Origin of the sequence: Pedobacter yulinensis (genome assembly GCF_003029735.1) — a bacterium.
Lineage (GTDB): Bacteria > Bacteroidota > Bacteroidia > Sphingobacteriales > Sphingobacteriaceae > Pedobacter > Pedobacter yulinensis.
In genome coordinates this window covers 57,672-288,357 of record NZ_KZ686268.1, presented here as the reverse complement: position 1 = coordinate 288,357, position 230,686 = coordinate 57,672, and the positions used below count along the sequence as shown (strand labels likewise).

Annotated in this window: 189 protein-coding genes (1 of these 189 running past the window's edge); 107 read left to right on the top strand and 82 right to left on the bottom strand. The window is 50.5% G+C overall.

Features of this window, described 5'->3' with window-relative positions:
- Nucleotides 1–92: 92 nt before the first annotated feature.
- Genes secG through miaB form a run of 5 tightly spaced genes read right to left on the bottom strand, consistent with a single transcriptional unit; the run spans nucleotide 93 to nucleotide 4,958 of the window.
- Complete coding sequence (secG, locus tag C7T94_RS01225; protein ID WP_107212875.1) at nucleotides 93–452, bottom strand: preprotein translocase subunit SecG; 360 nt, start codon at nucleotides 450–452, stop codon at nucleotides 93–95.
- Nucleotides 453–463: 11 nt separating this feature from the next.
- Nucleotides 464–1,696: a hypothetical protein gene (locus C7T94_RS01220; protein WP_162618510.1), complete on the bottom strand. Its 1,233-nt coding sequence runs from the start codon at nucleotides 1,694–1,696 to the stop codon at nucleotides 464–466.
- Nucleotides 1,697–1,719: 23 nt separating this feature from the next.
- The gene (locus tag C7T94_RS01215) at nucleotides 1,720–2,226 is read right to left on the bottom strand and encodes an LptE family protein (protein ID WP_107212871.1); all 507 of its coding nucleotides are present in this window, start codon (nucleotides 2,224–2,226) and stop codon (nucleotides 1,720–1,722) included.
- A gap of 31 nt (nucleotides 2,227–2,257) precedes the next feature.
- Nucleotides 2,258–3,487, bottom strand: a complete 1,230-nt coding sequence (locus tag C7T94_RS01210) for a sigma-54 interaction domain-containing protein (RefSeq protein WP_107212869.1) — start codon at nucleotides 3,485–3,487, stop codon at nucleotides 2,258–2,260.
- 37 nt (nucleotides 3,488–3,524) lie between these two features.
- Nucleotides 3,525–4,958 carry a tRNA (N6-isopentenyl adenosine(37)-C2)-methylthiotransferase MiaB gene (miaB, locus tag C7T94_RS01205; protein WP_107214612.1) on the bottom strand — a complete coding sequence of 478 codons (1,434 nt, stop codon included), beginning with the start codon at nucleotides 4,956–4,958 and terminating at the stop codon, nucleotides 3,525–3,527.
- A 129-nt stretch (nucleotides 4,959–5,087) separates the two neighbouring features.
- Here miaB and C7T94_RS01200 point away from each other — a divergent pair, with 129 nt between their 5' ends.
- Nucleotides 5,088–6,893 (top strand): AsmA family protein, encoded by a 1,806-nt coding sequence (locus C7T94_RS01200; RefSeq protein ID WP_107212867.1) that lies wholly within the window; start codon nucleotides 5,088–5,090, stop codon nucleotides 6,891–6,893.
- Nucleotides 6,894–6,956: 63 nt separating this feature from the next.
- Nucleotides 6,957–8,759: a hypothetical protein gene (locus C7T94_RS01195; RefSeq protein ID WP_107212865.1), complete on the top strand. Its 1,803-nt coding sequence runs from the start codon at nucleotides 6,957–6,959 to the stop codon at nucleotides 8,757–8,759.
- Between the two features lie 370 nt (nucleotides 8,760–9,129).
- Here C7T94_RS01195 and C7T94_RS01190 read toward each other — a convergent pair whose 3' ends face one another.
- On the bottom strand, nucleotides 9,130–11,268 hold the full coding sequence (locus C7T94_RS01190) for a S9 family peptidase (RefSeq protein ID WP_107212862.1): 2,139 nt from the start codon (nucleotides 11,266–11,268) through the stop codon (nucleotides 9,130–9,132).
- Nucleotides 11,269–11,923: 655 nt separating this feature from the next.
- Here C7T94_RS01190 and C7T94_RS01185 point away from each other — a divergent pair.
- The 12 genes from C7T94_RS01185 (at nucleotide 11,924) to C7T94_RS01125 (ending at nucleotide 26,703) form a co-directional block, all read left to right on the top strand.
- Nucleotides 11,924–12,652: a tyrosine-protein phosphatase gene (locus C7T94_RS01185; RefSeq protein ID WP_107212860.1), complete on the top strand. Its 729-nt coding sequence runs from the start codon at nucleotides 11,924–11,926 to the stop codon at nucleotides 12,650–12,652.
- Between the two features lie 295 nt (nucleotides 12,653–12,947).
- Nucleotides 12,948–13,676: a polysaccharide biosynthesis/export family protein gene (locus C7T94_RS01180; RefSeq protein WP_239494898.1), complete on the top strand. Its 729-nt coding sequence runs from the start codon at nucleotides 12,948–12,950 to the stop codon at nucleotides 13,674–13,676.
- 19 nt (nucleotides 13,677–13,695) lie between these two features.
- Nucleotides 13,696–16,068 carry a GumC family protein gene (locus C7T94_RS01175; protein ID WP_107212855.1) on the top strand — a complete coding sequence of 791 codons (2,373 nt, stop codon included), beginning with the start codon at nucleotides 13,696–13,698 and terminating at the stop codon, nucleotides 16,066–16,068.
- Between the two features lie 34 nt (nucleotides 16,069–16,102).
- Nucleotides 16,103–17,386 carry a nucleotide sugar dehydrogenase gene (locus C7T94_RS01170; RefSeq protein ID WP_107214611.1) on the top strand — a complete coding sequence of 428 codons (1,284 nt, stop codon included), beginning with the start codon at nucleotides 16,103–16,105 and terminating at the stop codon, nucleotides 17,384–17,386.
- A gap of 119 nt (nucleotides 17,387–17,505) precedes the next feature.
- Nucleotides 17,506–18,786, top strand: a complete 1,281-nt coding sequence (locus C7T94_RS01165) for a lipopolysaccharide biosynthesis protein (protein WP_162618509.1) — start codon at nucleotides 17,506–17,508, stop codon at nucleotides 18,784–18,786.
- Between the two features lie 7 nt (nucleotides 18,787–18,793).
- Nucleotides 18,794–19,423 carry an acyltransferase gene (locus tag C7T94_RS01160; protein ID WP_107212851.1) on the top strand — a complete coding sequence of 210 codons (630 nt, stop codon included), beginning with the start codon at nucleotides 18,794–18,796 and terminating at the stop codon, nucleotides 19,421–19,423.
- A gap of 1,328 nt (nucleotides 19,424–20,751) precedes the next feature.
- The gene (locus C7T94_RS01150; RefSeq protein WP_107212847.1) at nucleotides 20,752–21,597 is read left to right on the top strand and encodes a glycosyltransferase family 2 protein; all 846 of its coding nucleotides are present in this window, start codon (nucleotides 20,752–20,754) and stop codon (nucleotides 21,595–21,597) included.
- Nucleotides 21,597–22,715 carry a glycosyltransferase family 4 protein gene (locus C7T94_RS01145; protein ID WP_107212845.1) on the top strand — a complete coding sequence of 373 codons (1,119 nt, stop codon included), beginning with the start codon at nucleotides 21,597–21,599 and terminating at the stop codon, nucleotides 22,713–22,715. Before C7T94_RS01150 ends, C7T94_RS01145 begins: the two co-directional genes overlap by 1 nt.
- Nucleotides 22,716–22,719: 4 nt before the next feature.
- Nucleotides 22,720–23,265, top strand: a complete 546-nt coding sequence (locus C7T94_RS19680; protein WP_107212844.1) for an LbetaH domain-containing protein — start codon at nucleotides 22,720–22,722, stop codon at nucleotides 23,263–23,265.
- Nucleotides 23,266–23,285: 20 nt separating this feature from the next.
- Nucleotides 23,286–24,026, top strand: coding sequence for a WecB/TagA/CpsF family glycosyltransferase (locus tag C7T94_RS01135; protein WP_107214610.1), 741 nt, complete (start codon nucleotides 23,286–23,288; stop codon nucleotides 24,024–24,026).
- Between the two features lie 26 nt (nucleotides 24,027–24,052).
- A complete protein-coding gene (gene gmd, locus C7T94_RS01130) occupies nucleotides 24,053–25,165 on the top strand; it encodes a GDP-mannose 4,6-dehydratase (RefSeq protein WP_107212842.1) in 1,113 nt (370 codons plus the stop codon).
- Nucleotides 25,166–25,224: 59 nt separating this feature from the next.
- Nucleotides 25,225–26,703, top strand: coding sequence for a capsule assembly Wzi family protein (locus C7T94_RS01125; protein ID WP_107212840.1), 1,479 nt, complete (start codon nucleotides 25,225–25,227; stop codon nucleotides 26,701–26,703).
- 167 nt (nucleotides 26,704–26,870) lie between these two features.
- Here the strand turns inward: C7T94_RS01125 and C7T94_RS01120 are convergent, their stop codons facing one another.
- From C7T94_RS01120 to C7T94_RS01110, 3 genes are all read right to left on the bottom strand, one after another.
- On the bottom strand, nucleotides 26,871–27,938 hold the full coding sequence (locus C7T94_RS01120; RefSeq protein ID WP_107212838.1) for a branched-chain amino acid aminotransferase: 1,068 nt from the start codon (nucleotides 27,936–27,938) through the stop codon (nucleotides 26,871–26,873).
- Between the two features lie 115 nt (nucleotides 27,939–28,053).
- A complete protein-coding gene (locus C7T94_RS01115; RefSeq protein ID WP_239494897.1) occupies nucleotides 28,054–29,190 on the bottom strand; it encodes a tryptophan 2,3-dioxygenase family protein in 1,137 nt (378 codons plus the stop codon).
- The gene (locus tag C7T94_RS01110) at nucleotides 29,127–29,363 is read right to left on the bottom strand and encodes a GIY-YIG nuclease family protein (RefSeq protein ID WP_239494951.1); all 237 of its coding nucleotides are present in this window, start codon (nucleotides 29,361–29,363) and stop codon (nucleotides 29,127–29,129) included. The genes C7T94_RS01115 and C7T94_RS01110 overlap by 64 nt, the downstream gene beginning before the upstream one ends.
- 187 nt (nucleotides 29,364–29,550) lie before the next feature.
- On the opposite strand from C7T94_RS01110, the gene C7T94_RS01105 reads away from it, so the two are divergent.
- Complete coding sequence (locus tag C7T94_RS01105) at nucleotides 29,551–30,795, top strand: voltage-gated chloride channel family protein (RefSeq protein WP_107212836.1); 1,245 nt, start codon at nucleotides 29,551–29,553, stop codon at nucleotides 30,793–30,795.
- On the opposite strand, the gene C7T94_RS01100 is transcribed toward C7T94_RS01105, so the two are convergent.
- Together C7T94_RS01100 and C7T94_RS01095 are read right to left on the bottom strand one after the other, a co-directional pair.
- Nucleotides 30,779–32,077, bottom strand: a complete 1,299-nt coding sequence (locus C7T94_RS01100) for an HAD-IB family phosphatase (RefSeq protein ID WP_107212834.1) — start codon at nucleotides 32,075–32,077, stop codon at nucleotides 30,779–30,781. The two genes, C7T94_RS01105 and C7T94_RS01100, sit on opposite strands and share 17 nt — an antisense overlap.
- A 2-nt stretch (nucleotides 32,078–32,079) precedes the next feature.
- Nucleotides 32,080–33,045: an SDR family NAD(P)-dependent oxidoreductase gene (locus tag C7T94_RS01095; RefSeq protein WP_107212832.1), complete on the bottom strand. Its 966-nt coding sequence runs from the start codon at nucleotides 33,043–33,045 to the stop codon at nucleotides 32,080–32,082.
- Between the two features lie 75 nt (nucleotides 33,046–33,120).
- Between C7T94_RS01095 and C7T94_RS01090 the strand changes: the two genes are divergently transcribed.
- From C7T94_RS01090 to groL, 5 genes are all read left to right on the top strand, one after another.
- Entirely contained in the window at nucleotides 33,121–34,302 is a 1,182-nt protein-coding gene (locus C7T94_RS01090) for a formimidoylglutamase (protein WP_107212830.1), read from the top strand.
- A gap of 889 nt (nucleotides 34,303–35,191) precedes the next feature.
- A complete protein-coding gene (locus tag C7T94_RS01085; RefSeq protein WP_107212828.1) occupies nucleotides 35,192–38,266 on the top strand; it encodes a SusC/RagA family TonB-linked outer membrane protein in 3,075 nt (1,024 codons plus the stop codon).
- A 10-nt stretch (nucleotides 38,267–38,276) separates the two neighbouring features.
- Nucleotides 38,277–40,157 (top strand): RagB/SusD family nutrient uptake outer membrane protein, encoded by a 1,881-nt coding sequence (locus tag C7T94_RS01080; RefSeq protein ID WP_107212826.1) that lies wholly within the window; start codon nucleotides 38,277–38,279, stop codon nucleotides 40,155–40,157.
- Between the two features lie 599 nt (nucleotides 40,158–40,756).
- Nucleotides 40,757–41,032 (top strand): co-chaperone GroES, encoded by a 276-nt coding sequence (locus C7T94_RS01075; RefSeq protein WP_107212824.1) that lies wholly within the window; start codon nucleotides 40,757–40,759, stop codon nucleotides 41,030–41,032.
- Nucleotides 41,033–41,107: 75 nt separating this feature from the next.
- Nucleotides 41,108–42,745, top strand: a complete 1,638-nt coding sequence (gene groL / locus C7T94_RS01070; RefSeq protein ID WP_107212822.1) for a chaperonin GroEL — start codon at nucleotides 41,108–41,110, stop codon at nucleotides 42,743–42,745.
- Between the two features lie 65 nt (nucleotides 42,746–42,810).
- Here groL and C7T94_RS01065 read toward each other — a convergent pair whose 3' ends face one another.
- Nucleotides 42,811–43,122, bottom strand: a complete 312-nt coding sequence (locus C7T94_RS01065) for a hypothetical protein (protein WP_107212820.1) — start codon at nucleotides 43,120–43,122, stop codon at nucleotides 42,811–42,813.
- A gap of 145 nt (nucleotides 43,123–43,267) precedes the next feature.
- Between C7T94_RS01065 and C7T94_RS01060 the strand changes: the two genes are divergently transcribed.
- The 4 genes from C7T94_RS01060 to C7T94_RS01045 all read left to right on the top strand — a co-directional run bounded on the left by C7T94_RS01060 (nucleotide 43,268) and on the right by C7T94_RS01045 (nucleotide 47,130).
- Nucleotides 43,268–44,200 (top strand): energy transducer TonB, encoded by a 933-nt coding sequence (locus tag C7T94_RS01060; RefSeq protein WP_107212818.1) that lies wholly within the window; start codon nucleotides 43,268–43,270, stop codon nucleotides 44,198–44,200.
- Between the two features lie 9 nt (nucleotides 44,201–44,209).
- Entirely contained in the window at nucleotides 44,210–44,884 is a 675-nt protein-coding gene (locus C7T94_RS01055; protein ID WP_107212816.1) for an alpha/beta fold hydrolase, read from the top strand.
- 124 nt (nucleotides 44,885–45,008) lie between these two features.
- On the top strand, nucleotides 45,009–45,668 hold the full coding sequence (locus tag C7T94_RS01050; RefSeq protein WP_107212814.1) for an MgtC/SapB family protein: 660 nt from the start codon (nucleotides 45,009–45,011) through the stop codon (nucleotides 45,666–45,668).
- A 34-nt stretch (nucleotides 45,669–45,702) separates the two neighbouring features.
- Nucleotides 45,703–47,130, top strand: coding sequence for an L-serine ammonia-lyase (locus C7T94_RS01045; protein ID WP_107212812.1), 1,428 nt, complete (start codon nucleotides 45,703–45,705; stop codon nucleotides 47,128–47,130).
- Here the strand turns inward: C7T94_RS01045 and C7T94_RS01040 are convergent.
- Genes C7T94_RS01040 through C7T94_RS01015 form a run of 6 tightly spaced genes read right to left on the bottom strand, consistent with a single transcriptional unit; the run spans nucleotide 47,127 to nucleotide 53,198 of the window.
- Entirely contained in the window at nucleotides 47,127–48,470 is a 1,344-nt protein-coding gene (locus tag C7T94_RS01040; protein WP_239494896.1) for a DUF58 domain-containing protein, read from the bottom strand. The two genes, C7T94_RS01045 and C7T94_RS01040, sit on opposite strands and share 4 nt — an antisense overlap.
- A 9-nt stretch (nucleotides 48,471–48,479) precedes the next feature.
- Nucleotides 48,480–49,457, bottom strand: coding sequence for an AAA family ATPase (locus C7T94_RS01035; protein ID WP_107214607.1), 978 nt, complete (start codon nucleotides 49,455–49,457; stop codon nucleotides 48,480–48,482).
- A complete protein-coding gene (locus tag C7T94_RS01030) occupies nucleotides 49,370–50,638 on the bottom strand; it encodes a DUF4350 domain-containing protein (protein ID WP_107212810.1) in 1,269 nt (422 codons plus the stop codon). Before C7T94_RS01030 ends, C7T94_RS01035 begins: the two co-directional genes overlap by 88 nt.
- A complete protein-coding gene (locus C7T94_RS01025) occupies nucleotides 50,635–51,354 on the bottom strand; it encodes a DUF4129 domain-containing protein (RefSeq protein ID WP_162618508.1) in 720 nt (239 codons plus the stop codon). The genes C7T94_RS01030 and C7T94_RS01025 overlap by 4 nt, the downstream gene beginning before the upstream one ends.
- A 1-nt stretch (nucleotide 51,355) precedes the next feature.
- The gene (locus C7T94_RS01020; protein ID WP_107212806.1) at nucleotides 51,356–52,246 is read right to left on the bottom strand and encodes a hypothetical protein; all 891 of its coding nucleotides are present in this window, start codon (nucleotides 52,244–52,246) and stop codon (nucleotides 51,356–51,358) included.
- Nucleotides 52,227–53,198, bottom strand: a complete 972-nt coding sequence (locus C7T94_RS01015; protein WP_107212804.1) for a stage II sporulation protein M — start codon at nucleotides 53,196–53,198, stop codon at nucleotides 52,227–52,229. The genes C7T94_RS01020 and C7T94_RS01015 overlap by 20 nt, the downstream gene beginning before the upstream one ends.
- 76 nt (nucleotides 53,199–53,274) lie before the next feature.
- Here C7T94_RS01015 and C7T94_RS01010 point away from each other — a divergent pair, with 76 nt between their 5' ends.
- Nucleotides 53,275–54,003: an RDD family protein gene (locus tag C7T94_RS01010; RefSeq protein WP_107212802.1), complete on the top strand. Its 729-nt coding sequence runs from the start codon at nucleotides 53,275–53,277 to the stop codon at nucleotides 54,001–54,003.
- On the opposite strand, the gene C7T94_RS01005 is transcribed toward C7T94_RS01010, so the two are convergent.
- The 5 genes from C7T94_RS01005 to C7T94_RS00985 all read right to left on the bottom strand — a co-directional run bounded on the left by C7T94_RS01005 (nucleotide 54,000) and on the right by C7T94_RS00985 (nucleotide 56,891).
- Entirely contained in the window at nucleotides 54,000–54,410 is a 411-nt protein-coding gene (locus tag C7T94_RS01005; RefSeq protein ID WP_162618507.1) for a DUF2752 domain-containing protein, read from the bottom strand. The two genes, C7T94_RS01010 and C7T94_RS01005, sit on opposite strands and share 4 nt — an antisense overlap.
- Nucleotides 54,410–54,748 (bottom strand): CD225/dispanin family protein, encoded by a 339-nt coding sequence (locus C7T94_RS01000; protein ID WP_107214605.1) that lies wholly within the window; start codon nucleotides 54,746–54,748, stop codon nucleotides 54,410–54,412. Before C7T94_RS01000 ends, C7T94_RS01005 begins: the two co-directional genes overlap by 1 nt.
- 73 nt (nucleotides 54,749–54,821) lie before the next feature.
- Complete coding sequence (locus tag C7T94_RS00995; RefSeq protein ID WP_107214604.1) at nucleotides 54,822–55,466, bottom strand: SGNH/GDSL hydrolase family protein; 645 nt, start codon at nucleotides 55,464–55,466, stop codon at nucleotides 54,822–54,824.
- Nucleotides 55,467–55,552: 86 nt separating this feature from the next.
- Nucleotides 55,553–56,251, bottom strand: a complete 699-nt coding sequence (gene lipB / locus C7T94_RS00990; RefSeq protein ID WP_107212800.1) for a lipoyl(octanoyl) transferase LipB — start codon at nucleotides 56,249–56,251, stop codon at nucleotides 55,553–55,555.
- A 1-nt stretch (nucleotide 56,252) separates the two neighbouring features.
- Nucleotides 56,253–56,891 carry a 4'-phosphopantetheinyl transferase family protein gene (locus C7T94_RS00985; RefSeq protein ID WP_107212798.1) on the bottom strand — a complete coding sequence of 213 codons (639 nt, stop codon included), beginning with the start codon at nucleotides 56,889–56,891 and terminating at the stop codon, nucleotides 56,253–56,255.
- 71 nt (nucleotides 56,892–56,962) lie between these two features.
- Here C7T94_RS00985 and dcd point away from each other — a divergent pair, with 71 nt between their 5' ends.
- Genes dcd through C7T94_RS00965 form a run of 4 tightly spaced genes read left to right on the top strand, consistent with a single transcriptional unit; the run spans nucleotide 56,963 to nucleotide 61,889 of the window.
- Complete coding sequence (gene dcd / locus C7T94_RS00980) at nucleotides 56,963–57,499, top strand: dCTP deaminase (protein WP_107212796.1); 537 nt, start codon at nucleotides 56,963–56,965, stop codon at nucleotides 57,497–57,499.
- A 42-nt stretch (nucleotides 57,500–57,541) separates the two neighbouring features.
- Nucleotides 57,542–60,229, top strand: a complete 2,688-nt coding sequence (locus tag C7T94_RS00975; protein ID WP_107212794.1) for a TonB-dependent receptor plug domain-containing protein — start codon at nucleotides 57,542–57,544, stop codon at nucleotides 60,227–60,229.
- Between the two features lie 6 nt (nucleotides 60,230–60,235).
- Nucleotides 60,236–60,997 (top strand): enoyl-CoA hydratase/isomerase family protein, encoded by a 762-nt coding sequence (locus C7T94_RS00970; RefSeq protein WP_107212792.1) that lies wholly within the window; start codon nucleotides 60,236–60,238, stop codon nucleotides 60,995–60,997.
- A gap of 16 nt (nucleotides 60,998–61,013) precedes the next feature.
- Complete coding sequence (locus C7T94_RS00965) at nucleotides 61,014–61,889, top strand: SDR family oxidoreductase (RefSeq protein ID WP_107214603.1); 876 nt, start codon at nucleotides 61,014–61,016, stop codon at nucleotides 61,887–61,889.
- A 6-nt stretch (nucleotides 61,890–61,895) separates the two neighbouring features.
- Here the strand turns inward: C7T94_RS00965 and C7T94_RS00960 are convergent, their stop codons facing one another.
- Together C7T94_RS00960 and C7T94_RS00955 are read right to left on the bottom strand one after the other, a co-directional pair.
- Complete coding sequence (locus C7T94_RS00960; protein WP_107212790.1) at nucleotides 61,896–62,594, bottom strand: LytR/AlgR family response regulator transcription factor; 699 nt, start codon at nucleotides 62,592–62,594, stop codon at nucleotides 61,896–61,898.
- A 4-nt stretch (nucleotides 62,595–62,598) separates the two neighbouring features.
- Nucleotides 62,599–63,660: a sensor histidine kinase gene (locus C7T94_RS00955; protein ID WP_107212788.1), complete on the bottom strand. Its 1,062-nt coding sequence runs from the start codon at nucleotides 63,658–63,660 to the stop codon at nucleotides 62,599–62,601.
- Nucleotides 63,661–63,955: 295 nt separating this feature from the next.
- Here C7T94_RS00955 and secA point away from each other — a divergent pair, with 295 nt between their 5' ends.
- The 9 genes from secA to C7T94_RS00910 all read left to right on the top strand — a co-directional run bounded on the left by secA (nucleotide 63,956) and on the right by C7T94_RS00910 (nucleotide 75,630).
- Nucleotides 63,956–67,255: a preprotein translocase subunit SecA gene (gene secA / locus C7T94_RS00950; RefSeq protein WP_107212787.1), complete on the top strand. Its 3,300-nt coding sequence runs from the start codon at nucleotides 63,956–63,958 to the stop codon at nucleotides 67,253–67,255.
- Between the two features lie 65 nt (nucleotides 67,256–67,320).
- Entirely contained in the window at nucleotides 67,321–67,785 is a 465-nt protein-coding gene (locus C7T94_RS00945) for an SPOR domain-containing protein (RefSeq protein ID WP_107212785.1), read from the top strand.
- Nucleotides 67,766–68,947 (top strand): M20 metallopeptidase family protein, encoded by a 1,182-nt coding sequence (locus tag C7T94_RS00940; protein ID WP_107212783.1) that lies wholly within the window; start codon nucleotides 67,766–67,768, stop codon nucleotides 68,945–68,947. Before C7T94_RS00945 ends, C7T94_RS00940 begins: the two co-directional genes overlap by 20 nt.
- Entirely contained in the window at nucleotides 68,947–69,906 is a 960-nt protein-coding gene (locus tag C7T94_RS00935; protein ID WP_107212780.1) for a hypothetical protein, read from the top strand. The genes C7T94_RS00940 and C7T94_RS00935 overlap by 1 nt, the downstream gene beginning before the upstream one ends.
- Nucleotides 69,907–69,962: 56 nt before the next feature.
- Nucleotides 69,963–71,519 carry a serine hydrolase gene (locus tag C7T94_RS00930; protein ID WP_107212778.1) on the top strand — a complete coding sequence of 519 codons (1,557 nt, stop codon included), beginning with the start codon at nucleotides 69,963–69,965 and terminating at the stop codon, nucleotides 71,517–71,519.
- 11 nt (nucleotides 71,520–71,530) lie between these two features.
- Nucleotides 71,531–72,199: an SGNH/GDSL hydrolase family protein gene (locus C7T94_RS00925; protein ID WP_107212776.1), complete on the top strand. Its 669-nt coding sequence runs from the start codon at nucleotides 71,531–71,533 to the stop codon at nucleotides 72,197–72,199.
- A gap of 41 nt (nucleotides 72,200–72,240) precedes the next feature.
- Entirely contained in the window at nucleotides 72,241–74,214 is a 1,974-nt protein-coding gene (dnaG, locus tag C7T94_RS00920) for a DNA primase (RefSeq protein WP_107212774.1), read from the top strand.
- 2 nt (nucleotides 74,215–74,216) lie between these two features.
- On the top strand, nucleotides 74,217–74,588 hold the full coding sequence (locus C7T94_RS00915; protein ID WP_107212772.1) for a YraN family protein: 372 nt from the start codon (nucleotides 74,217–74,219) through the stop codon (nucleotides 74,586–74,588).
- Nucleotides 74,581–75,630 carry a glutaminyl-peptide cyclotransferase gene (locus C7T94_RS00910; protein WP_239494895.1) on the top strand — a complete coding sequence of 350 codons (1,050 nt, stop codon included), beginning with the start codon at nucleotides 74,581–74,583 and terminating at the stop codon, nucleotides 75,628–75,630. Before C7T94_RS00915 ends, C7T94_RS00910 begins: the two co-directional genes overlap by 8 nt.
- On the opposite strand, the gene C7T94_RS00905 is transcribed toward C7T94_RS00910, so the two are convergent.
- The 6 genes from C7T94_RS00905 to pgi all read right to left on the bottom strand — a co-directional run bounded on the left by C7T94_RS00905 (nucleotide 75,631) and on the right by pgi (nucleotide 82,587).
- On the bottom strand, nucleotides 75,631–76,155 hold the full coding sequence (locus C7T94_RS00905) for a DUF4251 domain-containing protein (RefSeq protein ID WP_107212768.1): 525 nt from the start codon (nucleotides 76,153–76,155) through the stop codon (nucleotides 75,631–75,633).
- A gap of 105 nt (nucleotides 76,156–76,260) precedes the next feature.
- The gene (locus C7T94_RS00900) at nucleotides 76,261–77,406 is read right to left on the bottom strand and encodes a porin family protein (RefSeq protein WP_107212766.1); all 1,146 of its coding nucleotides are present in this window, start codon (nucleotides 77,404–77,406) and stop codon (nucleotides 76,261–76,263) included.
- A gap of 19 nt (nucleotides 77,407–77,425) precedes the next feature.
- Nucleotides 77,426–77,866 (bottom strand): RNA polymerase sigma factor, encoded by a 441-nt coding sequence (locus tag C7T94_RS00895; protein ID WP_107214602.1) that lies wholly within the window; start codon nucleotides 77,864–77,866, stop codon nucleotides 77,426–77,428.
- A gap of 204 nt (nucleotides 77,867–78,070) precedes the next feature.
- On the bottom strand, nucleotides 78,071–79,495 hold the full coding sequence (locus C7T94_RS00890) for a M16 family metallopeptidase (protein ID WP_107212765.1): 1,425 nt from the start codon (nucleotides 79,493–79,495) through the stop codon (nucleotides 78,071–78,073).
- A gap of 24 nt (nucleotides 79,496–79,519) precedes the next feature.
- Nucleotides 79,520–80,833 carry a M16 family metallopeptidase gene (locus C7T94_RS00885; protein ID WP_107212763.1) on the bottom strand — a complete coding sequence of 438 codons (1,314 nt, stop codon included), beginning with the start codon at nucleotides 80,831–80,833 and terminating at the stop codon, nucleotides 79,520–79,522.
- A 107-nt stretch (nucleotides 80,834–80,940) separates the two neighbouring features.
- Nucleotides 80,941–82,587, bottom strand: a complete 1,647-nt coding sequence (gene pgi, locus C7T94_RS00880; protein ID WP_107214601.1) for a glucose-6-phosphate isomerase — start codon at nucleotides 82,585–82,587, stop codon at nucleotides 80,941–80,943.
- 94 nt (nucleotides 82,588–82,681) lie between these two features.
- Between pgi and prfB the strand changes: the two genes are divergently transcribed.
- A protein-coding gene (prfB, locus tag C7T94_RS00875; RefSeq protein WP_112156442.1) for a peptide chain release factor 2 occupies nucleotides 82,682–83,759 on the top strand; the annotation gives its coding sequence in 2 pieces (ribosomal slippage) (nucleotides 82,682–82,741 and nucleotides 82,743–83,759; 1,077 coding nt in all).
- Nucleotides 83,760–83,782: 23 nt separating this feature from the next.
- Nucleotides 83,783–84,697: an alpha/beta hydrolase gene (locus C7T94_RS00870; protein WP_107212758.1), complete on the top strand. Its 915-nt coding sequence runs from the start codon at nucleotides 83,783–83,785 to the stop codon at nucleotides 84,695–84,697.
- Nucleotides 84,698–85,027: 330 nt separating this feature from the next.
- Here the strand turns inward: C7T94_RS00870 and C7T94_RS00865 are convergent, their stop codons facing one another.
- Nucleotides 85,028–85,894 (bottom strand): transglutaminase-like domain-containing protein, encoded by an 867-nt coding sequence (locus tag C7T94_RS00865; protein WP_107212756.1) that lies wholly within the window; start codon nucleotides 85,892–85,894, stop codon nucleotides 85,028–85,030.
- Between the two features lie 48 nt (nucleotides 85,895–85,942).
- Between C7T94_RS00865 and C7T94_RS00860 the strand changes: the two genes are divergently transcribed.
- From C7T94_RS00860 to C7T94_RS00850, 3 genes are all read left to right on the top strand, one after another.
- Entirely contained in the window at nucleotides 85,943–86,719 is a 777-nt protein-coding gene (locus C7T94_RS00860; RefSeq protein ID WP_394340996.1) for an O-methyltransferase, read from the top strand.
- A gap of 223 nt (nucleotides 86,720–86,942) precedes the next feature.
- On the top strand, nucleotides 86,943–87,305 hold the full coding sequence (locus C7T94_RS00855) for a BlaI/MecI/CopY family transcriptional regulator (protein ID WP_107212752.1): 363 nt from the start codon (nucleotides 86,943–86,945) through the stop codon (nucleotides 87,303–87,305).
- Nucleotide 87,306: 1 nt separating this feature from the next.
- Nucleotides 87,307–89,514: a M56 family metallopeptidase gene (locus C7T94_RS00850; protein ID WP_107212750.1), complete on the top strand. Its 2,208-nt coding sequence runs from the start codon at nucleotides 87,307–87,309 to the stop codon at nucleotides 89,512–89,514.
- An 18-nt stretch (nucleotides 89,515–89,532) separates the two neighbouring features.
- Here the strand turns inward: C7T94_RS00850 and C7T94_RS00845 are convergent, their stop codons facing one another.
- Nucleotides 89,533–90,666 carry a BamA/TamA family outer membrane protein gene (locus tag C7T94_RS00845; protein WP_107212748.1) on the bottom strand — a complete coding sequence of 378 codons (1,134 nt, stop codon included), beginning with the start codon at nucleotides 90,664–90,666 and terminating at the stop codon, nucleotides 89,533–89,535.
- Between the two features lie 292 nt (nucleotides 90,667–90,958).
- Between C7T94_RS00845 and C7T94_RS00840 the strand changes: the two genes are divergently transcribed.
- The 16 genes from C7T94_RS00840 to C7T94_RS00765 all read left to right on the top strand — a co-directional run bounded on the left by C7T94_RS00840 (nucleotide 90,959) and on the right by C7T94_RS00765 (nucleotide 108,825).
- Nucleotides 90,959–91,939 carry a deoxyhypusine synthase family protein gene (locus tag C7T94_RS00840; protein WP_107212746.1) on the top strand — a complete coding sequence of 327 codons (981 nt, stop codon included), beginning with the start codon at nucleotides 90,959–90,961 and terminating at the stop codon, nucleotides 91,937–91,939.
- A 379-nt stretch (nucleotides 91,940–92,318) separates the two neighbouring features.
- Entirely contained in the window at nucleotides 92,319–93,614 is a 1,296-nt protein-coding gene (locus C7T94_RS00835; protein WP_107212744.1) for a cytochrome c3 family protein, read from the top strand.
- A 45-nt stretch (nucleotides 93,615–93,659) separates the two neighbouring features.
- Nucleotides 93,660–96,740, top strand: a complete 3,081-nt coding sequence (locus C7T94_RS00830) for a TAT-variant-translocated molybdopterin oxidoreductase (RefSeq protein ID WP_107212742.1) — start codon at nucleotides 93,660–93,662, stop codon at nucleotides 96,738–96,740.
- 20 nt (nucleotides 96,741–96,760) lie between these two features.
- Entirely contained in the window at nucleotides 96,761–98,233 is a 1,473-nt protein-coding gene (gene nrfD / locus C7T94_RS00825) for an NrfD/PsrC family molybdoenzyme membrane anchor subunit (protein ID WP_107212740.1), read from the top strand.
- Between the two features lie 2 nt (nucleotides 98,234–98,235).
- Nucleotides 98,236–98,772 carry a DUF3341 domain-containing protein gene (locus C7T94_RS00820; protein ID WP_107212738.1) on the top strand — a complete coding sequence of 179 codons (537 nt, stop codon included), beginning with the start codon at nucleotides 98,236–98,238 and terminating at the stop codon, nucleotides 98,770–98,772.
- The gene (locus C7T94_RS00815) at nucleotides 98,765–99,355 is read left to right on the top strand and encodes a c-type cytochrome (RefSeq protein ID WP_107212737.1); all 591 of its coding nucleotides are present in this window, start codon (nucleotides 98,765–98,767) and stop codon (nucleotides 99,353–99,355) included. Before C7T94_RS00820 ends, C7T94_RS00815 begins: the two co-directional genes overlap by 8 nt.
- A gap of 17 nt (nucleotides 99,356–99,372) precedes the next feature.
- Nucleotides 99,373–100,587: a quinol:cytochrome C oxidoreductase gene (locus C7T94_RS00810; RefSeq protein WP_107212735.1), complete on the top strand. Its 1,215-nt coding sequence runs from the start codon at nucleotides 99,373–99,375 to the stop codon at nucleotides 100,585–100,587.
- A gap of 101 nt (nucleotides 100,588–100,688) precedes the next feature.
- Nucleotides 100,689–101,906, top strand: coding sequence for a cytochrome c oxidase subunit II (locus C7T94_RS00805; RefSeq protein WP_239494894.1), 1,218 nt, complete (start codon nucleotides 100,689–100,691; stop codon nucleotides 101,904–101,906).
- A 24-nt stretch (nucleotides 101,907–101,930) separates the two neighbouring features.
- On the top strand, nucleotides 101,931–103,817 hold the full coding sequence (locus C7T94_RS00800; RefSeq protein ID WP_204353187.1) for a cytochrome c oxidase subunit I: 1,887 nt from the start codon (nucleotides 101,931–101,933) through the stop codon (nucleotides 103,815–103,817).
- Nucleotides 103,818–103,898: 81 nt separating this feature from the next.
- Nucleotides 103,899–104,966, top strand: coding sequence for a COX15/CtaA family protein (locus C7T94_RS00795; RefSeq protein WP_107212730.1), 1,068 nt, complete (start codon nucleotides 103,899–103,901; stop codon nucleotides 104,964–104,966).
- Nucleotide 104,967: 1 nt separating this feature from the next.
- Nucleotides 104,968–105,852, top strand: a complete 885-nt coding sequence (gene cyoE, locus C7T94_RS00790; protein ID WP_107212728.1) for a heme o synthase — start codon at nucleotides 104,968–104,970, stop codon at nucleotides 105,850–105,852.
- Nucleotides 105,853–105,893: 41 nt separating this feature from the next.
- The gene (locus C7T94_RS00785) at nucleotides 105,894–106,427 is read left to right on the top strand and encodes a cytochrome c oxidase subunit 3 (RefSeq protein ID WP_239494893.1); all 534 of its coding nucleotides are present in this window, start codon (nucleotides 105,894–105,896) and stop codon (nucleotides 106,425–106,427) included.
- A 29-nt stretch (nucleotides 106,428–106,456) separates the two neighbouring features.
- Nucleotides 106,457–107,164: a cytochrome c oxidase subunit 3 gene (locus tag C7T94_RS00780; protein ID WP_107212724.1), complete on the top strand. Its 708-nt coding sequence runs from the start codon at nucleotides 106,457–106,459 to the stop codon at nucleotides 107,162–107,164.
- Between the two features lie 27 nt (nucleotides 107,165–107,191).
- Complete coding sequence (locus tag C7T94_RS00775; RefSeq protein ID WP_107212722.1) at nucleotides 107,192–107,545, top strand: cytochrome C oxidase subunit IV family protein; 354 nt, start codon at nucleotides 107,192–107,194, stop codon at nucleotides 107,543–107,545.
- On the top strand, nucleotides 107,545–108,240 hold the full coding sequence (locus C7T94_RS00770; protein WP_107212720.1) for an SCO family protein: 696 nt from the start codon (nucleotides 107,545–107,547) through the stop codon (nucleotides 108,238–108,240). The genes C7T94_RS00775 and C7T94_RS00770 overlap by 1 nt, the downstream gene beginning before the upstream one ends.
- Before the next feature lie 18 nt (nucleotides 108,241–108,258).
- On the top strand, nucleotides 108,259–108,825 hold the full coding sequence (locus tag C7T94_RS00765; RefSeq protein ID WP_107212718.1) for a DUF420 domain-containing protein: 567 nt from the start codon (nucleotides 108,259–108,261) through the stop codon (nucleotides 108,823–108,825).
- A gap of 392 nt (nucleotides 108,826–109,217) precedes the next feature.
- Here the strand turns inward: C7T94_RS00765 and C7T94_RS19260 are convergent, their stop codons facing one another.
- Entirely contained in the window at nucleotides 109,218–109,400 is a 183-nt protein-coding gene (locus C7T94_RS19260; RefSeq protein WP_162618506.1) for a hypothetical protein, read from the bottom strand.
- Nucleotides 109,401–110,129: 729 nt separating this feature from the next.
- Between C7T94_RS19260 and C7T94_RS00755 the strand changes: the two genes are divergently transcribed.
- From C7T94_RS00755 to C7T94_RS00740, 4 genes are all read left to right on the top strand, one after another.
- A complete protein-coding gene (locus C7T94_RS00755; RefSeq protein ID WP_107212716.1) occupies nucleotides 110,130–110,723 on the top strand; it encodes a GIN domain-containing protein in 594 nt (197 codons plus the stop codon).
- A 111-nt stretch (nucleotides 110,724–110,834) separates the two neighbouring features.
- A complete protein-coding gene (locus C7T94_RS00750) occupies nucleotides 110,835–111,098 on the top strand; it encodes a hypothetical protein (RefSeq protein WP_107212714.1) in 264 nt (87 codons plus the stop codon).
- A gap of 10 nt (nucleotides 111,099–111,108) precedes the next feature.
- Nucleotides 111,109–111,768 carry a DUF2461 domain-containing protein gene (locus C7T94_RS00745; RefSeq protein WP_107212712.1) on the top strand — a complete coding sequence of 220 codons (660 nt, stop codon included), beginning with the start codon at nucleotides 111,109–111,111 and terminating at the stop codon, nucleotides 111,766–111,768.
- Nucleotides 111,769–111,807: 39 nt separating this feature from the next.
- Nucleotides 111,808–112,650, top strand: coding sequence for an OmpA/MotB family protein (locus C7T94_RS00740; RefSeq protein WP_107212710.1), 843 nt, complete (start codon nucleotides 111,808–111,810; stop codon nucleotides 112,648–112,650).
- Between the two features lie 328 nt (nucleotides 112,651–112,978).
- Here C7T94_RS00740 and C7T94_RS00730 read toward each other — a convergent pair whose 3' ends face one another.
- On the bottom strand, nucleotides 112,979–113,341 hold the full coding sequence (locus C7T94_RS00730; RefSeq protein ID WP_162618505.1) for a response regulator transcription factor: 363 nt from the start codon (nucleotides 113,339–113,341) through the stop codon (nucleotides 112,979–112,981).
- Between the two features lie 408 nt (nucleotides 113,342–113,749).
- On the opposite strand from C7T94_RS00730, the gene C7T94_RS00725 reads away from it, so the two are divergent.
- Both C7T94_RS00725 and C7T94_RS00720 read left to right on the top strand, forming a co-directional pair.
- Complete coding sequence (locus C7T94_RS00725) at nucleotides 113,750–115,147, top strand: aminopeptidase P family protein (RefSeq protein WP_107212705.1); 1,398 nt, start codon at nucleotides 113,750–113,752, stop codon at nucleotides 115,145–115,147.
- 190 nt (nucleotides 115,148–115,337) lie between these two features.
- The gene (locus tag C7T94_RS00720) at nucleotides 115,338–116,222 is read left to right on the top strand and encodes an AraC family transcriptional regulator (RefSeq protein WP_107212703.1); all 885 of its coding nucleotides are present in this window, start codon (nucleotides 115,338–115,340) and stop codon (nucleotides 116,220–116,222) included.
- A gap of 13 nt (nucleotides 116,223–116,235) precedes the next feature.
- Here the strand turns inward: C7T94_RS00720 and C7T94_RS00715 are convergent, their stop codons facing one another.
- The 4 genes from C7T94_RS00715 to C7T94_RS00700 form a co-directional block, all read right to left on the bottom strand.
- The gene (locus C7T94_RS00715) at nucleotides 116,236–117,978 is read right to left on the bottom strand and encodes a PAS domain-containing protein (RefSeq protein ID WP_107212701.1); all 1,743 of its coding nucleotides are present in this window, start codon (nucleotides 117,976–117,978) and stop codon (nucleotides 116,236–116,238) included.
- A gap of 192 nt (nucleotides 117,979–118,170) precedes the next feature.
- Nucleotides 118,171–118,722: a dTDP-4-dehydrorhamnose 3,5-epimerase gene (gene rfbC / locus C7T94_RS00710; protein WP_162618584.1), complete on the bottom strand. Its 552-nt coding sequence runs from the start codon at nucleotides 118,720–118,722 to the stop codon at nucleotides 118,171–118,173.
- Between the two features lie 4 nt (nucleotides 118,723–118,726).
- Entirely contained in the window at nucleotides 118,727–119,029 is a 303-nt protein-coding gene (locus C7T94_RS00705; protein ID WP_107212697.1) for a DUF4286 family protein, read from the bottom strand.
- A 36-nt stretch (nucleotides 119,030–119,065) separates the two neighbouring features.
- A complete protein-coding gene (locus C7T94_RS00700) occupies nucleotides 119,066–120,877 on the bottom strand; it encodes a tetratricopeptide repeat protein (protein WP_107212695.1) in 1,812 nt (603 codons plus the stop codon).
- Nucleotides 120,878–121,127: 250 nt separating this feature from the next.
- On the opposite strand from C7T94_RS00700, the gene C7T94_RS00695 reads away from it, so the two are divergent.
- The 16 genes from C7T94_RS00695 (at nucleotide 121,128) to C7T94_RS00620 (ending at nucleotide 139,747) form a co-directional block, all read left to right on the top strand.
- A complete protein-coding gene (locus C7T94_RS00695; protein WP_107212693.1) occupies nucleotides 121,128–123,014 on the top strand; it encodes a S9 family peptidase in 1,887 nt (628 codons plus the stop codon).
- A 7-nt stretch (nucleotides 123,015–123,021) separates the two neighbouring features.
- Nucleotides 123,022–124,692 (top strand): sensor histidine kinase, encoded by a 1,671-nt coding sequence (locus C7T94_RS00690; protein WP_107212691.1) that lies wholly within the window; start codon nucleotides 123,022–123,024, stop codon nucleotides 124,690–124,692.
- Nucleotides 124,693–124,695: 3 nt separating this feature from the next.
- Nucleotides 124,696–125,394, top strand: a complete 699-nt coding sequence (locus C7T94_RS00685) for a response regulator transcription factor (RefSeq protein ID WP_107212690.1) — start codon at nucleotides 124,696–124,698, stop codon at nucleotides 125,392–125,394.
- Between the two features lie 5 nt (nucleotides 125,395–125,399).
- The gene (locus tag C7T94_RS00680; RefSeq protein WP_107212688.1) at nucleotides 125,400–126,569 is read left to right on the top strand and encodes an amidohydrolase family protein; all 1,170 of its coding nucleotides are present in this window, start codon (nucleotides 125,400–125,402) and stop codon (nucleotides 126,567–126,569) included.
- A 58-nt stretch (nucleotides 126,570–126,627) separates the two neighbouring features.
- Entirely contained in the window at nucleotides 126,628–127,569 is a 942-nt protein-coding gene (locus C7T94_RS00675; RefSeq protein WP_107214600.1) for an NAD(P)H-dependent flavin oxidoreductase, read from the top strand.
- 122 nt (nucleotides 127,570–127,691) lie between these two features.
- Complete coding sequence (locus C7T94_RS00670) at nucleotides 127,692–127,976, top strand: acylphosphatase (protein WP_107212686.1); 285 nt, start codon at nucleotides 127,692–127,694, stop codon at nucleotides 127,974–127,976.
- A gap of 15 nt (nucleotides 127,977–127,991) precedes the next feature.
- Entirely contained in the window at nucleotides 127,992–129,503 is a 1,512-nt protein-coding gene (locus tag C7T94_RS00665; protein WP_107212684.1) for a lipopolysaccharide biosynthesis protein, read from the top strand.
- Between the two features lie 3 nt (nucleotides 129,504–129,506).
- Nucleotides 129,507–129,938 carry a dUTP diphosphatase gene (dut, locus tag C7T94_RS00660; RefSeq protein WP_107212683.1) on the top strand — a complete coding sequence of 144 codons (432 nt, stop codon included), beginning with the start codon at nucleotides 129,507–129,509 and terminating at the stop codon, nucleotides 129,936–129,938.
- A gap of 1 nt (nucleotide 129,939) precedes the next feature.
- Nucleotides 129,940–131,430 carry a tetratricopeptide repeat protein gene (locus C7T94_RS00655; protein ID WP_162618504.1) on the top strand — a complete coding sequence of 497 codons (1,491 nt, stop codon included), beginning with the start codon at nucleotides 129,940–129,942 and terminating at the stop codon, nucleotides 131,428–131,430.
- Nucleotides 131,402–132,178 (top strand): lipoprotein insertase outer membrane protein LolB1, encoded by a 777-nt coding sequence (locus tag C7T94_RS00650; RefSeq protein WP_107212679.1) that lies wholly within the window; start codon nucleotides 131,402–131,404, stop codon nucleotides 132,176–132,178. Before C7T94_RS00655 ends, C7T94_RS00650 begins: the two co-directional genes overlap by 29 nt.
- 19 nt (nucleotides 132,179–132,197) lie before the next feature.
- Nucleotides 132,198–133,457, top strand: coding sequence for a murein hydrolase activator EnvC family protein (locus C7T94_RS00645; protein WP_107212677.1), 1,260 nt, complete (start codon nucleotides 132,198–132,200; stop codon nucleotides 133,455–133,457).
- A gap of 25 nt (nucleotides 133,458–133,482) precedes the next feature.
- Nucleotides 133,483–133,896, top strand: coding sequence for a Sec-independent protein translocase subunit TatA/TatB (locus C7T94_RS00640; RefSeq protein WP_239494892.1), 414 nt, complete (start codon nucleotides 133,483–133,485; stop codon nucleotides 133,894–133,896).
- Between the two features lie 28 nt (nucleotides 133,897–133,924).
- Nucleotides 133,925–134,137 (top strand): Sec-independent protein translocase subunit TatA/TatB, encoded by a 213-nt coding sequence (locus C7T94_RS00635; protein WP_107212672.1) that lies wholly within the window; start codon nucleotides 133,925–133,927, stop codon nucleotides 134,135–134,137.
- A gap of 24 nt (nucleotides 134,138–134,161) precedes the next feature.
- The gene (gatA, locus tag C7T94_RS00630; RefSeq protein WP_107212670.1) at nucleotides 134,162–135,592 is read left to right on the top strand and encodes an Asp-tRNA(Asn)/Glu-tRNA(Gln) amidotransferase subunit GatA; all 1,431 of its coding nucleotides are present in this window, start codon (nucleotides 134,162–134,164) and stop codon (nucleotides 135,590–135,592) included.
- Between the two features lie 48 nt (nucleotides 135,593–135,640).
- Nucleotides 135,641–137,059, top strand: a complete 1,419-nt coding sequence (locus C7T94_RS00625; protein ID WP_107214599.1) for a lytic transglycosylase domain-containing protein — start codon at nucleotides 135,641–135,643, stop codon at nucleotides 137,057–137,059.
- Nucleotides 137,060–137,221: 162 nt separating this feature from the next.
- Nucleotides 137,222–139,747 (top strand): phosphocholine-specific phospholipase C, encoded by a 2,526-nt coding sequence (locus tag C7T94_RS00620; RefSeq protein ID WP_107212668.1) that lies wholly within the window; start codon nucleotides 137,222–137,224, stop codon nucleotides 139,745–139,747.
- Between the two features lie 7 nt (nucleotides 139,748–139,754).
- Here the strand turns inward: C7T94_RS00620 and C7T94_RS00615 are convergent, their stop codons facing one another.
- Nucleotides 139,755–140,516: a DeoR/GlpR family DNA-binding transcription regulator gene (locus C7T94_RS00615; protein WP_107212667.1), complete on the bottom strand. Its 762-nt coding sequence runs from the start codon at nucleotides 140,514–140,516 to the stop codon at nucleotides 139,755–139,757.
- Between the two features lie 230 nt (nucleotides 140,517–140,746).
- On the opposite strand from C7T94_RS00615, the gene C7T94_RS00610 reads away from it, so the two are divergent.
- The 11 genes from C7T94_RS00610 to C7T94_RS00560 all read left to right on the top strand — a co-directional run bounded on the left by C7T94_RS00610 (nucleotide 140,747) and on the right by C7T94_RS00560 (nucleotide 153,683).
- The gene (locus tag C7T94_RS00610; RefSeq protein WP_107212665.1) at nucleotides 140,747–141,961 is read left to right on the top strand and encodes a purple acid phosphatase family protein; all 1,215 of its coding nucleotides are present in this window, start codon (nucleotides 140,747–140,749) and stop codon (nucleotides 141,959–141,961) included.
- Between the two features lie 27 nt (nucleotides 141,962–141,988).
- A complete protein-coding gene (locus C7T94_RS00605) occupies nucleotides 141,989–143,086 on the top strand; it encodes an SGNH/GDSL hydrolase family protein (RefSeq protein ID WP_204353186.1) in 1,098 nt (365 codons plus the stop codon).
- Nucleotides 143,087–143,204: 118 nt separating this feature from the next.
- Complete coding sequence (locus C7T94_RS00600; RefSeq protein ID WP_107212661.1) at nucleotides 143,205–144,455, top strand: MFS transporter; 1,251 nt, start codon at nucleotides 143,205–143,207, stop codon at nucleotides 144,453–144,455.
- A gap of 11 nt (nucleotides 144,456–144,466) precedes the next feature.
- Nucleotides 144,467–145,861, top strand: a complete 1,395-nt coding sequence (locus C7T94_RS00595; RefSeq protein ID WP_107212659.1) for an FAD-dependent oxidoreductase — start codon at nucleotides 144,467–144,469, stop codon at nucleotides 145,859–145,861.
- A gap of 5 nt (nucleotides 145,862–145,866) precedes the next feature.
- Nucleotides 145,867–146,841: an endonuclease/exonuclease/phosphatase family protein gene (locus C7T94_RS00590; protein ID WP_107212657.1), complete on the top strand. Its 975-nt coding sequence runs from the start codon at nucleotides 145,867–145,869 to the stop codon at nucleotides 146,839–146,841.
- A 103-nt stretch (nucleotides 146,842–146,944) separates the two neighbouring features.
- Nucleotides 146,945–148,225, top strand: a complete 1,281-nt coding sequence (locus C7T94_RS00585; protein ID WP_107212655.1) for an MFS transporter — start codon at nucleotides 146,945–146,947, stop codon at nucleotides 148,223–148,225.
- 29 nt (nucleotides 148,226–148,254) lie between these two features.
- Nucleotides 148,255–149,223, top strand: coding sequence for a 2-hydroxyacid dehydrogenase (locus C7T94_RS00580; protein WP_107212652.1), 969 nt, complete (start codon nucleotides 148,255–148,257; stop codon nucleotides 149,221–149,223).
- Nucleotides 149,224–149,226: 3 nt separating this feature from the next.
- Nucleotides 149,227–150,705 carry an FGGY-family carbohydrate kinase gene (locus C7T94_RS00575; protein ID WP_107212650.1) on the top strand — a complete coding sequence of 493 codons (1,479 nt, stop codon included), beginning with the start codon at nucleotides 149,227–149,229 and terminating at the stop codon, nucleotides 150,703–150,705.
- Nucleotides 150,702–152,153 carry an FGGY-family carbohydrate kinase gene (locus tag C7T94_RS00570; protein ID WP_107214598.1) on the top strand — a complete coding sequence of 484 codons (1,452 nt, stop codon included), beginning with the start codon at nucleotides 150,702–150,704 and terminating at the stop codon, nucleotides 152,151–152,153. Before C7T94_RS00575 ends, C7T94_RS00570 begins: the two co-directional genes overlap by 4 nt.
- Nucleotides 152,146–152,748, top strand: coding sequence for a histidine phosphatase family protein (locus C7T94_RS00565; RefSeq protein ID WP_107212648.1), 603 nt, complete (start codon nucleotides 152,146–152,148; stop codon nucleotides 152,746–152,748). The genes C7T94_RS00570 and C7T94_RS00565 overlap by 8 nt, the downstream gene beginning before the upstream one ends.
- 8 nt (nucleotides 152,749–152,756) lie before the next feature.
- The gene (locus C7T94_RS00560; RefSeq protein WP_107212646.1) at nucleotides 152,757–153,683 is read left to right on the top strand and encodes a glycerophosphodiester phosphodiesterase family protein; all 927 of its coding nucleotides are present in this window, start codon (nucleotides 152,757–152,759) and stop codon (nucleotides 153,681–153,683) included.
- Here the strand turns inward: C7T94_RS00560 and C7T94_RS00555 are convergent.
- Together C7T94_RS00555 and C7T94_RS00550 are read right to left on the bottom strand one after the other, a co-directional pair.
- A complete protein-coding gene (locus tag C7T94_RS00555) occupies nucleotides 153,680–154,405 on the bottom strand; it encodes a LytR/AlgR family response regulator transcription factor (protein ID WP_107212644.1) in 726 nt (241 codons plus the stop codon). The two genes, C7T94_RS00560 and C7T94_RS00555, sit on opposite strands and share 4 nt — an antisense overlap.
- 26 nt (nucleotides 154,406–154,431) lie before the next feature.
- Nucleotides 154,432–155,445, bottom strand: a complete 1,014-nt coding sequence (locus C7T94_RS00550) for a sensor histidine kinase (RefSeq protein ID WP_107212642.1) — start codon at nucleotides 155,443–155,445, stop codon at nucleotides 154,432–154,434.
- Between the two features lie 240 nt (nucleotides 155,446–155,685).
- Between C7T94_RS00550 and C7T94_RS00540 the strand changes: the two genes are divergently transcribed.
- Both C7T94_RS00540 and C7T94_RS00535 read left to right on the top strand, forming a co-directional pair.
- The gene (locus tag C7T94_RS00540) at nucleotides 155,686–156,756 is read left to right on the top strand and encodes a DUF5694 domain-containing protein (protein WP_162618503.1); all 1,071 of its coding nucleotides are present in this window, start codon (nucleotides 155,686–155,688) and stop codon (nucleotides 156,754–156,756) included.
- A 147-nt stretch (nucleotides 156,757–156,903) separates the two neighbouring features.
- The gene (locus C7T94_RS00535; RefSeq protein ID WP_239494891.1) at nucleotides 156,904–157,650 is read left to right on the top strand and encodes a hypothetical protein; all 747 of its coding nucleotides are present in this window, start codon (nucleotides 156,904–156,906) and stop codon (nucleotides 157,648–157,650) included.
- Between the two features lie 10 nt (nucleotides 157,651–157,660).
- Here the strand turns inward: C7T94_RS00535 and feoB are convergent, their stop codons facing one another.
- The 14 genes from feoB to recJ all read right to left on the bottom strand — a co-directional run bounded on the left by feoB (nucleotide 157,661) and on the right by recJ (nucleotide 182,581).
- Nucleotides 157,661–159,769: a ferrous iron transport protein B gene (feoB, locus tag C7T94_RS00530; protein ID WP_107212637.1), complete on the bottom strand. Its 2,109-nt coding sequence runs from the start codon at nucleotides 159,767–159,769 to the stop codon at nucleotides 157,661–157,663.
- A gap of 2 nt (nucleotides 159,770–159,771) precedes the next feature.
- Nucleotides 159,772–159,987, bottom strand: coding sequence for a FeoA family protein (locus C7T94_RS00525; protein ID WP_107212635.1), 216 nt, complete (start codon nucleotides 159,985–159,987; stop codon nucleotides 159,772–159,774).
- A gap of 83 nt (nucleotides 159,988–160,070) precedes the next feature.
- A complete protein-coding gene (locus C7T94_RS00520) occupies nucleotides 160,071–162,887 on the bottom strand; it encodes an outer membrane beta-barrel family protein (protein ID WP_107212633.1) in 2,817 nt (938 codons plus the stop codon).
- A 95-nt stretch (nucleotides 162,888–162,982) separates the two neighbouring features.
- Nucleotides 162,983–163,315 carry a hypothetical protein gene (locus C7T94_RS00515; RefSeq protein ID WP_107212631.1) on the bottom strand — a complete coding sequence of 111 codons (333 nt, stop codon included), beginning with the start codon at nucleotides 163,313–163,315 and terminating at the stop codon, nucleotides 162,983–162,985.
- Between the two features lie 10 nt (nucleotides 163,316–163,325).
- Complete coding sequence (locus C7T94_RS00510; RefSeq protein WP_162618502.1) at nucleotides 163,326–164,084, bottom strand: hypothetical protein; 759 nt, start codon at nucleotides 164,082–164,084, stop codon at nucleotides 163,326–163,328.
- Nucleotides 164,085–164,248: 164 nt separating this feature from the next.
- Nucleotides 164,249–167,077 (bottom strand): TonB-dependent receptor, encoded by a 2,829-nt coding sequence (locus C7T94_RS00505; RefSeq protein ID WP_107212627.1) that lies wholly within the window; start codon nucleotides 167,075–167,077, stop codon nucleotides 164,249–164,251.
- A 114-nt stretch (nucleotides 167,078–167,191) separates the two neighbouring features.
- Nucleotides 167,192–167,617, bottom strand: coding sequence for a VanZ family protein (locus tag C7T94_RS00500; protein WP_107212625.1), 426 nt, complete (start codon nucleotides 167,615–167,617; stop codon nucleotides 167,192–167,194).
- A gap of 3 nt (nucleotides 167,618–167,620) precedes the next feature.
- Nucleotides 167,621–168,001, bottom strand: a complete 381-nt coding sequence (gene gcvH, locus C7T94_RS00495) for a glycine cleavage system protein GcvH (protein WP_107214596.1) — start codon at nucleotides 167,999–168,001, stop codon at nucleotides 167,621–167,623.
- Nucleotides 168,002–168,184: 183 nt separating this feature from the next.
- Nucleotides 168,185–175,315 (bottom strand): T9SS outer membrane translocon Sov/SprA, encoded by a 7,131-nt coding sequence (gene sov / locus C7T94_RS00490; protein WP_456238435.1) that lies wholly within the window; start codon nucleotides 175,313–175,315, stop codon nucleotides 168,185–168,187.
- Nucleotides 175,316–175,363: 48 nt separating this feature from the next.
- A complete protein-coding gene (gene ruvA / locus C7T94_RS00485; protein ID WP_107212621.1) occupies nucleotides 175,364–175,948 on the bottom strand; it encodes a Holliday junction branch migration protein RuvA in 585 nt (194 codons plus the stop codon).
- 3 nt (nucleotides 175,949–175,951) lie between these two features.
- A complete protein-coding gene (locus tag C7T94_RS00480; protein WP_107212619.1) occupies nucleotides 175,952–178,273 on the bottom strand; it encodes an NADP-dependent malic enzyme in 2,322 nt (773 codons plus the stop codon).
- A gap of 339 nt (nucleotides 178,274–178,612) precedes the next feature.
- Nucleotides 178,613–180,130 carry a GH3 auxin-responsive promoter family protein gene (locus tag C7T94_RS00475; RefSeq protein ID WP_107212617.1) on the bottom strand — a complete coding sequence of 506 codons (1,518 nt, stop codon included), beginning with the start codon at nucleotides 180,128–180,130 and terminating at the stop codon, nucleotides 178,613–178,615.
- A gap of 2 nt (nucleotides 180,131–180,132) precedes the next feature.
- Nucleotides 180,133–180,867 (bottom strand): LPS export ABC transporter ATP-binding protein, encoded by a 735-nt coding sequence (gene lptB, locus C7T94_RS00470; protein WP_107212615.1) that lies wholly within the window; start codon nucleotides 180,865–180,867, stop codon nucleotides 180,133–180,135.
- A gap of 7 nt (nucleotides 180,868–180,874) precedes the next feature.
- On the bottom strand, nucleotides 180,875–182,581 hold the full coding sequence (gene recJ / locus C7T94_RS00465) for a single-stranded-DNA-specific exonuclease RecJ (RefSeq protein ID WP_107212613.1): 1,707 nt from the start codon (nucleotides 182,579–182,581) through the stop codon (nucleotides 180,875–180,877).
- A 53-nt stretch (nucleotides 182,582–182,634) separates the two neighbouring features.
- Here recJ and C7T94_RS00460 point away from each other — a divergent pair, with 53 nt between their 5' ends.
- A complete protein-coding gene (locus tag C7T94_RS00460) occupies nucleotides 182,635–183,399 on the top strand; it encodes an MBL fold metallo-hydrolase (protein ID WP_107212612.1) in 765 nt (254 codons plus the stop codon).
- A gap of 178 nt (nucleotides 183,400–183,577) precedes the next feature.
- Here the strand turns inward: C7T94_RS00460 and C7T94_RS00455 are convergent, their stop codons facing one another.
- The 5 genes from C7T94_RS00455 to C7T94_RS00435 all read right to left on the bottom strand — a co-directional run bounded on the left by C7T94_RS00455 (nucleotide 183,578) and on the right by C7T94_RS00435 (nucleotide 189,199).
- Nucleotides 183,578–183,976: a response regulator gene (locus tag C7T94_RS00455; protein ID WP_107212609.1), complete on the bottom strand. Its 399-nt coding sequence runs from the start codon at nucleotides 183,974–183,976 to the stop codon at nucleotides 183,578–183,580.
- 140 nt (nucleotides 183,977–184,116) lie between these two features.
- On the bottom strand, nucleotides 184,117–184,701 hold the full coding sequence (locus tag C7T94_RS00450) for a YceI family protein (protein WP_107214595.1): 585 nt from the start codon (nucleotides 184,699–184,701) through the stop codon (nucleotides 184,117–184,119).
- A gap of 155 nt (nucleotides 184,702–184,856) precedes the next feature.
- Complete coding sequence (gene gcvP / locus C7T94_RS00445; protein WP_107212606.1) at nucleotides 184,857–187,733, bottom strand: aminomethyl-transferring glycine dehydrogenase; 2,877 nt, start codon at nucleotides 187,731–187,733, stop codon at nucleotides 184,857–184,859.
- 93 nt (nucleotides 187,734–187,826) lie between these two features.
- Nucleotides 187,827–188,384 carry a hypothetical protein gene (locus C7T94_RS00440; RefSeq protein ID WP_107212604.1) on the bottom strand — a complete coding sequence of 186 codons (558 nt, stop codon included), beginning with the start codon at nucleotides 188,382–188,384 and terminating at the stop codon, nucleotides 187,827–187,829.
- An 83-nt stretch (nucleotides 188,385–188,467) separates the two neighbouring features.
- Nucleotides 188,468–189,199: a pyridoxine 5'-phosphate synthase gene (locus C7T94_RS00435; RefSeq protein WP_107212602.1), complete on the bottom strand. Its 732-nt coding sequence runs from the start codon at nucleotides 189,197–189,199 to the stop codon at nucleotides 188,468–188,470.
- 259 nt (nucleotides 189,200–189,458) lie between these two features.
- Here C7T94_RS00435 and C7T94_RS00430 point away from each other — a divergent pair, with 259 nt between their 5' ends.
- Nucleotides 189,459–191,078 (top strand): ArnT family glycosyltransferase, encoded by a 1,620-nt coding sequence (locus C7T94_RS00430; RefSeq protein WP_162618501.1) that lies wholly within the window; start codon nucleotides 189,459–189,461, stop codon nucleotides 191,076–191,078.
- Nucleotides 191,078–191,461 (top strand): GtrA family protein, encoded by a 384-nt coding sequence (locus C7T94_RS00425; RefSeq protein ID WP_107212599.1) that lies wholly within the window; start codon nucleotides 191,078–191,080, stop codon nucleotides 191,459–191,461. The genes C7T94_RS00430 and C7T94_RS00425 overlap by 1 nt, the downstream gene beginning before the upstream one ends.
- Nucleotides 191,462–191,583: 122 nt before the next feature.
- On the opposite strand, the gene C7T94_RS00420 is transcribed toward C7T94_RS00425, so the two are convergent.
- The 3 genes from C7T94_RS00420 to C7T94_RS00410 form a co-directional block, all read right to left on the bottom strand.
- Nucleotides 191,584–192,012: a ribosomal maturation YjgA family protein gene (locus C7T94_RS00420; protein WP_204353185.1), complete on the bottom strand. Its 429-nt coding sequence runs from the start codon at nucleotides 192,010–192,012 to the stop codon at nucleotides 191,584–191,586.
- A gap of 60 nt (nucleotides 192,013–192,072) precedes the next feature.
- On the bottom strand, nucleotides 192,073–193,389 hold the full coding sequence (gene ahcY / locus C7T94_RS00415) for an adenosylhomocysteinase (protein WP_107212595.1): 1,317 nt from the start codon (nucleotides 193,387–193,389) through the stop codon (nucleotides 192,073–192,075).
- 285 nt (nucleotides 193,390–193,674) lie between these two features.
- A complete protein-coding gene (locus tag C7T94_RS00410; protein WP_162618500.1) occupies nucleotides 193,675–194,511 on the bottom strand; it encodes a M23 family metallopeptidase in 837 nt (278 codons plus the stop codon).
- Nucleotides 194,512–194,673: 162 nt separating this feature from the next.
- Between C7T94_RS00410 and C7T94_RS00405 the strand changes: the two genes are divergently transcribed.
- Nucleotides 194,674–195,084, top strand: a complete 411-nt coding sequence (locus tag C7T94_RS00405) for a BrxA/BrxB family bacilliredoxin (RefSeq protein ID WP_107212591.1) — start codon at nucleotides 194,674–194,676, stop codon at nucleotides 195,082–195,084.
- A 50-nt stretch (nucleotides 195,085–195,134) separates the two neighbouring features.
- On the opposite strand, the gene cdaA is transcribed toward C7T94_RS00405, so the two are convergent.
- A complete protein-coding gene (gene cdaA, locus C7T94_RS00400) occupies nucleotides 195,135–195,926 on the bottom strand; it encodes a diadenylate cyclase CdaA (protein WP_107212589.1) in 792 nt (263 codons plus the stop codon).
- 40 nt (nucleotides 195,927–195,966) lie between these two features.
- Nucleotides 195,967–196,818, bottom strand: coding sequence for a dihydropteroate synthase (gene folP / locus C7T94_RS00395; protein ID WP_107212587.1), 852 nt, complete (start codon nucleotides 196,816–196,818; stop codon nucleotides 195,967–195,969).
- Nucleotides 196,819–196,960: 142 nt separating this feature from the next.
- On the opposite strand from folP, the gene C7T94_RS00390 reads away from it, so the two are divergent.
- Genes C7T94_RS00390 through C7T94_RS00375 form a run of 4 tightly spaced genes read left to right on the top strand, consistent with a single transcriptional unit; the run spans nucleotide 196,961 to nucleotide 200,305 of the window.
- A complete protein-coding gene (locus C7T94_RS00390) occupies nucleotides 196,961–197,503 on the top strand; it encodes a DUF1599 domain-containing protein (RefSeq protein WP_107212585.1) in 543 nt (180 codons plus the stop codon).
- Between the two features lie 39 nt (nucleotides 197,504–197,542).
- Nucleotides 197,543–198,694, top strand: coding sequence for a BT_3928 family protein (locus tag C7T94_RS00385; protein ID WP_107212583.1), 1,152 nt, complete (start codon nucleotides 197,543–197,545; stop codon nucleotides 198,692–198,694).
- Nucleotides 198,694–199,749 (top strand): ABC transporter permease, encoded by a 1,056-nt coding sequence (locus C7T94_RS00380; RefSeq protein WP_107212581.1) that lies wholly within the window; start codon nucleotides 198,694–198,696, stop codon nucleotides 199,747–199,749. The genes C7T94_RS00385 and C7T94_RS00380 overlap by 1 nt, the downstream gene beginning before the upstream one ends.
- Nucleotides 199,750–199,789: 40 nt before the next feature.
- Nucleotides 199,790–200,305, top strand: coding sequence for a shikimate kinase (locus tag C7T94_RS00375; protein ID WP_107212579.1), 516 nt, complete (start codon nucleotides 199,790–199,792; stop codon nucleotides 200,303–200,305).
- On the opposite strand, the gene C7T94_RS00370 is transcribed toward C7T94_RS00375, so the two are convergent.
- The 15 genes from C7T94_RS00370 to C7T94_RS00295 all read right to left on the bottom strand — a co-directional run bounded on the left by C7T94_RS00370 (nucleotide 200,302) and on the right by C7T94_RS00295 (nucleotide 224,914).
- Nucleotides 200,302–201,549 (bottom strand): glutamate-5-semialdehyde dehydrogenase, encoded by a 1,248-nt coding sequence (locus C7T94_RS00370; protein ID WP_107212577.1) that lies wholly within the window; start codon nucleotides 201,547–201,549, stop codon nucleotides 200,302–200,304. The two genes, C7T94_RS00375 and C7T94_RS00370, sit on opposite strands and share 4 nt — an antisense overlap.
- Nucleotides 201,550–201,551: 2 nt before the next feature.
- Nucleotides 201,552–202,631: a glutamate 5-kinase gene (gene proB / locus C7T94_RS00365; RefSeq protein ID WP_107214594.1), complete on the bottom strand. Its 1,080-nt coding sequence runs from the start codon at nucleotides 202,629–202,631 to the stop codon at nucleotides 201,552–201,554.
- Between the two features lie 121 nt (nucleotides 202,632–202,752).
- Complete coding sequence (crtD, locus tag C7T94_RS00360; RefSeq protein WP_107212575.1) at nucleotides 202,753–204,234, bottom strand: 1-hydroxycarotenoid 3,4-desaturase CrtD; 1,482 nt, start codon at nucleotides 204,232–204,234, stop codon at nucleotides 202,753–202,755.
- A complete protein-coding gene (locus C7T94_RS00355) occupies nucleotides 204,231–205,928 on the bottom strand; it encodes a M28 family peptidase (RefSeq protein ID WP_107212573.1) in 1,698 nt (565 codons plus the stop codon). Before C7T94_RS00355 ends, crtD begins: the two co-directional genes overlap by 4 nt.
- Before the next feature lie 9 nt (nucleotides 205,929–205,937).
- A complete protein-coding gene (locus tag C7T94_RS00350) occupies nucleotides 205,938–206,726 on the bottom strand; it encodes a carboxylesterase family protein (protein ID WP_107214593.1) in 789 nt (262 codons plus the stop codon).
- Nucleotides 206,727–206,846: 120 nt separating this feature from the next.
- A complete protein-coding gene (bglX, locus tag C7T94_RS00345) occupies nucleotides 206,847–209,147 on the bottom strand; it encodes a beta-glucosidase BglX (protein ID WP_107212571.1) in 2,301 nt (766 codons plus the stop codon).
- Between the two features lie 8 nt (nucleotides 209,148–209,155).
- A complete protein-coding gene (locus tag C7T94_RS00340) occupies nucleotides 209,156–209,833 on the bottom strand; it encodes a GDSL-type esterase/lipase family protein (protein WP_107212569.1) in 678 nt (225 codons plus the stop codon).
- A gap of 3 nt (nucleotides 209,834–209,836) precedes the next feature.
- The gene (locus C7T94_RS00335; RefSeq protein ID WP_107212568.1) at nucleotides 209,837–211,582 is read right to left on the bottom strand and encodes a family 43 glycosylhydrolase; all 1,746 of its coding nucleotides are present in this window, start codon (nucleotides 211,580–211,582) and stop codon (nucleotides 209,837–209,839) included.
- A gap of 5 nt (nucleotides 211,583–211,587) precedes the next feature.
- Nucleotides 211,588–211,986 (bottom strand): hypothetical protein, encoded by a 399-nt coding sequence (locus tag C7T94_RS00330; protein WP_107212566.1) that lies wholly within the window; start codon nucleotides 211,984–211,986, stop codon nucleotides 211,588–211,590.
- Nucleotides 211,987–212,048: 62 nt separating this feature from the next.
- Nucleotides 212,049–213,413, bottom strand: coding sequence for a glucoamylase family protein (locus C7T94_RS00325; protein WP_107212564.1), 1,365 nt, complete (start codon nucleotides 213,411–213,413; stop codon nucleotides 212,049–212,051).
- 210 nt (nucleotides 213,414–213,623) lie between these two features.
- Nucleotides 213,624–215,081: a RagB/SusD family nutrient uptake outer membrane protein gene (locus C7T94_RS00315; protein ID WP_239494890.1), complete on the bottom strand. Its 1,458-nt coding sequence runs from the start codon at nucleotides 215,079–215,081 to the stop codon at nucleotides 213,624–213,626.
- A gap of 35 nt (nucleotides 215,082–215,116) precedes the next feature.
- The gene (locus tag C7T94_RS00310; protein WP_107212558.1) at nucleotides 215,117–218,128 is read right to left on the bottom strand and encodes a SusC/RagA family TonB-linked outer membrane protein; all 3,012 of its coding nucleotides are present in this window, start codon (nucleotides 218,126–218,128) and stop codon (nucleotides 215,117–215,119) included.
- A gap of 258 nt (nucleotides 218,129–218,386) precedes the next feature.
- Nucleotides 218,387–221,281, bottom strand: coding sequence for a triple tyrosine motif-containing protein (locus C7T94_RS00305; protein ID WP_107212555.1), 2,895 nt, complete (start codon nucleotides 221,279–221,281; stop codon nucleotides 218,387–218,389).
- Nucleotides 221,282–221,442: 161 nt separating this feature from the next.
- The gene (gene trhO, locus C7T94_RS00300; protein ID WP_107214592.1) at nucleotides 221,443–222,360 is read right to left on the bottom strand and encodes an oxygen-dependent tRNA uridine(34) hydroxylase TrhO; all 918 of its coding nucleotides are present in this window, start codon (nucleotides 222,358–222,360) and stop codon (nucleotides 221,443–221,445) included.
- Nucleotides 222,361–222,466: 106 nt separating this feature from the next.
- A complete protein-coding gene (locus C7T94_RS00295; protein WP_107212553.1) occupies nucleotides 222,467–224,914 on the bottom strand; it encodes a DUF5686 and carboxypeptidase regulatory-like domain-containing protein in 2,448 nt (815 codons plus the stop codon).
- Between the two features lie 140 nt (nucleotides 224,915–225,054).
- Between C7T94_RS00295 and kbl the strand changes: the two genes are divergently transcribed.
- The 4 genes from kbl to C7T94_RS00270 all read left to right on the top strand — a co-directional run bounded on the left by kbl (nucleotide 225,055) and on the right by C7T94_RS00270 (nucleotide 228,419).
- Nucleotides 225,055–226,242, top strand: coding sequence for a glycine C-acetyltransferase (gene kbl, locus C7T94_RS00285; protein ID WP_107212551.1), 1,188 nt, complete (start codon nucleotides 225,055–225,057; stop codon nucleotides 226,240–226,242).
- A gap of 128 nt (nucleotides 226,243–226,370) precedes the next feature.
- The gene (gene pheS / locus C7T94_RS00280) at nucleotides 226,371–227,411 is read left to right on the top strand and encodes a phenylalanine--tRNA ligase subunit alpha (RefSeq protein ID WP_107214590.1); all 1,041 of its coding nucleotides are present in this window, start codon (nucleotides 226,371–226,373) and stop codon (nucleotides 227,409–227,411) included.
- 6 nt (nucleotides 227,412–227,417) lie between these two features.
- Nucleotides 227,418–227,843 (top strand): Rieske (2Fe-2S) protein, encoded by a 426-nt coding sequence (locus C7T94_RS00275; protein WP_107212549.1) that lies wholly within the window; start codon nucleotides 227,418–227,420, stop codon nucleotides 227,841–227,843.
- Entirely contained in the window at nucleotides 227,844–228,419 is a 576-nt protein-coding gene (locus tag C7T94_RS00270) for a TetR/AcrR family transcriptional regulator (RefSeq protein ID WP_107212546.1), read from the top strand.
- Here the strand turns inward: C7T94_RS00270 and C7T94_RS00265 are convergent.
- Nucleotides 228,377–229,834, bottom strand: a complete 1,458-nt coding sequence (locus C7T94_RS00265) for an SDR family oxidoreductase (RefSeq protein ID WP_107212545.1) — start codon at nucleotides 229,832–229,834, stop codon at nucleotides 228,377–228,379. The two genes, C7T94_RS00270 and C7T94_RS00265, sit on opposite strands and share 43 nt — an antisense overlap.
- 105 nt (nucleotides 229,835–229,939) lie before the next feature.
- Between C7T94_RS00265 and C7T94_RS00260 the strand changes: the two genes are divergently transcribed.
- Nucleotides 229,940–230,686, top strand: the 5' portion of a protein-coding gene (locus tag C7T94_RS00260) for a DUF6807 domain-containing protein (protein ID WP_107212543.1). It continues 285 nt past the right edge of the window; 747 of the gene's 1,032 nt are visible here — the first part of the coding sequence; its start codon is at nucleotides 229,940–229,942; the stop codon falls past the right edge of the window.

Sequence of the window (230,686 nt, the reverse complement as noted above, 5' to 3'; positions counted from 1 at the left end):
TTTTGAATGGCGCAGGGGCGGGTGCTTACCTTTTACAGCACAAAAAAGCCCGGTCCTTGGGGGACCGGGCCTGTCTTATGTACGAAAGAATATTATTTCTTTGTCGTGTCTTTTGATGCTGCCGGCGGAGGAGGCGTAGCCGTTCCCGTTCCGGTGCCACCGCCAATCGGCGAAGGATTTGGTAATTTATCAACCTGCTCCTGGAGTTCAGAATCTACGCTTCCGGCGGTGCCGCTGGTTTTTGCAATCGTAGTAACGGCCAATGAAAGCACAACGATCAGGGCAAGCAGGAACCACGACCCTTTTTCCAGAACATCTCCGGTGCGTTGCACGCCAAACATGTTGCTGCTCCCTGCGCCGGTAGCCAATCCGCCGCCTTTCGGGTTCTGAATTAAGATGAACAGCGCCAGGGCTACACACACAACGATCAGTAAAATAATCAAAAAGGTCATTTTTATTTCTTTTAAATTTTCTTCTCTATAGATTGGATAAGGTCGGCAAAGTAACGGCTTTTTTCCGGATATTTCAAACTTAATTTTTTATAAGTATCTATGGCCTTGTGGTAAAGCATCTGCTCAATATAGATCTTCGCCAGCGTTTCGGTAACGAGGTCATATTGGTCTTCCGCGCTTTTTTTTGCCTTGTTTTCGGTATCGATCTTTTCCGGTTCGGGAGCATTGATCTGCGGCTGCTGCCTGATAAATTTATCAATCAGTTCGGCTTCTTTTCCCTGTCTGGCCTCAGTTTCATTGTCGCCCACCAGATCTTCGGCTTCAAAAGGCGTCTGGATATGAAAAATGTGTTCCACATACTGTTGCTGCAATCCCGGTTCGGGCGGCGGGCCGCTTCGTTTTACAGGGTTTGCATAGGGCCTGAAAGACTCGTATTCTTTACGGGTTTTGGCCAGCCACCACAGAAAGGTGTAAGGCAGCGCATCGTCATGATACTTACTAACGCGGCCATCGTCTGTGGGCTCAGCGGTTGTTTCGGGCGCCTGCTCGGCTACAGTCGTTGCGGGGAAGCGCGCATCGAAAGCAAAAAAATCAAAAGAGGCAACGCTTTCAGGCAAGGGGACAGCCGGGGGTGGTGTTTCTTTTTCAGCGGTTGCAGGAGCATGCTCCTCGGCTTGCTCTCTGTCAGGGCCTGGCGCGTCTGTGCGCGGGTAGCCATGTGCTGAAATGGGGTTGTCCGGGATATCTTCAGGAGCCAGGTTTTCAATGTTCAGCACAGGGCCCGAGACCGGCACCAGGGGAAGAGTCTGCAATTCACCGATCTCTTCGTACACCTCATCTTCGGGCTCTTCTTCCGGCGCAGGCCGTGACGGGGCTGCATTTGCCGTATCGGCGGCAGCGGCACGTTCGCTTTCTGTCGTTTCTTCAGGGGCCTGAACAGTTGTGATGGCCGTATTGCTGAACGCAAATTTTTTGAACTGCAGTTCTTCGGGATGCTGCAAAGCGGCGTAGACCAGGTGCCCGTGTGTAAAAACTGAAGCACGGGTTCCGGATTTTGTGTAAGTACCGTTTGCAGACAACGCAGCGCCTTCTTTTTCGGCTATGGCCAGCAGGACATAAAGCGGCTGAAAGTAAGGATAAGTGGAAACTGCACCACGCAGTAACTCCGCATGACTGGCGGTAACCGCCTGCGGGTTGTTCAGCAGGTCTTTCAATTCGGTATACATATCGTCCTGGAGCTCCACCGGGCTAAGTTACAAAAATTGGCCTACCACTGGGCGAAGGCCCGGTTAAAAATATCCTCAGTAAGCATCCGGTTTACATCGGTGTTCAGCTGCGGCGGCGCCGTGGCCAGCCCCGATTGGGGGAAATCCTTAAAGCGGGTGAAGGACTCTTCAAAACTCAGTTTTTCGTTGAGGTTGTTTGTGTATTTCACGGCAACGGTGATGGACAAGCGGTTGGCTCCGGCAGTAGGCTGCTTGTTGTCGCCGATGGCTGTAGGAGCAATGCTGTAACTGGTAATGCGCCCTTCAAAAACGGCGTCAGCATCGCCCTGGGTAATTGTCAGGCGCGTTTGATTGCGTATGCGGGTTTTCAGTTCTTCGGTAAAATTTTGCGCCAGGTCTGCAACCACCAGCGGGGCATTGTTCTCGAAAAAACGCACGTTGATCGACTTCATTTCGGGCGGTATGGAGGCACCGTTGAAGGTGATCTTGCAGCCGCCAAAAGTGAAGATGATGAGCAGCAGCAGTGCATTAAGCAGGTATTTTTTCATCCGTAAGGGGTTATGGCCCGGGGGCCAGTCTTTAACTCAGGTTCAGTTCTTTGATCTTACGGTAAAGCGTGCGCTCAGATATACCGAGCTCTTTGGCCGCAAATTTCCGTTTGCCTTTGTGCTTTTTCAGGGCCTTTTTGATGAGGTCAGACTCTTTATCAACAAGCGAAAGCGATTCTTCCACTTCTTCGGCCTCATCAGAAAAATGGTAATCGGCCTGGTTTTGTACCGGATGCTGGATCGTAAAGCCTTGTTCAGGGATAGCCGGCAGGTCAACATCGCGGTACAGCTGGTTAATGTAATGCGGGTTGTCAGCCATCACGTGCGAGGTGTTGCCTCCATGCTGGATAATGTCTGCGACAAGTTTTTTAAGTTCGACCATGTCTTTCTTCATGTCGAAAAGCACCTTGTACAGAATGTCGCGCTCGGTAAAATCTTCCTTGCTGTTCTGGTTAAGCGGCATGGGCAGGTTGCTGCCCGTCTCGTTCGGAATATAATTCAGCAGCGCCTGTGCATTGACGTTCCGTTCTTTTTCAAGAACGCAAACCTGTTCAGCAATGTTCTTCAGCTGACGTACATTGCCCGGCCAGCTGTAATTGCTGAGCAGCTGAACGGCATCGGGCTCGAGCTGGATACCCGGACTGCGGTATTTATCGCTGAAATCGGCAGAAAATTTCCTGAACAGCAGGTAAATATCATCTTTCCTGTCTTTCAAAGAAGGTATGCGCAGCGGAACCGTATTGAGGCGGTAGTAAAGGTCCTCCCGGAAGCGGCCATTTTTTACACTGTTGTATACATCGACATTGGTTGCGGCCACTACACGCACATTGGTTTTTTGCACCTTTGAGGAACCGACACGAATGTATTCGCCTGTTTCGAGCACGCGCAACAGGCGGGCCTGGGTACCCAGGGGCAGCTCTGCTACCTCATCAAGAAAGATGGTGCCGCCATTAACCACTTCGAAATAGCCTTTCCTGGCCTCATGTGCCCCGGTAAAGGAACCTTTTTCATGTCCGAAAAGCTCCGAGTCAATGGTACCTTCGGGAATGGCGCCGCAGTTTACCGCAATAAAGGGCCCATGCTTGCGGCTGCTGAGCTGGTGTATGATGTGGGAAAAGACTTCTTTACCGCTGCCGCTTTCGCCGGTAATCAGCACAGACATGTCTGTTGGCGCCACCTGGGTGGCTATATCTATGGCGCGGTTCAGCAGCGGCGAATTGCCGATGATGCCGAAACGCTGTTTAATGTTTTGCGTATCCATTGTTTAAAGGAACTTGTTCCGGGCCGGGCCCGGCGGTTTAAATACTTCTCCCGATCAGGGTAGCCGTGGTACAGCGTTCTACCAGGATGTCGGCATACGTGCCCGGTGTCAGGTGTGGTTCTACCGGGAATACAACCATTGCATTTTGGTCGCTGCGTCCGCAATAATCCTGTTCAGACTTGCGGGAAAATCCTTCAATAAGTACCCTCACCGTGCGGCCCACCATTTTCTGGAGCTGGTAATGCGAATGTTCGCGCTGCTTGTCCATGATTTCTGACAGCCTGCGTTTTTTGATGTCCTCGGGGATGTCATCGGTCAGTTTCCTGGCTGCCAGTGTTCCGGGGCGCTCAGAATAGATAAAATTATAAGCAAAGTCGTACTTCACATAATCCATCATGCTCAGCGTATCCTGGTGCTCGGCTTCAGTTTCTGAACAAAAGCCGGTAATGATATCGGTCGAGATACCGCATTCAGGTAAAATGCGCCGAATGGCGTCTACCCGGTTCATGTACCACTCGCGGTCATACGTACGGTTCATCAGCTCGAGAATGCGGCTGTTGCCAGACTGAACGGGCAGGTGAATGTATTTGCAGATGTTGTCATGACGACCCATGGTGTACAGCACCTCGTCGGTAATGTCTTTTGGGTGTGAGGTCGAAAAACGTACCCGCAATTCCGGACTCACCTCGGCCACCATTGCAAGCAATTGTGCAAAGTCAACCTTGTCTGCATCTGTCGCTGCGGCCTCTTCGCCTTTAGCAGACCATTTATACGAATCTACGTTTTGGCCGAGCAGGGTAACTTCCTTGTAGCCTTTTTCAAAAAGATCACGGGCTTCGGCTACGATTGAAAAAGGATCGCGGCTGCGCTCGCGGCCGCGGGTAAATGGCACCACGCAGAACGAACACATGTTGTCGCAGCCCCGCATAATCGAGATGAAGGCCGTAATGCCGTTCGAGTTTAACCGTACCGGACTGATGTCGGCATAAGTCTCCTCGCGCGATAACAGAACGTTCACTGCCTTAGCGCCCTCGTCTACCCGGCCAATGAGCTGCGGCAGGTCACGGTACGCGTCGGGGCCAACCACCACGTCGACCAGGTGCTCTTCTTCAAGGAACTTGGCTTTAAGTCGCTCGGCCATACAGCCCAGTACGCCCACCACCATGCCTGGTTTGCTTTTCTTTACAGATTCGAATTGTTTAAGCCGGTTGCGTACGCGCTGCTCGGCATTGTCACGAATGGAGCAGGTGTTGATGAACACCACGTCGGCATCAAAATAATTACCGGTAGTCTCAAAACCCTGGTCCATCAGAATGGAAGCCACAATCTCGCTGTCGGCAAAATTCATCTGGCAGCCATAACTTTCAATATATAGTTTCCGCCCGTTCGAGGTCTTCGGTTTCTCTACCACCAGCGCTTCGCCCTGGCGGCTCTCATCGTGTGTCTTGTCCTGTAACTGCAGTTCGATCATGTAAGCAAATTTGGTCTCAAAAATACGAAAATATTTTCTGAAATGACAATTTGTCAGCATAATGTCAAGTGCCTGGTTTGCGGTGTAAAACCTGGCTGCCTTTCGGTTGTTATAACAGAAACTCACTTCATGGTCCAGAACCGTTTCCGTCCACACCGAAAAATCTGGATCAGGGTTGCCGCTGCTGCGGGAATCCTGATCGTCCTGCTTCTTGTCGCGTCGGCTTACCTGGCCTCGCGCTGGAAACCGCTGGCAGGCGAAAAAATCCGCGAAGCGGTACATAATGGCTCAAAAGGACTGTACAATATTACTTATAGGGAGATCGGATTGAACGTGCTTACGGGCAGCGTACGCCTGAATGACGTGACGATCGAGGCAGATACCCAGGTTTACCGGCGGATGGTACAGGCGGGCACGGCGCCCGAAAACGTCTTTTCGATCAAACTTTCCGCCCTTCGCATCAACCGGACCGGACTGCTGCGTACCTATTTCAAAAAACACCTCCGCATACGTTCCATTGTGCTTGACGAGCCGGCCATCAGCATGGTGAACCGCAAGGTACCGTCAAAAAATGATACTTCTGAGGTCGGAAAAAGCCTGTACGAGCTCATTCGCGGTAACTTAAAGTCTATCCAGGTCGACGCCCTGAAAATTAGCCGGGCAAAGTTCGATTACATTGATGCGAACGGCAAAAAGCGGGTCATCAACGCATTCAGGAACCTGAACATCCAGGCAGACGATATCCTGATCGACTCGCTTTCGGGCAAGGACCGGAAACGGTTTTATTACAGCCGCAACATTGGTTTCAACCTGGGCGGCTACCGCTCGGTAACCAAAGACAGGATGTATACGCTTCGTATTGATTCGGTGGCGGGTTCATTTGCCTCGTCGCGTGTGTACATTAAAGGGCTGCAACTGATTCCCAATCTGCCTGAACTTGCGTTCAGCCGCAAGTATCAGGTTCAGAAAGACCGCTATGACCTCTCTTTTCGCGAGATTGCTTTGTCGGGCATTGATTTCCGCCAGTTAGATACCAAAGGAAAATTGCAGGCCCGTCTGCTTCGCGTAGGGCCTGCCAGCGTTGCCGTCTTCATGAACCGGGAGTTGCCACCGCCCGTTATCGACAAAGGAAGAAATTACCCTCACGTGGCGCTCAAACGGTTGTCGCTGCCCCTGCAAATCGATACGGTTCGCCTGCAGGGGGTCGACCTGAAGTACTCAGAATACAATCCCGTTTCAAGGAAAACCGGATCTGTCAGGTTTGTCAACCTGCATGGCGATATCCGCAATGTAACGAACGACAGCCTGCGCCTCAGGCGGGACCATCTGGCGCGGGCCGATTTTAAGACCTTGCTTATGGGTAGCGGCGCCATGCGGGTAAAGATCAATTTTGACCTGAACTCTGAAAATGGCGCCTTTACCTACAGCGGCAGCATTGGGCGCTTTGATATGCGTAAACTAAACGACCTGGCCATTAACCTGGGCCTGGTGGCTATAGATGCCGGGATCGTAGATAAGGGCGACTTCAATGTAACGGCCGACCGGCGCCGGGCAAGCGGGAACTTTAATTTTTACTACCATGGGCTGAAGATCAAGTTACTGAAAGAGCAGCAGGAAAGCAGTAAACTGAAACAGCAGGGGCTACTGTCGTCGCTTGCCAACAACCTCCTTATTAAAGATGCCAATCCCATGCCGGGCGAGCCGCTGCGCCCGGGGCGGGCCACTTACCTGCGCGCCAATACGGCTTCGTTCTTTAACCTCATGTGGAAAACGCTGTTTGCCGGCATGCGTGAAGCGGTAGGCGTAGGCTTTGTGCCGATGAAAACGCAGAAGCAGGCACAGGATAAGATATCCAGGAAAATGGAACAGCGCAGCGAGCGTGCAGAACGCCGGGCGCAGCGCCGGGCCGAACGCAAGGCGAAACGTAACAACTGATCTGTACCGCAACCGATGCACTTTCAAACTTTACCTGTATCTTAATGGCAAATAACACTATGAATGCCTGGTAAAAAACGGCTGAGATATATCCTGATTAAATGGGGGGCACTGGCCCTGGCGCTGACTGCGGCGCTGCTGACGGCTACATCCTGGTACCTGAACCAAAAATACCGTCCGTTTCTGAGCCAGAAGGTGCGTGAGCTGGTATACAGCGGCAGTGATAGCCTGTACCGCATCGAATTTGACAACCTGCACACCAATTTTTTAACCGGCAGTATTTCCCTGAGCCATGTTCGGATTGTACCCGATACACTGCGGTATGCCGTGAAGGTGGCCAACCAGACCGCACCGAACAATCTTTATTATGTGTTCCTGAATAAACTGCTCATCAGGCACATCCATCCGCACCGGCTGCTGCGCGAAAACCGGCTGAACATCGGGCAGATTATCTTCGAAAAACCGCGCATCACGATGATCAACCGGCAGTTGCCTTTTAACGAAAACCGTCCGCCAAGGCCGGTCCGATCACCCTACCAATACATTTCCCGTTTCGTGAAAGAGTTTCGTGTGGAGACCATCAACTTTCGCAATGCCAGTTTCCACTATGTAAATGCCAATGAAGCCGGCAGGCCGCGACGAGACAGCATCGACAACCTGCACATCAGCCTGAAAGACCTGCTGATTGATCCCGGCGCTGCGCGCGATACCAGCCGTGTGTACCTGCTCAAAGATATCAGCATCAGCCTGAACGACTACAGTTACAAAACGGCCGATGGGTTCTACAAGATCAACCTGCGGCACCTGGGCTTCAACCTTAAACGCAGCTCGCTGCGAATCCGGAAACTGGAACTCGAGCCCCAATACAGTGAAAGCGCCTTTGGCGAAAAAGCCGGTTATGCGCGTGATCGTTATCACGTCGAACTGAACGACATTGACCTGGGTAAAATAGACCTGCCCCTGTACGTACGCAAACAGGAACTGCTGGCCGGAACTATGGCCATCAGCAATGGTTCAGTTTCAGTATTCAATAACAATGCGCTGCCGCCCGGACAGGCGACGCTTAAGGAAGGGCGGTATCCGCACCAGCTGCTGCAAACCCTGCCCATACCTATAACGCTGCGCAAGATCCTGATCAGGAACATTGACATTGCCTATGCAGAATTTGACCGGGACAGCCGGCGCACGGGGAAAATTACTTTTCAGCGCAGTGCCGGCACGATTACAAATGTAACCAATGTGCCGGCGCAGAAGCAGAAGAACCGGCTCATGCAGGCCAACCTGCACAGCTACCTGATGGGCAGGGGCTTGCTGCGCGTCCGGTTTAATTTTGACCTGCTTGCGCGCGATGCTGCGTTTGGCTTTAAGGGAACGCTGATGCGCACCGACGGCCGCCTGCTCAACAAAATTACCGTACCGCTGGGCATGGTGAAGGTTAAGCGGGGCACCATTCAAAAGCTGGCTTTCGACATCCGCGCGAACGACAGCCTGGCCCGGGGACGCATCGATTTTGCGTATAACAACCTTTCGGTAGCCCTGATGCGCAAAAATGAAAGTAATGGTAACCTCGTTTCGCAGGGCTGGGCATCGCTCCTGGCCAATGCACTTGTGCTCAATTCAGACAACCCCGACAGCAGCGGCCTGTTTATTTATGCGCCTGTGCACTATGTACGCACGCCATCGGGCTCCTTCTTCAACCTGGTGTGGCGCAGCATTTTCCAGGGGGTGAAACACAGCGTCGGATTAACACCGCAAAAGGAAGAAGAAATCCGGACCAGGATGGCAGAGTTTGAGAAGATGAAGTCAGACCGGCAGGAACGCCGGGAGCAACGCGAGCAGCGAAGGCGGAAGGATCGGTATCGGTGAAGCAAGACTCAGGACCGAAAGGGAATCAAGAATCAGGACTGAAGTGGAATCAATAATCATAACCGAAAGGGAACCAAGAACCAGGACTGAAGTGGAATCAAGAATCAGAACTTAAGTGGGATCAAGAATTCATGACCGAAAGGGGAATCAGGAATCAAAAACCAAGAACCAGGACCCAAAGGGAATCAGGAATCAGAAACCAGGACCCTGGCGCAAAGCCCCTCCGCTGTATTGTCATACTGAGCTAGTCGAAGTATGAACCAGGAATAAACGGCAAGAATAAAAAACCAGAGCGTCTAACTCCTCGTCATTCCGAAACCGCTTCTTGATTGCGACTTCCAGCCGCTTGTCCCAAGACGGCGCGCCTGCTCTAAGGTTTGCGGGCCGGCGCTTTCAGCAAAGCTGAAGGAACCGGTTTGCCGAGCAGGTGTTCATAATAAAAGCGGTAGCGTTCCAGGCGGTCGTGAAGGGTTTTTACACCGCCCCAGCCATGACGTCCGCCCGGGTAGATCATCAGTTCAAAGTGTTTACCTTCGTTCTGCAGTTTGTCGACGAGCTGGATTGTGTTTTGCATGTGTACGTTGTCGTCCATATCGCCATGCATAATGCGTAGCAGTCCTTTGTAACGGTTAACCCAGGTCAGTACAGAGGCATTTTTATAACCCTCAGGGTTTTCCTGAGGCGTATCCATAAACCGTTCCGTATAATGGCTGTCGTAAAGTTCCCAGCTGGTAACCGGTGCGCCGGCATAGCCGAAATCAAAAACGTCGGCACCATAAGTGAGCGCCATGCAGGTCATATAACCCCCGTAGCTATGCCCGGTGATCAGCAGTTTGCCGGGGTCTGCCCAGGGCTGGGCTTTGATCCAGCGTCCGGCGGTCATGTAGTCCTGCATCTCCCATTTGCCCAGGCTGCGGTGCATCAGCGCCACGCCTGCCTTGCCAAACTGGCCCGAAGCCCGGTGGTCTACCGTGATCTGCACCACCCCCTCGTTTGCCCAAAGCTGGCTCGCCGTGCCTTTCCAGGTGTTGCTTACGCTGCCCGCATTCGGCCCGCCGTACATGCTGAAAACTACCGGATAGCGGCGTGTGCTGTCGAAATCAGTTGGCCAGGTTACCGTTCCAGGTAAGTCGTACCCGTCACCTGACGGGATGCTGATCATTTCCGTCCTTCCAAAGGCGTAACTTTCAAAATCATCGGCTTTGCTGTCTGCAATTTCTTTGACCACGGTGCCCTCTGCATCGAGCAACGCCACCTTTGCAGGGGTAGAAACGTTTGAGTAGGTGGTCACAAAGTGTTTGCCGTCTGGAGCCATGGCAATACGGTGGGTATAATCGCCAAAACTCAGACGTTTCAGGTTGCGGCCGTCGTATCCCACGCTGTAAAAATCGGTGTTTACCGAGCGCTCCTTCCTGGCGGTAAAGTACACCAGGCGCCGCGCTTCGTCTACATGGACGAGGTCTTTCACCTGCCATTTTCCTGAAGTAAGGGGAGTAACCAGCTTACCCTCAAGGGTGTAGAGGTAAAAATGAGCCCAGCCGCTGCGGTCGCTTTTTAAGATAAAGTGTTTTTTATCTTCCAGGTACGTAATGCGGCCATCAAAGTCGAGGTCGACCCAGGATGGCTGCTTCTCATCATAGATCTCTTTCTTTTTGCCGGTTTTCGGATCGACGGAAAAAAATTTGAGGTTATCCTGTCCGCGGTTCATCCATTGTACCATCATGCTGCTGCCGTCAAAACTCCAGTAGGGTGTACCAAAATACTGGTCGTCTTCTTCGCGGAAGTCTGCCCAGACCACAGGTGCGCCTGCAGCCTGCACAAAGCCGACGCGAACACCCGGGTTGGGATCGCCGGCTTTCGGATAGCGTGTTTTTTCGGTAAAGCCATGCTGTCCGGTCGAATTGTAGATCGGGAACATGGGTACCTTGGTGTCGTCGAAACGCATAAAGGCCAGGTGTTTGCTATCGGGCGACCACCAGAAGGCCTTATAGCGGGTGGCGCGGCCCAAAATTTCTTCAAAGTAAACCCATGATGCGTAACCATTATAGATAACATCGGTCCCGTCCTGGGTGTAGCGGATTTCCTTGCCCGATTGCAGGTCAACAGCGTACAGGTCGTTATCGCGCGTAAAGGCAACATACCGTCCGTCCGGGGAGAGGGTGGGGTTTTTTTCTTCCGCGGGATTATTCGTTAGCCGCCGCTCGGCCTGCTGTCCCTTTTGCAGGAATACATCTTTATCGCGAACGAACACTTCCACATCGCTGCTTGGCGGGGCAATATATTCCTTTTTTTCGCCGCTGCTGATATCCACTGAGTAAACCTTACGCAGCCTTACGTCTGATTCCAGGTAGCGGGAGGCATTTTCCCAACCAATCACGCTGTTCACATTTTTGGTAAGGGAGGGCTTTTCGCCCAGCGATTGCGGCAGATCGAGGTGTTTTTTCTGCGCATAAAGCGGCGACAACAGGAGTATAGAGGCGGCAGCCGCCAGAAAAGCATGACATTTCATAAAGAAGGGGAAAATGAAGGCTTAAAGGTACAAAAGAGACAGGGGAAAAAATGCTGTGTATTTGTTTTGTTGCTTTTTTGTTGACGTCGGGGGGGCGAAATCAGGATTAAAGCGCCTCGCTGCAGAAAAGTATGCAAAGTCTTGCCGTGTTCTAAAGAGGTTCCGAATGATCCGGGTGGGGAACCAGCCCGGAATGTACAGGTGCAAAGGTATCCGGGCCTTTTCCCGCCGCCCTCAGGCTTTGGATGCTTTTATGAAAGAAGCGATACACAGCCGCCTTCTGCTTCTTTTCGGCGGAGAAAAGAAGCAGCCTCCGCGTCTAGGAGCGGCTGGGCTTAAATAAGCTGCACCGAGCAAACCGGTAGGGTGGGTGATAAGAATTGCTTTATGAGCAGTGCCTGTACTGGGAATAAAATTGTCAGTACCGAAAAAATAACATAAATACCCCGAAGTGGGTAGGTTTAGCGGTGTTCTTTAACGAAAACTTAGCCTGTTTTCAATATTCAGCTAATTTCTGCGTTCTTTTTTTGTGAACAAATTGCAAAAAGTGATGAATTGCGTGCGAAAACTCCAGGAAAACCCCTTGTTTCTTTACAATCCTTATAAAAAGAGTATCTTTGTCTGCTCTGAATTAAATCTCTAAAACAGCACGCTCATGCTCCGTTTTTTCTCCAAGAAAGAAAAAGTAACCGACTTGACCTGGCTGGGTGTAGACATGCACTCGCACCTGGTTCCCGGCATTGATGATGGTACCGCAAACACCGAAGAGGCGCTCATTTACCTCGAACAGTTGCGCGACCTGGGTTTGTCGAAATTTATTTGCACGCCCCATGTGTTTACCGAACTGTACCCGAACACGCCTGAAACGATATCGACAGCGTTCAGTCACTTGCAGCAGGCCGCGATCAAACAGCATTTTAATGCGCCGCTAGCGGCAGCTGCTGAGTACATGATCGATGATACATTCCGTGTAACTGATAACCTGTTGTGCCTGCATGAGCGTTACCTGCTTGTTGAAATGTCATACCTGTCAGAATTTCCAAACATAGACCAGATCATCTTTGACCTTCATATAGCCGGGTACAAACCGGTGCTGGCCCACCCGGAACGGTATGTGTTCTATTACCGGGACCGCAGCCGCCTGAGCCGGCTAAAAGAAATCGGATGCCTGTTCCAGCTTAACCTGCTTTCAGTGCTGGGCTATTATGGTCCGGAGGCGAAAAATCAGGCCAAATACCTGCTCGAAAATAAACTGTACGACCTGGCCGGCACAGACCTGCACCACGAAAGACACCTCAGGGTACTCAGCGAAGGCGTAAGAAGTGGCAAGTTGCATGAACTGATCGGGCATTATGCGTTCAGGAACCAGGAACTGTTTGGATAGTGACCAGGATAAACCCCTGATTTATAAACATTCAAATGTTTGAAAATAGCGCAAACAGGCAGGGAAAAAATGACATTAAAAAAATACCCACACCTTGGTATATTAAATGATTGATTATAAGCGTATTTTTGCAGCGACTGACTGCGTGCGTTGTTTCAGGAAAGAAAAGCGTCCTATCATCAAAAACACATTGTTTTTTAGCCTATTGACCTACAGCATGTTGAGACAAAACGTCCGTGTAAAAGCCCTAAAATTGTCGTTCTTCCTAATGATACTGCTTGGCATGAGCAGCTGCATGACAACAAAAAACGTCCCATATTTCCAGGATATTTCTGCTGCCGAGCGTTCGGCACTGGCCAATACCGCTAAGTTTACCGAGCCGACTATACAGCCAGATGACATCTTGTCGATCTCTGTTTTTGCCATCGATCCCACCACGGGAGTTCCGGTGAATCAGCTGGCCACCCAGAACCTGATCACGACCCAACTCACGGCAACCGGCCAACAGCAGGCCATATCGGGTTTCCTTGTTGATAAAAACGGGGAGATCGAGCTGTCTGGCGTTGGAAAGATCAAACTTGAAGGCATGACTACGGCCGCCGCGGCTGATGTGATCCGGGAAAAAGCCAAGGCTGTTTACAAAGATCCCAATGTACAGGTGCGTTATGCGAACTTCAAAGTGACCGTGCTTGGCGAGGTATTGCGCCCTTCTACCTATGTCGTGCCAAATGAAAAAGTTTCTGTACTCGACGCGCTTGGCCTGGCCGGCGATATGACCATTTACGGAAAGCGCGAAAACGTGCTGCTGGTTCGCGACAACAACGGTCAAAAGGAATTCGCCCGCCTGAACCTGAACTCGTCATCATTGTTCAATAGCCCTTATTATTATTTAAGACAGAACGATGTATTGTATGTAGAGCCAAATAAAGCAAAGGCGGCATCGTTAAATTCGGCACGGTCGCAGACCTTTGCAATCATTGGTTCTGCTTTGTCAGTATTATTAGTACTGCTTACGCGCATCTAATCATCTTAGAAAATATAAAATGCAAAATACTGTTGAGAATCCATTTCAGTCGCAGGATAAAGAAGCCACGTTAGATGTAAAAATTGTCGTCCATCGTATACTGAGCAATTGGTACTGGTTTTTGCTTTCTTGTATTGTTTGCCTTGTTATTGCCTTCGCCTATATTCGATATAAAACCCCTGTTTTTAAGATATCCGCGAAAGTGTTGGTAAACGATGAAAAAAAGGGAGCTTCTGGGCTTTTAGGAGGAAGTGAGTCAGGCCTTGGCGAATTAAGCGGTTTATTGGGTACAAAGAGCACCGTTGATAACGAAGCAGAGATATTGAAGACACGCTCCTTGATGGAGCAGACCGTCAAAGACCTACAGTTAAATGTTACATGGTATAAGAAAGGCCGGGTAAAGGACGTAGAAGTTTATCCGTCCCCTTTCATGCTTGAACTTGGTAATATGGTAGATACTATACCAGATATAGAGCTTGAAATTAGCAAGATTTCTCCTAAAGGCATTCGGTTAAAGAATGGGGCGCTGGATACAACGTTGGCATTCGGTCAACAGCTTCACATCAAGAACTTTGGAGGCATTCGGCTGAAGCGAGTTCCGAACGTTCCGGTATCATACAGCGAATATGTGCTAAGGGCGAGTTCAGTAGACAACACTGTGTCAAAACTTATGAAAGCTTTGACTATTGATGTTCCCAACAAGCAAGTCACTGTGATCAGTTTAGGTTTGGAATACCCTATCCCAAAGAAAGGCGAAGATATTTTAAATAAGCTGATCCGAAAATATGTTGAGGGTAACCTGAACGATAAAAATGAGGTAGCTGACAGCACGATTAAGTTTATCCAAAATCGTCTGGCGTTCATTAGTGGAGAGTTAGGTGGGCTTGAGAGTAACATTCAGGGGTTTAAGCAACGTAACAACCTGGCTGATATGAGTGAGCAAGGCAAGCTGCTCGTTCAGAATACTAGCCAGTATGTCAATGAACTCGCAAAGGTAGAAACGCAACTCGCAATTCTGGATGATTTAGAAAAGGCGCTTGGCGATGAGAGTAAAAAACGTGTCTTGCCAAGTGCCATCATCGAGGGGGATATGGTTTTTGGCGGGCTAATCGAGAGATATAATTCACTTTTGCAAGAGCGGGACCGGCGATTGGTTGGTTTGACGGAAACTGCCCCCGTAATTCAAAACCTCGACCAGCAAATCAGCAATCTTCGTGCGGATATCTTAAGCAACTTGGTCACCACGAAATCAGGACTCCGCACGGCCAGACAACGCATAAACACTCAGCTCAACCAGGCCGAAGGCCAGGTAAACCGGGTGCCAGCAGTCGAACGCAGCTATTTGAACCTTGCCCGTCAGCAGCAAATTAAGCAAGAGCTATATATCTTTTTAATGCAGAAGAGCGAAGAGACCGCTATCTCAAAAACATCAAATATTGCCAATAGTAAGACGATTGATCCGCCGAAGTCAGAATATAAGCCTTTTACGCCGAAAAAAACAATGGTATATTTTGGCGCCTTGCTGGTTGGTCTGCTGATTCCCTATGGGATAATTTACCTGCGCAGTTTCCTTAATGATAAAGTCACGACCAAAGACGACATCACTTCAGCGACCCAGGTGCCGGTCATTGGGGAAATCAGTCATAATGAAGAAAATCACAATCTCGTTGTGGCTAATAGTAGCCGCTCAGCCATAGCGGAACAATTCCGTGCGCTGCGCACTAACCTAAATTTTTATTTGAAAAATGCGGATGAGAAGGTGATACTTTTCACATCAAGTATGAGCGGTGAGGGCAAGTCTTTTGCGGCAATCAACCTGGGCAATATTTTGGCGCTAACAGGAAAACGTGTGTTACTAATGGAATTGGACTTGCGCAAACCCGGGCTCTCAGCAAAATTAGGTATCGCAAACGTCAAAGGCTTTACGAATTACATTATCAAGGGAGATCTGCAGGCCAAAGATATCATCACACCACTGCAAGTCCATTCCAATATGTTTATCATTTCTTCAGGTCCGATTCCGCCTAATCCCGCTGAAACGATACTGAACGAACGAACTACTATGCTTATGGAGGAGCTTAAGCAGGAATTTGATTACATCCTGGTCGATGCGCCGCCCATTGGCATAGTGACTGATGCGCAGCTATTAGCGCCCTATGCTGATTTATGCCTCTACCTGGTGCGACAAGGTTATACCTTAAAAGATCAATTGAATATCGTTGAGAATTTATATCAGGATAAAAAAATGAAAAACCTGAGTATCCTAGTTAACGACATTGATGCTAGTAAAGGCTATGGTTATGGTTATGGCTATGGTTATGGCTATGGTTATGGCTCTTATGGACGTGAAACTCAACGAAAAGGATTCTTTAGACGACTCCGATTACGCTAATCTGAAACATAAAATCTCGAAACTTAAATCTAAAATGAAAAAGAAAATAGCTGTCCTTGGTCTAGGTTATGTTGGTCTTCCCCTTGCGATCGAATTTGCGAAGAAATACCAAGTCGTTGGGTTCGACATAAACAGCGACAGAATTTCTGAGCTGAACGCGGGGCAGGACCATACGTTAGAGGCCGATTCAGAAGAATTGCTTAAAGCTTTGTCTACTGAGGAAGGATCTGTTAATGGCCTTAGCTTTACCTCTGATGGTAAGGCAATTGAAGATTGCCAGATTTTCATTGTAACTGTTCCGACGCCAATAAATGAATTTAAATCGCCAGATTTAACGCCACTTTTGAAGGCGTCGGAAACGGTAGGCAAGGTTCTCAAGCACGGCGATATCGTTATATACGAGAGTACTGTTTATCCCGGGTGTACTGAAGAGGCCTGCGTTCCGGTTTTGGAGAAAGTTAGCGGATTGAAATTTAATATAGATTTTTATTGTGGTTACTCTCCTGAACGAATCAATCCGGGAGACAAAGTGAACACATTAACGAAGATCAAAAAAGTGACATCCGGATCTACTCCCGCTATCGGCGTCGAGGTAGATGAGTTATATGCTTCTATCATCACTGCCGGTACGCATCTTGCGCCTAGTCTTAAGGTTGCCGAGGCAAGTAAGGCTATCGAGAATGCGCAACGCGATGTGAACATATCCTTCGTTAACGAACTCGCATTGATTTTCGATCGGATTGGAATAGATACGACGGATGTAATCGAGGCAGCAGCCACAAAATGGAACTTTTTGAAGTATAAACCGGGGCTTGTAGGCGGACATTGTATCGGTGTAGATCCTTATTACCTAGCCCATAAGGCAGAATCACTTGGCTATCATCCTCAGGTGATACTATCGGGAAGACGGGTTAACGATAATATGGGCATGTTTGTCGCTAATAAGGTCATCAAATTGATGATAGATAAGGGGCTTACGATAAAGAGCGGAAAGGCACTAATTCTTGGCTTTACATTTAAGGAGAACTGCCCAGACATCAGAAATACCCGTGTAATCGATATATATAAAGAATTGATTCAATTCGGATTACAGGTTCATATTTATGATCCGTGGGCTAGTCCTGAGCAAGTCAACGAGGAGTATGGTATCGAGATTACGAACAGCCTCAAGGGCGAGAATACCTATGAAGCGGTTATTCTTGCTGTAGCCCATGATGAGTTCAAGGCTTTCGACTACAACAGTCATAGAAAAGATGGTGGTGTCATTTTCGATACCAAATCGTTTATAGACAGAAGCCTCGTGGACGGAAGACTATAAATCACACAAACGCCCCTAGGCCGGGGGAACAGCTCATGATTTCATCTACAAAGCACAAGATTTTAACTGCACTTCAGTCTAAGGACGACCGTTCCAAAAACATACTGGTTAACGTCCTCATGTCTTTTGGAGTAAAGGGCGGGAGTATTCTTGTGGGGCTGATTCTTGTTCCGCTTCTTATCGACTATGTCAGCCCTGCCGAGTATGGCATTTGGTTGACAATAAGTTCTTTTGTAAGCTGGATGAGTTTCTTTGACATAGGCATGGGAAATGGACTTAGAAACAAACTCACTGCAGCAATTGCCAACGATCAAGTTCAAGAAGCAAGAACCTATATTAGTACTACTTATGCGGTATTAGCTATAATATCTGCTGTCTTATTATTGATATTCCTTGTCGCAAATCGATATATTAATTGGAATCAAGTTTTAAATATACCAGTTGACATCAAAGACGACTTTCGACACATCTTTTTCATAGTTTTTGCTTCCTTTAGCGTTCAGTTTGTATTGCAGATCATAGTTACAATACTTACCGCGATCCACAAGTCGGCATTAGCAGGTCTCGTTTCCTTTCTTGGGCAACTAGGAGTATTGTTTGCTATTATGATGGTCAAGCGGTGGGTTCCGGGAGATTTGACGATCATGGTCTTGATGTTGACAATCATACCCTTGTTTGTTTTCGCCTTTGCATCAGTTGTGTTATTCTCTGGAAAGCTACGGCATCTATCCCCAGCAATTAGGCTAGTGAAGTTCCAGTATGCCAGGCAAATTCTGAATATTGGAACATCTTTCCTAGTTATTCAGATAGGAGCAGTGGTGTTATTTCAGACAGATAATATCATTATAAGTCGTATAATTGGACCGGAAGCTGTGACAGGTTTTAACATTGCCTATCGGTTGTTCTCAGTTGTCATGATGGCCTTCACTATTCTGATGACTCCATATTGGAGTGCGTTTGCCGAAGCATTCACAAGAAACGATTTTGACTGGATGAAGAGAAGCATTCGTAAGGTGAGGAAGATTTGGTTTGTTATCGCGTTCATCATAATTCCTGCTCTAGCACTCTGTGCAGGTTTAATATATCGTTTGTGGATCGGCGATCATGTTGAAATTGATATGGCCCTTACAATATCTGTTGCCTTATATGCAATTGCTTATACCGGTATGGCATTAAACAGCTATTTCTTAAATGGCTTGGGTAAGGTGGAAATACAAAAATATCTGTATATCATAGCTTGTACTGTCAATGTACCACTATCTATTTATCTGACGCATCGGATTGGTGTGCATGGAGCCGTATTGGCTAACGTGGCTGTATTAACTGCTATGATGTGTATATTATGGATACAGAGTAACCGGCTTCTATCCGGCAACGCAACTGGTTTATGGAATAGATAGCTTTGCGATGAAATTAATACGATTGTCATATAAGGCCTTTAGGAAGATTAAGCGAATTCTTTTTAAAACTGTGCAATCAGCCGTGACGCGTATCAAACTTGCGGGAAACGGAGTTCAGTTCGGTCGCGCCCTGGTGTCGAACGGAATTCCGAATATTGACATAGCAAACGGTGGCACTATTTCCATAGGGAACCAGTTCAGAATGAACAACGGCGAGAATTACAACATGATCGGTAGACAACAGCCATGTTTTTTTATCGTGACCTCAACCGGGAACATAAAAATCGGAGATAATGTAGGTATAAGTGGTACCGCATTTTTCAGTAGTTTATCCATTGAAATTGGAGATAATGTGAAGATCGGTGGAAATACTGTCATATATGACTCTGACTTCCATAGCTTGCACTTTTTGCATCGTCGAGACCGGAAATTAGATGTCAAATATACAGTTTCCAGAGCTGTTAAGATCGAAGATGATGTTTTCATTGGTGCTCATACTACGATATTAAAAGGAGTAACGATCGGTAACCGGGCAATAGTTGGAGCGGGCTCTGTGGTAGTAAAGGACGTTCCGGCAGGCGAAATTTGGGCAGGTAATCCTGCTAGGTTTATTAGAAAGGTGCGGGATGTTGAGTAGAGCTATAAAGAGAGCACTTCCGTTTATTTTGATCGCAGCTACCAATTTGGTACTTGATTTCCTGTTTCCCAAAGCTCAGAAAATAATTTATGCGCCATACGATGTCCTGTTTCTCGCTGCTATTAGCTACGTTATAACCTACTACCAAAGAAACAAGTACAACATCTTAATATCACGCTTCTGGATAGTGTTCTTCTTTTTGGGTATTATGAATATGAATAGCGTCATACTCTACGATAAAACATGGGATGTAGATATACGCGGTGCTTCTCTATTATATTTCTTGAATATCATTATATTCAATGCTTCACTGTTGTTTTTTGAAAGGCGTGGTGACTTTGTCCCAAAAAGACTGACAGTTAACAGTTACTCCTTCCTCAAGAATAGAATTCTTGTCGTTATAATGCTAATCTTCCCCTTTCTGCTAATAATAACATTGTACAAGAGTGTGGGCTTTTTGCCGATTCTATCAGGTGCCAGTTTCGTTGATGAAATGTATAACTATAATTACGGTCCGCTGTATGGGTATAAGTTCATTTGCGTCTATGGTTTTTTAATGACGATATGCTATATAAAGTTGAAGAAATACAGGAGCATAAATCTAGCATTAGCGATAGTAATTCTATTAATAACATCGGTAGATGGCAAGCGATTTATTCTGTTTATTTGTCTGCTCGCATATTTGCCGCTGAACGACTATCTTAACAGAATAACCAAGCCCGGAACCAAGACTTCCTATACACCTCTTATAATTGTATCTTCCGTTATCCTATTGGTATATGTCAGTGTATTGGCAATCAGGCTAGGAAACAATAACGTAAACGAATGGATAGGCCTCTTTATCGAGAAGATTCCGTTCGGCGTAGAGTTCAAAGACTATGCGTATTCTTTCGAAAAATTCAATGCTACTACAATACAAGACTATGATTTTTGGCAAAGCAATATCGGGGCATTTTTCAACTCAGGATTACTTAATTTCCTTGGCTATGATAAAGAAGCCCTAACGCATATGGGAAGCGCGTATGTATGGATGAAGGCTTATAATATAGACTTTGGGATTCGTACGGGCATCATTTCTGAACTTTACTTTGCTCACGGGATATTTGGATCGGCTTTTATGGTACTACTGGCCTATTTCGTTAATCGGACCTCAGTAAGATTAATCAGGCCAACTTCCATCTTTAATCTCATACAACATTGTATCCTTTATGCGCTATACATATTAATTATAAATGGGCAGGCAACTGTTTTTTTCGGCTGCTTGTCTATGATGCTTTACGTTTACTTGTTAAAGTGGATTATCGAACCGAATAGAAATAAAAAACGCAATGGTTTTTATCATAATACCCGTATTCAACCGTCTTGAGTTTACAACAAAATGTCTGGATAGCCTTCAGATGCAGAAATATGTGAACTATAGGACAATTGTGGTAGACCATGGGTCGACTGACGGTACCGCTTCCTATATAACCGAGAAGTATCCTGATGTTACGATATTGACAGGTGACGAATCAATGTGGTGGACCGCAGCGACTAATGTGGGCATAAAATATGCACTGGAACAAAATGCAACATTCGTCCTTACTCTAAATAATGATTTGACGGTGGATGAGACATACATCGGCAGTCTTATGAATTTCGCGAAGGATCATCAAAACGCTATTGTCGGCAGCGTAAGCGTAGACATCGATAACCCTGATAGGATTGTTTTTGCAGGCACTCGCTGGAATCGAAGGTCTGCTAAATATCGTTCGGCCGTGTCTTTAGAGTTGAGCTCTGGCAAATTAAAAGAACTTTATAATGAGATTGAGACAGATATGTTGCCAGGACGCGGAACATTGATCCCAACAGATGTGTTTTCGAAAATTGGCTTGTATGATGTTGATTCCTTTCCTCATTATGCTGCGGACGAGGATTTTAGTTTAAGGGCTGAGCGTGCTGGTTACGAACTGTTTGTAAGTCCCGCCTCTCTGGTAAAGAGTCGAGTCGAACACACCGGTCTGGGCAGCCAAAAAAAAGTCACATTAAACTATATCATTAGAAGCTTTACGTCTATAAAATCACCAAGGAACCTGCGCATCAGATGGCGCTGGGCAAAACGCCATACACCTGCGCCTCCTATCTATTTTGCGTTTGACTTCGCACGGATATTAAAAAGTATGATTATAAAGTAATGAAGAAAGTAATTATCCTTTACAAGTCGATGCCCCAATATAGGGTTGAGTTTTTTAATCTGCTTGGTGTTGAACTGAACAAGCATGGTATCGAAATGAAGTTGATATATGGCAGTATCGATTCGAAAGGCAAAAATGATTCTCGCGATCTCGACTCAGGCACTTTCAGGCCAAATAAGTTTATTAAGGTTGGTAAAACGCAGCTAATATGGCAGCCAGCTATGCGCGAGGTTAAAGAGGCTGACTTGGTCATAGTTGAACAGGCTAGTAAGCTTCTTATTAATTATTTGCTATTGTTTCGTCGATTGATTGGTGGGGCCAAGTTCGCATTCTGGGGCCACGGGCTTAATATGCAAGATTATGAGGGATCGCTTTTGAATAGATTCAAGAGACTATATTCCAACTATACAGATCATTGGTTTGCGTATACACCTAAAGTTAAGGAGCGCCTTATTGCGTCTGGATACCCGTCCCAAAACATCACAGTAGTTTCAAATGCTATTGATACTCAAAGCCTTGTAAAAACTTACCAGAAAATATCCGATAAGGAAACAACCGACCTGAGGTCGTCATTAGGCGTCATGCCCGGTGAAACTGTATTTATATACTGCGGAGCCCTATACAAAGAAAAGCGGTTAGATTTTCTCATTTCCGTCGGAGATTCTTTAGCGAGAGACGGATACAAATTCAAACTTCTCATAGTGGGAGGCGGTCCACAAGAGGACGAGGTGAAAAAAGCCGCCGAAACCAGAGATTGGCTCATCTGCACAGGACCGAAGTTCGGAAAAGATAAGGTCGGCTATTTTAAGATTGCCGATCTCTTCCTAATGCCCGGGGCGATAGGTCTTGCTATACTGGATGCGTTTGCTTTAGAAACACCAATGATTACCACGAGCTACGAGTTCCATGGGCCAGAATTCGAATATCTCAAGGACGAAATGAACGGAATGATAACAGATAATAATTTGACAGATTATATCAGCTGCATTAAAAAATTGCTCGACGCGCCGTCTCAGGTGGAGAGACTAAAAGACGGTTGCAGGGAATCGCGGAGTCTATATACTGTCGAGCAAATGGTTCAAAACTTTGCCGAGGGTGTTGTTAAAGCACTAAGTTAATTGTATGCTGTCACTAATAAAAAAAATACGGATATGGTTACTTCTCAATACAGTCTGGAAGAGTTATAATATCGGCCCTGGTTTTCATGCGGGTATCCGGGTTCGTCTCTGGGCTAAAGAGAGACTACAGATCGGTCGGAACTTTTATATTGGCCGCGATTCCTTTATCGAGACCGATTGTATCATTGGCGATTACGTACTCGTGGGAAATAAGGTTGCGTTTGTGGGTAAATATGATCACCACTATCAACAAATTGGCAAACCTATCAGAGTCGCATCGTCTATCCGTGACAATAACTATACTTGGAAAGGGCGACATTTAGTTACCGAGGTAGGCAATGATGTTTGGATTGGATATGGCGCCGTGATTATGCAGGGCGTTAAAATAGGCAATGGTGCTATCGTCGCAGCAGGCGCGCTTGTTACAAAAGATGTCGAGGCCTATTCAATTGTGGGGGGCAGCCCCGCAAAAAAGATTGCTGACAGATTTGAGGATGCTCACGCGCTAGAGCAGCATAAGGAGCTTTTAAGGAAAAATTATGCTTGCTAGACAGCGTTAATTATTATGCTATGGAAAAACCTAATTTGAACTTTCTAGATTATCCGATATACAATGGGGATGTCGCAGCGATTGAATACAATCGAAAATGTGTAGTAAATACGATAAACCAATATTCGTTCTGTCTAGCTGAGAACGACTCTTCTTTCAAATACGCGTTGCAAAAATCCGATATCTTACTCCCTGACGGAGTCGGCATTACTTGGGCTGTCAAGCTTTTAACTGGTCGGAAAATCAAAAAAATCGCGGGTGCCGACCTGCATAAGCATTGCTTGGAAGCCTTGAATAGGACAGGAGGAAAGTGTTTCTATCTGGGCTCCAGCGAATCGACATTAAAGTTGATCAAACAACGGCTAAACCGAGAGTATCCGAACATTCTCTCCGGATTTCACTCCCCCCCATACAAGCCAGAGTTTTCTCAGGCGGATAACGAGCAGATGATCAAGGCCGTGAATGATTTCAATCCTGATGTGCTTTTCGTCGGAATGACAGCCCCTAAACAAGAAAAATGGGTAATGGAACATAAAGATAGTTTGAGGGCCGGACTCATCGGTTCTATCGGCGCAGTCTTTGATTTCTATGCCGGAACAGTGAAAAGGCCCAATACACTGCTTATCAACTTAAAGCTTGAATGGTTCGTCAGGCTGTTGAAAGAGCCAAAGCGTATGTGGCGTCGGTATATTTACTACGGGCCGATTTTTATAGGGGCTATCTGGAGTAAAAAAATGCAAAATCGCGACAATAATCGATAATATTAAAATTTATAAAAAGAAACATAATGAAAAGAGCTTTAATCACTGGCGTAACCGGACAAGACGGCGCCTACTTAACAGAACTTCTATTGGGAAAAGGATATGAAGTGCATGGAATTAAGCGGCGCAGTTCGCTATTTAATACTGACCGTATTGATCACCTATACCAGGATCCCCATGATAAGGATGTAAGATTTAAGCTGCATTATGGCGATCTAAGTGATTCCACGAACCTGATTCGTATTATTCAGCAAGTGCAGCCAGATGAAATTTACAATTTGGGAGCGATGAGCCATGTCAAGGTAAGCTTCGACACTCCTGAATATACGGCGAACGCAGACGGCATAGGAACGTTAAGAATTCTTGAAGCAATACGCATACTCGGGCTTGAAAAGAAAACCAAGATTTACCAAGCATCAACTTCGGAGCTCTATGGTTTAGTACAGGCTGTACCCCAATCTGAGACTACGCCTTTTTATCCGCGTTCTCCCTATGCGGTTGCAAAAATGTATGCTTATTGGATAACAGTTAATTATCGTGAAGCGTATGGGATCTACGCTTGTAATGGAATCCTTTTCAACCATGAAAGCCCCTTGCGCGGAGAGACATTCGTGACTCGGAAAATTACTCGAGCAGCAGCAAAAATTGCTCTAGGCCTACAAGATAAACTATATCTTGGAAATTTGGATGCGAAGCGTGATTGGGGACACGCAAAAGACTACGTAGAAGCTATGTACTTAATTCTTCAACAAGAGCAAGCCGAGGATTACGTCATTGCAACAGGTATTACGACAACAGTGCGCGATTTCGTCAGAATGGCCTTCTCCGAACTGGGAATTGAGTTAGCTTTCGAAGGGACAGAAATTGCAGAACGGGGTGTAGTAGTTTCGTGCTCTAACCCCGAATTTCGGCTTGAGGCGGGGCAGACAGTTGTTGCAGTCGATGAGCGGTATTTCCGTCCGACAGAGGTAGATTTGCTAATCGGTGATCCCACCAAATCAAAGACTAAACTAAATTGGAAGCCTAAATATGATCTTCCAGCACTGGTTAAAGAAATGGTTCTTTCAGATTTAACTAATTTTAAAAAGGAAAAAATGCTTGCGGAAGCGGGTTACGCTACGAAAAATCAGTTTGAATAGTCCGCGAACTTGTAAAGATCAAAGAAGTCGCTCGTGAATTGAGATAAAATTTAGCTAATATGCGTTTTAAAATCACAATTACTCTAGTTCTTGCATGCCTCTGGGGACCAATCTTCGCACAAGATTCGATAAGAACTGACAGTACCGAGCGAGATCGTTATTTTCTTGAGATACGCACGGGGGTTTCTGGGACAAAATCTGTGCCTTTCTGGATGCGGACAAATCAGTTTGGAAGCACACCACCTGCGGGCGCTTACGGAAGTATGATCCTCGGCTATTACCATGATTACCAGTCACCAAATATTAGAAACAAGCTGGATCTAAGCGTAAGACTGGAAGGACGGTTAAATGTTGGCAGGAACAATGAGTTTCAGGCAATAGAAGCCAATATGGGTCTTCGATTCAATATATTTGAATTTAAACTTGGCAGGAGCCGTGATATAATGGGCATTACTGATTCTGTGCTGTCCAGTGGCGCATTCACGATGTCAGGGAATGCCCGAGGTATTCCTAAAGTTGAAATATCAATTCCCAAATATTGGTCAGTTCCGTTTACCAATGGCTGGCTTTCTCTTAAAGGGAATTTCAACTATGGTTATATGGGGCGTAGCGAAGTTTATTTGGCTGCAAATCGGAATGGTTACGCAGGAACACTTTCGCATCAAAAATCATTATATTTCAAGATTGGGAGTCCTGAAAAAAAGTGGGCTTTGTCTGGCGGCTTCAATCACCAGGTACAGTTTGGAGCGGAGCAAAAATTTACGCCAAACTGGGGCCTCTCAAAAGGTCAGACATTGCTTTATGTTGCAATTGGTAAAGTTCACAAGGGGTCTAAGATCGGTAATCACATCGGATCTATCGATCAAGCGATAGATTATGATTTCTCTAAAGTGCATATTCAAGCCTATCACCAATTTTTCTATGAGGTAGGTGGCTTGGTGCATTTGAACAATCTAAAGGATGGCTTATGGGGCCTCTCAATACAAAATAAAATTGCAAGTGGAAAAGCAGGTTGGCGAAAACTGCTTGTGGAAGTCTTGACGACAAAGAGTCAGGGGGGAGAACTTGATGCCAAAATCACGCCCTCAGGTGACGAGGATTATTATAACAATTATCTGTACGCGAACGGGTGGACTTATCAGGGGGAAAATATAGGCAGCAATCTACTGACAAGCAAAAAATATCTTCGGACGGATTTGCCGCAACGAGACCGGGAGTATATAGTCAACAACAGGGTTTACGCACTTCACTTAGGAATTGATGGTTATATAGGCGATTGGAATGGCATTGCAAAACTTACTGGCACGAAGAATTTCGGAACCTACGGCACAAGTCCTGAAGGCAATTCAACGGGAAGAGTTCGAACGATTTATGCCCCACCGTATTTTCCGGCAAGCTACCAGTTCTCTGGCTATTTAGAGCTGAACCGTTATATAAAGAAATACGGTGTCAATGTCGGAGGGGCATTAGCGCTAGATAAAGGGCAAGTTCTTTACGATGGCTTTGGCGCATTTTTAAAAGTCTCAAAACGTCTTTAGTCACAAAATCCCTCGAACCGATCTGAGGGATATTGTTTTTGCTTGTCCGCTGGCAATTCACTGCAAACCACTCTGAGGTAAGCGGCTGTCCGGATGCATTTCAAAACAACAAAAAAATCCATGAACCGCTTACCGCCGTTCATGGATCTTATAGCTAAAGGAATCGCTTAGTCGATGATCCAGTTCCAGCCGTGGCTGTCTTCAGACAAGCCATAGCGGATATCGTTCAGGGTCTTGGCGATGCCGTTTGATACGCTGCGTGTTGCGGGGTCGCTCAGCTGATACAGTTCGCCCCGGTAGCCGATCTGCCCAATGTGGGTAACTGTAGCTGCCGTTCCTGCCGCAAACGCCTCGGTAACGCGGCCGTTTTGTATCCCCTCAATGATTTCCTTCACCGAAACGCGGCGCTCCTCTACCTCTACACCCTGTTCGCGGGCCAGGGTGATGATCGTATCGCGCGTAACGCCGTCGAGTACCGTGCTGCGGATAGAAGGGGTAACCAGTTTGCCATCAATAACAAACAACAGGTTTGCGGTTCCCGCTTCTTCAATGTATTCATGTGCGGCTGCGTCGGTCCAGATCAGCTGGTCAAAACCTTCTTTCTGGGCTTCTGCAAAGGGATACAGGGAACGGGCATAGTTACCGGCTGTTTTGGCGTAACCTACACCACCATCGTCTGCACGGGTATATTGGTCTTCAATTTTAACCTTCAGGGCATTGCTGTAGTAAGGGCCGGTTGGCGTGGTCAGCAATGCGAATTTATAAGTGTCTGATGCCCGCACGCCCAGGTAAGGGTCGGTGGCATACATCACCGGGCGAATATACAGCGAGTAATTCTCCTGTGCAGGTACCCATTTTTCATCGATCTTAAGCAGCGTGGCCAGTCCCTGCATAAAAATTTCTTCGGGAATGGTCGGCATGGCCATGCGGACGGCCGATTTATTGAAACGGTCGAGGTTCTTGTCTGCGCGGAACACGCTGATGCGTCCGTCGGGCAGGCGATAAGCCTTCATGCCTTCGAAAATAGCCTGTCCGTAGTGGAGGGCCGAGATCGCCGGACTGGTCGGAATCGGGCCATATGGCAGGATCTGGAAATTTTTCCATTCGCCGTCTTCAAAGTCGGCTGTAAACATGTGGTCGGTAAAAACCTTACCGAAGGGGAGCAGGGAGAAATCGGTTACCGTTAACCGGGTTTCTTCCGCTCTGGTGATACTGATGTCAAGTGTGTCAGTCATGGTAACGCGTGTATGGCGGCAAAATACGAAAAAATTATGCGTTTTCTATGCCGGAAACACTGAAATTCAGCCGGAAAGGCGCCCCTTTCAGCGATTTTAAATGTTAGCCAGGGCTTTACCGGGCCATGCGCAGTTCTGCGAGCGTTTGCAGCACCCAGCCCTTGCCCCATTCAGCCTGTTGTTCTGCCGTCCACAGGAAGGGATAAAAGATGCGCCGCTGGAAACGGGGTGGCAGGTATTTCTGCCAGTTGGTACCGCCGGTTGCGGCAATATCGATCGGATCTTTTTCCAGGTAACGCACCGCCGATTTGTAATGCGATAAGGGCCACTCGACGTTCACGTGCAGGTCGAACAGCCGCAGCTCGGCCTCGAGCGCCGAAAGGTCTTCGCTGCCGCGTGATTTGAGCTTCCGATAGAGGGCTGCAAGGTTGTTTTGCTGCCGGTCTGTGGCCAGCTGCAGAAACTGGGGGGCATACTTGTTTGTAAACTGCCGCAGGGTCAGTGTTTGTTTGCCCGAGCTGAGTTCGGTAGCGCCAGACTTCCAGTAAATGGACTGAAACTGCGTTTCAATGCCGGCACCGGCAAGCCTGTCGCGGTCTTCCTGCGCCACCAGGCGGATAAAATCGGTAGCCGAGATCTCGATCATGCGGTACTGGGCCGACTGAAAGCCGCTGGCCGGCAGCAGCGACATGCGGAACTTCAGGAACTGCTCCTTCTCCATTCCCTGCACCATGACTTCGAATGAGGTGGTGAGGGCCTTGAAATAGGCGTTGATGCGCTTGAGGCGGGCGGTGAAAAAAGCCGCGTCAAGATCAGGCTTATCTGCCAGTTGCCTGCATTCGTGCAGGGTCAGTTTGAAGTAGAGCTCGGTGATCTGGTGGTACATGATGAAGATCTCCTCATCCGGGAAGGGGGTCTTCGGGTTCTGGAGACTGAGCAGCGTATCCAGGTGGATGTAGTCCCAGTACGTCAGGAAATCAGCGTGCAGCAGGCCGTCGAGGTAGGAGCTCATGTCCTGGCCCATAGCGGTGTATTTATCCTGCAGCTTGTTCAGTTTTTCAATGATTTCAGGCGTCAGTTCCATGAAACGAAGGTAGGGATTTTGGGGGATTTGCGGCGGCGCTTCTGACTTGTTTTTGAGTATCTTATTTTTTGATAGCTCGCGGAGCGCCGTCCAGTTTTCATCAATTAAAGCCTGTTTTTTGTTCCTGCTCCATCCTTTGAGCTGCTTTTCAAACTTGATCGCATCCATGATGAACCTGAAGTTTTTGTATAAACGAGTTTGACCGGCCTGCGTTTAAAGGTATATGAGCTGGACGACAAGCCGCCCTGGTGCTCTGACAGGCGTCTGTCGATATTGTTGGTTAGGCCTACGTAAAAACTTTCGTCAGAGCATTCGAGTATGTAAACGAAATACAGTTTCATTTTTATCTTTAAAAGCATGATTTAAGTTAATGAATATTTCTTTTAAATTATGTTGGTGCCCTTCGGCAAGCTCAGGACGACAATATCAAGACGGCAAGCTCAGGACGACAATATCATACTGAGCTTGTCGAGTCATGCTGAGCTTGTCGAGGCATGCCTCCTAAAATTTTTTCCTTAACATTGCGCCATGCGCATGCTCCCGCCCGTTTTGTACTTTTTAAAGTGGCTCGCCATTACCCTGATTATCGGGGCGCTGGCTGGCAGCGCCTCTGCTTTTTTCCTTGTCGCGCTCGACCGGGTCACAGCTTACCGTGAAACGCATGAGCGCCTTATTTTCCTGCTGCCCCTTGCCGGACTTTTTATCGGTCTTCTGTACCATTACTTCGGAAACGGTATCGCAAAAGGGAACAACCTGGTCATCGAAGAGATCCACCGGCCTTCGCGCATCGTCCCGCTGGTGATGGCCCCTTTCATCTTATTCAGCACCCTGGTCACCCATCTTTTCGGCGGCTCTGCCGGTCGTGAAGGGACCGCTGTTCAGATCGGCGGCGCCCTGGCCGACCAATTCAGCCGCTGGTTCGGCGTTGCCCACCGGGACAGGCATATCTTGCTGATCTGTGGTATCAGCGCCGGGTTCGCCTCTGTATTCGGCACACCCCTGGCGGGAACGGTATTTGCCCTCGAGGTCTTTTTGCTGGGCAGCATGCGCTACCAGGCCCTGTTTCCAGCGCTGCTTTCGGCTATTTTTGCCGACCAGGCCTGCCGCCTCTGGGGTGTCGGACATACCACATACCCGGTAGCTGCAGTCCCAGCAATCAATATAGCCCTGCTCGGTTGGACCGCTGCTGCCGGAATCATTTTCGGGCTTGCAGCACGGTTCTTTTCAGTCCTGAACCACTGGCTGGGCGCACGGTTTTCCAGGCATATCGGTTATCCTCCGCTAAGGCCACTGGCCGGCGGCCTTCTCATTGTTTCGTTGCTGCTGATTGCCGGCACCCGTTATGCCGGGCTCGGCATTCCGGTAATTGTCGAGTCATTTACCCGGGTACAACCGCCTGAAACCTTTGGCTGGAAGATCTTGCTGACCTGTTTAACGCTTGGCGCCGGATTTAAAGGGGGCGAGGTGACACCTTTGTTTTTCATAGGTGCAGCACTCGGCAGCTGTTTATCGGCCGTGATGCCGCTCCCGGTATCGCTGCTTGCTGCAATGGGTTTCGCAGCTGTGTTCGCCGCGGCCGCGAACACACCCCTGGCCTGTATCCTGATGGGAGTCGAGTTGTTCGGCAGCGGCCCGGCCGTTTATGTGGCTGTAGCGTGTGTGCTGGCGTACCTGGTCTCTGGCCAGCGCGGCATTTACAGCGCGCAGCAGCAAAAGGACTTCAAAACAGGGCTATGGAATGATGTTTCCGCAGGTGCTAATACAACACCCTGAACTTGATCGTATGCTCGATCTTTTTCAGTGACTTAAAAAGCTGTTTGTCGTATTCCGTATTGATGTCGGTGATGGCGTAACCTATTGCCGGGTTCGTCATGAGGAACTGGCCCACGATGTTGATGTCATGTTTGGCAAAAATGGTATTGATCCGCGCCATAATGCCCGGCACATTGCGGTGAATGTGAATGAGGCGATGTGACCGCTCGATCTTTGGCAGCTGCAGGTTTGGAAAGTTGCTGCTCAGGTAGGTTGTGCCGCTGTTCATGAAATCGGCCATGCGTTTCGGAATGAAATCCGTATTGCGCGGATTGCTGCGCGGATCATCAAACACGACAATTCCCATTTCGGTACACAGCTGCAGGTCAATGCGTCCTTTTGCATTCCCGAGATAACCGAGCGTTTTGAGTTTGACTGCCCGGCTAAGCACTTCTTTGTCTACCTTTTCACCATCGGCAAGAAGCAGCATGCCTACATCTTTCACATACTTTTCTTCGAATGTAGCCTTATGGCGGATGGAGAAACCGTCTTTTTTCAGGACCTCAATGGCATGCTGACCGGCATCGCCGATCACCAGGCAAAGAATGCGGTTTTTCGGGTAAGAAATGGCACGGGGCAGGTTGTTTACATATAAGAATTCGTCAAAGCTCGGCGTAATGTGGTCGGCCTTTTCCAGGATGGTTTGCCGGGCAATGTTCTCTGTAAAGGCAAAAAACTTGCTGATCAGTCCGCTTTCGCGCAACTGGAAGTCTGAGTAGCCATCGCCGATGCCGTACAGGTTGCCTTTAAGCTGCAGCTGCTGCAGCAATTTCACTTTACCACCCTCTTCGCTCAGCGGATTGGCGTGGTCGTAGTCAATGATCTTACCGTCGCCAGTGGTAACGAAGGTGTTCGCATAGATGTTTTCTTTCCTGATGTGGTATTGGCTGACCACGGGCGTAATGAACTCTTTGAAACCGCCCGACACGATCAGCACATCGTCTGCATGTTTCTCAAAGAATGCGGCGTTCCGGGAAAAAGATTTGGATACCTTTTTTTTAAGGTGTTTGATGAGTTTTTTAAGGTGTTCTTCGTTGGCCTCGAGCAGTTTAACGCGCTGCGCCAGGCTTTCTGAGAAGGACAGTTTTCCTTCCATGGCAAGGTTGGTGTAATCTTCGATCTTCTTGTAGATGGCTTCCCGGTCGGGGTGCCTGGCCAGCGATATGCGGGCCAGTTCGTCGAGGGCTTCTACCTGGGTGAATGTACTGTCAAAATCGATGATGTAAAACGCTTTTTCTTGCATGGTTATCTAAGTGCTTGGCCGATCTGCGCGAGGCTGTCGGCCACCGGTTTAAATTGTATGGCTGTCGTTTGCACGACTTTTTGGTTGCTGTATTTGCTGACCTCGAGGCTGCTTTTGGCAGTATCTTTAGTCAGCGCGGCAGCCTTGCCTGTAAGCAGGCTGAAAATTTTTGCAAAGCGCCAGGCCAGCCCCAGCATCCAGGGTTTCGCTTCGCGCGCTGGAGCCTTGAGTCCCATTTCTTTGGCCGCAAGGGTAAGAAGGTCTTTATAGCTGTAGTTTTCTGAGGAGACAATGAAACGTTCACCGCTCACCGGACTGTCCATGAGCCGGATCATCACCCGGGCTACATCGGCCACGTCTACAAAGCCGCTCACACCCCGGGTATAATAAGGAAAGCCGTCTTTGACCATTTTAAAGATGGCGCCGCTGCCCGTAAAACCCGCGTTTACGCCAATGATGACCGAAGGGTTCACGATCACGGCATCCAGGCCTTCATTGATGCCCCGCCAGACCTCCATTTCCCCTTCGTATTTGGATACGCCATAGGCATGTGCTTTGGGGTCGTATTCGCGGTGGTCGTCTTCGGTAATCAGCGTCGCACCGCGCCGCGCATTGCCGAGTGCGGCGACTGAGCTAACGTGGACCAGCCGGGCGCCTGAAAGCAGGCAGGCGTTGACGATATTGGCCGTGCCTTCAATATTGGTCCTGTAAAGGTTTTCTTTATCTGCCGGGCTGAAAGACACCAGCGCTGCGCAATGGTATACCCGGGTAATGCCCTCGAAGATCTGCTGCAGGTCGGCTACGTCGTTGAGGTCGGCCAGCTGCCAGTCAACCAGGTTGTTGTCTTGAAGCAGGGCGGGGATTTTCGATGATTCCCGCCTGGTTGCGCGAACGGTGAGGCCTTGTTTGGTCAGTTGATAAACTACTTCCGCTCCAAGAAAACCCGTTGCGCCGGTTACCAGTATCATTTCACTTTTTTTAGAACAGATGAGTAAATTGCGCTCCCAAAAATAGATATTTGGAGGCAATACTGTATAGCAAATATGTCTTTATCCGATTTTTTTTCGCCGTTGAACATGGCGTCGCTCAGGCCTGAGGAGGGTTTCTTTACCAGCCAGTTGGGCTTCCGTGCAACCCTGCACGAGACGCAGTTCCCGGACCTGGACGAAGGACAGTTTGACCTGGCGATTGTCGGTGTGGCCGATGACCGCCGGGCCGTAGGAAACGAGGGATGCGCTCTTGCACCCGACTATTTCCGCGAAAAATTTTACCGCCTGCACGAAGGCGCGTTCAGCAGCCGGATCGTTGATCTGGGCAACATCCGCGCCGGTGCAGAAGTGTCAGATACATATGTGGCCCTGAAGACGGTCGTAACAGAGCTGGTGAAGATGGGAATCCTGCCGGTGATCATTGGCGGCGGACAAGACCTTACCTATGCGCAGTACATGGCTTACGAAAAGCTGGAACAAAAGGTCGATCTCGTCGTGATCGATAATGCCTTTGACATCAATGACGATGGCGAGGAAGGCATTGCAACGCGCTCAGACGCCTACCTGAACAAAATTTTTCTGCACCAGCCCAACTACCTGTTTAACTTCAGCAACCTGGGTTACCAGACCTATTTTGTTAACCAGGACAGCCTGAAGGTCATGGAAAAGCTGTATTTCGATGCCCATCGCCTGGGCGAATTTACCACCGATATTGCACTTACCGAACCGGTGGTGCGTAATGCCAGCATGATCAGCTTTGACATTGGTGCCATTCGTTCTTCAGACGCCGGGGCGAACGCGAACGCCACACCCAATGGTTTTTATGGGGAAGACGCCTGCCGCATTACCCGGTATGCGGGTATGAACGATAAACTAACCTCGATCGGCTTCTACGAGTTTAACCCGGCCTACGACCGGAATGGGCAGACGGCACTGCTGCTGGCCCAAATGGTCTGGTACTTTGTTGACGGATTTTATAACCGTAAGAAAGATTTTCCGCTGACCCCAAAGTCGCAGTTCATCATTTACCGGGCCAGCCTGAAGGAAGGAAGCGGGGAAATGGTGTTTGTGAAAAGCAAAAAATCTGACCGCTGGTGGATGCAGGTGCCGTATCCTTCGGGCCCCACTAAAAATGAGCGGTATCACCTGGTGCCCTGCCGGTATGACGACTACCAGACTGCCGTAAACGGCGAAATGCCGGATCTCTGGTGGCGAACATACCAGAAACTTTCCTGAATCCAACTGGCTGTGTAATTTCCTGTTGTCATCCAAACCGAGCGACAGCAGGAGAAGATAGCTTCGAACTGCAATACAGATTGTTCACTACCGCTCTGAAATACGAAAGCCGCGGACGGGCGCCGGGGCGTTTGTTCATGCCGGCTGCAAACTGCAGGCCCAGGCGTCCGGTCCTTGATCACAACTTTATCATCTTTTTTGTTTCTGGTTCAATCGCAGCACGCATCGCCGCTAAGGCTATTCGAACGCGGGGAAGAACCTGTTCGAGCGGCTGAACAGCCCCTTTGTTACTGCGCTGAATGACAGCCGCGGTGCCCCCCGGGCATTAGCCCCAGCCCGTTTGCACGGCGCGGCGCTGGGCACCCTGTCTTATCATTGCTTCTTACTCCTTGTTCCAGTCCAGGCTCCAGGCCGCCTGCTAAAAAGGACCCGGCGCAGGGATATGTTTAAATGAAATCGTTTTCAAAAACCGGGGCATCCTTGCGGTTCATTTTCTGATTTAATTCAGGAAACGGCAGAATTTACTTTGAAAACGACACAACTTTCGCAAAATAGTTGAAGCGTATCAAAAATAATCTGAGACTTTCTTTTTCGTCCACAAAATCAATGACTTAAAGCGTTTCAAAAGGGTTATTGAAGCGTATCAAAACTGTCATAACTGACTAATTATGAGATGATTAAGTAAAAAATTATTGTGCACGAATACAAAATCCTGATAGTTTTACATGACAAACAAGCTTAACCAAATAGACAACGAGCAAATTTTACAGCCATGCAGTAAACCAGGTTTGCTGCTGCCGCACGCTTTAAAACCAAACAATTCAACCAAGTTTTAACCTTTTCGCATGCCGGCCAATCTGACCGGCAAAACGGAAAAAAATGACCAAGTATGAAAAGAGCATTTACTTTTCTATGTGTATTGTTATTTACCGCCTTTTCGGTCCTTGCCCAGGAGCGAACCCTGCGCGGTAGTGTAAAAGATTCGAAAGGCGCAGGGATTCCGGGCGTATCTGTCCGGGTTAAAGGCACCGATAAAGGTGCTTCGACAGATGCCGGAGGCGCTTACACCATCAGTGTTTCGGGCAACGTAACCCTAGTGTTCAGCGCGGTGGGTTACGAGACCATTGAACAGCAGGCCGCTGCCGGGCGCAATGACGTTAACATCACCCTTAAGGAATCCAACCAGGAGCTGACCGACGTTGTCGTTATCGGTTACGGTACGGCGCAGAAAAAGGATGTGACCGGTGCCGTGTCAAGCATCCGCGCCACGCGGTTGGAGAATGAAAATCCACAAAGCGTTTCAGACATCCTTCGTGGCAACATTGCCGGTATGAGCGTTGGGCTAAGCACCTCGGCCAAGGGCGGCGGTGACCTCCTGGTTCGCGGCAAGACCACCCTGAGCGCGGGTACATCGCCACTCATTGTGCTCGATGGGGTGATCTATGTCGGGCAGCTGTCAGATATCAATCCGAACGACATCGAATCGATCGACGTATTGAAAGACGCGAGTTCGCTTGCCGTGTACGGCGCAAAGGCAGCCACCGGTGTTGTGGCCATAACCACAAAAAAAGGCCGCGGCGACACCCCCACCATTACAGCCAATACCAATTTTGGCGTAGCCCAACTGACAAAAAAGCAGGAGGTGTATGGTCCGGAGGGGTTTCTGAACTGGCGTGCCGATGTGATGCGCAGCGGTGCCGCTACACCCGAGTTCCTGTACGCTGACCCGCGCAACCTGCCCGCCAGCGTTTCCCTGACGCAATGGCTGAACGGCCAGAGCGGCGATCCTGTAGACCTTTGGCTGAACCGCCTGGGCCTGGTTGCCAACGAAAAAGCCAATTACCTGGCCGGTAGAAATGTGAACTGGTTTGATGAGATCTTCCGGACAGGCCTTCGCCAGGACCATACCCTCAGCATTTCAGGCAGCAAAAGCGAGGTGAATTATTACATGTCGCTCGGTTATCAGAAGAATGAAAACCTGATTGAAGGCGGGGACTTCAGCACCTTCAGGGGGCGTGTTAACCTGGAAGCCCGTGCAGCTAAATTCCTGACAGTAGGCCTGAACATGCAATATGCCGCCCGGGACGAAGGCGCGATAGAAGCAGACTGGAACCAGCTGATCAATCTTTCGCCATATGGCGACATGTATAATACTGATGGGAGTTTGCGCCGCATCCCCACAGACGACAACGGACTGAATGCACGCAATCCGTTCCTGAACATGACCTACAACGACCGGTTCGCCAAACAAAACACGCTTTTCGGCAGCCTGTATGCCAAAGCACAGCTTCCGTTTGGCTTCTCTTACCAGTTTAATTTCAGTCCGGGACTTGACTCGTACCGCAATTTCGACTACAACTCGTCGCGCAACCCCAACGTGGTTACACCCGGGGGGTCTGTAACGCGGGCACAGGAAACACGCTACAACTGGCAGGTCGATAACCTTCTTAAATGGAACCGCACGATTGCCAGGATCCATAATCTTGACTTCACCTTCCTGGTAAATGCCGAAAAATACCAGACGTGGTGGACGCAGGCTTATGCAGAAGGCTTTTCACCGTCAGACCTGCTGAGCTACCACAACCTGGCCAGCGGTAACGGCGCCAAAACCACCGCCAATGCTGAAGACAAGGTCTACACCGGCGATGCGCTGATGGCCCGCGTTAATTATATCCTGATGGGCAAATATGCCTTGACTGCTTCGGTTCGCCGTGATGGATACTCCGTTTTTGGTGTCAATTTTAAACGGGCCAATTTCCCGGCGGCAGCACTTGCCTGGACGCTCAGCGAAGAATCGTTCATGAAAAAGATCAGCTGGCTTAATTACCTGAAACTGCGGGTGTCATACGGCATCAACGGGAACCGCGACCTGCGAAACCCGGACAATGGAACGGTCGACCCCTACGCGGCGCTGGCCCAGCTTGCCATTGGCAAATACCAGTATACAAATGCCAACGGGGTGCCGGCAGAGGTACCTACGGCCGTTATCGGCAACCGCATGCCCAATCCCGACCTGAAATGGGAACAGACCGAATCGTACAACGTTGGTCTTGATTTTTCTGTCCTGCAAGACCGCCTTAGCGGCTCGGCCGAAGGGTATGTAAAACGCACCAAAGACCTGCTCGTTTCTAAAAGCCTGCCTACGTTTATCGGGTACACCAGCGTTTACTCCAACCTGGCGCGGGTCAGCAACCGGGGTTTTGAGCTCACGCTGAATTCGCGCAACATCGTCGAAGGCAACATCAAATGGAACACCAACGTGGTGTTCTCGCTGAACCGCAACCGCATTGATCAGCTGGCTACCGCCAATGATGACCTCGGGAACAACTGGTTTTACAACAAGGACATCGACGTGATCTGGGACTATAACATCCTGGGCGTTTGGCAGGAAGGCGATGCAGCCGAGTTCAACAAATTCAACAAAGGGATCAAGGCCGGCGATTTCCGGCTGGAAGATATAGACGGTAACTATGCTTATGGCGATGTGGACAAACAGTTCCTGGGTTTCCGCACGCCAAGGTTTACCTGGGCCATGCGTAACGAATTTAACATCTTCAAAAATGTCGATTTTTCATTCCAGCTGCTGTCAAACTGGGGGCAAAAGAAACGGTTCGACCAGGCCAAAAACCAGCCCGGAAGTGTTGGCATGGCCCGCATGAACTCGTACGTAATCGATTACTGGACGCCTGCCAACCCGGTTAACGACTATGCACGCCTGAACTCCGGTCTTAGCGGAACAAACTTTGGCGTGTGGCGCGACAACTCCTTCATCCGGTTAAATACCATTGCCCTGTCTTATTCTTTGCCGCAGGCCATTGTAACCAAACTGAAGCTGAAGAGCGCAAAAATCTATGCGAACATGAACAATGCTGCCGTTTATGCGCCCGAATGGAATTACTGGGACCCGCAGAACGACGGGCCGACCCCACGCTACACCACTTTCGGTCTAAATCTTTCACTGTAACCTGTGCACCATGAATACTTACACAAAAAAAATCAGCATATTATTTGCGTCCCTGGCGCTGCTTGCGGCACCCGGATGCAAAAAAAGTTTTCTTGATTCCAACCAGCTCTCGGTGTATGCACCCGAGACCTCACTAAATAATGTTGCCGCCATGCGGGCCGCCCTGGCTGCCTGTGCACAGAGCCTGCGGGGGGAGTTTTTCGGCGATTCAGCGCCCATGCTGACCGAGTCTATTTTTTCTGACGTGGCCGTAGAAGGCACGACCGATAAAAGCACGCCTGCACAAGACCTGATCACACGCATCACGCCCGATGCCAACCTGAATAGCGACGACACCAATAAGATCGGCTGGTATTGGGACCAGGAATACCGCGGGATCCGCTATGCCAACACGATCATTACCAATATTGACAGGCCGGTGTATGCGTCAGAAGCAGAGAAAAACGCCATATTGGGAGCCGCTTATTTTTTCCGGGCCTGCCACTATTACCGGCTGGTACACCAGTTCGGTGATGTGCCGCTGCTGCTTCGCGACCTGGACGCCCCCCGCACAGATTTTTATTCGACCAAAAGAGACGTGATTCTCCAGAAAATGAAAGAAGACCTGGAGTTTGCCAGCCGGTCGGTCACTGATGCGGGCAACCGCGGTGAGGCCACCAAAGGAGCCGTTGACCACCTGCTTACCAAAGTTAACCTGGCGCTGGGCAAATTCGACGATGCACTGGCTTCGGCAAATGCGGTGATCAACAGCGGCAAATATGCTGTAATGACCAGCCGCTTTGGCAGTACCGCCGGAGACGCCACCAAAAATGTGGTTTGGGATATGCACCGCATGGACAACAAAGCCATTTCTACTAACAAGGAAACACTTTTCCTGGTGATAGACCGGGAAACCCTGCCAGCAGGTTTTACGGCCAATGGCTCGCAGCTCATGCGCAATACCGTGCCTGCCTGGCATTTTGCGAATGTCAAGACCCCATCTGGCGCAACTGCTATTACCGATGCAGTGACTGCCGAGATCCCGCTTACCCGCATGTACGGCCGGGGCATTGGTCGCTACCGCGGCACCCCATACAGTACCAAATACATCTGGACCGACAACACCGATTACCGGCATGCAAAGGGAATGTGGATGGAAATGACCGACCTGGTTTACAACAACCCGGCCCTGAAGACATCGAACAACGCTGCCGACCGGGCACTCTATGGCAAACCCCTGGAAGAGTGGAATGCAAGCAATGTACGCGCCCGCTTCACCAACGGGGCCCTGGATACGATCAGGCACTGGTTCGGTTGGCCGCATTACAAAGTGTTCATCAACTCGACCAATGCGTTGGCAAATGATCCTTACTGGACTCCGCCGCGCGGCACCAACACCGATTGGTATGTTTTTCGCCTGGCCGAAACATATCTGCTTCGCGCCGAAGCGCAGTACTGGAAGGGTAACCTGGCGGCTGCAATGGCTGATGTCAATGTAGTGCGCGCCCGAGCCAATGCCAGGCCGCTGACCGATCCGGGGGCAATGACGATCGGAACGATCCTCGATGAGCGGGCAAGGGAACTTTACTGGGAGGAACCGCGTAAAACCGAGCTGACCAGAATTGCTTATATTTTTGCCCTCACGGGAAAAACGGCTTATAATGGAAAGACTTATAGTCAGGCTAATTTCTCTGATAACAATTTTTTCTATGACCGGATCATCGAGAAGAATGATTTTTACCGGAACCAGGTTCCGACCTTGCAGGGTGTGAACTTCAGGATCGCTCCCTACCACGTACTTTGGCCCATTCCAGCTGCGGTGCAGCGGCTCAACTCGGACGGCAGGATTAACCAGAACAAAGGTTATGCGGGTTACGAAAGTAACGTGCCGCCACTGGACAAGATCCAGTAAATAAAACGGGCAGTCGAAAGACTGCCCGTTTTTGTTGGATTGAATTTTGAAACCGCGGGCTGTAAAGACCATGGATGAAGGAGCAAAGAGCAAGGACCTTAGCGCTGAACCAAGAGTCGGGAACCAAGGACCAAGGACAGGGCCTCCAACCCCTCTTCATTCCGAAACCGTTCTTGAATTGTTCGGGCCAGTATTCGTGCGGAGCGGAATCTCCCGCTTTGCGTAATTCAGGTTTTTGTATCACAACGTAACAAGCCTTATCACTCCGTACAGCGGGATCCCACTGCGCTGGCCTGGCGTTCGGGATGACGGTTTGGCTTGGGGGGGGCGGCTAAGCGGTATCAAGCATCAGTAATCAAGAATCAGGACCGGGGTGGCTGACCACTCAATGTGCAGCGTGCAGTGCAAGGGTTCCAGGAGCTGCTGCTTTTGGCAGTCAGCTTGAAAAACAGGTTAAACTGTCAGTCTGACATCCTGGCGAATGCTTTTGACAGTGGTTTAGGTGAAATTTTGTCCTTGCAGCTCGCTTGGCATAAAAACTGATCTTCAAGGACGAGCATTTTTGCAAAATCACTTAAACAAAAAATTTAACAACAATTATGGCAATAAACATTAAACCCATCGGAGACAGAGTAGTGGTTGAAGCTGCCCCTGCAGAAGAGAAAACAGCATCAGGTATCTACATCCCTGACACCGCGAAAGAAAAACCTCAGCAAGGAACTGTCGTTGCCGTAGGCCCGGGTAAAAAAGACGAGCCTACAACTGTAAAAGTTGGCGACAAAGTGATCTATGGAAAATATGGTGGTACAGAAATCACCTACGAAGGCAGAGAATACCTCATCATGCGCGAAGGCGACCTCTACGCGATCCTGTAAGCAAGATACCAACCAAGAGATGAACACCGAAGGGCAAACCTTCCAGTAAAAACATAAAATTTCAATCACCAGAAAATGGCAAAACAAGTAAAATATAACGTCGAAGCACGTGACGCCCTGAAAAGAGGCGTAGATATTTTAGCAAACGCAGTAAAAGTTACACTCGGACCAAAAGGCCGTAACGTAATCATCGATAAAAAATTCGGCTCACCAGCCATCACCAAAGACGGTGTAACGGTTGCGAAAGAGATCGAACTGAAAGACGCCCTTGAAAACATGGGTGCACAGATGGTAAAAGAAGTCGCTTCTAAAACTGCCGACATTGCCGGCGATGGTACGACCACTGCAACCGTTCTGGCCCAGGCTATCGTAACCGCGGGCGTGAAAAACGTAGCCGCAGGTGCAAATCCGATGGATCTGAAACGCGGTATTGACAAAGCGGTCAGCACCATTGTTGAGAACCTGAAATCGCAGTCGCAAACTGTAGGTGAAGACAACAACAAAATTAAGCAAGTTGCTTCAATTTCAGCAAACAATGACGAAGTGATCGGCTCCCTGATCGCTGAAGCCATGGGCAAGGTTGGTAAAGACGGCGTAATTACCGTAGAAGAAGCAAAAGGTACAGAAACCGAAGTGAAAACAGTAGAAGGTATGCAGTTTGACCGCGGTTACCTTTCGCCTTACTTCGTAACCAACGCAGACAAAATGGAAGCCGAGCTGGAAAGCCCTTACATCCTGATCTACGACAAGAAGATCAGCAACATGAAAGAACTGCTTCCTGTTCTTGAAAAACAAGTTCAAACCGGTAAACCGCTTCTCATCATCGCAGAAGACCTGGACGGCGAAGCGCTGGCCACATTGGTAGTAAATAAAATTCGCGGCTCACTGAAAGTGGCTGCTGTTAAAGCTCCGGGCTTTGGCGACCGCAGAAAAGCAATGCTGGAGGATATCGCTATCCTGACCGGTGGTACCGTGATCTCTGAAGAAAGAGGCTACAAGCTTGAAAACGCAGACCTGTCTTACCTCGGTACTGCTGAGAAAGTAGTTGTAGACAAAGACAACACCACCATCATTAACGGTGCAGGTAACGCAGACGATATCAAAGCCCGCGTGAACCAGATCAAATCACAGATCGAAACCACCACTTCTGATTACGACAAAGAGAAACTTCAGGAACGCCTGGCTAAACTGGCTGGCGGTGTAGCTGTCCTGTACGTAGGCGCGGCGACTGAGGTTGAAATGAAGGAGAAGAAAGACCGTGTTGACGATGCGCTTCACGCAACCCGTGCTGCGGTAGAAGAAGGTATTGTTGCCGGTGGCGGTGTGGCCTTTATCCGTGCCATTGCAGCCCTTGAAGGCGTTAAAGGTGAAAATGACGACGAAACTACCGGTATCGCCATCATCAAACGCGCTGTTGAAGAACCATTGCGTCAAATCTGCGAGAATGCTGGTATTGAAGGTTCTATCGTGGTTCAAAAAGTTAAAGAAGGCAGTGCAGACTTTGGTTACAACGCACGTGCTGACCGCTACGAGAACCTGATCAGCGCAGGTGTAATCGACCCGACCAAAGTATCGCGCGTGGCACTTGAAAACGCTGCTTCTATTGCAGCCATGTTGCTGACCACAGAGTGTGTGCTTGCAGATGAGCCTGAAGAAGGTGGTTCATCACCTGCAATGCCTCCAATGGGCGGCGGCATGGGCGGCATGATGTAGTCGGCTGAGTCACTCCTGCGGGAGTTATAAATAAAAAAGGGACCTGCAAGGGTCCCTTTTTCGTTTCAGGCAAGCAGCGGGTAGGAGGCTGCGGCAACTTCCAGGCATTCGATGTGCTCCGTTTTTTCCAGTCCGCTGCCGTTCCTGGCCTGCTGGAAACTTCTGAAGGAAGGAAGCGCAAGAAACTGCTGCTGGGCATGGTCGCTGCCAAAAGTTCCCATGTGGACAAAGGTTTTTCCATCTTCGGCCAGGTAAGAAACATAACGGATTTCGGAGTTGTTCAAGGCCTTGATGTCGGCAATGAAGGTGGCCACATTTTTCAGATTGGTTTCTACAAATGAGGGCTGAACGGTGTAGGTTACTTTTACGATTTTCATGTCTTTCGATTTTATTTTTAATAGAATACCATCATGACAAATAAGCCCTCCTGAACGTGACCGCGATATCAAAAAAATCCTGAAGCCAAATAATTTCGTGCTTGTAAAAACCCGCTGCGCGGCTATATTTGTGCAAAAGCATGTCATGAAAAAATTAATCGCCCTCGGCATTGGTTTGTATTTCGCACAGCCGGTTTTCGCTCAAAAAAAGCTGGTCACCTATCTGAAAGACGGCGCGGAAACCAAAAATCCGGCGGAAGCCGACTACCGCCGGGTTATCAGCGAAACCGACCAGCCGGGCATGTTCAGCGTGCTGGAATTCTATCCCGACGAGACCCCCAAAACGGAAGGAATGGTTTCCCGCTATGAGCCAAACCTGATTTACGAAGGTCTTTTGAAACGTTATAATAAACGCGGTCTGCCAAAATCAGCAGTTACTTATGTGCATGGAGTCATGCTTGGAACAGCCTCCATGTATCATGAAAACGGCAGGCTGGCAACGGTCAAAGTATATGGGCACCAGGCGCCACAACCGGGAATGGCTGGCCAGTCGAACGTAAAACTCGTTCATGCCTTTGACTCGACCGGTCTGCAAACGGTCAGGGATGGCTCGGGCAACTTCAAGGACGGGCCAGAAGAAGGCCGCTACGAGAACGGGCTGAAAAACGGCCTTTGGAAAGGAATGCAGTCGGGTTTTCACTACGAGGAAACCTATGTGAACGGGCAGTTTAAATCTGGCCAGGTCACGCTGAAAAACGGAAAAACACAAAAATACAAAAGTGCAGAGCAGCCGCCCGGGTACGAACCCGGGTTGCCTGCGTTTTACCAGTATATGGCATCAAGAATCAAGTATCCGGTCGAGGCGCAGCGGGCAGGGATAACGGGACGTGCACTGGTCAGCTTTGTTGTAGATACAGATGGGAGCCTGACAGATATCAGGTTCAGAAATCGTCTGGGCTACGGAATTGAGGATGAAATACGCCGTGTGCTTTCACAGGCGCCGAGTTGGGAACCAGGCCGTTTGCATGGTGTCCCGGTGCGGGTTTCTTACAACATCCAGTTGCGTATGAGCATGTAACCGACCAAATTGAATATTTACCTGATCAGTGGCCTTGGTGCCGATAAGCGAAATTTTCAAAAGCTGGACCTTGCTCCGCATACCTGCATTCACCTGGATCGGATCGATGTACGGACAGGCGAACCGCTGCAGGACTATGCAGGCCGTCTCGTTCCTTTTATAGACCAGACGCAGCCTTTCGCACTGGTTGGCGTGTCTTTCGGCGGCCTTGTTGCCCAGGAGTTGTCCCGGTACGTATCCTGCAGAAAACTGATCATTATTTCCAGCATAAAGACGCACCACGAACGTGGCCTGCTGTTACGCCTGACCGATGTGACCGCTTTATACAGGCTGGTGCCCACCGCGTTGCTCATGCGTTTAAACAATTTTATGGTTGCCTGGTTATTCGGAGTGCAGCGGGCAGAGGAGCGCAGGCTGCTGCGCCAGATACTGGACGATACAGACCCGCGCTTTGTGCAATGGGCCGTGCCGGCGCTGCTGTCCTGGCGTAACCGGGTTCCGCAGCCAGGTATACTTCACCTGCATGGGACGGCCGATCGCATTTTTCCGGCACGGGGAATGCGGAATGTCGGCCTGATCAGCGGGGGCGGGCATCTGATGGTGTACACCCATGCCAGCCACATTTCCCTGCAGATCAGGGCTGCGCTCAACGACTCCGGCGCACATGACGAAAGGCGGAATTAACACATGTACGGCAAAGCGGCCTGTGCTTCTGGGGGCTACTTGCTGGCCAGGCTAAATGCGTCAGCGTTGGAAGCAGAATAGAGCTGTGTGGATAGGACTATCTTTGATTGGAAATTTTTACCTGATGACAGAGAATTTAATAGAGACTGAACATTTTATTACGCAGAGCGAAATCAACAAATTGCTGCTCACCATCCTGCTGTGCGGCCTGATCGGAGCCGAACGCGAATACCGCAGCAAATCTGCCGGGCTGAAAACAATGATCATGATTGGCTTAGGCTCCACATTATTTACCATTCTGTCGGTCAAGATCGGCGTGAATAGCCATGACCGTATAGCCTCTAACATTGTAACGGGCATAGGTTTCCTGGGAGCAGGCGTTATTTTCAAGGAGGAGAACCGGGTAAAGGGCCTTACTACCGCTTGCGTAATCTGGATCGTAGCCGCCATCGGCATGGCCGTAGGTTCGGGATTCTATGAACAGGGAATAGGTGTAACGGGTGCGGTGCTGCTTGCGCTCTTTACCTTTCCGTACCTGGAAGAACTGGGCGACCGCCGGTTTACCAAACGCGTTTACCGGATTGCCAAGAAGTACGAAAACGAGAGCCTCGATACGTACGAGGAATATTTCAGACTGCATAAACTGAAACCCACGCGTGGCAAACAGGAACTGGCGAACGGTGTTATATCAGGCACCTGGGCGGCAACCGGCAGGCCTACAAACCATAAAAAATTCGTTGAGCAGATGTTGCGCGACGAGGCAATCCTTGAGTTTGAATTTTAGCCTTTTATCGTCAAAAACATCTTAGCTTTGTATCATGCAAAGCGAACAAATTTCTGTTTTCGACATTTTCAAGATTGGTATCGGACCGTCCAGTTCCCATACGCTTGGTCCGTGGCGGGCTGCACAACAGTTTACTGCTGCGGTTGCAGGGGCAGGCCTGCTTGAGCAGGTGGTACAGGTGAAGATCTTTTTATATGGCTCGCTTGCAAAGACCGGACGCGGACACGGTACCGATGTGGCCGTGCTGCTCGGCCTGATCGGGGCCGAGCCGGTTACCTTTGATGTAAGCGCCGTAACGCCAACCGTTGAACAGATCAGGCAAACGAAACAGCTGAATTTCGGAGGCAGCCGGGTACTGTCTTTTGACTACGCCGAAGACCTGGTATTCCTGTTCAACGAGACCTTGCCTTTTCATCCCAATGCGGTCACGTTTCAGGCTTTTTTAAGTACAGGCAAAGCCTTTTCGGGCACGTATTACTCGATCGGGGGTGGCTTTGTGGTCAGGGAAGGCGAAACGGGCAGCGGTAAGGAACCGGCAGATCTGCCATTTCCGATCGATAAAGCGCAGGACTTGCTGCACTGGTGCCGCAAAACCGGTTTGAAAGTATCTGAGGTCGTCATGGAAAATGAACTGGCCTGGCGCAGTGAAGCAGAAACCAGGGCCGGCATGCTGCAGCTCTTCAGTGTCATGCGCGACTGCATGTACCGGGGCTGTCATACTGCCGGGTTTTTACCTGGCGGCCTCGACGTTGCCCGGCGGGCAGCCAGCCTGAATAAAAAACTGATCGGTACACGCAGTTATGCCGATTACGATACCTGGATCAAGGCAATTAGGGAAGGTGGAAATGGCTTTAATTATATCCTGGACTGGGTTAGTTGTTTTGCACTGGCCGTAAACGAAGAGAATGCCTCTTTCGGGCGGGTTGTAACGGCCCCAACAAATGGAGCGGCCGGTGTGATCCCGGCCGTATTGCAGTATTTTATCGTTTTTTGCGACGGATTTTCTGAAGTGAAAATTCTTCAGTTCATTGCCTGCGCCTCAGAAATTGGCAGCATCTTCAAGAAGGGAGCTACGATTTCAGCAGCCATGGGTGGTTGCCAGGCAGAGATCGGCGTGTCTTCGGCTATGGCGGCGGCGGCACTGACCGAATGCCTGGGCGGGTCGCAGCGGCAGGTTCTTATGGCTGCAGAAATAGCCATGGAGCATCACCTCGGCCTAACTTGCGATCCGATCGGCGGGCTGGTGCAGATCCCTTGCATAGAACGGAATACCATGGGCGCGATCAAGGCCATTACCGCAAGTCAGCTTGCGCTGCAGACCAATCCCGACAAGGCAAAAGTGAGCCTGGATGCGGTAGTTAATACCATGTGGGAAACGGCCCTCGACATGAATGCCAAATACAAGGAAACATCAGATGGCGGGCTTGCCACGAATATCCCGATCAGTTTGCCCGAATGTTAAATACGGTTCCTGGCTTTCAGGGCCAGGTATTCGTTAATGATGTTAATGGTCAGGTTTTCAGGTGCGGTCAGCAGTGCCAGAATGCCGTGCTGCCTGAGCTCCTGCACAATCAGTTTCTTTTCGTTCAGAAATTTTTCTGCGATGGCTTGGGTGTAAATGCCCTCGGTATCGGGAGCGGCAGTACCCGCCAGGGTCCTGAGCTCTGAATTTTCAAAGAAAACCACCAGGAGCAAGTGAAAGCGCGCCAGTTTGCGCAAATAGGGCAGCTGCCTGCGCATGGCAGAAAGACTCTCGAAGTTCGTAAAAAAGACGAGCAGGCTGCGCTGCGTCAGGCGCGTGCGCACCGCGGCATACAGGGCGTCGAGGTTGCTTTCCAGGTACCGGGTTTTTTCCCGGTACAGGACCTCCAAAATATTGCCCAGCTGACCCGCCTTCCGGTCGGCGGGTACAATGGTACCCAGCTTTTCTGATAAAGTGATCAGGCCGGCCTTGTCTTCTTTCATCATGGCTACTTTGCAGAGCGCTACCGAAGCATTGATGGCATAGTCGAGCAGGCTCAGGCCATTAAAAGGCATACGCATGACCCTGCTCTTGTCGACCACGCAGTAAATATGCTGCGCACGTTCGTCGATGTAATTGTTCACCATCAGGTCGCCGCGCCTCGCTGTTGCCTTCCAGTTGATCTTGCGGATGTCATCGCCCGTTACGTAATTCTTGATCTGCTCAAACTCGGTACTCTGACCGATCTTGCGTATTTTTTTGATGCCCAGTTCCTGCAGGTGCGGGGAAATGGCCATGAGTTCGTACCTGCGCATGTGCAAAAAGGATGGGTAGACCGGCAAAACACGGGCACCATCAAAATTGAAACGCCGCACCAGCAGGCCGAGCGGGGACCGTACGAATACCCGTGTATAGCCGAACGCGTATTCTCCCCGTTTTACCGGTCGAAGGCTGAAATGTATGGACCGGATGCCGTTGGCGGCGATGGATGTTCTGAAATCCTTGTCGCGCAATTGAAACTGAAAGGGCAGTTCGTCGATGACCCTGACCTGGACAGCAAAGGGATAACGGTTGCTGAGCCGTATGGCAATGGGGTTCTCATCGCCGTTGCTAAGCCGGTTTGCAGACTGCCTGCTTGCCTCGAAGGGTTTTTTCTGCCTGTACAGGAGCCAGAGATCCAGCACAATAAGCATACAGAAGACCGCCAGAGCGATCTTTGGCACATCGCCAAGCCAGCCCAGAAAAAACCGCAGCATAAACAGCAGAACGAGCAGTCCGAGGCACATAAACAGCCGGTCGCTGAGAAACAGGTCGAGATAAAACCGTTTGATCGCTTTCAAAGTACAGGTTTAGCGTGGAATTTCGATCTTTTTGATGATTTGCGCAATGACATCGCGGGCTGTCAGGCCTTCCATTTCCTTTTCGGGCGATATGAGGATGCGGTGTGCAAGCACCGGCTGTGCTACGGCAATCACATCTTCAGGTGTGATGAAGTCGCGCGCCTGGATAGCAGCATAGGCTTTAGCCGCATGTACAATGGCCAGCGAGGCGCGTGGCGAAGCGCCCAGGTAAATTGCCGGGTTGTTGCGGGTCTCATGAACGATCCGGGCAATAAACTCGAGCAAATGGTCTTCTACGTGGAATTCGAGAATGGCTTTCCTGGCCGCTACGACCTCTGCCACAGACAGCACCGGCGCCACGTCAGTTAACAGCAAGCGCGAATTCTGACTGTGCTGCGCCCGCAGGATAGCCGTTTCATCTTCCAGGGCAGGGTAAGGCACCTCGATCTTGAACAGAAACCGGTCAAGCTGTGCCTCCGGAAGCCGGTATGTGCCTTCCTGTTCAATGGGATTCTGTGTTGCCAGCACCATAAACGGCTCCTGCAGCAGGTAGGTTTGTCCGTCAATGGTAACTTGCCGTTCTTCCATGACTTCGAAAAGCGCCGCCTGTGTTTTGGCGGGCGCCCTGTTGATCTCGTCAATCAGGATCATGTTGCCGAAGATGGGTCCTTGTCTGAATTCAAATTCGGTCGTTTTCGGATTGAACACTGGGGTGCCGAGCACATCAGACGGCATCAGGTCGGGTGTAAACTGGATGCGCGAAAAGGCGGCGTCGACCGATCTGGCCAGCAGCTTGGCGCTCAGGGTTTTTGCCACCCCGGGCACCCCTTCGATCAGGACATGTCCGTCGGCCAGCAGGGCTACGATCAGGAAATTGAGGGTTTCCTGCTGCCCGATCACTACCTGCGAAAGGGATTCCCTGATCCGGTTAACGGCATTGCCCAGCTGATCCAGGTCTGTTCGCGGTTGAAATTGGTCCTGCTCCATTCTGTTGTTCGTGTTTGTTTATAAAATTGTTCAATGATCTCGTTAAATGACAGCAACTCACCCTCTGTCAATGTAGTAGCCTGTTCTACCGCCTGCATGCGCTGAAAAAGCAGGCGGGCTGTGGCAGGCCGGGCGCCGGTTTTATGTTCAAGCGTTTCGGCATTGAGTGTCTTGGCATCGATAAAAAAGCGGGCTCTGAGAAACTCCTTTAAGGCTGTAAGCCGTTTTTGTGCAATATCAAGGTGGTTTCCTTCGTGAAAATACACGGAGCTGACAACCTTCGTAAAGGCGACAGATGAGTTTTCGAGCGGATCTGCCACCGGAATGATGCGCTGGCGGCGCTTTACTTCAAAGAGCACAAAAAGCAGCAGGCCTGAAATGGTCAGGTAATAGGCATACCGCAGCGGTTCATGGCTGAAGAAGACACGCAGAGTGTCGCTGCTGTGCCTGATCCCGATGCTGTAGTAGGTGTCTAAAAGCACATTGTGGCTGCCGGCCAGGTAAGAGAGGCTGCGGGCTGCATAATCTGCGCCATCGGCATTCAGCAGCTGGTAATTGCTCAGCAGGGCAGGATCGGCAAGCAGGTAGATGAAGCCTTTGCGAATTTTATAGCGTAAAAAATTGGCGCGGTTGTTTTCGTCCGTTCCCAATACCGTTGCCCGTGTCGAGTCCAGCTTCCTGAAATACGTACGCCCGATCTGTTTGTCGAACCGGAAACCGGCATTCCGCCTCAGCGCCGGATTGGTAAAGTTGATCGCCGGGCCCTTCTTCGCTGCTGCCGCCGTGAAGGCGAAAGACTGACTGATTCCAAATGCCTGGCTGAATGTCTTGCCGAAATTGTAGGTCGCAATGAAAACGCTGTTTCCGGAGGCGGCGAACTGCTGTAGCCTGGACAGGTCTTCTTTGCCCAACTCGACTGATCCGGCCACGATCAGGTAGGCGGTTTTCCGGAAACGGCGGCTGTTCAGGGTATTGTAAACGGGTTGTGCGCTTTCCGTGACCCGGCTTCCCGGAACAACGTCGGTTAGCCGTTCGGCCAATACGAGGGTGCCGAAAGGAATTTTGTCTTTACTGCTAAAAGTTTGTGTCCAGTTGGTTGCAACCGGTTTGTTGTACTGTGCTACGAGGTAAATAACCAACAGCACGATGCCCGTAACCAGATAAGCGCGGTAGCCCCTCATCTGACCTGCCTGTTAAATTCGTCGAATGATAACCTGATCGGTTCAAAACGCTCGCTGTCTATCGGAAAATCGCCATACCAGATGTAATCGAATTGCTTTGTCAGGGAGCGGAATGGCCTGTTCAACGCGGGATCGGTCAGTTCGTTAAGATAAACCGAATTGGTTTTTGCAGGTTCCCAGCTAATCAGGCTGGCGTCGGTCAGTCTTTTAAGGCTGCGCAGATAAAGCAACCTGACGGCAAGGCGGTACTTTCCTTCGCCAACCAGTCTGCCGATCTCGTTTTCATAGTCTATCTGGTGAATATCTTCATTCAGTACATCGTACGGCATGGTGCTCCGGCCAGAACGTTTGGCGAACAGGCGATCGGTGCCGATGAGTTTCACCACCACATAAACGATCAGTGCCGCCAGGGCGGTGAGTACCGCAGTGCGGACCAAGGTGTTTGATCCGGCAGCGCCGATCAGCCTTCCGAGTTGTTCCCAGACCCAGCTCCAGAAGCGCTGCCACAGGCTGCGCTGCTCCTGCAGAACCTCGTCCCGGTACTGGAACTCCTTCTTTGTCTTGTAGGCGTTTAAAGCAGCTGGGTTAAATTTCTGCACCCGAACCGGCAACGAGTCTGCTGCTGCCTGAGCCTGTGTTTGCGGCAAAACAGCATGGACTGCCGTAACCGTGCAGAGCAGCGAGATGATCAGGAAAAAAACGCGGACAGCTGGCATATCAATAAGATTCGGGACGTTCATCGGCAGCATTTCCTGCCTGCTGAAAGGCGGCGATGCGTTCAAGCAGGCCTGCGCCGTCTTTATGTTCGCTCAGGCTGTAAAATACCAGGCAGCTGGCAATGGTTGGCAGGATCAGGAACACCTGGCATACGAACTGCAGCACGGTACCGATAATAGAAAAGGTCAGTGAAATGCGGGGACTGCTTTCGCCGAGCACGCCAACAAGGGTCATGATCGTTGTGGGCAGCGTAATCAGGGTGGTGCTGAAATACACGATCACGTACATGACAAACAGCACGCCGAACACCATCCACCAATTGTTTTTAATAAGCCGGAAAGATTTGGTCCAGGCTTCGCCGAAACTGCATTTTTCAGTGATCAGAACCACATAAAACAAGCTGCAGACCGGAAAAAGATAAACACCCGGAACAACGCAGAGTACCGAGCCCACGAGGAGCAGGATAAACCAGACAACCGAACTGCCCAGCGTACGCAGAAAAGTTTCCTTTATGCGCTGCCACAATTGTTCGTTGGTCGGTATAGTTTTGTCATTCTCTGCATACAAGGCCATAAACGATACGACCGAAACGGTCATCAGCGTAAAAGACACCCACATGCTCAGCAGGGCCAGCACGTACTCGAACCCAAACTGCGAAAACATATCAAATGGCCCCGGATTTCGCTTTTGGGTCAGCACGCCATTGTAATAACTTACATTTTTAATTTGCTGAAAGATCATCGCAATCATGCCGCCCACCACGAACAGGCCGCAGTACATAAAAAATATGCGCACCAGCGACTTGAAGTTCTGACGAAGAAAGAGGAAGGAATCATTTACCAGTTCCCCGAAATCACGGTTTTTACGAAGGTCAATTTTTTGTGCGCGCATGTGCGGTAATGAGATGGTTTTTAAATAAACGTGTGGGATAGATAACAACATACCAGGTTACAAAGGCGGCCGAGGCGGCGAGGATCAGCATGCTTAGCCACAGCGGCATTTCGGTATGCCTGGTAACGAACCCTTCAAAAAAGGCGGCAGTAAGAAAGACAGGGATCAGGCCAATGATGATCTTCAGGCCGTCTTTGGCGCCGTCTTTGAGCGATTCCAGCCGGCTGTATGTTCCGGGAAAAAGAAAACTGTTGCCCAGAATAAGACCGGCGGCACCGGCAATGACAATGGCCGATATTTCGAGCGTACCATGTATCCAGATAACCAGTACCGACTGCAAGCCAAGGCCCTTGCTGAAAAAATAGTACTGGAAGGAACCGAGCATGACCCCGTTCCGGAACAGGGCAACTACGGTACCGAGCGAAAGAAAGGCGCCAAGCGCAAAGGCCATAAAAGAAACAAAAATGTTGTTCAGCGCTATTCTCAAAAACATCTGGAAAGGGCCTTCCTGTTTATAAACGCCAAATGGGTCTCCCTTGGCAATGTTCTCATTGGTCATGTTCACATAATTGTTTCCCATGATGAGCCTGACGAAGGTATCGTCATATTTTGCAGAAAGAGCCCCAATGCCGCAGGCAACCACAAAAAATAAGAGGGAATAAAGCAGTTGCCTGCGGTATTTCCAGAAAATGAACGGAAGTTCTGTTTGCCAGAAGGTTTTAAACCGGTTGCTGCGTTCTTTCCTGTTTTTATAAAGGGTCTGGTGAAGCTTGAATGCCAGCCCATTCAGGTAAGCCGTGGTTTTTGACTCAGGATAAAATGTGCGTGCAAAAGCGAGGTCGTTCGTAATCTCAATGAAGCGGTTGGCGAGCTCGTCTGGCGAGCCATGTTCCAGGACCTCGTAACGTTGCCATTTTTCAGAATTTTGCTTCACAAAGACCGCTTCGCGCATGGGGTTTAATTTCAGCTGTTAAAATAATTACAAATTTTTTAATTGACCATGAAAAACAACAATATCTTTGGTAGGTATGCATACCGTTACCATCCAAACCGCTCAGAATGTCGATATTGCTTATGATCTTGCCGGCCTTGGCGAGCGTATTCTTGCCAGGCTTATCGATTACGCCATTTTCATTGCGCTTTATATCGTGTTCCTGATCATCGGTGTGGCGGGTGCCTTCTCAGGCGGAACCGGCTTCATTGTCCTCATTGTTTGTTTCGCGGTAACATATGTATTTTACGACCTTGTCTGCGAAATTTTCTGGAACGGACAAAGTGTAGGCAAAAAGGTCATCAAGATCAGGGTGGTGAGCCTGGACGGCACGCAGCCGAGGCTGAGCCAGTTTTTACTCCGCTGGGTTTTCAGACTGGTCGACTTTACCCTGACAGGCGATCTTTGTGCCTTGATCATGGTTGCGGCCAGCGATAAAAAGCAACGGCTGGGCGACCTGCTTGCTCATACGGGCGTTATCAAGACCACCCCGCGAACAAGTATTGACCAGGTGGCGTTCCAGCCGGCTGCAGACAGCTACGAACCCGTTTTCAGTGAAGCGGTTCACCTGAACGACCGGCAGGTTGCGCTGATCCATGAGGTTCTGCACAATTTTTACACGAGCGGCAATGCAGCAGTGGTGTATGCCATGGCTGCAGAGGTGCACAAGTTCTTGGCTGTTACGATACCGCAGGGAATGAATGAACTGGTTTTTCTGCAAACCATTGAGCGCGACTACAGCACGCTGGTTAACCGCATGGGTTAATGATCTGAAGCCAGGTAGTGAAACGGCGCTGCCGGCACATTGCGCAGCACCCAGAACAGTACCACTACCACAAAAATGACCTTCGCCGTTGCCGGATGTCCGATCAGGCCCCAGGCATAAGCGTGTCTGCTTACAGCAGCGCGGGTTTTGTGATAATAATGTACGGCGAGAAAAGGAAGGCTCATGACCAGCAGCAGGTTGTGGTCTGCCGCCTGGGCAACACGGCCGTGAAGCAGTGCATGGATGGCGCGCTGCGAACCGCAGCCCGGGCAATCAAGCCCCGTAAGGCTATGGAAAGGACATTTGGGAAAATAAATATACCTTCCGGGATCGTACCGGTAATAAACCACAGCAAGTATGGCCAGACCGGTCAGTATACCCGGAAGGTACCAGGTTTTATAGCGCATTAGCGGCCAAACATGGCTAAGCCGCCTACACCGATCACAACGACAAGTACAAAATAAAGCACAACACCAACCAAACCGATAATAAAGCCGAGTTTGGTGTACTTCCATGCATTTTTTGAAGCGGATTCTGCGCCCGCATAGTCGCCTGCGTCATAACGGCTGTTTACACTGGCAGCGTTCACGATGCCTGCAATGCCAAGCGGCAGGCAGCAGAGGATCGTAACGAGGATCGATTCGATCAGGTAATTTTTTGGCCGGGGGCCTGCCGGATTATTAAAATTCGACTGCCCGAAAGGAGGCTGACCTGCGGCCTGGCCAAAAGGTGGATTTTCTTCCATGAGATCTGGTTTAACGTAAATAGGTAATTTTGCCATCTAAGATAACAGAATCAGGAAAACTACAGCAAAGAAATCAAAAATTAAGTGCAGCCCGGACAGCAGGCAGGAGTGCGGCGGTCCAGAAGCCATACATCTTGCCTGAAGGGTGCAGGCCGTCTGCAGCAGTAAGGTCTTTGTTTGCAGCAGCTTTACGCGAAACCGGCGTGATGTCGGTATACGACACGCCGGTCCGTTCGCAGATCACTGCGGACATGTGGTTGTATGCATTGATTTCCTCACCGGTTTTTTTTATATCGCGGCCAGAGGCTGCGGCAAACGGCGTTACGCTCCAATCGGGAATGGACAGCACAAAAACGCGATCTTTTTTTCCGCCCGCGTAGGCAATGGCTTTGGTAAGCAGTTCGGTAAATTCCCGTTCGTACAGATCGGGCGGGTAGCCGCGGTACTGGTTGTTGACGCCGATAAGCAGTGTAACCAGGTCATAACCGGGTTTCGGGTCTGCCTGTTGCAGGGCTGCCAGCAGTTCGCCTGTTGTCCAGCCCGTCCGGGCAATTACTTTGGGTGTTTTAACAGGAACCCCCCGCTCCCTGAGCGCCTGCTGCAGCTGGAAAGGAAACGAAGCTGAAGCCGTGACCGATTCGCCCACCGTGTACGAGTCGCCAAGGGCAAGGTAGGTGAGTGGCGCTTTGCCGGAAGCCTCTGTTTGATGCAGAACCATATTATCAGCGAAATTAAACAGCAAACATAACAAACCTATTCCGATCGTTTTCATGCTTTATCTACGAAACCTTATATGCTTTGGTTTTAGTGCAAGTCCATGCCGAATATGCCGGCCAGGTGCCCCTTTAGTCGTTCCTTGACTTCTTTAACCGGCACTTCCCGGCCCAGCTCGCTGCGCATGGATGTGACCGCCTTGTCATCGATCCCGCAAGGCACAATGTTGTTAAAATAGCTCAGGTCGGCGTTCACATTAAACGCAAAGCCATGCATGGTTACCCAGCGGCTGCAGCGTACGCCCATGGCACAGATCTTCCGCGCATTTTCACCCTCGGGATCCAGCCATACACCGGTATAACCGGGGTAGCGGCCGGCTGTTATGCCATAATCTGCCAGGGTACGGATCACGGCCTCTTCCATTTCCCGCAGGTACAGGTGTATATCGGTAAAAAAATTCTCCAGGTCCAGGATCGGATAGCCGACAATCTGGCCCGGCCCGTGGTAGGTAATGTCCCCGCCGCGGTTAATTTTGTAGAAACTGGCCTGTTTTTCTGCCAGGCCAGCCTCATCCAGCAACAGGTTTTCGGCTTTGCCGCTTTTACCCAAAGTATACACATGAGGGTGCTCGCAAAAAACCAGATAGTTGGGGGTAGGCAGGCTCGTCTGTTCTTGCCGGTTGCGCGTTTTGAGCGCCACGATGCCGTTCAGCAATTGCTCCTGGCGGTTCCAGGCCTCCTGGTAGTCTGTCAGGCCCCAGTCTTCAAAGCGAACCGATTTATTTTTCATCTCATCCCATTACGTAGCCGAGCATATACTCGTCGGCTGTTCTCAAAAAGTTAACTTCCAGTGTACGCGGTCCGGCAGGCAGATCGACCCGGATATTTAGTTTGCCGCTACCGGGACTGAAGGGGCTAATGTGCATGTCTTTCCGAAACTCGAGCCCCTTCACGCCATTCCACTTGTAAACCGCTTCCTTGGCACACCAGCAGGCATATAGCGCCTCGGTATCGTGCTGAATATCCAACTGCGCCAGCTCAGCTTCGTTCAGGAATTTATGGCTGATCAGCCTGATCTTTTCTTTGATCAGTTCAATGTCGATGCCTACCTTTTTTGTCTTTCCGATCATCACGGCAGCGTAATCGTAAGAATGGCTCAGTGATATGTGATAATCGAAATTGATCAGGTAAGGTTTGCCGTGTTCATCCATCCGGCAGTCGATATACTCATCAGTATTCAGCATGGTGCGCAGCAACAGCCGGGTACTTAACCAATGAATAAGCCGCTTGCTGTTCCCCAGGCGGTTAACGGTTTCGCGTTCGTGCTGCCTGAGTTGCAGGCCGCTTAGCAGTTCTTCGCCCGTTTCCTCGATCTTCCATAAGGCCAGGGATGTGTGGGTGTCGATTTCCTGCTGGTAAACTATAGGCATGTTCTTATTTGGAAATTCGGTTACAAAACTATCTTAAATTAATTATAAATTCGTTGCCTGGTTCTCATAAAATGATACTGTCAGACAAACGGATACTTGAAGAAATTGAAAAAGGTACGATCATTATCGAGCCTTTCAAACCCGAATGCCTGGGTACCAACTCTTATGATGTGCATTTGGGCAAGTACCTGGCCACCTACAACGACCGCGTGCTTGATGCCCGGAAACACAACGAGATCGCGCATTTTGAGATTGGCAAGGAAGGTTTTGTGTTGCAGCCAGGCACGCTTTACCTGGGTGTAACCCTCGAATACACTGAAACCCACGGGCATGTTCCTTTCCTGGAGGGCAAGAGCAGTACGGGCCGGCTGGGTATCGACATTCACGCGACTGCGGGTAAGGGTGACGTAGGTTTCTGTAATACCTGGACCCTCGAAATATCGGTGGCCCAGCCTGTCAGGGTGTATGCAGGCATGCCGATCGGCCAGCTGATCTATTTTGTCGTTGAGGGCGAGATCGGCACCATGTACAATTCAAAGGGCAATGCGAAGTACAACCGCAAGACCACCAGGCCCGTTGAAAGCATGATGTGGAAGAACAAATTCTGAGAAATTTTGCTAACTTGAGCAGAACTTTTCCCGGGACATTTTATGAGAATCCGAATCTTATGTCTGGCCGTATCTGCCTTGACGCTTTTAACCCTTGGTGCCGCTTCATTCATCCAGGATGACCCGTTCGCGGGCATACTTCAAAAACTCGAACAATTCACAATATCGAACCCCCAGGAAAAGGTACATCTGCACCTCGATAAGCCCTATTATGCCGTTGGCGATGACATCTGGTTTAAGGCCTATGTGGTTGATGCCCGGAATGGCGCGCCAACCAGCCAAAGCCGGATCCTGTACGTTGAACTGATCAACGAGCGCGATTCGCTCAAGCAGCAGCTGAAACTGCCCATGACAGCCGGCATTACCTGGGGCGATTTCAAACTGGCCGATTCCCTTTCTGAAGGAAACTACCGGATCAGGGCTTACACCCAGCTGATGCGGAACATGGGGCCCGACTTCTTTTTTGATAAGACCATACGCATCGCCAACTCCTGGACCAATCATGTTTTTGTTGATGCCCGGTTTGAGTACGGCAAAGGTCAGGACGGACAAAACCAGGCGATTGCCAGTTTTAAGAACAAGCGGGGAGAACCTTATGCAAACCAGAACCTGAGTTATGATGTACAGATCGATTACCGCAGCGTGGCCCGGGGCCGCGCCAAGACCGATGGCAACGGAAATGCAGTTATTCTCTTCCCTGCGCCTGCGGCCGGCGAACTGAAAGCGGGACGAATTGTAGTCAGCCTGGCACTTGATGATGGCAAGCGGATCACCAAAGTTATTCCGGTCCTGCCCCGGGCAGCCAGCCCCGAGGTTACATTTTTTCCTGAAGGCGGTTATTTGCTCGAAGACCTTCCCTGTAAGGTTGCCTTTAAGGTAGCAGATGCGTCAGGAAAAGGCCAGTCTGCAAAAGGCGTCGTTATCGACGACCGCGGCAGCCAGGTCAGCAATTTCGAAACCTCTTACCTGGGCATGGGCAGTTTCGTGATCAACGCCCAGCCGGGCAGGTCATATAAAACCAAACTCACATTTGCCGACGGCACGGAGAAAACAGTTGATCTGCCTGCAGCAAAACCCTCAGGCCTGACCATGGCCGTAAATAACAGTGATGCACAAAAGATAGCGCTTAAGATTTACGCGACCCGCGACATGGTCGGCTCGGGCGAAATTAAGCTGGTGGGCCAGAACGGGGGTATCGTATACCTGAGCCAGCGCATTAAACTGGAGAAGCAACTGGTTAGTGTGGTTATAAAAAAAGAAGACCTTCCCAACGGCATCCTGCAGCTGACTTTGTTTTCGGCAGCCAATGTTCCTGTGGCTGAGCGCCTGGTTTTTGTGCGGCGAGCCGGACAGGAAATCACCCTGAGTGCCGGCAATGCCCCGCAATCCGCAACGGCCAGGCAAAAAATGAACTTTGATTTCTCTGCCATGGCCGATGGAAAACCTGTTCAGGGCAGTTTCTCTGTGTCGGTAACCAATGCCGGCAAGGTTACGCCCGATGAAGACAACGAAACCAATATTTTTACATCGCTGCTGCTGCGCGGCGATCTGCCCGGATACATAGAAAAACCCAACGCCTATTTTCGAAATTCGGATCCCGCTGCGACCGAGGCGCTTGACAACCTCATGCTCACCCATGGCTGGCGTCGTTTTGCCTGGAAGAACGTCATGGCCGGCGTAAATGCGCCGCTGGTATTTAAGCCAGAGAAAGCCATACGCATTAGCGGGGTGGCCAAAAGTTATGGCGGCAAGCCGGTTGTAAAGGGCAAGATCTCTCTGCTCAGTACGCAGGGCGGATTGTTCATGACAGACACGCTGACCAATGACAAGGGCGAATTCGTTTTTGACAACCTGGTCTTCGGCGACAGCATTCGTTTTGTAGTGCAGGCGCGAACCGATAAGAACCGCAAGAGTGTCGACATTACCCTTGACCAGCAGAACGGCCAACTGGTCACAAAAAATAAAAATACAGGAGATATCGAAGTTAATGTGAATACCTCGCTGGCCGGTTACCTGACAGCGAACGAACGGTATATCCAGGAACTGGAACGGTCGGGGAGGCTGCAGCGTACCATTACCCTTGACCAGGTCAATATCGTGGAAAAGAAAAACCCGGCCAGAAACTCCGCGAATCTGAACGGAGCGGGAAGGGCTGACTATGTGCTTACGGCAGACAAACTTACCTCCTGTGCCGTACTGAGCCAGTGCCTGCAGGGGCGCCTTCCTTTCGTGCTGTTCAGAAACGGCATTCCATACTCGACCCGTAGCCAAAACCAGCCCATGCTGCTGGTGCTTGACGGCATGCAGATGGAAGCAGATTTCCTGGATAACATCAATCCGAACGATGTGGAAACGGTCGAGGTGCTGAGAACCATAGGCACCACAGCCATTTACGGTAGCCGTGGCTCAGGCGGCATTCTCGTCATTACAACCAAGCGCGGAGATGGCGGCCGCAGCAATTCTTTTGTTCCGGGTATCGTTACATTTACGCCAAAGGGCTATTCTCTGGTTCGCGAATTCTTCTCGCCCGATTATGACAAATCGAAAAATCAGAACCCCGACCTGCGCAGCACCATTTACTGGAATCCGCATGTCGTTACATCGGCAGAAGGAAAAGGAAGCGTTTCTTTCTTTAATGCAGACGAGAAAGGAACCTATCGCGTTGTTATAGAAGGCATCGATATTTCGGGCCACCTGGGCAGACAGGTCTTTACATACGAGCTGAAATAAATATACATGAACACGATCTTAGTCAACGTCAGGGACAGACTGGCCACCATCACGCTAAACAGACCAAAATCAAATGCCCTGAACAGGGAAATGATCGGGGAGCTCAACGACATGTTCGTTAACATTGCCGCCGATGACCAGATCGCCGGTCTTGTCGTGACCGGAAAAGAGCCGTTTTTTTCTGCGGGACTGGATTTGGTTGAGCTGTATGGCTACAATGAGGCCGAAACCGAATCATTCTGGCGTCAGTTCCTGGAATTTGTGCAAACCATGGTTTCCTTTCCCAAGCCCTTTGTCGCTGCGGTAAGCGGGCATAGTCCCGCAGGAGGCTGCATCATTGCGCTTGCTGCAGACTACCGGGTCATGGCAGAAGGGAAATATATCATTGGCCTGAACGAAGTGCCGGTAGGCATCATTGTGCCGGAAAGTATCTTCGAGCTGTATGCATTCTGGCTGGGCAAGGCCGCGGCGGCGCGAAGCCTGCTCGAAGGGCGGCTTTTTCAGCCTGCCGAAGCGCTGGCCGCTGGGCTGGTCGACGAAGTCGTTAACCCCGCCGGACTGCTGACAGCGGCAGAACGCAAGATTACAAAGTATATGCAGCTGGAGCGCAACACCTGGCAGCAAAGCAAACTGAACATCAGGCGCAGCCTGATTGCGGCGAGCGGTGCGAACCAGGATGAAATGCTGGACAAGATGCTGCAACAATGGTGGTCGCCGGCAACGCGCCACATCCTTGAAACCATTCTGAAGAATTTGCAAAAGACATAAGTTTACTATGCCCATCATGTTTAACCAACCCATGCTTCGTGAAGACGCGCTCAAAGACAAAACGATCGTTATTACCGGTGGCGGGACCGGGCTGGGAAAGGCCATGGGTACCTATTTTCTGAAACTGGGCGCCAACCTGGTCATCACCAGTCGCAAATACGACGTCCTGGAAAAGACGGCAGATGAAATGGAGAACAAAACCGGGGGCAAGGTGCTGCCGGTGGTGTGTGATGTACGTGATCCTGAGCAGGTAGACAAGGTCCTGGAGCAAACCATAGCGCGGTTTGGTACGGTCGATGTATTGCTGAACAATGCAGCCGGCAACTTCATATCGCCGACCGAGCGCTTGTCGGCAAACGCTTTTTCATCGATCATCGATATCGTCCTGAAAGGAACGGTGAACTGTACGCTTGCTTTTGGCAAACACTGGATCAAAGAAAAACAGGCAGCAACCGTTTTGAATATCATCACAACCTATGCCTTTACCGGCTCGGCTTATGTAGTGCCTTCGGCCTGTGCCAAAGGTGGCGTGCTCGCACTTACGCGTTCGCTGGCGATAGAATGGGGCAAGTACGGTATCCGTACAAATGCCATAGCGCCCGGACCGTTCCCGACGAAAGGTGCCTGGGAGCGGCTGCTGCCTGGTGATCTGGCCAAGAAATTTGATTTTAAAAACCGCGTGCCGCTGAAGCGGGTAGGCGAACACCAGGAGCTCTGCAACCTGGCAGCCTTCCTGGTTAGTGATTTTTCGGGTTACATTAACGGCGAGGTGATCAGCATTGATGGCGGGGAATGGCTGCAGGGTGCGGGACAATTCAACGGCCTCGAAGCCATACCGTCAGAAATGTGGGACATGCTCGAACAGATGACCCGGAACGCAAAAGGCAGCTAAGGTGTTTTATTGCCCTTTCCAGAAAGCAATAAAATCCTGGTACGAATCGCTGATGGGCAACACATCGCCGGAAGAAAGTTCTGCCTTGCGGTTGTTAATGGCCCTGACCTTGGCAACGGGTACGATAAAGCTGCGGTGAATGCGTCTGAATTGGTCTGGCGGCAGTCTTTCAAGCATTTTTTTCATCGACATGAGCGTCATAACGGTCGGCCCGTTGTCAAAGTGGATCTTGATATAGTCTTCCAGGCTTTCCATATAGGTTACGTGGGCCAGTTCAATTTTCAGTAATTTATACTCCACGTATACAAAAATGTGTCCGGCGTCGGACTGTCCCTTCTGCTTTTTATACTCTTGGTATTCAACCGCTTTCTGGATGGCGACTTTAAAGCGCGGGTAATCGATCGGCTTGAGCAGGTAATCGATGGCATTGAGCTCAAAGCCCTCAACAGCATAATTGCGGTAAGCAGTCGTAAATATGACCATGGGTTTCTTTTCAAGCGCGTGCATCAGGTCTATGCCGCTGATGTCAGGCATATCGATGTCAAGAAGCAGAAGTTCTACATCGTGCTTGCGGATAAATTCTGCCGCAGCAATGGCGTCTTCGAAGGTTTGCAGCAGTGCGAGTTGCGGCGTTGCAGTAATGTAATTGCGCATTAGCGCCAATGCAAGCGGCTCATCGTCTACCGCTACGCATTTAATAGGCATAGGGCTAAACTTGGATGGTTAAATTTACAGTAAAATATCCATCATCGGTCCTGATATTTAAAAAATGCCGGTTGGGGTAAAGCTCTTCCAGGCGTTTGCGCGTGCTGCCCAGCGTCATGCCGATTGCGCCAAGTGTTTTTTTGTTGTAGAAAATCCGGTTGCGCGTGGTGAACACCAGTTCATCTGCTTTTGCATGCAGCGAGATGAGGATCGTACTTTCCTCGCGGTTGCTGACCCCGTATTTAAATACATTTTCGGCAAAAGCCATGAGCAGGAGCGGGGCGATTTTTTTTGTCAGCACGTCTCCCTCAACCCGGAAATCGAGCGTAGTTTTTCTGCTGAGCCGCAGGCTTTGAAGTTCGATATACTGCCGCAGGCAGGTGAGCTCGTCTGCGAGGCGGGCCTCGGCCAGGATGGCCTCATCGGTAAAGTACCGCATAATGCCAGAGAGTTTAAGCAACATTTCGGGGGTGCGCACATCGTTTGTAATGGCCAGCGTGTAAATGTTGTTCAGGGTATTGTAGAGAAAGTGCGGGTTTACCTGCGCCTTCAGGAAAGAAAGTTCAGCCTCGGCGCGGTCCTTCTCGGCCTGCAGTACACGCCGCATGGCCAGGTGCAGCTGGCGGTTGGTTTCAAAGGCGATGCCGGTGGCAATGATGACGAAGAAAATAAAGGCACTGATCACATCGATCTTGGGCTGGATAATGTCTATGGCAGAGGGCTGTGCCCATTGTTGCGAAGGCACGGGCAGCCTCGCGGCCTCACGTTCAGCGCGTTTGCGGTGCTGGTGGTTGAGCCGGTCAAAAGGACGCAGCCACAAAACGCCGGTAAGCAACATGAAAACCGCCAGCGTATAGAGCAGGAACTGCCGCTGCCTGTACAGGCCCGGAAGCAGCCACATGCTGTGTATATAGTAAAGTGCGATGAAGGTCAGCACAAAACAACAATAGCCGGTTGAAAAAATCAGCTCTGCCGGCTGAACATCAAAAATAAGCAGCGGAACGGCCATTAGTCCCAGCCAACCGGCCAGGTGGAGTGTAAGGCGCAACTGCTGTATTTTCTTCATGTGTTATATGCGTCGCCCGGGCAACTGAAAACGCTAATGTGCTTCAGGCACAGTGAAATGTTTTATTCAGGGCAGCAAAAGACGTCTAAAACACGACGCTTCCCGCCAGAGTGCCGGCGATCTGCCCGAATGTCTGGATGGATCGGGATTTATTATCGGATGCAAGATAAGTGATATTAAAAATATATCTGTAATTTTAGCGCTTTAAACTGCCAAAAAGGCCGGGCTTTTCCGGTGGCCTGGTTGTTGTAACAGCCACGCTTTGAATGTAGAACAATAGACGAATAAAAATATAATGTTAGAATTTTTAACCAAGATTTTTGGAAGCAAATCAGAACGGGATATAAAGGGAATACAGCCGTTAGTCGTAAAGACGAACGAGGAATACGCAAAACTTGGTTCCATCAGCAACGATGAGTTGCGTCATAAAACAATTGAATTTAAACAGCGCATTGCGGAATTTCTGACTGAAATAGATCAGCAGATCTCCGCCCTGCGTACTGAGGCCGAAAATGAGGCTTTAGACCTGCAGCAAAAAACCAGCATTTACGATCAGATCGACAGCCTGGGCAAGGACCGCGACAAAGAACTTGAAAAGGTACTGCTGGAAATCCTTCCTGAAGCATTTGCGGTGGTAAAGGAAACGGCGCGCCGGTTTACAGAGAACGCCCAGATTGAAGTGACGGCGACCGAGTTTGACCGTGAGATCGCCACCCGCAAGGATAATGTCAAAATTGCAGGTGAAAAAGCGCTGTGGGCCAACAGCTGGATGGCAGCAGGAACCGAAGTGGTCTGGAACATGGTGCATTACGATGTGCAGCTGATTGGCGGTATTGTGCTTCACCAGGGCAAGATCGCAGAGATGGCAACCGGTGAAGGTAAAACCCTCGTGGGTACGCTGCCTGCTTACCTGAACGCACTGGCCGGACAAGGCGTTCACATTGTAACTGTGAATGATTACCTGGCCAGACGTGACTCGGAGTGGAATGGCCCACTGTTCGAGTTCCATGGCCTGAGCGTTGATTGTATCGATAAACACGAGCCCAATTCAGAGCAGCGCCGTAAGGCCTACCTGGCAGATATTACATACGGTACGAACAATGAATTTGGCTTCGATTACCTGCGCGACAACATGTCGCAGACGCCTGAGCAACTGGTTCAGCGTAAACTGCATTATGCGATGGTCGATGAGGTTGACTCGGTACTGATCGATGATGCGCGAACGCCACTGATCATATCTGGTCCAATTCCTTTTGGTGACCAGCATGAGTTTTATGACCTGAAACCCAGGATTGAACGCCTGGTCAATGCCCAGAAAACTTACATTACGCAGGCGCTGAACGAGGCCAAAAAACTAATTAACGAAGGCAAATCGGGTCCGGAAGAAGGACAGGGTGGTATAGCCCTGCTGCGTGCACACCGCGGGCTGCCGAAAAATAAAGCACTGATCAAGTTCCTGAGCGAAGGCAATGTGAAGCAAACACTGCTGAAAACAGAGAACCATTACATGCAGGATCAGTCGAAGAATATGCCCAAGGTCGACGAGGAATTGTTTTTTCACATCGATGAGAAAAACAACCAGGTCGAACTGACCGAAAAGGGCATCGAACTGATCACCCAGTCTGGCGAAGACCCCGGCTTTTTCGTACTGCCCGACGTAGGTACTGAAATTGCCGAGCTGGAACGGTCAGATTTGTCTGGCGAAGAAAAAGTACGTCGCAAAGACGAGCTGATGCGCGATTATTCAGTAAAAGCTGAGCGGATCCACTCTGTGAACCAGTTGCTGAAGGCTTATACCCTGTTTGAGAAAGATGTGGAATACATCATTGACGAGGGCAAGATCAAAATCGTGGATGAGCAGACCGGCCGTATCATGGAAGGACGCCGTTATTCTGACGGCCTGCACCAGGCAATCGAGGCAAAAGAAAATGTAAAGGTCGAAGACGCAACGCAGACCTATGCGACCATTACGCTGCAGAACTATTTCCGCATGTACCACAAACTTTGCGGTATGACCGGTACGGCTACCACAGAGGCCGGTGAATTCTGGCAGATCTATAAACTGGATGTTGTTGAAATTCCGACCAACAGGGCGATATCCCGTAAGGATGAGCAGGACTTTGTTTACCGCACCATGCGGGAAAAATACAATGCCGTTGCCGATGAGATCGTTAAACTGACCCAGGCAGGCAGACCGGTTCTGGTGGGTACAACTTCGGTCGAGATATCTGAATTGCTGAGCCGAATGTTAAAACTTCGCGGCATCAAACACAATGTGCTGAATGCCAAGCTGCACCAGAAAGAGGCCGACATCGTGGCAGAGGCTGGAAAATCAGGAACCGTGACCATTGCAACGAACATGGCCGGCCGTGGTACCGACATTAAACTCGGGCCAGGGGTAAAAGAGGCCGGCGGACTTGCGATCGTGGGTACAGAGCGGCATGAGTCGCGCCGGGTAGACAGGCAGCTTCGCGGTCGTGCCGGTCGCCAGGGCGATCCCGGTTCATCGCAATTCTTTGTGTCGCTTGAAGATAACCTGATGCGTCTTTTCGGCTCAGAACGCATTTCGAACATCATGGTGCGCATGGGGATCGAAGAAGGAGAGGTCATTCAGCACTCGATGATTACCAAATCAATCGAACGTGCGCAAAAGAAGGTAGAAGAAAACAACTTTGGTATCCGTAAGCGCCTGCTCGAGTATGACGACGTAATGAATTCACAGCGTACGGTTATTTATGCAAAACGCAAGAATGCACTTTTCGGTGAGCGTCTGGACGTTGATATGAACAACATGGTGTTCGACGTGGCTGAAGACATCGTAAACGAATACCGCACGGAGGCGAACTATGAAGGCTTTAAACTGGAGGTCATCAAAAACTTTTCTGTTGATACAGCAATCACCGAAAAGGAATTTTCCTCGCTCAATGTGCAGAACCTGACTGAGAAACTGTTTGACGAGGCCACGGCGTTTTATACCCGTAAATCTGATGCGGTTATCAACCAGGCCATGCCGGTGCTGAAACAGGTTTTTGAAGAACGCGGCGAGCAGATCGAGCAGATCGTTGTTCCTTTTACAGATGGCATTCGCGGCATACAGGTTCCGGTTTCGCTCAGAAAAGCGATTGAGAACAAAGGCCGTGAGGTTGTAAAAAGTTTTGAAAAAACCATCGTACTTGCGCTGATCGATGACTCCTGGAAAGAGCATCTGCGCGATATGGACGAATTGAAACAATCTGTGCAGAACGCGGTATACGAGCAGAAAGATCCGTTGGTTATTTATAAAATGGAAGCCTTCAACCTGTTTAAGAACATGCTCAACGCTGTAAATAAAGAGGTGGTCAGCTTTTTATTCAAAGGCGGCATTCCGGTTGCTCAGGAGGCAGAAGAAATTCGCCAGGCACCCGTGCCTAAACGCCAGCCGCAGCTCCAAACCACGAAGCAGGAGTTCGGACAGGAAGAACCGGGTATGGATTTTGCCGACACCCGTGAAGCTATTCCGCAGCAGCCGGTACGGGTCGACCCAAAAGTAGGCCGCAATGACCCATGTCCTTGCGGAAGCGGCAAAAAATACAAAAACTGCCACGGCGCAAACTAATTTGTAATCCAATCACAGAATGCCGAATTTTGCAGAAAGTTCGGCATTCGTACTTTATAGCCCCGATGAGAAAAACAGCCAGCGTATTCCTATTGATCTTGCTTTCCTGCGCAGCCTTCGGGCAGTCGGGCCGGAACACACCCGGAACGGTCAGGGTCGTTAAAGATCCGCTGATCGACAGCCTGATCGCGAAGCGGGCCGCGCTGTACCGTAAGAAAACTACCGTATCGCCAAAGGCGCCGGTTGCACCGGTCGTGTCTTCGATGGGTTACCGCGTACAGGTTTTTTATGGCTCAGACCGGCGGCAAACCTTTAACATGCAGGCCCGTTTCAGGCAGGACTTTCCGAATTACCGCACATACATTACTTACCGCGAGCCAAATTATTACCTGCGCGTTGGCGATTTCAGGTCAAGGCTCGAAGCACAGCGATTTCTGAACCAGCTGCGGCCCAAATACCCCACGCTGTTCATTTTCAGAGAAAAGATCAATGCGCCCAACTTAGAATCAGATGATCAAGGAGAAAATTAAACAGCTTTCTGAATCCGTTTTTGAAGAGGTAGTCGGCTTTCGCCGGCACCTGCACGCCAACCCCGAACTGTCTTTTCATGAACACGAGACATCTGCCTTTATTAAAGCGCAGCTGGACCGCTGGGGTATTCCCTATACAGCCTGTGCTGATACCGGCGTGGTAGGCCTGATTACCGGTGCGGGCACCGGTCCGGTTATCGCCCTGCGTGCCGACATGGACGCCTTGCCCATTAATGAAGCCAACGACAAACCATATAAGTCTAAAAATCCTGGTGTCATGCACGCCTGCGGCCATGACGTACACAGTTCGTCATTGCTGGGTACCGCCTTTATACTGAATACGCTCAAAAACGAATTTTCAGGTACGGTGAAACTGATCTTCCAACCGGCTGAGGAACTGCTGCCCGGCGGGGCCAGCATTATGATCAAAGAAGGTGTCCTGGAAAACCCGAAACCTGCTGCCATTATGGGCCAGCATGTCATGCCCCTGCTCAAAACCGGCACGGTAGGCTTTCGCCCGGGCATTTACATGGCCTCAACAGACGAGCTCTATGTAACGGTTAGCGGCAAGGGCGGCCATGGTGCGCAACCGCACCAGAACATTGATCCGGTCGTGATTGCATCGCACATCATCATTGCGCTGCAGCAGATCGTGAGCCGCCATGCCGACCCGCGTCTGCCTTCGGTCCTGTCGTTCGGCAAGGTCATCGCCAACGGTGCAACCAATATTATTCCGAACGAGGTGAAGATCGAAGGAACCTTCCGCACGCTCAATGAAGAATGGCGGGATGAAGCGCATAAACGGATGAAAAAGATGGCCGAGGGTATTGCCGAAAGCATGGGCGGCAGCTGCCATTTTGATATTCACCGAGGTTACCCCTTCCTGGTTAATGAGGAAAAACTGACCATGGCCTCGCGGCAGCATGCAGAAGACTATCTGGGAAAAGAAAATGTGATCGACCTCGACATCTGGATGGCCGGGGAAGACTTTGCTTTTTATTCACAGGTCACCAATGCGTGTTTTTACCGCCTTGGCACGGGTAATGAAGCCAAACAAACGACATATGCTGTGCATACGCCGACCTTCGATATCGATGAGGATGCGCTGAAAACTTCGACCGGATTGATGGCCTACCTGGCGCTTAAACAGCTTGGCAATTGATGAAGCATACGGTTCGGCTGATTGTTTTATACTGCCTCGTGGCAGTGTTCCGCTTCCCCGCGCAGGCGCAGGAAATTGAGCGGTTTAACCCCGATACCATCCGCACAATCACCCTCGATTCGGTCGTGAACATTCGTTCACACCGGCTCAACGTAGAAGATTTTATCAATGCCGTAATCAACGACACCAGTTTCTACAAGGCTTTTCAGAAAATGAAGGCCTATAATTTTATTGCCGAAAACCGCATTTATACTTACGACAAAAAGGATAAGGTCAATGGCCGCATGTACCGGAAGATCAGGCACAACAACAACGGGCCGCATAAGATGGAATACCTGGTGAAACAGGATACGGGGAAAGTGTATAAAAAGAATGGCAAATATCAGCTGTATACTGTTGAAATGTTCGATTACATTTTCATGAACGCCTACAGCAGTGATTTCGTTCCGAATGCACCTCTTGGCGACGGTAAAGCCGGCGGCACGAACGAAGGGTATAAAAGCAAGCTGAAAACGTTGATTTTTTCGCCGGGCCGCCCGGTTAAGGGTGTACCTTTTATTGGCAGCAAGACCGAAATTTTTACAGCCAATATGCGGCAGTACTACGACTATTCGTTTGCCAGCGCTACCTACCTCGACTCCATACCGGTGTACCGGTTTACGGTTGCCGTTAAACCTGATCTGAGCAGCTGGACAAAGAGCGGCATCATGATCCGCGAGCTGGTCACCATTTTTGACAAACGCAATTTCAATATCCTTGGCCGCTATGTCGACATGAAATACAGTAATTTTCTCTTTGATTTCGACGTGCAGATGAACATCGAGATGAGTTATTTTAACGATGACAAGCTGCCTACCAAGATCAGTTACCAGGGCAATTGGAATATTCCCTTCAAAAAAGAAGAACGCGCCAGTTTCCTGGTGCTGCACAAGGATTACAAGCTAGCGGGTTCGAAATAGCCCGTCTGGCGCCGAATGTTTTTACTAAAGTCTTATCTTTAATTTTTTCGGTTCATATGTATAGACGATTTTTCCTGACCGCATTGCTGACCTCACTTTTATGGAGCGGAACGGTCATGGCTCAGCCCTTTACCGGCAGGCAGGCCGATAGCCTTGTTGAACAAACGCTTCGCACGTTTAATGTTCCCGGCATCGCCCTGGGCATTGTCAAAGACGGTAAACTGATCCATGCCAAAGGATATGGTGTCCGCTCGCTCAAAAGCGGGAAAAAAGTCGATGAAAATACGCTGTTCGGTGTTGCATCAAATACAAAAGCGTTTACTGCTGCAGCTCTGGGCATACTCATCGATTCAGGCAAAATCACCTGGGACACGCGCGTAACCGACATAATCCCGGAATTCAAGCTGTATGACCCCTACGTAACGAACGAGTTCACAGTTCGTGATCTGCTTACGCACCGCAGCGGACTGGGGCTTGGCGCAGGCGACCTGATGATCTGGCCCGATTCAAGTACGGTGACCAAAAAACAAATGATACATAACCTTCGGTACCTGAAACCAGTATCAAGCTTTCGCACCAAGTATGATTATGATAACCTGCTGTACATTGTTGCGGGCGAAGTGGTAGCGCGGATATCGGGGATCAGTTATGAGGACTTCATTGAAAGCCGCATCATCAGGCCACTGGGAATGACTGCAACAGCGGCCTCCTGGTATCGGCTGAAAGACCGGTCAAACATCATTGACGGGCATGCGCCGTCAGACGGCAAGCTGGTCCCGGTGGGCTTAAGTTTTACCGAACTGGCCAACGCAGCGGGCGGCATGTATTCGAACGTGACCGATATGAGTAAATGGGTCATTGCCCAGATGAACGGCGGACAATACGGGCAGGACAATAAAAAACGATTGTTCAGCGCTGCGGTGCACCGGGAAATGTGGTCGCCCCAAACCATTATAAACGGCGGCTCGCCTTACAACACCCATTTTTCGGCTTACGGACTGGGCTGGTTTCTGAGTGACGTAAACGGCTACCTGCAGGTCAGTCATACGGGCGGCCTGGCGGGGATCGTCACGCAGGTAACCATGGTCCCGGAGCTCAGGCTGGGCATTATTGTGCTGACGAACCAGCAGTCGGGCGCGGCGTTCACTGCGATCACAAACACGATAAAAGACGCATATTTCGGCATTAAAGGAAAGGACCGGATCAAGCAGTACAACGATGCCAGGCTTAAAAATGAAAAAGAGGCTGCCGATATCGTTGGCAAGGTACAAGCGCAGATTGCTTCGGCCGGTGCGGGAAGTCCTGACCCCGCCGCCTATGCCGGAACCTTTAGCGACCCCTGGTTTGGCCAGGCAACCATCAGCGTAAAACAGGGCCATCTGTATTTTCAAAGCCGCAATTCGCCAAAGCTGCGTGGAGATATGTATTTTTACAAAGCCAATACCTGGTTGGTTAAATGGCAGGACCGCAGCCTGGATGCCGATGCCTTTGTTACTTACCAGCTCGATTCAGAGGGAAGGCCGACCGGCTTTAAGATGGAGGCCATTTCACCGCTGACTGATTTTAGCTTTGATTTTCAGGATCTTGATTTTAAACTCAATACCAAGCAATAACCCATCACAACATGAAAAGACACATCCGGACCACCTCTGCAATTTTCATACTGCTAGCCCTGGCAACTGCATTTACCGCTATGAAAGCCAGGCCAAAAAAAGTCATATTTTTCGGCGATTCCATTACCCAGGCAGGCGTGAAGGAAAACGGGTACATTACGCTTATCAAACAACAGCTTGGCAGCACCAGCTTTGATGTGGCAGGCGCCGGCATTGGGGGCAACAAAGTGTATGACCTCTACCTCAGGCTTGAAACAGACGTGTTGAGCAAACAGCCTGACCTGGTTTTCATTTATGTAGGGATTAATGATGTCTGGCACAAGCAGACCTCGCACACCGGTACTGACTATGACAAATACCTCAAATTTTATCAGGCATTGATCAGCAAAATAACCGCAGCCGGCAGTAAACTGGTGTTGTGCACCCCTTCGGTCATTGGTGAGAAAAAAAGCGGTGAGAATCCGCTCGATGCAGAACTGGATAAGTATGCGCAGGGCATACGCGAACTGGCTGCAAAAAACAACATACCCGTGTGCGACCTCCGCAAGGCTTTTGCTGAGTACGAAGCAGGCAAAAATCCCGGCAACGCCGAAAAAGGAATTCTGACCAGTGATGGGGTACACATGAACGACGAAGGAAACAAATTCCTGGCAAAAAACATGCTGCCGTTTATTAAATAGCAAGGAGCGGGGGCTGGCACAAACGGGCGAAGGATTTTAAGATGATCAAGCAGGATACGATAGATAAGATCATGGATACGGTACGTATCGAAGAAGTGGTGGGCGATTTCGTAAACCTGAAAAAGCGCGGCAGCAGCCTGATCGGCAACTGTCCATTTCATAACGAAAAAACACCATCCTTTAACGTTTCGGTTTCCAAGGGCATCTATAAATGTTTCGGCTGCGGCGAGGCCGGCGATTCGGTACGCTTCGTGATGGAGCATGAAAAATATTCGTACCCTGAAGCGCTGAAGTATCTGGCCAACAAATACAACATCGAGGTCGAAGAAACGCGCGAGATTCCGAAAGATACCGAGGCCTACCAGGCGCGCGAAAGTCTTTATGTGCTTTCGCAGTTCGCCGCAACCTTTTTTAAGGAACAGCTTTGGGATAGCGATGAAGGCCGTTCTGTTGGGCTCAGTTATTTTAGGGAACGCGGATTCCGCGAAGATGTGATCAGGAAATTTGAGCTTGGTTATTCGCCCGATGTGTGGGATGCCCTTACCCAGCAGGCGCTCAACAATGGGTATGCGCATCAATACCTGGAAGCAACGGGTCTGAGCATCAGGAATGACAAAGGACGCGTGTACGACCGCTTTCGCGGCCGGGTCATGTTTCCGATCCATAACTTTACCGGCCGTGTAATCGGGTTCGGGGGACGGACGCTCAAGACCGAAAAAAGTGTTCCGAAATATGTGAATTCGCCTGAGAGCGACATTTATCACAAGTCTAATGTACTGTACGGTCTTTTTCAGGCCAAAAAAGCCATTCGCGATGCCAACAACTGTTACCTCGTAGAGGGTTATGCAGATGTATTATCGGTACACCAGGCTGGAGTCGAGAATGTGGTGGCATCATCGGGCACCTCGTTAACGACCGAGCAGATCAGGCTTATTTCACGTTTTACGGAGAACGTCACTATTTTATACGATGGTGATCCGGCGGGCATCAAAGCCTCGCTACGCGGCCTGGACATGATCCTGGAAGAAGGAATGAACGTTAAGGTCGTTTCCTTTCCTGACCGGCACGACCCTGATTCGTACATGCATGCGGTAGGCGCGGCGGCTTTCAGGACCTATATTGAAGAGAACCGGAAAGACTTCATCTTTTACAAAGCCGATATCCTGCTGGCCGAGGCCGGCAACGATCCCATTAAACGCGCGGGTATTATACGCGATATCGTAGAAAGCATCTCGAAGATCCCTGACAGCATCAAGGCCTCGGTTTTTGTACGGGAATGCAGCCGGCTGCTGGAAGTCGAAGAACGCATTCTGCTCACCGAGCTGAACAAGATGCGTGCGGCGCGGCTTAAGAAAACCTCATCGACCGGGTATGGCGGGACCTCTTCTTACAGCGGTCAGCAAGGGCCGGGTTCGTATGTACCTGAGCCGCTTCCTATGCCAGACGAACTGGCAGCCGGTTTTCTGGAAGAAGACACAGAACAGGCAAACGAGCAACGGCAGGAAAATGAAATTGTACGCCTGCTGCTGAATTTTGGCCATGAACTTGTAAACTGGGATGGGATAGACAACATGTATATCGGCTCTTTCGTAATTCAGAACCTGGCTGATGTGGAATTTACCGATCCGCTTTGCAAGCGCATCATTGACCACTATAAAGCTGAAATAGAACTGGGTCACCTGCCGGTAGCCAGCCAGTTTATCCAGCATAAGGATGCCGAGATTGCCAACCTGGCCATTACGCTGTCCACTTCGCCTTACCAGCTCAGCGAAAACTGGGAAAAGCGCCACCAGATTTATGTCAAAGATGAAAGCATGAACCTGAAAAACACCATACTTGGCGGCATTTATCACCTGAAGAAACGCAAGATTGACCAGATTCTTGCAAACCTTCTCCGGGAGATCCAGGCAGAACAGTCGGCAGATGACCAGGAAATCCTGATGCAGCGTTACATCCACATAAAAAATGTGGAAAAGGAAATTTCCCGTTACCTGGGTTCGGTAATCGTCAAATAGGTATGGCCATTCACAATGACCGCGGGAAAGATGGTGAAGTGCGTGCAGCGTTTTACCTGCAGCAAGCGGGGTATGAGATCCTGGACGCGAACTGGAGGGCCGGGCATGATGAGATTGACCTTGTGGCCAGCCTTGACGGCAAACTGATCTTTGTCGAGGTGAAGTGCCGGTCAAACGTCAGTTTTGGAGAACCCGAAGACTTTGTAACCCTGGCAAAACAAAGACGGCTGGCCCGGGCAGCAAATGCTTACATCACGGCCATGTCGCACAAAGGGGAGATCCGGTTTGATATTGTGGCCGTGACCCTGCAGAGGGCTGCAGCGCCCGTGATCCGGCACATTGAAGATGCATTTTGGCCTGTTAACAATGAATAAGATCTGTTTTTATGTTATTTTCCTGAGCCTGGCATTCGGTTGCAGGGAGCGTGCACACCTTATCGATTTCCGCTCACCCTTTCAGGGCGAAAATTTTAAGTCGGGCGAGACGATCAAAGTGCAGCTGGACCTTCCTGGCAGCTTGCGGCCAGACTCGGTTGTTTACCATGTTGACGGGCGCTCGCTGGCCCGAAAGCGGGGCAAAGAAGCACTTTCGCTCCCTTCAGCTACCCTCGGCCTCGGTTTCAGGCAGCTGCGTGCGCTGGTGTACACGGCAAACAGGATTGATACGGTCCAAACGAATGTCGTTATCCGTTCAGGCCGCAAACCTGACCGGTATACGTTCAAAGTGCGAAATGTTTTTCCGCACGATACAAGCGCCTATACCCAGGGCCTTGAATTCCATGAGGGCAGATTTCTGGAAAGCACGGGCCAGCGGGGCCATTCCAGGCTGCGCTGGGTTGATCCGGTTACAGGAAAAGTCATGCGCGAGGTGAGCCTCGATAAAAAATATTTTGCTGAAGGCGTGACCAGGGTCGGCAACCGCATTATTCAGCTGACCTGGCAGGAAAAAACAGGCCTTGTGTATGATGCGGCTACACTCGAGCAAACCGGATCGTTTCCTTACCAGAACAGTCCCGAAGGCTGGGGCTTGTGTTATGACGGCAGCAGGCTGCTCAAATCTGACGGCAGTAACCGCATCTGGTTTTTAAACCGCGAAACCTATAAAGAAGAAGGCTTCATCGAAATTTACGACGACAAGGGTGCCATAGACCGGTTGAATGAACTTGAATATATAGACGGAAAAATCTTCGCGAACGTGTATGGCCAGGAAAAAATAATCATGATTGATCCGGCCACTGGTGCCGTGACCGGCGAAGCAGACCTGACCGGTCTGTTGCCCAAAGATTATTTCAAGGACGAGATGGCCGCTTCAAATAACGTACTCAACGGAATCGCCTACGACCAGGCCCGCAAGAGGCTGTTCGTAGGCGGAAAAAAATGGCCGAAAATTTTTGAGATCAGCCTGGTTAGAAACTGATCAGTCCTCTTTCAGTTTGTCGATGGTGCCGTTAAAAGTAATAGACTGCCGGTTGTTGCTGTTGGCGACAAGCGTAGCGTAGCCTTTCTCAGAAATATCGAGCGTAAACCGGTGGTTGTCGCGTACATCTTTTGTATTGAAGACCAGCACCCAGCCGCCTTTTTTCTTGCGGGTTTCCTTGTATGTGAAATTGGTTGAGCTGAACTTAATTCCGTTGTCGTTTTGATCGTAAGGCGCGGTAAAAGCGCGGCCATAATAAGGCAGGTACGCTTTGAGCGTGTCGCCGTCAAGGCGCACATCGTACCGCATGCCGTTCAGTTGGATCATGCTGCCGCTGTTCATGCCGCCCTGCATGCGGCTCATGACCCGGTTCATATCAAGGCTGTTTAGCGGCAGCGCAGCACTGGCGTTAAAAACGAATTTTTTTGATTTGATCAGTTCGGCCAGTTCGGCCTTATCGGTGACCTGTGCCTGCAGGCCGGCCGAAACCAGGAGCAGGACAAATAGCGTATTGAAAAATTTCATTGTCGTATGTTTGAAGTGTGTATACAGAACAGATGAGCAAACAGCAAGTTTTCCATAAACCAAAGCGAATTATTCATCACTCTGCTTGCCTGCAACAGGACAGGTTTACCTGGTGCCCAGCGGCATACGCAGATTCAGGGCCACACCACTCGACTTGAGGTGCACTTTTCCTTCGCCTACACCCTGCAGCGGAACCTTCATGTACGGTTCCAGACCAAGCTGAAATGCTGTACGTGGTATATCAACGTAATAGGCTGCCGAAACATGCACCACACTGAAAGGATGCTGGTTCGCATTGTTCTTGATCAATGTATAGGGTTTATAACCGGATGCCTCTGTGTAATCGAAGCGGTAAGTTTCCTTGAGCATGAGGTAACTGGACAGCCCCGCGTTGATTTCCAGCCTTCGGGTCGGCTGGTCAACGATGGCGTAAGAGGCCTGCAGGGGGATCTCCAGGACATTACAGGACGCATCAATCCCGGATACGGTGCTCATGCGCTGCATATCGGCGGTTTTGTATTGTAAGCCCGTGGCATCATAGCGCTTCAGGCCGATGCGTGCGCCGGTAGAAATGGTCAGTCTCTTGCCCACATTGACGCCGAGCAGCATGCCTGCGCTGATGTTTGCCCGCCCGCCCACCAGGTGGCTGGTTGAACTGAAATCCGGCCCGGCGCTGAAAGCCAGGCTGAGCGGCAGGCCGCGGCGCGGCGCAGGGCGAGGAATTTCCGGCTGCGCAGGTGTGAAATTTGTGGACGGGGCAGCAGGGGTTTCGGCCGGTGGCTGTTGCTGCGGTCGCGCTGCATAATGACTTGCCGGCATTGTCTTGTCGCTACGGGAAACAGGCGCATGCTGCACGGGGCCGGAATAGGCTGTATGGGCCGTTTTGTGAGGCCTTACATGACCAGAACGCGGCGCGGGCTGGGCTGAGCGTCGTGACGCCGTCTGATCTGACAGGCCGGAATGCTGCAGCGTATCGCCGCCCGGCTGCCGAACCGGGTGCTGCGGCTGGTCCCCTCTGGTATAATCTTTTGCGGGTGCTTTGTGCGGCGCCGTTGCCGGGTACAACAGCCAGGTCAGCAGGCCAAGCAGCAAAACTGCCGCAGCCGCATACGTAAGGCGCCTGAAGAGCACACGCCGGTCATGCCGGTCCAGCTTTTCTTCCATTTTTGCCCATGCGGCTTCCTCAAAGCGTGGTTCACTCTCGTCTACCTTTTTTCGCAGCGCCTTATCAAATTGATGGTCGTTTTGCATGGCTTTTCTTTAATGGCGGCTAGTGGCTTTGCGCGCGCAGCATTCGTTTTAATTGTTCCCTTGCTTTAAACAAGTTTGACTTTGATGTACCGATACTGATCGACAGCATCGATGCGATTTCCTCATGGCTATAGCCATCGATAACAAACAAGTTGAAGACAGTGCGGTAAGCCATAGAAAGCTGCTGCACCATTTTCAACAGGTCGTCATAGTTTATCCGCGACAAAATTCCTTCCGCATCTTCCATTTCGTGTTTCGCCTGTAATTCTTCCATTTCAATCTTCCTGATTTTCGACCGGTAATGATCGATCGAGGTGTTAATCATAATGGTACTCAGCCAGGACTTGAAATCGCGCGTGGCATCGTACCGGTCTATATTCAGAAAAACACGCATAAAACCATCGTTCATTACCTCAAGCGCTTCGTCCCGGTCTTGGGCATAGCGGAGGCATATCTTCATGCAAAAGCCATAGAAAAGCTGGTACAAGGCCTTCTGGCTCTTGCGGTCCCTTTTTCTACAACCTTCAAGCAAGTCTGTATTTAACAGATGGGTCACGTGTTTTGTCGATTCGATACTTCCGGTTACGGATGTGAGCAGATAGAGGTTGCCTGGCCGGGACAAAAAAAAGCTTCCGCTGCGGCAACGGAAGCTTTGATCAGGATATTAAGGCTGCCGGGTGTCTGCAACCGGCACGGCGAATTTATCATACGCCTGAACTTTTAAGCCGAGGCGCTTTAAATTGGCATCGAACTGGTCCCGCTTACCGACAATGACCACGCGGGTGTTATCGTGATTGAAATACTTGTTTGCCACCCGCTGAACGTCTTCTGCGGTCACGGCATTGATCTTTTGCAAATACGTGCGGTAAAAGTCTTTAGGCAGCCCGTTGATCAGGATGCTGCTGGCAAAACCGGCTATGCGCGCCGGGTTTTCAAGACCGAGGGCAAAGGAACCGTTATACAGATTTTTCGCGTTTTGCAGTTCTTCGGCGCTTACCTTGTTCTTGCGCATGCCTTCAATCTCCTTCAGAAATTCGACAACAGCGCTGTCTGCTTTCTCGTTGCGTACCGATGCAGACGCATTGAATGTGGTCTGGAACCTGCCTGCGCCGGCCGATGAGTAAGCGCCATAGGTAAATCCGTGTTTTTCGCGCAGGTTCATGAACAGCCGGGCTTCAGCACCGCCGCCCAAAATCTGGTTGGCCAGCAGCACCGGGAAATAGTCCGGACTGCTCATGGGCAGGTCGATCAGGTTGGTTACCGTAATCTCAGACTGCACGGCGTTCGGAACATCGACAATGTTGATCTCCGTTTTGGCCGGGTTGTTCACTTTTTTTAGCTGCGGCAGGCTGAGCTGGCTTCCTTTCCAGTCGCCGAAGGCCTTTTGGGCAAGTGCTTTCGCCGCCTCCGGCTTGATATCGCCAACGAAGGTAAGGTACCCGCGCGATGGCGTGATGTATTTTTTATAAGCAGCCTTGACATCGTCAAGTGTCAGGGCATTCAGGCTTTGCTCGCTTACAAACTCTCCGTACGGATGGTCTGAGCCGTAGTTCAGTGCGTTCACTACCCGTGAAGAGATGGCCTTGGCATTGCGCTCGTTTGATTTAAGGCCGGTCAGGTTCTGAGACTTAAGCTTTTCAAAAGAAGGCAGCGGGAAGGCAGGGTGCTGTAATCCTTCGGCAAAAAGTGCAAATGCACGGTCGAAATAACGGGTAAGCGCAGAAACGCTGCCGCCTGATGCGCTCAGGCCAACATTGGCGCCCAGCATATCTACCGCTTCGTCAAACTGTGCTTTGGTTTTCGAAGTCGTCCCTTCGCCCAGCATGGAACCCATAATGGTCATAACGCCAGCTTTGCTGCCCTCGGTTACCGGACCGGCATCGATCGAATAACTGGCCGTAATTTTAGGCAATTTGTGGTCTTCAACCACCAAAACGGTGATCCCGTTGCTCATCTTATAGATGACAGGGTCCCCGATCTTGATGACCGGCGCGGGGCCCGGTTTGGGTTTCTGGCTGCGGTCAATCTTTTGTGCAAAAGCGACCTGGCCAAAAACCAGCGCAGCAGCAAAAATATATAGTTTTTTCATGTTGATCTTTCTTGTTGGTGATGGCTATTTTTTTGGCAGGTAATACAAAACAACTCGCTGGTCTTTGTTCAGGTATTTCCTGGCTACCGAGCGGATGTCTTCTCGGGTTACTTTCCTGATCTGTTCCAGCTCTTCATTGATGCTGTTCGTGTTTTTGTTATGGAAAGTGTAACCGTTTGCCAGGTTTTCGGCCACGCCGATCATTCTGGAATTGGCGCCGACATAACTGTTCTCGAATTTGTTCAGCACTTTCTGGTATTCCGTTTCAGGGATCAGGTCATTTTGAATGCGCGCCACTTCGACGTCAATGTCAGCAAGCAGCGAATCGAGCGGGGTATTGCGGTTGGGCAGGGCCAGTGTAATGTAGGCACCGTAATCTTCCAGCGAGTAGTTGAAAGCAGCTACCTGCAGGGCATTTTTCTTTTCGTCGACCATTTTCCGGTTCAAACGCGAGCTTGCCCCGCCCGAAAGGATTGAGGTAATCATTTGCAGTGCGTGCGAGTCTTTATCTGCCATGCCGGGCACACGATAAGCAGCGAATACCGCAGGAATCTGGATGTTCGCATCGTAGGCCGTATCAATGATCTGTTTACTGATCGGTTTAAGTTCGGCCTTCTGCCTTTGTACGGGTGCGCCTTTAGGCACTTCAGCAAAATAGTTTTGTACCAGCGTTTTGGTTTTGGCCACATCGATGTCGCCGGCAATGACAAGTGCAGCATTGTTTGGAACATAGAATTTTTTGAAAAAAGCGAGGAACTCGTCAAGTTTTGCGGCGTCAAGATCTTCCATAGAACCAATGGGCTGCCAGCGGTATGGATGCCCGTCGAACAAGTGCGCGAAGATGCGTTCGGTAAACTTGCCATAAGGCTGGTTATCTACACGCAACCGTTTTTCTTCTTTGACCACTTCGTTCTGGGTCCGAACGCCTACATCGTTAATAACGGGGTGCAGCATGCGCTCACTTTCCAGCCAAAGGCCCAGTTCGAGTTGGTTGGCGGGGAACACTTCATAATAGAAAGTCCGGTCGGGCGAGGTATTTGCATTGTTCTGACCGCCGTTGCTGCTTACGATCTTCATAAACTCGCCACGCTTAATGTTTTTAGAGCCTTCAAAAAGCAGGTGTTCGAAAAAGTGAGCGAAACCGGTTCTGCCAACCTGTTCGTCTTTCGAGCCGACGTGGTACATGACCGACACCGCCACGACCGGTGCAGTTTTGTCCTGGTGCAGAATGACATGCAGCCCATTGTCGAGGTCGTATTCTGTAAACTGTACCTTTTGCGCAGCAGCAGTCAGGCCGAGTGCCAGCATGCCGCCGGTGAAAAGTAATTTTCTTTTCATGATGTAATAAAATTAGTTAATACCGTGAAAGGTAAGCTTTTTCGCGAAGTGTAAAAAGCGTAAGAAAAAATACCCGCCAGCAGCATGGCCGGCTGGCGGGTTAGTGGTTATCGCCAGGCTTTGTACTGGTTGATCAGGCCGTTCGTAGAAGCATCGTGCGAGGAAATTTTTTCGTCACTTTTCAGCTCGGGCAGGATGTTCTTAGCCAGCTGTTTGCCCAGTTCCACACCCCATTGATCAAAGCTGAAAATATTCCAGATCACGCCCTGCACAAAGATCTTATGTTCATAAAAGGCAATCAGGCTGCCGAGGGTGTAGGGGGTTACTTTCTTCAGGAGGAATGAATTGGTTGGGCGGTTGCCTTCAAAAACCTTGAAAGGCGCCAGTTCTGCAATGGCCTCATCGCTTTTGCCTTCTGCGCGAAGCTCCGCTTCGACCGCTTCTTGGCTCTTTCCGTTCATCAGCGCTTCTGTCTGTGCAAAATAATTTGAAAGCAAAATGGCGTGGTGCTCGCCCAGCGGGTTCAGGCTTTGAGCAGGAGCAATAAAATCGCAGGGGATAAGTTTTGTTCCCTGGTGAATCAGCTGGTAAAAAGCATGCTGCCCGTTGGTTCCGGGTTCGCCCCAGATGACTGGTCCGGTTTGGTGCTCCACTTTCCTGCCATCGCGGCCAACGAATTTGCCGTTGCTTTCCATATCGCCCTGCTGAAAATAGGCGGCAAAACGGTGCATGTATTGGTCGTACGGCAGAATGGCCTGGGTTTCGGTGCCAAAGAAATTGATGTACCATACACCCAGCAGGGCCTGGATAACAGGTATGTTCCGCTTAAAATCAGTGTTGCGGAAATGGTTGTCGGCTGCGTGCGCACCTGCCAGAAGTTCTTCGAAACGTTCGAAACCGATCCCGAGCGCTATGGAAAGTCCGATCGCGCTCCAGAGGGAATACCGTCCGCCCACCCAGTCCCAGAACTCGAACATGTTCTCTGTGTCAATGCCAAAAGCGGCCACCTCCTTACTGTTTGTAGAAAGGGCTGCAAAATGTTTTGCAACATCGTCCCGCTGTGCGCCGCTTTCCAGGAACCAGCTGCGGGCACTGTGTGCATTGGTCATGGTCTCCTGCGTGGTAAAGGTCTTCGAGGCGATCAGGAAAAGGGTGGTTTCGGGGTCGAGCGATTTTATGGTCTCGGCAATATGTGTGCCGTCTATATTCGAAACAAAGTGCAGATTGAGGTGGTTCTTGTAGGCTTTGAGGGCTTCGGTAACCATAACAGGACCCAGGTCTGAACCCCCGATGCCGATGTTGACCACATCGGTAATCGGTTTTCCTGTATACCCTTTCCAGTCGCCGCCAATGACGGCATCGGTGAATTTTTTCATTTTGGCCAGCACCCGGTTTACCTCGGGCATGACATCTTTGCCATCTACCTGTATGGCTTCGTTGCTGCGGTTGCGCAGGGCTACATGAAGCACCGGACGGTTTTCGGTTTCATTGATGCGGCTTCCGCCGAACATAGCCCCGATTGCATCTTCCAGTTTGCATTCCCGGGCCAGCTCAAGCAGCAGCTGCAGGGTCTTATCATCGACGCGGTTCTTCGAAAAATCGAACAGGATGTCCTCGAAAGTCAGTGAAAATTTATCGAACCGTTGCGGATCTGCAGCAAAGAGATCCCTCAGGTGTGTTTGTTGGGTAGTTTCAAAGTGCTGGCTCAGGGCCGCATATGCATGGGTACGGGTCAGATCGGTTTTTGGTAACATCTTCTCACTATTTTTTGTAAAGGTAATATTTTTGATCAAGCGCAGAATGCCCGCGCCAGACTGCAGTTAGGCAATTTATTTTACCTTTGTTTCCATGACCAAAGAACAGATTCAGGATTTAAGGGATAGAACAGCTTCCCTGAGGAGGCATCTTTGACGTTGATGCCCGTTTAAAAATCGTTACAGAAGAACAGGAAAAAACGCTGGCTGCCAGTTTCTGGGATGACCCGAAAGCGGCAGAAGCGGTACTTGCCAATATAAAAGCCAACAAGACCTGGACAGACGCCTGGCAGCAGGTAAACGGTTCGGTAGAGGACAGCCAGGTCATGTTTGATTTTCTGCAGTCGGGCGATGCGTCTGAGACTGAAATGCAGGAGCAGTTTGAACAAACCCTCCGCCTGTTGGAAGACCTGGAGTTTAAGAACATGCTGAGCAGCAAAGAGGACCAGCTGCCGGCTGTCATGCAGATCACAGCAGGTGCCGGCGGCACCGAAAGCTGCGACTGGGCCTACATGCTCATGCGAATGTACATGATGTGGGGCGAGAAAAACGGCTACCGCATCACCGAGCAGGACTCGCAGGAGGGAGAGGTTACCGGCATCAAATCAGTTACCCTGCAGTTTGAAGGTGATTTTGCATATGGTTACCTGAAGGGCGAGAATGGTGTACACCGTTTGGTGCGCATATCGCCCTTTGATTCGAACGCGCGGCGCCACACGTCGTTCGCTTCGGTTTATGTGTATCCCCTGGTCGACGATACGATCGAGATCGATATCAATCCAGGTGATATTGAATTTGAGACTTTCAGGGCAGGCGGCGCCGGCGGACAGAACGTAAATAAGGTGGAAACTGCGGTACGGTTGTACCACAAACCTTCAGGCATTGTGATAAAAAACCAGGAATCGCGGTCGCAATTGCAAAATAAAGACAATGCCATGCGGCTACTGCGCTCGCAGCTGTATGAAGTTGAATTGCGCAAGAGAATGGAAACTGTGGCCGCTATAGAAGGCTCCAAGAAAAAGATCGAGTGGGGTTCGCAGATCAGGAACTATGTCCTGCATCCTTACAAACTGGTAAAAGACCTGCGCACAAACCACGAGACCTCGAACGCACAAGCCGTGCTGGATGGCGATCTGAACGATTTTCTGAAAGCCTACCTGATGGAATTTTGACAACCGGTAACCGATAACGCTGAATGAAAAAACTGAGTACTTTTCTTTTTTGCCTGCTCATGCTAAACCAACTGAACGCACAGGAGGTCTTCCCATTGTACGACGGCCCGATTCCAGGCTCCAAACCCACGCCTGCCAGTTATGTGGAGAAAGGCGAAACCAGCAAAGACGGCATTCTGCGCATCAGCAAGGTGTCGGTGCCAACGCTAACCTGGTATCCTGCGCCGGCCGGGAAATCGAACGGCACGGCCGTAATCGTGTGCCCGGGCGGGGGCTATGGCATCCTTGCTTATACCCATGAGGGAACAGATGTGGCCAGGCGCCTGAACGAAGCCGGAATCAGTGCGTTTTTACTGAAATACAGGCTGCCGTCAGACGAGATCATGCAGGACAAACGTTTTGCACTGCTGCAGGATGCGCAACAGGCTATTTACCTGGTACGTAAAAACGCCGCGAAATACGGTATAAAGAAAAACCGTGTCGGCATCATGGGCTTCTCTGCCGGTGGCCACTTTGCATCGACATTGACCGTTCATTATGCCGACAGGCAGATCCATAAAGAAGAAAAAACCAGTTTCAGACCGGATTTCTCGGTTCTGGTGTACCCGGTTATCAGCTTTTCAGAGTCAGTGCATACAGGCACCATGAAAAACCTGCTCGGACCTGCGCCTGCAGAAAACGACAAAATTTATTTTTCTTCAGATAAACAGGTGAACAAACGTACGCCGCCGGTCTTCCTGGTGCATGCAGAAGATGACAAGGTGGTACCCGTGCGCAACAGCTGGCTGTTCAAGGAAGCGGCCGATGGAGCTGGTGTACCTGCAGAGCTGTTTATTTACAAAGCGGGCGGGCATGGCTTTGGTCTGAACAATAAAAAAGAAGCTGGTGACTGGTTTGGTGCGATGCTGATCTGGCTAAAGAAAAACCGCCTGGTTTAAGCGGTTCGTTATCGCTTTAGCCGGTTACGGCTACGAATGGGCTTCTGTAAGGGGCTGCGTGTTCAACCCTTCACAAAGTGGCAGCATGGTTGGTTTCTCCGTAAATAACAATCATTTGATTTTGCCTGGAAAATTCTTTCGGGAATTTGCACCGCATTTCGGCACCGGCAAGATAGACAAAACAGGCTGCAACGGATTGCTTCAAGATTTGAAGCTGTTTTAAGTTGTTTCAAGACCGTAAAAAGCCGGGACTTCACCTTAAAGTTGGTGACTTTCGTAAAGTCACCAACTTGTTTTTTTATTTCCTGCAAATTAAAAATATTTCTTGATCTACACCTGTGTTAAAATGTCCTGCAATTCCTGCAGCTCGAGGGCTTTGTCTGGTGCACCCGCGCCTTCATAAGCAGAGATCAGATTGCGGATTACACGCCTGATAATCTCAGTATTGCTGCATGGCCGGTAATAGCCCGGCAGCGGTTCCAGGTTTAGCTGCCGCAGGAACTGGTCTACATCATGTTTACCAAAAATATTCCCTTTGTTAAATGCATTGATGTAAAACAGCACGCCGAATTCCTGCTCTTCATCGCGTTTTGTTTCGTCTACATATCCCAGAATAAAGTGCTGCGGCAGGTTGATGCCATAGATTGGAATGTCAAGTTTCTGCGCCAGGGTCGAATAGATGATGGCCAGTGAGATCTGGTTTCCTTTTTTGCTTTCCAGTACCTGGCTGATGTATGAATTCTGCGGATCATGGTGGTTTTTCGTATTTCCGCTAAAGCCATGCTGGTTATACAGCACATGATTGATCAGTTTCACCTTTTCAATCGAGCTCATCTCATACTGCAGGTTGACCCAGATATCGCGTTTCATTTCTTCGATCTGGAAAATCACCTTCTGCTCGTCAAGGTCGGGGTATTGATAGCGGTTAATGATCAGGGCGCCCTGCAACAGATCGAAAGCTCCGCTCATGTACCACAGGTTCAGGTCTTCTTTAACCGCGTTGAACTGGATGCGGTGTACGATGTTCTCAATGCGCTGCTGCATCAGGGCATCGAAAGACTGCTCCCAGGCATTTTCAAGGTAGTCGACCACCTCGTTTCCATACTCGAGCAGTTTTTTTTCTACATGACTGTATATTTCTTCGTCCGGGTCGTCAAGAAGTTTGACGAGGGCGCTGATTTCTGCAATATTTTCCATAAAACTTTATCCTGCTGGCGCTGTTTACCTACTTTTGCCTCCATGAACATGCAATTCGTCCTAGATTATCTCAGGCATCGGCTAACCGCGAAAAGCCGCCACGGGACACATTCTCCATTTGTCTACAAACTTGCCGACGAGGTAATTTACAATTTTGAGGCCACACAGGATGCGCAAATCATCGAGAAGCAGCGAAAAAAACTTTTGAATGACGATCGTTACATCACTGTAACCGACCTTGGCGCCGGCTCTCACCTCGATAAAGACAACCGCAAACAAATCAGGACAATTGCAAAAAATGCGCTCAAAAAGCCAGCGCTGGCCCAGCTGCTTTACCGGTTGGCCCGCTACAATGCACCCGGAAGCCTGATCGAACTCGGTACTTGCCTCGGCATTACCACCGCGTACTTTGCCAAGGCCTGCCCGGATGCAGCCATCACGACGATCGAAGGCTGTCCCCAAACTGCTGCGGTTGCGCAGGAAAACCTCAATGCAGTCGGCTGCGGCAACGTTCAACTGTTGACCGGCAACTTCGATCATATTTTTCCAGAACTGCTTAAAAGCACAGAACGGCTGGATTTTGTGTATATAGATGGCAACCACCGCAAGGATGCTACGCTCGCCTATTTTAACATGTGCCTGCCAAAAGTCCATGAACACAGCTTACTGATCTTTGACGACATTTACTGGAGTCAGGGCATGAAAGAAGCCTGGCAGGAAATTAAAAACCACCCCGCGGTAACTGTTACCGTCGATCTTTTCTGGATCGGTCTCGTATTTTTCAAAAAGGGACAGGCAAAAGAACACTTCAAACTTAAATACTAGTTCCTTTTTTTGAAGCGCAGCTGTGGTGCCCTGAACACCGGCAGTCCTGCTGTACGCTGTAGCCCTCCCAGGGTCGGGGCTGCCGCTGCCATCAGGGCTAAAACCCGATAGTTTGTGCGGTAAAACCGGCAGGAAGCCCACCTATACCACAAACAACTGATTTTTTAGTTTTAAAACTGAGAAATCAGTTGTATAACTGAAAAATAAGTTTTAGCTTTATGTTATGGAAGAATTAACAAAAGCTGAAGAGCGCATCATGCAGGTGATATGGGCATTGGAACGCTGCTTCGTAAAAGACATCCTTGAGGCCCTGGATGAAAATCCCAAACCTCCTTATAACACGGTATCCTCTATCGTCAGGCTCCTGGAAAAAAAGGGCTATGTCGGTTACAAGGCCTATGGGAAGACTTATGAGTACTTCCCGCTGATTGCCCGGGCCGACTATGCCCGGACGACTTTCGGGAAACTGCTGTCGGGTTATTTCGATAACTCGCCGGCCAGCCTTCTTTCCTTTATGGTCAAAGAAAATCCTTTAAGTAAGGCTGACATCAAAGCGATCCGGGAGCTTATCGATAAAAAGAAATAATATGGAACTGCTGTTGTACCTGCTGAAAGCAAGTGCCTGTCTGGCGCTATTCTTCGGCCTCTATTTTTTCACCCTGCGAAAAACCACCTTTTTCGCCCTAAACAGGACCTATTTGCTGGCAGCGCTGTTGCTGGCGTTTTTTATACCGGCCTGGCGGGTAGAGGTGAGGCAGGTTGTTGAACCTGCCGTAGCGGAGATAGCTGCCACCACCGTTCCTGAGCCCCTCATTACGTCAGTGGGATCAGACTTGCAGCCGGCGGCAGCGCCGGCTCCGGAACCTTTCGCCTGGCCCGATCCGGATACCTCGCTAACCGTACTTTACCTGGCGGTTACCGCCGGGTTCCTTTGGCCGCTGCTGCGACAACTGAGCGGACTGTTGCAGCAACGCGACCACCCTTACCAGCGGATCGGAAACCTCCGGGTGATTTACAAGAATGAAGGGTTCACCAACTGTTCGTTCTTCAGGTATGTTTTTGTAGATCCCGAACGGCTCAGCAAAGCTGAATTCGATGCCTTGTTGCTCCATGAGGGCGTGCATGCCGCCAGGTGGCATTCTCTCGATAAACTGTTTATGCAGGCTGCCCGTGCACTGCTGTGGTTTAATCCGGTGGTTTATTGGTATGCCCGCGAGCTGGAACAGCTGCATGAATTCGAGGCCGACCAGGTTACCGCAAGCCAGTGCGGGCAGGAAGCTTATGCTCATCTGCTCCTTGGACTCGCCAGGCGGCCGGCTCCAGCCGGTTTGACGCACAGTTTTGTTCGCCACCCGATCCGCGAGCGAATAGAAATGCTTTTCACCAATCAATCCAATAACATGAAAAAGTTTGTATATCTAGCGGCATTGCCTGTTGTGGCGGTGCTGTCCTGGGGTTTTTCCGTTCGTTACGTCGAGGTACCTCAGGAACGCCCGGTCTCGCCGGCAAGCCGGCAAGACACCGGCTGGCGCAATAATCCCGCCTACCGGCAGGCACTTGCCGGAGTTGATTCATTAAAGGGCATGCCGCTGGAGGGCCGCGTGGGTGCCCTGTGGTCGGATGGTTTCGGACAGGGCTTTTTGCTGAACACCAGTTCTGGGACCTTGCAGGTTGCCCTCTCGCACAGCCGCATGCGTGCGGCGGGCTTGCTTGAAGGTGCGGGCATTTTTGTGAAACTGAGGGGTGCTCTGATTGATCAGGACCAAAAAATTACATTTGTACCTACAGAAATTCATGATAAAACGGGCAAGCTTCTGTACAAGGAAAAAATTGTGCGCCAGCCATTTCTTTATGAAGCAAACCGCGCACGGTTTGCCTATAGCCGAATCAGTAAGCTAACAACAGACGCTTCCGGGCATATTTCAGCATTATGGCTTAATGACGGCCATTTTTCGCTGCGGTTCAATTTAGCAGGCCAGAAGCTGTTGGCAGGGAACTTCCGCAGCGGAGACAGTGTGCTGGTCAAATTTTTTGGCGAGGCGAAAGCGGGCGGAAAGGTGTATACGAGCAGCAAGCTGATTGCCCTGTACAGCCAGCCAAGAGGAAAAGAATTACGCAACCCCGCACACTATTCGAGGTTTTACCAGGAAGATGGCCGCCAACAGCAGGTGGCAACGACAGCCGGGCCCGAAAATATACCCCTCGGCTACCAGCAGGATGCCGGTGCCGAACAGCACCGGGCGGCATATGGCGGGGCCAGAACAGACGTTCCGGTACGGGTTGCACGCTTTGAATCGATCAGTGGAAGGGAGGGCATTACAGAGCTAACCGGTGCAGACCTTTTGGCTGGCAGGTTCAGCATTCATGCCGGTAAAGCCTCGTTAAACCGCCATCCCAACCAGCTCAAGGCCACAGATTTTAAGATTATTCAGGACGGAAAGGCCCTCATTGCTGCACCGGGTGCGCAATTAAGCGTTAATATGAACACGGGCGATTTCACCGTGCAGGAGCAGTTACGCCTGAAAGACGGGGATATCGAAGTGGAATACTCAGCCCGCGACTCGACCCGGGTTTTTAAAGATCGTTCCAGGATCGATCTTTTTGGTAAAGCCGAATTCAAAACCGCACATTTTAAGATAGAGGGGAGCCGCATTGAATACGACTACAAAGCTCAGTTAGTCACAGCGCATGATTTTGCCGTCGTACACAGCCGCCGCCCCGGCGTCAGGACAACCGGAAGCCTGCTTACCGTCAATTTCGCCACCGGCGAATACACCGTGCAGGGGAAAATGTAGCAACAGGGCAAGTTCCTGCTAAAATGCTTCCGCCAAGCTGATGTAAAACCCGCCCTGGCGTTTTTCATTTGGCCGTTTTTCGCCAACACCGTAATCAAGGCGTACGCTGAGCCCTTTTTCGGGGTCAAAGAAATAGCGGAATCCGGCCCCGTAATTGGGTTTAAATCCGCGCATGGCGAGGTTGCTTTTCTCGCCAAATACCTGGCCGGTGCCGGCAAACACAGCCGCGCCGAAACGGTGGTTGTAGCGAAAACGAAGTTCGGCCTGGAAAGCTAGCAGGTTTTCGTCGCGGTAACGACCGGTATAGTATCCGCGCATCATCTCATCATTGCCCAGTTGCGGCAGCATCCAGAATGGCGTATTTCTGCTTTGCACTGTTTGGTAGATGCCCTGGGCACCCAATATAAATTTCGGGTGCAGTGTCCAGAAGTTGCTCAGGTTGGCCGTTATCCGGCTGCCTGAAAAATGGCCAGCGCCAAACAGATCGGGGGCATACTGGTAAGTAACCCGGCCAAAAAAACCACGACCGGGGTAGTTGTTCGAGTTGCGGGTGTCATAACTCTGCGAAAGGCCTATAAATAATGCCCGCCCGCCCGGGGCTCCGGTCAGGTCTGGCTGGGAGAACATGCCGCCAGCGGCTTTGTCTGTAAAGTGGTATTGCTCAAAAGCCGTCGATACGCCGGTATAGGCATGTGGCAGCAGCCGCTTCTCCAGATCGAAGGCCAGCTTCACCATATTCTGTACCAGCCGGTCTTTGTCTGCTTCGGCGGTACTGTTGCCCGTGCCGAAGAAGTCAAAGGGCATTTTGCGGATCTTTACATCGGCTATATAATGGTAGCGGTTGCCTTTGGCCCAGCCGTCGGCATTGAGACTAATGTTGAAGATCTTCTTGGTAGAAGTAGACAGGTTGCCGGAAAAATTTGAACTGCGCTGAGCGGTATCTGTACGGTCTGCATAAAAAGAGTATAAGGCACCCAGGCCAAACTCCACCCCGATTTCCTGCGAATAGCCGAACACAGGAACAGGCATAAAGCTTGGCCTGCGGCTGCTGTCTTTTTTGTTCGACAGGTATTTTTCAATCAGTTTGCGTTGGGCGGCAGCCGGAGCGGCCAACAGCGACAGCGCGAGCAGCGAAATGAGCACTTTGTTCATGAAGGGCAAAAGTAAATTTTTTGTTTGAAAGTCTGCCGGTCTGCACCATGAGGGGACTGACTGCGTAAAAAGGCACTGCAGGGCATTCCTTAAGCCGGATCGCAGCGGCAGCCCCGGACGAGGGAGGGATACAGCGAAGCCGGTCGGCATAAAAAGAGTTGCTGACTTTGCCGCTCACATCCTCAGCGGCTTCGCACATCACCGCAACGCTTGGGCAGAAGCGGTGCCGGCGGTCCCGGACGATTGTCAATTCCCTGCATTTTCGTAATTTTGCGCCAGCAATTCAAATAACATGAGCACAACACGAGGACCGATCTCACAATTTATAGAGAAAAACTACCTGCATTTTAACGCAGCTGCGCTGGTGGATGCGGCGAAAGGATATGAAACACACCTGGATGAAGGCGGAAAGATGATGATTACCCTTGCCGGGGCAATGAGCACCGCAGAGCTGGGTATATCGCTGGCTGAGATGATCAGGCAGGATAAGGTTTCGATCATTTCCTGTACCGGCGCCAACCTGGAAGAAGACATCATGAACCTGGTTGCGCATTCGCACTATAAACGGGTACCAAATTACCGTGACCTGAGCCCTCAGGATGAGTGGGATCTTCTGGAGAACCATTACAACCGGGTAACCGATACCTGTATTCCGGAAGAAGAAGCGTTTCGCAGGCTCCAGAAACACATTCACAAGATATGGAAAGACGCCGATGACAGCGGTGAGCGTTATTTCCCGCATGAGTTCATGTACAAGATCCTGCTGAGCGGCGAACTTGAACAGTATTATGAGATTGATCCCAAAAATTCCTGGATGCTGGCGGCTGCCGAAAAAAACCTGCCGATTGTCGTGCCGGGCTGGGAAGATTCGACCATGGGCAATATTTTCGCTTCTTACGTGATCAAAGGGGAGATCAAAGCAAACACCATGAAAAGTGGTATTGAGTACATGGCCTGGCTGTCTGACTGGTATGTACAGAACAGTGGGGGTAAAGGAATCGGCTTTTTCCAGATCGGCGGCGGTATTGCCGGCGACTTCCCCATCTGTGTGGTACCCATGCTTTACCAGGATATGGAAATGGAGAACATTCCGTTCTGGAGTTATTTCTGCCAGATCTCTGATTCGACCACCTCATATGGTTCGTACTCGGGTGCTGTACCGAATGAAAAGATAACCTGGGGTAAACTGGACATCGATACGCCGAAGTTTATTGTCGAGTCTGATGCGACGATCGTAGCGCCATTAATTTTTGCCTGGATCTTAAAACAATAGTACTGTTTGAAGTCTTCTGATATCACCGGGCCCGGCTGTTCTGTATGAACTCGCCGGGCCTGGTGACAGAATGGAACCAAAGTAACCGGCAGAGAAGGCCTTCGAAAAAGACCTATATATTCTAAAAAAAAGTTTTTTTCTTTCCAAAAAACCAGTGTCAAAACGATCAGTGGGGTCGAAGCAAAAAACCCGTTTTAAGCACCTTTCAGGGCATAAAATAGGGTAGTTTAGAATGATTATAAATTGTATTTCACTGTCATTCCTTTGTCATTGGTATCTTAATAAATGATACTTTTGTGCAAGTTTTCGGTGAGGTGATTTACCTCGTTTCGCCGGCAGCCCACACAACGAATTAACAATAAAGCATAAAATACTCATTATGAGGAATATCTCATTGATTTTTAAAAGAGCCTGGAGGTCAGTAGTGATGGTTTCCGCCTTTTCTGCTTTCGCGGTTTCGGCGGTAAATGCACAGGATGCGGCAGAAGGAAGAACGATTTTTAAGCAAAAATGTTCTGCCTGCCATGCGCTTGACCGTGACATGATCGGTCCGGCCCTTCAAAAAATCGTTCCGACCAAAAGCGAAGAGTTCCTGCTTAAATGGATCAAGAATGCGCCGGCATTGATCGCATCGGGAGATCCCGAAGCTGCTGAGGCTGCAAAATTCAATCCTGCCCAGGACATGACCCCGTTCCCGACGCTGACCGATGCGCAAATCAAGAGCGTACTGGCTTATGTTGCGGAAGGCGAGCCAAAGAAAGACAACGCACAGGGTGGCGGCGAAACCGCCAGCGAAGAGGTATCGGGTCTTTCGATTGCCGGTGTTGTAGCGATTATCCTGGTTTCGATCCTGGTGCTGATCATTCTGAGCCGTGCCATCAAAGCCCTGGAGCGTCTGATCCTGCAAAAACAGGGAATCGTTATTGAAGAGGAAGAAACTGTTCCGGTAACTGTCGGTATTCGCAGGCTGTTCAAAAACAAGAAATTTGTTTTGTTCTTTATCCTGTGCCTGGTCATTACACTCGGATCATTTGGCTGGATGGGCATGTGGAACACCGGTGTGCATACAGGTTATCAGCCTGCGCAGCCGATCAAGTTCTCGCACGAACTGCATGCCGGTACCAACCAGATTGACTGCCAGTACTGCCACAGCGGTGCGTTTAAATCTAAAAACGCGTCTATCCCGTCGCTTAACGTCTGTATGAACTGCCACAAAGCGGTGCAGGCCCGCGACAATTACGATGGAAACATTTCACCTGAGATCCAGAAGATCTACACGGCCCTGGGTTATGACCCTGAAAGCATGACTTTCGATAAGACCAAGGAAAAACCGGTTGAGTGGGTTCGCGTTCACAACCTTCCAGACTTTGCATACTTTAACCACTCACAGCACGTGGTGGTCGGTGAGCAGGCTATCCGTAAGGAAAAAGGTCTGAAACCTGAAGAGCCGGTTTGTTTTGCCTGTCACGGCCCGGTAAACACCATGGAAGAGATCTACCAGTTCTCTCCGCTTACCATGAAATGGTGTATCAACTGCCACAAAGAGGCTGAGATTTCAGGCAAAGACAATGCCTTCTATACCAAAGTGATCGCCGCACACGAGAAGATCAAAAAAGGCGAAAAGATCACCCCTGCACTGCTTGGCGGTCTGGAGTGTTCAAAATGCCACTATTAACAGAAGATTAGTTAAGAACGTTCGATAAACAGTAATATAGCTTAAATGGAAAGCAACAAGAAATACTGGAAGGGTTTAGAAGAGTACAACAATACAAGCGATTTTGTTGAAGGCAGCAAAAACGAGTTCCCTGAGCCCCTTCCAATTGAAGATGTTTTGAATGAAGCAGGCCTGAGTACTGTTACGCCCCGCCGCGACTTCCTGAAAGCCCTTGGCTTTGGTCTGGGCGCGGTAACGCTGGCAGCCTGTCAGACTGCTCCGCTACATAAATCTATTCCATACCTGGTTAAACCTGAAGAGGTGATCCCGGGCATACCGAATTTTTATGTGTCGACCTTCAAAGGTCAGAGCATCCTGGTTAAGACACGGGAAGGCCGCCCGATCAAGATCGAGCCGAATCCCAACGCCGGCGAGTTCAGCCGCGGTACCGATGCACAGGCACAGGCTTCGGTTCTTGACCTGTACGATGTATCTAAACTGAAAAAACCAGTTGTAAACGGTAACAAGGATGCAAACTGGAAAGATGTTGATGCATTCGTAAAAGGCGAGCTGAACAAAGTCCAGGCCTCGGGCAAAAAGATCAGGATCGTTTCTTCAACAGTTCACAGTCCTTCGGCTAAAGCAGTGATCGCTGACTTTGCTGCCGCTTACCCGACTACCAAACATGTACAGTACGACGCGGTTTCTTATACCGGTATCATCAAAGCCAATGAAAACAGCTTTGGTAAAGCTGTACTGCCTAAATATAATTTCAACAAAGCAGACGTTATTGTAAGCTTCGGCGCCGATTTTCTTGGTACCTGGCTCAATTGCGAAGAGAATACAGCCCAGTATGTTTCCAACCGTGACGCGAAATCGTTGAAGGGCGGAAAAATGTCTCGCCACATCCAGTTCGAAACCGGCATGAGCCTGAGCGGAACCAATGCCGACTCACGCATCACGATCAAGTTGTCGGAAGAAGGTCCGGCGCTGATTGCGCTTTACAATGCGGTTACCGGACAGGCGCTGGCCGGCGGAACCCTTGGCAATAATGCGGTAGCAGACAAGGCGGTTAAACTGGCTGCAAGAGAACTTGTTAACGCCAAAGGACGTTCGGTTGTGCTTTGCGGAAGCAATGACGTTTCTACACAAATCCTGGTTAATGCCATCAACTCAGCCCTGGGTAACTACGGCACTACCATCGACCTGGACAACCCGCTTCAGAAATATGCCGGCAATGACGCTGCATTTGCTGAACTGGTCAATGAAATGAACCGCGGCGAAGTAGGAGCGGTGTTCTTCCTGGACAGCAATCCTGCCTATGACGCACCGGATACCAAAGCGTTTGTTGAAGCGCTGAAGAAAGTAACACTGACCGTGTCATTTGCTGACCGCGAAGATGAGACTGCCTCACTTTGTAAAGTGATCGCGATCAATAACAACTACCTGGAGTCGTGGGGCGATGCCAGCATGTATGCCGGGTATTTTTCGGTTGTACAGCCAACCATTAACCCGGTGTTCAACACCCGCCAGGCTGAAGAAAGCCTGCTGAACTGGTCTAACAATCCTGTTAAAGAATACTATCAGTACGTACGCAGCTACTGGGAGAAGAACATTCTTCCTGCTGCAGGCAAAACCTGGAGAGATGTGCTGCAAACCGGCGTAATTGCTCTTCCGGCCAAACCGGCAGGTACATATAGCTTCGGCCTGTCGCTCGCGGCGGTTGCTCCTGCCATTGTGAACCGGTCAAAAGCGCTTGAAAAAGACGTACAGCTGCATGTGTATGAAAGCATCCCGATGCGCGACGGTAAACATGCCAATAACGCATTCCTCCAGGAATTACCCGACCCGGTATCGAAAGTAACCTGGGACAACTATGTTGCCCTGGCACCGAAATTCGCTGAAGAGCTCGGACTCGCTGAGTTTGACCTGGTTCGTGTGAAGGCTGATAACGGATATGAAGTTATCCTGCCCTTGCTGATCCAACCCGGACAGGCACGTGGTACGGCCTCGATCGCCCTGGGTTATGGCCGCACAAAAGTGGGTAAGGCCGGCGATAACGTTGGTAAAAACGCCTATCCTTTTGTAAAATACGTGAACGGCACACTGCAGTATGCAAATACCGTAAAACTGGAGAAAGCCGGTGGCCGTGAAGAACTTGCCCAAACGCAGACACACCACTCTTTCGAAGGAAGAAACGTGATCCGCGAAACGACATTGGCAAATTACCTGAAGAACCCGGCTTCGGGATCAGGTAACGACCATGCGAAACACAAGACTTACGACCTGTGGGATAAGTGGGAAACACCAGGCAACAAATGGGTCATGGCAATTGACCTGAATGCCTGTACCGGTTGCGGTTCATGTATCGTGGCCTGTAACGTAGAGAACAATATCCCGGTTGTGGGCAAGGACGAAGTTCGTCGCCGCCGTGAAATGCACTGGATCCGAATTGACCGCTATTACAGCTTTAATGAGGATGCCGGTCATAAAGAAGCACACGAAGGTGGCGCACATGGAACAGGAAGCGGTATCCAGTCGGTGACAAAAGAAACCGAAATTGCTGAACTGCAGAACCTTGACAATGTTTCTGTTGTGCACCAGCCGATGCTGTGCCAGCACTGCGACCACGCACCTTGTGAGACGGTATGTCCGGTATTGGCAACCGTACACTCTTCTGATGGTCTGAACCAAATGGCTTACAACCGTTGCGTGGGTACCCGCTACTGCGCGAACAACTGTCCGTATAAAGTGCGCCGTTTCAACTGGTTCAACTACTGGAACGATTCGCGTTTCGACAACTACATGAACAACGAGTTTACGCAACTGGTTCTGAACCCTGACGTAACTGCCCGTTCAAGAGGTGTCATGGAAAAATGCACCATGTGTATCCAGCGTATCCAGGGCGGTAAACTTGAGGCTAAACTCGAGAAACGCCCGCTTCGCGACGGAGACATTAAAATGGCCTGTCAGCAGGCATGTTCTGCAAATGCCATCATTTTCGGCGATGCAAACGATCCGGATTCTGAAGTATCGAAAGCACTGCGCAATGAGCGTGTGTACTATGTGCTGGAAGAGATCAACACCCAGCCCGGTATCGGTTACATGACAAAAGTTAGGAACGTAGACACAACTGTACAGGCATAAACCTGAAAAAAGAAAATATTATGTCAGGACATAACGAATCAATTTTAAGAGAACCCTTAATTACCGGCAAAGACATCACCTACGCCAGGATCACGGAAGAGGTGTTGATGCCGGTAGAAAATAAGCCAAACAAAGCCTGGTGGATCGGCTTTATCGCTGCAGCCTGTGGTGCTTTGTTGTGGGTATTTGCTGTAAGTTACACCTTCTGGACCGGTATCGGTGCGTGGGGACTGAACAAAACGGTAGGCTGGGCCTGGGACATCACCGGTTTCGTGTGGTGGGTAGGTATCGGTCACGCGGGAACACTGATCTCGGCCGTATTGCTGCTTTTCCGCCAAAACTGGCGTAACTCCATTAACCGGTCGGCAGAAGCGATGACCATCTTTGCGGTTATCTGTGCGGCTACCTACGTGGTTTCACACATGGGCCGTCCATGGTTGGCTTACTGGGTTCTGCCTTTGCCGAATCAGTTTGGCTCACTCTGGGTAAACTTTAACTCCCCGCTGGTATGGGATATGTTTGCGATCTCTACTTATTTTTCGGTATCGCTTTTATTCTGGTACACTGGTTTATTGCCCGATATCGCTACCATCCGCGACCGTGCAACAGGCATGCGCAGGAAGATCTATTCCATCCTGTCGTTTGGCTGGACCGGCAGCGTAAAAACCTGGCAGCGTTTTGAGGCCGTATCACTGATCCTTGCCGGTATTTCTACACCACTCGTACTTTCGGTACACACGATCGTATCCATGGACTTTGCAACCTCGGTTATTCCGGGCTGGCACACCACGATCTTCCCGCCTTATTTCGTAGCGGGAGCGATCTTCTCTGGTTTTGCCATGGTACAGACGCTGCTGCTGGTGGCGCGTAAGGTTCTCGGACTGGAGAACTACATTACCATGTTCCACATCGAGTCGATGAACAAGATCATCATTGTTACAGGCTCTATTGTTGGTGTGGCTTATCTGACCGAGCTGTTCATTGCCTGGTATTCAGGTTCAGAATATGAAATGTATGCGTTCCAGAACCGTATCTCTGGTCCTTACTGGTGGGCTTACTGGTTAATGATGACCTGTAACGTAATCTCGCCGCAGCTCTTCTGGTTCAAAAAGATCCGCGTCAGCATACCGGCATCATGGGTGCTTTCAATCGTCGTTAACATCGGTATGTGGTTCGAGCGTTTCGTGATCATCGTGACCTCGCTGCACCGTGACTATATTCCTTCAAGCTGGGTCATGTTCTATCCGACCTGGGTTGATATCAGTGTCTTCGTCGGGTCAATCGGCCTGTTCTTTACGTTGTTTCTGCTGTTCCTGCGCGTCCTGCCTTCGATTGCGATTGCTGAGGTGAAACTGCTGCTGAAATCGGCAAGTGAGCAGGAGAAGAAACGCCAGATCGAGAACAATGAACACGATAAGGTTTATGTAGACTCTTACGTGGAGTCGCTCGGGAAATTTGACAGTGTTAAACAAGAAGACTACGCAAAAGTATAACAATGAGTAATATCAAATATATTTTAGGCAGCTTTGGCGATCCTGATGAAATGATGCATGGCATCGAAAAGCTTCAGGAAAATAACATCAAGATTTATGACGTGTATACGCCTATGCCCATTCACGGAATTGAGGCGAAACTGGGTGTAAAACGTTCACGGATCGATGTAGCTGCATTTTGTTTCGGAATTACCGGTACGCTCGCGGCCTTTTCACTGATCTATTTCACTGCGGTGGTAGACTGGCGGATGAACATCGGCGGTAAGCCCGCCTTTGCCTTACCTGACTTTATTCCAATTATGTTCGAGTTAACGGTTCTCTTCTGTGCTTTTGGCATGGTTGGTTCCTACTACGCCTCAACACACCTGTTTCCCGGCCGTGCGCCGCGGGTCATGGACCTTCGCGCTACGAACGACCGCTTCATCATTGCGATCGATGCGCAGCAGGGTGCCGAGCACACCAAGGTAGACAGCCTGCTTAAAGAGGCTGGTGCCCTTGAAGTAAAGTATAACGAAAGGAAGTATATCAGCTATGAATAAGAATAAGATTGTTTTAGCAGCTTTTGTAGCTTTTGCTTTCGCTGCAACTATTTCAGCCTGCCGTGACAAAAACAGCACCGGGCTGGAGTATGCAAGAAATATGTACGATCCGCTCGGTTACAACCCGGATCAGCCAAACAGCAACTTCAAGAACGGACAAACGGCGCAAATGCCGCCAAAAAATACGGTGCCTGTTGGTTTTGAGCAGGATGAATTTTATCCGAACAGCAAAGAGGGTTATGAAGCAGCTGGCGCCAAAATGGTTAATCCCCTGCCGGCCGACAAAAAGAACCTGGCCGAAGGGCAGCAACTGTACAAGGTTTTCTGCTCGCCATGTCATGGTGAAAAAGGCGACGGACAGGGGCATCTGGTTAAGATCGAGAAATTTACCGGCGTACCTTCGTATCATGGAGCAGATGCCAACTCTTCAAGGGGCGGCCTGATGCAGGACCTGACCGCAGGAAAGATATACCATACCATTGTGTACGGTCTGAACAACATGGGGTCACATGCATCGCAGCTTACACCGCGCGAGCGCTGGAAAGTGGTGATGTACGTACAACAATTACAAAAAATAAAATAGAAAAAAGCTGAATATAAATGGGAACTCACAATTATAATTTATCAGAGCAGTTTGAGTTTGCAGGAAAGGCAAAAACCTTAAGCATTGTCGCGCTGGTTATCGGCGCAGCGGCAATTGCCTACGGTTTTTCCGATCACGCCTTACACGAGCGCACGTTCTCCAACCTGCTGCTGATGGCCTACTACTTTGCCTGCGTCTGCATGTCGGGAGCTTTTTTCCTAGCAGTTCAATTCGTAGCGCAGGCCGGTTGGTCAGCCTCGATCCTTCGCGTACCTCAGGCTATGGCACGTACACTGCCGTTAGCTGCGATCATCCTGATTGTTGTTTGCGGCCTTGGCTTGTACACACACGACCTTTACCACCACTGGAATGCACCGGGTCTGACGGATCCGAAAAGTCCAAACTATGATAAACTGATCGCAGGTAAAGCGGTATTTTTAAATGTGCCTTTCTTCCTGGGCCGTCAGGTGATCTTCCTGGGCGTATACAGCATTTTTGCCATGCTGCTGGTCAGGCTTTCTGCCAATGAAGACCTGGCGGGTGGTTTGAACTCATACAAAAAGAGCTTCAAGTATTCCTGTATCTTCCTGGTTGTGTATGGTTTTACCACTCCGATCTTTGCTTTCGATACAATCATGTCTCTTGAAGCCCACTGGTTCTCAACCATGTTCGGCTGGTACAACTTTGCCGCCATGTGGGTAAGCAGCCTGGCGATCATGGCAATCATCATCATCCTGCTGAGAAGAAGCGGTTACATGTCTTGGGTGAACAACAGCCACCTGCACAACCTTGGCCAATTTATTTTCGGTTTCTCCATCTTCTGGACGTATGTATGGTTTGCCCAGTTCCTGCTGATCTATTACGCAAACATCCCGGAAGAGACGGTATATTTCTACAAACGTTTTGAGAACTTCAAATTCTGGTTCTTCCTGAACCTGGTGCTGAACTTCCTGACGCCGGTATTGCTGCTGATGGACCGCGACAACAAACGCAGCGACAACAAGTTGCTGATCGTATCTATCCTTGTCCTGTGTGGCCACTGGGTAGATTACTACCAGATGATCATGCCCGGAACGGTAGAAGACAAAGCGGGCTTCGGCCCGATTGAAATCGGTATCGCGATTGGTTTTGTAGGCTTGTTCACTTTTACCGTTCTTTCTAACCTGGCCAAGAAACCATTGATTGCAAAGAACCATCCATTCTTACAAGAAAGTTTACATCACCACCTGTAGGATACAGGCTGATCGAATAGAATAAATAAATATTACACCAGAGTACATTGTACGGCTTTACGAAAATGAGTTTAATAAAGGTAATAGGTAATAAGAAAACAGTGGTTCTGACAGCACTGAGCACGGCGTTTGCCAGTGTAAGCGTGTTTGCCCAGGAAACTGCTGTTACAGCTACGACTACAGCTAACACCCCCGAGGCGAAAGTAGATATGGATGCGATTTATAAATCGGTCATCTTCTACAGCCTGATCTTTTTGTCGTTCTGTTTGTTCGTGGCTATCGTTGGCCGCGCAATCAGGATCTACGAACTGACCCGGGAAGTTCAGGGAAAACCAGCCGCCATTAACTGGAACAAGGTAAACGCGAGTTTATTCGCGCTGTTCCTGCTGATCGGCTTATATGGTGTTTACTGGGAATATACCGTTCACGGCAGCATGCTGCTTCCTGACGCTTCTTCCGAGCACGGCCGCAAAATCGATGAGATGTTTAACCTGACACTGATCATTACAACGATCGTGTTCATCGTTACGCACATCCTGCTGTTTGCTTTTGCTTATTTCTATAAGCATTCAGCAAAAAGACGGGCCTATTTCTACCCGCATAACAACACGATCGAGAAGATCTGGACCATTGCTCCTGCACTGGTACTGACTGTCCTGGTATTGATGGGCTTCCTGACCTGGAGGTCGATATTTTATAAGACTGAAGATCCCAATAACAAGGCACTGCAGGTTGAAGTGATCTCTGAGCAGTTCGCCTGGCAGATCCGTTACCCCGGTTCTGACGGCATTGTGGGTGACCGAAATTATAAACTGACTACCGGAGCAAACGTACTGGGTATCGATTTCAAGGACAAGAATTCACGCGACGACCAGATGGCCGACGAATTGTGGCTGCCTGTAAACAAACCAGTTAAAGTAATCCTGGGAAGCAAGGACGTTATTCACAGTTTCTACCTGCCGCATTTCCGCGTGCAGCTGAACACCGTTCCCGGCATGCGCACTTATTTTGAGTTTACGCCGACGGTAACGACGCAGCAGATGAAAGAGAAGATGAATGATCCGGCGTTTGAATATGTCCTGTTGTGCTCCAAAATCTGCGGGCAGGGCCACTACAATATGCAGAAGCGTGTTCGGGTTGTTACCGAGCAGGAATATGCAGAGTGGATTAAACAGCAGCCCGAATGGTTGAACGATGACCTGAGAAAGGCCTTCAACCTTCCTGCTTCTGCCAAGCCTGTAACGGCAGCGCCGGCGGCGGCAGCTGACACCACTGCCAAAGATTCAACTACCAATCAACCCAAGGCAGCGACAATTTAATATAAAGGAGAGAGCTAGAAAATTATGTCAACAATAGCAATACACGACACGCATCACGATCACCACGATCATGGGCACCATAAAGAGACCTTCCTGACCAAGTACATTTTTAGTCAGGATCACAAGATGATTGCCAAGCAATTCCTGATTACAGGGATCATCATGGCTGTTATCGCCATGGGTCTTTCTATTCTTTTCCGTATTCAGCTGGCCTGGCCGGATAAAAGTTTCCCTTTCCTGGAAACATTCCTGGGCAAGTGGGCCGAAGGAGGCCGTATCAAGCCTGATTTTTACCTGGCACTCGTTACGATTCACGGTACCATTATGGTATTCTTCGTACTGACAGCCGGCCTGAGCGGTACATTCAGTAACCTCCTCATTCCATTGCAACTTGGCGCAAGGGATATGGCTTCGCCGTTCCTGAACATGCTTTCGTACTGGTTCTTCTTTATGGCCTGCGCGATTATGATGGGTTCTTTCTTTGTTCAGACAGGTCCGGCCTCTGCCGGATGGACGGTGTACCCGCCGCTATCAGCCCTGCCAAAGGCCGTTACCGGTTCCGGATTGGGTATGACCCTTTGGTTAATCAGCATGGTTCTTTTTGTCGCTTCGTCCCTGATGGGCGGTATCAACTATGTGAGTACCGTTCTGAACATGCGTACAAAAGGTATGGACCTCTGGAAAATGCCACTGACAATCTGGGCGTTTTTCCTTACTGCCATTTTGGGTATCCTTTCATTCCCGGTACTGGTTGCTGGTGTTGTACTGCTTATTTTTGACCGGAGTTTCGGCACCAGTTTTTATCTTTCTGATATCGTTTTCGGTACGCAAATCCTGCCTAACGAAGGCGGTTCACCAATCCTTTGGCAGCACCTGTTCTGGTTCCTGGGTCACCCTGAGGTATACATTGTAATCATGCCTGCACTGGGTATTTCATCTGAAGTTATTTCCGTGAACGCAAGGAAACCGATCTTTGGTTACCATGCCATGGTTTACTCCCTGATCGGTATCACCGTTCTGTCTTTTATCGTTTGGGGCCACCACATGTTTGTAACCGGTATGAACCCTTTGCTGGGTGGTGTATTCATGATCACGACGCTGATCATCGCTGTACCATCTGCGGTAAAAACGTTCAACTACCTGGCCACCCTCTGGCGTGGTAACATCCGGTTTACCCCGGCCATGTTGTTTGCCATTGGCCTGGTATCTTTCTTTATCTCTGGTGGTCTGACCGGTATTTTCCTTGGAAATGCATCGCTTGACATCAACCTGCACGATACGTATTTCGTGGTTGCCCACTTCCACCTGGTAATGGGATCGGCTGCGATATTCGGCATGCTTGCCGGTGTGTACCACTGGTACCCGAAAATGTTCGGCAGAATGATGAATGCCAAACTGGGTTACCTGCACTTCTGGTTAACGTTCATTTCGGCTTACCTGGTGTTCTTCCCGCTTCACTTCCTGGGCCTGGACGGCGTACCACGTCGTTACTATGTCTTTACTGAATTTGAGTTTATGCGGAAATGGCTGACAGTGAACGTATTCGTTACCTGGGCAGCTATCCTGGGTGCCCTGGCGCAGGTTGCCTTCCTCTGGAACTTCTTTTACTCGATCTTCAAAGGCAAGAAAGCACCGCAGAACCCATGGGAGGCCAACACGCTTGAGTGGACTACACCTGTGGAGCACCTGCACGGCAACTGGCCCGGCGAAATACCGACGGTATACCGCTGGCCATATGACTACAGCAAACCGGGACATGATGAGGACTTTATCCCTCAGACCATCCCATTCTCTCAGACCATGAGCTCTAACCTGCCGCATGACTTTGAGGGGAACGAAGAGGCTGAACGCATCCAGCGTGAGTGGGATGCTCAAAACCCTCCGGCAGAACAGAAAGCACCGCTGCACTAGGTTGCAGAAAACATAGCAATGGGGTATCTGCCATAAGTTTTAACTTACAGATACCCCATTTTTTAATCCAGCACATTCGAAATGATCAACAGATCAGACAGGCATTTTATCAGGCTCAACTTCACCACGATTATCGTAACCCTGTTGCTGATTCTTGCAGGGGGGATCGTGCGCAGTACGGGTTCCGGAATGGGCTGCCCTGACTGGCCAAAATGCTTTGACCGTTATGTGCCGCCCACAACGGCCAGCGAACTGCCGGCCGGCTATGAGCAGAAGTATGTGGCGCAGCGTGTAAAAAAGAATGAGCGTTTCGCCAAAACCCTGGACCGCCTGGGCAAAGGCGACCTGGCCCACCGCATCAGGAATGACAAGTCGATCCTGGAACCGGAAACCTTCAATGCCGCTAAAACCTGGACTGAATACATTAACCGGCTGGTCGGCGCGCTGACAGGCTTTTTGCTCCTGATCCTGGCGGTTATATCTTTCCGCTACAGGAAACGGGCTACCCGCATCACTGTCTTAAGCGTGCTCAATGTTTTTGTTGTTGCTTACCAGGCCTGGCTTGGGTCTATCGTGGTTTCGACCAACCTGCTTGCCTGGGTCGTAACGGTACATATGGTGCTGGCGCTCGTTGTGATCGGCATCCTGGTTTACACATACCATTATGCCAGCAAACTTGACAAACCGAAACAGGTGATCATGTGGCGAATTAACTGGCTGAAAGTGCTTGGCCTGATCACCATCCTGCTCAGCATTGTTCAGATTGTGCTCGGAACTGAAGTCAGGGAGGCAATTGATGCTGTTTCAAAAAGCATGACTGACCTGCATCGGAGCACATGGGTAAGTAAACTGGGGAGTATATTTGACTACCACCGCGATATGGCCATCGCCGTTGTGGTGGCCAACCTGATCGTTTATAAAATGGTACGCGACCGTTTCAATGGGCGCGCTGAACCTTTGCGAATGGTTAACCTCGTGCTGCTGGCCCTGTTGATCCAGGCTGGGTCAGGACTGGCCTTATCGTATCTGGGTTTACCCCCGGTGGCCCAGGCGGTACACATCCTGTTCTCGACAGTGCTTTTCAGTATTCAATATTATCTCTACCTGTTGGTTTACAACACAGAGACATACAAACAAATAAATAACTAGGTTGAAACAGTTTTTTGCAGATTTTTCCAAGCTCATCAAGTTCAGACTCACTTTTGTGGTGGTTTTCTCTGCGTCGATCGCTTTCCTGATCGGCAGCAAACAGCATGGAGCAATTAACTGGATCAACTGGCTGATCCTGATTGCCGGGGGATTTTTGGTTACGGGCGCCGCAAACTGTTTCAATGAGCTGATCGAAAAAGACCTCGATAAGCTCATGACGCGTACCAAAGACCGGCCCATGCCCGCCGGGAGAATGACCAACGGACAGGGACTCGTTTCCGGTCTGCTGATGGGCATGCTGGGCACCTGGCTGCTGGGCAAACTGAACATTGAAACAGGATTGCTGTCTGTATTTTCCATTTTACTTTATGCATTTGCCTACACGCCCTTGAAGCAAAAGTCGCCTGTAGCGGTCTTTGTGGGGGCCATCCCGGGCGCTTTGCCGCCTCTTATCGGTTACCTGGCAGCAATGGGCAATTTCAAAGATTTTACAGATGCCGATTACCAGATTGCCGTTATCCTCTTTGTTATCCAATTCGTCTGGCAGTTTCCGCACTTCTGGTCTATTGCCTGGGTTCTGGATGATGATTACAAAAAAGCCGGGTTCAGGTTGTTGCCAACAACCCGTCGGGATAAGACCTCTGCTGCATTTGTATTTATCAGTGCCGTTTTACTCTTACCGGTCAGTTTATTGCCAAACTTTTACGGCTTTGGCGGGTACTTTATTGGCGGGGTGTCGGTATTGGCCGGACTTTACTTTGCATGGCTCTCCTTAAAACTGTTAAGAAGCCTGGAACTCGCAGATGCACGAAAGGTGATGTTCTGCTCGTTTTTTTACCTGCCATTGGTGCAGCTCATCTTGTTGTTTGATTTTATAGCGAAATAGATATGGTGACTTCTTTACCGAAACAGACTGGCAATTACGACATGAAACCTAAAAAATTCATTGTCTGGTTGTTCGTTGTTTCATCGACAATTATGTTCGGGGGCTGGACCAGTTATTACCTGGTTTTCTCCGGATCGAAAGGGAAGGGGCATGGCCTGGTTCTTCCCGATGTTTTTATTTACAGCACGTTGGTGCTGCTGGCAAGCAGCGTCTGCCTTTTCCTGGCTTCGCGCGCGCGGCATAAAAGCACATCGCTGCAAAAGCGCTACCTGCTCCTGACCATCCTGCTTGGCCTGGTATTCGCCTACCTGCAGTACAGTGCCTGGGCGCAGATGTCGCTTGGAGGTGCTTATTTCATCAATAACAACGCAGGCATCTCGATGATTTATGTGTTTACATTGTTTCATAGCCTGCACATCATTGCCGGACTGGGGCTGATCATCAGTGCCTTCTTCGGCGCCGGAAAAGTAAGCGCCGAACGTAATGGCTACCGGATGGAGATTGCATCCATATTTTGGCATTTTATAGATATATTGTGGATATATCTCTATGTTTTTTTACTTTTGAACCGTTAGATTAATTAACAAAAATTACATTCTTTCAAATGAACCCAGTATCTCAGTTAGATCAAGTTAAGACTGGCCCATGGAGCGGCGGACGCTCTCCGTGGTCAGTAGAATATGGTAAGATCATGATGTGGTTTTTCCTGCTGTCAGATGCGTTTACCTTTTCTTCGTTACTGATCTACTACGGAGCACAGCGCTTCTCAAAAATTACCTGGCCTGACCCGGATCTTGTATTTCAATCTATTCCCGGCATAACTGACAGCGGCGCACCGCTCGTGTTTGTGGGTATCATGACCTTTATCCTGATCATGAGTTCGGTAACCATGGTACTCGCAGTTGAGGCCGGTCACCGCCGCAGCAAGAAGGAAGTAATTGGCTGGATGATCGCAACGATCATTGGTGGCTTTATGTTCCTGGGCTGCCAGGCTATGGAATGGACACACCTTTTTCATGAAGGATTTGGCTGGGGAAAGATTCCATCAGAAGAACACCTGAAACACCTGTTTAACGGCGAAGTGTCGCTGGTCTCGGCACAGCAGTTTTCGAACCTTTTCTTCACCATCACCGGTTTCCACGGCTTTCACGTATTCAGCGGCGTTGTGATCAACATCATTATCCTGATCATGACCATCAACGGAACTTTTGAGAAACGCGGACATTACCTGATGGTGGAAAAAGTTGGGCTGTACTGGCACTTTGTAGACCTGGTCTGGGTATTCGTCTTCACCTTCTTTTACCTGGTTTAATCTCTATACGCATAGCATAACAATCACATGGCTGAACATCATACACATACAGACGGACATGCACACGAAGAGCATGCCGCATTAAGTAAAGGCAAAATCTGGCAGGTCTTCGGAATTCTGCTTGTTATCACCGTAATCGAGTTTATCATTGCCCTTTGGGTACTGCCGAATGGTTATATGTCTCAGGGTATCGGTAACATCATTTATATCGTGCTTACCCTGCTCAAGGCATTTTACATTGTGGCCTATTTCATGCACCTGAAATATGAGAAGCTCGGGCTGCAGTTGTCGTTAACGGTTTCATTCATATTTATCATTTACTTTATCGTGCTGATGCTGATTGAAGGAGACTTTTTGAATCTCCACATGATCAACCATTAATGAAACCCGCCTCCATAAAAAAAATATTGATCCTGGTTACCATTTTAGCGGTACCAGGATTTTTATATTATTTGCTACAGGACAAAGGAAAGAACCGTTACCGGCCTTTGCCCATTTTTGGCGAAAAAACCCTTTCAGGCACGTTTCATACCCGTCGTGGCCAGAAAATTCCTGATACGACATATCACACGCTCCGAAACCTGGAGCTGAAAAATCAGGCCGGAAACCCTGTATCACTTGCCGGTAAAGAACCTAAGGTTGTCGTGGCGGGGCTGCTGTACAGTAGGGGTGGCGATCCGGTTGCGCTGACAGCAAAAGCGCTGGAAGGCCTGAACCTGATCTACGAACGCAATCCCCTCATCCGTTTCATCACCCTTTCCGTTGATCCTGCCGACAACCCTGAAACCCTGCGTACGTTTGGAAAAAAGTACAAGGCTGCCGCCGGAAAATGGGACCTGTTGTCTGGCGATACGGCTGTTGTTTATCCCTTCATTCGCAGGGAGTTGCTTCTTGACATTGTACCGAAGCAAGACGGACAGGGCTTCGTATACAGCAACAAACTCGTGCTGATCGATACACAGCGACGCATCAGGGGATTTTACGATGCTGCCAATCCTGAAGAGGTGGCAAAATTAGATGATGAAATAAAGGTGCTCGTGGCCGAAACCCTTCGCGATGTGCGCGACGGTCGCTGATGCCGCAATTTAAATGTAATGAGCGATAAATTTTTTAAGAGACTGGTTTGGATTGTAACGGCCGTTGTGCTGCTGGTGGTCGTGGGACTGAAGCTATTGCCGCCGCCGGCCGAGACGCCCTCTTTTCTCTTCGTACTGCCACATATCATTGGCGGCATCAATGCTGCTTGTTCCATATTGCTGGTTGTTTCATTGATCTTTATCAAACAAAAGAAAATACAGGCACACAAAATCACAAACGTAATCACGTTCATGCTGTCTGCAGTGTTTCTCATTTTCTATATCCTGTTTCACTTTTACCACAAGGATACCATCTTCGGCGATGCTGACCACGATGGGCTGCTCTCGCCTGCGGAGAAGGGCCTGGTAGGCAACGTGCGCTATGTTTATTATTTCATCCTGGCTACACACATTGTGCTTGCGGCAGGCGTTCTGCCGTTAATCCTGATCAGTTTCTACCGGGGCCTGAACATGCAGGTAGCCAAACACAAAAAGATTGTGCGCTGGGCGTATCCCATTTGGCTGTATGTGGCCGTAACGGGGGTGGTGGTTTACCTGATGATCTCGCCGTACTATAATTTTTAGTTAAGTTTGTGCATTCCGCAGGTCTTAATATGACTGGAAGCCGGCTTCTATCCACAAAGTTCCTATAGCAAAAACTTTCCGAGTTTTACCTTGCCTTAAGTTCCATGGATCAAACCATCAGACGGAGCTTAAGAAGTTAGGCGCAAAAAAGGCCACCCAGCATTAGTGGCAGCCTTTTTTATAGCACGTTAGGTCCTTGAAATCAGTATTTTACAACACAGATGCCTGCCCACTCTCCATTTAATTTCCCAAACCAATTACTTCGCCTGACTTGACGCCGTGAATGTCATCAAGCTTGAACGTAGGTACACCATTTTAATTCCAATAATCGCATTTTGGAAATCAGATACCTGTGACATCTCTGCCCCTGTTTCAGTTCTTGACTCATATCCTTATGGTACAAAAATATGAGCCCCAATGGCTGACGACTGACCAGGACGAATTAAGGCGATCTCATTATTGCCACCCACTTTGTTTTTAATGTAAGTTACCAATTGATCAATCGACTGTTTATCGAGTTGTGATTCCAGCACGGCTGCAAGGTTGATCTCATTGTCATTCAACTTTGTGATCAAGGTGTTGAGTTTGTTCTGTAGCCCGAATGGTAAGTTAGGAGAGATGTTACCGATTGCTATGATCTGATCAAGCGAATAAACGAGATAATTCTTGTTATTGAAATGAATATTGATCTTACTTTGAAGCGCATTTCGCCCATGTCCGAACCGATTCTGAAAAACGAGGGCATGTTCGATTAAAGAAGCAGGTGGTGCTGCCTTTCGTTCCTTGTTCTTGTAAACGAGGCGCCGAGGTCCTGATTCCGTCGGACAACAGACAGCAAAGGGTGTTATTCCGTTAGATGACAGCTGGCAAATCTTCAACCGACCAGGATGAGCTCTGAGATTCACCTATCATCAGCTTCAGACCGGTATTATTTATGTGGACGCTTATTCCAGAGGGTCATGGTTATGCGACCGGCAACAGCCTGACTACAGAACAATCAAACCGAATCAAATACGAGAACCGTAAACGGTCAAGCCTCTTAGCGATCTAATCCCAGGCTGTATTCCTGACTTGGCCTCCTTATCGTTTTTAATGCTTAAAGGCGCTGTACCCAAGTCTTGATTGGAGATTCCTGTCTCCGCAACGCCAGGTATTGGTCCCGTTCGTCTTCAATAAACGGGCGTTCGTCGAAGGGTTGCCCTTGCTGGTATAAAGCTGGGTTTTTGTCTGCAACGTTTGGGTGTGCTTGTCGTCTTAATATCAAAACAACAACAATAAAATAAGACACTTAAAAATACAAGATCATGAAAACTTCAATCAAAACCCTCGCCCTCGCTCTTTCAGCTGTCGTACTTTCAGCCAGTGTATCCAGCGCTTACGCTGCCGATCCGAAGAAAGCAAAATCTGCAAAAGTACGTACGGTATCGGCACCATCAGGTGTAAAAAAAGTCGTGGTGAGCGGCAATGTGGAGTTGATCCTGGTGCAGGACGGCACAGAACGTGTAGAACTACTGAACGAAGGTCAGCAAACCTCTGTAACGCAAAAAGGAGATATGCTGCGCATCAGCTCAGAGGCACGCGAAACCCAGCAGGTGCGTGTATCGGTTAAAGACCTGTACCGCATCGAGGCCTCGGGCCGGGTAAAGGTGAGCACCGGTTCAGACCTGGATGTAAAATACCTGCAGATCATTCTGAAAGACGAGGCCAAAGCCACGATCGATGCAAATGTAACAGGTCTTTATAGCCTGCTTCAGGACAACTCGAACCTGACCCTGAGCGGATCGGCCGGCGAACATACCTTGCAAATGGGTAAAGTAGCCAGCATCACCATGGACAAGTTTACTTCCCAGCAATCACAGATCAATGCCCAACAGGCTGAGCAGGTTGCTTCATTATAAATAACAGGTTAGGTTAACGCTGAACGGCCGGAGGTTTTCTTCCGGCCGTTTTTTTATGATGACCCGCCTTCCCGTCATTGCAAAACCATTCACAATCGCTATCTTTGTGGTATGAAGCGTCTCCGGATTCTGCTCTCTTTTTTGATGTTGTCTGTAGCGCTGACCGCACTGACATCTGTGCCGGCACAGGCCCAGTGTGCCATGTGTTCGATCAATGCCGAACAAGGAACAAAAAACGGGAATACGCAGGGTAAGGGCCTGAACACGGGCGTACTTTACCTCCTGGCCATTCCCTATGTGCTCGTTACTGTAGTGGGTATTGTCTGGTATAGAAAATACCGCCGCAAGAACGACACGCACGTCGCTGTCCACTAATAAAAACCACATGATTAAGCCTACTACCCTGGACTTTCTTAGCCAGGTTACGCGCAACAACAACCGAGAGTGGTTTCTTGCGAATAAGGATGCATATGAAACGGCAAAACAGGATATCCACGAGCTAACGGGAAAAATCATTCCTGTGCTGGCACGAATTGATCCCAGGTTTCAGGCAGATGCCGATCCGAAGAAATGCCTGCTGCGCATCTACCGGGACATCCGCTTCAGCAAAGACAAAACGCCCTATAAAACGAATTTCGGGATATCCTTTTCCGTGGGCGGAAAAGGTGTAAATGAACCTGGTTACTTTTTGCAGCTCGAACCCGGCAAGTCTTTTCTGGCGGGCGGATCCTGGATGCCCGAGGCGGCGCACCTGAAACTGATCAGGCAGGAGATCGATTACAACGGGTCAGAATTTAGAGGCCTGGTTGAAAGCCCGGGATTCAGGAAATACTTCGAACTTAGCAGGGAAGACACATTGAAGACCACTCCGAAGGGATACGATGCCGATCATCCGGAAATCGAATACCTGAAACTGAAGAGTTTTGTCGGAATTCATGATATTGCTGACAAATCCCTGTTCGATCCAAAATTTGTGGATAAGTTGGGAAAAGCCTTCGAAAATTTATATCCGCTTGTCGTATTTTTGAGAAACGCACTTGCCTGAGCATAAGCCGGGCTTAAGATGAAACCTCAAATTTTACAAATGAAAAGAACCCCTTTCCTTTTTTTTGCGCTGCTGCTCGCCTCAGCGTTCAGTTCCTGCGTTATCCTTTCGCCGAAAAAGTATAAAGCGCTTTTGGCGGGAAAAGATTCGCTTTACAATGCTTATAATGAAGGTGTAGCCAAAATTTCAAGCCTCGAAGATGAGTTAAAACGCCTGCGCAAGGATACAGCAGACCTGCATGAGCAAATGTTCGACCTGCAGAAACGTTTTGGTGAGATGGATGCCAATTACACCAAACTCCGCAGCAACAGTTCAACAGAAATCAGTAAACTGTCAGACGACCTTAAGAAACGTGAAGCAAGGTTGAAAGAAGTGGAAGAAATTCTGCGCAAGCGGGATGCAGCCACTAACCAGCTGAAAGAAAAGCTGCAGCAGGCGTTGCTGGGCTTTACAAAAAGCGGACTGACCGTTGAGATCAGAAACGGTAAGGTATACGTCTCACTTACAGACAAGCTGCTTTTCCCCTCAGGAAGTATCATCATTGACGAGAAGGGAAGACAGGCATTGGCACAGCTTGCCAAGGTGCTGAAAGAGCAGCCGGAAATTAACATCGCCGTTGAAGGCCATACCGACTCACAAAAAATTACGAACCTGGGCCAGATCAAGGACAATTGGGACCTGAGCGTGCTGCGTGCCACATCAGTGGTGCGTTTCCTTACCGAAAATGAGAAAGTTGAAAGCGTACGCATGACCGCTACCGGAAAGGGCGAATTCCAGCCTTTGGGACCGAATACGAGTGCTGAAGGCAGAAGCCGCAACCGCAGGATTGAGATCGTCCTGTCACCAAAGCTCGACGAATTGTATGACCTGATTAAACAATAATTATACGCTCACGGAAGCCTCGGCCACGCCGGGGCTGTTTTATTGATAATAAATTAATTTTTGGTTTCAAAATTTGACTTAAAGTTGGTAACTTTAAAAAAGTTACCAACTTTGGTGGGCTCGTCATGTGTCCTCTCAGGAGCAGAGATGGATCACAGGCTGACGTTTGGCAGCGCACGCTGGTAACCAGTCTGCAAACCGCCCAGGCTTCAGCCAGCGCTGTCGCCAGTCCTGATTATACTTATCCATTTAAAAAATCAAGGCTGATACTGGATGTAGGAAAATACTGCCTTACCCGGGCAGGCGTTTTCCTTACCCACAAGCTGGATTAATTCGCTAATGCCTGCACACGCTGCAGCAAATGGTTGATATCAAATGGCTTTGAAATAAATCCATCTGCACCACAATCCTTACAAATGTTGTCTTTGGCTGAATAGGCCGCAGACATCATAATGACCGGAATGTTTTTCCACTTGTTTTCATGTTTGATCTTGTGACAAACATCAATGCCGTTTCCGTCAGGAAGCATTACGTCGAGAATGATCAGATCAGGACGCTGCTGTTCAATGTCAGAACAGAAGTCAGACACCCTGCCAGTGGCTTTGACACGGTAGCCGTTATTGTCGAGTACATAAGCAAGGATATCGCTGATATCCGGATCGTCTTCCAGGAGAAAAATTGTTTTGTTCATCGCACGTTCCATTAGCATTTCCCAACAAACTTTCTTCCCGGTATAATGGGGTGTTGAGGTATAATTAATTGAGCAACATACTGATGCGCCATTTGGTTTTGAAAAAATCGTCCGGACCTTAAAAATACTGTTTCTGCTGATATACATCTTCCGGCAACGCCTTTAATACCTTAATGTTCAGAAAAATGCCCCAAAGCATCAACACTAACCGGTATCAACTTCTGCCCGATTTCGGCGTTCAATCGCTTCCCGGTGTTGACGGGGCTCCGTCTCAGACGTGCAACCGCCAGGCATCCGCCCCCGGTCAGCACGGAAATGAACTCATCCGGTCATCATTTTGCCTTTTTTGGACCCTAAGTTTCCGGCTGCTGACTGCAGGCCGTATATTCGGATAACAATCCGTTGCTTATGTTTCAGACCTCGACTTATATACATAGACGCTCAGCCCTGGTTCAGGGGCTGGGCAATGGCCTTTTCCTCTTTCTGGGCAATGAAGAAAGCCCGATGAATTATGCCGACAATACATACAGGTTTCGCCAGGACAGCACATTCCTGTACTATTTTGGCATCGGCCTGCCCGGCCTGGCTGCGCTGGTCGACAGCGAGACAGGTACCAGTACCCTGTTTGGCGACGAGATGACAATGGACCACATTGTCTGGATGGGTCGCCAGAAGACCCTGGCAGCCTGGGCTGAAGAAAGCGGCATCGATGCCGTTCAGCCAGCACGCAAGCTGCAACGTGTTTTGGAAGAGGCCGCTGCAGCAGGCAGGGCCATACATTTTCTTCCGCCGTACCGGGCCGAAAACAAGATGCGCCTGGCTGCATTAACCGGCATGCATACTGATGTTGTTGCCTCACAGGCTTCTGTCAGTTTCGTCAAGGCGGTTATCGCGCAGCGCTCTGTAAAGTCTGGCGAGGAAATCGAAGAACTGGACCTGGCATCGAACATATCAGCTCGCATGCACCTGGCGGCCATGCAGCAGGCCAGGCCGGGTATGTTTGAGTATGAGCTTGCGGCAACGATACACCGGGAAGCCCTTGCAGGCGGCGGCGATCTTGCGTACCCGATTATCCTGACCGTGAACGGACAAATCCTGCATAACCATCATCATGGCAATCTGCTGCGCGAGGGACGCCTGGTACTGAATGACTCCGGTGCCGAAACGGCCAGGTGTTATGCCGGCGACCTTACCCGCACCTTTCCTGTTGCAAAAAAATTTACAGCCCTGCAAAAAGACCTGTATAATCTCGTGCTTGCAGCTTACCGGGATGCTGTGGCCATATTGCGGCCGGGCGTACGGTACCTGGATGTGCACTTTCAGGCCTGTACGACATTGGCCCGCGGATTAACGGAACTTGGTCTGATGAAGGGGAATCCGGAGCAGGCTGTTCAGGCCGGCGCACATGCCCTCTTCTTTCAGTGCGGCACCGGGCATATGATGGGGCTTGATGTACACGATATGGAAGACCTCGGAGAGCAGTATGTTGGCTATAGCGAGGATCTGAAAAAGAACACCGCGCTTTTTGGGCTCAAGTCCCTCCGGCTGGGAAAAGAACTGCAACAGGGATATGTGCTGACTGTTGAGCCGGGCCTGTACTTCATTCCGGAGCTCATTGATCAGTGGCGGGCTGAAAAAAGATTCAGTGAGTTCATAAATTACGATGAAGCTGAAAAATACCGGGATTTTGGCGGTATCCGCGTGGAAGATGATTATGTCATTACCGCCGATGCAGCAAGAAAACTTGGCGACGACCTGATAATTGAGGCTGCAGATATTGAACGCGTCCGCGAAGCGGCGTTTTAACGCGATATACGACCTTCACTGCGCTTGGTCTGCCCGCTGGGCCAATCCTGCAGCGATGACATCATCAGCCCCTGAAGTTTAACCGGCATGGCCCGGCCTCCGGTCTGGTCGCGCCGATTTTTAACCTTAAAAATCGCTCTTTCTTAAATGTTCGGCTAATTTCGGTAAATTCATGCCCTAAAATGATGTTATGAAAGTGCTGCCTTTTACAATATTGTATGCCGACGATAAAAGCGTGATCGCTGAACGACTGGAGCAGCCGCATTTTTATCCTTACCTGCACCGGCATGATGAGTTCCAGCTTACGTGGATTGAACGCGGTGAAGGGATTTTGATAGCGGGAAACAACATGCATGCGTTCAAAGCAGGCGACCTTTTCCTCATTGGCAGCAACCTGCCCCACCTCTTAAAAAGCAACCCGGAGTATTTTGAGCATGATCCGGCAACGACCGTGAAATCAACCTCCCTTTACTTTAATGCAAAGGGGTCGATGAATGGGCTTTTTGATCTGCCCGAAATGAAAAGCGCCAAAAACTTTCTGCAACTGAACAGGCATGGATTTCGGGTACATCCCGACTGGGTGCCCGGTATTTCAGCTAAAATGCTGAAGGTTTATGAAACCTCGGGCGCACAAAATCTGATCAGCTTCGTCGAACTCCTTAGCGCCCTGCAACAGCTTGAGCAGTCAGAACCACTTTGTCCGATCGACTATTCTGCAAACATTTCTGACAACGAGGGCATCCGGCTCAGCAACATCCTGAATTTTATTATGGAACGTTACCACACGGCGCTCACGCTTGAAGAGGTCTCGAACGCAGCTTTTATGACGCCACAAGCTTTTTGCCGGTATTTCAAACGCCATACCGGCCGAAAGTTCGTGGCTTTTCTGAACGAGGTCAGGATTAATGAAGCATGCAAAAGTCTGACAGCGAGTAAACGCACCGACTCCATCTCAGATGCAGCTTATAAGGCTGGATTTAATAGTATTACAAATTTCAACCGGGTGTTCAAGAGTGTAATTGGCCGGTCGCCGCGCGCCTATATGGAAGCGTACAAGCGGCTAAACAAATATTAGCCGCAGGTAAAGATTATTCGGTCTTGTCACCGTCTTGCAGGTCAAGGCTGGTGTTTCGTGTTACGTCTGTGACCACGGTGTCCAGCTCTTTTGCCGACTCGGCCAGGTAATCCAGCAGCACCCTTATTTCATCTGTCACCTCTTCCCGCCTAAGCAGGTCTACAAGCGACATGATGCGAACCAGGGGTGCGCGAACGCCATGCGACTGCATCCAGGCAATTTCACGGAGTTTTTTGTTTTGCGCCTCAACGGCCTTCAGGTAACTGATCTGTTCAGATATATCGCGTTGAATGGAAATCCAGTGTGTAATTCTGCCCTCAGAATTACTCACCGGGCTCATGGTGATACTGACATGAAAGGGAACACCTTCGCGGGTGTAGTTGATCAGCTGAACGTTGCAGTGTTTACCCTGTAAAAAAGCCTCCCGAATGGCTTGAACACCTTGTTGCCCGCTGTCGTGTCCATGCAGAATGTCAGGCCTGCTGCCAATCAGTTCTTCACGTGAATAACCTGACATAGCCACCTGGGCTGCATTGACATACACAATGGCCGGCCCGTCTTTCAGATCTGCGTCAGTAATCAGGACGCCGTCTGTGGTATTGATAACGACAGACTCCAGCAGTTTCGACCAATGTTCTTCTTCTTTTCTGCGGGTGATGTCCTGCATGGCGCCGATCATGCGCACGGGGACGCCATCGGCCAGGCTGATAAACCCCCGGTCAAAGATATGCTTCACCTGCCCGTCGCCGCAGATAAAACGGTATTCATCCTGCCACCGCAGGATCCCCTGTGCAAGATGCTCGTTAAAACGTGAAACAACCCTTTGCCGGTCTTCTTCATGGATGTGCTCTTCCCACCAGGAAATGGTTGTCAGGTAGTCTTCCGGATTGAACTTTAAAATTCCTTTTATACCCTTGTTCCACAGAATCTTACCGGTATTCACGTTGTAATCCCAGATGATGTCGCTCGTCGCTTTTGAGACGATGTTGAAACGCTCTATATTTTCCAGCAAGGCCTTTTGGCTCGCTATAGAGTCTGTGATGTCTTTCGAGTTGCAGACAATGCCGCCAACCGCCTGTTTACTGCTCAGGTTCGTTGCCCGTGTTTCCAGCCAGCGCCAGCCGCCTTCGCTGTCCCTGAAGCGAAAGGGGCTGAATGTAATGTGTTGCATGCGTCTCAACCGGTCGGCCTCGGCAAGCAGGCGCGCCCGGTCATCGTCGTGGATAAAATCGAACACGTGGTGGCCGGTGATCTCTTCGGCCGGTATACCTAAGATACGAACAGAGGTGGGGCTGACATAGGTGTACCGCAGCTCACTGTCCAGAATGGCTATCAGGTCCGATCCCTCCTGCACCAGGGCACGAAACCGCTGCTCGCTAAGCTCAAGCTCGTGTTCCGTTCGGATTTTTTCGGTGATATCGCTCGCCAGTACGATCCGGGCTTTGCGACCCTCAAAATCGATCAGGTTGCTTTCTATGTTTACATAGATCAGCGAGCCGTCTTTTTTGAGGTGCCGGAAAATATTCTGGTAAAAGCGGCCTGACCGGGCGTTTTCCCTGACCAGATTCTCAATGGCCGGCGCATCATCCTGCGGCCTGATGTCATTGATCGTCATGTTAAGAAACTCCTCGCGGCTGTAACCATAATTCCTGGTCGCCGCATTATTAACGTCCAGAAAGGCAAGGCTTTGGACGTCGAACAGCCACATTGGCAACGGCGATAGCAAAAATAAATTATAATAACTTGACTGGGTCATCTGGCAGACGGCGGTTTGTATTTGCGTTTATTTTTGGTCGGGAACCCGTTGGGGCAAATAAACATACTGGTATTTGCCGTCAATTCAAAGCAGGCATGTGAACATTTGGGGTATTATTTTGCAGCAGCCTGGTCTGGCTGCTGCAGTAACGCTAAACCGGCCGGTCGCGTAGAAGGGGCCGTGTTCAACCCCTTAAAAAGGGCTGTCGAATTCGCTAAACCCGGGCAGGACGGTGTCTTTTTCTGAGAGAAGCAGTTCAGCCGCCGGGATACTGCCCCAGTTGATACCGAGTTGGGGATCGTTCCAGATTACACCCACTTCCGATTCCTTGTTGTAAAACTGGGTCACTTTGTAAGTAAAGATGGTATCATCTTCAAGTGTGAGAAAACCATGCAGGAACCCGGGAGGCACCCAAAGCTGCTTGTGGTTGTCACCGCTCAATTCGATTCCGAAGTGCTGGCCATAAGTAGGGGATTGCCTGCGGGCGTCAACCGCCACATCAAACACCCGGCCCTGTATAACCCGCACCAATTTGCCCTGGGCAAAAGGCTGCTTTTGCGCGTGCAGCCCCCTCAACGTGCCTTTTTGGGAAAATGACTGGTTGTCCTGAACAAAAGGAGCGGTAATTCCCGCCTCGGCAAGGATCTGGCTGTTAAAACTTTCGTAGAAATACCCGCGGGGGTCTTTCCATATTTTTGGCTCGATAACGAGTACACCCTTCAATGGGGTCTTGGTAATCTGCATCATTTTAGTCTAGGTACTCCATCAAAGTCCGGTAAGCCACAAAACGGCCCTCATAACGGTCGTTGAGGCTTTTTTGCAGGGTTGCTGCATGGTTGTTTACATAATCCTGGTAGCTGCCGATGTTTTCAGCAACATATTGCGAGCAAAAGGTCACCCCTTCGTTTGGCGAATCAACTACGCGCAGGATCCGGTTGGAAAGAAAATGCCCGGTAGCCATGACTTCAGGAATATGCACTTCCTGCATCCAGTTCAGGAATTCTTGGGCTACCCCGTCTTCGACGATGAGTGTAACATTGTACAATAACATGGGGCAAAGATAAACATTCAGGCTGGCTTTAAAAGTTTAAAGCGCAGGGGTGGGCCGCTCCTGAGCCTGACCGGGAAGATCGCCGCGCAGAATGCGGAAACGCTTGCGGGCCTCGGCGACAAACATGCTGCCGGGTGCGTCTGTGATGAGCCGCTGGTACCAGTTTTTTGCCTGTTCGCGGTCATTCAGGTGCTCTTCATACAAGGCAGCCAGCTTGAATAGGGCATCATCGGCATAGATGCTCTCAGGAAACGAAGCAATGAGTTTTTTATAGATATCGACAGCAGCGCTGAAGTTACTTTTGTCGGTCAGCACGCGCGCTTTCGTCATGAGCACGGCATCCTGCAGGTTATGGCCGGGAAAACGGATGTCGAGACTGTCCAGCTTCTGCATGCCGGCATCGGCCAGATTCCGGAACAGCAGCAGCTCGGCGTCGGCGTAAATCTTCAGCGCATTGCTGTCGGCCGGGCTTTGCATGTGATCTGATATAAGCAGGCTCAGGTTCAGCGCATCGTTGGCGATCAGCTGTGAGGTGGCATTTTTTAAAACGTCGGCCTGCGACTTGGCATAACTAAAATTTCCCTGGTAAAAGGACAACTTAGCGCTGCGGTAACGGGCCTCGTTGCCGAGCGCCTGGCCCTCAAATTGTTTGCTGACCTGCTCATAGACCAGGATCGCTTCCCAGGGCTCATTGCTCAAAATATAGACATCGCCCAAGTCCAGTTTGATCTGGCCCGCCTCTGCAGGCGCGACACCTGGAATGTTCAGTGCGGCCTCGAGCGTTTCTTCGGCCTGTTTAGGACGGTCCAGGTAGTGTGCCTGGAGATCGGCCAGGTGTTTCAATGCAAACAGCGTTTGCGTGGTACGGCCATAGGTTTGCAAAATATCCTGGTATTCGGCAGCTAATTTCTCAACGGCGGCGGCCGGCTGGCGGTCGCGTTTAACTTTCAGGTACCTGGTATTGATAAGCTCAATACGCGCAGGCAAATAGTACCGGTTCTCCCGGCCCTTAACGATCTGGTATTCGTATGCCTTAATGGCAGCATCATAAGCACCTTCGGCTGCGAAATTATAGGCGGCATTGAGCAGTTGCTGTCCTTCGGCTTTTGTACGCCGGTCAAACGCAATAAGCTGCCGCAATGCTGCGTCATAGTCGCGCTGCTGAATATATTGCCAGATCAGCAACTGGGTATATGTTTCGTTATCAGGCGTTTTCTGTAGCTGCGCAATCAGCGCACTGGCCAGCAGCTGGTAGTCTTCTTTGCTTTCAAATAGCGCGGCGAGCACATTTTCGGCCTGGGGCCGCAGTTGCGGCATGTCGGCCAGGGCATTGACATATTCCTGTGCCAGCATGTATTTGTCTTTCTTAAAGCGGTAAATGCTAAGCAGTTCGTTTGTAAACAAGCGGTCATTGCGTAATACCTTCCGTCCGTGCTGAAGGGTCTTGATAACCTGGTCGTAGGCTTCGTACCGGTAAAAAGTATTTGCGGCATCGCGAATGCGGGTTTCCTCAGCAGGTAATTTCGCGATCAGATCATCGTAAACACGCTTTGCTTTTTCGTTCTGCCCCGATTCGCTGTAGATCTGGCCCAGTGCAATGCTGTATTCTGTGGCCGACCATGCATCTTTGCCCTTGCGCTTCAGCAATTTTTCTGCATCATCAAAGCGCTTTGTTTTGAGCAAGCTGTTGAAGTAACCTTCGAACGATTGGGCCGAGCCCGCGGCGGCATACAGCCGTTCGTACAGGGCAAGCGATTTTTGATAATCGCCATTTCGGTAATATTCGGCTGCAAGGGCCTGGTCGCCTTGCTGGGCTGAAGCCGGGCCAGCCGTCAGCAGCACGGCCATGGTTATGCACGCAATACATAAATGCTGTAGAAAATTGGGCATGGCTGCACTAAAGTAACATTTTTCTAACAAAGAACCCCTTCCGGGCGGCTAGCCGTAAAGTATTTTAAATGTTACGGTTTTTACGGAACAGCCCTTCCAAAAAGTACTTACTTTACGGTTTGGGTTAGGTATTGGTTTAAGTAACATTGTTAACGAAATAGGCGGCACGCGCTTGCGTAATGCTTATTTTTGTACCCTATTTACCAGTATGCGTGTGTTGAAGAATTTGTTCCTGCTGTTTGTCCTTTCCTTGCTTTTTGCCTGTAAACCGGGTGTAAAGACAGGGGAGATCGCGGTGAATGATTTCTTCAAAAGCCAGGACCGCGCCCAGTACAAGGTCTCCCCCGATGGCAAGACCTTATCTTACCTGAAACTGCAGGATAACCTTCAGAATCTGTTTACAGAAGACATTGCCACCGGCAAGGTGACGCAGCTGAGTTTTCTGAAAAGCCGAGGGGTGCGTTTCTACCTGTGGGTCAGCAAAGACGAATTGATTTTTTACCGCGACCAGCCCCTGCAAACCGGCGCAGAGATGTACATCGTCAATAAGAACGAAGGTGCACCCAGAAAACTTTCGGCAGACCCTAAAGCCAAGATCCGGGTGCTTGAAGATCAGCTCATCGATAACAAGTTTTTGCTGGTCGCGTCGAACAAACGTGACTCTACCGTTTTCGACGTATACAAGCTGAACATACGGGATGGTTCTCTGAGCCTGGCGGCGCGGAATCCGGGCAACATTGCCGACTGGATTACCGATGCGGAGGGACGCCTGAAACTGGCCATTGCCAGCGATGGGGTAAACGAAACCCTGCTTTTCAGGGACAATGAGAGCCAGGCATTCAGACCAGTGATCAAAAGCAGTTTCAAGAACACCCTGGTTCCCATCGGCTTCGCCGGAAAGGACGGCCGTACGGTATACGCCATCTCAAACATCAACCGCGATAAAAATGCCCTGATCGAACTGGATATGGTCACAGGAAAAGAGCAGAAAGTGCTTTTCTACAGCGATTCGCTTAACGTGGTAGAAGGGCAGTATTCGCGCGCAAAGGCGCAGGTAGAGTATGTGGTAGTAGAAACCTGGAAAAAACAGAAGAGGTATTTGAACGAGCGGGCAAAGGCGTTTTATGGGAAACTTGACGAATTGCTGCCCAAAACTGAGATCAAGATTATGGCCCGCGACAAGAATGAAAACGTTTTTGTCTTGCGTACCTTTACCGATCGAAACCCCGGGTCGTATTACCTTTACATCTCAGGCCAGCAGAAATTAAAAAAGCTGGCCGACATTAATTCTTCGATTCACGAAGCTGAGATGTGCGAAATGAAGCCGGTAAGTTTTACCTCACGCGATGGGCTCACGGTTAACGGTTACCTGACCTTACCAAAGGGCGGCAAGAAAGAAAAACTGCCGGTCGTCGTGCTTCCGCACAACGGGCCGCGTTCGCGCAACGGCTGGGGCTACGATGCAGAAGTACAGTTCCTGGCCAACCGGGGTTATGCCGTGTTCCAGATCAATTACAGGGGTTCTGACGGTTATGGTAAACAGTTCATGACGGCCGGTTTCAAACAATGGGGCAAGAAGATCCGCGAAGATGTCATTGATGGGGTAAACTGGCTCATTGTCCAAAACATAGCCGACCGAAAACGCATCGCCATTTACGGCACAGGCTTCGGTGGTTTCATTGCACTGAACTGCATGTCTGAAAATCCCGGGCTTTTTGTGGCGGCAGCCTCCAACTCGGGCGTTGTGAACCTGTTCAGTTACCTGAAAAGCATTCCGCCATTCTGGAAAACCTCTTTGCAGATGTATTACGAAATTGTCGGCAACCCGCTTACAGACGTAGACTACATGCGGTCCGTTTCGCCGGTTTTTCATTCAGACCGCTTCAAAAAACCTTTGTTTATTGCGCAGAACGCGAAAGATCCCCGTGTTAACCCGGGCGAGACAATTCAGTTCGTTAAAGAACTGAAAAAACGAAATATTCCTGTAACTTACCTTGAAAAGGACGAGGGGTCTTACCAGGAGAAAAAAGAGGAAAGCCGCAAAAGGTTCTATGCAGCGCTCGAAGCGTTTCTCAAAGAGAACCTGAAAAAGTAATGGCTACATGATTGCGGATAAAACGAGTGGTTACCGGAAAAACTTCCTGCTGATCATCACATTCATAGTGCTGATCTCAGTGCTGTTTATTCTTTCGCTTTTCCTGGCCTTCAATTTCAGCAACAAGTACATAGAAAACGAATTCAGTTCGGCAAAAGTAGACGTGCTTGAAAAAACGATCGGGCCGTACAACGATTTTTTTCAGAATAAAATTCCCGAAGTTTCCTACTACAATGGCTTCCTTGATTCGGCCACTGCGGCCAAATTTACAGATACCGTGCTGCTCAAATACCCCTTTGTCTCAAAGGTGATCTTTTACGATTCCGAAGTCAAAAACGAACCGGTGCGTGACGGAATTAACGCCAGCCATTTTTCTTTTGGACCCAAAGCCATTTACCAGTTCGGCAGCCTGGTGCCACTCGATTCTGTGAAACTTTTTTCCTACGACAATACGCGCTCATTCAGTGTCGGCGATGACTTCAACGCCATCGGCTTTAAGCTCGTTTCATTCGTAGAAAGCCTGGACACGGCGAAAGCACCCTCACAGGACGAACTGTTCTCGAATTTTTCCGCCATCCGCTCAAACCGGATCACCTATCTGAATATACCCCGTCGCGAAGACCTGAAGGTGTATAAAGAGATGATGAGGCGTAAACTGGCTTCTTCACCGGTATACCAGCAGGACTTGCTCACCTTCCAGCTTGATCCTTACAAGATCCGGATCGTCAATTCGCGTCCGCTGCTGTACCAGCGCATCCGCATTGAGCCGCTGACCTATGACCCGATCGATGCTTCAGATCTTTACATGGCAACAGAAATTACGCTGCCGGGCCCTTTTTCAGATTATAAGCTTTATTTTCAGTCTTCTCGGTCCTTTATCAAGAAGGAGGTGTTTTCTTATTTCCTGCCCATTGCGCTGATCCTGCTCCTGGTGTATGCAGTACTGATGCTGGTAGCCATGCTGATTTACCGCAACCTGAACATCAACAGTAAAATGTTCAAACTGCAGTACGACTTCATCACGAACTTTTCGCACGAATTCAAGACGCCGGTCAGTGTCATTAAAATAGCCGGAAACAACATTCGCAGCGCCAGTTCCCTGTCAGAACGCGAGCAAAAACATTATGGAAAGATCCTGGATGAAGAGGCTGACAAGTTAAACGGCCTGATGAACAAACTGCTGGCCTTTACGCAGATCGAGAACAAATCGATTTCGCTGAACCAGGAAGAGGTATCGATGCGGGATTTTATCGAGAGTACCATCGAGTCGCACACGCTTAAATACAGCGATTTCGAAATGACCTACGAGGTCAGCGGCTTTGATAAATTTATAACCGATCCGGTTTTGCTGGGCAGCCTATTCGATAACCTGGCAGAAAATGCCTATAAGTATTCGAACCCTGGAAACAAAAAACTTCACATCAGCGCCAGGCTGATCAGGGGCCGCATTGTGCTGCGGTTTACCGATAAGGGCATCGGGATCGCCGCACAAGACCTTGAGCACATTTTTAAGAAATTTTTTCGCATCCAGAACCAGTATAACCAGCAGGGAAGCGTGGGTCTCGGTTTGGCGTTCTGCAAAGAACTGGTTAATTTTATGGGGGGCGAAATCAGGGTAAAGAGTAAAATAAACAGGGGGACGGAATTCATTATTGTGCTTCCGTACATTAACACATAAACTATGTCAAAAGGAGTAAAAATACTGATTGTTGAAGATGATGAGAACTTGAGGTTCCTGGTGGTGCACCGCCTGCAGGCAGAAGGGTACGAGGTTCTTGAGGCGGCAGACGGCGAAATTGCCGAACAGACGATCATGAGTGCGCAGCCCGATATTGTCCTGCTTGACTGGATGCTGCCGGGCAAACAGGGTGCAGAAGTTTGCGAAAATGTAAGAAAACAGGGTTTTGAAAACCTGGTGATCATGATGACCGCCAAAGCGCAGGATGTAGATAAAATCGATGCCTACAATTTCGGGGCCTCAGATTATGTGACCAAACCCTTTAATATGGACGTGCTTGTGGCCATGCTGGACAGCAAAGTGAAGTTTATCGTTAATAAGGATACTTCAGAAATTCACCGTTTTGGTTCAATGGAGCACCATCCGAATATCCACACCCTGTTCAGGAACGGCAAAAAGATCGAGCTGACCATCCTCGAGAACCGCATCCTGCTGTATTTTCTGCGGCACCCCGGTAAGGTCATTAACCGCGATGAGCTGATGATGGTGGTATGGGGTTACAATTCAGATGTGAATACCCGGACCCTTGACATGCACATTGTGCGGCTGCGTAAAAAAATTGAGCTGAACCCTGATAACCCGCAGCTGCTGCAAACGGTGCGCGGAGTTGGTTACCGGTTTAATTCCTCGCAAACCAGTTAAACCGCATGGTCCGGTATTTTTCGGCAGACAAGGTCTACCCCGTTACATCTGCGCCCTTAGAACGGGGCGTTGTGGGCATGGAGGCCGACGGGCGCGTTGCGGGTGTCTGGTCTGAGGCAGATTTTGATGCCGCATTGGGACGGGTAGAACGCCATCGGGGGGCATTGGTGCCGGGTTTTGTAAATACCCACTGCCACCTGGAGCTGTCGCACCTTCGCGGTAAATTTCCCCGCCATACCGGCTTGCCGGGCTTTGTACAGCTGGTCATGAGCCGCCGTGGGGCAGGCAATGAAGAAATCGGGGCCGCCATGTTGGCGGCCGATGATGAAATGCACCGCAACGGCATTGTAGCCGTGGGTGATATTTCCAATAACGCCGCATCGCGGGCCGTAAAGCTGGAAAGCCGCCTGCATTACCACACTTTTGTGGAGGCCCTGGGTTTTAACCCGGCCCGCGCAGCCGAAATTTTTGCATCGGTCGTGGCGCTCGAGCGGCAATTTGCCCCGCTTTCTGTATCGATCGTGCCGCATGCCCCGTACTCCGTGTCTCAAAAACTTTTTGCTCTGCTGGGGCAGCATGCCATGGAAAGACATGCCACCTTAAGTATACACAACCAGGAGACCGCAGACGAAAATCTGTTTTTTCAGAAAAAACAGGGTGAATTTGTTGAGCTGTACGAGAAAATGGGTCTGGATCTGGCCTTCTTTGAGCCGCCCGGCCTCAACTCCCTGCCTGCAACAGTGGGGCATTTGCCTGCTACGCAGAAGCAGCTCCTCGTGCACAACACATTCACCACCGAAGCAGATTACCGCAGCGCCACCGCCCGTCACAGCAGGCTGTACTGGTGCCTGTGTCCGGCGGCCAACCGATACATCGAAAACCGCCTGCCAGATGTGGCTATGCTGGAGCGGCTTGGTGCACGCATTACGCTTGGCACAGATAGCCTGGCCAGCAATACCGAACTCAATATCCTGGCAGAAATGAAGATACTGCAGGAGGAGGCACAGATCCCCCTGGCAAACCTGCTGTGCTGGGCAACCTGGAATGGGGCGGAGTTTCTTGGCCTGAGCGACTGGGCCGGCAGCCTGGAAAATGGGAAGAAGCCGGGCCTGAACCTTATTCCTGTCAACGAACGTTCAGAGATTACGGGTACGCGCGTGCTGCGGCTTGCCTGAACCGGCAAGACCTGACATCGCTTGGTCCAACCGGCGCCTGAATTCAAACTACCGAAGCATGCAAGCAATCACAAAACTTTTTAAAATCCGCTACCCCATTATCCAGGCCGGTATGGTTTGGTGCAGTGGCTGGCGGCTGGCAGCAGCCGTTTCGAATGCCGGCGGCCTTGGCCTGATCGGCGCGGGCTCCATGTATCCGGATGTACTGCGGCAACACATTCAAAAGTGCCGCCGGGCGACCGCAATGCCTTTTGGTGTCAATATTCCATTGCTGTACCCGGACATCGAACAGTTGATGAATATTGTTATGGAAGAGCATGTCAGGATCGTATTTACTTCTGCAGGAAACCCCGCTACCTGGACACCTTTGCTGAAGGCGGCAGGGCTGACTGTGGTACACGTTGTTTCTAATAGCAAATTTGCTATAAAATCGGCCTCCGCTGGTGTTGATGCGGTGGTTGCCGAAGGTTTTGAAGCCGGAGGCCATAACGGGCGCGAGGAAACGACCACCATGTGCCTGGTTCCGGCAGTTCGGCAGGCGGTTGATATTCCGGTCATTGCAGCAGGCGGTATTGCCTCGGGCGAGGCCATGCTTGCCGCTCTGGCGCTGGGGGCAGATGGCGTACAGATCGGTTCGGCCTTTGCCGTGGCGGCAGAGTCTTCTGCCCATCCTGCCTTCAAACAAAAAATCGTGGAGGCGGGCGAGGGCGACACGCGACTAAGCATGAAAAAGCTGGTGCCCGTCAGGCTGCTAAACAACGCTTTTTCTGAGGCCATCCATGCAGCCGAGGCGCGGGGTGCAGGGCGCGGCGAACTCGTCGATATGCTTGGGCGTGCAAGGGCCAAGGCCGGTATGTTCGAGGGGGACCTCGAAGAAGGCGAGCTGGAAATTGGACAGGTTTCGGCTGCGCTGCGCGAGATTGAACCGGCTGCCGAAATCCTGGAAAGGATCTGGACGGGCTTTTTGCAGGCCCGCCACCGCGTCAGCACCCTGCTTTAGCCGCATGGGCTGCCTGGTAATCCAGAGAAGTTACGGTAGCGGGCGCAGCCGCAGTTCGGGCCAATCATGGCGCTTTAATTCCATGAACCAATAATTGCCTAAATAGGCTAACTTTGCCCTACATGAAACACCTCAATATCATTGTGCGCGGAAAGGTACAGGGCGTATTTTTCAGGGCTTCGACAAAAGCGGTTGCCGATCAGATCGGGATCAAGGGTTTTGTAAAGAACGAAAAGGATGGCTCTGTGTATATCGAAGCCGAAGGAGAGGACTTCATGCTCGACGCTTTTACCGACTGGTGTCGGGAAGGACCAGACCGTTCTGAGGTTGAAGGCCTCGAGATCAGCAGCGGCGAGCTGCGCAACTTCAGAAACTTTGAGGTCGTAAAGAAAAATCTTTTGTGGTAACCAGCCCCGCCAGCCATGTCTGTTTATAAAAAATTTGCAGGTCAGACCATTATCTATGGGGTCAGTACCGTGTTTTCGCGGGTGCTGAACTTTTTCCTTACGCCAGTTTATACCAGCGTTTACCCCACCAGTGTTTATGGTATTTTTACCAATATGTACAGCTGGGCGGCATTGATCAATGCCGTGCTTTCTTTCGGAATGGAAACCACCTTTTTCAGGTACCTGAACAAGTATGAGGACCGCAAACAAGACGTGTACAACAATGCCTTCTTGACGGTTGCTTTTCTGGGCTTCCTGTTCTTTTGCACGGGCATGGTGTTTTCGGGCAGCATTGCATCCGGTCTTGCCGACGGCGGAACCGTGGCTTCGGCCGATTACCGGCAATATATTCACTACTTCCTCTGTATCCTGCTTGTTGATGCGCTGTGCGTCATACCATTTGCCAAATTGCGTGCAGATGGCCGGCCCTTGCGTTACGGCACGATCAAGTTTTTGAACATCGGGGCCTTTATAGGCCTGAACCTGGTTTTTCTCTTTCTCATCCCGGCCATCATCCGGAATGACTGGCCCTTATCGGGCTGGCTGTCGGGCTGGTACAGGCAGCAATGGATCGGTTATGTTTTCATTTCAAACCTGGCGGCGAGCGTGCTTACCATGATCATGCTGCTGCCGGAGTTCATGAAGCTGCGGCTGCGGTTTGAACGCCGGCTTTTCGCTGATATGTTCTCTTACAGTTGGCCCATCCTGGTCGCCAACATTTCATTCGTGATCAATGAAAACCTGGATAAGATCGTACTCAAAGAACTTGTGCCCGGGGCAGGAAAAGGTTTTCAGGATACCGGAATTTATGGTGCCAGTGCAAAGATTGCGGTTTTTCTCAGCATTTTTATCCAGGCTTTCCGGCTTGGGGCAGAGCCCTTCTTTTTTAACCATGCAAAGGAAAAGAATGCCCGGGAAACCTATGCCACCATTCTGCAGTACTTCGTCATCGTTGTGGCCTTCATTTTCCTGGCGCTGGTGGCCAATATCGAAATTCTCAAATATTTTATAAGAGGCAAAGACGCGGCACAGCAGGCCTTGTACTGGTCAGGACTGCAGGTTGTTCCTATCCTGTTGTTTGGTTACGTCTGTCTGGGTATTTATATGAACCTATCTATCTGGTACCGGCTTTCAGACCAAACACGATTTGGCCTCTATATTTCGGGCTTCGGGGCTGTTCTCACCATTATCCTGAATGTGATCCTGATACCGCGGTACAGTTATGTGGGCGCGGCCTGGGTTTCACTGCTTGCCTACCTGAGCATGATGGTGCTTTCGTATGTGCTCGGCCACAAACACTATCCCATTCCTTATCCGCTGCTGCGCATGCTGGGCTATCTTTTACTTTCTACCGTGCTGGTTTACGCTTCTTTTTATATTTTTAACAGGAACATTTACATAGGTAACCTATTCCTTGTGCTCTTTGCAGCGGTGATTTGGCTGCGCGAGGGGCAGAAACTGAAGATGATGCTGCGCGCCAAAAAATAACTTATGAAAATCAAAGTCATTAACCATTCGGCACACGAACTGCCAAAATACGAGACTGCACATGCTGCCGGCCTGGACCTGCGCGCCCACATCGGCGAGCCGGTAATGATCGGCCCGCTTCAGCGTGTGCTGATCCCCACCGGACTGCACATTGAATTGCCCGTAGGGTATGAAGCGCAGATCAGGCCCCGAAGCGGCCTGGCCTACAAACACGGCATCAGTATCGTGAACACGCCGGGAACCATCGATGCCGATTACCGCGGCGAAATTAAAGTGCTGCTTGTCAACCTGTCTGACACGGCGTTTGTCGTAAACAACGGCGAGCGCATTGCCCAGATGGTCGTTGCCAGGCATGAAACAATCAGCTGGGAGCCGGTTGCCGAACTGGAAGACACGGCCAGGGGTACAGGCGGTTACGGACATACCGGAAAATAACATGCGTACCAGGCTATTTTCTCTTCTGATGGTGCTGGCCCTGGGGGCGGCGGCCCAGTCTCCGGTACCCGTTCATACAGACAGCAACAGCCTGAAACAAATTTACTTTGCCGGGCTCAGGAAAAAAATGGTTGAGAACTTTCCTGAAGCGGAAAAAGACTTTGGCCGCATTGCCGCTGCCGATGCCAATTACCATGCCGCCTGGTATGAACTGGCTTCGCTGGCCTTCAAGCAAAACAAAGTGGACGAGGCAGAGGCCCATATCAAAAAGGCCACGGCCCTGCAGCCTGGCAATGAATGGTACTGGATCCTGCTTGCCGAAATCTACAAACGTAAAGGAGACATGGCGGCGCTAACTGCGGTATTCGACAAACTGATCGCCCTGGCGCCGGCCAAAGACGGCTACTATTTTGACCGGGCAAACGCGCTTTTTCTTGGCGGAAAAACAGACGAAGCGCTGAAGGCGTACCAGCTCCTGGAACAAAAATTCGGCAATTCAGAGGCCCTGGAACAAGCGCGCGACCGCATTCGCCTGCATGGACAGCCCGCCCCTGGCGATGCGGAACTCGGAGCTATGCTCAGCAAAGGACCAGGCGATGTAAACAGCTACCTGTATCTGAGCGGCATGCTGATGCAGAAAGGAAAGTCAGCGGCAGCGCTTAAATTACTGAAGCAGGCGCAGGCCCTGCAGCCGGAAAATTATGAGATCGACCTGGCCCTGGCCGATGCATTCCGTCTTGAAAAAGATGAACCGGCATCTGAAGCTGCGCTTGCACGGGCTTTTGGCAACCAGTTGATGCCTGTTGAAGGTAAACTGAAAACGCTCGCTGCAATGATTGGCGCCGCGACAACCACGGCCAAAAAGGTTCAGCTTGCCAGGTGGGCAGGTGCTGCAGCCGACCTTCATGCCGACGAACCCAGGCTGCAGGCTCTCTACGCCGACATTCTTTACCGCACCGGCCGTTTGGCTGAGGCTGAATTGCGGTATAAGTCGGCCTTGCAGCTTTCAGAAAATATGTATACGGCCTGGGAGCAACTGGCTGCGGTACAGCTGGCACAGCATAAGAATACTGATGCCATTAAGACCGCCGGCGACGCCCTGCTGCTTTACCCAAACCAGGGAAGCACGTATCTGCTGCTGGCCAGGGCGCATGCCGGTACGGGAAATGCGGCCGAAGCCGACCGGCAGCTCGCAATAGCTGAAGGTATGGCTGCAGGAAACCGGGAACTGGTTGCCGACTGCCAGGCGCTGAAAGCGGGAATCCGCTTTGCTGCCAAAGACTATAGGGAGGCACGCCGGTTCATCGAAATGGCGCTTAAAAACAATAACCGGAACACGCCTGTTTACCTCGAACAACTTGGGGATATACTCTATATGCTGGGCGATAAGCCGAATGCGCTGGTCAACTGGCAAAAGGCCCGGCTGGCCGGTAATGATGATGTGTTGTTAAAAAGAAAAATCGATGAAAAGGAATATATTGGCCGCCCTTAGCGTGTCGCTCGTGCTGATCGCAGCCGGCGGATGCAAGACAAGGAAAACTTCGGCAGCTGCCCCGGCCGCGAAGACGGTGCCTGCAGCCGCTGGCGCCATTGCCCGCATCCGCGGCACACAGGTTCAATTCACAACCCTTTCCCTGCGCGGCAAAGCTTTATTGGACATGGGCGGGAACACCAATAATGTGGGTATCCAGATCCGTATGGAAAATGGCAAACGCATCTGGGCCAGCATCACGGCACTGGCCGGCATTGAAGTGGCGAGGGCACTGATCACGCCAGATAGCGTTCGGGTCGTGAACCGTCTGCAAAGCACTTACCTGGGCAAGCCGTTCAGTTTTGTGCAGGGCTTCGCTACCCGGCAAATCGATTTTCAGATGCTGCAGTCGGTATTAAGCGGCAACGTACCCGAGTTGCTGCTCGCAGGGCAGCCAGGCGTTGAAAAAAAAGGCGTAAATACCGTGCTGACCGGCAAACGGGAGTCGCTTGATTACAACATGTTTTTCAATGAACTGATGAAACTCACCGCAACTAATCTGAACGATGCGGCGGCAGGACGGGCACTCAAAGTTGAGTATTCAGCCCACCAGGAGATCAATGGCGGCCTCTTCCCCGGGCAGGTCAATATCAACTCGATGGCCGGCCCGAAACGGGTTACCATGGCGCTTACTTTCACGAAAATTGAAGGTAACATTCCGCTCGAATTTCCCTTTACCGTGCCCAAAAGGTATGAGGTAATCAACTAATTTTTATACTTTTGGCTTAATGAAGCTACACACAATTCTTTTGGTTCTGTTCTTTACAGCAACAGCAAGCCTGGCATTCGGGCAGAGCAGCGCTGAACTGAAAAGGCAAAAAGAAGCCATTCAGCGTGAAATACAGCTTTTGCAAAGAAACCTGAACAAAGCGGCGCAGAACAAGCAGGCTACCCGTCAGCAGATCAATGCCCTGAACGCGCAAATCCGGTTGCGGCAGGAAAAGATTGGCGTCATCAACTCGGAAATAAAAAATCTCGACAACGAAATCTCAGAGAACACAAATACCGTACATAACTTGCAGGGGCAGCTTGGCGAACTGAAAAAAGACTACGCAGCCATGATCCGCTTTGCACAGCGCAACCGGAACGCTTATGACAAGATGATGTTCGTTTTTGCTGCGAAAGATTTTAACCAGGCCTATAAGCGGGTAAAGTATCTGCAGCAGTTCGGTCAGTACCGCAAAAAGCAGGCAGATTACATCCAGGGAACACAAAAACAGCTGAACAGCAAGATCGCTGAACTGGACCGCACACGGAAGCAAAAAAGCACGCTGCTGCAAGACCAGGAACGTGAACGGGAAAAACTGGGGAAGGATAAAAGCGAGCAAAGCTCAGTGCTGAGCAGTTACAGCAAGCAGGAGCGGCGTTACCGGCAGGATATTGCCCAGCAAAAGAAAAAACAAGCGGCGATTGACCGTTCACTCCGCGCAGCGATTGCCAGGGAGATAGAAAAGGCGAAACGTGAAGCCGAAGAACGGGAGCGCCGGGAGGCTGCAGCAGCCAAAGCGGCCAACAAGCCTGCTCCGGTGGTTTCTACAAAGACCAAATCGACCAGCGAATACCTGAAAGCCACTCCGGAGGCAGCCAGGTTGTCGGCTAATTTCGAGAACAACCGGGGCAGCCTGCCATCGCCGGTGGCTGTCGGTACGATCACCGAACGTTTTGGCCGCCACATGGTAGATCGCGCCAGCATCGATAACGACGGGGTAACATTTACCACAGGTGAGGGCGCAGCGGTGAGGGCAGTTTTCCAGGGGCAGGTTTCGAACGTGGTGAACAATATGGGCCGGTATTTTGTGCTGATTAAACACGGTGAATACTTTACCATTTACAGCAACCTTGCATCTGTCAGCGTATCGCGCGGAGACAAGGTCGAAACAAAACAGACCATCGGTACGGTGGGCAGCTCTGACGGGGCGGGAGAACTTCAGTTCCAGATCAGGCGGGTAACGGTGCCTTTAAATCCGGAAGCCTGGCTGGCGCGATAACCAGCCCGTTAAAAAATGCTTATATTTGTATAAAGATAGACTTGTGATGTATCCAGGAACAACAGCAGAATTTTTAAATATGGGCGGGGGCGAGATTACGCTCATCCTTGTCGTCGTACTTTTGTTATTCGGGGGTAAAAAATTGCCGGAACTGGCCAGAGGCCTGGGTAAAGGTATCCGCGACTTTAAAGACGCATCTGAGGGTGTAAAACGTGAAATCCACCGCAACATCAATGCAATGGATATTGATGAGGAAGACAAAACAGAACCGGCTGCACACAGTCGCCGGTTGCATCCTGAAGAAGGGTCTGAAGAGCACGTAAGTTCGGATTATCCCGTTCACTCAGACTATCCTGCAGACCCGGCGAACGTAGATCCCCTGGCAGACAGGAGCGCTGCGGCAGCCGATTCAAAGGAACCACAGGAAAATAAAGCTTAATTGAACAAAGAATTTAAATCAAAATAGTATGTTACATTCAACATTGGCAGCAGGCGTTTTCGGAATGGGCGGAGGAGAGCTGATCGTAATCGCCCTTGTCCTTTTATTGCTTTTCGGCGGTAAAAAAATTCCTGAATTGATGAAGGGTTTAGGTAAAGGGGTTAAGGAATTCAAAGACGGTAAAGACGGCATGGATAAAGAGCCTGCCGAGGCCGGTAAGGAAAGCAAGACTACTGTCTAGAATTCACTGACCAAACTTATCGGATTGGAAAAATACACTTCTCTGTCGGAGATTCAGGGACTTATTGCGCAAGGAGCAATCACCCTGCCCGATCTGCTCGAACACTATTTTATCCGCATCACGGAATACGAACACCTCAATGCATTCAACGAGGTGTTTTTTTCGTCTGCACGTGAGCAGGCGGCCGCGGTTCAAGCCAGAATGATTTCGGGCCGGGCCGGCAGACTGGCCGGCATGGTCATCGGCATTAAAGATAACATCTGTTACAAGGGGCATAAGGTTACTGCGTCTTCAAAAATGCTCGAAGACTTTGTGTCGCCTTATTCATCGACAGTAGTTGAAAGACTGCTGGCCGAAGATGCCGTCATTATAGGCCGGCTAAACTGCGACGAGTTTGCCATGGGTGGCTCGAACGAAACGTCCTTTTATGGGCCAGTCAAAAATGCGGCCGATCACACCCGCGTGTCAGGCGGTTCTTCAGGCGGCTCGGCTGTTGCGGTTCAGGCCGGCCTCTGCCTGGCGGCGCTGGGAACAGACACCGGTGGCTCGGTCAGGCAACCGGCGGCTTTCTGCGGTAAAATTGGCCTGAAGCCAACTTATGGCCGCATTTCTCGCTACGGTGTCATTGCATATGCTTCATCTTTTGACCAGGTTGGGACCATTACATCCTGTGTCGATGACGCCGCCTTGCTGCTCGAAGTACTTGCTGGCGCAGACGACTATGACAGTACGGTTTCGCAAGTACCCGTTGGCTCCTATCTTCCAAAACCCACTACCGGTCAAAAACGGCGCATTGCCGTACTTCGCGAAACGATAGAGAGCGAAGCGCTCGACCCGGAGATCCGTAGTGCGATCATGCGGTCAGTTGACACACTGAAAGCAGCCGGTCATCAGGTTGACCTCGTGTCTTTTGACCTGCTCGACTACCTTGTCCCGGCTTATTATATCCTCACATCGGCCGAAGCGTCATCCAACCTGTCGCGTTATGACGGGGTGCATTACGGCTACAGGAATAAAGAAGCTGCAGGCCTCAACGAGCTGTACAAACGCTCGCGTGCCGAAGGCTTCGGCGAGGAAGTAAAAAAACGCATCATGCTGGGCACCTTCGTGCTGAGCGCCGGGTATTATGACGCTTATTACCAAAAAGCCCAGCAGGTACGTCAGATGATCAGGAAACAGGTAGATAAAATCCTTTCTGCCTACGACTTTATCCTGAGCCCGGTTAGCCCGACACCGGCTTTTAAGATCGGCGAAAACATCAAGGATCCGCTTGTCATGTACATGGAAGATATTTTCACCGTACTGGCGCCACTAGCAGGTAACCCGGCCATTGCTTTGCCCCTGGGCAATAATTCTGAAGAGCTGCCGTTAAGTGTTCAGTTTCTGGCCAAACACTTTGATGAAGAAGGGCTCTTATCTTTCTCCAGGCATTTCCTGGAGCTCACAGAACAGTAACTAATTTTTTTGACATCGTGGCACCAGCTGCATCCAAACATCTTGCTCATGCAAAAAAAATTACTTCTATGCATCTTCCCGATATTCCTGCTTATCGTCGGTTGTGGCATCTCGTCTTTGCAGGCGCAGCAGTTTTTTAAAAGAGATTCAGTTAAACCGATCGGTACGGCAAACTTCCTGCAGCCCGGATCAGACACGACGGCTGTGCCGCAGGTTGCAGAGACGCCCTTTGCTTACGGGTCAAATTACATCTATAAACTGCGGCTCGATTCCATTCAGAAACTCATTCCGCTTCCCTACAACGAGTACGTTCAGAAGTATATCGACATTTACAGCCAGCGCAAAGACATGATGGGGCGCATGATGGGCCTCTCAGAATACTATTTCCCGATCTTTGAACGGGCATTGAAAGACATGAACATGCCGGCAGAACTGAAATATCTGCCAATTATTGAATCGTCAATGAACCCGCATGCCGTATCGCGCGTTGGCGCTACCGGTCTGTGGCAGTTTATGTTTGCTACTGCCAAGGCATACGGACTCGGAATCGACGCATATATAGACGAACGCAAGGATCCCATCAGCGCAAGTTATGCCGCCGCTGCCTATTTCAGGGACTCTTATGAGGAACTGGGTGACTGGCTCCTGGCTATTGCTGCATACAATTGTGGCAAGGGCAATGTGGACCGTGCCATTCGGCGGGCCGGATCGCGGGATTTCTGGGACATCAGGCCCTTTCTGCCAAATGAAACCCGCAATTACGTTCCTGCCTTTATTGCCGCGGTTTACGTTATGAACTATGCGGGGAAACACCAGATCAATGCACATAAAAACCCGATGCATTATCAGACAGATACAATGCTGGTCAGTAAAATGGTCTCCCTGCCGGCCCTGGCACGTGCAATGGATTTCGATGAAAATGCGCTTTGGGCGCTGAACCCTTCGTACCGTAAAAAGGTAGTGAACGGTTCGCCTAAAAATCCACGGCGTATTGTACTGCCCAAACTGGCTCAATACAATTATGCCCGGGTGTATGATGTGCTGAATGCCGAGGGTGTTTTGCCTGAACCTGCGTTGCAGCTGGCAAAACACGAAGCAGTGATCAGAACGGCTAACCTGACGAGGCCGGCAGCGACACTCCGGTACCATAAGGTTAAAGCCGGGCAAAGTCTGGGCACGATTGCCGAACAATACGGTGTGGAGGTACAGGACCTGAAGGTCTGGAACAACCTGGTCAGCAACACGATCGTACCTGCGCAAATCCTTAAAGTCTATCCTTTGAAAAAGGAAGAGAAACAGCTGCAGCCGGTTTCCCGTTTTGTAACCTATAAAGTGAAACTCGGTGATACGCTTTCAGGAATTGCAGAAAAATTTGAGGGAATCACAGTTTACGAGATCAAGAAGATGAACGGCCTGAAAAAAAGTGCGCTCCAGCCAGGTATGGTCCTAAAGATTCAAAAAGGATAATGCGCAGGCCCTACCACGTTTTTCAAAATTAAATGATTTGAAACCTTCTGTTGCGATATTATTAAGATATTGTAACAATATAGGTGGTAATCGAAATAATAACAAACCTTGCTCTGTTTCTTTGCCGGTAAAAGTCCTAAACTTGTTTCAAAATGAAACCCCATGGACAGCCGCAGAGCATTCATTAAAAAATCCATTCTTCTTTCGGGCGCCGCCGGTTTAGGCAGCGTTGTGCCCGGCTCCATACAGCGGGCGCTGGCTATTGATCCTGCGCCGGGCAGTACTTACCTGGATGCCGAACATGTTGTGATCCTGATGCAGGAGAACCGGTCTTTCGATCACTGCTTTGGTACACTGCAGGGCGTTCGAGGATTTAACGACCCGAGAGCCATTACTTTACCAGACCATAAACCGGTCTGGCTGCAAACCAATGCCCTGGGCCATACCTATGCCCCATTCAGGCTAAACATTAAGGATACAAAAGCCACCTGGATGGGCGATCTTCCCCACTCCCGGGCCAGCCAGGTCGATGCCTACAACGGGGGCAAGCATGATAAGTGGTTACCGGCCAAGGTTCCGGGCAACAAAAAATACGCAGAAATGCCGCTTACGCTGGGGTATTACAACCGTGAGGATATCCCTTTCAATTATGCCATGGCCGATGCCTTTACGGTTTGTGACCAGAACTTTTGTTCGGCAATGACCAGCACGACGCCCAACCGTTCATTCTTCTGGACCGGCAACATTACCCACCCCGAAGCCGGATTGCCAAAAGCGCACATCAGGAATGACAATTACAGTTATGCGAAACTGGGCTGGAAAACCTTTCCCGAACTGCTGGAAGACAATGGAATTTCCTGGAATTTTTACCAGAACGAGATCAGCTGCGGCGGCGGATTTGTCGGCGAGGAACGCTCCTGGCTGGCAAATTTTGGTTGCAACCTGCTCGAATTTTTTGCCGCCTATAACGTTAAGTTTGCGCCGAAATACCTGGAAAGCCTCAGGAAACAAATGGAAACCCTGCCGGGCGAGATCGCCGACCTGGAAGAACGCAGCCCCTCGAGTGAAGAAGCGGCGCGCAAAATCCAGGCAGACCTGAAAAAGAAACAGGAAGTGCTCGATAAAGCCAGGGAAGAACTTGGGCGTTGGGGCCAGGAACGTTATGCAAAACTTTCTGACCGCGAAAAACAGCTTTTCCAACGGGCATTTGTAACCAATAAAGCTGACGCGGCCTACCGCAGGGTCAGCAAAATGACCTATAAAGAGGGCGCAGAGGAGCGCGAAGTCACGGTACCGGAAGGCGATTTGCTTTACCAGTTCAGGAAAGACGTGAACGCCGGCAAACTGCCAACGGTATCCTGGCTGGCCGGTCCGCAGAATTTTTCTGATCACCCCAGCGCACCCTGGTATGGTGCCTGGTGGGTATCGGAGATTCTTGATATTTTGACGAAAAACCCCGAGGTCTGGAAAAAAACGATTTTTATCGTTACTTACGACGAAAACGACGGTTATTATGACCACGTTCCGCCTTATTCAATTCCTGACGAAAACAAGCCCGGCACGGGTAAAGTGTCTGCAGGCATCGATACCGAAATCGAGCATGTCAGGCTTGAGCACGAACTCAAGCAGGGCGTGCCTCAGAAACAGGCCCGGGAGGCACCGATCGGACTTGGTTTTCGGGTGCCCATGCTCATTGCGTCACCATGGAGCCGCGGCGGACGTGTGTGTTCGCAGCTGTTTGATCATACGTCGTCCCTTCAGTTCCTGGAAACTTTTGTGAACAGGAAATTTGGCAAGAACATTCACGTCGACAACATCAGCCAGTGGCGGCGCACCATTGCAGGCGACCTGACTTCGGCATTCGTGCCTTTCAGCAAGCAGCAGAAGAAAGTAGCTGCCCTTAACCGCGATGCCTATGTCGAGCGGATCCATAGCGCGAAATTCAAGAAAGAGCCCGGCGGGTTCAAGGCCCTCAGTACAGAAGAGATGGCAAAGATCACTGCAGACCCGGTGGCCTCGCCGTTTATCGCCGTGCAGGAAAAAGGTGTACGCCCTTCGGCCGCGCTGCCTTACCAGCTGTATGCAGAGGCCAGAAAGTCGGGAGGGTCGGTCGTTGTCACCTTCGAAGCGGGAAATGAAGTGTTCGGAAAACAGGCTTCGGGTGCACCCTTCAGTGTGTATGCGCCGGTCAGATTTACGCAGGATGGGGCTGCAGAAACCTTCAGAAACTGGTCTTTTGCCGTCAAAGCCGGCGACAGCATCAGGTATGAGTGGCCGCTTGCGGGCTTTGAAAATGGGTATCACCTGCGGGTCAATGCACCCAATGGCTTTTACCGCGAATTCCAAGGCGATGAGGGAGACCCCGAAATCGAGCTGACCTGTGAATATGAGGCCGATAAAAAAACAGGAAAGCTAAGCGGCAACGTAATTGTCAGGGCTGTTAATAAAGGCAGCCGTGCAATTGTGCTTGGGATAAAGGACCAGATTTACCTGAAAAAAGACTTTACGCTTGAGGCAGGAGCGAAAAAAACTGCGCAGCTGATTCTACCATTGGCTTCAAGCCACGGTTGGTACGACTTTGTGGTTTCGGCCGCAGGTGCGTCATCATGGTCCAGGCGGTATGCCGGCCGGGTGGAAACGGGAAAAGAGAGTTTCTCAGACCCTTACATGGGCAAGGTAACTGGTTAAGCCGGTTTCAGGCTATAATGACCTTGATGCCTTTTTCTTCCAGGAACTGGATGGTTTTATTGGGAGCTTTGTTGTCGGTAATGACATATTCAACCTGGTCAAAGGTGCAAATGCGGCCCAGGCCGCGTTTGTTAAATTTAGAACTGTCGGCCAGGATGACCACCGACTGGGCTGTCTCAATCATTTTCTGGTTGAGCGCAGCTTCTGCCAGGTTGGTAATGGAGAACCCGAACTCAGGATCGATACCGTCAACGCCGAGAAATACGAAACGCGAGGAAATTTCGGCCAGAACACGTTCAGCGTGGATGCCGGCAACCGATGAAGAGTTGGGTCTGATCAGGCCGCCAAGTTGCAGCACTTCAACATTTGGGCGGGTGCTCAGTTCCAGACCAACACGAAGGGCAGGCGTAATGACGGTGAGCTGGTGGGAGGGATGCAGGCAGCGGGCCAGTTCGAACATGGTTGTTCCCGAACCTATGATGATGGAGTCGTTCGAGCCGATCAGGCCGGCGGCAGCCGAAGCAATTTTCTTTTTGTCTTCAGCGTTGATGAACTCCTTTTCATTGATGGTGCGCTCGCTGGCGTAGGGATTGGTATTTGATCCGCCTCCACGTGTCCGGAACAACAGGTTTTTGTCTTCGAGCAGTTTAAGGTCTTTCCTGATGGTTACACCTGATACTTTCAGTTGCGCGCTGAGTTCATTGATGTCTACGCGGCCGTTTTCCTGAAGAATCTGCAAGATCATTCTATGCCTGTCTGTTATGTTCATATGATGCAGGGAATTGGTTAATCGCAACAAAGCTAATACAAAGATTTAAAAAACAAGCAGCACAGTTTATCTTAACCTGCAGGCAGCAAGCCGTTCCGCTAACCGGGGTACCCGGCTCAGAACCAGCAGCCTCAGATACGGTCCGGGTCATGTACTGAACTGCCATAAACAACGATGGCATGTCCCGGGCAACGATTTTAAACTAACATACTATCACTTGATACCTGAGTATGAAAACTAAACATGTAAACCGAAGAAATTTTATTCAGCTGGCTGCCGTGACTGGCGGCGCGCTGGGTTTGGGCTTTTCGCCGCTGCCTGCGGCAGCCAGCACGGCTGCAGCCGCCGACGAAACCGGCCCGCTGTTACTGACCAAACCGTACCTGCAGGCACCCGCGCCCGACGGTATGACCGTCATGTGGCTGACCAGCCGGCAAACGCAAAGTTGGGTCGAGTTCCAGGAAGCGGGCGGACCGAAACGCCGGGCCGCACACAGTCAAAACGGCATGTTCTCTGTGAGCGACCGCATTCAGCGCATCAGGCTGAATAACTTAAAGCCAGGCACAACGTACACCTATACGGTATTTTCGAAAGAAATTACTGATTTTCAGCCCTACAAAATCACTTTCGGTCAGACCGTTCAGGCCGGGCCCTTCACGTTCAGCACGCCTGCTGCCGACAAAGAAGCAGTTTCATTTCTGATCCTGAACGATATTCATGACAGACCGGCTTCATTCGGGCAGTTGCTTGCCCTGAACAAGGATGAGAGGTATGACTTCGTGTTCCTGAACGGAGACATGTTTAACCACCAGATCGATGAGCGGCAACTCATAGACCACCTCATTGCGCCCTGTACAGACAGTTTTGCAAGCAGCAAGCCCTTTCTTTTCATTCGTGGCAACCATGAAACAAGGGGGCGCTTTTCGCCCAACCTGGGCCGGTATTTTGAAAACATAGACGGCGGCAATTACTTTGCGTTTGACCGTGGCCCTGTTCATTTCGTCTGTCTGGATACCGGTGAGGATAAGGAAGACACTGCACCCGTATATGCCGGTCTGGCCGATTACGACCGCTACCGCGCCGAACAGGCCGCCTGGCTGGAACAGCACATGCAAAGCAAGGCGTACCGGCAGGCACGGTTCAGGGTTGTACTGATGCACATTCCGCACTACCACTCGGGCGACTGGCACGGCACCATGCATTGCCGGCAACTGTTTGGTCCGCTGTTCAATAAATACAAAATTGACATGCTCATCTCAGGACATACACACCGCTATGGGATCCATGAGCCGCAGGAGGGACATAATTTTCCGATCGTGATCGGGGGCGGCCCTCAAGACGGCAGGCGGACCCTGATTCGCTTTAACGCCGCCGGGCGTAAGCTCGCAGTACAAATGATTCGTGATGACGGGCAGGTTGTGGGGAATTATGCCATTAACCGGTAAACTGTTTACTTCTCTTATTAATTTTAAATGATGTTCAGATCTATTTTCGCTGCACTTTTTGTGCTGCTTTTCCAACTGCCGGCCCGCTCGCAGGACATGCAAATCCAGGCCATTCAATATACGCCGGCTGCGTCGCTGTATGTCGAGGGCAGGTTTATGCCCACTAAAAAACCTTTTCAACGTGTTGATACGGCCAGTTATCCCCTTTTGCCACCGGCGGTAAAAAACCTGCTTACCAATTCTGCCGGTATTGCGGTCACTTTCAAAACCAACAGCAGCCTGGTGGCTGCCAAATGGTGCGTTACCAAAAGGAAAGTAGGCGCCAATATGACGGCCATTGCGTATAAGGGTCTTGATCTGTATATCAAAAACAAAGGTCTGTGGCAATACGCCGGGGCGGTTGGCCCTTCTGGCGATTGCAGCGAAGCAATCCTGGCCAGGAACCTGGGTAACCAGGAAAAGGAATGTTTATTGTATTTGCCGCTGTATGACGAGGCCCTCTCGCTCGAGGTGGGCGTGTTGCCCGGGTCAAAACTTGAGCCCTTAAAAGACCAGTTTCGCAAGCGGGTGCTGATCTATGGATCGAGCATTGTGCAGGGGGCATCTGCAAGCCGGCCGGGAATGGCCTACCCGGCAAGGCTCAGCCGCATGACGGGCATCAATTTTTACAATATGGGGCTTAGCGGGAATGCTAAAATGGAAAAAGCCGCGGCCGACCTCGTTGCCGGGATTCAGGCAGACGCTTATGTGCTCGACTGCGTGCCCAATCCTTCGCCAGAGCAGATCACCGACCGGGCGGCCTACCTGATCCGTACCTTGCGCGAGCGGCAGCCCGGAAAACCGATTATCGTGGTGCAAAGCATTATCCGCGAGAAAGGGTATTTCGACAGCGAAATAGGGGCAAAGATTGCCGCGCAAAACCAGGCCATTACAACCCAGGTCAATGCGCTGCTTAAAGCAGGAATGAAAGACCTCTACCTGATCAAGGCAGACGGCATGCTGGGTAGTGACCACGAGGGTACCGTAGATGGTACACACCCGAACGACCTTGGCTTTCACCGGATGCTCGAAATCTTAAGACCACAGATTCTCGCAATCTTAAAAAAGTATCCTGCCTTCAAATAATTGATCTTTCAAATCATTTTAGTTTCTTTTATTTTGTTTTAAAACATTAAAATTTGTTTATTTGATCCCAGTTGTCTAACCAAGTAGCTGTTGCTTGCAGCAAACAAAATAAACCGGTATGTCGGCATTTTTACTTCCTGAGCGCAGGCGCTGGTTAATTATCGGTGTGATTTTCCTGGCTATTGTTTTTAATTATGTCGACAGGCAGATCGTATCGATCCTCAAACCGGTATTAAAAAAAGAATTCAAGCTGGGCGACGATGGGTATGCCGTTGTTGTCAATATCTTCACCGTTTGTTATGCATTGATGTACCCGGTTACGGGCTGGCTGGTAGACCGTTTCGGGCCCCGGCTGGTGATGCTTTGGGGCGTGCTGACCTGGTCTCTGGCTTGTATAGGCGGCGGAATTGCGCGAAACTTTGCCCAGTTTACTTTTTTCAGGGGCCTGCTCGGGCTGGCCGAGCCATCTAATTTTCCTGCACAGATCCGTGTGGTAACCATGTGGTTCCCGGGAAAGATCCGTGCCACGGCCAACAGCCTGTGTGCAGCCGGCAGTTCAATTGGGGCCATCATCGCACCGCCATTCATCGCCTGGCTGGCCATAGAATACGACTGGCATACCGTCTTTATCGTTTCCGGACTGATTGGGGTGGCTATTGCCGTGCTGTGGTGGTTTGTATACCGCGATCCGCCCGGAAACATATTGAAGGAGTCTGCAGGCTCGGTAGTGGCGGCCGAAACAGAAGCATTTACCTGGCGCAGGTTGTGGACCACCCGCAGTCTGTACGGTGTACTCCTGATCCGTTTTATCAGTGACCCGGTATGGTATTTCTGCCTTTTCTGGCTACCCGGTTATTTGCAGGAGTCTTCAGGCCTCTCGCTGGCACAGGTTGGTATGGTAGGCTGGATCCCGTTTCTGGCAGCGGACCTGGGCGGTATTGGCATGTCTATGTGGTCTGACTGGCTTGTTCGGCGGGGCAGGGAACCGTTGAAAGCGCGTAAGATCATGTTAACGGTTGCAGCAACCCTGGCGCCGCTTTGTGCGCTCACGCCCTTTTTGCCGGGAGCCGCTATGACATTACTGGTTTTCAGCGTGGTCGCTGCCGTATGCCTGAGCTGGTTATTTACCGTGAGCGTGGTCATTGCCGAAGCTTTCCCGGTAAGAAATTCTGCAGGCGTATTGGGCATTGCCGGTGGTTTCGGGGCGGTCGGCGCCGTATTGTTTAATTATTTCGTAGGTCAGTATATTGGCTCGATTGGGGCGGGAAAACTTTTTCTCGTCATGGCATTTCTGCATCCACTGGCAGCGGTGGTGCTTTGGACCATGGTCCGGAAAGAGAAACCGCCAACAGCTGTCCAGGCATTTTAGCAAGTATTTATATGAAAAAGATTTTTGTAAAGGAACCGGAAAAGGAACTGCCGGTCCGGTTTGAAACCGATGTTCTCGTTGTTGGAGGTGGCCCTTCAGGGCTGATGGCCGCCATGGCGGCAGCCGGCGAAGGAATGCGTGTAACGCTGATCGACAGCCGCAGTTTTGTAGGCGGCAACATGACCATCGGTTTGCCGGTTCTTGGTTTCCTTGGGCAGAAAGGAAATCAGATCATCAAAGGCCTGCCGCAGCAATTTATAGATCGCCTGGCCGCCAGGAAGGGTGCCAGCGAACACCGGCCATGCCCGCTTCACATGAGTCTTACACTTGTGGAGCCGGAAGCTGTGAAAACGGTCGGATTGGAAATGCTGAACGAATACGGTGTACAGGTTCTGCTGTATGTCTTTTTTGCAGGCGTGGTCAAAGAAGGCAATACGGTCAAAGGCGTGATCATAGAAAGTAAATCAGGACGTGAGGTGATCCTGGCTCGAACCGTGATAGATTGTACAGGCGATGCCGACGTGGCCTACCGCGCAGGCGTACCAACCGAGCAGGGAAATGAACACGGCGGGGTGCAACCGCCCACCCTCATGTTTTGCCTGGGTGGGGTTGATACTGAAAAACTGCGCCTTAGCATTGCAGAAGAACCGCGCACTTACCTCACAGATTTTATTCCGAACGAATACTTCGGGCAGAATAACCAGTTTATTGTAGTCGGGTTGCGTTCGCTCATCCAGAAAGCACAGCAGGATGGACTTGAACTGCCAACCGAACGCACCATCGTGATTACTGGGCTTCGGGAAGGGGAGGTCTGGGTAAACATGACTCGGGTAAACGGTGTTGACGGGACCAATCCCGAGAGTCTTTCATTCGGGGAAATGGAAGGAAGGCGGCAGATCAACGACATCCAGAAATACCTGATCAAGTACGTTCCGGGTTTTGAGAGCGCCTACTTCAGCAAAATGGCGCCTTTTATCGGCATTCGGGAGACCCGGCGCATTGTAGGGAAGTACGTGATGACGGCCGATGATGTGCTTGGCTGTGCGCATTTCGACGATGCTGTAGCGGTGGCCAGTTACCCACTTGACCTGCATCACCCGGTAGGGGGAGGTTGTACGCTGCAGTGGTGTGGTGACTGTTATGACATCCCGTACCGCTCGCTCGTTCCATTGGCAGCAGAGAACCTGCTGGTTGCAGGCCGTTGTATCTCGACCACGCACGAAGCCATGTCGGCCATCCGGGTAATGGCGCCCTGCATGGCCATGGGTGAAGCGGCCGGCCGCGCGGCACGGCTGGCCCTGAAAAAAGGCGTAACACCTTCGGCCATTAATGTTTCTGAACTCCAGGCCGAACTGCGCGCGCATGGTGCCTATCTCCGTGAGCCTGCTGCAGGGGTTTTAAGCTAAAGCATATGAAAATACAAGAGCACCATCTGACACGGAGAAATTTTATCGGCGGAATTAGCGCCCTGGCCGCCGCCCTGCCGCTCGCGCAACTGCCTTTCGGGGCAGCTGCCTTCCCGGGAGGAGCCGTGAGGCGGGCACACCGCACCATGACCTGCAATATCCGCGTGGCACTGGCCGAAGACGATGCACAGGGGCTGGGCTGGAATCACCGCAAAGACGCCTGCCTGAAAATTATTGCGCGGCAGCAGCCCGACCTGGTGGGTTTCCAGGAGGTTTTAAAGGTTCAGGCAGATGACATCAGGCACTATTTTAAAGAATATGCGCTGATTGGTTTCGACGGTCCGGAAATGGATGCCCATGCCGGCGAACCCTACTTCGGCATTGCCAAAAACCCGGTTATGTACCGCAAATCCAGGTATGAACTCCTTGCTGCGGGTACCTATTGGCTGTCTGAAACGCCGCTTGTTGCCGGCAGCAGCTCGTGGGGAACAGCCCGTGCCAGGCACGTAAACTGGGTCCGGCTGCGCGACAAGTCAACCGGCCGGGACTTTCGCCTCGTGAATACGCACCTGGATCACAAATCGCAGCCGGCCCGCGAAAAACAAATCGCCTTGCTGCTCGCTGAGTGCGGCGAATACCAGGCCGATTACCCGCAAGTGCTAACCGGCGACTTCAATGCGCGCAGCAGCAATGCTGTTTACAGCTTGCTCGAAAAGTCTGGCTGGCTTGATACGCATAAACAGCTTCATCCCGCATCAAAAGCCTTTACTGTTCATGGCTTCAGGGGAAAGGCGTATCCCGAAACGCTTGAACCCGGTAAAACACCAGGAAAAATCGATTTTATATTTTTCCGCGGGCCTGTCGTGCCCTTGAGTTCGGCAATTATTGATGAGCAGCTGAACGGTCACTATCCCAGCGACCATTTTTTTGTGTCTGCAGATCTGCGGCTGGATGCCTATGAAACTCCAAAAGGCAAATAAATGAATATTTGAAGTCATCTAAACCGTTTTTGCTTTAATTATATTTTATTTTGTTATAATTGCTTATACAAACCAAACCTAAACCGAATACAAACGAACCAAAATGGAAGCAACACAAGTTGCCGGGCACTCGGCATTAGACCGGATCGGCATACCTAAAAATCTTGCCTGGGGCTATCTGGGTATCCTCATCTTTATGATGGGCGACGGGGTTGAGCAGGGCTGGCTGAGTCCGTACCTGATCGAGCGTGGCATGACGATACAGCAAAGCGCTTCACTGTTCACTGTTTATGGAATTACGATTGCCATATCATCCTGGTTCTCGGGCGTTCTGGCCGAAGGTTTCGGCCCTAAGAAAACCATGCTGATGGGCCTGATCCTGTATGTTCTCGGCACAGTTGGTTTTGTGGCCTACGGTATGCCCGACTTGAATTTCGGCATGATGCTGATCACATATGCCATACGCGGGTTCGGTTATCCGCTATTTGCTTATTCATTCCTGGTTTGGATCACGTACCGGAGTCCGCAGCGAAAACTGGGTACAGCCGTGGGCTGGTTCTGGTTTGTTTTTACAGGCGGACTGAACGTATTCGGCGCTTATTACTCCAGCTGGGCCATACAAAACCTCGGCTACCTGAACACCCTATGGAGCTCAATTTTCTGGGTAGCAGTCGGCGCATTTTTCGCACTGGTGCTTAACAAGGATAAATTTGTTCCCGTTACAGGCGGCAGCAAGGCAGAAGAGCTGGCAAAAGGGCTGACCATCATCCGTGAGGAACCGAAAGTGCTGCTTGGCGGTATTGTACGGATCATCAACACCACAGCGCAATTTGCCTTCCCGGTTTTTCTGCCCACTTATATGGCCGCACACGGCTTTTCGACGACCGAGTGGCTGCAGATTTGGGGCACTATTTTCACAGCGAACATTGCCTTCAACCTCATCTTTGGTTTTGTGGGCGATCGCCTGGGGTGGCGCAACACGGTCATGTGGTTTGGCGGTGTAGGATGCGGCCTGACCACGCTGCTTTTTTATTACGCACCAGAGGTTTTTGGCGTCAGTTTCTGGGCGGTGATGTTTTGCGGCATCCTGTGGGGAGCCCTGCTGGCAGGTTATGTGCCGCTTTCTGCGCTGGTCCCATCGCTCGTTAAAAAAGACAAGGGTGCCGCCATGGCCATTTTGAACCTGGGCGCAGGCCTGGCCGTATTTGCCGGGCCGGCGATTGTGGGTTTGTTTATCGGTTCTGTTGGCAATGAGGGCGTTGTCTGGATCCTTGCCGGCCTGTACTTTCTGAGCGCCCTGTTGACCCGCTTTATTCATTTGCCGGATGGGGCCCGGACGGCCTTCTCGACCGAAACACCGCCGCTGGCCAGCCGACATCAGTAAGATAATTAAGAATAGCATATATACGATACATGAGAATACTTATCACCGCTCCGTACAACCAGGACGGGCAAAAGGAGCTGAGCGGAATTGCAGAAGTGGTTTACCGTTCATGGAAACCGCAGGGCCGGGCTTACAACGAGGAAGAACTGATGGCGCTGCTGGAAGAGACGGCAGCCGATGCGCTGATCACAGAACATGACCACGTTACGGCCAGGGTTATCGAAGCTTTTCCTGCCCTGCGTTTTATCGGCGTTTGCCGCGGCACCCCGTCGAACGTTGCGCTCGATGCGGCCGCGCGCCTGGGCATACCGGTGTTTCATACACCCGCCCGCAATGCCCAGGCTGTTGCAGAGCTGTTCGTAGCAAACGTCATTACGCTGCTTCGCAAAACAATTCCGGCCAGGCAGTGGCTGGTAGACGGCCGTTGGGACGAGGGTGCACATACTTCTTACCTGGAGTTTAAGGGTAACGAACTGGCAGGCAAATCTGTTGGCCTGGTTGGTTTCGGCGCCATTGGCCGTCGCATTGCCTCCATGCTTGAGAACTTTCCCTGCACCATTCACTTTTACGACCCTTATGTGACCGAATACAACCAGCGATACCGTCGTATGGAACTTGATGAATTGTTCAGCGAAAGTGATATTGTGTCTATTCACCTGCCTGTAACCAACGATACCCGGGGCATGATTGACGGTTCGCTGATTTCACTAATGAAAAAAGACGCCATATTCGTGAACACTGCCCGGGCGGCCGTTGTAAAACGTGATGGTCTGCTTGAGGCGATCGAGAACGGCAGGATTCGTGGTGCGATCCTGGATGTATTTGACCACGAACCGCCCGATGAGACTGATTACCGCCTGATCCGCCATCCGAACGTACTTGCTACGCCGCACACGGCAGGCGCGACAGACGAGGTTGAGGATCACCATGTGTCGATCATGAATGCACAGGTCTTAAAACATTTTGCTGCAAGCGCAGAACCCATCCAAACTAAATAAGACATGGCAAAACAAGCAGCATACCTGGTTATCGATATCGGCACGGGCAATGTCCGCGTTGCCGTCGCTACTCCCGAAGGTGCATTACTCGCCGTTGAACGGGCCGATGTGATTTACCACAAAGACGAACTGTATCCCGAGGCGCTCTATTTTGAACCCGGGGTGCTCTGGCAGCAAATTGTGCAGTTAAGCCGTACAGCGCTGGCGGCCTGCGGTGATGCAGCCATACAGGCGGTAACCGCTTCTTCACAGCGGGAAGGCATTGTGCTGACAGGCGAGAATGGCAAACTTCTTATCGGTCTGCCCAACCATGACCACCGGGGCCGTGAATGGGAAGGGCAGGTGAACGGCAAGGACCATATCTATGAACTGACCGGGCGCTACCCCTCATCGCTGTTTTCAGCACTGAAGCTTGTTGGGATCCGCGAACGCAGACCGGAGCTATTCAGCGCCTGCCGCAGCGTGATGAGCATCAGCGACTGGGCGCAGTACATGCTGTGCGGCATTGCCGGCTATGAGCATGCGCAGGCCTCAGAAACCCAGTTGTACGACATAGCGGGAAAGTGCTGGTCTGAAGAGCTGTGTGCTGCATTTGGTGTTCCGCAGCACATGTTGCCGGAGCTGCAACAGTCAGGCACCATCCAAGGCCGGGTATTGCCCCACATTGCGGCACAATTCGGCATTCCCGATTCGGCGAGTGTTGTAGTGGGCGGCGCCGATACGCAGCTGGCCATGCAGAGCACCAGGCCGGGAACAGGCGACATCGTCATTGTATCCGGAACGACCACGCCGATTGTGCGGATTACAGACAGTTATGTGGTCGACAGCCAGCAGCGCACCTGGTCAGGCAGACATACTGAAGAAAATAAATTTGTGCTCGAAGCCAATGCAGGGGTAACCGGCCTGAATTATCAGCGGCTGAAAGAGATATTTTATCCAAACGAAGACTATGATGTGATCGAGGCTGAGCTAAGCCGGACCGAACCTGCGCAATGCGTGGCATCGCTCGGTTCTCTGATCGCAGAAGAACATGCGCCGCTTACGCGCGGCGGCTTTCTGTTCAGCACACCGGTAAGTCACGAGTTAACGCGGGCCAATTTTGTGCGTGCAACGCTGTGGGATATTGCCTGCTGTATCAAAGAAAACTTTGACTGCCTGCTCGACGTAGCACCCTACGAACAAGATTACATATGGGCCTGCGGCGGCGGGTTTCAGAGCACGCTTATGCGGCAGTTCGTGGCCGATATGACAGGCAGGACGGTCCGTATACGCCAAAACTACCGGCAGGCCTCGGTAGCAGGCGGAGTCGTTAACTGTAACCTGGCCTTAGGACGCGACAGCGAGGTTGGCGGCGGGGCCGAATCGGTACAGCCGCGCGGCGATGCGCAGGTGAGGGCTTATTATGAGCAATGGAAAGCAACCCGCGAGGATCTGAAAAGCCTGTATGTTAAACCCGGACATTCAACATGGCAGCCTGCATGAAGAAACCATTCTTTATCGGTATAGACATTGGTACCCAGGGGCTGCGTATCCTGGCAGTGGATATAACGGGAACCGAACTTGGCGCCACTGAAGAGACGTTTCCGCTGAGCGAGGACCTCAGGCGCGAGCAGGACCCCTTGCTGTGGTGGACGGCCTTGAGGCGGTCTATGAAAAACCTGATCGCTTCGGTTGGCAGCGCCGGGCTGTCAGGCATTTCGGTCACATCGACTTCCGGTACGGTGATCCCGCTCGACGCTGCCGGCAACCCGCTTTACCCGGCAATTATGTACAGTGATACTCGGCAAAACGAGGAAGCAGCATATTGCCGGCAACTGGCTGCCGGATCGGGCGAAAAAGCCTTCGTGGTCTTCAACAGCTCGTGCGGGCTTCCTAAAATGCTGTGGTTCGTCAAAAATCATCCCGGTCAGGCCCGGCACATCCGTTATTGGGCGCATGCAGCCGATTTTATCGTTGGCCGCCTCAGCGGACGGTATGGCGTGTCAGATTATACCAATGTATTGAAGTCAGGATATGACGTTGCCAATATGCGCTGGCCGGAATGGATCACTGCCGGCTTGCCGGTAAAACAGGAATGGTTTCCGGAAGTGCTGCCTCCCGGCGGAATAGCCGGGCAGCTTGACCAGCACTTAAAAACTGAATTCGGTATTGAACAGGACGTTCCCGTGGCGGCAGGCATGACCGATGGCTGTGCCTCGCAGGTTGCCTCAGGTGCAGTGAAACCCGGACAATGGAACAGCACCATTGGGACGACCCTTGTTCTGAAAGGCATTACCACTTCTGTTGTTGATGATCCTCAGGGCCGGCTGTACTCGCACCGGCACCCTGAAGGATACTGGATGCCGGGGGGCGCTGCCAATATCGGCTCTGATTGGGTACGCAGTGAATTCCCGGGGACCGACCTTGATGTATTGACTGCTGCGGCCGTGGCGAAAGTCCCTACCGGGCAGTTTTCCTATCCTTTGATGCAGCAGGGTGAGCGATTCCCGTTTATTGCACCGCAGGCGCGCGGATTCGAGCCGGCCGGGCTTGACGAGGCAACGCGGTTTGCTGCGAAAATGGAGGGCCTGGCTTATGTGGAACGGTACGCTTTTGAGCTTGCGGCAGCGCTTTCGGGCGAGAAGGCAGAAGCAGTTTACAGCGCCGGCGGCGGAAGCAACAACCCACTTTGGTTGCAGATCAGGAGCAATGTGCTTAATTTGCCCCTGCACAAAATGGAGAACGTAACCGGAGCCCTGGGTGCGGCCATCCTTGCCGCATCGGCCACATATTTTGGCAGCCTGACCGAAGCGGCAGAAGCCATGACCTCGATTGAACAGACCGTCCTTCCGCAGCCGGAGCAGACGCGGCAGTACGAAACATCATACCTGGAATTTATTGGTCTCCTCAAAGAAAAAGGATACCTGGAAAACGAAACGAACTATGCTTGAAGTTTACCTGCTGCGCCATGGCGAAACCGCCTACAACGCACAAGGCAATAAATATTGCGGCCGTACCGATATCGGTCTTACAGAAAAGGGGCTGCAGCAGGCGCAAGCTGTGCGGGAGCAGCTTGCGGGCGTGCAGTTTGATGCCATTTTTTCATCGCCCCTGCAGCGGGCTTACCGGACGGCACAGACAGCCTCCGGCCAACCCGACGCCGTTCAGATCGAACCACGGCTTATCGAAGCCGATTTCGGCTCCTGGGAGGGAAAAACCAAGGAAGAATTTATCCCTGAAAACCCGGGCCTCTGGCAGGACTGGAGCAACGATCCGGGCAACACCAGGGCAGGTGGCACAGGCGAAACGGCGCTCGAACTGGTGTCGCGCATCGACGCTTTTTTTCTTGAACTGGTGCAGCGTTTTCCTGATGGCCGTGTAATGGTCGTTGCACACAACGGCGCCAACCGGCTTTTTATGGCTTATAAACTCGGAATGCCCCTCAAAAATTACCGTAAAATTGTCCAGGAAAATTCATCGGTTACCCTGCTCGAAATTGACAGCGCCGGCGAACTGACCCTAAAAAAGTTAAACAGCAAAATCTAGCGACAGTGATGAAATACCAACTCAAAACAGGCCTGCTGCTCGCGGCACTGCTTGCCTGCGGGCAATTGGCCAGCGCGCAGCAAAAAATGCATACGCTGAAGATTAAAAGCAGTAAAGATGCGCGGCGTTTCTTTAAGTACGAAGGCGACGGAACCATCCTCATCAGCGGGCACCGTGGCGGTATGGTCAAAGGCTTCCCCGAAAATTCAATTGAAACTTTCGAGAACACCCTGCGGCATACCCCGGCCTACTACGAGATCGATCCGCGCCTGACAAAAGACAGCATTCCTGTTCTCATGCACGATGCTACGCTGGAGCGGACCACCACAGGAAGGGGAAAACTGTCTTCATACACCCTGGCTGAGGTCAAACAACTGCAGCTGAAAGATCCTGAGGGCAACATTACGCCCTTCCGTGTGCCTACACTTGAAGAAGCGATTGTTTGGGCCAAAGGCAAAACACTGATCAACCTGGACAAAAAAGACCTGCCGATGGAGAAAACCGCTGCCATGATTGATAAGCACAAGGCCTGGGGCTGGGTGATGCTCACCGTGCACAATGCAGAACAGGCGCGCTTTTATTACGATAAAAGTAAGGAGGCAATATTTTCTGCACACATTCTCAATAAAAAGTCTTTCGAAGCGTATGACCGCTCGGGTGTGCCATGGAAGAATTTTATGGCCTATGTTGGACCGAAACCGACTCCAGAAAACCTGGAAATATGCAAATGGCTGCATGAGCGCGGTGTCATGGTCATGATCGGCACTGGGCCCAGCGCCGATAAATTGCCCGACCCCGAAGCCAGGAAAGCCGGCTACCAGGAAGTGGTGCGGGCAGGGTTTGACATCATCGAGTCTGACCTGCCAATAGAAGTTGCCGCAGCCGTACGCCCGCTTCAGCCCAGGAAAAGTAAAAAGGCCAGGTTTTTTAATTAGGCACCTTCCCTGATGCGCCTGAAAAACTCGGTCCGATAGGTTTCGCCCACAGGAATGCTGTTGTCTCCAATGTAAACGGCATTCCCGTCAACCATCCGGATTTTCCCGAAAGGGACAATGTACGATTTGTGAATACGCATAAACAACTGTGCCGGCAGTTGCGCTTCGAACTCGCGCAGCGATTGATAGGTAATGAGTCGCTGCGTTGCCGTGTAAACGGAGACATAGTTTTTTAAACCTTCCAGGTAAAGGATATCAGTCAGCTCAACACGTATAAACTTGTTCTTGTTGTCTCCTTTAATAAACAGATAGTCGGCGCCTGGCTGTGCAGACTGCTGTGCAGGAGCGGGTTGTTGGGGCAGGGCTGGCTCGAGGTGCTGGCTGGCCTTCAGGGCACTCCGGTAAAAGCGTTCGTAGGGAACCGGTTTCAGCAGGTAGTCGATCACATCCAGGTCAAAGCCGTCGAGGGCATATTCGGGATAAGCGGTCGTCAGGATGACCTTGCATTTGCCGCCGCAGATCTTAAGAAACTGGATACCCGTAAGCTCGGGCATCTGGATGTCAAGAAACACGAGGTCAATTTCGCCTGCCTGCACCAGGCGGAGCGCCTCGAACGGATCGCTGGTTACGCCCGCCAACTGCAAAAAGGGCGTTTTCGCAATATAGCCGGCAATTATTTCGGCTGCATACATTTCATCATCTACGGCAAGGCAACGGATCATCTTCTGGGCTTTGATACAAATTTAACTCAATCAAGGTGGATAACCAGTGTAACCTTATAGGTCTGGCCATTGTTCGAGATCAGCAGGTCATGCCGGTCAGGATAGATGAGGTCGAGCCGCCGTTGAATATTGGCCAGGCCGATACCACTGGAGTGATCTTTCTGCGCATGGCTGATCTTATTGCTGACGCTGAATTCAAGTCGTCTGGCTACGATCTTCAGGATAATCCTGACCGGTTTTTCGGGGTCGCGGACCACGCCGTGTTTGAAGGCGTTTTCCACGAAGGGGATCAGCAGCAGCGAAGCGATTCTCTGACCGGCTATTCCCGACTGCTCAAACCGGACGTAAAAATCAGGTTCAAAGCGCATTTTAAATAATTCAATATAACTCTCCAGGTAAGCGATTTCCTGCGAAACCGGCAGCAAACCGTCCGGGCTTGTATTCAGTGTGTACCGCATCAGGTCAGACATGCGCAGTACCGCGTTGGACAGCCTGTCTGATACCGGAAGGGCAAGTGAATACATGTAGTTCATCGTATTGTACAAAAAGTGCGGATTGATCTGCGATTTGAGAAAGGCCAATTCGGCCTTTTTTGCTTCTTCCCGGAGCCTGCTGTTGTTTTTCTCACTTTTAAAGCTGTGTTGCACACCCCACACTGCGCCGGCCAGCACGATAAAAGATGTCCCGTAATACAGGTTGTCAACAAAGTAGTACCAGAGCGGGGTGTCCTTGCTGTAATTGTGAAACCCAAAAACCTTCAGGTAAAAAACCTCTTCGATCAGATAACGCACCAACACAAAGACGCCCATGGCTATGATAAGTCCGGCGGTGAGTCGCAGTACCCGGTTCTTTTTTAGGAGTCCGGGGAACACCCAGAGGTAACAGATGTAAAACTCGATAATCTGTACGGTGGTCATCGACAACTGGAAAGCCAGGTCTGAAAAGCGAACCTCTTTTTTAAGCAGGTATTCGCCATAGCCGTAAAGCAGGAGCAGGGTCCAGCACGCGAGGTGAATTAAAATTGCAGCAGATTTTTTCATTCCGGTTTTTTGGATCTTAAAAGATCTGGCCGAAACTACAAAAAAGCCGCCTGATGCCTGAAATTGTTATCCGAACGGGCCGGTAATTTATCCCAGCAGGTCTTTTTTTGCTCCAATTGGCTTATGGTTCTGAATGCGGTGTTCGGATAATATTCTGCAGGGTTCAGATCATAATTTTTACCGGTTTTGCCGGTATCTGCAATTTTGAGCCAGATCAAACAAGCAATAAATATTCAAAACATGAAAAGACTTATAAAACCCCTCATACTTACCTTTGTCCTGTGCACGACGCTGTTAATGGCAAACGCACAGCAGCTGGAAATTATGGTGGTGGGCAGCTCGCACGACAATCCTGCCGGTTCAGAAGATTTCAACGCAGTGGTTTCGCGGCTAAAGACATTCAAACCAGACATGGTGTTCGGCGAGTATGTGCCTCCGCGACAGCTGGAAGAACTGGCGCCCGAAAATTGGGCCAGGCGGGCGTTTGCAAAAGGAAAAAGCTTTATGGAACGGCAGTTTCCTGAAAAAATAAACGACCTGGATCGCCGTATTGCGAGGGCAAAGCGATCACTGGCCAAACGCCCGGACCAGAACCGGCTGCGCATGGATCTGGCATCGTGGTACGCCCGGACAAACGACCGCGCCAATACGGAATATCAGGTTTGGGTTATTGAGCAGGCAAGAAAAAAAACATTTACGGCGGCAGACCAGGCCTATTACAATGCGCATTTCCTGAACCAGGATTCGTTAAAAAATGTTCGGTTGTACAGGCCGGCCAGCGAATACAGCACCATCTTTTTTCCGCTTATCAGTGAGCTCGGCCTCGATGGCATTGGCAGCATGGATTGTCAGAAATTTGATCCGGCCTGGTCAAAAGCCTGGGCTGAAACGGCTGCCGATATTCGGGCCCTTGCAAAACTGGCCAAGGCAGACAGCGCCTCGCAGGCCGCGGCAACGGTGCGCGCAATCGAAGCATTTGGCGAGTTCACGCCAGAAGACAAAAGAAAAATGAGCAAGTCTGCCTACGTAAACATGAATACTGATCGTTATGCGGAGTTAAACGACGCCTGGAATTTTTATGGCGGCAGACCGGCTCTTGTGCTTCCTGGTTTTCCTGCAGAAAAGGCCCGGCGCATGTATGCTGAGTGGACCAACCGGAACGAAGGCATGTGCGCCAATTTGCTGGAGCAGACACGCGCGGCAGGCGCCAGGCGGGTTGTTGTAGCGGTCGGTGCGGCGCATCGCAAAATCATGGCCGATATCCTGGCCAGGCACAAGGATGTAAAAGTGGTCAGTTATAATGATTTTTAATAACATACTGCAGACTGTGCCCGGGTTTTGTACGAAAAGTGCAGCCCGGGCGTTTTTGTTTCAGGCTGCCATGACAACCGCAAGCGTTGCAACACCACCGCCGTGGGTACGGTTATTGCTGAATGCCTGCAAACTCCTGCCATATAAATGATGCTGACCAGAATCCAGACCACATTTTTAGTTTTTGTTCTTTTTGTTTTTTCTTCCTGTTCTTCCGTTTACATGCCGAATGTACCCAACACCCCAATGCTGAGCAGCCAGGGGGAGTTAAGCGCGGGCGGCCATGTTTCCCTCAAAGGCAATGTGAGCGTGAATGCGGCCTACGCAGCGGGCAACCACCTCGGCATTTTGCTAAACGGTTCGATCATGAACAACCGGGGCAGCAAACGGGAATTTAACCATAACCTGATCGAGGCCGGTGCGGGGTACTTTACGCCCTTCGGCGAAGGCGACAGGCAAATTTTCGAAGTTTATGCCGGTTTTGGCCGGGGAAGCAGCCTGACAACGCGCAAAGAAGCAACGCCGACAGGCGTTACGGTGACCGAGCAACAGGATGTCGGTTTCAGAAAATACTTTATGCAGGTGAATTACAGCGCAAAAGATAAGGATGGTTTTCAACTCTTCGGAAAAAAGATTGAACTGAATTATGGAACGGCTTTGCGGTTGAGTTACGTGGACATGAACAGGTTCCTGCTCAACAACCAGGCGCATGCACCTGAAGACAACATCTTTTTTGAGCCTGTATTTTTTACCCGGACCGCGCTTAGCAAAAATGTGCAGCTGCAATACACCGGCAGTACAAACCTTGGCTTGCGCAACCGAAAATATTTAACCGCAGGCAATTCCATTTTTACGCTCGGCATTGTAGTAAACGTTGGCGGCAACAGGCCCTGAGCGCCACGCGTTATTTCAAAAGCTGGTAGGCAACCAGGGCCGCTGCATAGGCCAGGGCGGTCATGTATAGCAGCTGTATAACCGGCCATTTCCAGCCTTTTGTTTCGCGGTAAACCACAGCAAACGTACTCATGCACTGCATGGCAAAAGCATAGAACAGCATGAGCGATACACCTGTGGCAAACGTATAGACAGGCAGCCCAGTTACTGAATTCTTCGAAGCGGCCATGCGGCTGCCCAGCGTTGCCGAATCATCTTCACCGCCATCAACACTGTAGATCGTTGCCATGGTGCCAACAAAGGCCTCGCGGGCAGCGAACGAGGTGATCAGGGCAATACCGATCTTCCAGTCATAACCCAGGGGGCGGATAACCGGCTCGATGGCATGTCCCAGTATACCCACGTACGAATTTTCGAGTTTCTCGGTAGCCATCAGGGTTTGTATGTGCGTCGAATCGGCGCCAGGCCTGGCAAGCTGGGTTTCGTATTTCGAGGTAATGCGGTCAAAACGGTTTCCCGGCCCGAACGAAGCCAGCACCCACAGAACGATCGATATGGCAACGATGACTTTACCTGCTTCGAGAACGAAGGTCTTAGACTTTTCATACATGGTGAGCAGGACATTGCGCCAGCGTGGCGCCCGGTAAACCGGCAGTTCCATAATCAGATAAGAGCGTTCCCTGACCCGGATCAGCATTTTCATAACCCAGGCAACAAGCACGGCAGCAACGATACTTGCCAGGTACAGCAGCATAAGCGCCAGGCCCTGGGAGTTGAAGAAGCCAAAATAACGTTGTTCTGGCACCACCAGCGAAATAAGCAGGGTATAAACCGGTAGCCGGGCAGAGCAACTGACCAATGGCGTAACCATAATGGTGATCATGCGGTCTTTCCAGTTTTCTATGTTTCTCGCTGCCATGATAGAGGGCACGGCACAGGCCAGGCCACCGATCATGGGAACGACCGATTTGCCGTTCAACCCAACCTTACGCATCAGTTTATCCATCATGAAGGTTACGCGGCTCATGTAACCGCTGTCTTCCAGCACAGAAATGAATGCAAATAAAATTGCAATCTGTGGAATGAAAACAAGGATACCGCCCAGGCCGGCCAGAACGCCATCTATGAGCAGGTCTGTGAGCATGCCCGGCGGCAGGTAGGTATGCCCGGCTTCAGAAAGCCAGCCAAAGCTGCCCTCGATCAGGTCCATCGGTGTGCTTGACCACGCAAAAATGGCGTTAAATATAAAAAAGAGAATGCCGATGAAGATCAGGAATCCCCAGACTCTATGGGTAAGTATGCGGTCTACCTTGTTTGTAAAAGCAAACTGGTCGTGGCTGGGTTTGTTCTCGACCGTGGCCGACAAGACATGATTAATGAAGCGGTAGCGGTTAATCGTCTCGGCGGTTTGCAGTGAGCCGGATTCAAATTTTTCTTCACGGATGATTGTTCGCAGGCCTTCTACATGCTGTTTTTCCAGAAAAGATACCTGGTCTTCGCGGTGCAGCAGCTGCAGGGCATAATAATCGTTTTCGGCCCCAACCAGCGCTTTTACCCGTGCTACTGCCGGCATACACATAAATTCTTCGGCCTTTAGGACCGTTTTCTGAGTGGCCACCGGGGTGCAATGCTGGATCGCTTTTTTCAGTTCTTCTATGCCTTTGTTGCGCCTGGCCGATATCGGTACGACCTGCACACCCAGCATGTCTGCAAGCCGGTCTGTATTGATGCGCATGCCGGCGCGGTCGGCCATATCGATCATGTTCAACGCCAGGATAACCGGAAAGCCCAGGTCGGCTACCTGTGTAAACAGCAGCAGGTTTCTTTTCAGGTTGGTTGCATCGGCAATGACGACGATCACATCGGGGCCGCCTGAAGCGGCAAGCGTATCAAAAACAATATGTTCATCAAGGCTTTTGGGGTAAAGGCTATAGGTGCCGGGAAGGTCCATGACCTCTGCTACCCGACCATCATCAAACCGGATGGAACCCGTCTTTTTGTCGACGGTCACGCCAGGAAAATTACCCACTTTCTGGTTCATGCCCGTAAGCAGGTTGAAAAGAGTGGACTTACCCGTATTGGGGTTGCCGACCAGGGCAACCTTTAGCGATTTCTTCAAACCTATTGAATTAGAATAACTGCTGCTTCGCTTCGCCGAAGACACAACTGATAACCTGCCACCCGAATGGCAATGGGGTCGCCAAGGGGCGCAAAACGCTCCACCTCAACAACTTCGCCGGGAAGACAACCCATTTCCATTAGTTTTACAGACATATCTGCATCGCTGAATGAAACGATGGTAGCTTTTTCTCCGGGCCGCAGTTCTGAAAGATTCATGAGGCCGCAAGTTAGGCTTTATTTAAAACTATTCCAAATAAGGAAGTCAGAATACTGTCAGCAGAGCGTCTGCAAAGCCCGGTCTAGTTTCGCTGCCGGCCGCCTCCGCCCCGCATGCCACCGCCACTGCCCGGTTGCTGGTCGCGTGCCCCGCGGTCTCCACGCTCTCCACGCTCTCCACGCTCTCGGCGCTCTCCGCGTTGGCCTGGGCTGTCCGGCATGCGCCGGCGTGCACCGAACTGCCTGATCGTATAAGTAAAGGAAAACATGTAATACCGCTGCAGAACATTGTAACTGAGATCCTGGATGGTATTGTTGTTTGCCGTTCGGCTTATGCCCTGGTTCTGGTTCAGCGCATCGTTCACTGATGCACGGACGGTGCCCCGGCCATCAAAAAACTGTTTGCTGATGAAACCATTCAGCAAAGTAAATTCTCGGTCGAAATTCTCACCTCTTCCTGTGTTGGTGTTGTAATCGATATCCATGCCCAGCCGGATACTTCCCGGAAAAAGGTAACTGACATCTGCCGACGGGCTAAAGGTATAAAACCGCGTATCTGACCGAGGTTGTGCAGAATAGGTAGCGCGGTTGATCGCGCCGGAGAGCGATGCAGACAAGTCCAGTTTGTCGAGGCTTGTAACCAGGCGGTAGCCGTTCCTGAGCGACCAGCTGTTGGTTACATTACGCAATGAATTGGTAAAATTCACATCGCGGTCGTAGTTACCGCCAAGGTTGATATGAAAGTTGAGTTTGTTTTCAGGAAGCAGCGGCAGGCTAAGTGCTGTAGAAACCGAACCCGAATACACGCCGTTCACGTTAACCGGCGTAACGGCCAGCTTGCCCTGGTTGATGCCCGATGTAATCAGCGAGCTGCTGTTGGCAATGCGGTTGGACGTCTGCGTCAGGTTCAGGTTGATAAAAAGTGAACGGTTGCGCCCGCCGGTGAAAGCATTGTAGACCATACGCAGGTTGTTGTTGAACTCGGGCCGCAGGTCAGGATTGCCGACAGGGATACTTTGGGTATTCGTATTGTCTGGGATCGGCTGCAACTGGTTGATGTTTGGCTGATTGGTGCTTCCCCGGTAGTTGACAACCAGGCGTTTGCTGTTGCTGAAATTATACCTGAACAAGGCCGAAGGCGTATAGTTGAAAACGTTTTGTTTGAGTGTGGTATGGCGCGAAATGTTAATGTTGGTGCGGTCGCTGTTCTGCACGGCCAGGCCGGCGTTCCAGGTGAACTTTTTTCCGGTTTGGTTGAAACTGAATCCTGCTGCGTTGACCAGGATCGTGTTCTCGTACAGGTTAGTATAGGTCAGATCGATCAGGTCATACGCGCCCGACAATTCATTGTAATTGTAGGTATACCGTTCCGAGTTATTGTAATTGTAGCTGTTGCGGTAGTTGAACTCCAGGCTGAGTGTGCGCGACAGGGGTTCTGTGTACACCAGGCGGGAGGTATGGTTCAGCGAATAATTGTCGCGGTCATTGAGCTGGTTGGTGAGCCGGTCGGTGCCGCCATTCCCGCTAACTACCTCGTCTGCTATATAATTGTAGTTCTCTGAATCGTTCTGATTAATGCTGGTTTCGAGGTTCAGGGAAATGGTTCGCCCGCGGCGCATAAATTTGCGGCGCAGCAAAACGCTGTTATTTACCGACGGCGATGTGCCATCGTTTCGCAGTTCTTGCCGCCCACTGGTTACGTAACTGGAGTAATCGCGTGTATAAATGTTTTGATTATTGCTCTGATTGCTGGTGTAACTGAAGTTGGGCTGGATACGGATCGAGGTCAGTGAGTCAATTTTGGTATCGATCATGAAGCTGAGCCGGTGGTTAAGCCGTTCTGACCTGTTTTCCTGGCGGTTGTCAAAAATAGTTGTGATGTCGCCGAGCAGGTTCTGGGTCAGGCTGTTTTGAAGTCGGAGGTTGTTGCTGCTGTTAACAAAGTAACTCGCATTTATTTCGGTTTCATCATTGTAGGTATCGCCGAAGTTGATGCCGCCGGCATTCGTTCGCGTAATCCCAGGCCCTGACCTCCCGCCCCCCAGGCCGCCGCCGAAACCCTGCTTGTTGACGTTGTTCAACTGACCAAGCAGGGAAACCTGCCGCTTGTCGCTGAACCGGTTTACATTAATGTTCACATCATAACGTTCGTCGCTCCCGTAACCTGCCGTGTTGTTGCCAAAATAGCCGTTCTTCTTGCCTTTTTTTGTTGTAATGTTGATGATCTTAACCCGGTTGCCATCGTCAATGCCGGTAAACTTAGCCTGTTCAGACAGTTCGTCTATAACCTGGATCTTGTCAACCATATCGGCGGGCAGGTTTTTGGTGGCCAGCAGAGGGTCGTTGCCGAAAAATTCCTTGCCATCGACCTTTACGCGGGTCACCGTTTCGCCCTGGGCCTTAACAGTTCCCGCCTTGTCGACTTCCAGGCCGGGAAGTTTTTTGAGCAGGTCTTCAACTACGGCATTCTCTACTGTTTTGAACGAACTCGCGTTAAACTCGAGTGTATCTTTTTTTACCACGATGGGCGGCGCCTCTGACTTGATCTCGACCGTTTCCAGGTCAATACTGTTGTCGTCCATGAAGATATCACCCAGTTCCGCCGCCGGCTTATCCGCCTGAACGCTGAAGTCCCGGTTAATGGTTTTAAGGCCTACAAAAGCAATAAAAAGCCGGTAATTGCCAGGCTGCAGTTTAGTGAAAATAAATTTACCATCAGTACCGGTGGTGTTGGCGCCTACAATGCTGGAATCTTTGAGATTTTTAAGGGCGACGGAAGCAAAGTCGATTGGTTTTTTGTCTTTGCTGCTCATAACCCGGCCCGAAACGGCGCCTGTTTTATCCTGAGCATATAAAAGCGTTGTGCAAAGCAGGAGAAAAAGCGTAATGATTTTCTTCATTGGTTACATTTGGTGTTCTCAGTCTGACACGAAAAGCCGTTGAAGGTTTGGTTCGTGTCAGATTTTTGCCATGTAACAAATGAAATACAGAACGCTTACAGCCTGATCAGCCGGCGCCGGTGCCTATACTGTTTAATGCCCGCATAGAAGAGCAGAACCGCACAACAGATCAGGAACACGGGAAAAAGCCAGACGCCGCCAAGTTCATAACAAAGTCTTTCGATAGCATACATGCGGATGCTGCCGCCGGTCAATTCCCACTGCCGGAGGTCGTCGTAACGCAGCCAGGCCACTGCCACAAGCGCGGCAGCCAGCAGTCCCGAGAAGATCAGCGGAGGCCAGGCGCTTCGCGATGCTGCACCACTGTATTCGTAATCGGCATCGGTTGCACCATATTTGTCTTCGACCGGGTTTTTGTTGCTTTTCATAGAGGGAGAGTTACTTTTTATCGTGGTTGCGGGTAGCGCTCATGATGCTGCCCGGCATGTCATCTTTACTTTTCATGAGCCTGGAAAAGTAACCATACTTAACCATCGACTGATGCGAAATGGCGATGGGCTTGCCGTTGAATGCAGTGGTTTCTTTTTCGATTTCCTCCCAGAACCCATCGGTATAAGGATTGATGGGTTTTTCAGCTGTGCTGATGCGTGTTGCATTGCCTGCTACAACAAATACAGAATCTCCGGACCGACCGACAACCTTATAGAGGGCATAAACATCATTCGAGGCAGCAGCTGAGTTTTCATTGATTTTGACCATTTGCCCGCCGTCGTGGGCACGGTAGATATCGCCGGGAAGCGGTGCCGCAAGCAGGGCCTCTTTCTGTTGTTCGTTTGCTGCACGTTGTGCTTCGTGCCGCTTGCCGAAATACGTCACAGCGAGTATGACAAGCAGGAAGAACGCCGGTATCACGATCATTCCCCGCCACAGGCGTAACGGTGTACTGGTGGTGCTGCGGATCGATTTGTAGCGCTCCCTGAGGCTGCGGTCCCATTTCACACCCAGAATGCGGTCGCCACAGCGCTCGCACCAGGCAATGCCGAATTTGCCGGAAGGACACATCGGGCCGATCCACCAGACATAACGCTGTCGTACAGTGAGGTGGACACCGCCCTGTTGATTGCACATCGGGCATATAAGATCGGGACAAGCTTCAGTCTTGTGTTCGAGGGAGCGAATCTGGTAGATAAAGATCATAGGTTATGAGGTAATTTGAAGCTGCTGCCCCAAGTACACGGTTGCAGAGGCGCAGCTTTTCAGCAAACACGATTTTTTACCAAAGGCCATGCCACTAAATAGCACTGCTGTAAAACAAAAAAGGCCATCTGTTTCGGATGGCCTTAACCCTTGTCAGGAAGTCTTTAAAAACCTCCCCTGCGCATGCCGCCGCCCATGCCGGGCATACCCTGCTGCTGTGAATCATTATCAACTGTTCTGCCGCCAACCCGGTTCAGGTTGTAGGTAAAAGTGAGCATGTAAAAACGTTTAAGAACCAGAAAATTCGAATCTGTAATTGTACTGCTGGTCGATGTTCGGGTTACGCCCTGGTTCTGGTTCAGCGCATCATTAACCGACACCTTGAACGTGCCACGGTTTTTAAAAGCCTGTTTGCTCAGGTATGAGTTGACGATGGTATAGCGGTTATCAAAGCCAGGGCCGCGACCGGTGTTCTGGAAGTAATCGATATCCAAAGCAAGACGCACGTTGCCCGGAAACAGGTAGCTGATGTCAACCGTTGGATTTAGCGTATAGTATGTGTTGTTTTGGCCCGGTTGCGCAGAATAGGTGGAGCGGTTCAGTGTGCCCCTGATGCCGGCATTCACGTCAAACTTATCCATATTTGATACCAGGCTGTAGCCATTTGTGATTGACCAGGTGTTGGAAATGTTTTTGATGGCGGTATTGAAGTCCACATCGCGCTGATAATTTCCGTTGATGTTGATATTCAGGTTGAGTTTGTTGTTGGGAATGATCGGCAGCCCGAGATTGGCAAATGCATTACCGCTGTAAACACCGTCTACGTTAATGGTGCGCACGCGGATCTTGCCAAAATTGGTGTCTGCCGGGTTGGTTATCTGCACCCGTTCGCTGCTGAACGCATTGCTGGTTTGCGAGAGGTTAATAAAGGCGAACAGGGTGCGGAAACGCGTAAAATCAAAATTGTTGAACCGCAGGCGCAGGTTGTTGGTAAATGAAGGCCTCAGATCAGGGTTACCGACAGGCAGTGTAGTCGTGTTGGTGTTGTCTACAATGGGCTGAATCTGGTTGATACCCGGCTGCGAAGTGTTGCCACGGTAATCGATCTGCAGGCGTTTGCTGCGGCTAAAATTATAGCGGAACTGTGCGGTGGGTGTCAGGTTATAAAAATTCTGGTTGATCGTTGAATTCAATGTCTTATTGATGTTCTTGCGATCGGTATTCTGTACGGCAAGACCTAGGTTCCAGGTATACTTTTTCTGGATCACGTTGTAGCTCATACCCAGCGCGTTGGTGAGGGTCGTGTTCTCAAAAACGTTCGAGTAGGTTGTGTTCAGCAAATCATAAGACAAGGTGGCGGGGTTGTAATCGTAGGCATAACGCTCCGAAAGATCCTGGTTGTAGCCGTTTTGAAAGTTGAACTCCAGGCTGGCTACTTTGCTGAGCGGTTCTGTATAAACGACCCGGGCCGTGTTGCTCAGCGAATTGCTCTTGCTGTCGTTCAGCTGATCGGTTAGTTTCTGAAGGGTGGTTCCGTCAACGGTATTGTTGTCCAGGATATAATTGAAATTGTCGCCTGAATTGTCATTGATGTTGGTATTGATGTTCAGGGAAAGTGTGCGGCCGCGGCGCAGAAATTTCCTTCGGATGAGGATGTTGTTGCTAACAACCGGGGATGTTGAGTTGGAGGTAAGCCGCTGCTCGCCTACCGTATTCAGCGTATTGTAATTGCGCACATAGTTACTCAGGTTGCTGTTTTCATCGCGCGTAAAGCTGAGATTAGGCTGAATGCGGATGCTTGTCGCAGAATCGAGCCTGGTATCGATCAGGAAGTTAAAGCGGTGGTTCTCCCGCCCGGACGTGTTGTCTGACCGGTTGCGGAAGGTACTGGTGGCATTGCCCAGCAGATTGGTCTGCAGGGTATTCTGGTTATTAATAAAGTCGGTTTTATTGAAAAAATAGTTACCTGAAAGTTCCGTTCCGTCTTTGTAGAGGTCCTGGAAGTTCAGCCCGACGGCATTGGTCGTGGTTATGCCTGGCTGGTTTGCACCACCCCCGCCGCGTCCGCTGAACCGGATGCCTCCGCCGCCTCCGCCACCGAAACCGCCCATGTTACCAAAGTCTTGTTTGTTGACGTTGTTGAACTGGCCAACCAGCGTAATTTTCTGGTCATCATTGAACGTATTCACGAAAACTTTGCCGTCATACCGGTCGTCCTCACCATAACCGGCGTTTGCGTTTGCAAAATATCCTTTTTTCAAACCGTTCTTCGTGGTAATGTTGATGACCTTATTGCGGTTCCCATCGTCCACGCCGGTAAAGCGCGATTGTTCAGATTGCTCGTCGATGACCTGGATTTTGTCGATCAGCTCGGCAGGAATGTTGCGGGTAGCAATGAGTGGGTCGTTTCCGAAGAACTCCTTGCCGTCTACCTTGACTTTGGTCACCGTTTCGCCCTGTGCTTTGACGGTTCCGTCTTTGGCCACTTCGACCCCGGGCAGCTTTTTGAGCAGGTCTTCGGCAACTGCATTTTCCCTTACCTTAAACGATTTTGCATTGAACTCTACAGTATCTGTTTTTACAATGACCGGTGCGACTTCTCCTTTCACTTCGACCGTTTTCAGGTTTACACCATCCTGATCCATAACCACCTCGCCAATGTTTGCTGCGGGTTTATCGGCCGTCAGGCTAAAATCGCGGGTTGCTGTTTTTAGCCCCAGAAAAGCGATATACAGTTTATAGTTGCCCATGGCCAGGCTTTTGATGAGGAAAGTGCCATTGGTTTCGGTGGTGGTGGTGGCTACGACACTGGAGTCTTTAAGGTCCCTGACAACAACTGTTGCGAAATCTAGCGGGGTTTTGTCAGAGCCGTTGGTAACCTTGCCGGTTACAGAGCCGTTTTTTGACTGGGCCTGTGCCTGAAGGGTGGAGAGAATAATCAGGCATATAAAAAGCCCGGATGTTGTGAAGAACGTTTGTAGTAGTTTTTTCATCTTATAATATGATTCGCAAAATTATCTATCAGACTGCGAACCGGACAAATGGTTTGTTAATGAGGCTGGAAAGATGGGTAACAATTTAAATACACCTTGGCCGCGGATGCAGCATCAGTTGTGGTGGTGTGTGTCGGGCCGGGTCTGCTGACGAAGATGGGCGCGGTGCAGCAGGAGGTAACTGAACATACCCATGCCGATACCCAGGCAATCGCAAACGAGGTCCCACCAATCGGCCGACCGGTAAGTGAAGATCTTCCATTGCAGCACTTCGACGATGGCGCCGATGGCCGATGTAAGAAATGTGATTTTAAAAAGGGTGTAAATGCGGAGCGCAAGGTTCCGGTTTTCTACGATCTTGCCGTAAAGGACCAGGACTGTGAGGATAAAAAAGAAGCCGAGATGAACGAGTTTGTCGAAACCTTCAAAGAAAAAGCCGCCGGAACCGTCGTTCTCAAAGTGCCAGTTGCAAAGCACCAAAATAACAATGGTCCAAAGGATGGACCACTTCTGGTATTCCAGTGCCTTGCCAAAAGACATCGGTTAGGCGCCTACTAAGGTTTGGTAAGCGTCTGCTGAAAGCAGGGCGTCAACATCGGTCAGATCGCTGAGCGATACTTTAACCATCCAGCCTTGTCCGTAAGGGTCTGAATTAACCAGCTCAGGGTTGTTGTTCAGTTCGGCGTTCACCTCAAGTACGGTGCCGCTTACAGGCATGAACAGATCAGAAACGGTTTTAACAGCTTCAACGGTTCCGAAGACGGCTTCTTTGGCAACTTCTTCACCAACGGTATTGATGTCTACATAGACGATATCGCCAAGTTCGCGCTGCGCGAAATCGGTAATGCCGATGGTAGCTTCGTTTCCTTCAACCTTTACCCATTCGTGGTCTTTGGTATACTTCAGTTCTGAGGGGAAATTCATGTTTTTGATATTTTTGTCAAATGTACTCAATATGGGATAAAGAGTGAAACCGAAAAATTCTGCAGGGCCGACAATTGTTGACCAGAGGGGGAATTCGCCGGGATACAGTTCGAGTCCTGCAAAGTTGGTAACTTTTACAAAGTTACCAACTTTAAGTTAAAAAAATGCGCAAATAATTAATTTTTAGTTTAAAGTTGCTCTTAAGCTAAATCCGAAATTGCTGAAAGAAGTGTTAAAGGCCTGCGACGTATAGGGGCGGGTTACGTTCGAATCATAAAATAACCTGACATTAAATCGCTGGTTAATAACGTAATCAATATTCGGGCGCATCGTAATGTTTTTTGCGCCGGCAGAAACTTCGGCTTCGGCCACGTCAGCCCGGTAAATGACAGTCTTGTTGTCGCGAACGGCTACGTCTATGCGGAAATTGATGTTGTTATCCATCTTGAGCTGCTTGAACAGCCCGAATGGAAAACGAAATTTGTTGGTGCGGTAACCCAGTCCGAGAACAATGTTATGTTCTGAAAACTGTGCCAGCTGGCTATTGGCAAGGCTTAAGCCCAAGAGCCTTTCCCGGTTGATCTCGAAAGAAGCGGTCAGGTTATTTCGCAGTCGGGTATCGATTCCCACCAGCGGTACAAAACGTTCAGAGATGGCAACTTGCGAAAATTGATATCGCGGTAAAAAGTTGCGAGCCTCATCGCGCGCGTTCGGAAAACCGTTCGATTCCGAATAGCGCAGCAGGGTATTGAATGAGCCCACGCTGTACAATGAACTGTAGCCATGCTTAATGTCAAAAGACGTGAACGTCTCGGCCAGGAAGGGGATCTTTGACAGGCCCCCGTAAGTGAGCGACCAGTTCGGCAATGGAATCTTCGGGAAAGCGTTGAGACGCGAAGAGCCAGGGTCTGCTCCGGTATACGCCGCAAGAAAGGCGCCGACTACGACATCCTGTGCGTTCTGACCATAGCCGTCGGCAAAACCGCCGCTGGCTCCTGCGGAATTTGGGTTCATGGCACCGAGCCGGCCCGAGATCACCGCGCGGTTCGCCATAAAGCGGTTAAAAAGCCCCGATACGAGTCCGCCGGGTTTTTCACTGAATGCTGTGCCCAGGGCAATGAAAGACACACTGTAATCGCCGGTGGTCTGGGCCCCAAGGTCCCTGAAAGAGGCGGCCGAAGGATCGAACCGGAAGTTCGAGGAAAAGTTCCTGGTCTGGTTCCTGGTTGCGGTTATCTGGATGCGAAGGTCGCGCAGCGGTTCGACTTGTCCGGTCAGACTAAAATTCTCTTTGAGCGTATTGACATACAGCTGCGACTGCAGTGTATCTCTGGTGAGCCAACCGCTGCTCATGGCCATTGAACGGATGTCACGCTGGCTTCCGAACACAAAACCCAATCCTGGTGCACCCATGTCATCAATGCCGAAATAACGGCTTTCGGGTAAATAGCCGGGCAAAAAGGTACCTCTTACCTCAGTATAAGCTATGTTCACACTCTTGAGCGATGTTGCCAGTCCGGCAAGGAACCGGGCCATTGGTTTGGCGTCTGGCGCAGCCGCTTTTCTCAGTGCGGGGAACTTGTTATAGAGTTTGCTGAAACCAAGGGTAGGGTTGAGCTGAATGGTGCGCGAATTTTGAACAGTGTTGCCAAGGTCAATGCGCGGATCGCGGAGCGTAGAAAGCGGTTCGGTCTGCCAATTGAAATTGGTGCCGTAACGCGCCGCAAGCTCGATCCAGTCCAGCCCAGGGATCTTGGCAATGGGTACTTCATATGTTACATTCAGGGTGTGGTTGTAATTGGTCGTCCGCCCCAGGCGCAGCAGGTTCTGCCAGACGGTGTCACGTTTCAGCCCGTTAATGCGCCCCTCAGGTTCGTCTATGATCGAGTAATTGGTGGCATTGAAATCGAGCGTAAGCGATTTGGTCAGTTTCCATCCAATGCCGTAAACCCGGGTTACCTGGAAGTTTTTGTTGAAGGTGGTCTGAATTGGAATAAAGTTATTCGGATCATTATTTCGCAGGGTATTCTCAGCATAATACCGGTCCAGATCGATCCTGAAGTTGATAAAGTTTGGCCTGAGTGTAAAGTTCAGGTCTTTTAAAATGGCCAGCAGGTTGGATTTGATCAGTTTATCGAAGGGCTGGTAGTTGCGGGCATCGGCCGTGAACGTATAGGCCAGGCTGCCGCGAAAGCTGTTTTCAATGCTGCTTTCATTGATGAAATCGCGGTGCTGGTATTTTGCAAAGCCATAACTGACGCTCAGGTTCTCAATATCCCAGAGCCTTGCGGGTTTATTCGGGTCAGTTCGCTCTTTGTGAACGTTTGTAAAACTCAGGCTGCGGCGGGTCGTAAAATCCTGCGAAAAATTAAGGATCGAATCGCGTTGCTGCCTGTTTGATCCCTCGAGCGCGTTCTTTAATTCAATATCTGGTGTTCGGGGATTGAACTGTGGCGTGCTGATTTGCGATGAATAGCTTGCGAACATGGGGATACTGATACCTGTTTTCTGCGGAAAAAATTTTCCCAGTTCCATGTTCGAATTGATATCGAAGAAAAGGTTATCGGCCCGGTTCCTTTCGCTCACCCGGCGGTCAATCGACCCGAAGCCAATGGTCGACTTGCTTCCTGAAACGTTCAGGTCGCCCAGGTCTGCCAGCTTGGCGTTCATGCGGGCTGTGGCGGCCCAGCCTCCGCGTTCATCAAATTCGGTTAGCCGCAGTTCGTTAAACCATACCTGCGCCGTTTTGTCGAGGCCGTCATCGCCTGCAGGGCTGGCCGGGTTGCGCAGCGGATTTTTAACGCCTAGCATGATGATGCGTACCTTACTCATATCCGGCTGTCCTTTCACAATCACCACCTGGCCATTGGCCACGTACCTGTAGGGCAGGTTGATCGGCCAGGGCTGCCCGTTCAGCTGAACGGCATTATTCCGCGCCACTTTTGCCTTTTGAAACAGTTCCAGCTCCAGGTCCATGCGGTTCGCGTCGGGCCAAATGGCCCCTGGATCGCTGGTGCCCGGGCGCGTTACTTTTAGCGGAAGACTGTATTCATAATAGTTATCCTGGTTATCTGTTCCGATGCGCAAAAACGCCCAGATATCGTTGTCATTCAGCGGTGTCGCACCACTTGCCTCCGCATGAATGAACATCGCAAGGCGGCGGTATGACCTGAAATCATTGATGGCCGTCTTGAACGTTGCGCGGCCGTAACCATCGCGCAGGTCACGTACATTAAACACCAGCGACTGTTCATTCTGTCGCGTGTCTCCGCGAAAATTACTGAAATCCTGCTCACGTTCTATCCCGGGCGGCAGCACATAAGGAATCGGGCTTCGCCTGCCGTTCTCTTCAATGTTGATGGTGGCTACCTCGATTACCGAGTTGTCCGGTCCGGGGCTTTGCAGCGCCGGGTCGGTGATCACCTTATCGGCTTCGTTCTTTGCATTATATTGTCTCCAGTCGCCCCTTACCAATTGCAGTTTGGCAAACCGCAAAACCGCCGTATCGGCAAAATTGGTCAGAAACATCCTGAAGAAACGGATCGATTTGAAGTCCTGGATGTTCCCTACCTTCTGGTCGTATTGTGCCAGCGGCACCCTGAACTGGTACCAGGTTACCTGTTTGTTCTGCCCGTCGGGCGTTTGTACCCGCGTAACGAGTTTGTCAGTCACATATCCGTCGCCGACAGACATGTTTGGCACCAGGCTCACCTTGTACTGGAAATACTCGTCAGACTGGGTCATGTTGTTGTCGCGGTTTACATCTTCGCCATCCGGCAAGGCCGTGGCGGCAGCATTGTCTACACCAAGGTCCTGCTGCGCCTGCTGAGGTGTTTTAGAGTTGCCCTCGGTGCCGTTATATTTTTCATAACGCTGCAAAATGTTTGCGTTTACCTGGTCAAGCGCTGGTCCGCGGTAGTACACAAAGTCATCAGAGGAAGGGTCGTTGTCGAGACTCTGCGCCGCGCCGGGGTTCAGCTGCGCCCGGATCTGTGCCAGCGGATTGGCAAACTTGGTCAGTTCTGTCTGATTGTTCAATCCGTCGAGCCCCACATCCTGCGCACGCCGCGCATCGGGGTCATTGTCAAAAGCCTGCACCACTGGCTGGAGTTTCGGTACGCGGCCCCAGTTGGTTTCATCGTAACGTGTCGGGTCGCCATTGGCAGGAAGTCCGTTCTCCAGCGATTTGCGCCCGTCTTTTAAAATATCTTCAGAAATATTTCCCAGGTTAAAATACAGGTCGCCACCCTGCGATGCAGGTTTGTTCATAAACGGGTCCATGAGCCAGAACTCAATGTATTCAATGTTGAGCGATTCGAAATCGTTGGTTTCAATGCGTCGGTACATACCACCCCAGCGCGACCGCGGATTGGTCAGGCTGCCATCAGGATTGAAACCTGTGGTTACGTAATTGTACGGACCACGAATGCTCGGGTAAAAGGCCACATCAAGTGTCGGCAGTTGCAGCGGCTGCCCGGTAGCGATTTGCTTAAAGGGGAACACTTCATTTTCCCGCACCTCGCGCGTATAATGGTCTGAGCGCAGCGCAGCATTGGTGCGGATGTTGGCTGGCGTGAGCGAGGAGGGTGTAAAAAAAATAGGGTCAATGTTATAAAAGGCCAGGCGGGCACGGTTGTAGCCGTAACTCAGGTCGTTGATGCGCTGGGCTTCAGGAAAAAGCTGTGGTGTGCCCGATATCTGCCAGCTAATGGCCCCTTTGAGGTCGATGATTGAGCGGGATGCTTCGAAATCGTCCAGGTAACTGGTGCCGCCCCGGTCGCCGGCCATGTTCAGCGCGCGCGAGTGCCCTGGAACCAATTGGGCAAATTCGCCTGAAAAGGTAATGTTTGAAGGCGCTTTGGTCGAAAGAAAAGGCAACTTGTCAATGAGTTTGGTGAGAAAGCGCGACTGTGCGTTGTAATTCAGGTCGAGACCCCAGATGGTGTTGGAAATGGGCTCCTCGCCAATGTTGACCTTAGGCGTAATCGGCTTTTCGCTGAGGTTCATGATGGTGCCGCCCAGGTTCAGTTTGCTGTTTACACGATAATCGAGCCGGGTTCCGAAGAGGCTGCGCTGCTGCACGCCGAACAACTCGTTGTTTTCGGTCGTGATGCGGATTGGCTGGCCAGATGTCAGCAGGGCGGTGTTCAGGATCTTGACGCGCCCGCCCATATAATCGACTGTGAAATCGGTGCCTTCCTGCAGCGGAATATTCCCTGCAAACACCCGCACCGAGCCCTGTGGGACATTGAATGTATTCAGGCTGAAGTCTGAAGAAACTTCAGACTGGTACGTGCCGCTGATGATGTACCGGTTTTGTTTGGGGAAAAGCTGTTTGGCAATGACCTGGGTAGAGTCATACAGCGCAGGAAAAGTATATTTCTGGATCAGCGACTGCTCGCCCGGTGCGAACCGGGCCGCGAGGTCTGCGCCGAACGGCTCGATAACCGGGAAAATAAGCCTGCCGTTCAGGGGATCGATCGTGACGTATCCCTTCACCGTGTTGTCTATGGCCGGATTGCTGCCGGTCTGGCCGGTGCCGCCGCCGTAGCCACCGCCACTGTAGCTGTTTCCATAAGGGCCGTATGTGCTGCCCAGCGGATTGGCCATGGCAATAAAATCGAACACACCGTCGGGCTTTTGTTCCTGCTGCTGGTTCAGGCGGTCAAGCCCGGTCAGGTTAATGAACTGTTTATTGCCCGTGTTCTGCCCTTCTGTAACCAGCGGCTTTTCCACGCCCGAATTGTCATCTATGCGGTAAATGTTTAGTTTAAAATTCTGACTGCCAATCTGATACCCGCCCAGCAGGTAAATGTTTTTCATCATCAGGTCCCAGGTCGGCAGGTTGATCTTCATTGTCTCATTCTTCAGCATTTTCGTGAACAGCACTTTCGGATTGGCCTGGTCAAAAGACACATCGGTCGAAAATTCACCCACCTGGTATTCCACACCGTTATAAGTGTAACGATAAGCTACGGTGAGCACCTCGTCTGCGTTTAAAGGGTTATTGAGCGAAATGTATCCCAACTGCGGCTGCAGGATGTATTCGCGCTCATTCAGCCTGCGTGCGTACGTAAGTTTGTTGAAATTATCTGTCGCCCCGTTGGCCTGGAAATAAGCAATGACATCGTTTGAGTTGCTGAACCTGGCACCTGCAGGCAGATTGGTAAGCAGGTTGTTGGACTGCGGTATGCCGGCTGCACCGGCAAAGCCCGAAGGAACCAGCGAATAACCCGGCCCGCCCTGGATCTGCGCGGTATTGTAAGGGCTGTTTTCGCCGAGATCGAGCAGGGCAAGCACATCGCGCGAGTCCTGTGTCTGGCTGCTCTTGTTGGTGATCCAGACTTCGATCTTCGTGATGTTTACCGGCGACAGGATGTTCGGGGCATTGGCCAGCGCCTTGTTGTAATTGTTTCGGAAAAACTGGGCAAGGAAAAAGTGTTTGTTGGCTTCATAGTTATCGCCGGTAATGCGAAATTCATTTTGCTGGGCGCCATTGGTGATCTGAATTTCTTTCGACTGCGATTTTTGCTGGCTGAAGACGCTGGTTATTCCCAGCTTACCGAACTGCAGCTGGGTCTTGATACCGAACAGGGCCTGCGTGCCCGAGATCAGGCTGCCGTTGAGTGGCATGCTTACGTTTCCCGCTTCTATTTTTTTAATGATTTCGTCGGGTGCGCCGGTATAGTCCAGTTTGATCTGGTTTTCAAAATCGAATTGCGCTTCGGTATTGTAATTGGTCAGCAACTTCAGCTTGGTGCCGATATTGCCCACCAGGTTCATCTGGATGCGCTGGTTGAAATCAAAATTGGTCTGAACGCGCTGTCGCTCGTTGAACAGGGGATTCTCGTTGCGGTTTACACGGCCCAGAAAGGTAAGTTCGGCTTCGCCGCGTGGCTGGATATCGATGGTCGTGCCCCCGAAAATGCGCTCGAAAGATTTGCTGTTGATGCGCACCGCCGGGATGATACCGGTCTGTCTCACCTCGTTCAGCGTCGAGTCTGAAAAATTGCGCCAGTTTGCCGTTTTGATCTCGGCCGTAAGCAGGCGCTGGTACTGGTCTATGGTGAGGTATTGCGGCATGGCCACCTCGCGGCCACCGATCATTTGCCTGATCACATAACGTTTGTTTTCGGCATCAAATTCGACCACCCTGGTTAGATTTCCGGGTAGCGGCGAGAATGTGTTTCCCTTACCAAAGCCAAAAGTCTTCCTTTCCCTTAAACTAAACGTGTTTTTAAGGGTATCTGCGGGTGTTTTCGTTTGCGCAACCTGCGCCTGCAACGTCTGGTTGCCAAAAACGAGAAGACACAGGATGACCAGGCAGGTAAAGACTCTTCTCAAGCGGCTAACAATTACAGACTATAGGCTTTTCAGCGCGGCTTTGATCAACTGTTCAACAGACATTTCTTCATTGGTTTTAGTTATTATGGTTTCGAGCGCTTTATCGGCTGCATTGCGCGCAAAGCCGAGCATAACGAGGGCAGACAACGCTTCCTCTTTCCGTGTATGGTGTTGCGGAACAGATATCAGCGCGTCGGGTCCTTCTTTCTTTAGTTTGTCCTGGAGCTCGAGTACAAGCCGTTGTGCAGATTTTGCACCGATGCCTTTGATGCGCTGAATAAGCGGCAGGTCGCCCCTGATGATAGCGGCCTGGATCTCGGCGGGTGTGATGGAGGAAAGCATCATGCGCGCGGTGCCTGCGCCGATGCCTGATACCGAGATCAGGTGAAGGAACAACTTGCGTTCACCCTCATCGGCAAAGCCATAAAGGGTATGCGCATCTTCCTTCACCTGGAGCCAGGTATATAATTTCTGACGCTCGCTGTCTTTGAGCGCCGCGTAGGTGTTCAGCGATATATTGATGTGATAACCGACACCACCGGTTTCAATAACAACATGCGTGGCAGATTTGAAAGTGAGTTTGCCATCAATATATGCGTACATGGTCTATGCTTTTTTTGTTGGTTTTTTGAATAAGCCGCCTTTTTTGCGTGCTTCACCTGCGGCTTCTTTGGCCTGGGCATCTACAACGGCGATGGTGACCATGTTAACGATCTCCCGCACCGAACTGCCGAGCTGCACAATGTGTACAGGTTTTTTCAGTCCCAGCAGGATCGGCCCGACCGCCTCTGCACCGCCAAGTTCCTGCAGCAGTTTATAGGCAATGTTGCCCGATTCAAGGTTTGGAAATACCAGTGTGTTTGCCGGGGCGTCTGCAAGTGCGCTGAAAGGAAAATTTTCTTTCATCATCTCGCTGTTGATTGCAAAATTGCCCTGCATTTCGCCGTCGACCAGCACCTCCGGATGCTGTTCATGCAGAATGCTTGCCGTTTTTCGCATCTTTTCAGGAACGGCACCTTCGTTCGAGCCGAAATTGGAGTACGACAACAGGGCTATCCTTGGCTTAATATTGAATTTTTTGACCGATTCGTCGAGCATCAGCGTAATGTCGACCAGTTCTTCTGCTGTCGGGTTGACGTTAACGGTGGTGTCGCCAAAAAAGACCGGGCCCTTTTTTGTCATCATCATGTACATGCCGGCCACGCGGTTCACGCCCTCTTCGGTACCAATGATCTGCAGTGCCGGTTTGATCGTTGCTGCGTAATTTTTGGTCAGGCCTGAGATCATGGCGTCGGCATCGCCAAATTCGACCATCGATGCGCCGAAATAATTTCGGTCGCGCATAAATTTGACCGCATCATTCAGGGAAACGCCTTTGCGTTGCCGTTTTTTGTATAAAGCATCGGCATACCGTTTAACGCGCTCTGTATCAAGCATCTGGTCAACGATTTCAACACCCTCCAAGTCCAATGCGCTATCGGCAATAATCTGCTCGATCTTTTCGCGGTTACCCAGGAGTACCGGAATGGCAATATTTTCATCTTTAACGATCTGGGCGGCTTTGAGGATGCGGTATTCATCAGCCTCGGCGAACACCACCTTCTTCGGTGCGGAACGTGCTTTCAGCGTTAGCTTGCGCATAATGGCATCATCGAGCCCCAGGCGGCGGTTCAGTTCTTCGGTATAGGCATCCCAGTCGGCAATGACCTTCCTGGCTACACCAGACTCGATCGCCGCCCTGGCCACCGCCGTCGATACGTTTGTCATGAGCCGGAGGTCAACCGGTTTTGGTATGATGTAATCCTTACCAAACTTCAAATTTTTTGCATTATAGGCCATGTTAACGGCTTCGGGAACAGATTCCTTGGCCAATGCTGCAATGGCTTTGACCGCCGCGATCTTCATTTCTTCATTGATGGCTGTTGCACGAACGTCGAGCGCCCCGCGGAAAATGTACGGGAAACCGAGAACATTGTTCACCTGGTTGGGATAATCAGAACGGCCTGTGGCCATAATGATATCTTTGCGTGTTGCAATGGCAAGTTCGTAGGCAATTTCAGGGTCTGGATTGGCCATGGCGAAAACGATCGGGTTTTTAGCCATAGACGCCAGCATCTCTGCGCTTACGCAATTGGCCGAAGAAAGACCGATAAATACATCGGCGCCCTGCATGGCTTCTTCCAGGCTGTTCAGGTCGCGGCTGGTCGCAAATTCAGCTTTGATGGGATCGAGATTGCTGCGGTCGGTGCGGATCACGCCGGTGCGGTCGCACATGACAATGTTCTCCTTGCGTGCGCCCATTGAAACATACAGGCGGCTGCAGGAAATGGCCGCGGCACCGGCTCCGTTTACAACGATCTTTACCTTGTCAAGTTTCTTTTTCTGCAGTTCGCAGGCATTAATAAGCGCTGCGGCAGAGATAATGGCCGTTCCATGCTGGTCGTCATGCATGACCGGGATGTTCATTTCTTCTTTTAAGCGGCGTTCAATTTCAAAGCATTCAGGCGCTTTGATATCTTCCAGGTTAACGCCCCCAAAGGTCGGTTCGAGCGCTTTAACGATCTTCACGAAGTCGTCGACATTGGTTGTGTCGAGTTCCAGGTCAAAGACATCGATATCGGCAAAGATCTTAAACAACAGACCCTTTCCTTCCATGACCGGTTTTCCGGCTTCGGGACCAATATTGCCAAGGCCAAGCACGGCGGTACCATTGCTGATCACCGCCACCAGGTTTCCTTTCGCCGTATATTTATAAACGTCTTCCTTATTGTCTGCAATCTGCAAACAAGGCTCGGCTACTCCGGGAGAGTAGGCGAGTGTCAGGTCGCGCTGCGATTGCGTGGGTTTGGTAGGGATAACCTGTATCTTGCCCGGCCGACCCTGCGAATGGTAATCGAGGGCGTCCTGCTTTCTATTGGTTTTGCTCATTTTTTTTCTGTTGTAGCCGGCAAAGTTACGACTAAAGATACGACACGGAAAGGATAACTTAAAGGTTGTTGGGGGCGGATTGATGTTAGTTTTTTCAGGTCAGGGCCCGAACATCGCTGAAAACAAGCCTAAATGGGGCTGAGTTGCCCCGATGTGTAAAGGTCTGGAAAGAGCAGGGGCAGCAGTTCCTGGCAGCGCAGGTCCGGCTTTCTGCTGTAGCCCCGGCTGCGCCCGGGGGCTGCCGCGCCGGTCCGGTTTTATGCGGCACAGCCTGTAGGGATACGAACGGACTGCCCACCGTCCTGCCTCATGCCATGTTGCTTCGCGAAGCCTTGTCTCTTAACGGGCTTTGATCTGCTCGAGTATGTCTTCTACATATTTGCGTTCATTGGCAAGCCGGGGCACTTTGTGCTGACCGCCGAGTTTGCCTCGTGCTTTCAGCCAGTTGTAAAAGGTGTTCTCAGGCGCATTGTGAACCGTAGGCCGCCGAAGGGCCATATCGTTGAACCGCTTGGCGTCGTAATCAGAATTGACTTCGCGCAGGGTGTTGTCCAGGACGTCGATAAAACGCTCGAAATGATCGGGCTGTTTTTCAAATTCAATGATCCATTCATGGCCGCCCGCATCATTTCCTTTGAAATAGATCGGGCAGGCGGTATAGTCGCGCACAATGGCGCCGGTCTCTGTGCAGGCGCGGATCATGGCCTTTTCTGCGTTGTCAATAATGACCTCCTCGCCGAAGGCATTGATAAAATGTTTGGTCCGGCCCGATATTTTGATGCGGTACGGCGACAGGGATGTGAAGTGGATCGTATCGCCGATCATATACCGCCAGAGGCCGCCATTGGTGGTAATCACAATCGCATAGTTCTTATTCAGCTCCACCTCGTTAAGCAAGAGCGTTTTGGGCTGCTCATCGTCCAGGTTTTCAAGCGGGATGAATTCGTAGAAAATGCCATAGTCGAGCATCAGCAGCATTTCGTCAGAATGCGGCTGGTCCTGGATGCCGAAGAAACCTTCAGAAGCGTTGTAGGTTTCCAGGTAATACATATCTGCCGAAGGGATCAGTTTCTTAAACTGTTCCCGGTAAGGCGCAAAATTTACGGCTCCGTGAAAATAAAGCTCCAGGTTGGGCCAGACCTCAAGCAGGTTGCTTTTGCCCGTCATTTCGAGGACTTTTTTGGCCAGCACGATGGTCCAGGTCGGTACGCCCGAGATATTCGTTACGTTCTCATGAATGGTGGCCTCGGCCATTTTGTCCATCTTCTGTTCGTAGTTGTCCATCAGTGCGATAGACATGTCTGGGGTGCGCATAAACTCTGCCCAAACCGGCAGGTTTTTAATCAGTACGGCAGAAAGGTCTCCGTAAAAAGAATCCGTGTTGAGCTGGTTAATTTGGTGGCTGCCCCCCAGAACAAGGCATTTTCCGGTAAAGATCTGGGTGTTTGGACGGTTGTTGCAAAAGATCGAGATCAGGTCTTTTCCGCCCTTGAAGTGGCACTCTTCGAGCGATTCCTGCGATACGGGAATGAATTTGCTGCGGTCGCTCGTGGTACCTGAAGATTTGGCAAACCACCGGATCTCTGAAGGCCACAAAATGTTCTGCTCCCCCTGCAGCATGCGCTCAATATAGGGTTTGAGGGTATCGTAGTTCTGAAGAGGAACGCGCTCACGAAACTGGTTTGGGTTCAGGATGGTCTTATAATCATATTTTTTGCCCCACTCTGTGTTTTCAGCGCTCGAAATGAGGTTAAGAAACCATTCTTCCTGGACCTCGTGCGGATATTTTATAAAAAGCTCAATCTGGTGAATGCGCTTTTTCATGATCCAGGCAAAGATGGAGTTGACAATAGCCATAGTTAGAATTTTTTTCTCCGCAGCACAAAGTTCGAGCCGAGGTAAACTTTCTTGACCATTTCATTTGCTGCAAGGACCTCGGGGGTTCCCGCTTCCAGTATCTTTCCTTCAAAAAGCAGGTAGGCGCGGTCTGTAATGGACAATGTTTCCTGCACGTTATGGTCGGTGATCAGGATCCCGATATTTTTGTGTTTGAGTTTGGCCACGATAGACTGAATTTCCTCTACGGCAATGGGGTCTACGCCTGCAAACGGCTCATCCAGAAGGATAAAGTTCGGGTTTGCGGCCAGTGCCCGTGCAATCTCAGTGCGGCGCCGTTCGCCACCCGAAAGCAGGTCGCCGCGGTTCTTACGAACCTTGTGCAGGCTGAATTCATTGATCAGCTCTTCGAGTTTTTCCCGCTGTTCTTCCTTGGTCATTTTGCTCATCTCGAGAATGGCCAGAATGTTGTCTTCAACGGTCAGTTTTCTGAACACTGAAGCTTCCTGTGCAAGGTAACCGATTCCTTTTTGGGCACGGCGGTACATGGGGTCTGTTGTAATATCTTCGTCTTCCAGGTAAATGGTACCTTCATTGGGTTTGATCAGGCCTACGATCATGTAAAACGATGTGGTTTTACCGGCCCCGTTAGGTCCGAGCAGTCCGACGATTTCGCCCTGGCTTACGTTGAACGACACATTGTTTACCACTGTGCGCTGTTTGTACTTCTTGACCAGGTTTTCAGCTCTTAATATCATGGGTTGTTTATCCGTTCTGCGGCCTGATGGCCTTTATATTGAGTTGCAAGCGTTTTTTATCCCTCCAGGTATTCTCCTCAATCGTGTAACAAATGGAAAAGGGCATACCGGTACGCAGCGCGGGCAGCATATCTGCCTGGCCGAACGCAATGGCTTCAAAAATAGCTGAATTTTCCTGTTTAACCGCGAGTCTCAGGTGATTTCCGCCGACCACTGCAGGCTCAAAAGCGGCCATCACGTTTACACTAACAAAGACTGGGGCCATGTTGTGCGGACCGAAAGGTCCCATCTGGGCAAGAATACGGGCGAATTTACCGGTAATCTGGGCCAGCCCAAGCGTGGCGTCAATGGGAATGACCGGCGTGAGCAGGTCTTCATTGATGCTGGCTGCAACAACCTCTTCAAATTTTTGCCTGAACGCTTCTACGTTCTCCCGGCGCATGGTAAGACCGGCAGCGAAACGGTGCCCGCCAAACTGGTCGAGCAGGTGTGCGCAGCCCTGAAGTGCCTCATACAGGTCAAAGCCGGCTACCGAACGCGCAGAGCCGGCTACATGTCCGTTCGCAGCGGTCAGCACAATTGTAGGTCGGTAATATTTTTCTGTTAGCCGGGAAGCGACAATACCAATAACTCCTTTGTGCCAGCTCTCGCTGTACACCACGGTGGTTTTTTGTTTCAGCATCAGCTCGTCGGCTTCGATCTGCGCGAGCGCCTCGCGGGTAATGTCCTGGTCAAACATCTTGCGCGCAGCGTTTTTATCGTTAATGAGCAGGCTTTGGGCTTGGGCGGCTACATTTTCTGCCGAAAGCAGCATTTCTACGGCGTGGCTGGCATGATCCATCCGGCCGGCTGCATTGATGCGCGGACCGATAGAGAACACCACGTCTGTCAGGGTATAGCCCCCGGTCTTACCGGCCACCTCCATCAGCGCATAGAGGCCGCGGGAAGGGTTTTCATTCAGTTTTTTCAAGCCATGATAGGCCAAAACCCGGTTTTCGCCAACAACAGGCACAATGTCTGCCGCGATAGCGACCATAACCAGGTCAAGGTAACGAAGGGGCAGCGTTTCGTCTAAGCCGAGCGATTTGCACAAGGCCTGGGTGAGCTTAAACCCGATCCCACACCCGCAGAGTTCTTCGAATGGATAACTGCAGTCGTTGCGTTTGGGGTCGAGAATAGCCACAGCATCAGGAAGGGCGGGCCCGGGAAGGTGGTGGTCGCAGACAATAAAGTCAATGCCCTTTTGCCTGGCATAAGCCACTTCGGCGACAGATTTTATGCCACAGTCTAGCGCAATGATCAGGCTCGCGCCATGCGCCTCGGCACAGTCGATACCCTTGTAAGAAACGCCATAACCTTCGGCATAGCGGTCGGGAATGTAATATTCCAGGTGCTCGGCCAGACCGGCAAGAAAGCTGTAAACAACCGTGACGGCGGTAGTGCCATCGACATCATAATCGCCGAACACCATTATCCGCTCTCCTGAGGCAATGGCGCGCCTGATGCGTGCCACGGCAATGTCCATATCTTTCATCAGAAAGGGATCGTGGAGGTGGCTGATCTGGGGTCTGAAAAAATCGCGCGCAGCGTCAAAAGAGCAAATGCCGCGCTGCACAAGAATACGGGATAGCGTCTGGTCGATGCCGAGTTCCAATGCCAGTTTCCCGACCTGGTCTTCCGAACATTCCGGCACAGGCACCCATCTTTTTTCCATATCTTTGTCTTGAAGAGTCGTAAATATACATTTTTTTAACAACCCTTATTTCCGTGCAGGTTTTCACATTATACGAAGGTTCCTACTCAGTAGATGTCAGCAAAAAGTTTATCCCCTTTGATCCTCAGAAGGATAACCCCAAAGACCGGCCGGCTTCGCTTTTTATTCATGTGCAGCCTTTTTTGATAAAAACTGCTGCACGGTTGTTACTTTGTGACACCGGACTTGGCTACAGCAATGAGCAGGGCGAAATGGTTCTTCACCAGAACATCCGCAATGCAGGCTTCGATCCTGCAGATGTTGATCTTGTGCTCATGTCGCATCTGCATTTTGATCATTCGGGGGGCATGGTCGATAACCGGACCGGTGCCATGCAGCTGAGCTTTCCAAACGCAGAATATGTTATTCAGAGGGGGGAGTGGGAAAATGCCTTTGCTGGCAAGTCATCCTCTTACCGCACAGAAATTTTCGAGTTTCTGCAGCGCAATGCGCATCTGACATTTATAGAAGGTTCGGGAACACTTGTTCCGGGGGTACATTATGAACACACGGGTGCGCATACGCCGCACCACCAGGTTTTTTTGATCGAGGACGGGGAGGAAAAAGTGTTTTTTGGCGGAGACGTTTTGCCTGAACCTGAAGAGTTACAGCGGCGGTTTATTGCCAAATATGATTTTGATGGCAGGAAAGCAATGGAATTGCGTGAAGCCTTCGGAAACCGGGCAGCAGCAGAACACTGGCAGTGCCTCTTTTATCATGGCAAATCGAAAGCAACGGGTTTTGTGAAACAGGCAGAAGGCAACTTTATAGTGTATTAACTTTTAGGATTTATTTTAAGCTTTTTCGTTTGTGAATTTAACTTAAAGTTGGTAACTTTAAAGAAGTTACCAACTTTGCAGGACTCGAACTGCATCCGGCGCAGCCGCAATCTCCTGGGTAGGCAACAAATCGGACTTAAAGCAGCAGGTAAGTGATATTCCGGATTCTGCCTGGTAACTAATCCAGCGCGTCAAAAAGTTCCTTGAGCCGTTCTATGGCGAGCGGCTTTGAGATAAAGCCGTTCACAATGGCATAGGTTTTTGCTTTTTCAATGTCGTTTTCATACACCGAAGAAGACAGCAGGTACATGTGCGGGTTTTTATCGACATTCATTTTCTCATAAGCTTCGATGAACTCCCAGCCATTCAGTACAGGCATGTTGATGTCGATCAGGATCAGGTCGGGAAAAGGACCGTTTGTGTCAAGCATTTCCTGCAGGTAATCAATGGCGAGTTTGCCGTTTGCCTGCGAGGCCATGTCTACGTCGTAGCCCGTTTTCTCAACAATTTTTTTGATGATAAAAATGTTGATGTCATCGTCATCAATTACAAGGAGATTGATTTTTGACCTGGCCATTGAAAAGTTATAATTAAACAAGAAAGCTCTAAAATGCAAAACAGCGCTGAAAAATTGCTGCTGTATCAAGCTTGTTGCAAAGTAAAGTAAATAAAAAAAGCCAGCAAAGTATTACTGGCTCTGCTTTCTAATAAAGCTAGTTATTTTTTTGCAACCAGTTTGACTGCAAGTTCAAATTCGTCGTAAATAAATTTATCGCCGAGGTCTGAGAAGAATGATTTAGATCCGTATTTAATATCAAATTTGGTTCTGTCCACAACGATTTTGTCTGCTGTAGCCGTTACCGTGCCATCACTTCCCCAGGCAACGGTAGCCGGAAAACTGATGCTGTTTGTTTTGCCCTTAATGGTAAGATCGCCGGTAATGTTAACCTTTCCTGCAGCTGCAGGGCTAACTTTTTTGATCACGAACGTTGAGGTTGGATACTTTGCCGACCCGAAAAAATCGTCAGCTTTGAGGTGACCTTCCAGGCGTGCGCTTTTGTCTGCGTCTTTAATGCTGCCCATGTCGATAGTGAAATTGCCGCCATTCAGCTTTTTACCGTTAAAGCTCAATGAGCCTGACTGCAAGGCAAGGGTGCCATTATGTGAGCCGCTTACCTTTTTTCCTATCCACGTCAGGGTAGATTTTTCGGTGTCTACTTTGTAAACAACAGGTGCCGGCTTAAACGCTGTCATGACTGCGATAACCGCCACCAGGAGAACTGTACTAATTGTTGATTTCATTTTCATTTTATTTAGACCAATGGAGCTAAGTACAGAAAAAAACGCGGTACTTATGCCACAGAATTTTAAATTTTCAAGGAGCAGGAGCGGCAGCCTTGCAATAAACAAAGCCTGGCTGTATTAAACTCAGCCAGGCTTCGCAATGATCAGGCAGATCAGGCTACCGTTTCTTCTGCATAACTTTCAAGCGGCGGACAGGCGCAGATCAGCGAGCGGTCGCCGTGGCTGTCATTCACCCGGCCAACCGATGGCCAGAACTTGCGGCTTGCCACGTAAGGCAGCGGAAACGCAGCCTGCTGACGGGTGTATGTATGGTTCCACTCGTTGGCTGTAATGACGCCCTGCGTATGCGGTGCGTTCTTCAGCGCGTTGTCTTTTGCATCGGCCTGGCCAGCTTCGACCTCTGCAATCTCGTTCCTGATCGCGATAAGCGCATCGCAAAAGCGATCCAGTTCGTGCATTGGTTCGCTTTCGGTAGGTTCTACCATCAGGGTACCCGCAACCGGGAAAGATACCGTAGGCGCGTGAAAGCCATAATCCATAAGCCTTTTCGCAATATCAGTGACCTCGATACCGGCATTCTTAAACGAACGGCAATCCAGGATCATTTCGTGTGCGCAGCGCCCATTAGCACCTGAGTATAGCACCGGATAGTGTTTTTCCAGACGAGCCTTCATATAATTGGCATTCAGAATGGCATACCGTGTGGCGTTTGTCAGGCCATCGGCACCCATCATGGCAATGTAGGCATGCGAGATGATCAGAATAGAAGCAGATCCCCACGGAGCAGAAGATACAGCCGGGATCGATTTTTCATTGTTGATGTCAATGACCGCATGACCGGGCAGGTAAGGCACGAGGTGTTTGGCTACGCCAATCGGACCCATTCCGGGGCCGCCGCCGCCATGCGGAATACAAAATGTTTTGTGCAGGTTGAGGTGGCAAACATCTGCACCGATCGTTGCCGGGCTTGTCAGGCCAACCTGCGCGTTCATATTGGCACCGTCCATGTAGACCTGGCCGCCGTTCTCATGAATGATGTTACAAATGTCAATGATGCTCTCCTCGAACACGCCATGGGTAGATGGATAGGTAACCATGAGGCAGGAAAGCTCATTTTTATATTGTTCGGCTTTGGCCTTAAGGTCTTCTACATCAATGTTGCCGTTTTCCATAGATTTGACGACAACGATCTTCATGCCCGCCATGGCGGCAGAAGCCGGATTGGTGCCATGTGCCGAGGCAGGGATCAGGGCTACGTTGCGGTGGTGATCGCCACGGTCCTGGTGGTAGGCACGAATAACCATGAGACCGGCATACTCGCCCTGCGCACCTGCATTGGGCTGAAGGCTCATGGCTGCAAAGCCGGTAATTTCGCTTAACCAGGCATTAAGTTCATTGAAAACGTTGTAATAGCCCAAAACCTGGTCTGATGGCGCGAACGGATGGATCCTGCCAAAATGAGACCAGGTAACCGGGATCATTTCTGCCGTCGCATTGAGTTTCATGGTGCAGGAACCAAGCGCAATCATCGAATGACATAACGAAAGGTCTTTTGCTTCGAGCGACTTGATGTACCGCAGTATCTCGTGCTCTGAGTGGTATGAGTTGAATACAGGGTGTGTCAGGTACGCAGACCGGCGCTGTAAGGCAGCCGGTATGACGGTATCCACATCGGCAATAACTTCCACCTGGTCTGAGGCAACGGCTTTCACCTTGGCGAAGATTCGGGCAAGGGTCTTTACGTCGTCAAAAAGCGAGGTTTCATCGAATGCGATGGTGACAACAGAACCCTGATAATGCAGATTGATCTCGTTGTCCAGACACTCTTTATGTATCGGTCCGACCAGGTCGCCCAGGTCAAAACGAATGGTATCGAAGAAGACAGTGTTTAATTGCTTGTAGCCAAGCTTCTCAAGGGTTTCGGCGAGTGAGATGGCCAGGCCATGCGTACGCTCTGCAATTGCTTTGAGTCCGGCAGGACCGTGGTATGAAGCATAGAACCCCGCCATAATGGCAAGCAGGGCCTGCGCCGTACAGATGTTTGATGTTGCCTTGTCGCGGCGGATGTGCTGCTCACGGGTTTGGAGCGCCATGCGCAGGGCATAATCATTATGGCTGTCGATCGTTACACCGATAATCCGTCCCGGGATAGACCGTTTGTATTCTTCCTTGGTGGCAAAGTAAGCAGCATGCGGCCCGCCGAATCCCATGGGTACGCCAAACCGTTGCGAGGTGCCCACTACAATATCTGCGCCCCATTCGCCCGGAGGGCTGAGCAAGGTCAGGCTGAGCAGGTCGGCAATGACAGTTAATTTGATGTTGCTGGCATGCAGGCTGGCTGCAAACGCTGTATAATCGAATACTTCACCATTGCCGGCGGGATACTGGATGGCGGCACCGAAGAAATCTGCAGTAGGTTCGAACGACTGATGATCACCGAACACGAGCTCGATTCCGTATGGATTGGCGCGCGTTTTCAGGATGTCGATCGTTTGCGGAAACACAAGCGAAGACACGAAAAATTTGTTGGCTTGCTGGTTTTTGCGCAGGCTGTATTGCATAAACATGGCTTCAGCGGCGGCTGTACCCTCGTCGAGCAGGGATGCATTGGCAATCTCCATTCCGGTCAGGTCAATGACCATGGTTTGGAAATTAAGCAATGCCTGCAGGCGGCCCTGAGCAATTTCGGCCTGGTAAGGCGTGTATTGCGTGTACCAGCCCGGGTTTTCCATGACGTTCCTCAGGATGACGCCCGGCGTATGCGTGTCGTAATAACCCTGGCCGATAAAACTTTTAAAAACTTTATTCAGCAGGGAGGTTTGTTTCAGGGTCGCCAGATAGGCGGTTTCTGATTTGGCTGCCGGCAGGTTCAGTTTGTCTTTCAACCTGATCTTTTCCGGAATGGTCTGGCTGATCAGGGTGTCGACCGAGTCAACACCGATTACTTGCAGCATTTCCGCTGTCTGCTCCTGATCTGGCGCTATGTGCCTCTTTTCAAATGCTTCCCTGTATTGGATGTTCAAGCCCATGATTGCAATAAATTTGCGCAAAGGTAGGTATTTCGGGCGTGTTTTGGGGAGTTCCGCCTCCAGATTTAGCGGGCGTATTTTAACCTGGAATTGTCATTTTTTCACCGACCAGCCGTTTTCCTTTGTGTAGCGAAGTTTATAGGTTTTATTGATAAACGTGCTGTTAAGTGTCTTGCTGTCGGCCACGGCAGCGAAGTCAGTTGGTTCTTTTTTGAGTGAAAGTGTTACCTCAGCGCGGTTGCTGCCCACGTTTTTAAAACTCACCGGTTTGTCATCGGCCAGACGGTAGGCAAAGACGCGTACGGTGGCACGGTCGCGGGCCTGTTCAAGCACCAGCGGGCGAGCCTGATCGGTGAGTTTAACCAGGTATGTATAACTGCTGTCACGGCTTAGAAATTTCTTTTTTTGCTTCAGCGGCTGAAGCGCAATCAGCCCCTTTTCAGCGAGCTCCTGGTACACTTTAAGTTTTTCGCGCTCTTTTGCCGAACTGAATTTCATTTCTCCATACTGAAAGCGGCTGGTCTCAAATTCCGGATTGCGTTCCAGGTAATCGGTCACGGCTTCGGCTGCATCACTTTCATTGATGGCAGAACGGTCTGCACAGGCAACCGCAATTGTAAGGATGAGAAAAGAAAAGAGCAGTTTTTTCATTGGTTTAAGTATATCGGTTATGTTTTGAAATTGTTGTTAGGCGTGCTTATCCGTGTTTTGAACGGCAGGCATAGGTGCTGGCGTTAATAGGCGCTTTCACGCAGCTGATGCAGGTATTGCTGGATCGTATTCTCCAGTCCCAGATAAATTGCGTCGCAAATAAGCGCGTGGCCAATTGAGACTTCGAGCAGACCAGGTACCTGCTGGGCAAAAAAGCGCAGATTATGAAGGTCAAGGTCATGGCCTGCGTTGAGTCCCAGCCCAAGTTCATGCGCGCGGCGCGCAGCAGCAGCATAGGGGAGGACCGCTTTCTCGCGCGACTCGTAGTAATTGTGTGCATAGGCCTCGGTATAAAGCTCAATGCGGTCTGTGCCTGTTTCTGCAGCACCCTGAATCATTTCAACCACCGGATCAACGAAAATCGATACCCGGATGCCTGCTCCCTGGAATACGCTAACCATTTCGCGCAGGTAATCGCGGTGTTTGCCGGTGTCCCAGCCATGGTTAGATGTAATTTGTCCTTCGGCATCGGGCACAAGTGTAACCTGCGCAGGTTTGTTGGCTAAGACCAGGTCTACAAACTTTTGCTCGCGGCAGTTTCCTTCAATGTTAAATTCGGTTGAGATGGCCGCTTTCAGGTCATACACATCCTGGTAACGGATGTGGCGTTCATCAGGCCGTGGATGCACGGTGATGCCTTCAGCGCCGAATGCTTCGCAATCTAATGCCACTTTGACCAGGTCGGGATTGTTGCCGCCCCGGCTGTTGCGCAGGGTGGCAATTTTATTGATGTTTACAGAAAGTTTTGTAGCCATATACAGATGTGCAATCAGCTCAGATCTTCTTGCCAAGATAATAGATAACGACAAGCCAGATCAGGCCTTTGATCAGAAAAAAAAGAAAACCGGCAATGCCGACCTTCTTGAACCAGAAAATGATCTTTTCCTTGTTCATAACTGCGCTAAAGTTACAAAAACGGCGTGGCATCTTGCTTTCCGCATATTAATTTCTGTTCCGGTAAAATTATGCTGATTTTTGCCCGACCAGATACGCGCTATGCCATCAGAAAAATCGATGTTGTATTTATTAGGCCTGCTCATTCTTTTTGGCGCGGCCTCGCTGGCCGGACCGGTGATGGAGCCGGATGCGGCTTTGTATGCCTCCATAGCGAAAAACATTGTGCTGCGAGGCGATTGGATCAACCTGTTCGGCAATGGCGGAGAGTGGCTAGACAAACCGCATTTGCCGTTTTGGCTTGCTGCTGCGTCCTTCAAAATTTTTGGTTTAAGTGCCTTTGCGTATAAACTGCCGTCTTTCCTGGCTGGCCTGCTCGGCCTGGTTTACCTCTACAGGCTCGCCCTGCACTTGTATAACCGGCAAACGGCTTTGCTCGCAGCGGTCATTTATTTTTCCTCGCTACACCTCATCCTCTGCAATTATGATGTTCGTGCAGAGGTGTACCTGACGGCTTTCAGTGTCGGTGCATTGTACCACTATTTTCTTGCGCGCGGCGAGCGTTGGGTGTGGCACATTATTGCGGGGTCCTTTATGGCTGCACTGGCCGTTATGACCAAAGGCATTTTCGTGCTGATGCCCTTGTTTGGCGGCTTTATTTTGTACTGGCTGCTGACCGGACAGTGGCGCTCGCTGTTCAGCGCGCGGTGGTGGCTGGCTATTGCATTGATCCTGGCATTTATTAGCCCAGAGCTCTACTGCCTTTACCGGCAATTTGACATGCACCCTGACAAAGTGGTCTTTGGCCAGACAAATGTTTCGGGTATCCGGTTCTTTTTCTGGGACAGCCAGTTCGGGCGCTTTTTCAACAATGGCCCCATCAAGGGAAAAGGTGATCTGTCGTTTTTTATCCATACCACGCTATGGGCTTTTCTGCCCTGGTCGCTGATCTTGTTCGCTGCTGTTTGGCGTGACTTACGCCACATTAAACGGGTGTTAAATGCCAAAGCAATCATCTTTCTTGTTGCCGCACTTACGTTTATCATTTTCTCGCTGTCAAAATTTCAATTGCCGCATTACATCATTCTGATCTTTCCGCAACTCGCTATCCTGTCTTCAGCCTACCTGGGCACGTTGTCTCCGGTTGCCCTGCGCAGCTGGCGAAGTATACAGGCGATTATTTGCGTGCTCGCCTGTCTGCTGCTTGCGGTGATCGTATTTTTCTTTGGAGTGAAAGGCTCAGGGCTGTTCTACATCCTTGTCGTGGCAGCTGTCAGCCTGATTGCCTGGCAAGGCCTGCGGTCGGCCCAACGGGGTATTGTATGGTCAAGTGTGACCTTTGCCCTGCTCTTTCTCATCTTCGTTAATTTCTTTTTTTATCCGGCGCTGCTCCAATACCAGGCAGGTATGCAGGCTGCTAGGTGGAGTGCCGTTCAGGGTCTTAAAGGAAGGCCGGTAATTTATAAGCAGTTGATGAATGCCTATGCATTTGAATTTTACCATCCGGGATTGGTAGACCGGGCGGAGACTCCGGAAGCACTCGCTGAACTTCAAACCGACAAGCCTTTGCTGGTGTATGCAGACACGGAATCGGCAGCAGAGTTGGAAGAGCGGTTTGGTGCAGTGCGTTTAAAGGCGTTTAAGGGTTACCACATAACCCGTCTTAAGCCAAAATTTCTGAATGCAGCAACACGGGAAGGTACGCTGGATAGTTTTGTGCTGTTAAAAATTGAACGGTAATGGAAAAGGTTTTTTTTAAGATTCTGAAGTTCGGTGTTGTCGGCTTTTCAGGTCTGCTGATCGATTTTGGTACGACCTGGCTATTGAAAGACCGTCTTAAAACGAACAAGTACCTGGCCAACACTGTTGGTTTTTCACTGGCCGTGATCAGCAACTTCCTGCTGAACAGGTCATGGACCTTCCAGAGTCACAACATCCACTGGGAAGGGGAGTTTGCCAAATTCGTTGCCATCAGCCTGATCGGTTTGCTGCTGAACACGGGGTTCCTGTACCTGTTGCACCAATCAAAACTGAAGATGCCTTTTTACCTGGCAAAACTCTCAGCTACATTGATTGTATTCATCTGGAATTTCACGGCAAATTTCATCTTTACTTTTGTTTAGTTTTCATCGGTAAACGATTGATTTTTTAACTTAAAGTTGGTAACTTTATAAAAGTTACCAACTTTGGTGGAGTCGAGCTCTGCCAAATTCAATCCGCCTGTTTTGCTGCGAACCGATCCTGCTCAGCTTATGGCCGGTTTCGGCCGGTTACGGATGGCCCATTCCACCCCTGTAACTGATAGGCAACCTAAAGCGTACGCAGCTATGTCATTCCAACTGAAGAAGGTGCCCAGTACCGTTCGCGCAGCGGGGGAGTTTTCCAGTCCGATGCGTTTGACCAGGTCGAGGTATTGAGCAGTTTCAATGGCGCAGGCGAACAAAAAGACACCAATCAGTAATGGCCCTGGGGGCAGCGCCCAGAACGTCCGGATGAATGCGTAGATGAATATGACAACGAGGAAATCGCCGACATATGGCCGCACGAAATTATCATGTACGTAAAGTGCAATAAGTAACTCTGTAATGAATAAAAGCAGTGCAACCATAAAATAACCAGCTGACCAGCGAAACCTGATCCGGTTTCCATCCATGGAATCGAATGTTTTTGTCATGCGCACTTTGGGTAAAAAAAAAGCCGCCGGAATATCCGGCGGCTTTCGCATTTTTAACGATTAGTATCTGTATGCCTCTGGCTTGTACGGGCCTTCGACAGGAACACCGATGTAGTCTGCCTGGTGCTGATCTAGCACGTCAAGCTCAACACCAATTTTTTCGAGGTGCAAACGTGCAACCTTTTCGTCGAGGTGTTTAGGCAGGGTATATACTTTGTTCTCATAAGCATCCCGGTTGGTCCACAATTCAAGCTGTGCCAGCGTTTGGTTGGTAAACGAGTTGCTCATTACAAAGCTGGGGTGACCAGTGGCACAGCCAAGGTTCACCAGACGTCCTTCTGCTAAGAGAATGATGTCTTTGCCATCGATTGTATACTTATCAACCTGTGGTTTAATCTCCACTTTTGTGTCGCCGTAGTTCTGGTTCAGCCAGGCTACGTCGATCTCGTTATCGAAGTGGCCGATGTTGCAAACAATGGCTTTGTCTTTCATCAGCCGGAAGTGCTCAGCGCGAACAATGTCGCAGTTTCCGGTCGTGGTAACAATGATATCGGCTTCCTTAACGGCGGTTGCAAATTTTTTGACTTCGTAACCTTCCATAGCCGCCTGCAGCGCGCAGATCGGGTCGATTTCGGTAACAATAACCCGAACGCCCTGTGAGCTCAGAGACTCAGCAGAACCTTTACCTACATCTCCATATCCCGCCACAACGGCAACCTTGCCGGCCAGCATAATATCGGTAGCACGGCGAATGGCGTCTACGAGCGACTCGCGGCAACCGTACTTGTTGTCAAATTTTGATTTTGTAACAGAATCATTTACGTTAATGGCCGGCAGGTGAAGCGTGCCATTTTTCATGCGCTCATACAAGCGGTGAACGCCCGTCGTGGTTTCTTCAGAAAGTCCGCGGATCTCGCCGATCAATTCAGGGTACCTGTCAAATACCATGTTGGTCAGATCACCACCGTCGTCCAGGATCATGTTCAGGGGCTTGCGGTCTTCGCCGAAGTGCAAGGTCTGCTCGATACACCAGTCAAATTCTTCCTCTGTCAGGCCTTTCCAGGCATACACAGAAATTCCTGCGGCTGCAATGGCAGCGGCTGCATGATCCTGGGTAGAGAAGATATTGCAAGAAGACCAGGTTACGTCTGCGCCGAGCTCAACAAGTGTTTCGATCAGCACGGCAGTCTGAATGGTCATGTGCAGGCAGCCGGCAATGCGGGCGCCTTTAAGGGGTTTCGAAGGTCCGAACTCTTTGCGAAGGGACATCAGGCCAGGCATCTCTGCCTCTGCCAGTTCGATTTCTTTGCGGCCCCACTCCGCCAGTGAAATGTCCTTAACTTTGTAAGGTACGTAAGTCGTCTCTACTGATGACATGTTTATTTTTTTAATGAATTGAATCACAGCAAATTTGCTGCATGCTTACGGCGCTTTGCGCCACGCGCAAATACCGGTACAAATATCGGTGATTAATATGAGAAAGAGGAAGGCGTGTGTAAAATGTTGACATTTCGGCGATCGAAAACAAACCGGCGCTGCGCCCTCAACCTGCCAGGCAAGCAGTACGACTGGTTGTCGTGAATATCGTTTTATTGAAACGTGTATCTGCCCAAAGGCTGAGGCGTTGTTTACACGGTCAGGCACCTGGCTGGCTGCCTCTCGTTAGTTCAACGAAAGGTATCCTTTCGGGTTCACAAATTTCCCGTTGCGGTGCACTTCGTAATGCAGGTGCGGACCGGTGCTGCGGCCTGTAGAGCCGATGCGGCCAATGAGTTCGCCAACTTTTACCCGGTCGCCTTCATCTACATTGATGCGCGAAAGGTGACCGTACAGCGTTTCGAAACCATTGGCGTGCTTCAGCACGATACACTTGCCGTATCCGCCGCGATAGCCGGCAAAAGTAACGCGGCCCTGCGCAGTTGCCCGAACCGGATCGCCGGTATTGCCTTTAATGTCGATGCCTTTATGGCGCTCGCCGCCTGAAAAAGTAAAGGGGTTTTCCCGGTGCCCGAATGTCGAGGTAATATGGCCCGGGTAGGGAAAGCCAATGGGTGTATGGGCCAGGTTGAAAATTACTTTATTAAGGTATTCCTTATAGTAGTTGTCTATTTCCTCTTCCGTCAGTTCCTTCTTTTTCTGGTCGCTGAAAGCTGGTTTAAGGCCGCGGGCCTTCAAAAATTTATTGATTGTGCTGAGTTTATTGTCGATTTCAGCATAACGGTCCGGCTCTTCGGCTTTGACGGTATCAGTAGCCATCTCCTGCATTTCGCTTTGCACGGCCTCAAGCTGGCTGGCCAGGACCTGGCCCGATTCATACAGTTCGTTCCTGCTAATGGTCAGGTAAATAATGGATGTGACCATTGAAAAAAACACCAGTACGGCGGCTAATGCATATTTTTTCCAGTTGACGACAAACTTACTGGGAACCTCGATTGGCTGAATGGCATTCTTCTGCTCGTTGACAATAATGATTGTCGTTTTCTCTTTCCTTCTTCTCATCAATCCTTTGCGGTTTGCAGGTTGCAAATTTAACATTTTCAAAACGATACGACAATTTCGGCGAATATCATCCGATTGTTAATAATGGTTAGCTAAGGGTTTTTCCGGTTAGATTTAGCTAATTTTGTGATATTGATTTGAAAAACGAAATAATTTAAAAAAATGTATCCTGAATATTTAGTTGAACCCATGCGCAAGGATCTGACCGGCGCCGGTTTTGAAGAGTTAAAAGATGCAGCCGATGTCGACAACGCCCTGAAAAGCGAAGGAACCGTCTTGCTGGTTGTTAATTCTGTTTGCGGCTGTGCGGCAGCCAATGCACGTCCGGCAGCAAAAGCAGCCGCTGCGCATGAAAAGCATCCTGATAAACTGGTTACGGTTTTTGCGGGTATGGAAAAGGAAGCAGTAGATAAAGCACGAAGCTACATGATCCCTTATCCGCCATCATCGCCGGCCATGGCGCTGTTCAAAGACGGTAAGTTGGTTCACATGATTGAACGCCACCAGATTGAAGGCCGCCCCGCCCAAATGATCGCCGACAACCTGATCGGTGCTTTTGAACAATACTGCTAAGCTCATTGTAAAAATAAACAAAGCCATCCGCGAACCGGGTGGCTTTTTCGTTAAAAGTCCTTGTTGAGCAGCTTTTCCAGTTCGCCGAACGAAACATTCATCCGCACGCGACCCTGTTTGGCGTACGAAATTTCGCCCGTTTCTTCAGATACGATCACGGCAACCGCATCGGTGGTTTCAGAAACGCCGATCCCCGCGCGGTGCCGCAAGCCAAACTGCGGCGGCAGCTGGTCATTGTCGGTTAGCGGCAAAATACAGCTGGCGCTTTTGATTTTGTTTTCAGAGATCACCACGGCGCCGTCATGCAGCGGACTATTTTTTTGAAAAATGGCTTCCAAAAGCCGCTTCGATATACGGGCATTCACCGCTTCGCAGCTGTTCGCAAAAAATTGTTCGTCATAAAATTTAACGATCACAATCAGCGCACCCGTGCGTGTTTTTTTCATGCTTTTACAGGCATCAATGATCGGCTTGATTCGAGCCAGGTTGTTGCGCTCAATGTCTTTACGGCCAAACAGGTACCCCCACCAGGCCTTGTTTTTTTGCAGGAACGCGTTTTTGCCGATCAGCAGCAGAAAGCGCCTGATCTCGGGTTGAAAAATGATCAGCAGGGCGATAATGCCGACATTCATGAATTTGTTGATGATGGTCGAAAGCAGTTCCATCTTCAACGAGTCGACAACAAACCAGAGGATCAGCACGATGAACATGCCAAGCAGCAGGTTAACGGCGAGGGTGTTTCTGATCAGGTTATAAACATAATAGATGAGCACGGCGACAAGCACAACATCGACCACATCGGTTATGGTGATCTTAAGAAAGTCAAATTCAAAACCCTTCATTGCGGCAATTTAGAAAAACAAATCTACATATTGATGTGCATCAGCCGGTGTAAAGCTCACTGATGCGGATGCACTCAACCGCTTCACGTACGTCGTGCACTCGAAGAATGGATGCGCCCTGCTGCAGGGCAAGGGTATGGAGCACGGTGGTTGCATTCAGTGCTTCATCTGCTTTGATGCCAAGCGGTTTCCAGGCCATTGATTTACGCGACAGGCCGGCCAGCAAGGGCAACCCGAATTCCTGGAAACGATGCATTGACCGCAACAGGGTATAATTCTGCGTAATGGTCTTGGCAAACCCGAAACCCACGTCAATGCAAACATCTTTCACTCCTTTTTCTAACAGCGCTTCCACCTGTGCGGAAAAAAAGGCGTCCATCTCTGTGAGCATGTCATTGTACCCGGTGTGCGTTTTCATGGTTTGCGGCGTTCCGCGCATGTGCATGAGTATGTAAGGGACCTTCAGGCCGGCTACCGTGTCGAACATCGCCGGATCCAGGATGCCGCCTCCGATATCATTGACCAGGTGCGCCCCGGCAGCCACCGCCTCCCTGGCTACTGCGGCGCGGAAGGTGTCTGCAGAGAGGATAGCCTCAGGGAAGTGTTTGGAAAGGGCTTCGATAACCGGTATCAGCCGGCGCAGTTCTTCGGCGGGTGCAATGTCATCTGCCCCGGGCCTGGAAGAGTAAGCCCCTACATCGATAAAGGTGGCGCCTTCGTCCAGGAACTGCCCGGCCTTGCGCAGTGCAGCATCGATATCCTGCTGTCTGCTTGCTGCAAAAAACGAGTCAGGCGTAACGTTCAGAATGCCCATTACCCGCGGCGCGGCGAAGTCGACGGTTCGGGAGCCGAATTGCCAGTATATGGCCGTCGAAGGATTGCTTGTTGTCATGCTGCAGGCGGTTGAGGTTTGCGTTCAAAAATGTATCTTTAGCCGTTCTTTGCGGGCTGGGGCGCCCTGCAAACGGCGCTGCCGGACGGTCGGGAACAGGCCGTGACTGCAGCAAAAATACTTAAAAGCAATAATTATTTCTTTGGCACAAAAAAATACAGCGACAGAATTCGATGCAGTGATCGCTCACTGCCGTAACCTGTTCATCAAAAAAACAAAAGATTACGGCACAGCCTGGCGCATTCTGCGGCCGAGCTCAATAACAGACCAGATTTTCATCAAGGCGCAGCGCATTCGTACGCTTGAAGAGAAAAAGGTCTCGAAAGTAGGCGAGGGGGTGCTTCCTGAATATATTGGCATCATCAATTACTGTGTCATGGCCATGCTGCAGCTTGAATTGCCTGCTGAAACTCCCCTTGAATTGGACCCGGCCGAGGTAGAAAGCCGTTACGACGAAAAGATCAATGAGGTCCGGGAACTGTTGTTTGCCAAAAACCACGACTATGGCGAGGCCTGGCGCGACATGCGGGTAAGCTCAATCACCGACCTGATCCTGATGAAAATTCTCAGGGTAAAGCAAATCGAAGATAATGAAGGGCAGACGCTGGTCTCTGAGGGGATCAAGGCGAACTACCAGGATATGATCAATTATGCGGTGTTCGCGCTGATTAAACTCGGTCTGTAGCCATTGGTGGCGGCATTGGCAGCATAAAACTCAAAGAATATGAAAAGAAACTTACTCTTGTTTGCGCGGCTTTTTGTCGGTATCCTGTTTATATTTTCGGGACTGATCAAAGCTAACGATCCCCTCGGTTTCGGTTATAAGCTGCAAGAATACTTTGATGTTTTCCATATGGGTTTCCTAAACGGAATTGCCACTCTGCTGGCCATTCTGCTTTGTGCCCTCGAAATCCTACTGGGCGCACTCCTGCTGCTGGGCATGTCTGCTCGGCGGGTAGCCTGGGGCCTGTTGCTGCTCATTATCTTTTTTACGCTGCTGACTTTCGTCTCGGCAGCCTTTAAGGTCGTTACTTCCTGTGGCTGTTTTGGCGATGCCATACCGCTCACGCCCTGGCAGTCATTTACAAAAGACCTGGTGCTGCTGCTGCTGATCGTTTTTATATTTCGTGAAAGGAACCGGATCACGCCTGTGGTGCATCATCCGGGCCGGCGCGCCGGACTTTTTGCAGCCATCTTTACCGCTTCGCTCATGTTCGGTTCCCTTACTTATAACTATGGTCCGGTAATCGACTTCCTGCCTTATAAAGTGGGAGCAAACATTCCCGCGCTCATGCAGGTGCCTCCTGGGAAAAAGCCCGATGAATACCGCATCGTGTACCAGCTTAAGAACAGCAAAACAGGGCAATCGAGACAGATTACAGATGCCGCCTACCTGAAAGAAGGAATCTGGAAAGACGATGCCTGGAAAATAGTCGGCGAGCCAACAAAAGAACTCTGGAAAAAAGGCTTTACGCCCCCGGTTAAAGACCTCTTTATCAACGACGCATCAGGCACAGATTATACCCGCGAGCTGCTGGAAAATCCCTATTACAACCTGGTGGTGGTGGCCTGGAACCTGGATCAGGCCAATGAGCAGGCTATAGCGGCGATCAATGCGCTGGCCCTCAACGCCAGTGAGCATTTTAATATCCGGACGGTGTTGCTTACTGCCAGTTCGGCCAGGGATGCCGCTACTTTCAGCCGCAACCACCGCCTGTTTATGGAGGTGTTTTATGCCGATGCCGTGCCGCTAAAAAGTATGGTCAGGGCCAATCCGGGCGTGCTCCTGCTCCGGGAGGGCACCATTGTAAACAAGTGGCACTATCACAGCCTGCCTGATTTCGACATACTCTCTAAAAACTATTTTTCCAAATAATGCTGCGCTATACTTTTAGAAAACTGCTTTACGGACTGATCGTTATGGGAGGCGTGGTGGTCGTCGTGTTCGTGCTTTTTAACATCCTGCCTGGAGATCCTGCCCGCATGACCATGGGTCAGCGGGCCGACGTACAATCGCTCGAGGCAGTACGCAAAGAATTTGGACTGGACCGCCCCAGGCACGTCCAGTTTTTATTGTATGTAAATGACCTCTCGCCGCTCAGCTGGCACGAAGACACGCCGGCTAACAGGGAAAAATACCGGTATATCCGGCTGTTCAAAGCAGACGAACATGCACTGGCGCTAAAATGGCCGTACCTGCGCAGTTCGTACCAGACTCGTCGCGATGTTACGGCCATCCTTGCCGAGACCGTTCCAAACACCTTTATTCTTGCCGCAACAGCGATGATCTTTGCCACCCTGATCGGCATTTTCCTGGGGGTTCTCAGTGCCGTTTACAAAGATACGTGGATCGACCGCCTGGCCAATTCTTTCGCCATCCTGGGCATTTCGGCCCCCTCGTTCTTTGCGGGGATCATCATTGCCTGGATTTTCGGATTTTTGCTGAGCGATGTGACCGGCCTGTCCATGTCAGGCAGCCTGTACAGCTACGATCCTTTCCGGGGCGAGGTGCTTACGCTGCGAAACCTCTGGCTTCCCATGATTACCCTCGGACTCAGGCCGCTTGCCATCATTGTTCAGCTTACGCGCAGCGCGATGCTCGACGTGCTGGCGCAGGACTACATCCGCACGGCCCGGGCAAAGGGGCTCGGGCGCAGCGCCATCATTTATAAACATGCGCTTAAAAATGCGCTCAACCCGGTCATTACGGCCATTTCAGGCTGGTTTGCTTCGCTGCTGGCCGGGTCATTTTTTGTAGAATACATTTTTGGCTACAACGGCCTTGGGCGTACCACCGTCACCGCTCTTGAAATGTCTGATTTTCCCGTAGTAATGGGCTCGATCTTATTTATTGCTTTCGTATTTGTGGTGATCAATATCATTGTAGACATGCTGTACGCGGTTGTAGACCCAAGGGTAAAATTGAGCTGATGACCTCATCGGCATGAGTTAAAAAGTTTAAAGAGGACAGATGGAACAGCAAAAAAAAGGCATTATTTTTCTCATAGGTTTTATGGGCTGCGGAAAGAGCACGAAAGCCAAACAGCTGGCGCAACGCCTGAGCTGCCCGGTTATTGACCTGGACGATGAGATCGTGAAAGCGGCTGGTCAAAGCATTACCGACTATTTTGCCGCGCACGGCGAAGCCGGTTTCCGCATACTGGAACGGGAAACTTTGCATGAATTCGCCTATCCTGAAACCTGTGTCGTGGCAACCGGCGGCGGCCTGCCCTGCTTTTTTGACAACATGGATTGGATCAACTTGCACGGCAAAAGCGTTTACCTCAAAATGGAGCCTGCCCAATTGGTCTCCAGGCTCCAAAAACGCGAAAAAAGACCGCTGATTAAGGACATGGATGACCCCACGCTGCTGCAATTTATTGAACAGAAACTGGGTGAACGCGAACCATTTTACAGCCAGGCCACGTATATTTTGAACGCGTTTGACCTGAGTGCTGAAGAACTTGAAAAAACAGTGTTTCCCTAACTTCGAATCTGACCGCTGCCGCGAATTTGCCACTTATAGCTGGTTAGTTCCTGCAGGGCCATTGGTCCCCGCGCATGCAGTTTCTGTGTGCTGATCCCAATTTCAGCTCCCAAACCAAACTGGGCACCATCGGTAAATGCTGTCGATGCATTGGCATACACTGCGGCGGCATCTACCTGCTGAAGGAACTGGTCAATGTGCGCCGGTGTTTCAGAAATGATCGCTTCGCTGTGTTTCGAGCTGTATTCGGCAATGTGCTCCAGGGCCTCGTCAAGGTTGCGCACAGTTTTGACGGCTAGTCTGGCCGACAGAAACTCCGTGCCAAAATGTTCGGGAGCAGCCTCTTGCAGCAGATGCTCAGGATAGGTGTTCGTCAACGCGGCATGAGCCGGCCCATCGGCAAAAACTCCGGCGCCTGCAAGGGCCAGTCCGCCGAGCAATTCAGGCAGGTCAGCCAGACGGCTTTCATGAACCAGCAGGCAGTCAAGCGCATTACACACACTCACACGCCGCATTTTGCTGTTGGTCACAATTTCCCGGCCTTTTCTGATATCGCCGCTTTCATCAAAAAACGCATGTACGATGCCTGCGCCCGTTTCAATAACCGGAACGCGGCTGTTGTCGCGCACATAATCGATCAACTGCTGGCTGCCCCTTGGGATGAGGACATCCACATATTGCCGCGCCTGCAGCAAGGCCGCTGTTGCTTCCCGTTCTGCGGGCAGCAGCACGGCCAGGTCTTCTGGCAGGCCCTGTTTGCGGAGCACGTCATGGATAATGCCGGCCAGCGCAGTATTTGAGCAAGCTGCATCGCTGCCGCCCTTTAAGACCGCAACATTTCCCGTTTTAAAGCAAAGCGAAAAAACATCGACCGTAACATTTGGCCTGGCCTCGTAAATCACGCCGACCACGCCAAGTGGAACCGTAACCTTCAGCAGGTCCAGCCCGTTGGGCAGGGTTTTCCTGCTCAGGGTTCTGCCCAGAGGGTCTTCAAGCGCGGCTACCTGCAAGACTTCTGCAGCAATACCGGCAATACGTTCTTCGGTAAGTTTAAGGCGGTCATAGCGTGGGTCGCTGGTGTCCATGCGGTCAAGGTCGCGCTGGTTCTGTTTCAGGATGTGGTCCGTGCCAGCGCGCAGTTCGTCTGCCAGGGCCTCCAGCACGGAGATGCGTTTTGCTTCACCAATAGCCGAGGTAAGCCGGCTGGCCGCTGCGGCCTTTTTGAAGTAATGATCGAATGTCATGGTTAGTTGCTCGCGTAAAAATAATCGTAATGGACCAGCGGGCGCTGGTTTTTCTGGCCAATGCGCTCTTTAGCCTTATCCGCGCCGTATTCGGCAATGCCCAGCCCGACTGTTTGGCCGCGTTCATCGACCACCCTGATGATATCACCTTTTTGAAAGCCCGACAGCACGGCCGTAATGCCCACGGGAAGCAGGCTGCTGGCCCGGCCACAGGTCAGCGCGAGTTTAGCCCCTTCATTGACCTGGACCGTACCGCTGGCGGCATTCTCTGAATGGGCGATCCACTTCTTTTTGTTAGAGGCCCTTTTCTCGGTGGCGAACCTGGTGTGCGCCAATTTACCCGCCAGCAGCAGCGGCAGCACATTGTCGGTTTTGCCGTTGGTGATGTGTACGGGGATGCCGAGGCTTGCCGTCTTTGCAGCCATGCTGGCCTTGGTCAGCATTCCGCCCCGGCCAAACTGCGATTTACCGGTCGTTACATAGCCCGCTATGGCAGCGGTACTGCCGCTAATTTCTTCAAGGAGCCGGGAATCCGGACTTTTCGGATCACCGGTGTAAATTCCGTTCACGTTCGAAAGAATCACCAGCGCATCGGCACCCAGCATGGCCGCCACAAGCCCGGCAAGCTCATCGTTGTCGGTGAACATCAGTTCGGTTACAGAGACCACATCATTCTCGTTGATGATCGGCACAACCTGATGCTGCAACAGGATCTGCAGACAGTTTTTCATGTTCAGGTAATGGAGCCGGTCGCGAAAGTCTTCTTTTGTAACCAGCACCTGCGCGCAATTGATCCCGTGGGCCTCGAACAATGCAGCGTAGGTATTAATGAGTTTTACCTGCCCGATCGAAGCCAGCAACTGTCTTGCAGCAACGGCATTTTGTTTTTCGGCAACGGTGATGATGCTTCGGCCTGAGGCCACCGCACCCGAGGAGACCAGTACAACCTCCAGACCCGATGCTCTCAATACGGCAACCTGGTCAACAAGGTCTTTTATTCGGCTGTGGTCGGGAAGGCCGTCATCCTGCGTGATCACATTTGACCCGATCTTGACCACGATCTTCCGGTATGGGAACTTCATTTTATGGTTTGGTTTATGGTTGGCAATGCGGCTGGTCCGGCTGCTCAACCCGCCCCGTCCAAGAGAACGGGCGCGTTGCCAGTGGTTCTGGAACCATCCGCGAAGCCAAATTTAGAAATAATCAGTGAGGTTGCACGCAGTCTGCGGCGATCTTTGCCGACAGCAGGGCAAGTGGTATACCGCCGCCGGGGTGCACACTACCACCGCAGAAATACAGGTTTCTGATTTTTCTGCTAAAATTGGGGTGTCTCAGAAATGCCGAAAAACGGCTGTTTGAACTGTTGCCGTAAAGCGAGCCCTGGAAAGATCCGGTACGGCTTTCAATGGTCAGCGGGTCGAGCACCCGTTCATACACAATATGGGGCTCAAGTTCGGTGCCCAGCAACCGGCTTAGTTTGCTGATCATGCTGGCGCGGGCTGTACGGACAATCGCTTGCCAGTCCTGGCCGTTCGCAGCAGGTACATTGATCATGACAAACCAGTTTTCGCAGCCTGCAGGTGCATCTTCGGGCAGCATTTTCGATGTGATGTTCAGATAAATGGTAGGATCGGCACTGACCTGTTGTGCTTTCCAAATGCTGTCGAATTCAGCGCGGTAATCTGCAGAAAAGAAAATGTTATGCAAACCAGTCGTTTCAAACCGGCGGTTGATGCCCCAGTAAAAGATCAGGGCCGAGCTGCTTCTCTGCTGAGCCAGCAACTTTTCAGGGGCTGGTATTCCGCGAAGCAGTTTGCGGTAGGTAAACCAGACGTCAAGGTTCGAAACCACCACTGCAGCCGCATGAGTGCCGCCCGCGGTTACCACACCGACCGCCTTTTTATTCACAATCAGGATCTCGTTTACGGGTTCATTGTAATAAAAAGTGGTGCCCAGTTCCCCGGCCAGCCTTTCGAGCGCACGAACAATGCTGTACATGCCGCCTTCGGGAAGGTATGCACCGAAATGGTTTTCGAAATGCGGAATCACATTCAGCGTAGCTGGTGCCTGGTAAGGGTTTGAACCATTGTAGGTGGCATACCGGTTAAAAAGCTGAACCAGACGGCGATCTGAAAAGAAAGACTCGTTTGCCTCGTTCTGGCTCCTGAAGGCGTCAATGGCGCCAAAACGGGCCATAGACCTGAAGGTATCTGTATGCAGATAACTGCTCACTTTGTGCAGGCTGCGTTCCAGGAAAACGCGGTGGGTGATGTCGTAAATCTCTTTACTTTTCTCCAGGAAACGACTCACCTCTTCGGGCGTAGCCGCTGTTTTGGTGCTGAACTCGCTGATCAGTTTTTCCGTGTCAGACCAGGCCGTTAAGCGAAGGCCATCTTCGTAAAAGTACCTGCAGATCTCTTCGAGTTTCTGGTAACGGAAATAAGCCCGCGGATCTTTGCCGGCCAGCGTAAACAGCTCGTCCACATACAGGGGCATTGTAAAGAGGCTCGGGCCTGCATCAAACCGGAAACCGGCCCCCTGCAGTTCGGCAAGTTTGCCGCCCGGGGCAGCACCAGACTCGAATACCGTTACCTGGTAACCTTTTACAGACAAGCGAATGGCTGCCGCAAGGCCGCCAATGCCGGCACCTACAATGATGGCACGGGGTTTATCCTGCTGGTTCAAAGTTGTTGCAGTAAAGTGTTGGTCTGCGCCTCGAGGGCAAGGGTCGCTACCTTGATTGCAGAGCCCAGCTTTGTGCTTTCTTTCCTGACCGGGAGGTCACCGACGCTGGCAAGGGCGCCGGTGTACCATGTACTCCAGCTCTGCAGGATCTTCTTTTGCCCGTTCCGGTCCTGGCCAGCGGCTATTGCGGCTTTGCTGAGCACGGCCTCATCTTGAAGACGTATTCTGGCTGCCTGCTTTACCTGTTCGAGCACCAGGAAGGCTGTTTGTTCGTCTGCGCTGCACAAGGTAAGCCCCGCTGCAAGGGCACAAACCCCTACGTTTTTCATGGTAGCCGGCGACACCTTGTCAAGCCGGTCATTGTCTGTATGGTAAAAGACATCGGTAAAATGCCACATGAGCAGTCCGGGGATGCGGGCCTGTAAAAAAGGGGTATGGTCGCTCCCGCCTTCGAACGGGTTGCTGTTTACTTTCCAGTTGGCAAACCGGCCCTGTTCACGGCAAATGTTCAGGATGAAATCGTTGAAATAATGCGGGAAAAGGTCTTTTTCTGCGATCTCGCCGGCGCCCCATTCACTGTGTTTGTCTGCACCGCGGGTCCAGATGGCCGAGGGGTCGGGCATTTTTTCAATAAGGAATGAGCCGCCTGTTTTGCGTGTATCTTCACCAACCATATCGAGGCTCATGCCCCACCTGATCCCTGCTGCGCGCAGCGAATCGTCGGCAATGTAACGGCGGGTTGAAGTGATCTCATCGCCCCACAAGAAAGTCAGGGTACGTGCCGGGCGGGCTTTGCCGCCGGCATGCAGCTGAGCCGCCAGCCTGGCCATCTCAGCGAGTGTCGCCACACCCGTTGCATTGTCGTTGGCCCCCGGTTCCTGTACATGTGCGCTGTAAACGAACCGTTCTTCCGGTTTTTCGCCGCCGCGGATTTCGGCAATGAGGGTCAGTTCTTCTGCCAGGTAGGTCTTTGTGCGGATCGCAACGTCCAGCTTGACCGGTCCTGCGGCCAGCGCGGCCTGCAGCCTTTGGCGCGCGGCATAAGAAAGATTAATCGCGAAACCTTTGCCTTCAGCATTACTGATTCGCGAGAACTGGATAGAGGTCTGGTGTTTTTCGGGCTGGGTATAGGCGGGCATGGCGTATCCGAGTACCCCGGCGGCGCCTGCTTTCATGGCCGCGGCGAAAAAACTGGCGGGTGCTTTGTCAAGGTAAACGATCTTGCCCTTTAGATCCATATGCTGCATATCGGCAGCGCTTTTAAGTTGAATAACAGCTGCGGTAATCCCTGCAGGTGGGGTGCCAGCTGAATTGATCGCCAGCATGTTCCGGTTTGTGCGCAACTCGAGCAGGGAAGTTTTCTGGCCGGTAATGCGAACCAGGGCCGATACCGGCTCCCAGGTGGCACGGTTCATGGGCCGGCGTTCGATTCGGTAGGAAAGGGACGCCGCGGGTGATCCTGCCGTTTGTAATTTATAACCAGCCTTTTCCAGCTGTGCTGCCACATGTTGAATGCTTTCGTTAAAGCCGGTGTTGCCCGGCAGGCGCCAGCGCTGCTCAACATAGGCCGTCGTTTGTAAAGCGTTTTTTTCGTTAAACCCGGCCCTGGCCAGTCCGAGGTACCTGGCGGCAGGTTGTTGTGCCAGCAGCACGGCGGGCAACAGCAGGCCAGACAGTATGAGCCGGAATTTCATCAGATCAGTTTAAGGTTTGGTATGAGAAAATAACCAGAGCAGCAGGTTGGGCTCTGCAAATGCAGGTTCCCAGCTGCCGTGATTTGCCTGCGGGTACAATGTGAACTTTACTTCCGCGTTCAGCGCTTTCAGCCTGTCGGCGATGGCAATGGAATAAGCCGGATCGACGATATCATCTTTCGCGCCATGGAAAATCCACAAGGGCACATGTTTATAGCGTTCAGCATTTCGCGTATTGTCGCCGCCGCAGATGGCGAACGCCGCAGCAAAGGTATGCCGTTTTCTGCGCAGCAGCTCGTAAGTGCCCATTCCGCCCATAGACAGACCGCCCACATAGACCTGCTTCCGGGCCACATAAGGTTTCCGGGTAAACTGTTTGACCAGTCCCAGCAAACCACGCATGGCTCCTGTTGGTTTACCGTCCTGCTGAAAGCTGAAACTCCGTTTGCCTTTTGCGTTTGTGGTAATGGCTACGTTAGACCAGTAGCTGTTCTGGCTGCATTGCGGAAAAATAACAATGGCGGGATATTTTTTCCGGACGTCATCGCGCAGGAAAAGCCTGGCACCATGGGTGAGTTGTTTTTCATTGTCGCTGCCGCTTTCGCCGCGTCCGTGCAGCACAAAAACAAGCGGGTATTTTTTCTTCGGGTCAAAGTTGCGGGGCCAAAGGATGCGGTAGGGAATGGTGTCATTTCTCCTCAGGTATTCGCCCCGCTGATAGTTTTCGAGGTTCTGTGCATGCAGGCCGGTAAAACAGAGCAGAAAGGCAAACAACAGAAAGGTCAGGCGTTTCTTCATCTTTGTTTTTTTATGGAGGCAAGCGGCCGTTGAAACCAACCTGCAGTTAAGGGCGTAAAAATAGAAAAAGCCTGAATGTTTCGCAACAGTTCAGGCTTTGATGCTTGACAGGATAGTGTCTTATCTTTCAAAGCGGAAATCGGCCGCTGCCACATCACGCGAGTTGGTTCCGATAAAAACTTTAAACTCGCCGGGCTCGGCTACGTATTTCAGGTCTCCATTGTAAAATTTAAGCATTTCTTCATCGATTTTAAAGCTAACCTCACGGCTCTCGCCCGGCTGCAGGCTAATCTTCTGAAATCCTTTCAGCTCTTTTACGGGTCGCGTAATGCTGCCCACTACATCGCGCAGGTACAGCTGCACAACTTCTTCGCCGGCGGTTTTTCCAGTGTTGGTTACCCGTATTGTTGCCGTCAGCGACTGGCCGGTCCTGAAGGCTTTCCCGTTAAGTGTAATGGGCGAATAGGCAAAAGAGGTATAACTTAATCCGTAACCAAAGGGGTACAATGGATCATTGCTTACATCCAGGTAGTTGGAACGGAATTTCTGGAACCACTGGCCCTCTGCCAGGGGCCTGCCGGTGTTTTTATGCGCATGGTACAGGGGAATCTGCCCAACATTTTGCGGAAAAGTTGCGCTGAGTTTTCCTGATGGGTTAACCGCTCCGAACAGGACATCACCAATGGCTGTTGCAGCTTCCGTGCCGCCAAACCAGGCGTTCAAAATAGCTGGCACATGCTGGTTTTCCCAGGTAAGTACCAGCGGCCGGCCGGTAAACAACACCAGCACCACCGGTTTGCCGGTTTTTAGCAGTGCAGCAAGCAACCTGCGCTGTACATCAGGGATTTCCAGGTCGGTCCGGCTGGAGCTTTCACCGCTCATTTCAGAAGATTCGCCAAGGGCGGCTACAACGACATCGGCCCTTTTAGCCGTATTAACCGCTTCGCGGATCAAGTCTTCTTCGCTGCGCTTGTCGCGCGGAATGTCGCGCCCGAACATCGTGGCCCGCTGCTGGTAAGCCGAGTCGGCCAGCAGGTTAGCGCCCATGCTGTGCAGAATTTTTACCTCACTGCCGGCCACCTCAGTCAGGCCCTGGAGCAGCGATTTTGTTTTTGCAAGATCTGAATTGACGCTCCAGGTGCCGGGCATGTTGCTGCCGGTGTTGGCCAGCGGCCCGATGAGCGCAATTGTCCCCGATTTCTTTAACGGAAGGACATTGCCTTCGTTTTTTAGCAGCACGAACGATTTGGTAGCCGCTTCGCGCGCTGCTTTGAGGTGCTCGGGGGTAAGGATTTCGTTCTTTGCGCGTTCCTCACTGCAATAACGGAATGGATCTTCGAACAGGCCAAGTTTATATTTTGCTTCGAGAACAAGCCTGCAGGCATTGTTGATCTGTGCCAGGGTGACCTTGCCTTCCTGTAGCGATTTTTTCAGCGTGGTCAGGAAACCTTCGCCCACCATGTCCATCTCCACACCGGCTTTGAGCGACCTGGCCGAAACTTCCTGCAGGTCGCCGAGCCCGTGGTCCACCAGCTCGTTGACCGCTGTATAGTCGGTTACGACAAAACCTTCAAAACCCCATTGTTTGCGGAGCAGGTCGGTCATGAGCCATTTATTCGCCGTTGCAGGTACGCCGTTGATGTCGTTGAACGAGGTCATGACACTTCCGGCTCCCGCATCGATCGCAGCCTTATAAGGCGGCAGGTATTCATTGTACATGCGGTGCAGGCTCATATCTGTCGTGTTGTAATCGCGGCCGGCTTCTGCAGCTCCGTAAAGCGCAAAGTGTTTTACACAGGCCATGATCGTATTGTTTTTCGACAGGTCATCCCCCTGGTAGCCTTTCACCATTGCTGCTGCAATGCGCGAGCCCAGGTAGGTGTCTTCTCCGCTGCCCTCAGAAATCCGGCCCCAGCGCGGGTCGCGGGAAATGTCTACCATGGGTGAGAAGGTCCAGTTCAATCCGTCTGCACTGGCTTCAATGGCAGCAATCCGGGCTGTACGCTCAATGAGTGGCATGTCCCAGCTGCAGGATAAGGCAAGCGGAATGGGAAACGTTGTTTTATAGCCATGAATCACATCCTGCCCGAAAATGATCGGTATTTTCAGGCGGCTCTGGGTTACGGCAATTTCCTGCGCCTTGCGAATGCGTGCAGGTGTAGTCAGGCTGAAAATACCTCCCACTTTCCCGCTCTTGATCTTGCTCTCTACTCCGGTGCTGACGACCGATCCCGTTGTGGCTTCTCCCCCGGTAAGCAGGTTCAGCTGCCCGATCTTTTCATCTACCGTCATTTTTGACATGAGGTTGCTGATGAACGTATTCATTTTTGCCTGCGCAGGCGGTATGCTCCGTTTTTGTTGCGCAGCGGCGCCCAGTGCAGCAAATGCCAGGGAAAGAAAAAGGTATTTTGCTTTGTTCATATGGTGTGTTATTTTTTCAAAAGATAAGGGGTTAGTTCTTTGGCCCAGATGGCGTAACCGGCGGGCTTCATGTGTAACATATCGTCCCTGAAAAGTTCCGGCCTGAGTTTTCCGCCCGCCGTTTTCATTTTGCTGTTTACCTCTACAAACTGTGTATTCGGATAGTGGCTCAGGTACTCTTTGATCAGCGAATTGGCATGCAGGATGGCCGCGCCGATCCTGGTTCGGGAGGGGCTTTCCTTGATGGATATGAAAATCACCGGCACGTCAGGCTGGTTGTTTCGGATGTCTGTAAAAAACGTTGCAAACCGGTTGAGCGTTTCGATCGATGAAGCGCCGGCGGCGAGGTCATTCTCGCCCGAATAAATGACAACCTGTCGTGGTTTATACACTGAAACCAGTTCTTTGGTGTAATAAGCTGCATCTTTCAGGGTCGACCCCCCAAAACCCCGGTTAATGGCGCCATAGGCTTTGTACAGTTTTTCCAGGTCGCTCCACATGCGTACCGAAGAACTGCCTACAAAAACAATCCCTCCTTTGGCGGGTACAGAAATGCTGTCTTGTTTTTTGAATTGGCTGATCTCGTCATAAAAAGGCGGCCGGTTTTGCTGAGCTCGTACAACCGTTGTGCCGGCAAATGCGAAAAGGAGGGCAAAAAGGAGGCTTGAAAGGTGATTTGTTTTCATTTTTTAGTTGGCTTTAATTACTTTAGTTCGTTTCGAAACCCCGTTTTCGTTGATGGCTTCGATGCAAAAGTAATAAGGCTTTGTGTTGTCCATGCCTTTAAACCAATATTCATTGTTGCTGTGCACCATGATACAGTTGTAAAGCTTATCTGGGGCTGTACCCGTGTAGATGTTATAGGCGAAAGCGTCATCCTGCGGTTTCCACCTGATCCAGGCGCTGCGTTTGTCTTTTTCGGTTCTCAGCACGACGAAATCTTCGACGGAAGCGGGAGTTTTACCCGCACCTTTGCCAAATACCCGCAAACCGCTGATGGCGAATTTACCCGTGGGCATGTGTATGTTTTCGAGCCGTACAAAACGCGCCTGCACGGGGCTTTCAAGTTCCACGTAATCGTGTGGTACATCACCGCGGTTTTGGCTTTTGTCTTTGAGCACCTTCCAGTTACGCCCGTCTAACGAGTACCTGAGAATGTACTGGTGGTACGTGCCCGTCTGTTTTCCTAGAAAATCCACATCCTGGTCGGCATAATTGACCTGCACTGCATGGACGGTGGAAACCTGACCCAAATCGCTTTCAATCCACTCGTTTTTGCCTGAACCTGCGGCGCTCCAATAGGTTTTCATGTCCTCATCGACCGCGTTGTTGGCACTGTAACGCCCCAGGGTAGAGGATACACGTACGGGTTTATTGTAATTCAGAAGCATCCAGCCTGTGAAAGCGCCGTGCTGCTTTCCTTTCCCGGGGAGATAATGCGGGTAATCACCGAACGAGGCATCCATGTACATGACGTCATCGCGGTCAAAGCCGGCCGGCCAGATGCCGATTCGCCGTTCAAAATTATTTTTCACAGAGAGCACAACGGTAGATACATGCCAGTAATTCTTTTGCTCATCCTGAAAGGTAGCACCATGACCTGCGCCGCGCGCAAAACCACCAGGTTTATAGGAAAAAGGAAGGCTTTGCTGCTCAAAGGGGCCCAGCGGATTGTCTGAAACGGCTACACCGTCTGCATAACCGCTGAATTCTGTACCGGGAGCGCCATATTGCAGGTAATATTTTTTGTTGTGTTTGGTCATCCAGGCACCTTCTACAAAGGGATCTAGGAAGGTGTTGTCAAGATGTTCGCCAAAGCGCTGCCAGCCAAACCGTTCCGGGTTCAGGACCAGCAGTTCTTTGCGGGTGCCCTGGGGCTGAAAAGTTTTGCGGTCCAGCTCAATGCCGTATAAAGGATAGGTGTTGCTGCTGCCATTGTACATATACAGGCGACCATCGTCATCAACAAAATGTGCAGGATCCCAGCCGCCGATGTCAAATTCATGGACCGCTTCTTTCCACTCATTGGCCTTGGGGTTGGTGCTCATCCAAATCGGGAAATTGCGTGCATAGGTCGAGCCAAAGACCAGCATGGTATCGCCCTGTACCCAAACTGAAGGCGCGCACAGGTCGTCATACACCTTATGTTCGGGACGCAGGAAGTGCCTGGCCACAAATGTCCATTTGCTCATGTCGCTGCTGTGCCAATAGCCCCACTGGTTGGTGGAGAAGAGGTAATAATCGCCTTTGTACGTCACAATGACCGGATCAGCAGTAGCCCTGTGCTTGCCCCAGTTGGTAAAATTGGGAATGGGTGTATAACCATAGTCCAGATTGATCGGGTTGCAATATGTTTTCTGCGCGATCACGATGTTGCCCGAAAAAAAGACAGATAAAAAAACGAACGCAAAACCAAAAAAATGTTTAGCTACCATGATAATTAATTAAAAATGGTGATTCGGGCGCAGCTCTCGCAGCCCAGGGCCATCCCGCTAACACGCAGGCCAGTTACGTGGCTTTGGTGCTCCCAGTAAACCCACATATCGTGCGCGCCGCCTGCCGAGGTGAGGCTGACGGTGTAGAGATCTCCGTTTGCCGGCAACTGACCGAGTACAGTGCCTGCCGGGGTATGTGGCGGAATATAATAGGTGGTGCTCCCGCCGCTTGTATTGTTCTGAATAACGGCGTAAATGCCGTCGCTGGTCGAATTCGAGGCAGTCAGGTTAACGGTAGCCAGGCTTTTGTAGCCGGCAGGTTGTTTGGGAGAAATAAATCCGGAATGAATGAAGGCAACCGCCAGCAGGGCGATCACAGCACAGACAGAAATAATTTTTTTCATGATGAAGATTTTAAATAGGGTGAAAAGTTGATATCATGTAGCTAAACATTATTCCGGTATTGTTATTTGGAAATGGTAAAGCCAAGCTTGTTCAAGCCTGCCTGTACGTCTTTATTTTGCATGAAAAGTTTCCAAAGCAGCCCACTGCGGTAGTTTTCAATCATGACGACCATTGGGCCCTGGTCTATGCCCAGGTAACGCTGCGGATAATAATTGTCCGTTTCTGAATAAGCATCGTAGAAGCCAAACTCACCCCAAATCTTATGGCCGAGGTTTTCATACATGTGGCGCATGGTTCGCAGCGATTCTTTGGGTGTGTAGGGGAGGGAGGAAATGGCGGCGGTAGGTGAGATGACGCCAAAATCTTCCTGCGGACTGTGGGCCGCGTAGCCCTTAACAGAATAACTTGCCGTGAGACCCCAGGAATCGGCGCCGAAACCTTGCCAGCCTTTTGGGTTGCGGACGCAATAGTCGTGTATGGCACGCGTGTGGTTTACGTTGTTCTGCCAGTAGTCGCCATAACGGTCTTTGAGACCTTTAGGGTTGAGCCCGAGGTAGGAATAATGTGCCCAGAACAATGGACCAACGCTATTTTTTGCGCCCTGGTAATCGAAGGGCACTTCGTGGCCCTCCACCTGGTGTGGGGCGCGTATTTCACCGCGGCGTGCCCAGCCTTCGTGGTACACCTCGGCGGGTACAGTATAAGTTGGCGAAGATGCGGCCAGCACGTACATGATCAGGCACTCGTTGTAGCCTTTTACGGGAAAGTTCATTTCCCAGCCATACTCGGGCGACCAATGCCAGTAAAGTACGTTTTCGCCGCCTTTGCGGTACCAGTTGAAATCGATCCCTTTCCAGAGTGCATCGGCCTTTTGAGCCACCCGTTTTTCACCGGCATTTCCGTTTTTATAGTATTCGCTGATGCAGATCAGGGATTGGGCAACGAATGAAGTCTCGACCAGGTCGCCACCATTGTCTTTCTGTCCGAATGGCCTTACTTTTCCCGTTTCCCCGATCAGCCAATGCGGCCAGGCGCCATGAAAACGGTCTGCTTTTTCAAGCCAGGTTAATATCTTATCGAGGCGTTCAAGCCCTTCTTTTTTGCTTACATAACCGCGGTCAATGCCGCTTAGGATGGCCATGAGGCCAAACCCGGTAGCGCCTGTGGCAACCGTGTTCTTATCGTTTTCAGGGTAGATGTTGTCTGAATGGTACCTTTCTCTGGCTGCGCCCGATACGGGTTCGGCGCCTTCCCAGAAATATCTGAACGTCTGGCGTTGCACCAGGTCAAGCAATTGTTCGTCTGACAGACCTTTCTTGATGGCAAGGCCGGGCTGTGCAGCATTATTCTTGAGTTCTTTCTGGGCCGGAGCATTGCAGGCGCAGGCGACGAGAAGGATCAGGGAGGCAAAAATTTTTTTGTTCATGGATGGTTGCAGTTGTTGTTTACCGCTAAACGGTAACTGTTGTCAATTCCAAAGACCGGATACAGCCTGCCCGGTGTCCGGAGTGCAGGGTGTGGGGATGCACCAGCTTTCCAGCTGATGATAAAATGGCCGTACCCGCAGGTACGGCCAGGATATGTAGAATGTATTAAAGAACTGGTTGAACCCTGTAGCAGGTTCATGTTCGGGTACCTAGTAACCCGGGTTTTGAGTCAGCAGGCTGCCGCTCAGGTCGATTTCTTGCTGAGGAACCGGCCATACTTCGTTCTTATTGGCTTTCCAGCCCTTAGTGCCAAAAACCTCTGCGCCTCTTCCCTGACGGATTACATCAAAATAGCGGTCGCTCTCGAGCGCCAGTTCGACGTGTCTTTCATGCCAGATGGCATTTCTCAGCGCTGTTTTGTCGGTTGTGGTGACATCAGGAAGCACGCCGGCAGCATTGCCGCGGGCCCTTGCCCGAACCCTGTTTAATGACGTAAGTGCCTGACCCGGATTACCGAGTTCGTTTGCAGCCTCGGCGTTCATCAGCAGGATATCTGCAAACCGGAGCACCCGGATGTTCTGTTCGGCGCCCTGATTGCCCGACACAAACCGGCTGAAGGGCACATAAGACTTTTGGTTATAGCCGATGTTCGGAACAGTTGTAGGAATTTTATCTCCCTGGGGCGTCGTTTCGCCGGGGAAAAGGATCGTAGCATCGCGGCGGGGATCTCCGGTTTCGAAGGCGTTGATCAGCGAAGTTGATGGTGTATTGAAACCCCAACCGCCTGCCGGGACGCCGGGTACGCCCTGAACCTGGCTGTACTGCGAATTATTGGCATCATTATTTCCCGGGACAAATTCTGCCTGGATCTCAAACAGGGATTCTACGCTGTTTTCATTCTCGGTACGGAACAACTTTTCGAAATCAGGGAACAGCGCGTAACCCATGCCCATCACCTGGTTCGTGTAATTCAGCACGTTCGACCACTTCTGCTGGTACATGGAAACCTTGGCCAACATGCCGAGGGCGGCACCTTTTGTTGCGCGTCCCTTATCGGTAGCGGGGTAAGTGGTTGGGAGAACAGCCGCAGCCTCGGTCAGATCTTTTTCGATCTGGGCATAAACTTCCTCACGGGTAGATCTGGGCAGGTTAAATTCAGAATTGTCTTTTGGTACATGCAGCCTGAGCGGAACACCGCCATAAGCGCGTACCAGCCTGAAATAAGAATAGGCACGTACAAATTTAGCTTCGGCCAGATAACGGTTTTTTAGCGTTTCGTCCATCTGGATGCCGGGAATATTGTCCAGTACCTGGTTGCAGAAATTGATGTTGCGGTATTGCCCGGTCCAGAAGCTCTGCAGTGAACCCTCTGTGGAGCCCACCGTGAACTGGTCAAAAAGGTTAAAGAAGGTCGCATCTGTTGGGGTACTTCCTTTATCTGCCTCGTCTGCAGGTGTGCTCTCAATGACCAGAGCGGGAAAGGCGACATTTTCCCAGGTACGCAGGTTTGCATAGATGGCGTTGACTGCTTTGGTGGCGTCAGCTTCAGATTTCCAGAATTCTCCGGCGACCTGCTGACCCTGCGGATCAACATCCAGGAAGCTGTCCTTACAAGATGAAGCGCCAAGTATGAGGATAAATAAGCAGGCTGCACCTAACTTTTGCATGCTTATTAAGTTATGTTTTTTCATGTTCGGATCATTTAGAAAGTTACGTTCAGGCCAATGTTGTAAGTGGCATAAAGCGGATAGACATTCACGTCTACACCGGTGTTGGTAGGCGATCCGCCCACCTCAGGTGTGAATCCGCGGTAGCCAAAGAAATTGAATGCATTTTGTGCATTGGCAAATACACGCAGTCGCTGCATTTTCCATTTCGAGACCAGCGAAGCCGGAAGGCTATAACCCAGCTGAAGATTCCGGATACGGAGGTAGTCTCCGTTTTCGACCAGGAAAGAACTGGCCTGGTTATTCTGGCCGCCTGCCAGGCTGGCCGACGGATACGCATTTGTTGATCCCGGACCTGTCCAGCGGTTGTCAAAAAATTCTTTTATGTAGTTTTCGTTGCCAAAACGGTTGCCGAGGTTGCCATTGTAAAGTTCTACTCCCGCAACACCCTGGAGGTCGATTGTCAGGTCGAAGTTTTTATAGCTAAAATTTGTGTTCAAGCCATAGTTGAACCGCGGATTTGGATTTCCAAGGAAAGTTTTGTCTTTCCCGTCAATACGTCCGTCGCCATTCAGGTCGGCATATTTCAGATCGCCCGGGCGTGCGCCAGTAATGCCCGAAGCAGCTGCCTCAGCAGGTGTCTGGATGATGCCGACAACCTGGTACCCATAAAATGAGCCAATCGGGCGACCAACGACCGTACGGGTTGACAGCACACCATTGTTCAGGCCACCGCCGCCTGCATCGATCGGGTTTGAGCCTGATGTTACGTTCAGGACGATATTTTCGTTATATCCTACGTTTCCGCTAACTGAATAACTAAGGCCGCCGGCTGTCTTGTCAGACCATGTGGCCTGCAGTTCGACACCACGGTTCCTGAAGTCGGCCTGATTACCAAGCAGACGGCTGTCTGATGTACCCAATGAACCCAGAATAGGGATATTAAAGATGGCTTGCTCGGTCTTGCGGCTGTAATAGTCAGCCTCTACATTCAGTTTGCCTTTAAAGAAGCCCATTTCGAGACCAACGTCAGTACCGGCACTTCTTTCCCAGAATAGTGCAGGCGGAACGAGTCTGTTGATGCTTGCCCCGGTAAAAGGTTGACCACCGAAGAAGGCAATCAGGGCTGCGGTTTGTGTTACAGTTTGAATGGTTGGATTGAGCGGAACACCGGCGTTTCCAACCTTACCCCAGCTTGCACGGAGTTTCAGGTTGCTGAAAACAGCCTGATCTTTCATGAAGTCTTCATTGGTGATTACCCATCCACCGCCGATTGACGGGAAATAGCCCCAAAGGTTGCTGCCGCCATAAAACTGGGAAGCACCATCGGCCCGGATTGAGGCGTTTAGCAGGTATTTGTTTTTAAACGAATAGTTCACGCGGCCAAAATAAGAGGCAGCGGTGCTTAGCGAACCTGAATCTTCAATGGTGCGGCCGGCAGCATTGCCCAGGCTCAGGTAAAGATCGGCTTCCCTGTTGTAGGGCACGTTTTGAGCCGTACCTGTCATGGTATAACTTCTGAACCGTTGTGCGGTCTGGCCAGCCAGTACTGTCAAAGCATGATCTTCCCACTTGTTGTCGTAGGTAAGTGTGTTTTCAATGATCCAGTTCCGGGTGCTGATGCGGGCTGCAGAAAGTGTACTTATGGTTGTATTCTGCGCTTTCGTGGCAAAATACTTTGGTGTATAGTTCCGGTTCTCTTCCTGGCCAAAGTCCCCGCCAAAGCTGGTTCTGAAGGTGAGTTTCTTCAAAAACTTAAGCTCTGCATAGACATTGCCAGTAACACGGTACTTGTCGGTCTGGCTGTTATTAAAGTCAAGTGTAGCCTGCGGATTGACGTTGCTGCCGTTACCCAGGTTAAAATCTGTCGGATCGCCATAAACGCCTTCAGATTTAAATACCGGAACAACTGGCGAGGCTGTATAAAGTGCGCGAAAGATTGAGTTTGGTACGTTTGCAGACCGGCTGTTCGTGCCGGTTACGTTGTATCCAACTTTCAGCGCGTCAAACAACTGAATGTCGTTTGAAAGCCGCGCGGTGTAACGCTTGTAGTTATTTGTAGCAATGATGCCGTCCTGGTCCAGAAATCCGAGCGACAGGTTGTAAGTAGATTTTTCATTACCGCCGTTTACAGAAAGCTGGTGGTTGTTGATCATCGCTGTGCGCAGTACCTGGTCATACCAGTCGGTGCCTTCGCCAAGGTTGGTGTTTGTAAAAAGCGGCGCACTGCCCTGCACGGCGTATGCCTCGTTGACAGCTGTAGCATACTCAGAAGCGTTTGTCATCTCAACCGGGTTGGTGACTCGTTGAGCGCCTACCGTCCCGTTGTAATTGATGGTCGGTTTGCCGCTCTTTCCTTTCACCGTGGTAATCAGCACAACGCCATTGGCCGCCCGTACACCATAAATAGACTGGCTTGATGCGTCTTTCAATACGCTGATGCTGGCCACGTCTGCCGGGTTCAGAAATGAGATCTCATCATACCAGACACCGTCTACAACATATAAGACGCCGGTGTTGCCATAAATCGTCCCGGTACCCCGAATGGTGATCTGGGGCGACGAGCCGGGCGATGCGTTGTTGGTGATTGATACGCCGGCGACCCTTCCCTGTAATGCAGAAATTGGGTTTGTTGACGGCTGCTTAGAGATGTCTTCGCCTTTTACAGTGGCTACCGAACCGGTTACATCGATCTTACGCTGGGTGCCATAACCGACCACGACCACCTGCTCGAGTTGCTGCGTGCTGGATGACAGTGCTATATTTAAAGTTGTTTGTCCATTAACCGCAGCTTCCTTAGATGCATAACCGATAAAGGAAAAAACCAGGGTTGCAGAACCTGGCGCGCTAATAGAATAATTTCCATTTGCATCAGATTGAACTGCCGTTTGTGTGCCTTTGACCACTACGCTGACTCCCGGCAGCGAAGTGCCATCGCCCGCGTCTGTAACCCGTCCTTTGATTGTGACGTTCTGCGCAAACGCTGCGTTTAAAGACAGCAAACAGAAGACAACCCATACTGATAAACTCGTAAAGATTTTTTTCATAATTGCTTTAAATCGTTTTCGTTAATTACTGAGATAAAAGTCCCGCTGTTTTGCCGCATAAGCAAGTGAGCAGGCCACTACATTAATACATCACCCAGGGGCCTAAAGTTTAATCTGTGAATAAACAGATCTGCTTTTCAGGCCAAAAACCGTGATTTTGAAAGATTAAATCCTTTTAACGAAGCAGGCTAAGTGTTCTTTTTACACGAAGGGGTCTGCGCGGTTGAAAATGCCGCTATGAGAGGTAATGATGTAGTCCTAAAGCTCGATGAGAAACTCCGTCAGGTTCTTGTCGTGGGGAACATTCAGCTTTTTGCGCAGCCTGTAGCGCCTGATTTCGACGCCGCGGAGGGAGATGTTGAGCAGGGACGCAATTTCTTTGCTGCTCATGTTCATGCGCAGGTACGCACACAGTTTAAGATCGTTCGGAACAAGGTCAGGGTGGTTCACTTTAAGCTTTTTGAAGAAACTTTCATGCGCTTCGTTGAAGCTGCTTTCGAAAAGGTTCCAGTCGCGCTCATCGTTCATCCCTTCATCGATCACCTTTTGGATTTTACGCAGCTGGTCTTCAGGCAATTTCTGTCCGTTGCCGTCGCGAAGTTTGCCGATCTCCTGGCTTAACTTCTGGAGCAACTCATTTTTGTAAACGAGGCTCATGGCCGAATTGGCCAGTTCGCGGCTCTTGCCGGCCAGCTCAGCCTGGAGTTTTTCAGTTTGTAACCGGATAATTTGTTTTTCAGTGGCCTCTGCCTCCTTCTTCAGGTATTCTTCCTGTTCCAGCTGCAATTTTGCCGCGATCTTGCGTTGATCGCGCCGCAGTTTACGCTCATATATGATCTTCCCTGCGTAGGCGCCAAGACCAGCAAGCAGCACATAAAAAATTAGCGCTGCCCGGCTTGCATACCAGGGAGGCAGCACCCTGAATTCAAAACGCGTAATTTTTCCGGGTTTTCCATTGTTTACACTGGCACGAACAGAAAACACATACGTGCCTGCAGCCAGATTGGTGAAATCTTTTTGCGTAGCGCCAGTCCAGTCTGACCACTTCTGCGAATACCCGTCCAGGTAGTATTGATACCGAACGCTGGCCTGCCTGTAGTAGGGTAGAGCATATGCAATGCGTATGTTGTTGCGGCTGTTTTCCAATTCAACCCGTTCATCGGTCTGGCCCTGTTCGGTGATGGTTTGATACGTATCGGTGATATCTTCCACCTTTCTGATCAGTACGCCGCTGGCAATTGCCGGCTGCTGCACAGTACCGGCATTGTTGTAGATCGCAAAACCATCATCGACACTGATCAGGTAAAGATTCGTATTGATTCGGCTGATGTTCTCGTAATATTGAACCATTCGCCCGTCAAGGATACTGAAACGGTTCGAATCAAGCCTGAGCCGGCCGGTTTCCGGGAGTGTGCCAAGGGCTACCCGGCCCCTGCTTACAAACCAATATTTCCGCTCACCCGCGGGGATAATGTTATTGGACGCGGCAAAACTGCCCAGCGAGCGGTTTAGGGTTGTATAAGGTGAAAAACGGTCGGCAATTTCATCGTACGTATAAAAGCCCCTGTTCGTGGAAAAAACGATTTTACGTTCCAGGTTGAAGAGGCTGATGTTGTACGTGCCGGGTAATCCGTTGCGCTCATCATAAGACCGGTAACTGGTCACCTTTCTGAGGTCGGGACTGAGCTTAAGCCTGTATAAGCCTTTGTAAGCGTGACCGACCCAGATATCGCCGCGGCTGTCTTGTTCCACATACCGCGAGGGCTCCTGGAACCCGACAATTTTGTGCGAAAACAGCCAATTGCCCGCCTCATCCTTTTTGTAAACCACCAGGCCGGTATAGGTGCCCTGAATCAGCTGGTCGGGATGCGTCTGCAGCCGGCGGATGGTCCAGCCCCCGTTTTCTGCCGAAATCTTTTCCATATGGCCATCAGTGATGCGAAATGTGCCGTCATTGTGGCCGCAAAGCAATTGTCCGTCTATCCTGCTCAGGTCCCAGACTTGGCCCTGCGAATTGGGAACGAGCCTGAAGTTGAAGCTGGTATAGGCATTGCCGCCCTCAGGTTTCCAGTTGCTGTAAAATAAACCCTGGTTGGTGCCCAGGTAAATTTTGTCCCTGTCAATGATGCTGGAGTAAACCGTTCCGAACTGCCCGGCTTTGTCAAAATAAAAGTAAAGCGGTGAATTAAGTTCAACCCGGTCTATGCCGTTGTCAAGTCCTGCCCAGAGGTTTTGTTCTTCATCAGTATATAAACTGAGCACCGTATTGTTCTGCAGTCCGCTCGATTTGTTGATCTTCTGGACAATGAATCCCTTATGGTCCAGGATAATGATGCCGTTCAGGATGGTGCCATAAGCGTAATAGCCGCCTTTCAGCCTGACGCCATTGTTTAATTGATAGGTAATCAAAAACTCATTTGCCGGGCTCTGAAATGGCCTGAACTTTTGCCCGTCGTACAGAAACAATCCATTGCGGTTGGTGCCGACCAGCAGCTGGTTGTTGTCGTAGGGCAGAATGGAGAGGACGCCCGATTTGCTGATTGATAAGCCACCAGGCAGGGGCTGCAGGCCGGCATTTTTCAGTTCATAGAGCCCCGACCCGATTACTTCAGCGAAGAAGCGGCTCCCTGCCCGGTGCAAAAACAAGAAGGGTTTAGGTGCTTTGATTACCTGGATGTGCTGATCTTTGTAAATGTAGATGCGCGAAAACGATTGAAAGAGGACCCGGTCACCATCCACGTAGATTTTCCATACTTCGTCGGTAACTTTAAGCCCGCCGGGAATGAGTTTCGTAAGTGATTGGTACAACAATTTGCCGTTGCCGTGTGTCCAGTAGCCAAACTCACCAAAGCCGCCCACATAGATCCGCCCCCTATGATCTGAAGCGACGGCGCGGACGATTTGCCGCTGAGGCATGGCATATTTCTGCCAGTAACGGCCATCGAAAGCGAGAAGGCCTTCGGCGTTACCAAAATACATGATGCCTTTTTCGTCTTTTGTAACCGACCAATTCTGGTTTCCGGCCCGGTAAGCAGTTTTTGGGTAATTTTCAACGTAGGGTACACCCATGCCATGAATGCCGCCGGGGCTTTGACTGGCCGCTGCAGACAGGGACACAAGAACTAAACAGGTGTAAAAAAATACTTTCAGCATGCGGTGTGCTCTGCAGCAAAGGTAATAACTTTTGATTGACCGTTCATTTAGCCGGTCGTGCCATTGACGGGGCCGTTTTGAAAGACCCGGATCAGCCGGTTTCGGCGTTGAACACCAACTACCAGTCAAACACCGTCGCTGACGCTGAAGGTACAATCAGACTACAACGGTACCTTTACGTAATAACCCGTGCCATCATAGAACCGTTTGCGTGGATGCGCCTGGCAGGCAGCTGAGCAGGCACCGTCCAATTGCTTGCCGCAGGCATCGCACTGGGTAATGTGTTCGTTGCATTCGGGGTTGGCGCAATTGATCATCTTGGCTGTTGTGGTTCCGCAATTGTAACAGGTAGATACAACCGTCGGGTTTACGCTGTTCACATCAACGGCAACCCGGTTATCAAATACATAACATTTGCCTTCAAAGTCTTTTCCGCCCGCCTCCTTACCGTATTTGATGATGCCGCCATGCAGCTGATAAACGTCTTTAAAGCCATGGTGCAGCAGCAGGGCAGAGGCTTTTTCGCATTTAATGCCGCCTGTGCAATAGGTCAGCACCTTTTTGTTTTTATACTGCGCAAGTTCATTGATCTTTTCGGGAAAATCGCGGAAGTTCTCAATATCGAGAGTTACTGCGTTTTTGAATTTGCCCAGGTTGTGCTCGTAGTTTGAACGCACATCGAGAATGATGACGTCTTCTTCGTCTTTCATTTTCATGAAATCTACGGGCTCCAGGTGTTTTCCCGTACGTGCAGTGGGATCAATAATGCTGGTGTCGCGCAGGCCGGAGTGTACGATCTCGGCCTTGTACCGGCAATGCATTTTTATAAAGGAAGGCGTATCGACATCATCGATCTTGAACTCTGTATGTGCAAACCGGCTATCGGCATGGATGGCCTCCATATAAGTTTGGCAGGCTTCGGGTGTACCCGACACCGTTCCATTCAGCCCTTCGTCGGCTACAATGATGCGGCCGGTTAACCCGACGGATTTACAGAAGGCAAGGTGATCTGCGGCGAACTGCTCCGCATTATCGATTCGGCTGTAGCAATAATACAGCAGGGTCTGGTATTTTTTCATGTTCATTGATACCGCTGCAAACGGCGTTTAATGCGGCGCAAAGATAAAAAAAACGAGGAGCTGCTGCAAGTGGCCTGATTCACAAACTTAACCCGCCTGCCAAAACTCAAAACCCGTAACTGAAGCGAAAGCCTTGCGCTACCTTTTTACGTCCGTCATACGCGAAACCATAACTGGCCCGGAATACAAGACGCTGCAGCCCGAAATAAAACTCGGCATAATTGTGCTTGAGGGGTTGAGTCAGGTAACTTGCGCCGACAAACTCTTCCAGTTTTAGTTTTCTGAGCAGCGGTACTTTATTGGTAAAGAACCCGGCAAAATTATGCTCGGCATGAGCTTCAAAATACTCCCGGTCGGTGCTGAAAAGATAAAAATCCAGGTAGGCGAACCGGCGCAGGTTTGGCGGAAAGATCAGCGCATTGTTGCCCCAGAAGTGTTTAAATTCCGGATAATACAGTGCGCGGTTATTCAGGAATTTCCCGGCACCGACTACAAACGAGGTAAAGCCAAACATGCCCGAGCTGATGCGTTCCTGCGACACTTCGGCGCTGATCAGGTCATAGTCGACCTCACTTTTCAGGACGCCTTTAATGCCTTTCCGGTAACTGATCTCGATTCGCGGATATTTCGGTGCCTCATAAATCTTCATGTCCGGCCTTGTAATGTATTTCTGGCCGAAGGTATAACTCAGGCTTGCGTGCAGGTTAAGCGACCGGTAAGTGGGAAACAAGGGGCTTTCCGCATCGGGCGTAAAAGGGTTGTTTGAGGAGAATTGTTTGTCTTCGTAGTCGATGAGGGTAAAGTCTGCCGTGTTGCGCAGCGTATTGTTCCGCGCGTAACTGAGGCGAAGGCTGCCAAACAGGCCGTTCAGCAATTCCCTGCCGGTCGAAATATCGACAAAGCGTTTTTCATACAACTTCGGATAATTCGTTTCATATACCAGGGAGTTGAAGGAGTTGGTGAGCAGGCTCATGGAACCGAAGCTGTTCAGATCAAAAATACCCGACCCGAATGAGAGGCCCACCCAGGCTCTTTTTACGGGATCATAGGTATAGCCTGCCGCGAGGCTGCCCGTAAATTTCCGGTTTGCCAGGCCATACCTCAGCTCGGGACGCAGATTGAAGCTGCTCCGGTCATCAAAGGTTTTGCGGTACGTTATGCCGTATTTCATGCCGAAACCTTCAACTGTATTGTAAAAAAGCGAGGGCAGTACCGGGTCAAATGAAAAGCTTTTTTTGTGGAAGCGGTTGTGAATGGTATAACCGGTCAAGCCCAGCTTGCCCAATTTAAAAGCATTGTTTGCCTGTTCCACAGAATCGAGGTAGGGCTTTGATTCCTTGCGTTTGGCCAGGCTGTCTTTGCGAATGTAATTCAGTCGCTCCTCACCGGTTAGCGGTACAGGCCTGCGCTGGTCCCAGTAAGCCGCCGGTTTCTGGTTAACCGTATCGGTAACGTGCAGGATCTCGCCGTTAAACCATTTGCGGGGAAAACCAGGCCTGATGTTGTAATTGCTGTAAACACCTACATAATTGCCGGCAAACTTAAATCCGAAGATATTGCCATTAAACCGGTAAATGACCGTTCCCGGTACAAAGGTCTTTTCTACCTTCAGAAACTGCTGGTCAATGTGCAGTGTATCGAGCAGGTTGATGCCTGAACTGCGCGTCAGGAACAGAGCAGTGGTATAGAGGCGCCAGCTGCCTTCTGCAATGTAGATCTGACCCCTGAAAACCGGGTCGTTGTTACGTCGCGGCGTTACCTCGATCTTGTGTATGGTTTCGCCATTTTGTTCGGTCGTGCCGAGCAGCTTGTAACGGTAATAAAAAAGTGCGTTCTCCGCTATTGGCGAAATGAAACCACGTGCACTGAGCGTATTTTCGAGCAGGATGTTGTCGTAAAAATTGAGCATCAGGTCTGATGCCTTGTTGAAACTGAAGGCATTGTTCCGGCCCGCCACCCGTGAAGAGATCATTTCTTCTCTGACCTGGCCAGGCCGGCGGAAGTTGAATTTTGATTCAGATTCGCTCTGGTAAATGATGCCTTTGCGGTTGGTATCCAGTTCGAGCACTTTTTGGATGTCCCTGCCGAAAAATTTTTTCGGCGCGCCAACCAGTTTCTGTACACCTTTTATATAAACTGAACAGCTGTATTCGTAGAGTTCATCCCTGTTCTTTTTTCTGTTTCTTATCGCCTTGCGGATGATGCCATACGCTGGGTCCTCGGCATTGGCGCTGATGCTGACGCTGCCCAGGTCAAAGGCTTCGGGAACAAGGGTAACCGAAAGCGTCAGATCACCGGAAAGCTCGACAATCTTTTCAAGCGGTTTGTAGCCGACTGCGCGGAATAAAACGACATGTTTGCCGGCGCTCACGGGCAACTGGTAGTGCCCTTCTGCATTTGCAGAGGTGCCGGTACTTGTATTTTTTATGTAAACCGATGTAAAGGCGACCGCATCGTTTTTTTCGTCTTTGATTTGCCCTGAAAGTTTGAATGATTGTGCTGAAACGTTTGTGCAAATAAAAAAAAGCAAAATTGAGGCGTATAGTTTGTTCATGGCACCAAAGATCGGATTTGTTCTCACAGAAAACACGGCCGATAAGTTAAAGTTTGTTAAGGGCAGGACCCGCTTTCTGATATTGAGTAGATGATATTTTTATACCTTTGGTTGCAAGTCTTTACTCATAAACATTCACTATGTATAAAACATTGCAACCCGTTCTGCAACAGGAACTGGAAGAAATAGAAAAGGCCGGCTTGTACAAGCGCGAGCGGATCATTACCACCCCTCAGGGTGCAGACATCAGGGTCAGCACCGGTGCTGAGGTTGTTAATTTTTGTGCCAACAACTACCTGGGTCTTTCTTCCCATCCGAAAGTACTGGAAGCAGCCAAGGCTGCCATTGACCAATATGGCTACGGCATGTCGTCGGTGCGTTTCATTTGCGGAACGCAGGACGTTCACAAAGAACTGGAATCAAAACTCTCCGGATTTCTGGGTACCGAAGATACCATTCTTTATGCCGCGGCCTTCGATGCCAACGGCGGCGTTTTTGAACCGCTTTTTAACGATCAGGATGCCATTATTTCAGACGAACTGAACCATGCATCAATTATTGACGGTGTTCGTTTATGCAAGGCCAAACGGTTTCGTTATAAACACAACAACATGGCCGACCTCGAGGCGCAGCTGCAGGCTGCTAAAGACGCGCGGCACCGCATCATTGTAACTGATGGTGCGTTTTCTATGGATGGCACGGTAGCGCAGCTTGATAAGATCTGCGACCTGGCAGACCAGTACGAGGCACTGGTGATGATCGATGAATCGCATTGCTCTGGTTTCATGGGAAAAACCGGCCGCGGCACACACGAACATTGCGGCGTTATGGGAAGGATAGACATCATTACCGGAACGCTTGGAAAGGCATTGGGTGGCGCTTCAGGCGGATTCACATCCGGCAGAAAAGAAATAATAGATATGCTGCGCCAGCGCTCGCGTCCTTATTTGTTCTCCAACACGCTGGCACCGGCTATTGCAGGCGCCTCGGTAGCTGTTCTTGATATGCTCAGTGAGACAACAGAACTGCGCGACAAGCTTGAGCACAATACCCGTTATTTCCGGGAAAAAATGACGGCTGCGGGTTTTGATATCCAGCCAGGTGTACACCCCATTGTTCCGGTCATGTTGTACGACGCCAAACTTTCACAGCAATTTGCAGCCAGGATGCTTGAAGAAGGGATCTATGTAATCGGGTTCTATTACCCGGTTGTACCGCAGGGCAAGGCGCGCATACGCGTACAGCTTTCGGCCGCGCATGAGCAGCACCACCTCGACAAGGCCATTGCCGCCTTTACAAAGGTAGGCAAGGAACTTGGCGTAATTTAATCAGGAAGGGTTGCAGCCGGTCTGGTTTGAGCCTGGCTGCAGCCCATTGTTTCATTTTGCAGCTTTTGAAGTGGTATTTGAACCGGCAAACGCTAAAATTTGCCGAGATTATGCCGTATATTTGCAGGATGTTACAAGAGCAGATCAACCAGCACAGCGCAGATATCCAGGCTTTCAGCACCGACAATGCAGAAGCGCTGGAACAATTCCGTATCAAGTACCTGGGTACCAAAGGCATCGTTAAAGATCTGTTCGATGCATTTAAACAGGTCGGACCTGAAGAAAAAAGGGTTCTTGGTAAAGTGCTTAATGAATTCAAACAGCTTGCTGAAGGTAAACACCAGCAGCTCAAAGAAGCGCTGGCTGCCCCGGCGCCACACGCTGTAAAAACAGATGCCGATCTTACCCTGCCGGGTGAAGGCTTTACACTGGGCTCCCGCCATCCGCTCGCCCTTGTTCGCCGCGAAATTACCGGCATTTTCGGAAGACTTGGTTTCACCATTGAAGAAGGTCCCGAAATTGAAGACGACTGGCACAATTTCTCCGCACTCAATTTTCCGGAAGAGCATCCTGCCCGCGATATGCAGGACACATTTTTTATCCGCAAGGGCGGAGAAAACGGGGATATTGCCTTGCGCACACATACGTCTTCCGTACAGGTGCGCATGATGGAACAGGGCAAGCCGCCTTTCAGGGCCATCATGCCGGGCCGGGTTTACCGGAATGAGGCAATTTCTGCTCGTGCGCATTGTTTTTTCCACCAGATAGAAGGCCTTTATGTTGACGAGAATGTCTCATTTGCCGACCTGAAACAGACCCTGTTTTATTTTGTACAGGAGCTTTTCGGCGAGGGTACAAAAGTGCGTTTCCGCCCTTCGTATTTCCCGTTCACTGAACCTTCTGCAGAGATGGATATTTCCTGTACAATCTGTAAAGGAAGCGGCTGCCAGTTGTGTAAACAGAGCGGCTGGGTCGAAATTCTTGGTTGCGGTATGGTTGACCCAAATGTGTTGGAGAACTGCGGCATAGACAGCAAAAAATACAGTGGCTTTGCATTTGGTATGGGAATCGAGCGCATTGCGAACCTCAAGTTCGTGATACGCGACCTGCGCCTGTTCTCTGAGAATGACGTCCGGTTCCTGAAACAATATACTGCTGCGTTGATCTGATAGCCGATGTTTAAAAGGGTAGTGAACGGTTTCCTGGTAGCGGCAGTCATGCTGGTTGCCTGCGGCAAAGAGCGGCTGCAGATTCCCGAACTACCTGTTAATTTCAGCACACAACTGACCGATCCGAAACTTAGTCCGCTCAGTATTCCCGGCAAAAGCGTAACCATTGATGGCTATGGCGTAGCAGGGCTGATCATTACAAGAAAGCTGGATGGAGGGTATGCCGCATTTGACCGCTGCAGCACCGTAAATCCCGAAAAAAAATGTGCAGTAAAACTGGACGAAAGTGGTTATATGGCAGTTGATCCCTGCTCCAATGCAAAATTTTTACTTGTCGACGGAACGGGCAGCCCCGTTAGCCCGCCCGCTGAGGTCTCTCTTAAACAATATACGGTCTTCATAGGAGGAAACGTGTTACAGGTGCAAAATTAAATGGAAGTAGAAAAAATCAAAGAGAGCGTCAAAAAAGCGGCGCGCGAGCTTTTCAGGAAATACGGTTATCATAAGACCAGTGTGAACGAGATTGCGAAAAAAGCACGCATTGCGAAAGCGACCATCTACAAGTATTTTGACAGCAAGGAACATATTCTTGATGCGATCCTGATGGACTACCTTCATACCAATGTTCATGACATTGTAAACAGTAAGGCTGCATTTGCCAACGAAGAAGAACACCTTAAAACGCTGGTTATGCGAACCTGCCGCTTGTCTTTTACGGTTTGTAACGAATTTATCGGCTGGGAATTTGTTCGCGAGAACACCAACTCGCAGGAGTTTCTGAAACACCTGTCTGATGAACTGGAGTCACTGCTCCTTTCAGCCTACCTTCAGCTCGATACCTTTAAGAACAATCCCGGCAGGCGAGAAGGGCTGGCTTTCCTGCTCAAAGCAAGTAAAAGCATCGTGTTTTCTTTCGCTTTTACATCGGTCAGCGATGCAGACGTGCGCAAAAATTTTGTAAGTTTTCAGAAGGAAATTTTGCCTTTCCTGGTTAAAGCGGCATTGTAACTTGCAATATTGCGAATCATGTTTTTAAAGATAAAGCCATGGAACGGCCATACTGCATACCAGTATAAACGGCCCCAGATTCCCAGCGGACGGAACGTTGCCGTTTGGTGCAACACCTGTTCCTGATCAATACAGAATTCCAGCCAGGCTTCGCCGGGAAGTTTCATTTCTGCATAAAGCAGCAGCCTTTTTTCTTTGCGGTCGGCAAGCAGCACACGCCAGAAGTCGACCACGTTTCCGGGGCTCAGCGAATCATTATTCGTGCGCCCGCGCCTGAGACCTACACCGCCGAATAACTTGTCAAGGAAGCCCCTGAAGGCCCAAAGCCAGTCCGCATAATACCAGCCTGTCTTACCGCCGATGGCCCAGATGTTGCGCAGCGCCAGTGCTTCGTCGGTTATTTTTATGCTGCGTTTGTCGCTGAAAACGCCATCTTTAGGTACTTCTACAAAGCGGGACAGCCCCGTGTCTAAGATTCGGCTACTGAAGGCATCTTTCCAGCTCGAAATGACCTGATTTTGCTCGATTTTATCGAACGCCATTTGTATGGCAGTTTCATAACCGATCAGTTTGATGCCAAGTTTTTCTGCCAGATCATTTGGCCGGCAGGTTACCTCCGTCTTCATGCTGTCAACCAGGTTTTTGGCCAGCTGGTAGGAGGTAGGCGTAATGAAATACAGCCAGTATGAGGACAGGCGCGGCGTCATGACAGGAACGGTAAAAATATGCCGTTTCAGCCCGCGAACGGCCGCAAACTTCAGGAGCATTTGTTTATAGGTCAGGGCTTGTGGCCCGCCGATGTCGTAGTCGCGGCCATAGGTTTCCTCATTGGCAAGTACACCCGCGAGGTATTCCAGCACATTCCTGATGGCAATGGGTTGCGAGCGGGTTTTCAGCCAGCGCGGGGCCACCATGATAGGAAGTTTTTCAACCAGGTCGCGGATGATCTCAAAACTTGAGCTTCCCGACCCGACAATGATCGCCGCACGGAGGGCGGTAAGCTGGTACTTGCCGGCAGCCAGGATTTTTTCAACCTCCTGCCGCGATTGCAGGTGCCGCGACAGCTTCTCCGCGTTGGCAATACCGGTTAGATAAATCACCTGTTTAACCTGGGTGCCATTCAGGGCGTCCCGGAAGTTTTCGGCAATTTCTTTTTCTTTTTTTGCAAAGTCGCCCGCCGATGACATGGAGTGGATCAGAAAATAGGCCGCATCAATGTCGGCCGGAATAGCTTTCAAACTTTCAGCATCCTGATAATTCATTTCCAGTACCTGCACTGACTGGTCCTTATACCTCGTCAGATCAAGCCGGCTGCGGTCGCGGACACAACAGATCACTTCGTGACCATCTTCGAGCAGCACAGGTAAGAGACGCTGACCAATGTAGCCATTTGCGCCCGTAAGGAGAATTTTCATGACCAATTGACAATCAAGGCTGCTAATTGTTTGTTGGCTCCGCTTGCGTGCGGGAAAGCTTGCTTTACTTTGAAACTTTCGTAATTTGCTGAAAATTAAGATGCCATGTCCCTTTACAGACCTTTTTCCTTTCTGATTTCACTGCTTGTATGCGCGGGCGTTGCCCCGGCCCAGCAGGTTACCATTCGCCCCGACTCGGCTGCCCGCCGGATTGACATCCGGATCGACGATGCACCTTTTACCAGCTACATTTATCCGGAGAACCTTGAAAAACCGGTGCTATATCCCATTTATACAGCCGCAGGATCTGTTATTACCCGGGGCTTTCCCCTTGATCCGCGGCCTGGCGAGCGGGTCGATCATCCGCACCATGTAGGCCTGTGGTTCAACTTCGAAAATGTGAATGGGCTGGATTTCTGGAACAATTCGTATGCGATCCCTGCAGCCAATAAACACAGGTATGGCAGCATCAAACACCGCAGGATCACAGGAATAAAAGAAGGCAAACGAGGCAGCCTGGGCACAGAGTCGGTTTGGGTGGACCAGTCTGGCAAAATTTTGCTGACTGAACGGACCACTTTCTTTTTTACCCAACATGGCAGCCACAGGCTTATTGAACGCCGCACTACCCTTATTGCCGATACGCAGGTCACTTTTCGGGACAGCAAGGATGGTCTGATTGCCATCCGCATGGACCGCGCTTTTGAAGACAAGGACCAGAAAGAAGGTGAATTTCATGACGCGCAAGGAAAGGTGACACGGATAAAAGCCCTGGATAACACCGGCGTGAACGGCATTTACCGGAACAGTGAAGGGAAGGAAAAAGAATCGGGTGTGTGGGGCAAGCCGGCA

What these genes read in the sequence shown, in the direction of transcription:
- C7T94_RS00505 (WP_107212627.1), bottom strand. Translation starts at nt 167,077, where the DNA reads ATGAAAAAACTACTACAAACGTTCTTCACAACATCCGGGCTTTTTATA.
- C7T94_RS01095 (WP_107212832.1), bottom strand. Translation starts at nt 33,045, where the DNA reads ATGATACTGGTAACCGGCGCAACGGGTTTTCTTGGAGCGGAAGTAGTT.
- C7T94_RS00380 (WP_107212581.1), top strand. Translation starts at nt 198,694, where the DNA reads ATGCTGCGCTATACTTTTAGAAAACTGCTTTACGGACTGATCGTTATG.
- C7T94_RS01000 (WP_107214605.1), bottom strand. Translation starts at nt 54,748, where the DNA reads ATGGAAGAAAATCCACCTTTTGGCCAGGCCGCAGGTCAGCCTCCTTTC.
- C7T94_RS19680 (WP_107212844.1), top strand. Translation starts at nt 22,720, where the DNA reads ATGCTGTCACTAATAAAAAAAATACGGATATGGTTACTTCTCAATACA.
- C7T94_RS00780 (WP_107212724.1), top strand. Translation starts at nt 106,457, where the DNA reads ATGAACCCAGTATCTCAGTTAGATCAAGTTAAGACTGGCCCATGGAGC.
- lptB (WP_107212615.1), bottom strand. Translation starts at nt 180,867, where the DNA reads ATGATATTAAGAGCTGAAAACCTGGTCAAGAAGTACAAACAGCGCACA.
- C7T94_RS00595 (WP_107212659.1), top strand. Translation starts at nt 144,467, where the DNA reads ATGAAAAAGATTTTTGTAAAGGAACCGGAAAAGGAACTGCCGGTCCGG.
- C7T94_RS00910 (WP_239494895.1), top strand. Translation starts at nt 74,581, where the DNA reads ATGAATAAGATCTGTTTTTATGTTATTTTCCTGAGCCTGGCATTCGGT.
- C7T94_RS01115 (WP_239494897.1), bottom strand. Translation starts at nt 29,190, where the DNA reads ATGGATGCGATCAAGTTTGAAAAGCAGCTCAAAGGATGGAGCAGGAAC.
- C7T94_RS00500 (WP_107212625.1), bottom strand. Translation starts at nt 167,617, where the DNA reads ATGTCTTTTGGCAAGGCACTGGAATACCAGAAGTGGTCCATCCTTTGG.
- C7T94_RS00570 (WP_107214598.1), top strand. Translation starts at nt 150,702, where the DNA reads ATGAAGAAACCATTCTTTATCGGTATAGACATTGGTACCCAGGGGCTG.
- C7T94_RS00540 (WP_162618503.1), top strand. Translation starts at nt 155,686, where the DNA reads ATGAAAAGACTTATAAAACCCCTCATACTTACCTTTGTCCTGTGCACG.
- C7T94_RS00985 (WP_107212798.1), bottom strand. Translation starts at nt 56,891, where the DNA reads ATGCCTATAGTTTACCAGCAGGAAATCGACACCCACACATCCCTGGCC.
- C7T94_RS00550 (WP_107212642.1), bottom strand. Translation starts at nt 155,445, where the DNA reads ATGAAAAAATCTGCTGCAATTTTAATTCACCTCGCGTGCTGGACCCTG.
- C7T94_RS00965 (WP_107214603.1), top strand. Translation starts at nt 61,014, where the DNA reads ATGTTTAACCAACCCATGCTTCGTGAAGACGCGCTCAAAGACAAAACG.
- C7T94_RS01150 (WP_107212847.1), top strand. Translation starts at nt 20,752, where the DNA reads ATGGTTTTTATCATAATACCCGTATTCAACCGTCTTGAGTTTACAACA.
- C7T94_RS00855 (WP_107212752.1), top strand. Translation starts at nt 86,943, where the DNA reads ATGGAAGAATTAACAAAAGCTGAAGAGCGCATCATGCAGGTGATATGG.
- C7T94_RS00270 (WP_107212546.1), top strand. Translation starts at nt 227,844, where the DNA reads ATGGAAGTAGAAAAAATCAAAGAGAGCGTCAAAAAAGCGGCGCGCGAG.
- C7T94_RS00840 (WP_107212746.1), top strand. Translation starts at nt 90,959, where the DNA reads ATGAGCACAACACGAGGACCGATCTCACAATTTATAGAGAAAAACTAC.
- C7T94_RS00425 (WP_107212599.1), top strand. Translation starts at nt 191,078, where the DNA reads ATGGAAAAGGTTTTTTTTAAGATTCTGAAGTTCGGTGTTGTCGGCTTT.
- ahcY (WP_107212595.1), bottom strand. Translation starts at nt 193,389, where the DNA reads ATGTCATCAGTAGAGACGACTTACGTACCTTACAAAGTTAAGGACATT.
- C7T94_RS00725 (WP_107212705.1), top strand. Translation starts at nt 113,750, where the DNA reads ATGTTTCAGACCTCGACTTATATACATAGACGCTCAGCCCTGGTTCAG.
- C7T94_RS01010 (WP_107212802.1), top strand. Translation starts at nt 53,275, where the DNA reads ATGCATACCGTTACCATCCAAACCGCTCAGAATGTCGATATTGCTTAT.
- C7T94_RS00765 (WP_107212718.1), top strand. Translation starts at nt 108,259, where the DNA reads ATGAGCGATAAATTTTTTAAGAGACTGGTTTGGATTGTAACGGCCGTT.
- C7T94_RS01105 (WP_107212836.1), top strand. Translation starts at nt 29,551, where the DNA reads ATGCGCATGCTCCCGCCCGTTTTGTACTTTTTAAAGTGGCTCGCCATT.
- C7T94_RS00610 (WP_107212665.1), top strand. Translation starts at nt 140,747, where the DNA reads ATGAAAACTAAACATGTAAACCGAAGAAATTTTATTCAGCTGGCTGCC.
- C7T94_RS00720 (WP_107212703.1), top strand. Translation starts at nt 115,338, where the DNA reads ATGAAAGTGCTGCCTTTTACAATATTGTATGCCGACGATAAAAGCGTG.
- C7T94_RS00870 (WP_107212758.1), top strand. Translation starts at nt 83,783, where the DNA reads ATGAAAAAACTGAGTACTTTTCTTTTTTGCCTGCTCATGCTAAACCAA.
- C7T94_RS00560 (WP_107212646.1), top strand. Translation starts at nt 152,757, where the DNA reads ATGAAATACCAACTCAAAACAGGCCTGCTGCTCGCGGCACTGCTTGCC.
- C7T94_RS01080 (WP_107212826.1), top strand. Translation starts at nt 38,277, where the DNA reads ATGAATACTTACACAAAAAAAATCAGCATATTATTTGCGTCCCTGGCG.
- C7T94_RS00860 (WP_394340996.1), top strand. Translation starts at nt 85,943, where the DNA reads ATGCAATTCGTCCTAGATTATCTCAGGCATCGGCTAACCGCGAAAAGC.
- pgi (WP_107214601.1), bottom strand. Translation starts at nt 82,587, where the DNA reads ATGTTACCAAAAACCGATCTGACCCGTACCCATGCATATGCGGCCCTG.
- rfbC (WP_162618584.1), bottom strand. Translation starts at nt 118,722, where the DNA reads ATGCAGATTACCAAGACCCCATTGAAGGGTGTACTCGTTATCGAGCCA.
- C7T94_RS01200 (WP_107212867.1), top strand. Translation starts at nt 5,088, where the DNA reads ATGGTCCAGAACCGTTTCCGTCCACACCGAAAAATCTGGATCAGGGTT.
- C7T94_RS01190 (WP_107212862.1), bottom strand. Translation starts at nt 11,268, where the DNA reads ATGAAATGTCATGCTTTTCTGGCGGCTGCCGCCTCTATACTCCTGTTG.
- C7T94_RS00930 (WP_107212778.1), top strand. Translation starts at nt 69,963, where the DNA reads ATGTATAGACGATTTTTCCTGACCGCATTGCTGACCTCACTTTTATGG.
- C7T94_RS00275 (WP_107212549.1), top strand. Translation starts at nt 227,418, where the DNA reads ATGTTTAAAAGGGTAGTGAACGGTTTCCTGGTAGCGGCAGTCATGCTG.
- dcd (WP_107212796.1), top strand. Translation starts at nt 56,963, where the DNA reads ATGATACTGTCAGACAAACGGATACTTGAAGAAATTGAAAAAGGTACG.
- C7T94_RS00375 (WP_107212579.1), top strand. Translation starts at nt 199,790, where the DNA reads ATGGAACAGCAAAAAAAAGGCATTATTTTTCTCATAGGTTTTATGGGC.
- C7T94_RS01165 (WP_162618509.1), top strand. Translation starts at nt 17,506, where the DNA reads ATGTCTTTTGGAGTAAAGGGCGGGAGTATTCTTGTGGGGCTGATTCTT.
- C7T94_RS01085 (WP_107212828.1), top strand. Translation starts at nt 35,192, where the DNA reads ATGAAAAGAGCATTTACTTTTCTATGTGTATTGTTATTTACCGCCTTT.
- C7T94_RS01045 (WP_107212812.1), top strand. Translation starts at nt 45,703, where the DNA reads ATGCAAAGCGAACAAATTTCTGTTTTCGACATTTTCAAGATTGGTATC.
- C7T94_RS00775 (WP_107212722.1), top strand. Translation starts at nt 107,192, where the DNA reads ATGGCTGAACATCATACACATACAGACGGACATGCACACGAAGAGCAT.
- C7T94_RS00960 (WP_107212790.1), bottom strand. Translation starts at nt 62,594, where the DNA reads ATGCCTATTAAATGCGTAGCGGTAGACGATGAGCCGCTTGCATTGGCG.
- C7T94_RS00835 (WP_107212744.1), top strand. Translation starts at nt 92,319, where the DNA reads ATGAGGAATATCTCATTGATTTTTAAAAGAGCCTGGAGGTCAGTAGTG.
- C7T94_RS01020 (WP_107212806.1), bottom strand. Translation starts at nt 52,246, where the DNA reads ATGCGCGCACAAAAAATTGACCTTCGTAAAAACCGTGATTTCGGGGAA.
- C7T94_RS01175 (WP_107212855.1), top strand. Translation starts at nt 13,696, where the DNA reads ATGCAAAATACTGTTGAGAATCCATTTCAGTCGCAGGATAAAGAAGCC.
- C7T94_RS00405 (WP_107212591.1), top strand. Translation starts at nt 194,674, where the DNA reads ATGTATCCTGAATATTTAGTTGAACCCATGCGCAAGGATCTGACCGGC.
- cdaA (WP_107212589.1), bottom strand. Translation starts at nt 195,926, where the DNA reads ATGAAGGGTTTTGAATTTGACTTTCTTAAGATCACCATAACCGATGTG.
- C7T94_RS01090 (WP_107212830.1), top strand. Translation starts at nt 33,121, where the DNA reads ATGTCTTTATCCGATTTTTTTTCGCCGTTGAACATGGCGTCGCTCAGG.
- C7T94_RS01180 (WP_239494898.1), top strand. Translation starts at nt 12,948, where the DNA reads ATGACAACAAAAAACGTCCCATATTTCCAGGATATTTCTGCTGCCGAG.
- C7T94_RS00995 (WP_107214604.1), bottom strand. Translation starts at nt 55,466, where the DNA reads ATGGTTCTGCATCAAACAGAGGCTTCCGGCAAAGCGCCACTCACCTAC.
- C7T94_RS00655 (WP_162618504.1), top strand. Translation starts at nt 129,940, where the DNA reads ATGCGTACCAGGCTATTTTCTCTTCTGATGGTGCTGGCCCTGGGGGCG.
- C7T94_RS00690 (WP_107212691.1), top strand. Translation starts at nt 123,022, where the DNA reads ATGATTGCGGATAAAACGAGTGGTTACCGGAAAAACTTCCTGCTGATC.
- C7T94_RS00600 (WP_107212661.1), top strand. Translation starts at nt 143,205, where the DNA reads ATGTCGGCATTTTTACTTCCTGAGCGCAGGCGCTGGTTAATTATCGGT.
- C7T94_RS00785 (WP_239494893.1), top strand. Translation starts at nt 105,894, where the DNA reads ATGAAACCTAAAAAATTCATTGTCTGGTTGTTCGTTGTTTCATCGACA.
- C7T94_RS01015 (WP_107212804.1), bottom strand. Translation starts at nt 53,198, where the DNA reads ATGCGCGAAGCGGTCTTTGTGAAGCAAAATTCTGAAAAATGGCAACGT.
- C7T94_RS01075 (WP_107212824.1), top strand. Translation starts at nt 40,757, where the DNA reads ATGGCAATAAACATTAAACCCATCGGAGACAGAGTAGTGGTTGAAGCT.
- lipB (WP_107212800.1), bottom strand. Translation starts at nt 56,251, where the DNA reads ATGAAAAATAAATCGGTTCGCTTTGAAGACTGGGGCCTGACAGACTAC.
- C7T94_RS01025 (WP_162618508.1), bottom strand. Translation starts at nt 51,354, where the DNA reads ATGCCAGCTGTCCGCGTTTTTTTCCTGATCATCTCGCTGCTCTGCACG.
- C7T94_RS01125 (WP_107212840.1), top strand. Translation starts at nt 25,225, where the DNA reads ATGCGTTTTAAAATCACAATTACTCTAGTTCTTGCATGCCTCTGGGGA.
- C7T94_RS00865 (WP_107212756.1), bottom strand. Translation starts at nt 85,894, where the DNA reads ATGGAAAATATTGCAGAAATCAGCGCCCTCGTCAAACTTCTTGACGAC.
- C7T94_RS00605 (WP_204353186.1), top strand. Translation starts at nt 141,989, where the DNA reads ATGATGTTCAGATCTATTTTCGCTGCACTTTTTGTGCTGCTTTTCCAA.
- C7T94_RS00635 (WP_107212672.1), top strand. Translation starts at nt 133,925, where the DNA reads ATGTTACATTCAACATTGGCAGCAGGCGTTTTCGGAATGGGCGGAGGA.
- C7T94_RS00385 (WP_107212583.1), top strand. Translation starts at nt 197,543, where the DNA reads ATGAAAAGAAACTTACTCTTGTTTGCGCGGCTTTTTGTCGGTATCCTG.
- gmd (WP_107212842.1), top strand. Translation starts at nt 24,053, where the DNA reads ATGAAAAGAGCTTTAATCACTGGCGTAACCGGACAAGACGGCGCCTAC.
- C7T94_RS00685 (WP_107212690.1), top strand. Translation starts at nt 124,696, where the DNA reads ATGTCAAAAGGAGTAAAAATACTGATTGTTGAAGATGATGAGAACTTG.
- C7T94_RS00665 (WP_107212684.1), top strand. Translation starts at nt 127,992, where the DNA reads ATGTCTGTTTATAAAAAATTTGCAGGTCAGACCATTATCTATGGGGTC.
- dut (WP_107212683.1), top strand. Translation starts at nt 129,507, where the DNA reads ATGAAAATCAAAGTCATTAACCATTCGGCACACGAACTGCCAAAATAC.
- C7T94_RS00900 (WP_107212766.1), bottom strand. Translation starts at nt 77,406, where the DNA reads ATGCAAAACGACCATCAATTTGATAAGGCGCTGCGAAAAAAGGTAGAC.
- C7T94_RS00945 (WP_107212785.1), top strand. Translation starts at nt 67,321, where the DNA reads ATGAGAAAAACAGCCAGCGTATTCCTATTGATCTTGCTTTCCTGCGCA.
- C7T94_RS00905 (WP_107212768.1), bottom strand. Translation starts at nt 76,155, where the DNA reads ATGAAATTTTTCAATACGCTATTTGTCCTGCTCCTGGTTTCGGCCGGC.
- C7T94_RS01110 (WP_239494951.1), bottom strand. Translation starts at nt 29,363, where the DNA reads ATGAAACTGTATTTCGTTTACATACTCGAATGCTCTGACGAAAGTTTT.
- C7T94_RS00515 (WP_107212631.1), bottom strand. Translation starts at nt 163,315, where the DNA reads ATGAAAAGCAACAAAAACCCGGTCGAAGACAAATATGGTGCAACCGAT.
- C7T94_RS00695 (WP_107212693.1), top strand. Translation starts at nt 121,128, where the DNA reads ATGCGTGTGTTGAAGAATTTGTTCCTGCTGTTTGTCCTTTCCTTGCTT.
- C7T94_RS00915 (WP_107212772.1), top strand. Translation starts at nt 74,217, where the DNA reads ATGGCCATTCACAATGACCGCGGGAAAGATGGTGAAGTGCGTGCAGCG.
- C7T94_RS00325 (WP_107212564.1), bottom strand. Translation starts at nt 213,413, where the DNA reads ATGAACAAAAAAATTTTTGCCTCCCTGATCCTTCTCGTCGCCTGCGCC.
- C7T94_RS01185 (WP_107212860.1), top strand. Translation starts at nt 11,924, where the DNA reads ATGCTCCGTTTTTTCTCCAAGAAAGAAAAAGTAACCGACTTGACCTGG.
- proB (WP_107214594.1), bottom strand. Translation starts at nt 202,631, where the DNA reads ATGAAGTTCCCATACCGGAAGATCGTGGTCAAGATCGGGTCAAATGTG.
- C7T94_RS01210 (WP_107212869.1), bottom strand. Translation starts at nt 3,487, where the DNA reads ATGGATACGCAAAACATTAAACAGCGTTTCGGCATCATCGGCAATTCG.
- C7T94_RS00680 (WP_107212688.1), top strand. Translation starts at nt 125,400, where the DNA reads ATGGTCCGGTATTTTTCGGCAGACAAGGTCTACCCCGTTACATCTGCG.
- C7T94_RS00745 (WP_107212712.1), top strand. Translation starts at nt 111,109, where the DNA reads ATGATTAAGCCTACTACCCTGGACTTTCTTAGCCAGGTTACGCGCAAC.
- C7T94_RS00845 (WP_107212748.1), bottom strand. Translation starts at nt 90,666, where the DNA reads ATGAACAAAGTGCTCATTTCGCTGCTCGCGCTGTCGCTGTTGGCCGCT.
- C7T94_RS00525 (WP_107212635.1), bottom strand. Translation starts at nt 159,987, where the DNA reads ATGAATCTTTCAGAACTGCGGCCCGGAGAAAAAGCTACCATCGTTTCA.
- secA (WP_107212787.1), top strand. Translation starts at nt 63,956, where the DNA reads ATGTTAGAATTTTTAACCAAGATTTTTGGAAGCAAATCAGAACGGGAT.
- C7T94_RS00815 (WP_107212737.1), top strand. Translation starts at nt 98,765, where the DNA reads ATGAATAAGAATAAGATTGTTTTAGCAGCTTTTGTAGCTTTTGCTTTC.
- C7T94_RS01120 (WP_107212838.1), bottom strand. Translation starts at nt 27,938, where the DNA reads ATGACTGACACACTTGACATCAGTATCACCAGAGCGGAAGAAACCCGG.
- C7T94_RS00305 (WP_107212555.1), bottom strand. Translation starts at nt 221,281, where the DNA reads ATGCTGAAAGTATTTTTTTACACCTGTTTAGTTCTTGTGTCCCTGTCT.
- C7T94_RS00565 (WP_107212648.1), top strand. Translation starts at nt 152,146, where the DNA reads ATGCTTGAAGTTTACCTGCTGCGCCATGGCGAAACCGCCTACAACGCA.
- C7T94_RS00940 (WP_107212783.1), top strand. Translation starts at nt 67,766, where the DNA reads ATGATCAAGGAGAAAATTAAACAGCTTTCTGAATCCGTTTTTGAAGAG.
- bglX (WP_107212571.1), bottom strand. Translation starts at nt 209,147, where the DNA reads ATGAACAAAGCAAAATACCTTTTTCTTTCCCTGGCATTTGCTGCACTG.
- C7T94_RS01035 (WP_107214607.1), bottom strand. Translation starts at nt 49,457, where the DNA reads ATGGAGCAGGACCAATTTCAACCGCGAACAGACCTGGATCAGCTGGGC.
- C7T94_RS00615 (WP_107212667.1), bottom strand. Translation starts at nt 140,516, where the DNA reads ATGAACATAACAGACAGGCATAGAATGATCTTGCAGATTCTTCAGGAA.
- C7T94_RS00340 (WP_107212569.1), bottom strand. Translation starts at nt 209,833, where the DNA reads ATGAAAACAAATCACCTTTCAAGCCTCCTTTTTGCCCTCCTTTTCGCA.
- C7T94_RS00370 (WP_107212577.1), bottom strand. Translation starts at nt 201,549, where the DNA reads ATGACATTCGATCATTACTTCAAAAAGGCCGCAGCGGCCAGCCGGCTT.
- C7T94_RS00310 (WP_107212558.1), bottom strand. Translation starts at nt 218,128, where the DNA reads ATGAAAAAAATCTTTACGAGTTTATCAGTATGGGTTGTCTTCTGTTTG.
- C7T94_RS00885 (WP_107212763.1), bottom strand. Translation starts at nt 80,833, where the DNA reads ATGAAAAGAAAATTACTTTTCACCGGCGGCATGCTGGCACTCGGCCTG.
- C7T94_RS00355 (WP_107212573.1), bottom strand. Translation starts at nt 205,928, where the DNA reads ATGAAATTCCGGCTCATACTGTCTGGCCTGCTGTTGCCCGCCGTGCTG.
- C7T94_RS00645 (WP_107212677.1), top strand. Translation starts at nt 132,198, where the DNA reads ATGAAGCTACACACAATTCTTTTGGTTCTGTTCTTTACAGCAACAGCA.
- C7T94_RS00800 (WP_204353187.1), top strand. Translation starts at nt 101,931, where the DNA reads ATGTCAACAATAGCAATACACGACACGCATCACGATCACCACGATCAT.
- C7T94_RS00510 (WP_162618502.1), bottom strand. Translation starts at nt 164,084, where the DNA reads ATGATCTTTATCTACCAGATTCGCTCCCTCGAACACAAGACTGAAGCT.
- C7T94_RS00350 (WP_107214593.1), bottom strand. Translation starts at nt 206,726, where the DNA reads ATGAAGAAACGCCTGACCTTTCTGTTGTTTGCCTTTCTGCTCTGTTTT.
- C7T94_RS00585 (WP_107212655.1), top strand. Translation starts at nt 146,945, where the DNA reads ATGGAAGCAACACAAGTTGCCGGGCACTCGGCATTAGACCGGATCGGC.
- pheS (WP_107214590.1), top strand. Translation starts at nt 226,371, where the DNA reads ATGTTACAAGAGCAGATCAACCAGCACAGCGCAGATATCCAGGCTTTC.
- C7T94_RS00295 (WP_107212553.1), bottom strand. Translation starts at nt 224,914, where the DNA reads ATGAACAAACTATACGCCTCAATTTTGCTTTTTTTTATTTGCACAAAC.
- C7T94_RS01215 (WP_107212871.1), bottom strand. Translation starts at nt 2,226, where the DNA reads ATGAAAAAATACCTGCTTAATGCACTGCTGCTGCTCATCATCTTCACT.
- C7T94_RS00520 (WP_107212633.1), bottom strand. Translation starts at nt 162,887, where the DNA reads ATGAAGAAAATCATTACGCTTTTTCTCCTGCTTTGCACAACGCTTTTA.
- C7T94_RS00970 (WP_107212792.1), top strand. Translation starts at nt 60,236, where the DNA reads ATGAACACGATCTTAGTCAACGTCAGGGACAGACTGGCCACCATCACG.
- C7T94_RS00555 (WP_107212644.1), bottom strand. Translation starts at nt 154,405, where the DNA reads ATGATCCGTTGCCTTGCCGTAGATGATGAAATGTATGCAGCCGAAATA.
- C7T94_RS00475 (WP_107212617.1), bottom strand. Translation starts at nt 180,130, where the DNA reads ATGGCTATTGTCAACTCCATCTTTGCCTGGATCATGAAAAAGCGCATT.
- C7T94_RS00675 (WP_107214600.1), top strand. Translation starts at nt 126,628, where the DNA reads ATGCAAGCAATCACAAAACTTTTTAAAATCCGCTACCCCATTATCCAG.
- C7T94_RS01005 (WP_162618507.1), bottom strand. Translation starts at nt 54,410, where the DNA reads ATGCGCTATAAAACCTGGTACCTTCCGGGTATACTGACCGGTCTGGCC.
- C7T94_RS00730 (WP_162618505.1), bottom strand. Translation starts at nt 113,341, where the DNA reads ATGAACAAAACAATTTTTCTCCTGGAAGACGATCCGGATATCAGCGAT.
- secG (WP_107212875.1), bottom strand. Translation starts at nt 452, where the DNA reads ATGACCTTTTTGATTATTTTACTGATCGTTGTGTGTGTAGCCCTGGCG.
- folP (WP_107212587.1), bottom strand. Translation starts at nt 196,818, where the DNA reads ATGACAACAAGCAATCCTTCGACGGCCATATACTGGCAATTCGGCTCC.
- C7T94_RS00795 (WP_107212730.1), top strand. Translation starts at nt 103,899, where the DNA reads ATGATCAACAGATCAGACAGGCATTTTATCAGGCTCAACTTCACCACG.
- miaB (WP_107214612.1), bottom strand. Translation starts at nt 4,958, where the DNA reads ATGATCGAACTGCAGTTACAGGACAAGACACACGATGAGAGCCGCCAG.
- C7T94_RS00335 (WP_107212568.1), bottom strand. Translation starts at nt 211,582, where the DNA reads ATGGTAGCTAAACATTTTTTTGGTTTTGCGTTCGTTTTTTTATCTGTC.
- C7T94_RS00420 (WP_204353185.1), bottom strand. Translation starts at nt 192,012, where the DNA reads ATGACAAAAACATTCGATTCCATGGATGGAAACCGGATCAGGTTTCGC.
- C7T94_RS01135 (WP_107214610.1), top strand. Translation starts at nt 23,286, where the DNA reads ATGGAAAAACCTAATTTGAACTTTCTAGATTATCCGATATACAATGGG.
- C7T94_RS00590 (WP_107212657.1), top strand. Translation starts at nt 145,867, where the DNA reads ATGAAAATACAAGAGCACCATCTGACACGGAGAAATTTTATCGGCGGA.
- C7T94_RS00410 (WP_162618500.1), bottom strand. Translation starts at nt 194,511, where the DNA reads ATGAGAAGAAGGAAAGAGAAAACGACAATCATTATTGTCAACGAGCAG.
- recJ (WP_107212613.1), bottom strand. Translation starts at nt 182,581, where the DNA reads ATGGAAAAAAGATGGGTGCCTGTGCCGGAATGTTCGGAAGACCAGGTC.
- C7T94_RS00740 (WP_107212710.1), top strand. Translation starts at nt 111,808, where the DNA reads ATGAAAAGAACCCCTTTCCTTTTTTTTGCGCTGCTGCTCGCCTCAGCG.
- C7T94_RS00480 (WP_107212619.1), bottom strand. Translation starts at nt 178,273, where the DNA reads ATGAGCAAAACCAATAGAAAGCAGGACGCCCTCGATTACCATTCGCAG.
- C7T94_RS00895 (WP_107214602.1), bottom strand. Translation starts at nt 77,866, where the DNA reads ATGAAGATATGCCTCCGCTATGCCCAAGACCGGGACGAAGCGCTTGAG.
- C7T94_RS00820 (WP_107212738.1), top strand. Translation starts at nt 98,236, where the DNA reads ATGAGTAATATCAAATATATTTTAGGCAGCTTTGGCGATCCTGATGAA.
- C7T94_RS00580 (WP_107212652.1), top strand. Translation starts at nt 148,255, where the DNA reads ATGAGAATACTTATCACCGCTCCGTACAACCAGGACGGGCAAAAGGAG.
- C7T94_RS01145 (WP_107212845.1), top strand. Translation starts at nt 21,597, where the DNA reads ATGAAGAAAGTAATTATCCTTTACAAGTCGATGCCCCAATATAGGGTT.
- nrfD (WP_107212740.1), top strand. Translation starts at nt 96,761, where the DNA reads ATGTCAGGACATAACGAATCAATTTTAAGAGAACCCTTAATTACCGGC.
- C7T94_RS00620 (WP_107212668.1), top strand. Translation starts at nt 137,222, where the DNA reads ATGGACAGCCGCAGAGCATTCATTAAAAAATCCATTCTTCTTTCGGGC.
- ruvA (WP_107212621.1), bottom strand. Translation starts at nt 175,948, where the DNA reads ATGTACGCATATATTGATGGCAAACTCACTTTCAAATCTGCCACGCAT.
- C7T94_RS01170 (WP_107214611.1), top strand. Translation starts at nt 16,103, where the DNA reads ATGAAAAAGAAAATAGCTGTCCTTGGTCTAGGTTATGTTGGTCTTCCC.
- C7T94_RS00750 (WP_107212714.1), top strand. Translation starts at nt 110,835, where the DNA reads ATGAAGCGTCTCCGGATTCTGCTCTCTTTTTTGATGTTGTCTGTAGCG.
- C7T94_RS00430 (WP_162618501.1), top strand. Translation starts at nt 189,459, where the DNA reads ATGTTGTATTTATTAGGCCTGCTCATTCTTTTTGGCGCGGCCTCGCTG.
- C7T94_RS00535 (WP_239494891.1), top strand. Translation starts at nt 156,904, where the DNA reads ATGATGCTGACCAGAATCCAGACCACATTTTTAGTTTTTGTTCTTTTT.
- trhO (WP_107214592.1), bottom strand. Translation starts at nt 222,360, where the DNA reads ATGAAAAAATACCAGACCCTGCTGTATTATTGCTACAGCCGAATCGAT.
- C7T94_RS00755 (WP_107212716.1), top strand. Translation starts at nt 110,130, where the DNA reads ATGAAAACTTCAATCAAAACCCTCGCCCTCGCTCTTTCAGCTGTCGTA.
- C7T94_RS00265 (WP_107212545.1), bottom strand. Translation starts at nt 229,834, where the DNA reads ATGAAAATTCTCCTTACGGGCGCAAATGGCTACATTGGTCAGCGTCTC.
- gcvH (WP_107214596.1), bottom strand. Translation starts at nt 168,001, where the DNA reads ATGAATTTCCCCTCAGAACTGAAGTATACCAAAGACCACGAATGGGTA.
- C7T94_RS01160 (WP_107212851.1), top strand. Translation starts at nt 18,794, where the DNA reads ATGAAATTAATACGATTGTCATATAAGGCCTTTAGGAAGATTAAGCGA.
- C7T94_RS00715 (WP_107212701.1), bottom strand. Translation starts at nt 117,978, where the DNA reads ATGACCCAGTCAAGTTATTATAATTTATTTTTGCTATCGCCGTTGCCA.
- gcvP (WP_107212606.1), bottom strand. Translation starts at nt 187,733, where the DNA reads ATGGGCTTGAACATCCAATACAGGGAAGCATTTGAAAAGAGGCACATA.
- C7T94_RS01060 (WP_107212818.1), top strand. Translation starts at nt 43,268, where the DNA reads ATGAAAAAATTAATCGCCCTCGGCATTGGTTTGTATTTCGCACAGCCG.
- kbl (WP_107212551.1), top strand. Translation starts at nt 225,055, where the DNA reads ATGTATAAAACATTGCAACCCGTTCTGCAACAGGAACTGGAAGAAATA.
- C7T94_RS00925 (WP_107212776.1), top strand. Translation starts at nt 71,531, where the DNA reads ATGAAAAGACACATCCGGACCACCTCTGCAATTTTCATACTGCTAGCC.
- C7T94_RS00435 (WP_107212602.1), bottom strand. Translation starts at nt 189,199, where the DNA reads ATGGCTACAAAACTTTCTGTAAACATCAATAAAATTGCCACCCTGCGC.
- C7T94_RS00890 (WP_107212765.1), bottom strand. Translation starts at nt 79,495, where the DNA reads ATGAAAAAACTATATATTTTTGCTGCTGCGCTGGTTTTTGGCCAGGTC.
- C7T94_RS01050 (WP_107212814.1), top strand. Translation starts at nt 45,009, where the DNA reads ATGACAGAGAATTTAATAGAGACTGAACATTTTATTACGCAGAGCGAA.
- C7T94_RS00955 (WP_107212788.1), bottom strand. Translation starts at nt 63,660, where the DNA reads ATGAAGAAAATACAGCAGTTGCGCCTTACACTCCACCTGGCCGGTTGG.
- C7T94_RS00315 (WP_239494890.1), bottom strand. Translation starts at nt 215,081, where the DNA reads ATGCAAAAGTTAGGTGCAGCCTGCTTATTTATCCTCATACTTGGCGCT.
- groL (WP_107212822.1), top strand. Translation starts at nt 41,108, where the DNA reads ATGGCAAAACAAGTAAAATATAACGTCGAAGCACGTGACGCCCTGAAA.
- C7T94_RS00975 (WP_107212794.1), top strand. Translation starts at nt 57,542, where the DNA reads ATGAGAATCCGAATCTTATGTCTGGCCGTATCTGCCTTGACGCTTTTA.
- C7T94_RS00575 (WP_107212650.1), top strand. Translation starts at nt 149,227, where the DNA reads ATGGCAAAACAAGCAGCATACCTGGTTATCGATATCGGCACGGGCAAT.
- C7T94_RS00770 (WP_107212720.1), top strand. Translation starts at nt 107,545, where the DNA reads ATGAAACCCGCCTCCATAAAAAAAATATTGATCCTGGTTACCATTTTA.
- C7T94_RS00850 (WP_107212750.1), top strand. Translation starts at nt 87,307, where the DNA reads ATGGAACTGCTGTTGTACCTGCTGAAAGCAAGTGCCTGTCTGGCGCTA.
- C7T94_RS00700 (WP_107212695.1), bottom strand. Translation starts at nt 120,877, where the DNA reads ATGGCCGTGCTGCTGACGGCTGGCCCGGCTTCAGCCCAGCAAGGCGAC.
- C7T94_RS01100 (WP_107212834.1), bottom strand. Translation starts at nt 32,077, where the DNA reads ATGCAAGAAAAAGCGTTTTACATCATCGATTTTGACAGTACATTCACC.
- C7T94_RS00450 (WP_107214595.1), bottom strand. Translation starts at nt 184,701, where the DNA reads ATGAAATCAACAATTAGTACAGTTCTCCTGGTGGCGGTTATCGCAGTC.
- C7T94_RS00705 (WP_107212697.1), bottom strand. Translation starts at nt 119,029, where the DNA reads ATGTTATTGTACAATGTTACACTCATCGTCGAAGACGGGGTAGCCCAA.
- C7T94_RS00440 (WP_107212604.1), bottom strand. Translation starts at nt 188,384, where the DNA reads ATGAAAAAACTGCTCTTTTCTTTTCTCATCCTTACAATTGCGGTTGCC.
- C7T94_RS00455 (WP_107212609.1), bottom strand. Translation starts at nt 183,976, where the DNA reads ATGGCCAGGTCAAAAATCAATCTCCTTGTAATTGATGACGATGACATC.
- C7T94_RS01065 (WP_107212820.1), bottom strand. Translation starts at nt 43,122, where the DNA reads ATGAAAATCGTAAAAGTAACCTACACCGTTCAGCCCTCATTTGTAGAA.
- C7T94_RS00670 (WP_107212686.1), top strand. Translation starts at nt 127,692, where the DNA reads ATGAAACACCTCAATATCATTGTGCGCGGAAAGGTACAGGGCGTATTT.
- C7T94_RS01030 (WP_107212810.1), bottom strand. Translation starts at nt 50,638, where the DNA reads ATGAGGGGCTACCGCGCTTATCTGGTTACGGGCATCGTGCTGTTGGTT.
- C7T94_RS00330 (WP_107212566.1), bottom strand. Translation starts at nt 211,986, where the DNA reads ATGAAAAAAATTATTTCTGTCTGTGCTGTGATCGCCCTGCTGGCGGTT.
- dnaG (WP_107212774.1), top strand. Translation starts at nt 72,241, where the DNA reads ATGATCAAGCAGGATACGATAGATAAGATCATGGATACGGTACGTATC.
- C7T94_RS00830 (WP_107212742.1), top strand. Translation starts at nt 93,660, where the DNA reads ATGGAAAGCAACAAGAAATACTGGAAGGGTTTAGAAGAGTACAACAAT.
- C7T94_RS01195 (WP_107212865.1), top strand. Translation starts at nt 6,957, where the DNA reads ATGCCTGGTAAAAAACGGCTGAGATATATCCTGATTAAATGGGGGGCA.
- C7T94_RS00650 (WP_107212679.1), top strand. Translation starts at nt 131,402, where the DNA reads ATGAAAAGGAATATATTGGCCGCCCTTAGCGTGTCGCTCGTGCTGATC.
- C7T94_RS00935 (WP_107212780.1), top strand. Translation starts at nt 68,947, where the DNA reads ATGAAGCATACGGTTCGGCTGATTGTTTTATACTGCCTCGTGGCAGTG.
- C7T94_RS00810 (WP_107212735.1), top strand. Translation starts at nt 99,373, where the DNA reads ATGGGAACTCACAATTATAATTTATCAGAGCAGTTTGAGTTTGCAGGA.
- C7T94_RS00625 (WP_107214599.1), top strand. Translation starts at nt 135,641, where the DNA reads ATGCAAAAAAAATTACTTCTATGCATCTTCCCGATATTCCTGCTTATC.